Raw genomic sequence first — 230686 nt, forward strand, 5'->3', positions numbered from 1 at the left:
ATCCACAAGATCATGGACATGGCCATCGCGGCCGGCGCGCCGCTGGTGTCGCTGAACGACGGTGCGGGTGCCCGTATCCAGGAGGGCGTCTCCGCTCTGGCGGGTTATGGCGGGATCTTCCAGCGCAACACCAGGGCCTCGGGTGTCATCCCGCAGATCAGTGTGATGCTGGGCCCGTGCGCGGGCGGCGCCGCCTATTCGCCGGCGCTGACGGACTTCGTGTTCATGGTGCGGGACACCTCGCAGATGTTCATCACCGGTCCGGACGTGGTCCGTGCGGTGACGGGTGAGGAGATCACGCAGAACGGTCTGGGTGGTGCGGATGTGCACGCCGAGACGAGCGGTGTGGCGCATTTCGCGTATGACGACGAGGAGACGTGCATCTCCGAGGTCCGCTACCTGATCTCGATGCTGCCCTCGAACAACCGGGAGAACCCGCCGGTCCACGAGAGCGCCGATCCGGCCGACCGCCGTTCCGAGGTCCTGCTGGATCTGGTCCCGGCGGACGGCAACCGCCCGTACGACATGCTCAAGGTCATCGAGGAACTCGTCGACGACGGCGATGTCCTGGAGGTCCACGAACGGTGGGCCCGCAACATCATCTGCGCGCTGGCCCGTCTGGACGGGCAGGTCGTGGGCATCGTCGCCAACCAGCCCGGCCACCTCGCCGGTGTCCTGGACATCGAGGCCTCCGAGAAGGCCGCCCGCTTCGTCCAGATGTGCGACGCCTTCAACATCCCGATCGTCACCCTGCTGGACGTGCCCGGGTTCCTGCCGGGTGTGGACCAGGAGCACGGCGGGATCATCCGCCACGGCGCGAAGCTGCTCTACGCGTACTGCAACGCCACCGTCCCCCGGATCTCGCTGATTCTGCGCAAGGCGTACGGCGGCGCCTACATCGTGATGGATTCGCAGTCCATCGGCGCCGACCTCACCTACGCCTGGCCCACCAACGAGATCGCCGTCATGGGCGCCGAGGGCGCCGCCAACGTGATCTTCCGCAAGCAGATCGCGGACGCCGAGGACCCCGAAGCCATGCGCACCCGCATGGTCAAGGAGTACAAGGCCGAGCTGATGCACCCCTACTACGCGGCCGAGCGGGGTCTGGTGGACGACGTCATCGACCCCGCCGAGACCCGCGAAACCCTCATCGCGGCCCTCTCGATGCTCCGCAACAAGCACGCCGACCTGCCCTCCCGCAAGCACGGCAACCCGCCGCAGTAAGGAGACCAGCCACCATGAGCACCGACACCCTGCTGCGCGTCGAAAAGGGCCACGCCGCCCCCGAGGAACTCGCCGCGATCACCGCGATCCTCCTCGCCCGCGCCGCCGCCACCCCCGAGATCCCCGCCCCCACCCGCTCCCAGGCCGGCTGGCGCCGCCTGGAACGCACCCCGGGCTTCCGCGCCCCCCACAGCTGGCAGGGGTGACGCCTGCCGGTTCAGCCGTCGATGGGGAGGGCGAGCGCCATGCGCTCCTCCCGGGCGTAGACCCGCCCTCCGCCCGGGTCGGCGGCCAGGGCGACCGCCGTCGTCGGGTAGCGCCACAGCGGCTTGTGGGAGCGGACGTAGACGGCCCGCAGGCCGATCTTGTCCATGGTGAGGACGAGCCGGCCGACCACCACCGGTGCGACGTCGCCGTCTGCGGTGGTGTCCTTCAGGGGCTCCTCGGACCAGAGCGCGACGCCGGTGCGGGCGTCGACGGCGACGATGCCGCGGGCGCTCTCGACGACGTAGACGACCCCCTCGTGGACGGTCGGGATTCCGTAACGGCGCATGCCGTACGGCTTGTTGCCCATGTCCCGGCCCTCTCCGAAGGACCACGCCGTCGCGCCGTCGATGAGCCGCAGCGCCTGGAGGGAGTCGGCGCCGATGTAGACGTGGTCCTCGTCCGTGGCCAGGGCGTAGGGCAGCGCGCCCGTGACGGACAGCCCGGTCTTCTCCCAGCGCATGGCGCCGGTGGCGGTGTCGTGCAGGGACAGGCCCAGGGATTCCCCCGCCTCCGAGCGGCGGCACAGCAGGAGGCCGCCCTTCACGACCTTGCCGCGGACGAGGGCGGGTGACGACTGGCGCTCGAAGGGCGCCGCCGTCTTCTGGCGCCACAGCTCGCGGCCGGATTTCAGGCTCGCGGCGACGAGGAACCACTCCGCGCCGGCGGCCGCCTTGGCCGACAGGTACGCCGTGTCCCCCTCCACGCACAGGAGTTGGGCCAGCTTGTGGTTCCCGTCGAAGGCGTCGAGCGTGACGGACGGCTTCCCGTTCAGGCCAACCGGCGGAACCCGCCCGACGGCGAGCGCCCCCGCCCGGCCGGCCTTGGCGGCCTCCGCGTCCGGCTCCCGCAGCGCGTACAGCTCCTTGCCGTCGGTGGCCATCCGCCAAGGGCTCTGGAGGTCCTGCTGCCACACGAGCGCGCCCGTCTTCGGCTCGACCTTCCGGGCCACCAAGCCCGCGGCCAGGACCGGTCCGTCGCCCACCCACAGCGGGACGAAGTCCGCCGAGGTGCCGGCCAGGGAGATCTTCCACAGCGAGGCGGGCGCCTCCGCGAGGGCCGGTGGCTTGGCGTCCGTAGGCTCGTCGGGCCAGGCCCACACGGCCCCGGCGGCGGCGAGCGCCGCCGCGCCGAGCACGCCGCCGCCGACCGAGAACAGCCGGCGGCGCGACATCCCGGCAGCCACGACCGTCGTCGGCTCCCCGGCGGGAGCCGCGAGACGGCCCGGCGGCTCCTGCCACACCGCCGCACTGCGCCGGGTGATGTCCGCGAGCACCGGCTGGGGCAGCCCGTCCGCGAACACGCCGTCGCCGGGCGTGAGCAGCCGTGCCAGCTCGGCCGTCGTGGGCCGCAGCGCCGGGTCCTTGCTGAGACAACGGGCCAGCAGCGGCGCCAGTTCCGCCGGTACGCCGGACAGATCGGGGTCCGCGTACCGCACCCGGTAGAGCAGGTCCGCGGCCTGACCGCCGCCGAAGGGGCCGTGTCCGGACGCCGCGAAGACGAGTACGCCCGCCAGCGCGAACACATCGCCGGCCGGTGTGTGTTCGAGCCCGCCGGCCTGCTCGGGCGACATGTAGGCCGGGGTGCCGGCCGCGGCGCCGACCGAGGTGAGCCGCTCGTCGCCGAGGGCGCGGGCGATGCCGAAGTCGATGACCTTGGGGCCGGTGGCCGTCACCATGATGTTGGACGGCTTGAGGTCGCGGTGCACCACGTCCGAGCGGTGCAGCTGGCCGAGCGCGAGGGCGAGGTCCGCGCCGAGGGACCGGACGCACGCCTCGGGCAGCGGCCCGCTGATCCGGACCGCCTCGTCGAGCTGCGGCCCGAGCACGTACTCCGTGGCCAGCCAGGGCGTCGCGGCCAGCGGATCGGCGCCGAACACGCGGGCCCCGTACCGGTCGCCGATGATCCGCGCCGCGTCCGACTCCAGCCGGAAGCGGGTCCGGAAGGAGGTGTCGGCGGCGATCCGGGTGTGCACGGTCTTGAGCGCGACCGTACGCCCGCCGGACGAGCGGGCCAGGTAGACCGTGCCCATGCCGCCGCTGCCGAGCCGGGCCAGCAGCCGGTAGCCACCGAGGTCCTGCGGATCGTCGTGCGTGAGCGGGGTGAAGGGTGCCGGGGCGAGGGGCATCGGGGTCAGCGCACCTTCTGGGTCGCGGCGAACGCCTGCTGGGGGACGGGTAGTTCCGCGGCAAGGAGCGCGGCGGACTGGGAGGCGAGCGCGGCCACCACGCGGCCGGGCAGGGGCGGGGGAGCGGCGTGGTCGAGGACCGTCGCCGTCGGCGGGGACGGGGATGCCGGGCCGGGAACGTGTGCGGCCGGGAGGGATGGGGATGTCGGGCCGGGAACGTGTGCGGCCGGGAGGGATGGGGATGTCGGGCCGGGAACGTGTGCGGCCGGCAGGGGCGGGGATGCCGGGGCGGGGACGCGTGCGGCCGGCAGGGAGTGCGCAGCCAGGTCGAAGCCTGCCGTGGCCGGCAGTCGCGGATCCCGCGCCGCAGTGCCACCGGCGGGCGAAACGGCCGCTGCCGGTCCCGCCTGCCGCGCAGGACCTGTCCGTCCCGTCGCTTCCGCCGGCACGGCGAGCTCGCGCAGCAGTTCCTGGGCCGAGCCGGGGCGGTCCGCCGGGTCGCGGGCCAGGCAGGCCCCGACCAGGCGCCGCAGCCCTGCCGGGAGTTCGCTCTGCTCCGGCACCGTGTAGCCGGTCGCCGCGTACGCCAGTACGGCCCCCAGTGCGAAGAGGTCAGCGGCCGGAGTCCAGGCGGCCGCGCCCGAGGCCTGTTCCGGGGCCAGGCAGCCCGGGTCGAGCCCGGCGAGGCCCGCCCGCGCGGCCCCGAAGCACGTCAGCAGCGGCCCGCCCGGCGTGACGAGCACGGCGGCCGGGGACAGCCCCGCGTGCGTCACCCCCTGCGCGTGCGCCGCGGCCAGCCCCTGCGCGAGCCCGGCGCCGAGCCTGCGGACGGTGTCCTCGGGCAGCGGGCCGCCGTACGCGGCGAGCGCCTCCGGCAGCGGCAGCGCCGGGGTGTAGGGGGCGGCGTACCAGGGGAAGCCGGCCGAGCCGCCCACCTCCGAGACGTTCAGGAACCCCGGTACGGACAGCCGCCGGGCGCCCTCGGCCTCGATCGCCCACCGGGACGGATCGGCGCCGACCGGCGGCACGCAGAGCAGGACGGTCCGCTCCCCGTCACCGCCCCGCGCGAGGTAGCGGCGTTCGGGAACGGTCCGCCCGGCGGACTCGGCGTCGAGCCGGGCCAGCGTCGCGTACGGCCCGATCTGCGACGGGTCGTCGTGGCGTAGGCGTTCCATGCGCGTGCTCTCCCGGGTCGTTGTCCGGCCCCGAGCCTAAGCGGTGATTGCGAGGTCGCCCGGCGCGGGGTCAGCCCACGGTCGGCATGGCCGTGAGGTTCCCGTCGTTGACGAGGAACACCCGGTTCCCGACACCGGACATGGCCCAGGGCCCGCTGGAATCGGCCGCCCAGGTCCAGAACCGTTTGCCTTCGGTGCTGGAGTAGGCCGAGACCCCCCGCCCCTCGCCCTCGACCGCCCACAGCGTCTGGCCCTGGAGCACGAGGGGGGTGTGCGGAAGCGGGCCCCGGGCGGCCCGGCCGCGTGCCGGGAGCTCCTGGCCCTCGGTGGTGAAGGCGGCCAGCGTCGTCCCGTTCGCGCAGACCAGGTTCTTGCCGTCCCGCATGGGGGCGCCCCAGCCGCCGGCGCCCTGGCGCGGGTCACCGGTGGCGGCCGCCTTCCACAGTTCGTCGCCGCCGACCATCTTGCGGGCCGTCAGGGTGCGGCCGCCGAGGTAGACCCTGTAGTCGATGGTGCCGGGGGTCTTGAATTCCACGACGAGCGGGTCGATGGCGGAGTTCGCCTGGCCTTGGATCTCCCAAGTCTTGGTCCCGGACTGGTTGTAGAAGGAGCGAACGGTGCCGTCGGCGCCGAAGACGACGGCGGTGCCGCCTCCCGCCGCCGCCTTGGGCCCCGCGCCCGCCACGGCGGTCGCCGGCAGCGGCACCGTCCACTTCACGGTCTGCAACTTCAGGTCGATCGCGCGCAGTCGGCCGCCCTGGGTCACCACGTAGAGGAACTCCTTGTCCGCGGTCAGGATCCGGCTGACCTCGGCTCCCGGCATCGACCACTGGAGCTTGCCCGTGGAGGCCTCGTGGACGCGCAACGCCCCCTGCCCGTCCGCCGCGGCGAACAGGGGCTCATCCAGCGCGAGGAGGCCGGCGGCCGGCGTGATGTCGGCCATGCGCCACTTCTCCCGGCCGTCGCGCGTCAGCCGGGCCGCCAGCCCGCCGTCCTTGGCTGCGAACATGACCACGTCGCGCAGCGACAGCGGGGTCATGACCACCCCGTTCTCCGCCTTCGCCGCCACCGGCAGCGGCCCCCACAAGGGTTCCGGCGCCTTGCCGGACTGCGCGGCGGACAGCGCCAGCGGCTGCGCGTCCGTCGCCACTCCGGGCACGTTGGGCGCCTTGGGTTCGCCGCGAAGCAGCCACCAGGCCCCGGCGCCGCCGCCCGCCGCCAGGACCCCGCCCGCGGCCAGTGAGGTACGCAGCAGCCGCCTGCGGGAGAGGCCGGTTCCGGGCTCCTGTACGAGGAGCGTGGCCTGCCGCTCGGCCTCGGTGCCGCGGCGGGCGATGTCCTTGGCGAGCGGCCCCGTACGCCAGACGCGGTCGGCTCCGCGCGGTGGGGCGAAGGCGCCGCCGATCTGGTCGGGGGTCGGGCGGTACGCGGGGTCCTTGGCGAGGCAGGGCGCGATCAGAGCCAGCAAGTCATCGGGAATCCCCGCGAGTTGGGGCTCGCCGTGCACCACCTCGTACTGGACGGCCGCCACGTGCGTCCCGTCGAAGGCGCGCCGCCCGGTCGCCGCGTACGTGAGCACCGCGCCCAGCGAGAACACGTCCGCGGCCGGACCCACCCGCTGGCCGAGCACCTGCTCGGGGGCCCCGTAGCCGGGGGTGACCGGGACCTGGCCGGTGGTGGTGAGGGTCAGCCCGTGCTCGGGGCGCGCGATGCCGAAGTCGATGACGCGCGGTCCCGCCGCCGTGAGCACGATGTTGGCGGGCTTCAGGTCGCGGTGGACCAGCCCCGCCGCGTGGATGTCCCGCAGGGTGGCGGCGAGGGAGGCGGCGAGGGCGCGTATGCCGTCCGGGCCGAAGGGACCGTACCGCTGGACGGCGTCGTCGAGGGTGGGCCCGGACAGGAACTCGGTGGCGATCCAGGGCCGGTTGCCGTCCTCGCTGCGCGCGTTCAGGACGCGGGCGACGCCGGGGCTGGTGACGGCCTGGGCGGTGTGCGCCTCGCGGACGAAGCGCTGGGCGAGGTTCGGGTCGTGGGCCAGTTCCGGCAGCAGCACCTTGACCGCCGCGGTCCGGCCGTCCGCGTCCCGGCCGAAGTAGACCTTGCCCATGCCGCCGGCGCCGAGCACGCCGAGGAGGCGGTAGGGGCCCAGCCGGACCGGGTCGCCGGTGCCGAGAGGTTCCATGGGGTGCTGCTTCCTGTCTGGGTTGGGCCGGGCCGTGTCAGCGTTCGACGGGCAGGCCGGTCGGTTCCTTGATGCGCTTCATGATGATCTGCGAATTGACCTCGGTGACCCCCGAGAGGGCCGTCAGCTGCTCGATCCACAGGCGTTCGTACGCGCGCAGGTCCGCGACGGCGATGCGCAGCAGGCAGCCCGGGCTGCCGAAGAGACGGTAGGCCTCGATGACGTCGGGGATGTCCTGGAGGGCGGCCTCGAAGGCCTCGACTGCGGCGCGGTCGCGGCGCACCTCCACCGAGACGAGCACCTCGAAGCCGCGGCCCACCGCCTCGGGGGAGATCACGGCGCGGTAGCCCTGGATCACCCCGTCCTGTTCCAGCTGCCGCACCCGGCGCATACAGGGGGAGGGGGTGAGCCCCACGCGCTGGGCGAGCTCCTGGTTGCTGAGCCGGCCGTCCGCCTGGAGCTCGCGCAAGATATCCCGGTCAATGGCGTCCATCACGCAATTATCACCCACTGAATGTTACAGCGGGGGTCAAAGACGCAATCGCGTTGCGCGTAGATCTCCCTATCATTGCTGCTTTCAGCACATACGTACGAGGAAGGGCGGCCACGGACCATGGGACGGATCGTCGTCATCAGCACCGGTGGGACGATAGCCAGCCGCTGGCAGGGCTCCGGATTCGCCGCGGACGCCGACGGCAGCGAGGTCATGGCCACGGCGCCGCTGCCCGAAGGCATCACCGTCGAGCTCGTGGACCTGTTTAGCGTGAACAGCCCCCGGCTCACCACGGCCCACCAGCTCACCCTGCTGCGTACCGTGCACGAGGTGCTCGCCGACCCGGGCGTCGACGGCATCGTCGTCACGCACGGCACCGACACCCTCGAGGAGTCGGCGTTCCTCGTCGACCTGCACCACCACGACCCGCGCTCCGTCGTGTTCACGGGCTCGCAGCGGCCCATGGGCACCGCCGACGGGGACGGGCCGGGCAACCTCTACGACGCGCTGCTCACCGCCGCCACCACGCGCGGGCTGGGCGTGCTGATCGCCTTCGCGGGCCGGGTGCACGCCGCCCGCGGCACGGTGAAGACCCAGGCCGTGGACCTGGACGCGTTCGCCGACCCGTCCAAGGAACTCTTCGGGAAGATCGGCTTCGGCAAGGTCACCGTCCTGCGCGCACCCCAGCGGCCCGAGCCGCTCCCGCTGCCCGCGATGCCCGAACTCCCGCCGCGCGTGGACGTGGTGGTGCACCACGCCGACGGCGACCCGGTGCTGCTGAACGCCGCCGTCGAGGCCGGCGCGCGGGGCATCGTCCTGGTCGGTACGGGCGCGGGCAACGCGACCCCGGAGATCGTGGACGCCGTCAAGGCGGCCATCGGGCGCGGGGTGCTGGTCGCGCTGACCACGCGGGTCGTGGCCGGGCCGGTCACCGAGATCTACACCCACGGCGGCGCCGTGGACCTGGTCGCGGCCGGGGCCGTGCCGACGGGAACGCTGCGGGCCGGCCAGGCGCGCATCGCCGTCCTCTCCGCCCTGCTGGGCGGAGAGGACCCGGCGGAACGGACCCGCCTGCTGCGCCGGACGCTCTCCGCGGCCGGACCGGTCCTGGTGGAGGCCTAGGGTCCGTGGTGAAAGTGCTGTTCACAGCCATTCGTTGAGGGCTGGGTCCGCCGTCTCAGACGGTGGTGCAGCCCGGGAGAGGCGTCGTCGAGGAGCAGTCGTTCGGGTTGTTGGCAGTGATGGAGTTGCCGAAGAGCGTCATGTTGCTGAAGTTGTAGATCCCGCCACCCGACAGGGGGCCGCCCTGGGCGGTGTTGGCCGTGATCGTCGAGCCGACCACCCGGGCGTGCCCGAAGCCGAGGATGCCGCCTCCCAGCTGGGTGGCCGTGTTGTTGCGCACCGTGCTTCGGAACACGGTCGCCCCCGTCGCCTCCCCCGGGCCGATGGCGATGCCACCGCCGTACTTGCTGGTGTTGTCGTGCACCGTGGTGCTGTTCACCGTGGTCACGCCGAGGAAGTTGGCGATGCCGCCGCCCGCTTCGGCGGCGGTGTTGTTGCGTACCGTGCTGTTGCTCAGCGTCAGCGTGGCGCCGTTGTTGAAGAGACCGCCGCCATTGTCGGCCGTACCGCCGGTGAGGGTCAGCGCGGTGAGCGAGACCCGGACCGTCGTGGGGCCGTTGACGGTCAGGGTCCGGCCCGCGTTGTTCCCGTTCAGCGTCGCGCCGGAGGAGCCGACGAGGCTGAGGCTCTTGCCGATCGTGAAGTTGCCGACGCAGGTCCCCCGGACCAGCAGGGTGTCACCGGCCGCCGCGTTGTTGATCGCGGTCTGAAGGTTCTGGGCCGGGCAGTTCACGAGGATGAAGGCGGCTGAGGCCGGGGACGCCGCGGCCAGCCCGGCTGCGGCGGTCGTGACCGCCACCGTCAGGGCCGGTGCCAACCGGCGCCACGGCATTCGGGGTCTGCGCATGGCTGTCTCTCCTGTCCGTCCGCCGGACCGTCCGGCACGGGAGATCCCTGCCCGAGCGGGTCGCACGAGGCAACCTGGGTACGGCACCGCTCCCACGAACGCACGACGACGACCACTGGTGTGGGCTAGAGTCCGTTGTGAAAGTGCCGGTCACAGCCATCGGCCTCGGCCCGGGCGCAGCCCGGCGATACGCGTCGGTAATGTGGTTGTCGGGACGGGCGCGGCGCTGACAAGATCCGCGCCATGCCTACCTTGCCCGCCGCCGACGGCACCGAGCTCGCCTATCACGTCTTCGGTGACGGGCCCCCACTGATCTGCCTGCCCGGCGGCCCCATGCTCGCCTCCTCCTACCTGGAGGAACTGGGCGGACTGTCCGCGCACCGCCGGCTGATCGTGCTGGACCTGCGGGGGACCGGCAGCTCCGCGATACCGCAGGACCCGGCGACCTACCGCTGCGACCGGCTCGTCGACGACGTGGAGGCCCTGCGCGAGCACCTGGGCCTCGAACAGATCGACCTGCTGGCACACTCGGCTGGCGCGAACCTCGCCGCGCTGTACGCCGCCCGGCACCCGAAGCGCATCGGGCGGATGGCCCTCATCACCCCGAGCGTCTTCGCCGTCGGCATCGAGGTCACCGGAGAGACGCGGCTCCGGGGCGCGCGGCGCCACTCGCACCAGCCGTGGTTCGCCCAGGCCCACGCCGCCCTCGAAGCCATCCTGGCCGGACAGCTGACCCCGGAGAACTGGAACGCGATCGAGCCGTTCTCGCACGGCCGTTGGGACGCCGAGGCGCAGGCCCGCAAGGCGGCCGAGGACGCCCTGCGGAACACCGAGGCCGCAGCCGTCTACGGCAGCGAGGGGGCCTACGATCCGGCCGCCACCCGGGCCGCGCTGGAGGAGTTCGACCGCCCCGTCCTCCTGCTCGCCGGCAAGAGCGACCTGGGCGCCATGCCGGAGGTCGTGGCCCGCTACGCGGAGCTGTTCCAGGACCCCCGGCTGGTCGTCCAGCCCCGCGCCGGGCACTTCCCGTGGCGCGACGACCCGGCGGCCTTCACCGCCGAGGTCGTTCAGTTCCTCGGCTGACCCGACGCGAAGGCCGCCAGGATCCGGTCCGCCGCCGAGGTGGCGGTGGTGGCGCCGGCCCGGACCGACTCCTCCAGGGCCGGCGCGAGATCCCGTACGGCCGGGTCCGCGCGCAGCCGCTCCAGCAGTTCGTCGCGGACCATCGACCAGGTCCACTCCACCTGCTGGGCGGCCCGCTTCGCCGCCAGCCGGCCGCCCGCGTCCAGCAGGGTCCGGTGCTGTTCGAGGCGGCTCCACACCTCGTCCAGCCCGGCCGACTCCCGGGCGCTGCACGTCAGCACCGGCGGGGTCCACGCCGCGTCGGCGGGGTGCATCAGGCGCAGCGCGCCCGACAGTTCACGGGCGGCGGCCTTCGCGTCGCGCTCGTGCGGGCCGTCCGCCTTGTTCACCGCCAGGACGTCGGCCAGCTCCAGGACGCCCTTCTTGATGCCCTGCAACTGGTCGCCCGTACGGGCCAGGGAGAGCAGCAGGAAGGAGTCGACCATCCCCGCCACCGTGGTCTCCGACTGGCCCACGCCGACCGTCTCGACGAGGACCACGTCGTAGCCCGCCGCCTCCATGACGATCATCGATTCCCGGGTGGCCTTCGCGACCCCGCCCAGCGTCCCCGCCGACGGCGAGGGCCGGACGAAGGCCGAAGGGTCCACCGACAGGCGTTCCATCCGCGTCTTGTCGCCGAGGATGGAGCCGCCCGTACGCGTGGAGGAGGGGTCCACGGCCAGGACCGCGACCCGGTGGCCCAGCCCGGTCAGCATCGTGCCGAACGCGTCGATGAAGGTGGACTTCCCGACGCCCGGCACGCCGCTGATGCCGATCCGGCGCGCGTTCCCGGCGTGCGGGAGGAGCTCGGTCAACAGCCGCTGGGCCAGGGCCCGGTGGTCCGCCCGGGTGGATTCGACGAGGGTGATGGCGCGCGCGATGTGCGCGCGCTTCCCGTCGAGCACGCCCTTCACGTACACGTCGATGTCGATCTTCGGGGGCATACTCCCGGCCGCCTACAGCTCGTGGCCCAGGTCCGCGGCGAGCCGCTTCACCAGGTCGTGGGCCGCGTCCGGGATGACCGTTCCGGGCGGGAACACCGCCGTCGCGCCCATCTCCAGCAGCGTCGGGACATCGGCCGGCGGGATGACCCCGCCCACCACGATCATGATGTCCTCGCGGCCCTCCTCCGCCAACTGCTCCCGCAGCGCCGGTACGAGGGTCAGGTGGCCGGCCGCCAGCGACGAGACGCCCACCACGTGGACGTCCGCCTCGACGGCCTGGCGGGCCACCTCCGCCGGGGTCTGGAACAGCGGGCCGACGTCCACGTCGAAGCCCAGGTCGGCGAAGGCGGTCGCGATCACCTTCTGGCCGCGGTCGTGCCCGTCCTGGCCCATCTTGGCGACCAGGATGCGCGGACGGCGGCCCTCCGCCTCCTCGAACCGGTCGACGAGGGTACGGGTGCGCTCCACGGACGGGGACTCGCCTGCTTCGGTGCGGTACACACCCGAGATCGTACGGATCTGGCTCGCGTGTCGCCCGTACACCTTCTCCAATGCGTCGGAGATCTCACCCACGGTGGCCTTGGCGCGCGCCGCGTCCACCGCCAGCGCGAGGAGGTTGCCGTCGCCGCGCTCGGCCGCGTTCGTCAGCGCCCGCAAGGTGTCCTGGGTGACCGCCTCGTCGCGCTCCTCGCGCAGCCGCCGCAGCTTGGCGATCTGCTGGGCGCGCACCGAGGAGTTGTCGACCTTGAGGACCTCGATCGCCTCGTCGTTCTCCACGCGGTACTTGTTGACGCCGATCACCGGCTGGCGGCCCGAGTCGATCCGGGCCTGCGTACGGGCCGCGGCCTCCTCCACGCGCAGCTTCGGGATGCCCGCGTCGATGGCCTGTGCCATGCCGCCCGCCGCCTCGACCTCCTCGATGTGCTGCCAGGCCCGCCGCGCCAGGTCGTACGTCAGCTTCTCGACGTACGCGCTGCCGCCCCACGGGTCGATGGACCGGCAGGTGCCCGACTCCTGCTGAAGCAGCAGCTGGGTGTTGCGGGCGATGCGCGCCGAGAAGTCCGTCGGCAGCGCGAGCGCCTCGTCGAGGGCGTTGGTGTGCAGCGACTGGGTGTGGCCCTGGGTCGCCGCCATCGCCTCGATGCACGTACGCGTCACGTTGTTGAAGACGTCCTGCGCGGTCAGCGACCAGCCGGAGGTCTGCGAATGGGTGCGCAGCGACAGCGACTTGGCGTTCTTCGGGTCGAACTGCTTGACCAGGCGCGCCCACAGCAGGCGGGCCGCGCGCAGCTTCGCGACCTCCATGAAGAAGTTCATGCCGATCGCCCAGAAGAACGACAGACGCGGCGCGAAGGCGTCCACGTCCAGCCCGACCGCCTGCCCGGCGCGCAGGTACTCCACGCCGTCGGCGAGGGTGTACGCCAGCTCCAGGTCGGCCGTGGCACCGGCTTCCTGGATGTGGTAGCCGGAGATGGAGATCGAGTTGTACCGCGGCATCTTCTGCGAGGTGAAGGCGAAGATGTCGGAGATGATCCGCATCGAGGGCTTGGGCGGGTAGATGTAGGTGTTGCGGACCATGAACTCCTTGAGGATGTCGTTCTGGATGGTCCCGGCGAGCTTGTCGGGGGAGACGCCCTGCTCCTCCGCCGCCACGATGTAGAGGGCGAGGACCGGCAGCACCGCGCCGTTCATCGTCATCGACACCGACATCTTGTCCAGCGGGATCCCGTCGAACAGCTGCCGCATGTCGTAGATCGAGTCGATCGCCACGCCCGCCATGCCGACGTCGCCGGTGACGCGCGGGTGGTCGCTGTCGTAGCCGCGGTGCGTCGGCAGGTCGAAGGCCACCGACAGGCCCTTCTGGCCGGAGGCCAGATTGCGCCGGTAGAAGGCGTTCGACTCCTCGGCCGTGGAGAAACCGGCGTACTGCCGGATCGTCCAGGGCTGGTTGACGTACATCGTCGGGTACGGGCCGCGCAGATACGGGGCCACGCCCGGGTACGTCTGCAGGAAGTCCAGGCCCTCCAGGTCCCGGCCGGTGTACAGCGGCTTGACGCCGATGCCCTCCGGGGTCTCCCACAGCAGGTCCGCGGCCGCGGTGCCGGTGGACTCCTTCACCGAGGAGCGCCACTGGTCCTCGGAGACACCGGCGGAGGCGGCGGGGCCGAGCGTCAGCTCGGAGAAATCGGGGATGCTCATGCGCGCACTCCCATCCGGTCGAGTACGGAGGACAGCACGGCGACGGCGTCACAGCCGGCGAAGACGTACTCGTCCACGGAGGCTTCCGCGGTGCCGGGCCGTCCGGCCAGGAACACGGTCGTGGCGCCGGCGGCGCGCAGCGCCCCGGCCACCGCCTCGGCCTGCTCCTCGTACAGCGCGTCGCTGGAGCACAGCACGGCCATGCCGTCGGCGCCGCTCGCGGCGTAGGCCGCGGCGGCCGTCTCCGCGTCCACGGAAACGGGGTCGTGCACGGGCTCTATGCCGCCCGCCTGGAAGAGGTTCGAGGCGAAGGTGGCGCGCGCGGTGTGCGCGGCCGCCGGACCCAGGGCGGCCAGGAAGATCCGCGGCCGGGCGCCGCTAGCCGCCAGGTGCGCGTCGCTCCGGGCGCGCAGGGCCTCGTACGCCTCGTCGCGCCGCACCCGGGGCAGCCCGCCCGAGGGAGCCTCGGGCGCGGGCTCCCGTACGACCGGCTTCTCCGACAGCAGCGGGAACTCGCTGACGCCGGTGATCGGTTCGCGGCGCTTGGCCAGCTTCTTCGACCGCGCGGCCCAGGTGGCGGCGAGGCGCTCGGTGACCAGTCCGGAGCGCAGGGCGGCGGCCAGGCCGCCGGCCTTCTCGATCGTCCGGAAGAACTCCCAGGCGGCGTGCGCGAGTTCGTCGGTGAGCCGCTCGACGTAGTACGAGCCGCCGGCCGGGTCGATCACGCGGGCCAGGTGCGACTCCTCCAGCAGGACGGTGGAGGTGTTGCGGGCGATGCGGCGCGCGAAGGCGTCCGGCAGGCCCAGCTCGTGGTCGAAGGGGAGCACGGTCACCGAGTCCGCGCCGCCCACGCCCGCGGCCATGCAGGCCACGGTGGTGCGCAGCATGTTCACCCAGGGGTCGCGGCGGGTCATCATCACCGGCGAGGTCACCGCGTGCTGGAGCTGGGCACCCGCCTCCGGGGCCCCCGAGGCCTCGGCGATACGGGCCCACAGCCGGCGCGCGGCGCGGAACTTCGCGATGGTGAGGAACTGGTCGGCCGTGGCCGCGTAACGGAACTCCAGCTGCCCGAGCGCGGCTTCGACGCCCAGCCCGGCCTCGGTCAGCGCACGCAGGTAGGCGACACCGGTGGCCAGGGACAGGCCCAGCTCCTCGGCGGCGCTGCCGCCGGCCTCGTGGTACGGCAGGGCGTCCACGGTCAGGGCGCGGATCCCGGGGTAGTCGGCCGCGGCCGCCTCGGCCAGCTCGACGGCGTCGGCGAGGGGGAGGGCCTCGCCGGTACGGGCCTCGTGGCCCAGCGGGTCGGCACCGAGACTCGCGCGGACGGCTGTGGGGTGCGTCCCGCGCTCGGCGCACAGGGAGAGGAACGCCCGTGCGGCTTCGGCGTATTCGGCTCCGGCGTCCAGGGAGACCGGGGCGAGGTCGAGGTAGACCCCGTCCAGTGCCCGGGCGAGGCCGTCGACCGGGATGCCGCCGCGGCCCACGGTGAGCCACAGCGAGGTGACCCCGTTCTCCAGATCGGCGAGGGCCGCCTCGTTCACGCGTACGGGATCGGAGCCCGCGAGGCGCTGGCGCACGTCCCAGCCGTTCGCGGTGGTGCCCTCCGGCTTGCCGGCCCGGACAAAGGGGGCGAAGCCGGGGAAACCGGTGTCGGGGGCCGACCCGTCGGGCGGCGCGGTGTACAGCGGGCGGGTGGTGAGCCCGTCCTCGAGCGGGGTGGACAAAGCGTCTTCTGCGGCCTCGCCGGAGGCTTCCTTGCCCGACTTGCGCAGTACGCCTTCTACAAGGCGCTGCCACTGCTCATGCGTCGCGTCAGGGAACTCGGCGGCCAGGGAGAGCCCGTCGTCAGGCAGGACCGTCATGGCTCGAATGCTAGGGGGGCCGCTCAGGCGGGCACCATACCGCCGGGTGTGATCTCGCCCTCTCATGACATACTAAAAGGATCACGGAATACCCGGCTGAGCAGCGTCGTTGCGGCTGCCTCGGGGAGTACGGCCGGACCGGCGTGCGGGGTCACGATCCGCTCCGGGTCCTCGCGGACGTGGGAGAGCGCCGTCGCGGCGCCCCGGATCTCCTCCAGGTACCGCTCGTCCAGAACGCTCGCCGGCTCGGTCACGACCATGGCCGCCGGATTGAAGACATCCAACAGAAGCGCCGCCGCGCGGCCCACGGCGCGGGCGCGCTCGCGCGGCAGCCGGTCGGCGCGCGGATCGCCGGTCGCGGCCGCGTCCACGAGCAGTGGAACGGACGGAGTCCCGGGGGATGGCCCGGCGCCTGGACCACCCGGCGCAGGACCCTTCCCTGCACCACCGGATCACGGTGGGCGGCCTGGACCGGGTGCGGACCCGGCCGTACGGGACGAGGCCGGGCTGGTGGGCCGCGGGCTGCTCGGCAGCTACCGGCGGGAGATCGGCTGGGGCGAGGGGCGTACGCCCGGGGCGCTGCGGGCGGTCGGCCCGTCACTGGCACAGGCGGGGCCGCCGATCACCTCGTGAGCGAGGGGCGGTCCGCGGCGGACCGCCCCCTGCGCTCGGCGCCGAGCGAGCGCAGGTAGTCGTGGTTGTGGGCGCCGGCCGTTCCGATACCCGCAGGCCGAGGGCGACCGCGATCTGCACGCCGAAGGAGCCGGTACCGCCCGCCGCGGAGTGGATGACGACGGTCTCGCCGGCCTTGAGGCCCACGCGGGTGAGCGACTGATAGGCGGTCAGTCCGGCCAGCGGGATGCCCGCGGCCTGCTTGAAGGTCAGCTCGCGGGGCTTGCGGGCCAGCGTCCGGACGGGGGCGGAGACCAGTTCGGCGTAGGTGCCGAGCTGCACCCTCCCCCAGCTACCGCCGGGAGGTGCCCCCGACCTTGCGGACGTAGCCGTACACCTCGTCGCCGACGGCGTGGTCGAAGGTGTCCGGACCGACCGCCTCGACGATGCCGGCGACGTCCCAGCCGGGTATGACCGGGTGGCGCACTTCGAGGATCGGGTCGAGGTATCCGGCGGCGAGCTTCCAGTTCACCGGGTTGACCCCGGCCGCCTTGACGCGGACCAGGACCTCGCCGGGGCCGACCTTGGCTCCGGGGCGTCAACGAGCGTGAAGGTCTCGGGAGTTCCGTATGCGCTGTACGTGATGGCCTTCATGATCGGCATCTTATAGCCCTACCCCTACCCCGTATCCCTATATCCACACCCTTCAGGCGGGCAGGGTGTTGCGGTGCGAGCGCCGCCGGGCAGCGCTGAAGAGGGCCTGGATCTGGGCGCCCGACTGCTCGACGTCGTCGAGGGGCGAGGGGAAGGGCAGCCGTACGTCGCGGTGGCCGCGCCGCTCCTCCAGCCGCAGGGTGATCCCGTAGCGGTCCATGGCCACCGGCAGCGCCCGGAGGACCGCCGTGGCCGGCATCGGGTGCACCAGGCGCAGCAGCAGGGTGACGAGGTCCGGGTGGTCGTCGAGGAGGTGCGTGAGCATGCCCGCCTCGTACGGGGCCAGCGGGTCGGGGCGGGCCGCGTCGAGCTCTTCGAGGCCGACGTACGCGAAGCCGTCCGCGGTCTCCAGGACGGCCTGGCCGAATTCCACGCAGGTGGAGTCGGCCTCGTGGCCGTACGGGGTCAGCAGGCGGCCCAGCACGGTGACGCGGGCGCGCACCCGGTCCCGTACGGGGGTGGGCGCGACGTCGGTGAACTCCAGCCGGATCGCGGGCCGGTGCTCGGCGTCCCCGCCGGGCTCGGCGGGGTGCAGGTGGAGGCGGCCCATGGGGTCCGTGCCGTCGAGGTGGCGGACCTCGGTGCGCAGCCCGTCGGTGACCACGGTCAGGGAGTGGGCGGCGGCCAGGATCGAACGGATGCGTTCGGCGTCGGTGGGCCGGGCGGCGGGGGTGGCCGGGGCGGCCGGGGTGGCGGGGGCGCCGGACATGCGCATGCGGATCTCTCCATCGTCCCGAAATGCGGGCGTCGTGGTTAGGTATGCCTAACCTAACCTACTCCGCCTCTCGGGGGGTAGCCCGGATGGTTCGTGTCGCTGTTGGGCTGAACGGGTGAAACGCGAGAGGATGGGGGGATGCACATGAAGCGCGCGGCCGAGGCGGCCCGGTGAGCAGGTACGACGTCACCGACGAACAGTGGGAGGGGCTCGCGCAGGTGGTCCCCCTGCGCAGCCGCAACGAATGGCCCTCGCGGGTGGACCACCGCACGATCCCCACGGCGCCCGGGGCGTCGGCGGCGGAACAGCGGCGCTTCGTGGTGCTCCGGGTTCAGATCTTCGCCGACGCGCGGGAGGTGGCGGAGTACCTGATCGCGCAGATCCCGGTGCTGCTCGACCTGACGGGCGCGGACAGCGAAGTGGCCAAGCGGATCCTGGACTTCAGCAGCGGCGTGGTCTTCGGGCTCGGCAGCGGAATGCACCGGGTGGACCGCAACGTCTTCCTGCTGGCGCCCGTCGGCACCGAGGTCGAGGGCATCGCGGCCGCGGCCGTCCCCCGATCGTAGGAAGGTCCCGACGCCGGAACGGTTCGCCGGCCCCCCGCAGGGCCCGGCGACCCGTACCGTCCGGCGCATGAACCCCCACCCCACCCCCACCGCGTTACCCGAAGCCCCCATCGCCTCCCGCCGAGCCGTCGTGGCCCCTACCGCCCCGGTGCCCCGCCCGGCGGGCGAAGCCCCCGCGCACCCGGGGCCCGCTGCCGGGGCCCGGGTCCCCGCAGTTCCGGCGGTGGCCGTGCCCGCCCCGGCCGCCCTGGTGCCCCGCCCGGCGGGCGAAGCCCCGACGGGGCGGGATCCGGGCAGCGAGGCCCCGGTGGTTGCGGCGCCCGCGGCCTCCGCCGCGCCGGACATCCCGACGCCCGCCTCCGCCCTCCCGGCGGCCTCCGCTGTTCCGGCTGCGGTCGTGCCGGCGCGGGTCGGGTCCGGTGGCCCCGGGAGGGCCGCCGATCCCGCCGGGCCCGCGCAGCGGACGCCGCAGCACCGGCCCGTGGTCACCGAGTTGCGGCTCTCCGCCTTCGGACCGCACCGCGGCGCGGCCTTCCCGCTCGGGCCCGTCACCCTCCTCGCCGGGCCGAGCGGCAGCGGCAAGTCCCAGGCGCTGGCCGCCTACCAGGCCCTGGCCGTCCTGGGATCCGGCGCCACCCTGGACCGGGCCTTCCCGGAGCCGGCCCTCCGCATTCCCGACCTCGCCGTCCCCGACTCCGGGCGGCGGCGCGGATTCCGCATCGGCTGTACGGTCGACGGCCCCGCCGGGCCGGTCCGGCTCGACCTCGCGGTCCAGGCCGAGCCCGACCTGCGGATCGTCGGCGAACGGCTCTCGCAGGACGGGCAGGTCCTGCTCACCACCGCCCTGCGCGACCCCGGCCGCCGCTCCGTACAGGCGGCCTGGCTGACCGGCGGCGCCACCGGCGTCACCCGGGCCCCGCTCCCCGACGACCGGCTCGGCACCGCCCTGCTCCCGCTCCGCGTGGCAGGGGCCACCGCCGGCCAGCGGCAGGTCCTGGCCGCGGCCGAGCAGGTCGTCGTGGCCCTGCGCTCGGTGTTCCCCTGCGACCCGGACCCGGAGCGGATGCGCGCACCCGTCCCGCCGGGGGAGGGCCGGCTGCGCGGCGACTGCGCCAACCTGGCCGACGTACTGCGCCGGACCCGCCACGAATGCGGCACCCGGCACGGGCTGCTGACCGCGGCCGCCCGTACCGCGTGCACGGGACCCGTCGCCGGACTGGAGGTACGGGCCCCCGCGGGCGGACCCGTCACGGCGGTGCTCGACCGCGGCCCCGCCCGGCCCGCCACGGAACTGGCCCGCCTCGGCGCGGGCGAGCTCCGCTTCCTCGCACTGGCCCTGGTCCTGCTGACCGGCCCGGGGGTGCTCGCCATGGACCCGGCCGCCGAACTGCTCTCCGCGCAACAGGCGCTGACGGTACTGGCCGACGGCCTCGACCGCGGCCTGGACCGCCGCCAGGGCGCGGAACTCCTCCGCCTGGCCCAGCTGGCCTGCGCGCACGGCCACGTCCGGCTGGCGGCAGCGGTGGGCGAGGACCTCGCGGACCTCGCCCGAGGCCTCCCGGGCATCACGGTGGTAGACCTGACCCCATGAACCAGGCGAACGAGACGCACCAGGCCCCCGGACCGCATGGCGAACGGCTCGCGCAACTCCAGCGCCGGCTGGCCGATTTCGCGGCGGCGCGCGGTTGGGGGCCGTACCACACGCCCAAGAACCTGGCGGTGGCGCTGAGCGTGGAGGCGGCCGAACTGGTCGAGATCTTCCAGTGGCTGACCCCGGAGCAGTCGGCCGCGGTCATGGAGAAGGCGGAGACGGCCCACCGCGTGGCCGACGAGGTGGCCGACGTGCTCGCGTATCTGCTGCAGTTCTGTGAGGTTCTCGGGGTGGATGTGCTGGATGCGCTCGCCGCGAAGATCGAGAGGAACGAGCTCCGCTTCCCGGTGACGGGCCCTCAGGCACCAAATCGTCACTCTTCGGAGTGATGGACTCTTCCACAATCACGTTTGTGTCCACATTTTCCGAATACCCCTGGCTTTACTGACTCGTTGCCCTCACTCTGGGTAGTGGTGAGAACGGCGGGATGTCGTGCGGACGGGGGACGGCATATGGATGCGGTACGGCTCATCGCGGCCGGCCGGCACGCGCTGGCACAGAGCGGGGCTGCGTGGGACATCGTGGGCGAGGCCTGGCAGGCCCAGGCGCTCGCGCAGGGCGTAGGGGGTTATCTGGCGGTCACCGGGCCGCCGGAGCTGAGATCGGAGGCACGAGGACTGGGGGAAGCGGGAGGCAGAGGGTGTGGGGTGATCGACCGGGCGGCCCTGCGCGGAGAGGGCAGCGCGCCCGAGTATCCGCCGCGGGCGGCCCAGCTGACGGAGGTGTCGGATCTGCGGCAGGCGCTGCTCGGACTCCAGGCGCTCCTCGGCGAAGTGGGCATAGCCCTGGTCGGGGTGGCCTGCGGGACGGACGACGAGGCGCTGTACTGGCAGTGCATAGAGTCGATCGACGCGGCGGACGAGTCGAGCGACCGGGTACGGGCGCTCCTGCGCCGGATGGCGGTGCGCGAGCGGGGTTCCGCGTCGGGCGTGGCCTGAGCGGGCGATACCGGGCGATACGGGTGATCTGGCTGGGGTCCCGCCGCGCGCGGCGGGACCCGCACGGTCAGTACGACCGGTAGGAGGGGCGCTCGCTCTCGGCGGCGCGGCTGCCGTGGCTGCCGGTGGTGGTGTCCGGGGTGCCCGGAGCACGGTCCGTGGAGGACTGGAGGTCGGCGTCGAGCTGCGAGAGGTCGGCGTTCAGCGCCGCCATCAACTCTTCCATCTGCTGCAGCAGGCCCTTCGGCGCGCCGCCCTGGGCGGGTGCCGCGGACTCCTGGCACGCATGGTCGTGTGCTGCCTGTCCGGTCTGTCCGTCCTGTCGGCAGGTCTCCGGCACGGACTCATGGGACATGGCGGCCTCCTCGGCCCTGGCCCTTCCGATGCGGAAGGGGGCGGTGGACGCACCGGCGAAAGGCCGCCGGCGCGCGGGCCGGGCGGTCCGGCTCCGTCCGAGCCAACGATCCCCATCCGGGCTGGTCACTGGCGGGGCCTGCGGTGGGCCGTCCGGTTGACGCAGATTCACCCTGCCGGGGTGGGACGGGGGAGCCGCCCCGGTGTGGCTCGGCGAGGCAGGATGGGTGCATGGATCTTCGCATTTTCACCGAGCCCCAGCAGGGCGCGAGCTACGACACCCTCCTGACCGTCGCCAAGGCCACCGAGGACCTGGGCTTCGATGCGTTCTTCCGCTCCGACCACTATCTGAAGATGGGTTCGGCCGACGGCCTGCCCGGCCCCACCGACGCCTGGATCACCCTCGCCGGCCTCGCCCGCGAGACCCGCCGGATCCGGCTGGGCACGCTGATGACGGCCGGCACCTTCCGGCTGCCCGGCGTCCTCGCCATCCAGGTGGCCCAGGTCGACCACATGTCCGGCGGCCGGGTCGAACTGGGCCTGGGCGCGGGCTGGTTCGAGGAGGAGCACAAGGCGTACGGAATCCCCTTCCCCGCGGAGCGGATGGCCCGGCTGGAGGAGCAGCTGGCCGTCATCACCGGCCTGTGGGCCACCGAGGTCGGCGCCACCTTCGACTACGCGGGCAGCCACTACCAGGTGGAGAACTCGCCCGCGCTCCCCAAGCCCCTCCAGGCCAAGGTGCCCGTCCTCATCGGCGGCCACGGAGCCCGGCGCACTCCGCGGCTCGCCGCGCGGTACGCGGACGAGTTCAACATGCCGTTCGCGTCGATCGCCGACAGCGAGCGGCAGTTCGGCCGGGTCCGGAAGGCCGTCGAGGAGGCCGGGCGCAAGGCCGACGACCTCGTCTACTCCAACGCCCTCGTGGTCTGCGTGGGCAAGGACGACGCCGAGGTGGCCCGCCGGGCCGCCGCCATCGGCCGTGAGGTGGACGAGCTCAAGGCCAACGGCCTGGCCGGCTCCCCGGCCGAGGTCGTGGAGAAGATCGGGGCCTACGAGGCCATCGGCTCCTCCCGCGTCTACCTCCAGCTGCTCGACCTCGACGACCTGGACCACCTGGAGCTGATCTCGGCCCAGGTGCTCTCCCAGCTCGGCTGAGCCGGAAGGACACACCCGTGCCGCGCGCGTCCGGCCCGCTCGCCGAAGCCCTGGCCCGCAGGACGGTGCTCCTGGACGGCGGGCTGAGCAACCAGCTCGCCGCCCAGGGCTGCGACCTGTCCGGCGGCCTCTGGACGGCCCGGGTGCTCGCCGAGCGCCCGGACCAGGTGGAGGCCGCCCACACGGCGTACGCGCGGGCCGGCGCCGAGGTGCTGATCACCGCGAGCTACCAGATCGGCTACGAGGCCTTCGCCGCCCGCGGCCACGACCGCGCCGCCACCACCGCCCTGCTGCGCCGCAGCGTCGGCCTCGCCGCCCGCGCGGCCGACGCCGCCGACCACGAGGTGTGGGTGGCCGCCTCCGTGGGCCCGTACGGTGCGGTGCTCGCGGACGGCTCCGAGTACCGCGGCCGGTACGGCCTGAGCGTGCGCGAGCTCGCCGCCTTCCACCGCCCCCGCATCGAGGCCCTGCTCGCCGCGGGCCCCGACGTCCTCGCGCTGGAGACCATCCCCGACCCTGACGAGGCCGAGGCCCTGCTCACCGTCCTCGCCGAGACGGGCGCCCCGGCCTGGCTCGGCCTCACCGTCGCCGCCGGCCGCACCCGCTCCGGCGCACCCCTCCCCGAGACCTTCGCCCTTGCCGCCCGATCCCCGCAGGTCATCGCCGTAGGCGTCAACTGCTGCGACCCGGCGGACGTCCTGCCCGCCCTGGAAGCCGCGGCCGCCACCACCGACAAACCTCTCCTGGCCTACCCCAACGACGGCTCCGTCTGGGAGGCTGCCACCGGCACCTGGCACGCCCCCGCCACCCCGTCCCCCTGGCCCACCGACGCCTGGCACCGCACGGGCGCCCGCCTCATCGGCGGCTGCTGCCGCATCGGCCCCGACCGCATCGCGGAGTTGGGCGCCGACGTCCTCGGCTACTGACGCCAGTGCTTGTCCCGACAGGTGTAGATGCGCCCGTTGTACGTGCCGGTGGCTCCGGCGGGGGAGCAGAACGCGCCGGGCTTGATGGTGCCGACGCTGCCCGACCCGCCCGAGGAGCTGCCGGAGCCCCCCGAGGAGCTGCCCGAGTCGCCGTTGTCCGCCGTGGGCGTGGGCGTGGGCGTGGGCTTCGGGCGCAGGAGGGTGCCCTTCTCGGTCGGGCACGTCGTACCGGCCGCGACGAGGTGGACGGTCGCCGGGACGGACTTCGAAGCGAGTGCAGTGCCCGCCGCGGGCTCCTGGAAGCAGACGACCCACTTCGTGTGGTCGGCGGCCGGCGTCACGTCCTCGTACGCGCTGCGGGCGGTCAACTCGGTGTCGAGCAGGGCCTCCACGGCCTTCTCGGCCTCGGCGAAGGGGGTGCCGACGACCGAGGGCATCACGGGGGTGGGGGTCGGTGACGGCGTCGCGGCCGCCGGCGCCGAGGACTTGGGCGCGACCGTCGCCGTGACGGCGGTCGTGGACTTGGCGTCGTCGCCCGTCTTCTTCGCGGAGTCCGGGGACAGGAGGAACACCAGGAACCAGAGGCCCGACAGGACAGTGGCGATGATCTTCTGCTTCTGGTTCCACTGGCTCACCCAGGCCAGTGCGATGCCCGCCGGGGGAAGCAGGATGAGAGCGGCGATGATCAGCGCCGGGTGCTGCCACCAGCGTCGTATCGGCTGCCAGGGCGTGTGGGCGTGAGGCGGAGGGTACACGGGGCTCCAGAGCGCAGAGGGAGAACAGTGGTGTTCGAGCCAGAGCAGAGTGTCAAAAGGTGACGGCTCTTGTGCGGGAAATGTGAAGATCAGTTCCGTGTCCGTTCGGACGGCGTTCGGTGGTCCGTGACGGCGCGCGTAAAACGCGTTGGCCCCGTGACCAGCCTCAACACATACTCGGGCGTGTGTTCCTGACGATCTCCACCACCGGTTCCCCTGAACGACCCGCGACCGATCTGGGCTTTCTGCTGCACAAGCATCCCGGGAAGGCGCAGGCGTTCTCCACCTCCCACGGCACCGCGCACGTGTTCTACCCCGAGGCCACGGCCGAGCGGTGCACGGCCGCGCTGCTGCTGGAGGTGGATCCCGTCGCGCTCGTGCGGCGCGGGCAGGGCAAGGGGCGGGGCGGGGCGCCCGATGCCGCGCTCGAGCAGTACGTCAACGACCGGCCGTACGCCGCCTCCTCACTGCTCGCCGTCGCGCTCAGCGGGGTGTTCCGCACCGCCCTGAAGGGGCAGTGCGCCCTGCGCCCGGAGCTCCCGGAACAGGCGCGGCCGCTGCGCGTGGAGATCCCCGTGCTGCCCGCGCGCGGCGGGGCGGAGCTGGTGCACCGGCTGTTCGACCCGCTCGGCTGGGACCTCGTACGGGCCGAACCCGTGCCTCTCGATCCGCAGTTCCCCGAGTGGGGGGATTCGCGGTACGTACGGCTCGTCCTGGAGGGCCGGCTGCCGCTCGCCGACGCCCTGCGCCAGCTGTACGTCCTGCTGCCCGTGCTCGACGACGCCAAGCACTACTGGATCGCCCCCGACGAGGTCGACAAGCTGCTGCGCGCCGGAGAGGGATGGCTCGCCGCCCACCCGGAGAACGGCCTGATCAGCTCCCGCTACCTGGCCCGCCACAAGCGGCTGACCCAGGACGCCCTGGCGCGGCTGGAACTCGTCCGCCTCGCCGAGGCCGACGGCAGCGAGGTCGAGGAGATCGACAACGCCGTCGACGAGAACCGTGATACCGAGGAGCGGCCCGTGCCGCTCGCGGTGCAGCGGCGCGAGGCGATCCTCGCCGCGCTGCGCACGGCCGGAGCCGCCCGCGTCCTCGACCTCGGCTGCGGGCAGGGCCAGCTGGTGCAGGCGCTGCTGGGGGACCCCGCGTACACCGAGATCGTCGGCATGGACGTGTCCGTGCGGGCGCTGAACCTCGCGGCCAAGCGGCTGCGGCTGGAGCGGCTGGGGGAGCGCCAGAGCGCGCGCGTCCGGCTGATCCAGGGCTCGCTCGCCTACACCGACAAGCGGCTCGCCGGCTATGACGCGGCCGTCCTCAGCGAGGTCATCGAGCACCTGGACCCGGAGCGGCTGCCCGCGCTGGAGTACGCGGTGTTCGGCTCGGCCCGCCCCCGCACGGTCCTCGTCACCACCCCGAACGTCGAGTACAACGTCCGCTGGGAGACCCTGCCCGCCGGGCACGTCCGGCACGGCGACCACCGCTTCGAGTGGACCCGCGAGGAGTTCCGCGCCTGGGCCGGGCAGGTGGCCGCCCGCCACGGGTACGAGGTCGCCTTCGTGCCCGTCGGAGACGACGACCCCGAGGTCGGCCCGCCGACCCAGATGGCCGTGTTCACCCAGACCGACGCCACCACTACCGACACCACCGACACCCCGAAGGAGGGCGAGGCAGCATGACCAGCAGCACCGAGAGCCACCGCGTACTTCCCGTGACCGACCTCTCCCTCGTCGTCCTGATCGGGGCCACCGGATCGGGCAAGTCCACTTTCGCCCGCAAGCACTTCAAGGCCACCGAGGTCATCTCCTCCGACTACTGCCGCGGCCTGGTCTCCGACGACGAGAACGACCAGAGCGCCAGCAAGGACGCCTTCGACGTCCTGCACTACATCGCGGGCAAGCGCCTCGCCGCCGGCCGGCGCACCGTCGTCGACGCCACCAGCGTCCAGGCCGACGCCCGCCGGCAGCTGGTGCAGCTCGCCCGCGCGCACGACGTCCTGCCCATCGCCATCGTCCTCGACATGCCCGAACAGGTCTGTGCCGAGCGCAACGCGGCCCGCCCCGACCGGGCCGGCCTGCCGCGCGCCGTCATCCAGCGCCACCGCCGCGACCTGCGGCGCTCGCTGCGCGGCCTGGAGCGCGAGGGCTTCCGCAAGGTGCACGTACTGCGCTCCGTCGAGGAGGCGGAGAGCGCCGAAGTCGTGCTGGAGAAGCGCTACAACGACCTCACGCACCTCACCGGACCCTTCGACATCGTCGGTGACATCCACGGCTGTTCCTCCGAGCTGGAGACCCTGCTCGGAAAGCTCGGCTACGAGGACGGAGTCCACCCCGAGGGACGCACCGCCGTCTTCGTCGGCGACCTCGTCGACCGCGGCCCCGACAGCCCCGGCGTGCTGCGCCGCGTCATGGGCATGGTGAAGTCCGGCAACGCCCTGTGCGTGCCCGGGAACCACGAGAACAAGCTCGGCCGTTACCTGAAGGGCTCCAAGGTCCAGCAGACCCACGGCCTCGCCGAGACCATCGAGCAGCTCGGCCACGAGCCGGAGGAGTTCGTCGAGGAGGTGCGGGAGTTCATCCGCGGCCTCGTCAGCCACTACGTCCTCGACGGCGGCAAGCTGGTGGTCTGCCACGCCGGCCTGCCCGAGAAGTACCACGGCCGGACCTCCGGCCGGGTGCGTTCGCACGCCCTGTACGGGGACACCACCGGCGAGACCGACGAGTTCGGCCTGCCCGTGCGCTACCCGTGGGCCGAGGACTACCGCGGCAAGGCGGTGGTGGTCTACGGGCACACCCCGGTCCCGAACACCTCGTGGATCAACAACACCATCTGCCTCGACACCGGTGCCGTCTTCGGCGGGAAGATGACCGCCCTGCGCTGGCCCGAGCGCGAACTGGTCGACGTACCGGCCGAGAAGGTCTGGTACGAGCCGGCCAAGCCGCTGGCCGCCGAGGCGCCGGGAGGCGCTGCATTCGATTTGTCACGGGGCGGCCGCCCGCTGGACCTGGCCGACGTCCAAGGGCGCCGGATCGTGGAGACCCGCCACCTGGGCAACGTCAACGTGCGCGAGGAGAACGCGGCCGCCGCGCTGGAGGTCATGAGCCGCTTCGCCGTGGACCCGCGGCTGGTCCCGTACCTGCCGCCGACCATGGCGCCCACGGCCACTTCCCGGGAGGGCGCCCGCGGCGGAGCCGCTGATGAGGGCTTTCTGGAGCACCCGGCGGAGGCCTTCGCGCAGTACCGCAAGGACGGCATCGCCCAGGTCGTGTGCGAGGAGAAGCACATGGGCTCCCGCGCCACCGTCCTGGTCTGCAAGGACGCCGACGCGGCCCGTGAGCGCTTCGGTGTGGACGGCCCGACCGGTTCGGTCTACACCCGCACCGGGCGGCCGTTCTTCAAGGATCCCGAGGTCACCGAGGAGGTCCTGGCCCGGCTCCGCGCGGCGGTCGCCGACGCCGGTCTCTGGGACGAGCTGGACACGGACTGGCTGCTGATCGACGGCGAACTCCTGCCCTGGTCCCTGAAGTCGGGCGGCCTGCTGCGCAATCAGTACGCAGCCGTGGGCGCGGCCTCCGGCGCCGTCTTCCCCGACGCCATCGCCGCCCTGGAGGCGGCCGCCGGCCGGGGTGTCGACACCGGCGACCTGCTGGAGCGCCAGCGCGGCCGGGCCGCCGACGCGGTGGCCTTCACCGAGGCCTACCGGCGCTACTGCTGGACCACCGACGGGCTGGACGGCGTACGGTTCGCGCCGTTCCAGCTGCTGGCGGCGGCCGGGCGGTCGCTGGCGGCCGTACCCCACGACGAGCAGCTGTTCTGGCTGGACCGGCTGGTCGCCGCGGACGAGGCGGCGGGCACCGGACTGCTCCGCAGTACCGGCCGGATCCTGGTGGACACCGCCGACGAGGACTCCGTACGGGCGGGCACCGACTGGTGGCTGGAGCTGACGGCCGCCGGCGGCGAGGGCATGGTCGTCAAGCCGCTCCAGGCCTACGCCCGGGACGGCAACGGCCGCCTGGTCCAGCCGGGGGTCAAGGTGCGCGGACGCGAGTACCTGCGGATCATCTACGGTCCCGAGTACACCCGCCCCGACCACCTGGAGAGGCTGCGCGAGCGGTCCCTCGGGCACAAGCGCTCCCTGGCCCTGCGCGAGTACGCGCTCGGGCTGGAGGCGCTGGACCGGCTGGCAGCCGGGGAGCCGCTGTGGCGGGTCCACGAGGCCGTCTTCGCGGTGCTCGCCCTGGAGTCGGAGCCGGTCGACCCCCGGCTCTGAACCGTCGGGCACCTCGGGTCCCTCGGGCACCGGGTAAAGCGCCGGGTAAAGCGAAGGCCCCCGTACGGCCGCTAATTAGGTCGTATGGGGGAACTTTCGGGGAGAACTCCGGGAAACCCACCGGCGGGATCGTTCATCCAGGGGCAGCGGAATGTCCGCGACCCTGGAAGGACGGAACGTCACCTATGAAGATGACCGCGCGCGGAAGCATTGCGGCGCTCATGACCTGTATGGCCGCGGCCGGCGCGGCCACCCCGGCCGTGGCCGACTCGGTGCCGGTGGGTGTCCCGCTGGACGCCGTGAAGACCACACTGGGCGTGGACACCCCGCGCCTGGCCACCGGGGTGCCGGTGCCGATCGTCGGAGCGCCCGAGGCGCCCCGCTTCCACAAGGGGGAGATGCTCCCCACCCCACTGCTCCCGGTGCTCCCGATCGGCACCGAGCTCGGCAAGACCCTCGTCACCTCCCCGGTGCCGAACCTGCTCGGCGCGCCGGAGACCGACGGCGAGGGCTCCCTGGAGGCTCCGGCCACCGACCTGCTGGCCCGCACTCCGGGCCTGGTCGTCGGCGGCCTGCTGACGATGCCGGACGCCTCGAACTCCGGGGTGCCGAACCTGAAGGCGCCCGAGCTGGGTCTGATCGCACCGGAGCTGACCGGGGCACCGGAGGCACTGGTCGGCCTCGCTCTGCCCCGCTGAGCAGACACCAGGTCAAAAGGCCGCCCGGTCTGCGAACGTGTACGGCATGGGATTCCATGTCGATTCCGAGACCGGGCGGCTTCGCCGCGTCATCCTCCACCGGCCCGACCTGGAGCTGAAGCGGCTCACACCGAGCAACAAGGACGCGCTCCTCTTCGACGACGTGCTGTGGGTGCGCCGGGCCCGCCAGGAGCACGACGGCTTCGCGGACGTGCTGCGCGACCGGGGCGTGGCGGTCCACCTCTTCGGCGACCTGCTGCGCGAGGCCCTCGACATCCCGGAGGCGAGACATCTCGTCCTGGACCGGGTGTTCGACGAGAAGGCGTACGGGCCGCTCGCCACCGACCACCTGCGGGCCGCCTTCGACGGGCTGGGCTCGGCCGCGCTGGCCGAGGCGCTGGTCGGCGGGATGACCAAGCGCGAGTTCCTGGAGCGGCACGCCGAACCGGTGTCGGTGCGCTTCCACGCCATGGAACTGGACGACTTCCTGCTGGGGCCGCTGCCCAACCACCTGTTCACCCGGGACACCTCCGCATGGATCTACGACGGGGTGTCCATCAACGCGATGCGCTGGCCGGCGCGGCAGCGCGAGACCGTCCACTTCGAGGCGATCTACCGGCACCACCCGCTCTTCACCTCCTCCGGGGCCTTCCACTACTGGTCGCAGGGGCAGGCGGACTACCCGTCGACGATCGAGGGCGGGGACGTGCTCGTCATCGGCAACGGCGCGGTGCTCATCGGGATGAGCGAACGGACCACCCCGCAGGCGGTGGAGATGCTGGCGCGGGGCCTGTTCGCGGCCGGGTCGGCGACGAGCATCGTGGCGCTGGACATGCCGAAGCGGCGGGCCTTCATGCACCTGGACACGGTGATGACGATGGTGGACGGAGATACGTTCACTCAGTACGCGGGCCTGGGCATGCTGCGCTCCTACACGATCGAGCCGGGCGACGGGGCGAGCGAGCTGAAGGTGACGGACCACCCGCCGGAGCACATGCACCGGGCCATCGCGGCGGCGCTCGGACTGGACTCGATCCGGGTGCTGACGGCCACGCAGGACGTGCACTCGGCGGAGCGCGAGCAGTGGGACGACGGGTGCAACGTGCTGGCCGTGGAGCCGGGGGTGGTGGTCGCTTACGAGCGGAACGTGACCACCAACACCCACCTGCGGAAGGAGGGCATCGAGGTCATCGAGATCCCGGGCAGCGAGCTGGGCCGGGGCCGGGGCGGACCGCGGTGCATGAGCTGCCCGGTGGAGCGCGACGCGGTGTCCTAGGCCGGCCGGGTGCGGGGGAGCGGGCGCGGTGGGCGGTGCGGACCGGTGGGGCGGCGCGGTGCGGTGCGGTACCCGTGGTGGTCGCATGAGGCAGCGATCACTTTTCTGTATATCAATGCAGTGGATCGTATAGACTTCCAACATCCCCTGTCACCGTGACGCTGGAGCGACCCCATGGCCACCGACCTCGCAGGCCGCAGTTTCCTCAAGGAGCTCGACTTCACCGCCGCCGAGTTCCGCGGCCTGATCGAGCTCGCCGCCGAGCTCAAGGCGGCCAAGAAGGCCGGTACCGAGCAGCCCGCGCTCCGGGGCAGGAACATCGCGCTGATCTTCGAGAAGACCTCGACGCGCACCCGCTGCGCCTTCGAGGTCGCCGCCGCGGACCAGGGGGCCCGCACCACCTACCTCGACCCCTCCGGCTCGCAGATGGGTCACAAGGAGTCCGTGAAGGACACCGCCCGGGTGCTCGGCCGGATGTTCGACGGGATCGAGTACCGGGGCGACAGCCAGGACGCCGTCGAGGAGCTCGCCGCGTACGCCGGTGTGCCCGTCTTCAACGGCCTCACCGACGACTGGCACCCCACCCAGATGCTGGCCGACGTCCTCACCATGACCGAGCACTGCGCCAAGCCGCTGGAGCGGATCTCCTTCGCCTACCTCGGCGACGCCCGCTTCAACATGGGCAACTCCTACCTGGTGACCGGCGCGCTGCTGGGCATGGACGTGCGCATCGTCGCGCCGCGGGCCTACTGGCCCGCCGAGCCCGTCGTCGCGGCGGCGCGCGAGCTCGCCGCGCGGAGCGGGGCCCGGATCACCCTGACGGAGCAGATCGACGAGGGCGTGGCCCAGGCCGACTTCGTCATCACCGACATCTGGGTGTCCATGGGCGAGCCCAAGGAGGTCTGGGACGAGCGGATCGCGGTCCTGTCCCCGTACGCGGTGACCATGGACGTGCTGCGCGCCACCGGGAACCCGGACGTGAAGTTCATGCACTGCCTGCCGGCCTTCCACGACCTCGGCACCAAGGTGGCCCGGGAGATCCGCGAGCGGCACGGGCTGGAATCGCTGGAGGTGACGGACGAGGTGTTCGAGTCCGCGCACTCCGTCGTCTTCGACGAGGCCGAGAACCGTCTGCACACCATCAAGGCCGTGCTCGTCGCCACGCTCGCGAAGCCCGGCGCATAGTCATGCCGTAGAGCGGGCCGATGATCAGACCGCGGCGGGCCGCGCCGGCAGGGTGAACCACACCGCCTTGCCGTGCGCGGTCGGGCGGTGGCCGCAGGCGGAGCTCAGGGTGCGGATCAGCAGCAGGCCGCGGCCGTGCTCCTGCCAGGGGTCGGGATGGGTGTCGTCCGGTCGGGCCGCGAGATCGCCGGGCGGCCGCGGATCGCCGTCGTGCACCTCGACCTGGCAGCCGCTCTCCAGCAGCTCCACGACCAGTTCGATCGGCGCCCCGGAGCTGGTGTGCTCCACGGCGTTGGCGACCAGTTCGGCGGTGAGCAGCTCCGCCGTGTCGCTGTCGGCGGGCTCGTCGATGTCGGCCAGCGCGGTACGGACGAGGGCGCGGGCGATCGGTACGGCGGCCGCCGTGTGGGGCAGGGCGATCCGCCAGGCGGAGGCGTCGGGCATGGGCGTACCGTCCCTTCCGGGAGGCGAGGCGAGGCGAGGCAGGGGGTGGAGGGGGAGAGCTCCTGGTTTCAACCATACGAAGTCGAAATCCACCCCTGTAGGGCACCCCGACGCAGCCGCGAGGGACCACGGACGCCGCAGGTTCGGGACCTTCGGTGCGTCTGGCGTCGCGGGCCACCCGGATGTCGCGCTTCTGTGACGGCGGTCACGATCCAGTGATACCGTCGTGGATGTGAGCCCCTTCACCGGTTCCACAGAAGCGACAGAACGGTGGCAGCACCTCCGGGTGACCCGGCAGGACGGCGTGGCCACCGTCACCTTCGACCGCCCCGACAAGCTGAACGCGCTCACCTTCGGCGCCTACGCCGACCTGCGCGATCTGCTGGCCGAACTGTCCCGTGAGCGTTCCGTACGCGCCCTCGTGCTCGGCGGCGAGGGGCGCGGCTTCTGCTCCGGCGGGGACGTGGACGAGATCATCGGCGCCACCCTCGCCATGGACACCGCCCAACTCCTCGACTTCAACCGGATGACCGGCCAGGTCGTCCGCGCCATCCGCGAATGCCCCTTCCCGGTGATCGCCGCCGTGCACGGGGTGGCCGCCGGGGCCGGAGCCGTCCTCGCGCTCGCCGCCGACTTCCGCATCGCCGACCCCAGCGCCCGCTTCGCCTTCCTCTTCACCCGCGTCGGCCTCTCCGGCGGCGACATGGGCGCCGCCTATCTGCTGCCCCGCGTCGTCGGCCTCGGCCACGCCACCCGCCTGCTGATGCTCGGAGAGCCCGTACGGGCGCCCGAGGCCGAGCGGATCGGCCTGCTGTCCGAGCTCACCGAGGAGGGCAAGGCCCACGTACGGGCCGCGGAACTCGCCGCGCACCTGGCGGCCGGCCCCGCCCTCGCCTACGCGCAGACCAAGGCGCTGCTCACCGCCGAACTCGACATGCCGCTGGGCGCGTCCGTGGAGATGGACGCGGCCACCCAGGCCCTGCTGATGAACGGCGAGGACTACGCGGAGTTCCACGCGGCCTTCACCGGGAAGCGGCCGCCGCAGTGGAAGGGCAGGTGACCGGATGTCCGCGGACGCCCTGCGGGTCGCCGTCGTCGGCGGGGGACCGGGCGGGCTCTACGCCGCCGCGCTGCTGGCCCGCCAGGGCCACACCGTCGAGGTCTGGGAACGCGGCGCGCCGGACGACACCTTCGGCTTCGGGGTGGTGCTCTCCGACGAGACCCTCGGAGGCATCGAACGGGCCGACACCGTCGTCTACGCCGCCCTGAGCGCGGAGTTCGTGCGCTGGGACGACGTGGACATCGTCCACCGCGGCCGGATGCTGACCTCCGGCGGCCACGGCTTCGCCGCCCTCGGGCGGCGCCGGCTGCTGGAGATCCTCCACGAGCGCTGCGCCGGACTGGGCGTCCGGCTCCGCTTCCGGACCGGGCCGGTCGCCGCCGAAGCCCTCTCCGCCTCGTACGACCTGGTGGTCGCGGCGGACGGGGTGCACAGCGCGGCCCGCGAGGCCGGGGCCGCGCACTTCGGGCCGACGGTGACGAGCGGCCGCTGCAGGTACATCTGGCTCGCCGCGGACTTCGCCTTCGAGGCCTTCCGCTTCGAGATCGCGGAAACCGAGCACGGGGCGATGCAACTGCACGCCTACCCCTACGCGGCCGACGCCTCCACGGTGATCGTCGAGATGCGGGAGGAGGTGTGGCGGGCGGCGGGCCTCGACCTGTGCGACGAGACCGAGTCGGCGGCCCGCTGCGGCAAGATCTTCAGCGAGGCCCTGCGGGGCCGGCCGCTGCGCGGGAACCGCTCGGCGTGGACCGCCTTCCGCACCGTCGTCAACGCGCGCTGGTCGCACGGCAACGTGGTCCTGCTCGGCGACGCCGCGCACACCGCCCACTTCTCCATCGGCTCGGGCACCAAGCTCGCCGTGGAGGACGCCCTCGCGCTCACCGAAGCGGTGGCCGCGGAGGCGGACGTACCGGCGGCCCTCGCGGCGTACGAGGCGGCCCGGCGGCCCGCGGTCGCCAGCACGCAGCGGGCGGCGGCCGCCAGCATGCGCTGGTTCGAGGAGATCGCCGGCTACGTGGAACAGCCCGCCCGGCAGTTCGCCTTCAACCTGCTCACGCGCAGCCGGCGGGTCACCCACGACAACCTGCGGCTGCGCGACGAGCGGTTCACGCGCGCGGTGGAACGGGACTTCGGCTGCCCGGACGAGGCGACCCCGCCCATGTTCACCCCCTTCACGCTGCGGGGACTGACCCTGCGCAACCGGGTCGTCGTATCGCCGATGGACATGTACGCGGCCGAGGAGGGCGTCCCGGGGGACTTCCACCTCGTGCACCTGGGCGCCAGGGCCCTCGGCGGGGCGGGGCTGGTGATGACGGAGATGGTCTGCGTCAGCGCCGAGGGCCGGATCACCCCCGGCTGCACCGGGCTGTACAACCAGGAGCAGGCGGCGGCCTGGCGGCGGATCACCGACTTCGTCCACACCTCCGCGCCCGGGACCGCGCTCGGCGTCCAGCTCGGGCACTCGGGGCGCAAGGGCTCCACCCGCGTGATGTGGGAGGGGATGGACGATCCGCTGCCGCACGGCAACTGGCCGTTGGTGGCCGCCTCGGCGCTGCCCTACCGGCCGGGCGTCTCGGCGGTCCCGCGCGCCCTCGCCGAGGCGGACCTGCCGGCGCTCCGCTCCGAGTTCGCGGCGGCCGCCGTCCGCGCCGCCGACTGCGGGTTCGACCTGCTGGAACTGCACTGCGCCCACGGCTACCTGCTCTCCGGGTTCCTCTCCCCGCTGACCAACCGGCGCACCGACGCCTACGGCGGCCCCCTGGAGAACCGGCTGCGCTTCCCGCTGGAGGTCTTCGACGCGGTCCGCGCCGTCTGGCCCGCGGACCGCCCGATGACGGTCCGGCTCTCGGCCACCGACTGGGCGCCGGGCGGCACCTCACCCGAGGAGGCGGTGGAGATCGCGGCCGCGTTCGCCGCCCACGGCGCGGACGCCATCGACGTCTCGACCGGCCAGGTCGTCGCGGACGAGGTCCCGGAGTACGGGCGCTCGTACCAGACCCCCTACGCCGACCGGATCCGCAACGCGCTGGGGGTCCCCGTCATCGCGGTCGGCGCCCTCTCCTCCTGGGACGACGTCAACTCCCTGCTCCTGGCCGGCCGCGCCGACCTCTGCGCCGTCGGCCGCCCCCACCTGTACGACCCGCACTGGACCCTGCACGCGGCCGCCGACCAGTCCTACGAGGGCCCGGCCGCCCCGTGGCCCGCCCCCTACCGCGCGGGCAGCCGCAAGCCGCCCACGGGACGCGGCTGAGCCGTCTACGCCGGTACGACCTCGGCGCGGTCCTCGACCGGGGTGTAGCCCAGGCGCAGGTAGACGCCGTTGCTGGTGGGGTTGGCGAGGTCCGTGAAGAGGAGGACCTCCGAGGCGCCGGACGCGTACGCCGCTTCGCTCACCGCGTGCGTGACGCCGGCGGCGTAGCCGCGGCCGCGGAGCGCCGGCGGGGTGTAGACCGGGCCGACGCGGGCGGCCGAGCCGATCGGGCGGTTGAAGGAGGCCAGCGAGACCGGGGCGCCCTCGTGCTCCCAGAGCAGGATGCCGCCGTACGAGATGCGGTCGCGCAGGACCGCCTCGGAGGCGGAGCCAGGCACGTCGGCCTCGGCGTTGAAGGCGTCGATCCACTCGACCAGCAGCGGCAGGTCCGCCTCGGCGGCGAGCCGGGCCCCTCCGGCGGGCGCCGGGTCCGGGGGGAGCAGCCCGGCCAGCCGGTACAGGCGGATCTCCTCCGCGTACCGGGTGGGCCGCCCCCAGGCGTCGGCCAGCGCCTCCGCGTCCGCGCGGCGGGCGTTGATCCCGTGGAGCCCGGCGAGCAGCGGCTCGGTGGCGAGGGCGGCCCCGAGCTCCCGGACCGCCTCCTCCGGCACCGCGCTGAGGAGCAGCGGGAACGGCGGGGTGCACAACAGGCCCCCGGCAACGGTTCCGTCGGCTCCGGTCCACCAGCCGAAGAAGGGCGCGTCGGAGCCGTAGGCGGCGATCCCGCGCCGCTCCAGCGCGTCAGCCACGGTCAGCAGGGTCGTATTGGAAACGGGCTGCGCGGCCACGGCCGGTCCCGCCGCGGCCAGATAGGCCGTCAGGTCTGAAGTGAAGGTCCAGGTCATGGCCCATCGTGGCGCGGCCCGGGACCTCCGCCCACCCGCTTTTTGGCCATGACCGGGGCGTTCACGGTTGCGCGAACTGTCCGCCCAAGTCCCGCAGCCGGGCGTGCAGTTCGGCGAATACGGCCGCCGCGCGGTCGCCCGGCCAGTCCGCCGGGAGCAGGCCGCGCGGCAGGCCCGGGTCGGCGTACGGGAGGCGGCGCCAGCTGTCCAGGGCGAGCAGATAGCCGCGGTACGCCTCCTCCGGGGTCGGGTCCGGGCCCGACTGGAGGGCGCGCAGGGCCGGTTCGTGCAGGTCGAGGAACTCCTCGTGCTGCTTGGCCAGGGAGGTCAGGTCCCACCAGCGGGCCACGGCCTCCGCCGTCGGCGCGAAGCCGAGGTGGGCGCCCCGGAACAGCTCCACGTACGGGGTCAGGTGCAGGCGCTCCAGCGTGTGCCCCGTCTCCTCCGCCAGCCCGGCCGGCGCGATCCACACGCCCGGCGCCACCGCGCCGAAGCCGAGCCGGGTCAGCCGGGAGCGCAGCAGGTGCCGCTTGTGCCGCTCCTGCTCGGGGACGGAGAACACCGCCACCAGCCACTCGTCGGAGGGCGGCGGGCCGCCGTAGATCCGCCGGTCGCCGTCGTCCAGCAGCTGCCGCGCCTCCTCGGAGAGCTCGTACGCCGCCGAGCCGTCCGCCGCGCGCCCGGGCAGCAGGAAGCCGCGCCGCTTCAGCCGGGACACCGACGAGCGGACCGACGGGGCGTCCACGCCGGCCGCGCCCAGCAGGCGGATCAGCGCCGACACCGGGACCGGGCCCTCGAAGGCCCGCCCGTAGGCTCCGTAGAACGTGACGATCAGGGATCGCGGGGTGTGCTGCTCGACCACGGGTTCACTCTAGATCGCGCAGCCGGAAGCGTTGCAGCTTGCCCGTCGCGGTCCGGGGCAGGGCCGGCACGAAGACGAAGGAGCGCGGGCACTTGTGCGGGGCCAGCTCGCTCCGCATGAAGGCGCGCAGGTCCTCCTCCGTGAGCACCACACCCTCACGCGTGACGGTGTACGCGACCACGATCTGTCCCCGTCGCTCGTCCGGGCGGCCCACCACCGCGGCCTCCACCACGTCCGGGTGGCGCAGCAGGGCTTCCTCCACCTCCGGGCCCGCGATGTTGTAGCCCGCCGAGATGATCATGTCGTCGGCGCGGGCGACGTAGCGGAAGTAGCCCTCCGGATCACGCACGTAGGTGTCGCCGGTCAGGTTCCAGCCGTCCCGTACGTACTCCCCCTGCCGCGGATCGGCCAGGTAGCGGCAGCCCACCGGGCCGCGCACCGCCAGCAGCCCCGGCTCGTTGTCCGCGACCGGCCGGCCGGAGCCGTCCACCACCCGGGCCTGCCAGCCCGGAACCACCCGTCCGGTCGTACCCGGCCGGATGTCCTCGTCGGCGGCGGAGATGAAGATGTGCAGCAGCTCCGTGGCCCCGATGCCGTTGATGATCCGCAGGCCGGTGCGCTCGTACCAGGCCTGCCAGGTCGCGGCGGGCAGGTTCTCCCCGGCCGAGACGCAGCGGCGCAGCGCGGAGAGGTCGTACACGCCCACGTCGTACGGGCCCAGCGCGTCGAGCATCGCCCGGTAGGCGGTGGGCGCCGTGAACAGCACCGTCACCCGGTGCCGGGCGAGGGCGGGCAGCAGGTGCCGCGGCGTCGCCTCCTCCAGCAGCAGCGCGGACGCGCCCGCCCGCAGCGGGAAGACGACCAGCCCGCCCAGACCGAAGGTGAAACCGAGCGGCGGACTGCCCGCGAAGACGTCGTCCGGGCGGGGACGCAGGACCGTACGGGAGAAGGTGTCGGCCACCGAGAGGAGGTCGCGGTGGAAGTGCATGCAGCCCTTGGGGCGCCCGGTGGTGCCGGAGGTGAAGGCGATCAGGGCGACGTCGTCCGCGGAGGTTTCCACGGCCGGGTAGGGCACCCCGTCGTGCCGCTCGGCCAGCCGCAGCAGATCGTCCGGGTCCTCGCCCCCGTACGCGGTGATCCGCAGCCCCGGGACCTCGGCCTTGACCAGGTCGTCCAGCGCCCCGGTGTGGCACAGGGCGTGCCCCACCCGGGCCATCGCGCAGACCGTTGCCAGCTCCTGCGCCCGTTGCTGGGGCAGGACGGTCACCGCCACCGCGCCCGCCTTCATCACCGCGAGCCAGCACGCGGCGAGCCAGGGGCCGGTCGGTCCGCGCAGGAGCACCCGGTTGCCGGGGACCACACCGAGATCGACAGTGAGCACGTGGGCGAGGCGGTCCACGCGCCGGCGCAGCCCGCCGTACGTCCACATCTCGCCGGCGGCGCCGCGGAAGGCCGGGCGCTCGGGCCCGAACCGTTCGATGGTGGCGTCCAGCAGCTCGGCCCCGCAGTTCAGGCGATCGGGATAGGCCAGTTCGGGCAGCTCGAAGAGGAGTTCCGGCCAGCTGTCGGCGGGCGGCAGATGGTCGCGGGCGAAGGTGTCGGCGTGAGCGGATGGCTTGAGTTCCAAGGCGGGTTCGCCCCCTTGCAACGGTCCGGGGTATGGGTTGGAGCCGGCCGTGCCATTACGCTGACGAGCGTATCGTGATGGTGACGGCAGTCAACAGGACGCGATAGAAGCGGGGACATTCGGATGACCGGATTCGCGCTCGGGGCGGACCAGGAGGCGTGGTGCGGGCAGTTGCGCGCACTGGCGGCCGACCGGCTGAGGCCGCTGGCCGAGAAGGGGGAGCCGGGGCGGGTCAACCGGCCCCTGCTGGCGGAGCTGGGTGAGCTGGGCCTGCTGGAGCGGGTGTTCGCGTCGGGCGCGCTGGACCTGTGCCTGCTGCGCGAATCCCTCGCCTACGGCTGTACGGAGGCCGAGACCGCCCTCGCCCTCCAGGGACTCGGGGCCCACCCGGTCCTGCGGGCGGGCAGCGGGGCCCAGCGGGAACGCTGGCTGCCGGCGGTGCGCGCCGGGCGGGCGGTGGCGGGCTTCGCGCTGAGCGAGCCGGGGGCGGGCTCGGACGCGGGGGCGCTGGCGCTGGCGGCCGTACCGGAGCCCGGCGGGCGGGGCGGGTGGCGGCTCAGCGGGGAGAAGTGCTGGATTTCCAACGCCCCGCAGGCGGATTTCTACACCGTGTTCGCCCGAACGGGTGAGGGCCCGGGGGCGAAGGGGGTGTCCGCCTTCCTGGTCCCGGCGGACCGCCCCGGCCTCTCCGGAGAACCACTCGACATGCTGTCCCCGCACCCCATCGGCTCCCTCACCTTCGACGGCGTCCCGGTCACCGGCAAGGACCTCCTCGGCGAGCCGGGGAGGGGCTTCCGGGTCGCAATGGACACCCTGAACCTCTTCCGGCCGAGCGTCGGCGCGTTCGCGGTGGGGATGGCCCGGGCCGCGCTCGACGCCACGCTCGCCCACACGGCCGACCGGGCCGCCTTCGGCGGGACGCTGAGCGACCTCCAGGCGGTGGCGCACCGGGTGGCCGAGATGGCCACCCGCACGGAGGCGGCCCGGCTGCTGGTCTACGCGGCGGCCGGGGCCTACGACCGGGACCCCGCCTCCCCGGAGGTCCCACGCCGCGCGGCGATGGCGAAACTGCTGGCCACGGAGACGGCCCAGTACGTGGTGGACCACGCGGTCCAACTGCACGGGGCCGTGGCCCTCCGGCGGGGCCACCTCCTGGAACACCTCTACCGGGAGGTGCGGGCACCGCGGATCTACGAGGGGGCGAGCGAGGTGCAACGCGGCATCATCGCGAAGAGCCTGTACGGGCCCCTGCGTGCAACGGCGGCGACCCCATGACGACCCCCGACGACGACACGACCGCAATCCGGCGGATCAACCCCCCGACCCTCTCACCCCCGACGGGCTTCTCCCACGCGGTGGCGGCGACGGGCACCCGGCTGCTCTTCCTGGCGGGCCAGACCGCCCTGGACGGCGCGGGCAAGGTGGTCGGGGACACCCTGCCGGAACAGTTCGAGGTGGCCCTGACCAACCTCCTGACGGCCCTGGCCGCATCGGGCGGCACCCCGGCGGACCTGGCGCGGGTGACGGTGTACGCGGTGGACGTGGCGGCCTACCGGGAACACGCCCCCGAACTGGGCCGCATCTGGCACCGCCTGGCGGGCCGCGACTACCCGGCGATGGCGGTCATCGGCGTGGTCCGCCTCTGGGACGACCAGGCCCTCCTCGAACTGGACGGCACCGCGGTCCTCCCGTAGAAGACAACGGAAAATCTCGGGTTCCTCTGCTGCATGGCCGGGGGTAGTAGCCGAAGCGCCGCTGCCCCGTCCCCTCCGGGGTTTCCGGGGAGACGGGGCAGCGCTCATCGGTCAGCTGTCAGCCGTTGGCCCCCAGGGGTGAGGCGAGGCCGGAGGCGAGCCAGCGTTGTGCGTTGGAGTTGTTGCAGTCTCGCAGTTCGAGCTGAGTGCCGTTGTCGAGGCGGGCGTTCGGGAGGTCGAGGCAGCGGCCGGATATCGGGTTGTAGAAACCGCTGGTGGCGGTGGGGAGCCATTGCTGGGCTCCGTAGCCGTTGCAGGTCCAGAGCTGGATCCGGGTGCCGTTCGCCGTGCCGTTGGCCATGGCGTCCACGCACTTGCCCAGGATGCGGAGTTCGCCGCCCTCGTGGATCTCGAATTGCTGGGAAATGCCGCCGTTGTTGTTGCAGTCCCAGATGTGGATGGGGTTTCCGTCCGCGGTGCTGCTGGCACTGTCATCGGCGCACTTGCCGCTGTTCACCGCCGAGACCAGATCGGTGCGGGTCGCGGAGGGGACGGTGGAGTGGTTGTAGACGGCGATGTTGCTGATCCGGCCGTTGAGATAGGAGGCCGGCTTGCTCTGGTCCTTGAAGCGGCCCAGGACCAGGGGACCGGTGGCGTTCCATGCGTTGGCCTTGGGGTGGTGGCCGGTGCCGGCCAGGGTGCCGTTGACGTACAGGGCGATCATGCCCGTCCGGTCGTCATAGGTGGCCGTGAGCTGGGTCCACACGCCGACCTGGACCTTCGCGGCGTCGTTCATGGTGATGGTCTGGTCGTAGTCCCAGGTGTCGGTGTCCTTCTTGGACATCCCGAACCGCCAGGTGCCGTCCTGGTCGTGCCAGAGCATGAATCCGCTGGTGTGCTGTCCGTCCTGGCTGAGGACGACGGAGCGCTCCTTGGACTTCACCCAGGTGGAGACGGTGAAGCTGCGGGTGGTGTCGACTCCGGGGCCGGCAGCGGTGACCGTGCCGGTCTTGCCGTCGAGTTCGACGACCTTGGTGGCGGTGCCGGCGACGGTGTCGTCCACCCTGGCGGCGCCGGTGGCGCTGAGTGCCCCGTTGTTTCGGCCGCGCAGGTCGAACGCGGTGGTTCCGTCGGGCTCGTTGAGTTTCCAGGAGCTGGTGGAGATGCGGGCGTCGCCCATGGTGTGTCCGGCGGCGAAGCCGGTGACCATGCCGGCTGTGGCCCAGCCGTTCCAGGTGCGGAGCCGGTGGAGGCTGTCCAGGGCCCAGAGGTCGGGGATGCCGTCGGCGTTGGTGTCGCCGGAGGAGCCGATGACGGGGTGGGTGGCTGCCGTGACGCCCGAGCCGATCCTGGTGCGCTTGGTGTGGTCGCCGAGGGCTGCGGGGTTTCCGGCGACGTTGGCGTACTGGTAGACGTCGCCGGTCGTGTTGTCGCGGGCCCACAGGTCGGGGAGGCCGTCACCGGTGGCGTCGCCGGGGGCGATGAGGGTGAGGTTGTCCCAGCCGGTGGGGCTGAGGACGAGCACGACCGGATCGCGCAGCCCGCCGGTCGCGCCGGTGCCCTGGAAGAGCACCAGTGAGCTGTTCTTGCCGTCGTTCTCCACGGTCAGCAGGTCATTGCGAGGGGTGACGCCGCCTGCTTCCGGGAGTGCGTCGCCCACGGCGAGGATTTGCTTGACCCGGGTCCAGTTCTCGGCGTACTCGGTGCCGCAGGGCTGGCCGGTGGTGGCGACGGTGCAGTCGTCCACGTAAGGCCGCTGGACTGTCAGGGCCTTGGAGGCGTGGTAGTAGAGGCCGCCGTTCGCTTCGAGGCCGCCCTGGTTGAGGGAGTTGCGGTAGAGGGTGAGCTGTCCGTCTCGGTAGGTCCACAGGTCGTCGATGCGGATGCCGTTGCCGCCGCGGTGGGTGGTGAGGGTGCCGTTGCCCCAGCCCTTGCCGCCGGGGCTGTTGGCCACGTTGGAGGCGATCACGCCGGCGGACGCCGGGTCGGTGGCGGTCGGGTAGACGACGAGGTCGCCGTTGTCCGCGGGCGCGATGAGGTCGACGCGTTCGTCGCCCGTGATGTCGCCGAGGGTGGTCTTGGCGTTCGGGTTGTCCGGAACGTAGAAGGCGTAGGTCTGCTGCTGCGAGCGGTTGCCCGCACGGTCCACGGCCTGGACGCGCAGGATGTTGGTGCCCCAGGTCGTGGGGGTGAGCGGGATGGCCGCGCTGCCGTCGGCGGCCGGGTCGACGCGGTTGGCGCCGCCCACCGGGATCGTGGAGTTGAAGGCCCACTCGTAGTACAGGACACCGCTGAGGGGGTCGCTCGCCTTCACGTTGAAAGTGCCGCTCTGGCCGATGTACTTGGTGGAGCCGGGCAGGGTCCCGGACGGCGGGTACTCGGCGGAGGTGACGACCGGGACGGACGGCGGCTGTGTGTCCATGGTGAACGTGCATCCGGTCACGGAGTTCACCGACATCATGTCGCCGTCACCGCCGCGCACGCGCCAGGAGTAGGTGTGGCCGTCCACCAGACCCGTGGGAGTCCGCCGGTGTTTGATGAATGGGGTTCTGGTGATCACAGCCGCTTCCACTGAGTCAGTCAGCTGTCTACACGCTGCCTGGCAGGGGGTCGCGGGCGCAGCTGCCCTGTCTGTTGCATTCAATCTTCGCGACTGCGCCTATCGGATCTATCAGTACTCTATGGACCGCAGCCCCGTTACTCCTGGGGCGGGTTTCGGTCCGACGGTGATCCGTTTGGCTGCGGCCTTGGTGGGTGGTGTTCTAGGCATTTCGTGCATAAGTAATCTGCTTGGCTGAGGGGTCGCAGATTCAAGCGCCACCTGGATCCGTCCCGGCGGGGAGCTTGCCTTTAGCTCCGTTGCATCCTGTGCGTAGCCATCGTCGGAGTCGGACCGGACGGGTGGACCGTGCGCGGCGACGGGGTGGGGGCCAGGCCCCGCGCAGCGGCGAGCGGCCCCGCGGGGGGCGGCTCGGGCCGGGCCCCCGCGGAGGTACGGCCCGAGCGGCGTGGCTGCGGTGTTAGCTCCGTGCCCGGCGGCGGTATTCGTTTGTCGGGACGCCGGCTACGCCCCAGTCTTCCAGGGCTACCTCGTCGATGAGGACGAAGGTGGTTGCCGGGTCCTTGTCGAGGACCTTGACCAGCAGGTCGGTGACACCCGCGATGATCTCGGCCTTCTGGGCGGCGGTGGCGCCTTCGCGGGTGATCTTGACGTTGACGTACGGCATGGCGGATTTCCTTTCGGAGTGGGGTGGTTGGGGGTGTGTGCGGGTGGTCAGCGGCGGCCGGTTACGTGGCCGCCGTCCACGCGGAGGGCGTGTCCGGTGACGAAGTCGGCGCCGGCCAGGTACAGGACCGCCTCCGAGACCTCGGAGACCTCGCCGACCCGGTTCAGCAGGTGGATCCCGCCGAAGGAGTCCACGTCGGAGTCCGCGTGCAGCGGGGTGCGGATGACGCCGGGGGCGACGAGGTTCACACGGATGCCGTCCGCCGCGAGTTCGGCGGCCAGGCTCGTCGTCAGGGCGTGCACGCCCGCCTTGCTGACCACCGGCGCGGAGGCCGGGTAGCCCGCGATCGCGTGGTCCACCAGGACGGTGCCGATGTTGATGACGCTCCCGCCGCCGCCCTGGGCGCGCAGTGCCCGTACGAAGGCCTGGGTGGTGAGGTAGGTGCCCTTCAGATTGCCCGTCAGGTAGCCGTCGAGCTCCTCCGCGGTGACCTCGGTGAACGGCTTGGGGGCGAAGGTGCCCGCGTTGTTGACGAGGACGTCGACGCGGCCGAAGCGGTCGAGCGCGGTACGGACGAGCGCCTCGCCGGTCCGCGGATCGGCGATGCCGCCCGCGACCCAGGCGGTCCGCTCGGGGTGGCCCAGGCCGGCGGCGGCCTTGGCCAGGCGGTCGGCGTCCCGGCCGCCCAGGACGACGTTGGCGCCGCTCGCCAGGAAGGCGCGGGCGATGTCGAGGCCGATGCCGCTGGAGGAGCCGGTGACGAGCGCCGTGGTGGGGGTGGGGGTACTGGTGTCGGTCATGGGGTGGGTGCCTTTCCGGGCCGTTCTTGATGGTTCGTCGTGCTGACACCGGAAACGTATGGGGGCTCAAGGCATAAGACCACGACGTAGTTTGGAGCATGTGATAATCCCCGGTTATGGATGTGGATCTGCGTGACCTGGAGCTGCTGGAGGCCACCGCCGAGGCCGGCTCGCTGACCGCCGCCGCCGAGCGGCTCTACGTGAGCCAGCCCGCCCTCAGCCAGCGGCTGACCCGCCTGGAGGCCCGTCTCGGCATGCGCCTCTTCGACCGCAAGGGCCGCCGGCTGATCCCGAACCCCGCCGGCCGCCGGCTGCTGGTCGCCGCCCGCCAGATCCTCGGCGAACTGGAGTCGGCCTCCCGCGACCTGCGGGAGATCCGCGACGGCCGCGACCGGCGGGTCCGCTTCGCCGCGCAGTGCAGCACCACCTTCCCCTGGCTGCCGCCCGTGCTGCGCGCCTTCCGGGAGCGCGAACCCGACACCGAGGTGCGGATCGAGACCGTTCCCGACGACGCGCCGATCCCGGCGCTCCTCGCCGACGTCATCGACGTCGCGCTCGTCACCAAGCCGGACCTGCAGATGGACCGGGTGTCCCTGACCACGCTGTTCGACGACGAGATGGTGGCCGTGGTGCCCGCCAGGCATCCCTGGGCCTCCCGGAAGCACCTCACCGCACGGGACTTCGACGGCGCCGACCTTGTTCTCTACGACTTCTACGACCAGAAGCGCATCCCGTCGATGCCGCTGCCCCTCCCCGTCGGCGCCCGCCCCGCCCGGATCACCACCATGCCCGTGGTGACGGACCTGGTGGTCGAGATGGTCGCGGGCGGTCAGGGCGTGACGGTGCTGCCGAACTGGGTGGCCGCCCCGTACGTGGCCTCGCACGACCTCGCCCTGGTCCGCCTCGGCGCCCGGCCGCTGACCCGCACCTGGTACTGCGCCACCCGGCCCGGCCCCCGCACGCCGCATCTGGACGCCTTCGTCGAGGAGCTCGTATCGCGGCTCAAGCGCCCTGATCAGCCCGAGCGGCACTTGCGTTGAAGTGCGCTCCAGCGCCTAGCGTCTGGGCCACGACCATCGTGAAGGGGAGAACGTGCGGTACACACTGTTCGGCAGGACCGGTCTGCGCGTGAGCGAGCTGAGCCTCGGCACCATGACCATCGGCGACGGCCTGGAATGGGGATCCGACCGCGAGACCAGCGCGCGCATCGTCGACGCCTACGCGGACGCGGGCGGCAACTTCATCGACACGGCGAACATCTACTCCGACGGCAGTTCGGAGCGGATCCTCGGTGAACTGCTCGAAGGGCGCCGCGAGGAGTTCGTACTGGGTACCAAGTACACCTGCGCGACCCGGGAGGGCGACCCCAACGCGGCGGGCAACCACCGCAAGAACCTGGTGCGGTCGGTGGAGGACAGCCTGCGGCGGCTGCGGACCGACCACCTGGACATCCTCTGGGTGCACGCCCGCGACAACTTCACCCCGGTCGAGGAGGTGATGCGCGCGCTCGACGACCTCGTACGGACCGGGAAGGTGCTGTACGTGGGGGTGTCGGACTGGCCGGCCTGGGAGATCGCGCAGGCCAACACCCTCGCAGAGCTGCGGGGCTGGTCGGCCTTCGCCGGCTCGCAGCTGCGCTACAGCCTGCTGGAGCGGACCCCGGAGCGCGAACTCCTGCCGCAGGCCCGTGCGTTCGACCTCGCCGTACTGGCCTGGGCCCCGCTCGCGGGCGGCAAGCTCACCGGCAAGTACGGCCGGGGCGGGACGGGCCGGATGGACGTCTGGGGCGTCGCGCCGACCCCGCAGGAGGAGGAGGTCATCGCCGCCGTCGTGGAGATCGCCGAGCAGGGCGGCTGGACCCCGGCCCAGGTGGCGCTGGCCTGGCTCCTCGGCCGCCCCGGGAACATCGTCCCGATCATCGCGGCCACCCGCGAGAGCCAGCTCGCCGACAACCTCGGCTGCCTCGACGTCCGCCTCGACGCCGATGCCGTCGCCCGCCTGGACGAGGTGAGCGCCGTACCGCTCGGGTTCCCGCACGACTTCGTACGGGAACCCGCCGTCGTCAAGACCGTCTACGGCGACCGCTGGGCCGGGATCGAGGACCGCCGCAGCACGCACCGTCGTACGGCGACCGACGTCCTCTAGCCGGCCAGCCGTTCGACGTCAGCCGTTCAGCAGGCGGCCCATCCACTCCTCGATCCCGTCCACCGTGCGCGGCAGGGCGCCCGACATCAGGCGGGCGCCGTCCGCCGTGATCACCAGGTCGTCCTCGATGCGGACCCCGATCCCGCGCAGTTCCACCGGGAGGGTCTCGTCGTCCGGCTGGAGGTAGAGGCCCGGTTCCACCGTCAGGACCTGGCCCTCCTCCAGGACGCCGTCCAGGTAGGTCTCCGCCCGCGCCTTCGCGCAGTCGTGCACGTCCAGGCCGAGCATGTGCCCGCTGCTGCACAGCGTGTACCGCCGGTGCAGGTCGCCCTCCGCGTGCTTGAGGACCCCCCACTCCGCGAGGCCTTCCGCGATCACCCGCATCCCGGCCCGGTGGAAGTCCCGGAAGCTGGCCCCCGGGCGCAGGGCCGCCATGCCCGCGTCCTGGGCGGCCAGGACCAGCTCGTAGACCTGCCGCTGGACGGGGGAGAAGCGGCCCGAGAGCGGCAGGGTGCGCGTGATGTCCGCCGTGTACAGGGTGTCCGTCTCCACGCCCGCGTCCAGGAGCAGCAGTTCGTCCGCGTTCAGCCGGCCGTCGTTGCGGATCCAGTGCAGGACGCAGGCGTGGGCGCCCGAGGCCGCGATCGTGTCGTAGCCGGTGCCGTTGCCCTCCGCCCGGGCACGCAGGCCGAAGACCCCCTCGATCCACCGCTCGCCGCGCGGATGGGCCAGGGCGCGGGGCAGCGCCCGTACGACGTCCTCGAAACCCGCCGCCGTGTGGTCGACCGCCAGCTGGAGCTGCTCGACCTCCCACGCGTCCTTCACGAGACGCAACTCCGAGAGAGCTGCGGCCAGTTCGGTGTCCGTTGTGGCGTCGCGGCCGGCCGGGGAGCCGAGCGCGTCCAGGTGGGCGCAGCGGATGCCGGTGAGGCGTTCCGCCTCCGCCAGGTCGGCGCGGCGGCCCACCCAGAACTCCCCGTACCGGCGGTCCCGGTAGAACTCCTCGTTCCCGGCCACCCGCGGCGAGCGCGGCCGCAGGTACAGCACCGGCTCGTGCGCGTGCGGCCCCGACGGCTCCATGACCAGGACGTGGCCCACCTGGTCCTCGCCCGTCAGGCCCGTCAGCCAGGCGTACGCGCTGTGCGGGCGGAAGCGGTGGTCGCAGTCGTTGGAGCGGACCTTCAGCTCGCCGGCCGGGATGATCAGCCGCTCGCCAGGGAAGCGGGCCGAGAGCCGGGCCCGGCGGGCCGGGGTGACGGCGTATCCGGGGACGCGGGCGGAGTCGGGCAGCGGGGAGGCAGCCCAGCCGTCCGCCATGAATCGGGACAACTCCGGAGATACCGGCAGGTCGTGGCTGCCCGTGTGGAGGCGGGGGGAGGTGTCGGACACGAGGGCTCCCTCAAGAAGGTGCGAACTGATGGGCGCACAGGTCTTGTCAGTGCAATTTCACATTACTATGTTACAGCTCACACCGCGGCACGTTAATCCCCGTCAAACGCCGTGTGACCCGGGGCAGTTCACCCACCCCGGGGCCGTTCACGCACGACCCCCCACCTCACCCTCTCCAAACAGGAGTCCTCGGTGTTCAAGCACAGAGCTGTGCGTTCGTCCCTCCTCGCCTCCGCCGTCGCCGTGACGCTCGTCGCCACCGCCGGCCAGGCCGCCACGCAGGCCGCGGAATCGGGGACCACCGCCGCCGTCGCGGGCAGCGCGACGGCGCACGGCGCCTTCGCGGGCGCGCCCGCCGCGAACCCCTTCGACGAGGTCGACCGCCTCGCCCACCCGCAGGAGCCGAAGCCGGCCTCCGCCCTGGCCCCCGGCGGCGCGGCCGTGACCGGGCAGGTCCCCGGCGCCGTGACGCCGGCCGCCGCGCCCGCCGCGAGCACCGAGAAGAGCCGCGCCGCGGCCCAGGCCGCCCCGACGGCGCGGAGCCTCGCCGTTGCCGTCCCCTGCACGCTCGACGGGATCACGGGCCTGTCCCCCGAGCAGTTCGCCGACTTCCTCGCCGACCAGGCCGTCCTGGCCGACGGCTGCCTGCGCGGCCTCATCTGGACCTGGGACGCCCGCCTGGCCCCCGTCATGTCCGACGCGCACGTCCAGGCCGTGTCCCGCCGGATATCCGGCCTGGCCGCCGCCCACGACGGCCGTAACTCCTCCCATCTGGAGGAGATGTTCACCTACCTGCACGCGGTCGCCTACCACGACTACTCGCGCTCCGAGATCGACATCACCGACGCCCCGACCGTGGACGCCATGCGCCAGGCCATCGCCGACTTCGGCAACGCGGCCCACACCTTCGATGTCACGGCCTCCAATGCCCGGACCCTGCGCGAGGCCCTCTACGCCGGCAGCGCTCCCGGTCTGCGCCAGCACCAGCTCGGCCTCATCAAGAAGGTCCTGGCCACCATGGACCCGGCCCACCCGGCCACCCACCTCGACGCCAACTGGGCCGGCGCCGCGCTCGCCGCCCTCTCCGTCAACTATCTCGGCGTCTACCCGGGCAACCAGGACACCGCCTTCCACGCGGCGGTCGCCGCCGACCCCGCCTACCGGGCCGCCTTCAAGGCCTTCTCCGGCCATACGCACCTCAAGGGCACCGCCAACGCCTGGGTGGTGCGCGACGCCCTCAGCGAGTACGGCCGCTTCGGCCAGATCGACGGCCTCCGCGACCAGACCGTCGCCGACCTCGGCTCCCTCCTCGGGCCCGTCAAGACGGACTGGGGCAACGGCAGCGAGCCGTGGGCCAAGATCGTGTCCTGGCTCAACACCTACGAGGCCTGCAAGCCCTACGGCGTGTGCAAGGAGGACATCGAGAAGATGCTCTTCCCGAACACCTACACCTACGACAACGGCGGCATCAAGGTCCGCACGGCCCTCGACCGGGCCACCGTCGACCAGCTCTACTACGCGAGCAAGCAGGTCAAGGCGCAGTACCACCGCGTCCTCGGCACCGACCAGCCGCTCGCCGGCGACCCCAACAGCTCCCTGAACATCGTGCTGTACGCCTCCCGCGCCGACTACGTCACCTACCAGACGATGCTGTACGGCTACGGCACCAACAACGGCGGCATGTACATCGAGAACGGCGCCACCTTCTACACCTACCAGCGCCGCGTCCCCCAGGACTCCTCCCTCACCCTGGAAGAGCTCTTCCGCCACGAGTACACGCACTACCTCAACGGCCGCTACGCCGTCCCCGGCTTCTTCGGCGAAGGCCCCTGGTACGAGGGCGACCGTACGACCGCCATGGACGAGGGCACCGCCGAGTTCTTCGACGGCGCCACCCGCGACAACGGCATCGCCGTCCGCAAGTCCCTGGTCAAGGGGATCATCAACGACACCGCCGGCGGCGGCCCCCGCATGTCGGTCGAGCAGCTGCTCCACGCCACCTACGACGGCGACGGCTTCCGCTTCTACAACTACGCGGGCACGTTCTTCGAGTTCCTGTGGACCGAGAAGCCCTCCCTGCTGCGCGAGATGTACACGCACCTGCGGAACGACGACGTGGCCGCATACGACGCCTGGCGCCACCGGATGGGCTCGGACACCTACCTCCAGCGCGACTACGACCGCTTCCTGGACGCGCAGATCGCCAAGGTGGACCAGCTCTTCGTCCCGAACACCTCCTTCACCCCCAACGAGCGGCTGCGCGACTCGGCGCTCGCGAACGTGAAGTCGTCCTTCGCCACCGCCACGTACAACACGCCGGACTGCGTCGAGAACGGCGACGCGGGCAAGCGCCGCTTCACCTGTACCGGCCGGATCACCGCGAACCTGAAGAACTGGCGCAGCGACGACCAGAACTTCAAGGACATGTCCGAGACGGTCGACTACTTCATCCTCGACCGGGCCGGCGCGGCCTCGAACAACCTGGCCGACATGAACTGCTCCTTCGGCGCGCCGGAGATCTGGTCCAACAAGGTCGCCGCGACGTCGAGTTACAGCTGTGAGGGCCCGCTCCGCAGCTGATCCGTGCCGGACCGGTCCCGGACCCGGGACCGGTCTGGGCAGCCCCTAAAGAATGTGACATATTACTGCCGTGCTCAAGACACACACTCCCGACGTCGTGATCATCGGCGCCGGCGTCGTCGGGGCGGCCTGCGCGTACTACGCGGCCCGCGCCGGACTCTCCGTGGCCGTGGTCGACCGCGGCCCGGTGGCGGGCGGCACGACCGGCGCCGGCGAAGGCAACCTGCTCGTCTCCGACAAGGAGGCGGGCCCCGAACTCGACCTGGCCCTCCTCTCCGCCGGGCTCTGGCGAGAACTCGCGGCCCTCCTCCCGCAGGAGATCGAGTACGAACCCAAGGGCGGCCTCGTCGTCGCGCCGGACCAGGCCTCGCTCGAAGCGCTGCGGAGCTTCGCGGAAGGCCAGCGCAAGGCCGGAGTCGAAGCGGCCGAGGCGGGCGCCGACGACCTCCACACCCTGGAACCCCACCTGGCCCCGGGCCTGGCCGGCGGCTTCCACTACCCCCAGGACGCCCAGGTCCACCCCGCCCAGGCGGCGGCCCGCCTACTGGCGGCGTCGGGCGCCGAGCTCCACCTGGGCGAGGAGGTCACGGACGTCCTCCTGGACCAGGCGGGCTCCGTAAGAGGTATCCGCACCCCCCAACGCGAAATCAACTCTCCCTCGGTAGTGAACGCGGCGGGCACATGGGGCGGCCACATCGCCTCACTCGCCGGGGTCGATCTCCCGGTCCTCCCGCGCCGGGGCTTCGTCCTGGTCACGGAACCCCTGCCGCGCGTGGTCCGGCACAAGGTCTACGCAGCCGACTACATCGCGGACGTCGCCAGCGGCTCGGCGGCCCTCCAGTCCTCGGCGGTCGTCGAGGGCACCCCCACGGGCCCGGTCCTGATCGGCGCCACCCGCGAGCGCGTAGGCTTCGACCGCACCCTCTCCACGGAAGCCCTGCGCCGCCTCGCCTCCCAGGCGGCAACCCTCTTCCCCTTCCTGGCGGACACACGCATCCTCCGCACCTACCACGGCTTCCGCCCCTACCTCCCGGACCACCTCCCGGCCATCGGCCCGGACCCCCGCAGCCCCGGCCTCTACCACGCCTGCGGCCACGAGGGCGCCGGCATCGGCCTGGCCCCGGTCACCGGCACGCTCATCGCGGCCGCCCTCACCGCAACCGAACCCGCCCTCTCCCTAACCCCGTTCCGCCCGGACCGTTTCACCACCCAGGGGTCGGGGACGGGGTGGGGTGTCGTCCGGGACTAAAACGAGATGAATTCGGCGCACGCTCCCGTCCGGCAGAGCCGACCCGGCAAGGTCGCCGAACATCGAAGCCCGTCCCGGACGACACCCCACCCCGGCACCGACCCCACCGAGGAGACCCCCTGATGCGAAGCCCCCGCTCCCTGGTCGGCGGCACCCCGAAATCGGCGTACAGCATCACCTTCGACGGCCGCGAACTCCCGGCGCAGGAGGGCCAGTCCGTCGCCGCCGTCCTCTGGTCCACCGGCATCCTGTCCTGGCGCACCACCCGCGACGAGGGGGCGCCCCGCGGCGCCTTCTGCGGCATCGGCAACTGCTACGACTGCCTGATCACGATCAACGGCCACCCGAACCAACGCGCCTGCCTGACCCCCGCCCACCCCGGCGACACCATCACCACCCAGGAGGGCACGGGCCATGCCGACCTCGCAGTCTGACCCAGGCACCCCGGCGGGGCCGCCCAAGCCCGCCGCAGCCAAGGGCACCCCGGCCCAATCCGCCGAGCCCGCCGCAGGCGCCCCGGCAGGCGACCCGGCCGATCTCGCCGTCATCGGCGCCGGCCCCGCCGGCCTCGCAGCCGCCGTCAGCGCCGCAGGCCTCGGCCTGCGCGTCACCCTCCTTGACGCGGCCGAGCAGCCCGGCGGCCAGTTCTACCGCCGCCCGGCGCCCGGCCTCGGCGCCGCCCACCCCGAGGCCCTCCACCACGGCTGGGCCGCCTTCGCCACCCGCGAAGCCGCCCTGCGCGCCCACGAGTCGGCCGGCCGGATCACGTACCTCCGGCTCCACCACGTGTGGACGGTGGTCAGCGACGGCGACCACTGGACCCTGCACGCGGTGGCCGGCCCCAACGAAGAGGCAGCGACCGTCCGCGCCAAGCGGATCCTCCTCGCCACCGGCGCCCACGAGCGCCAACTGCCCTTCCCCGGCTGGACCCTGCCCGGCGTCGTCGGCGCCGGCGGAGCCCAGGCCATGCTCAAGGGCGGCCTGGTCCTCCCCGGCCGCCGGATCGTCGTCGCCGGCAGCGGCCCGCTCCTGCTCGCCGTGGCCGGCTCGCTGGCCGCCGCAGGCGCCACGGTCCCGGCCGTAGTCGAGGCGGCGACCTACACCGCGTACGCGAGCAGCACGACCACCCTCCTCCGCAACCCCGCCAAACTCGCCGAAGCCGCCCTCCACGGGGGCGCCCTACTAAGGAACGGCATCCGCCTCCTCGCCCGGTCCGCCGTCGTCGAGGCGCACGGCACCGACCGCGTCGAAGCCGTCACCGTCGCCCGGCTCGACCGCGACTGGCGCCCCCTGCCCGGCACCGCCCGCCGCATCCCGTGCGACGCGCTCGCCGTGGGCCACGGCCTCGTGCCCCAGCTGGAGCTCGCCACCGGCCTCGGCTGCGCCACCCTCCGCACCCCCGACGGCACGGTGGCCCTGGACCTCGACGCCGGTCAGCGCACCTCCGTCCCCGGGATCTGGGCCGCCGGCGAGACCGGCGGCATCGGCGGCGCCGAACTCGCCCTCACCGAGGGGGAGATCGCCGCGCACACCGCCGCCGGGCGGCCGGTCCCCGCCACCCTCGCCCGCCGCCGCGCCCGACTGCGCGCCTTCGCCGGCGCGATGGCCGCCGCCCACCGCCCGGGCCCCGGCTGGACCGGCTGGCTGCGGGACGACTCCGTCGTGTGCCGCTGCGAGGAGGTGCCGGCCGGCCGGATCCGGGAGGCCGCCGAAGACCTCGGCGCGCGGGACGCCCGTACGGTCAAACTCCTCACCCGGGCCGGGATGGGGTGGTGCCAGGGCCGGATGTGCGGCCCGGCCGTCGCCGCCCTGGCCGGAGAGCAGCCGGCCCCCGACCGGCGGCCGTTGTCCTGCCCGGTCCCGCTGCGCCACCTGGCCGAACTTCCGCCGACCGACGGCTGATCGGGTCCGCCCGGACCCTTGTGGCCGCCTCACACCCACTAGTAAAATGTCACACACCACACTAGGGAGTCACCTCATGACCCACGCGCCCACCCCCGCGCCCGTCCCCACCCCCCTGCCCGGCGCCGACACCCGCACCCGCCCCTGGCACGGGATCATGGTCGCCACCGCGCTCCCCCTGCGCGAGGACCTCACCGTCGACTACGACGCGTACGCCGAACACGTGGCCTGGCTGATCGCCAACGGTTGCGACGGCGTGGTCCCCAACGGCTCCCTCGGCGAATACCAGACCCTTACCGACGAGGAGCGGGCGCGCGTCGTCCGTACCGCCGTCGAGGCCGCCGGTGACGGAGCCCGCGTCATGCCCGGCGTCGCCGCCTACGGCAGCGCCGAGGCCCGTCGCTGGGCCGACCAGGCCGCCGAGGCCGGGGCCGGCTCCGTACTGCTCCTGCCGCCCAACGCCTTCCGGGCCGACGAGCAGACCGTACGCGCCCACTACGCCGAGGTCGCCCGGGCCGACCTGCCCGTCGTCGCGTACAACAACCCGTACGACACCAAGGTGGACCTGACCCCCGCCCTCCTCGCCCGCCTCCACGGCGACGGCTCCATCGTCGCCGTCAAGGAGTTCAGCGGGGACGTGCGCCGCGCCTACGAGATAGCCGAACTCGCCCCCGGCCTCGACCTGCTCATCGGCGCCGACGACGTCCTGCTCGAACTCGCCCTCGCGGGCGCGGTCGGCTGGATCGCCGGCTACCCCAACGCGCTCCCGCGGTCCTGCGCCACCCTGTACCGGGCCGCGGTCGGCGGCGACCTCGCCACCGCCCTGCCGCTCTACAAGTCCCTGCACTCCCTGCTCCGCTGGGACTCCAAGACCGAGTTCGTCCAGGCCATCAAGCTCTCCATGGACCTGGCCGGCCGCCCTGGCGGCGCCACCCGCCCGCCGCGCTTCCCGCTCACCGGCGAGACCGAGGCGGCCGTCCGCGCAGCCACCGAAAAGGCCCTGGCCGAGGGCCTCAACTAGCCCGTCTCAACAACCCGTCCGAGGGGGGACACGATGCGCACACGCCACATCTACCACGCGGTGGACTCGCACACCGAGGGCATGCCGACCCGGGTGATCACCGGGGGAGTCGGGGTGATCCCCGGCGCCACCATGGCCGAGAAGCGGCTCCACTTCATCGAGCACATGGAGCACCTCCGCACCCTGCTCATGTACGAGCCGCGCGGGCACTCCGCCATGAGCGGCGCCATCCTCCAGCCGCCCACCCGCCCCGACGCCGACTTCGGCGTCCTCTACATCGAGGTGTCCGGCCTGCTGCCCATGTGCGGGCACGGCACCATCGGGGTCGCCACCGTCCTGGTCGAGACCGGCATGGTGCCCGTCGTCGAACCGGTCACCACCGTCCGGCTCGACACCCCGGCCGGACTGGTGAGCGTCGACGTCCGGGTCGAGGACGGGGCGGCCACCGCCGTCACCCTCACCAACGTCCCCTCCTTCTGCGTCGGCCTCGACCTGAAGGCCGAGGTCCCCGGCTTCGGCACGGTCACCTACGACCTCGCCTACGGCGGCAACTTCTACGCCTTCGTCGAACTCGACGCCCTGGGGCTGCCCTTCGACCGGGCCCGCAAGGACGACCTGCTCGCCGCCGGGCTCGCGATCATGGACGCGATCAACGGCTCGGGCGACCGCCCCGTCCACCCCGAGAACCCGTCCATCGCCGGGGTCAAGCACGTCTACCTCGCCGCCCCCGGCTCCGACGCCCGCCGCTCCCGGCACGCCATGGCCATCCACCCAGGCTGGTTCGACCGCTCGCCCTGCGGTACGGGGACCAGCGCGCGCATGGCCCAGCTGCACGCCCGCGGCCTCCTCGCCCTCGACACCGACTTCGTCAACGAGTCCTTCATCGGCACCGAGTTCACCGGCCGCCTGGTCGCGGAGACCACCGTCGGCGGACTCCCGGCCGTCGTCCCCACCGTGACCGGGCGGGCCTGGATCACGGGCACGGCCCAGTACTTCCTCGACCCCACCGACCCCTTCCCCGGAGGCTTCCTCCTGTGAACACCGTCCGAACGGTGGACTACCACACCGCGGGCGAGCCCTTCCGGATCGTGGCAGAGGGCCTCCCGCCCGTCCCCGGGGACACCGTCGCCGAGCGCTGCGCCACCGCCATCGGCCCGGGAGGTTCCGGGACCGCTCCGCGCCGGGGCGCGCTGGACGACGTACGGCGGCTGCTCGTGCAGGAGCCGCGCGGGCACGCCGGGATGTACGGGGGGTTCGTCGTGCCCCCGGACGACGACGGGGCCCACTTCGGCGTGCTGTTCTGGCACAAGGACGGCTACTCCACCGCCTGTGGCCACGGCACCATGGCCCTCGGGGCGTGGGCCGTGGACACCGGCCGGGTCGCGGCCCCGGACGACGGGGACGCGCAGGTGCGCATCGACGTGCCGTCCGGGCGGGTCACCGCCACCGTGCACCGGGGCGGCGGCCGGACCACCGGGATCACCTTCCGCAACGTTCCGGCGCGGGTGGCCGCCCGCAAGGTGCCGGTCGCCACCACGCTCGGGCTCGCCGAGGTGGACATCGCGCACGCCGGGGCCTGCTACGCCGCCGTCGCCGCCCGCGACCTCGGCCTGGACGTCTCCCGGGCCGCGCTGCCCGACCTGGTCCGCGCCGGCCGGGAGATCCGTGCCGCGCTGGCCACCCACCCGGCCACCTGGCATCCCGGCGGGCCGCTGCTCTCCGGGGTCTACGGGGTGATCCTCCACGAGGAGCTCCCCGACACTCCCTTCGGGCCGCACCAGCGCAACGTCACCGTCTTCGCCGACGGGCAGATCGACCGTTCGCCCTGCGGCTCCGGCACCTCGGCGCGGCTCGCGCTGCTGGCGGAGGACGGGCGGCTCGGCCCGGGCGAGGACCTGCTGCACGAGTCGGTGGCGGGCACGGTGTTCACCGGCCGGATCCTGCCGGGCGGGGTCACCGAGGTCACCGGCAGCGCCTACCGCACCGGTGAACACGCCTTCACCGTCGACCCGTACGACGTCCTCGGGACGGGGTTCCTCCTGTGAGGCGGCCCGACGCGGAAAGGCCGGCCGAGCCGCAGCCGTCAACGGGGGAGCCCGCTCCGCCGGAGCCCGCCGCGTACGGACTGCGGCAGTTGGACGCCGCCGCCATGGCCCGGCTCCTCACCCCGGCCGCGGCCGCCGACGCGCTGGCCGCCGCGCTGCGGGACGGCCCGGATCCCGAGAACCATCCGCCGCGTACGGCGCTCGCCGTGCCCGGCGGGGAACTGCTGCTGATGCCGGCCGCGTCCGGGGCGTACGCGGGGGTGAAGATCGCCGGGGTCGCCCCCGGGAACCCGGCGCGCGGCCTGCCCCGCATCACCGGGAGCTACCTCCTCCTCGACGGCCCCACCCTGCGCCCGCTGGCCCTCCTGGACGGCGCGGCCCTCACCGCGCTGCGCACCCCCGCGGTCTCGGCCCTCGCCCTGCGGTACCTGGCCCCGGCCGGGCACCCGCTGCGGCTGGTGCTCTTCGGGTCGGGCCCGCAGGCCTATGGCCACCTCGAAGCGGTGCTCTCCGTACGGGAGTTGGCCGAGGTGGTGGTGGTCGCCCGGCAGCCGCCCGGGGCCCGGAAGCTGGTGGCGCACGCCGAGACCCTCGGGGCGCCCGCCCGCACCGGGACCGCGGGGGACGTGGCCGACGCCGACCTGGTGGTCTGCTGCACCACGGCCCGTGAACCCCTCTTCGACGGGCGGCTGGTCGGGGCGGGGGCGGTGGTCGTCGCGGTCGGCTCGCACGAGCCGGACGCCCGCGAGACCGACACCGCCCTCATCCGGCGCTCCGCCGTCTACGTGGAGTCGCGCGCGGCGGCCCTGCGCGAGGCCGGGGACCTGCTGGTGCCGGAGGCGGAAGGGGCCATCGGGCCGGGTCACATCACCGGCACCCTCACCGACCTGGTGGCCGGGCGGATGCCGGCGGCCGGGCCGCCGGGTTGTCCACAGGTCTTCAAGAGTGTGGGCATGGCCTGGGAGGATCTTGCCGTGGCGGTCGCGCTGTTCGAGACCGCCGGGGCGAACAGCGAAACGTGACATTGTACGCTGTTCCTCCGCCCATCGGTGGGGTAAGGGGTCTCGGAGGAAAAGCAATGGGTGACCTGAAGCAGCACAGTCTCATCAAGGCCCAGGAACGGCTCCGCGACCAGGTCGGCCACGCCCTCCGAGCAGCCCTCATAGCGGGTGAGCTGCGCCCGGGCAGCGTCTACTCCGCACCGGGCCTCGCGGCCGAACTCGGCGTCTCCGCCACGCCGGTGCGCGAGGCCATGCTCGACCTGGCGCGCGAAGGCCTGGTCGAGCCGGTCCGCAACAAGGGCTTCCGGATCACCGAGGTCAGTGAGCGCGACCTCGACCAGTACACCGAGCTGCGCACGATGATCGAGGTGCCGACCATCGGCCGGATCACCAAGATCGCCACGACCGAGCAGCTGGAGGCCCTGCGCCCCATCGCGGAGGAGATCGTCTCCAGCGCCCGCGAGCACAATCTGATCGGCTACCTGGAGGCGGACCGCCGCTTCCACCTCACGCTGCTCGGACTCTCCGGCAACGACCGCCTCGTCGAGACCGTCGGCGACCTGCGCAAGCGCTCCCGGCTGTACGGGCTCACGGGCCTGGACGAGGCCGGCAAGCTCGTCTCCTCCGCCGAGGAGCACATCGAGCTGCTCGACCTGATGCTCACCGGTGACGCCAAGGCGGCGGAGGCCTGCATGATGCGCCACCTCGGCCACGTCCGCTCCCTCTGGGCCCAGGGGCGCGACGAGCCGGTCGGCCGCACCCCGGGCGGCCTCGGCTCGGGACTCTGACGCCGGAGGCGAACCTCCGGTCACGGCAATACGGTCTCGGCGGACGGGAGCGGACTGCGTAAGCTTCCGCGGGGGCGTGGGCACCTCGGTGCCCGCGCCCCTTCACTCTTCTCTTCTGCCGACACGGGGACAGAACTTGATATCGAAGCTGATGCGCCGCGGGCGCGCCGCACTCGCCGTCACCATCGCCACCGGAGCCCTGCTCGCGGTGTCCGCGCCGGCCCAGGCCGCCGCCGCGCCGCCCGTCACCGCCGCCGGCGCGGTGCTGCTGGACGGCACCACCGGGACGGAGCTCTTCTCCAAGGACGCCGACACCAAGCGCCAGATGGCGAGCACCACCAAGATCATGACCTTCATCACGGTCACGACCTCGCCCGGGATCGACCTCAACCGGACGGTCCCCATCCAGCAGGAGTACCTGGACTACGTCGTCCGCGAGGGCGCGAGCACGGCCCACCTGAAGGCAGGCGCCACGCCGACCGTCCGCCAGCTGCTGTACGGGCTGATGCTCCCGTCGGGCTGCGACGCCGCCTACGCCCTCGCCGACGCCTTCGGCTCGGGCGCCACCACCCAGGCCCGTACGGCCGACTTCGTCGCGAAGATGAACGCCAAGGCGAAGGCGCTCGGCATGACCAACACGGTCTACGACTCCTTCGACGGCATCTCGCCGACCGGCAACAACCTCACGACCCCGCGCGACCTCGCGAAGCTCACCAAGTACGCGATGACGGGCACCACCTTCAAGAGCGTCGTGAAGACCGCGTCGTACAGCAGCGGCGGCACCTCCACCGACGCCACCTGGAAGAACAGCAACCTGCTCCTCCAGCCCAGCCCCACCGGATACGCGTACCCCGGCGCGATCGGCGTCAAGACCGGCACCGGCACCGCGGCCGGCAAGTGCCTCGTCTTCTCCGTGACCCGCAACGGCAAGACCGTCATCGGCGTCCTCCTGAACGACGAGGAGCGTTACGCGGATTCGATGGCCCTCTCGGACTGGGCGCTCGGCTCGGCCACCGGCTCCAAGGCCGCGGTCCAGCGCAGCAACACCGACCCGATCCCGGACGTCCTGGACTGACGGTGGGGACCTCCCGCCTCCCGGATCCGGCGCAGCCGCGCCGCCCGGGACGGCGGGCGGTCCGCTGCCCGCCCCCCAACACCCTCTGAACCGAGGGGATTTGGACACGGCTGAATAACGGCGGTGCAAACCCCTTGTCAGTACAATTTCACATTACTATGTTACCGGTCACATCCTAGAGCGCGGCCCTTCACTGGAGTGACCATGACCAAGCGCACCCAACTCGCCCTCGCCACCGCCCTGGTGGCCGCACTCGCACTCGGCGCCTCGGGTTGCACCGACACCAAGAAGGGCTCCGCCGGCGCGGGGGGCGCCAACCCGGCCGCCGCCAACGACGGCAAGACGCTCGGCGGCACCCCGGTCAAGGGCGGCACCCTCACCGTCCTGTCCAACCAGGACTTCGCCCACCTCGACCCCGCCCGCAACTGGGTCATGCCGACCATGGACTTCGGGACCCGGCTGCTCTACCGCACGCTCGTCACCTTCAAGGCCGAGCCCGGCAAGGGCGGCAGCGAGCTGGTCCCCGACCTCGCCACCGACCTGGGCACCCCCTCCAACGGCGGCCGCACCTGGACCTTCACCCTCAAGGAGGGCGTGAAGTACGAGGACGGCTCGGCCATCAAGGCCCAGGACGTCAAGTACAACGTCGAGCGCTCCTTCGCCCCCGACCTCACCGGCGGCCCCGACTACGCGGCCCAGTACCTGGCCGGCACCGAGGGCTACAAGGGCCCGCTCCAGGGCAAGCACCTCGACTCGATCAAGACCCCGGACGACCGCACGATCGTCTTCGAACTCAAGCGGCCCGTCGCCGAGTTCTCCGCGACCGCGACCCTCCCCACCTTCGCCCCCGTGCCCCAGGCCCAGGAGAAGGGCACCCAGTACGACGCCCGACCCTTCTCCTCCGGCCCGTACAAGATCGAGTCGTACGACCGCGACAAGAAGCTGGTCCTGGTCCGCAACGAGCACTGGGACGCCAAGACCGACACCGTCCGCAAGGCCTACCCGGACCGGTTCGTGGTCGTCATGGGCCTCAAGGGCGGCCAGATCGACGACCGGATCATCGCCGGGGAGGGCGCCGATGCCTCCGCCGTCCAGTACGCCGACATGCGGCCCGAGAGCGCCCCCAAGGTGCTGCCCAAGGCGGAGGTCAAGGCGCGCCTGCTCGCCGAGTCCCAGGGCTGCACCGAGATGCTCTACCTGAACAACTCCCGGGCGCCCTTCAACGACCCCAAGGTCCGCGAGGCCATGCAGTACGCCGTCGACAAGGAAGCCGTGATCACCGCGGGCGGCGGCCCGGCCCTCAACGAGGTCGCGACCGCCTACCTGCCCCCGGCCCTCTCCGGCGGCAAGCAGGCCGACACCCTGAAGATCGCCCCGGCCGGCGACCCGGCCAAGGCCAAGGAACTGCTCAAGGCCGCGGGCAAGGAGACCCTCAAGGTCTCCCTCGCCGTCTCCACCGGCGACAAGGCCAAGGCCGAGGCCCTCCAGCAGGGCCTGGCCCGCGCCGGCATCGAGGTCGTCGTCGACACCGTCGACCCGGGCGCCTACTACGACGTCATCGGCGACCTGTCCACCACCCCCGACATGACGCTCACCGGCTGGTGCCCGGACTACCCCTCCGGTTCCACCTGGATCCCCTTCGTCTTCGACGGACGCACCATCAAGGAGAAGGGGAACCAGGGCAACTACAGCCAGTTCCGCGACGACGCGACCATGAAGCGGATCGACGAGATCAACGCCATGGCCGACGCCAAGCAGGCCAACCAGGCCTGGATCGACCTGGACGCCGAGCTGATGAAGAAGTCCCCCTCCATCCCGATCCTGCTGGAGCGCAAGCCGCTGCTCGTCGGCCCGAACATCGCGGGCGCCTACGGCCACCCGGTGTGGACCGGCACCATCGACTACGGCACGGTCGGCCTCAAGGACCCGTCGAAGAGCCAGGGCTGAGGAATCCGGAGCCCGACACCATGACCACCACCGCACCGGTCCCGGACGACCGAGCAGCCCCCGACCCTGACGCCGCCCCGACCCCGGCCGCCGCCCCGACCCCGGCCGCCGCCCCGACCCCGGGCGCCGCACCAGCCCCGGGCGCCGCCCCGACCCCGGCCGCCGCCCCGACCCCGGCCGCTGCACCAGCCCCGGACCCCGCTCCGGCCCCCGGCACCGCCCCGGCCCCCGGCGCCTCCACAGCCCGGCCCGCGGCAGCGCCGGCGGCGCACGGCAGCAGCCCCTGGCAGCTCGCCCGGCGGGAGCTCGGCCGCCGCGCCGCCGTCCGCGTCAGCCTCTGCCTCGTCCTCCTCTTCGTCCTGATGGCCGCCACCGCCCCCTGGCTGGGCGCGCTCGGCGGCTGGTCCCCCGAGGAGTTCGACAAGACCGCCATCGACCCCTACCTCGGCGGCCAGCCGCTCGGCTCCCTCGGCGGGATCAGCCCCGAGCACTGGCTCGGCGTCGAACCCGTCACCGGCCGCGACCTGTTCGCCCGCGTGGTCCACGGCGCCCAGGTCTCCCTGCTCATCGCCTTCGCCGCCACCGCCATCGTGGTCCTCGCGGGCACCTCCGCCGGGATCGCCGCCGGCTACTTCGGCGGCCGCACCGACGCGGTCCTGTCCCGGCTGATGGACCTGACCATGTCCTTCCCCAGCCTCATCTTCATGATCGCCATGCTGTCCGTGGCCAAGGACGTGAACCGCATCGTCCTCATGACCGCCGTCATCGGACTCTTCGGCTGGCCCGGCGTCGCCCGCGTCGTCCGCGGCCAGACCCTCTCCCTCAAACACCGCGAGTACGTCGACGCCGCCCGCGTCGGCGGATCGAGCTCCTGGCGGATCCTGACCCGCGAGATCCTCCCCGGCGTCCTGGGCCCGGTCATCGCCTACACCACCCTGCTCATCCCCGGGATGATCAGCACCGAGGCGGCGCTGAGCTACCTCGGCGTGGGCGTGCGCCCGCCCACCCCCTCCTGGGGCCAGATGATCGCCGAATCCGTCGCCTTCTACGAGACCGACCCCATGTACTTCGTCATCCCGAGCGTCTTCCTCTTCCTCGCCGTGCTCGCCTTCACCCTGCTCGGCGACGCCCTGCGCGACATCCTCGACCCGAGGGGCGGCCGTACGTGATCCTCTACCTCGCCCGCCGGCTGCTCGCCCTCGCCGGGGTGCTCCTCGCCATCGCCGCCGTCACCTTCCTCATCTTCTACGTCCTGCCCTCCGACCCGGCCGCGGCCGCCTGCGGCAAGACCTGCAGTGCCGAGCGGCTGGCCGACGTACGCGAGTACCTCGGCCTCGACCAGCCCCTGTGGCGGCAGTTCGCCGACTTCCTGACCGGGATCTTCACCGGCCGCACCCTCGGCACCGGCCAGTACGCCGTCGCCTGCGACTTCCCCTGCCTGGGCTACTCGTACGAGAACTCCCTGCCCGTGTGGGACCTGCTGATGGACCGGCTCCCCGTCTCCGCCTCCCTCGCCCTCGGCTCCGCCGTGCTCTGGCTGGTCCTCGGCCTCGGCGCCGGCGTCACCGCCGCCCTGCGCAAGGACACCGCCACCGACAAGGCCCTGATGGTGGGCGCCGTCGCGGCCGCCTCGCTGCCCGTCTACTTCACCTCGGTGATGCTCATCTACGGGGTCATCCGCATCGCCGGCCTCCTGCCCTACCCCAGCTACCAGGCCTTCACCGACGACCCGCTCGCCTGGGCCGCCAACCTGCTGCTGCCCTGGACCGCGCTCGCGCTGCTCTACGCCGCCATGTACGCGCGCCAGAGCCGCGGTTCGATGATCGAGGCGATGGCCGAGCCCTACATCCGCACGGCCCGCGCCAAGGGCATGCCCGAACGCACCGTCGTCGTCAAACACGGCCTGCGCTCCGGGATGACCCCGATCCTCACCATCTTCGGCATGGACCTCGGCGGACTGCTCGCCGGAGCGGTCATCACCGAGTCCATCTTCGGACTCCCCGGCATCGGCCGACTGTTCTACGGCGCCCTGGTCAGCTCCGACCAGCCCGTCGTCCTCGGGGTGACCCTGCTCGCCGCCTTCTTCATCGTCGTCGCCAACCTCGTCGTCGACCTCCTGTACGCCGTCATCGACCCGAGGGTGAGGTACTGATGGCCGCCGCTCTGCTCGAAGTGCGCGACCTGCACGTCACGTTCACCACCCCGCGCGGCACCGTACGGGCCGTCGACTCGCTCGGCTTCACCGTCGAGGCCGGCCGCACCCTCGGCATCGTCGGAGAGTCCGGCTCGGGCAAGTCGGTCACCTCGCTCGCCGTCATGGGCCTGCACCGGGGCGCCGAGGTCGGCGGCTCCGTACGGCTCTCCGGGCGGGAGCTGACCGGACTGCCCGAGCGGGAGCTCGCAAAGGTGCGCGGCCGCCGGATGGCCATGATCTTCCAGGACCCGCTCTCCAGCCTGCACCCCTACTACACGGTCGGCGAGCAGATCGCCGAGCACTACCGGGTGCACTTCAAGGCCGGACGGGCCGCCGCGCGTAAACGGGCGATCGACATGCTCGGCGAGGTCGGCATCCCCGAACCGGCCCGCCGGGCGGGGGAGTACCCGCACCAGTTCTCCGGCGGCATGCGCCAGCGCGCCGTGATCGCCATGGCCCTGGCCTGCGAACCGGAGCTGCTGATCGCCGACGAGCCCACCACCGCTCTCGACGTCACCGTGCAGGCCCAGATCCTGGAGCTGATCGCCCGGCTCCAGCAGGAGCGCGGCCTCGGCGTCGTGATGATCACCCACGACCTGGGCGTGGTCGCCCGCGTCGCCCACGAGGTGCTGGTCATGTACGGCGGCCGGGCCGCCGAACAGGCCCCGGTCGACGACCTGTTCGTGGATCCCGCCCACCCCTACACCCGGGGGCTGCTCGACTCGCTGCCCCGCCTGGACACTGCCGACGACCTACCGCTGCCCTCCATCCCCGGCTCCCCGCCCTCCCTGCTCGCGCCCGCCCCGGGCTGCGCCTTCGCCCCGCGCTGTCCGCGCGCCGCCGAGCCCTGTGGCGACGTACGGCCCGAGCTCCTGGCCTACGGGGAGCCGCAGGCGGAGCGGATGGTGGCATGCCACTTCGCCGGCGCCCGTACCGCCGAGGAGGCGGCCCGATGACCACGACGAGCTCCGAACCCCTGCTGTCCGTACGGGACCTCACCATGGCCTTCCCCGGGAAGCGGTCCGCGACCGGGCGCCGGGGGGCGCCCGTGCGCGCCGTCGACGGGGTGTCCTTCGACCTGGCCGCCGGGCAGACCCTCGGCCTGGTCGGGGAGTCGGGCTGCGGGAAGTCCACCACCGGCCGCATGATCGTGCGGCTGCTGGAGCCCACCTCGGGCCGGGTCACCTTCGAGGGGAAGGAGATCGGCCGGCTCTCCCCGAGCGCCATGCGGCCGCTGCGCAAGAACATCCAGATGGTCTTCCAGGACCCGCACTCCTCCCTCAACCCCCGCCAGACCGTGGCCCGGATCATCTCCGACCCGCTGCTGGTCCAGGGCTGGAGCGCCGCCGACGCCCGCGGCCGCGCCGCCGAGCTCATGGAGCTGGTCGGCCTGATCCCCGAGCACATCGACCGCTACCCGCACGAGTTCTCCGGCGGCCAGGCCCAGCGCATCGGCATCGCCCGCTCGCTGTCCACCAGCCCCCGGCTGATCGTCGCCGACGAGCCCGTGTCCGCCCTCGACGTCTCCGTCCAGGCCCAGATCGTCAACCTCATGGAGCGGCTGCGCGCCGAACTGGGCCTCTCCTACGTGTTCATCGCGCACGACCTGTCGGTGGTCAAACGGGTCAGCGACCGGGTCGCCGTCATGTACCTCGGCCGGATCGTCGAGATCGGGGACAAGAAGTCCCTCTACGAGAACCCCCAGCACCCGTACACCCGGGCGCTGTTGTCCGCCGTACCGCTGCCCGACCCGGCGGCGGAGCGGCGGCGGGAGCGGATCGTGCTGCTCGGCGACCCGCCGAGCCCGGCCGCTCCACCCCCGGGCTGCACCTTCCACCCGCGCTGCCCCAAGGCGCGGGAGATCTGCCGCACCGAGCGGCCGTTGCTGCAGCTCGCCGCCTCCCGCGAGGTGGCATGTCACTTCCCGGGTGACTGACGGGGATCCACGGGAAGAAGAGGGCCCCGGAGCCAATGGCGTCTCCGGGGCCTTCGGGTTTCCTTGCCTACAGGCCCAGTTCGCGGCGGAAGTACTCCAGCTCCAGCGCCATGATCTTCTCCCGCGTCCCGCCGGGGGTCATGTGGGTGACACCGGGCAGCGCCAGCAGCTGGTGCGGGCGGCCCGCGTCCGTGAGGGCCTGCGACAGGCGCAGGGTGTGGGAGGGGTGGACGTTGTCGTCGGCCAGGCCCGTGACCAGCAGCAAGGGGCGCTTCAGGTTCGGGGCGTCCGGGATCAGCGAGTCCCGCTCGTACACCTCCGGGTGGTCCTGGGGGAGGCCCAGGTACCGCTCGGTGTACGCAGTGTCGTAGTGCCGGAAGTCGGTCGGCGCGGCCCCGGCCGCCGCGGCGTGGAAGACGTCGGGGCGGCGCAGCACCGCCAGCACCGCCAGCGCGGACAGGTAGCCGCCGTAGGACCAGCCGCGGATGCCGACCCGGCCGAGGTCGAGGTCGGTGTGGCGGGCGGCGAGCGCGTGCAGGGCCGCGACCTGGTCCTCCAGGGTGACCTCGGAGAACCCGCGGTACATGGCGTGGGTGAAGGCGGGCGAGACGTACGGGGTGCCGCGGTTGTCGATGGTCACCACCGCGAAGCCCTGGTCGGCCCACCACTGGCGGGCCTGCCAGCGGCGCGGCTCGGCGGACACGTCCTGGAAGCCGGGGCCGCCGTAGCTGTCGAGGAGTACGGGCAGCCGCCGGCCGGGGACGTGGTCGCGGGGCAGCACGAGGGCGGTGGGGACGCCGTGCTCGGTGACCCGCTCCAGGACCGGGACCACCCGGTAGGGCAGCGGCTCCGACAGGTCGGCGGGCGTGAACTCCCGGCCGTCCGGGGTGCGTACGGTGCGCCGGATCCCGTCGGCGTCGGCGGAGGTCAGCAGCAGCGCCCCCGCCGAGGCCTGGACGCTGTGCACCCCCGGCCCGGCGGCGAGCGGGGTCGACTCCCCGGTGTCGGGGTCGATCAGCAGCACCTGCTGCTCGGCGGGGTCGCGCTGCCCGGCCGTGACCAGCAGCCGGCCCTCGTGGACCCCGGCGACGCCGCGGACCTGCAGCCCGTCGCCGGTGAGGAGCACGCCGTCGACCGCGAGGGCGCGGGCGGCGCCGCCGGTGGTGTCGGTGGCGGTGAGCATCCGCCCGTCGGGGAGGCGGGCCGGGGTGCCGGGGACCAGGGGGTCCACCCACTGGGGGTGCGCGGTGCGGGACAGCTCCCGGGTGCGGCCGGTGGCCGGATCGGCGGACAGCAGCAGCACGGTGCGCTGCAGCCGGTCCTGGACGGTCAGCAGGATCTCCGTCTCCGACTCCCAGCCCGCGTCGGAGACGTACGGGTAGGCCTGCGCGTCCCAGTCCAGGAGTATCCGGGTGCCGTCGGGGCCGAGCACCCACAGCTGGACCCCGGCGTTGGGCCCGCCCGCCTCGGGATACGCGAAGTCCGCGGCGGGGAGCTCGGGGTGCGCGGGGTCGGCGAACCAGCGTCGCTGGAGGGCGGTTTCGTCGACGCGGGCGGCGAGCAGGGTGACCCCGTCGGGGGACCACCAGTGGCCCCGGGCGCGGTTCAGCTCCTCGGCGGCGGCGAACTCGGCCACGCCCCAGCGGGCTCCGTCGTCGGGGCTGACCCGGCCGCCGGGGGAGACGTACAGGGCGTCGTCGGCGACGTAGGCGGTGCGGGAGCCGTCAGAGTTCGGGCGGGGGTCCCAGGCGGGCCCGGCGGCCGGGAGTTCCCCGGGCTTCGCGGTCCCGTCGGCGGTGACCCCGTAGAGCCGCCCGTAGAGCGCGAAGACGGCGCGCCGGCCGTCGCCGGAGAGCGCGTACGACCCGATCCCGGCGGCGACCAGGCGGGTCCGCTCGCGCAGCCGGCGCTCGACGGCGGGGAGGTCGCCGGGCTCGGGGCACAGCTCGCGCGGGTCGGCAAGCCGGGACTCGGTGCCGGTGGCGGTGTCGAGCACCCAGAGGCTGTCGAAGGGGTCGGTGGCACCGCCGGAGCGGAGGAACCAGAGCAGCCGGCCGTCGTCCCCGAAAGCGAAGGCGCGCGGGGCGCCGTGGGTGAATCGGGCCGTGCTCGCGGAGAGCCTGAGGAAGTCATCCATGATCGTAGTTTGACATGTGAAATGTCACATAGACTAGGCCGTTCGAGTGGTGGCCCCGGAGGCGCGGGCTTAGCGTCGAGAGGGTGGACGGGAACGCATCGCCGACCAGTAACGGGACCGACGGCAAGGTCCGAGGAAGCGGAAACGGGCTGGCGCTGTTCGTCATCGCCTCGTGCCAGCTCATGGTCGTTCTCGACATCACCATCGTGAACATCGCGCTGCCGCACATCCAGAGCGCCCTCCACTTCTCGACCGAGAGCCTCTCCTGGGTCGTCAACGCCTACACCCTGGCCTTCGGCGGCCTGCTCCTCCTCGGCGGCCGCGCCGGCGACATCCTCGGCCGCAAGCGCGTCTTCATCTTCGGCGTCCTGCTCTTCGGACTGGCCTCCCTCCTCGGCGGACTCGCGCAGAACGCCGGCCAGTTGATGGGAGCCCGCGCGCTCCAGGGCGTCGGCGGGGCCATCGCCTCCCCCACCTCCCTCGCCCTGATCACCACCACCTTCCGCGAAGGACCCGCCCGCAACCGGGCCTTCGGCGTGTTCGCCGGCGTCTCGGCAGGCGGCGGCGCGATCGGCCTGCTCGCGGGCGGCGTCCTCGTCGAATGGCTCAACTGGCGCTGGGTGCTCTTTGTCAACGTCCCCATCGCGCTGCTCATCGCCGTGCTGGCCAGGAAGGTGATCCGCGAGTCCGAACGCCACCCCGGACACTTCGACCTCGCGGGCGCGCTGCTGTGCACCACCGGAATGGTCGCGCTCGTCTACGGCTTCATCCGCGCCTCCCAGGACGGCTGGCGCGACGGCTGGACGCTCTTCTCCTTCGGCGCCGCCGTCGTCCTGCTGACCCTGTTCATCCTCAACGAGAAGCGCTCGCCGCAGCCGATCACCCCGCTCCACATGTTCGCCGACCGCAACCGGGCCGGGACCTACGGGATCATGCTCATGCTCGCCTGCGCGATCTTCGGCATGTTCTTCTTCCTCACCCTCTTCGTGCAGATCGTGCTGGGCTTCAGCCCGCTGCGCGCCGGCCTCGCCTTCCTCCCGGTGAGCGCGGTGGTCGCGGTGGGCGCCGGCATCACCTCCCAGCTCCTGCCGAAGTTCGGGCCCAAACCCTTCATGGTCACCGGTGCGCTCTGCTCGGCGGCGGGCCTCGCCTGGCTGACGCGGACCGACGTCCACTCGACCTACCTGGGCAGCATCCTCGGCCCGCTCCTGATCTTCGGCCTCGGCATGGGCCTGCAGTTCGTCTCGCTGACCCTGATGGCCCTGTCGAACGTCCCCGACCGGGAGTCGGGCGCGGCGTCCGGGCTGCTCAACTCGATGCAGCAGGTCGGCGGTTCGCTCGGCCTGTCGATCCTGGTGACCGTCTTCGGCACGGCCAGCCGCAACGAGGCCAGGGAGCAGGTGGCGGGCTTCCTGCGCACGGCCACCCCCGAACAGAAGGCCTTCTTCGCGCGCACCAAGCAGTTCCCCAAGCCGTGGAGCGACCAGGTGCTCACCTCCGGCATCAGCGCGGCCTTCATCGTGGCGGCCGCGTTCACCCTGGCCGGAGCGGCGATCGCGCTGCTCGTCATCCAGGTCAGACCCTCCGACCTCGAACGACTCAAGGGCAACCACACGCCGACCACGGTCTAGGGGCGACCGGCACGACCGGCACGACCGGTATCGGACCCGGTGAGCGCGGCGCGCAGCCGGGCCGCGTCCGCCCGGGTGTTCATCCGCAGGGCCAGCCAGGAGCCGTCCGCGAAGCCCAGGTCGACCCGGGTCGGGCGGCGCCGGAGCCACGGGACGCTGCGCAGGGCGCAGGCGGCGGTGTGGGACTCGCGGCCGGGGTCGCCGCGCCCCCAGGGCGGCCGGGCGGTGACTTTGCCCGTGATCGCGGTGAAGGTTGCGTGCGGGCCACGGGTCTCGCAGCGCCAGTGCGTCCAGTGGAAGCCGTGCAGGGCCAGGGCGAGCCGGCCCGCCTCACCCGTCCAGCCGCCGCGCAGCGCCGGGCCGTGGAAGAGCCGCCCGACCAGGCGGCCGGCCCGCTCGAAGGGGTCGACGAGTGCCGACACCGCGTCGGCGAGGTCGTCGGGCAGCGCGGTCAGGAAGCGGATGAGGAAGAAGCCGCCGATCCGGCGGAGCAGCCGCTCCGGGGCGGGCGAGCCGGGCAGTATCGCACGCGCTGGCCGACGTACGTAAGGGGACAAACGCCCCGGAATCTCCTCATCCATCGGCCCATGATGGCCGCCCGGCCCCTACCCGTCCACCCTCCTGACCCGGCAGCGCGCCGGGCCGTCCGTCCTCAGGGTGATGCCGGCGCTGACCGGGATGTCGGTGTCCACGGCCTCGAACTCGTACGCGCGCAGGACCATCGCCAGTGCGATCACCGACTCCAGCATCGAGAAGTGCTGTCCGATGCAGGCGCGCGGGCCGCCGCCGAAGGGGAACCAGGCGTAGCGCGGGCGGCCGGCCTCCGCCTCCGGGGTGAAACGCTCCGGGTCGAAGCGGTCCGGGTCGGGCCAGTAGCGCGGGTGGCGGTGCGTCACCCACGGTGCCAGTATCACGTCCGCGCCGGCGGGGACTGCGTGCCCGCCGATCTCGGTGGAGGCGACGGCCTTGCGGCCGATGACCGGGGCGGCCGGGTAGAGCCGCATGGCCTCCTTGAGCACCTGGGTGAGGTACGGGAGCCGGTCCAGGTCGGCGGCCTCGGGCGTACGGTCGCCCAGGACCCGGGAGATCTCCTCGCGGGCCCGGTCCTGCTGCTCGGGGTGGCGGGCGAGCAGGTGCAGGGCGAAGGCGAGGGAGGTGGCTGTCGTCTCGTGCCCGGCGAGCAGGAAGATCAGCACCTGGTCGCGCAGCTCGTCGGCGTCGAACTCCCCGTCGTCCGAACTCTTCGCGGCGGCGAGCAGCGTCAGCAGGTCCTCGCCGGAGCCGTCGCCGTCGGTGGCGGCGCGCCGCTCGGCGATGATCCTGTCGCACACCCCGTACAGCTCGTCCATTGCCGCGGCGGCCCGCTTGTTGGCCGGGGTCGGCCAGGTGCGGGGGAAGTTGGCGGGGGAGTAGCCGCGGCGCAGGCAGTACTCGGTGATGACCGGAAAACACCGGTCGACGACGTCGACGGTGGCCTCGACGTCGGTGCCGAAGAGGATCCGGGCGACCGCGCGCAGGGCGAGCCGCATCATCTGCTCGGAAACGTCGACGACACCGTCCGCCTTCTGCTCCCACCCGGCGAGCACGGAGGCGGTCTCGGCGGCCACGGCCTCGGCGTAACCGTCCACCCGGCGCCGGGTGAACAGCGGCTGGACCAGCCGGCGCTGGCGCAGGTAGTCCTCGTCCTGACTGGTCAGCAGCCCGTTGCCGAAGGAGTCGCGGACCTCCTGGTAGAAGGGGTTGTCCTTGCGGAAGTTGGCCGACTCCGAGGCCAGCACCTGCTGCGCACCCTCGGCGGAGAACACGCAGTACAACTCGGCACGCAGCCCGGGCGGCCCGGCGGTGATCCGCACGACGTCACCGTGCCGCTGCTGGGCCCGCAGATAGGTCCCGAGCGAGTCCGACTTCAACTCGAAGAGCGACCCCACCACCGGCACCCCCGCCAACACGGGCACCTCCGCCCCGGCCCCCGCACTCGCCCCGACCGCCATCGCCGCCCCTCCATTTGTGCCGAAGACCCGATTCTGCCGGGTCTCCGCCACTCCTGACGAGGTGCCATTACCCATCAGGCCGAAACCCGTCGGTTCCGGCCCGGGGGCTACTTGTCGCAGGCGATGCCGTCCTAACAAGGTTGCCGCAGATGCCGAGGGCTCAGATGTCCCGGAAGATTTCGATCTGGGCGCCGACCGAGTTGAGGCGTTCCGCCAGTTCCTCGTAGCCGCGGTTGATGACGTAGACGTTGCGGAGTACGGAGGTGCCCTCGGCCGCCATCATCGCCAGGAGGACGACCACCGCCGGGCGGAGGGCCGGGGGGCACATCATTTCCGCCGCGCGCCAGCGGGTGGGGCCCTCGACCAGGACGCGGTGGGGGTCCAGGAGTTGGAGGCGGCCGCCGAGGCGGTTCAGGTCGGTCAGGTAGATGGCCCGGTTGTCGTACACCCAGTCGTGGATCAGGGTCTGGCCCTGGGCGACGGCAGCGATGGCCGCGAAGAACGGGACGTTGTCGATGTTCAGCCCGGGGAACGGCATCGGGTGGATCTTGTCGATCGGGGCTTCGAGCTTGGAGGGGCGCACCGTGAGGTCGACCAGGCGGGTGCGGCCGTTGTCGGCCGTGTACTCCGCCGAGCGGTCGTGGTCCAGGCCCATCTCCTCCAGGACCGCGAGCTCGATCTCCATGAACTCGATCGGGACCCGGCGGATGGTCAGCTCCGACTCGGTGACGACCGCGGCGGCGAGCAGGCTCATCGCCTCGACCGGGTCCTCGGAGGGGGAGTAGTCCACGTCGACGTCGATGGTGGGGACGCCGTGGACGGTGAGCGTGGTGGTGCCGACGCCCTCGACCTTGACGCCCAGGGCCTCCAGGAAGAAGCAGAGGTCCTGGACCATGTAGTTGGAGGAGGCGTTGCGGATGACCGTCACGCCGTTGTGCCGGGCGGCGGCCAGGAGGGCGTTCTCGGTGACCGTGTCCCCGCGCTCGGTCAGCACGATCGGACGGTCGGGGGAGACCCCGGCCTCGACCTGCGCGTGGTAGATGCCCTCGGTCGCGGTGATGTCCAGGCCGAAGCGGCGCAGGGCGATCATGTGCGGCTCGATGGTGCGGGTACCGAGGTCGCAGCCGCCGGCGTAGGGCAGGCGGAACTGGTCCATCCGGTGCAGCAGGGGGCCCAGGAACATGATGATGCTGCGGGTCCGGCGGGCGGCGTCAGCGTCGATGGCGTCCATGTCGAGGCGGGCCGGCGGGACCAGTTCCAGGTCCACGCCGTCGTTGATCCAGCGGCTGCGGACACCGATGGAGTTCAGCACCTCCAGGAGGCGGTAGACCTCCTCGATGCGGGCCACGCGACGAAGGACCGTACGGCCCTTGTTGAGGAGGGAGGCGCACAGCAGGGCGACGCAGGCGTTCTTGCTCGTCTTGACGTCGATGGCGCCGGACAGCCGGCGCCCGCCGACCACCCGCAGGTGCATCGGACCGGCGTAACCGAGGGAGACGATCTCGCTGTCGAGGGCTTCACCGATTCGGGCGATCATCTCAAGGCTGATGTTCTGATTGCCGCGCTCGATCCGGTTCACTGCGCTCTGGCTGGTGCCGAGTGCGTCGGCGAGCTGACTCTGTGTCCAGCCCCGGTGCTGACGGGCGTCACGGATGAGCTTGCCGATGCGTACGAGGTAGTCGTCTGCCATGGCTGCACCGTATCTCAGATATGAGATGTGGATCGCGCCGGGTGTGGCAGACGGGTGTTACCGGCCGTCAGTTTCCCCGCCAGGTCTGGCTGGTTGGGGCGGCATGGTGCCATTTGTTGCTATCTGTACCATTCGGCTCGTGTTGTGGCCGTTCCTGTGCGAGTTCCTCGACGGCCTTGTGGAGCCGGGCGCGGGTGCCGACGTATATGTACGTCAGGTCAGGCCCGTCCTCGGTCGCCGCGACGGCCCTGACGGGTGGAATCGGGCAGGCCGAAACGGCCGCCCGGCCGGCGGATGTGACATACCCCGAGGAGAGCGCCTCGTTCCGATCCCCGGACATGTACTAGAGTTATCTCGACATCGAGATATCTGCCGAAGGCGAACCGCAGCCGCCCCCGCTGGTAAGGGTTACCTAACTTAGCCTTACCTTAGCGGATTGGCCAAGGGGCGTGGCGGCAGGATGCGGTACTACGCGCGAATTCATGCATGAAGGAGACTGTCGTGTCGGCGAACAGCTTCGACGCCCGCAGCACGCTGCAGGTGGGCGACGAGTCGTACGAGATCTTCCGGCTGGACAAGGTTGAGGGCTCGGCCCGCCTTCCCTACAGCCTGAAGGTGCTGCTGGAGAACCTGCTCCGCACCGAGGACGGCGCGAACATCACCGCCGACCACATCCGGGCGCTCGGTGGCTGGGACTCCCAGGCCCAGCCCAGCCAGGAGATCCAGTTCACGCCGGCCCGCGTGATCATGCAGGACTTCACGGGTGTTCCCTGTGTCGTGGACCTCGCGACCATGCGTGAGGCCGTGAAGGCCCTCGGGGGCGACCCGTCCAAGATCAACCCGCTGGCCCCGGCCGAGCTGGTCATCGACCACTCGGTCATCGCCGACAAGTTCGGCACCAACGACGCGTTCGCCCAGAACGTGGAGCTGGAGTACGGCCGCAACAAGGAGCGCTACCAGTTCCTGCGCTGGGGCCAGACCGCCTTCGACGAGTTCAAGGTCGTCCCCCCGGGCACCGGCATCGTCCACCAGGTCAACATCGAGCACCTGGCCCGCACCGTCATGGTCCGTAACGGTGTGGCCTACCCCGACACCCTCGTCGGCACCGACTCGCACACCACCATGGTCAACGGCCTGGGCGTGCTGGGCTGGGGCGTCGGCGGCATCGAGGCCGAGGCCGCGATGCTCGGCCAGCCGGTCTCCATGCTGATCCCGCGCGTCGTCGGCTTCAAGCTGACCGGCGAGCTGCCCACCGGCACCACCGCCACCGACCTGGTGCTCACCATCACCGAGATGCTGCGCAAGCACGGCGTCGTCGGCAAGTTCGTCGAGTTCTACGGTGAGGGCGTCGCCGCCACCTCCCTCGCGAACCGCGCCACCATCGGCAACATGTCGCCGGAGTTCGGCTCCACCGCCGCGATCTTCCCGATCGACGACGAGACCCTGAAGTACCTGCGCCTGACCGGCCGCGACGCCCAGCAGGTCGCGCTCGTCGAGGCGTACGCCAAGGAGCAGGGCCTCTGGCTCGACCCGGCCGCCGAGCCCGACTTCTCCGAGAAGCTGGAGCTCGACCTCTCCACGGTCGTCCCCTCCATCGCCGGCCCGAAGCGCCCGCAGGACCGCATCGTCCTCGCGAACGCCGCGCAGCAGTTCGCGCTCGACGTGCGCAACTACGTCGAGGACGACGACGAGGCGGGCAAGGAGTCCTTCCCGGCCTCCGACGCCCCGGCGCAGCACAACGGCGTGCCGACCCGCCCGACCCAGGTCACCCTGGCCGACGGCACCTCCTTCGAGATCGACCACGGCGCCGTCACCGTCGCCGCGATCACCTCCTGCACCAACACCTCGAACCCCTACGTCATGGTCGCCGCGGCGCTCGTGGCCAAGAAGGCGGTCGAGAAGGGCCTGTCCCGCAAGCCGTGGGTCAAGACCACCCTGGCCCCGGGCTCGAAGGTCGTCACCGACTACTTCGACAAGGCCGGCCTGACCCCGTACCTCGACAAGATGGGCTTCAACCTCGTCGGGTACGGCTGCACCACCTGCATCGGAAACTCCGGTCCGCTGGACGAGGAGATCTCGAAGGCGATCAACGAGCACGACCTCGCGGTCACCTCGGTGCTCTCCGGCAACCGCAACTTCGAGGGCCGGATCAACCCCGACGTCAAGATGAACTACCTGGCCTCCCCGCCGCTGGTCGTCGCGTACGCCATCGCGGGCTCCATGAAGGTGGACATCACCAAGGACGCCATCGGCGTCGACACCGAGGGCAACCCGGTCTTCCTGAAGGACATCTGGCCCTCCGAGGCCGAGGTCAACGACGTCGTGGCGAACGCCATCGGCGAGGACATGTTCAACAAGTCCTACCAGGACGTCTTCGCTGGCGACGCCCAGTGGCAGGCGCTGCCGATCCCGACCGGCAACACCTTCGAGTGGGACCCGCAGTCGACCTACGTCCGCAAGCCCCCTTACTTCGAGGGCATGACCATGGAGACCACCCCGGTCTCCGACATCGCCGGCGCCCGCGTGCTGGCGAAGCTGGGCGACTCGGTCACCACCGACCACATCTCCCCGGCCGGTGCGATCAAGGCCGACACCCCGGCCGGCAAGTACCTCACGGAGCACGGCGTCGAGCGCCGCGACTTCAACTCGTACGGTTCCCGCCGCGGCAACCACGAGGTCATGATCCGCGGTACCTTCGCCAACATCCGCCTGCGCAACCAGATCGCGCCGGGCACCGAGGGCGGCTTCACCCGCGACTTCACCGTCGAGGGCGCGCCGGTCTCCTTCATCTACGACGCCTCGCAGAACTACCAGGCCGCCGGCATCCCGCTGGTCATCCTGGCCGGCAAGGAGTACGGCTCCGGCTCCTCCCGCGACTGGGCGGCCAAGGGCACCGCGCTGCTCGGCGTCAAGGCCGTCATCGCCGAGTCCTACGAGCGCATCCACCGCTCCAACCTGATCGGCATGGGCGTCCTGCCCCTGCAGTTCCCCGAGGGCGCCACCGCGGCCTCCCTGGGCCTCACCGGCGAGGAGACCTTCTCCTTCACCGGTGTGGAGGAGCTGAACAACGGCACCACCCCGCGCACGGTCAAGGTCACCACCGACACCGGTGTCTCCTTCGACGCGGTCGTCCGCATCGACACGCCGGGTGAGGCGGACTACTACCGCAACGGCGGAATCATGCAGTACGTGCTCCGCAACCTCATCCGGGGCTAAACAGCCGCCGGCCGAGTGAATCGGCTCAAAAGGACCGCATCCCCGTCGAGGGGGTGCGGTCCTTCCGCTTTTCGTGGTGACAGTGTCAGATGACGGACAGGTCTCAACTCGGAAAAGCTGGCGGACATCCTTGTGCACGATCTTGCTCAGGCGAGCGGAAGTGGACTATACCTGTGCCCGTCCGGACCAGCGCGAGACGAGCGGCTCCGGACCGGGGGATGGGCGGGGACCTGCGGTGATGTCCGCATGTGCGGCAACCGCCGTGATTTCCGGCCTCCTTCACACTTCTGACGAAGGCGAGGACATGAGCATGGGATCCACTGGTGAGGGCCTCGGCCGCCGCGATCTGATCAAGCGCTCCGCGGCACTCGGGCTGATCTCGGTACCGACGATGAGCTTCCTGTCCGCGTGCGCCTCCGGCGGTGAGGACACCACGAAGGGGCCCGACAAGGGTGCGGTGACCAAGGAGAACCCCTTCGGTGTGGCCAAGGGCGGCAAGCTGGACGTCGTCGTCTTCAAGGGCGGGTTCGGCGACGACTACGCCAAGGCCTGGGAGGCCGCCTTCGACAAGAAGTGGGGCACCACCAGCTCCCACCTGGGCACCCAGGAGATCGCGGCCAAGCTCCAGCCCCGCTTCAACGGAGGCAACCCGCCGGACGTCATCGACGACTCCGGCGCCCAGCAGATCAAGATCGACGTCCTCGCCAAGGGCGGCCAGCTCGCCGACCTCACCGCCGTGCTCGACGCGCCCTCGCTCGACGACCCGAGCAAGAAGGTCCGCGACACCCTGATCGCGGGCACCGTCGAACAGGGCACCCAGGGCGGCAAGTTCGTCGCGCTGAACTACGTCTACACCGTCTTCGGCCTCTGGTACTCCGCCAAGCTCTTCAAGGAGAAGGGCTGGGCCGAGCCGAAGACCTGGGACGAGTTCCTGGCCATCTGCGCCAAGGCCAAGGAGGCCGGCATCGGCGGCCTCGCCCACCAGGGCAAGTACCCGTACTACATCAACGTCGTCATCATGGACCTGATCGCCAAGAAGGGCGGTCTGGAGGCCATGAAGGCCATCGACAACCTGGAGCCCAACGCCTTCGAGGGCAACCCCGCCGCCCTGGCCGCCGTCGAGGCGGTCTACGAGGTGGTCGAGAAGGGCTACCTGATGCCGGGCACCAACGGCCTGACCCACACGGAGTCCCAGACCGCCTGGAACCAGTACAAGGCCGCCTTCATCCCCTCCGGCTCCTGGCTGGAGAACGAGCAGCTCAAGCAGACCCCGGAGGACTTCGACATGAAGTTCCTGCCGGTGCCGGTCCTCGCCGACAGCAAGCTGCCCTTCACCGCCATCCGGGCCGGCGCCAACGAGCCCTTCATCGTCCCGGAGAAGGCCGCGAACAAGGCGGGCGGCCTGGAGTTCCTGCGCTCGATGCTCTCCCGCGAGTGGTCGACGATCTTCGCCCAGCAGGCCAACTCCCTGACCGTCGTCAAGGACGGCGTGGACCCGGGCGTCAAGCTCCGCCCCGGCACCCAGTCCGCGGTCACCGCCCTCAAGGCGGCGGGCGAGAACACCTTCAACTACCTTTACCCGGACTGGTACAGCGAGATGGACACCGAGATCCAGAACGCCTCCAATGAGCTGATGGCCCAGCGGATCCAGCCGAAGGAGTGGATCAAGCGGGCCCAGGCCGCGGTGGACAAGGCTGCCAAGGACCCCAACGCCAAGAACAACCACCGCAGCTGACACCGCGTCCACCGGCAGCGTCATCAGGGACGGACACCATGAGCCAAGTAGCACGGGGCAAGGGACGGATCGGCTTCATCGCCGGCTTCCTCATCCTGCCGCTCGCGCTGTATCTGACTTTCGTCATCTGGCCGTACATTCAGACGTTCGGCTATTCCTTCACCAACTGGTCGGGCCAGTCACCGACGTTCGACTTCGTCGGACTGGACAACTACTCGGCCCTGATGAAGGACGAGGTCTTCCGCGGTGCCCTGTGGCACAACCTGCTGCTCCTGGTGTTCGTCCCGACCATCACCATCCTGCTCGCCCTCTTCTTCGCCTTCATGGTGAACGCGGGAGGGCGCAGCGGGGCGGGCGGTGTGCGCGGTGTCCGGGGGTCCGGCGTCTACAAGATCGTCTACTTCTTCCCGCAGGTGCTCTCCCTCGCCATCCTCGCGGTGCTCTTCGGCGCGGTGTACCGCAGCGACGAGGGCGGTCTGCTCAACGGATTCCTGAGCAAGATCGGCCTCGTCGACCCGGCCCACCCCGTCGAGTGGCTCAACCAGCCCAACCTGGTGCTGTGGTGCCTGCTCCTGGTCGTGGTCTGGCACGGGGTCGGCTTCTACCTGGTCCTCTTCTCGGCGGCCATGCAGTCCGTACCCAAGGACATCTACGAGGCCGCGCTGCTGGACGGCGCGGGCCGCGCCCAGACCTTCCTCAAGGTCACGCTCCCCCTGCTGTGGGACTCCGTGCAGACCTCCGCGGTCTACCTCGGCATCGCCGCGATGGACATGTTCGTCCTGGTGTCGACCATGACCTCGGGCCAGTTCGGCGGCGGTCCCGACCACCACAGCGAGGTCATGGCCACGGTGCTGATGCGCAACTTCCTGTACTTCGGCAAGAGCGGATACGCCTGCGCCATGGGCGTGGTCATGCTGGTCCTGACCATGATCCTCTCCATCATCACGCTGCGCGCCACCCGCCGCGAGCGCATCGAGTTCTGAGCGGGAGACCACGATGACCACAGTGATCAAGGCACCGGGCGAGTCCTCGGCCGAGCGGTCCGGCGGCAGCGGCCGCGGCCGCGCCAAGGGGGGCGGGAACGGCCGCTCCGACGGCATGGTGCTCAACGTCTTCTCGCACGGCTTCCTCGCCGTCTGGGCGATACTGATCGTCCTGCCCCTGATCTGGCTGGCGCTCGGCTCCTTCAAGACCGACTCGCAGATCGGCGGTTCGGCGCTCAGCTGGCCGTCCAACTGGCACTTCGACGCCTTCTCCCGGGCCTGGGACAAGGGCATCGGCGACTACTTCGCCCACACGCTGATCGTGATGGCGTTCTCTGTGCCGCTGACCATGCTGCTCGGCTCCATGGCGGCGTACGTGCTGGCCCGTTACCCCTTCCCGGGGAACCGGATCATCTACTACTTCTTCGTCAGCGGGGCGATGTTCCCCGTCTTCCTGGCGCTCGTACCGCTCTTCTTCATGGTCAAGCGCCTCGACATGCTCAACACGTACCAGGGTCTGATCCTGGTCTACGTCGCCTACTCGATGCCCTTCACCGTCTTCTTCATGCACTCCTTCTTCCGCACCCTGCCGACGGCGGTGCACGAGGCGGCGGTGATCGACGGGGCCTCCGACACCCGGATCTTCTTCCAGGTGATGCTGCCGATGGCCAAGCCCGGCCTGATCAGCGTGGGGATATTCAATGTCCTGGGCCAGTGGAACCAGTACATCCTGCCCTCCGTACTGATGCAGCCCCAGAGCGGATCGGACCCCGAGCGCTACATGCTCACCCAGGGCCTGATCCAGCTCCAGTACCAGATGGGCTACGAGACGGACCTGCCGGTGCTGTTCGCCGGCGTGACCATCGCGATGATCCCGATGCTGGTGGTCTACCTCTCCTTCCAGCGCCAGATCCAGGCGGGCCTGACCTCCGCGACGCTCAAGTAGCGGCGCCGCTTCCGGGGGCGCCCCCTGCCCCCGGAACCGGCGTTCTCCTCTTAGAGCCAGGTGTTGAACGTGCGGATGTACCAGGTCTTCACGAACTGGGTGAGCGCGCAGTAGGCGAGCAGTACGCCGATCAGCCACGGGAAGTAGCTCGCCGGCAGGGCGACGAAGCCCAGCGAGGGTGCCAGCGGGGAGAACGGCAGCCACAGGCCGGTCAGCACCGCGAGGATCGTCATCACCATCACGGGCCAGGAGGCGCGGGACTGGATGAAGGGGATCTTCCGGGTACGGATCATGTGGACGATCAGGGTCTGCGAGAGCAGGCCCTCGATGAACCAGCCGGACTGGAAGAGCGACTGGCTGGCCTCGCTGTTGGCGGCGAAGACGTTCCACATGATCAGGAACATCGAGATGTCGAAGATCGAGCTGACCGGGCCGATGGTGACCATGAAGCGGAAGATGCCCTTGGCGTCCCAGTTGCGGGGCCTCCGCAGGTACTCCTCGTCCATCCGGTCCCACGGGGTCGCCAGCTGCGAGATGTCGTAGACCAGGTTCTGGACCAGCAGCATGATCGCGAGCATCGGCTGGAAGGGGATGAACGCGCTCGCCACCAGCACCGAGAAGACATTGCCGAAGTTCGACGACGCCGTCATCTTGATGTACTTCATCGTGTTGCCGAAGGTGGTCCGGCCCTGGATCACGCCCTGTTCCAGGACGGTCAGGTCCTTCTCCAGCAGGATGATGTCGGCCGACTCCTTGGCGATGTCCACGGCGGTGTCGACCGAGATGCCGACATCGGCGTCGCGCAGCGCGGCCGCGTCGTTGATGCCGTCCCCGAGGAAGCCGACGGTGTGTCCTTCGGCCTGCAGGGCCCGCACGATCCGGGCCTTCTGGACCGGGTTGACCTTGGCGAAGACCGTCGTACGGGCGGCCAGCGCGCGCAGCCCGGCGTCGTCGAGGGCGTCGATCTCGGAGCCGAGCACCACGTGCCCGACGTCGATGCCGACGTCCGCGCAGACCCGGGCGGCCACGAGGTCGTTGTCGCCGGTGACCACCTTGACCGCGATGCCCTTGTCGGCCAGACCCTGGAGGGCGCGGGCGGCGTCGGCCTTCGGCGGGTCGAGGAAGGCGAGGAAGCCGATCAGGGTCAGCTGGTCCTCGTCGGCGACCGTGTAGGTGTCGCGAGGGGTCGCGATCGTGCGGGTGGCGACGGCCAGGACCCGCAGGCCCTTGCGGTTGTTGTCCTCGGCGATGCGGGTGACGTGCCACCGCAGCTGCTCGGTCAGTTCGACCCGCTCGCCGCGGTCCCTCATGTGGGTGCAGAGGTCCAGGACCTCCTCGACCGCACCCTTGGTGATCATGACGTGTTCGGAGCGGCCGAGGTCGCCCACGAGGGAATTGCGGTTGAGGACCACGGACATGCGGCGCCGGGCGAAGTCGAAGGGGATCTCGTCGACCATCGAGAACCGTGCGTCGACGACAACCTCCTCGGCCTCGTTGACGCGGTCGATGACCGCCTGGTCCATCAGGTTCCGCAGGCCCGTCTGGAAGTGCGCGTTGAGGTAGCCGTATTCGAGGACCTCGTTGTCCTCGTCGCCGTGCACGTCCAGGTAGCGGTCCAGGACGATCCGGTCCTCGGTGAGGGTGCCGGTCTTGTCCGTGCAGAGCACGTCCATCGCGCCCAGGTTCTGGATGGCGTTGAGCCGCTTGACGACCACCTTGCGCTTGGACATGGCGACCGCGCCGCGCGCCAGGTTGGCGGAGACCACCATCGGGAGCATCTCGGGGGTCAGACCGACGGCGACGGCGATACCGAAGAGGAAGGCCTCGTTCCAGTCGCCCTTGGTGAGTCCGTTGATCGTGAAGACGACCGGGACCATGACCAGCATGAAGCGGATCAGCAGGAAGCTGACCCTGCGCACGCCGTTGTCGAAGTTGGTCTGGGGGCGCTCGCCGACCAGGGAGCCGGCCATCGAGCCGAAGTAGGTGTCGGCGCCGGTGGCCACGACCACGCCGGTGGCGGTGCCGGAGGTGACCGAAGTCCCCATCAGGCAGAGGTTGTCGGCCTCGACCGGATCGGTCGTCTCCTGCTGGCCGAGGTCGTTCGTACGCGTGTCCGCCTTGGCGACCGGCAGGGACTCGCCGGACAGCGCGGCCTGGCTGACCATCAGGTCCTTGGAGGTGATCAGCCGCAGGTCGGCCGGGATCAGGTCACCGGCGGCCAGCCTGACCACGTCGCCCGGGACCACCTGGTCCATGGGCACCTCGAAGGTGGTGGGCCCGGAGCCGCTGCCGGCCCGGCGCTGCACCGCACAGGTGGTGGTGACGAGCTTCTTCAGCGCGTCGGCGGCGCGGCCGGAGCGGTATTCCTGCCAGAAGCGCAGCAGCCCGCTGACCCCCACCATCACGGAGAGGATGACGACGCCCGGGTCCTCGGGGTCCTGCCAGTACATGACGGCGGCCAGGAAGACCAGGACGCCGATGAAGGGGTTCCAGTACGCCTTCCCCAGCTGGACGAACCACAGCGGGGCGCGCTCCTGCGCGACGACGTTGTAGCCGTGCCGCTCCAGGCGCAGGGCCGCCTCGGCGTGGGTGAGGCCGCTGCGCGAGGAGTCCACGTCCTGCAGGACCCGGATGCCGGGGCGGGCGCTGACCTCGACGAGGCGCTCGCCGACTGCGCGGGTGCGGGACTCCAGCTCGGCGGCCTTGCGCTCGCGGCGGGCCCGGCCCGGCGGTGCGAGCTTGGTGGGGGTACGGGGGGTGAGCATGGTCATGACGAATACCTCCCTCCACGGTGTCCGGGCGGCGCGGAGCCGAGCGGTCACGTGGAGTGATCATGGGTCGGCGCGGAGCGGCCTCGCAGGGCCGCAGGGCGCACCGATGGGCATGGATGACACACGCCTGACAGGAGGGTCAGGGCGTGCGGAAGGGATGCGGGCACGCAACGGGGCAGCGGTGTGCCGCGGCCGTGCGCACTCGGAAAAGGTCAGCTGATCAACGCGTCAGCGGACGGAAGCGCTGCAAAGACTTCGATCGGGACTCATCCCGAACACCTCCTTGCGTAGCGCCGTCATCGCAGGGCGCCCGGTCCGGCCGGAAAGGCCGCAGAGGACCGGCGCCTCAGCGACCGTAACACGATCTCGGCGACCGCTCCTCACCCTTTTGGTCGATAGTGGCCGTTTCGTGCTGCCTCAGCCTCTTGACGTCTCGATGGACAAAGGCTCGACTTAAGGTTCACAAGTTGGAGAGACGCCGGGGTCTCGCTGCGCGAAGCCGCGACGTCCCGGCCGGGGGGCGACGGCTGGCCGTCGCTTATGGGCAGGAGTGGATGAGTCGTGCAGACTCCCGGATCGCAGTCCTCGCTGCATCGCGCGAACCTCGAACGGGTCGTGCGGGCGGTGCGCCTCGCGGGTTCGCTGACCCAGGCGGAGATCGCCCGTACCACCGGACTGTCGGCGGCCACGGTCTCCAACATCGTCCGCGAGCTCAAGGAGAGCGGGACCGTCGAGGTCACCGACACCTCGGCGGGCGGCCGGCGGGCGCGCAGCGTCTCGCTCAGCGGTGACGCCGGCATCGTCATCGGCGTCGACTTCGGCCACACCCACCTGCGGGTGGCGGTCGGCAACCTCGCCCACCAGGTGCTGGCCGAGGAGGCCGAGCCGCTGGACGTGGACGCCTCCTGGGCGGAGGGGTTCGACCGGGCGGAAGCGCTGGTGGGGCGGCTGATCGCGGGCATCGGGGTGGGGCTGGAGAAGGTCATCGGCGTCGGGCTCGGCGTCCCAGGCCCGATCGACGTGGAGTCCGGGACCCTGGGCTCGACCGCGATCCTGCCCGGGTGGGCGGGCATCAACCCCCGCCAGGAGCTCTCGCAGCGCCTCGGCGTACCGGTCTACGTGGACAACGACGCGAACCTCGGGGCCCTCGGTGAACTCGTTTGGGGGAGCGGCCGGGGAGTAAAGGACCTCGCCTACATCAAGGTGGCCAGCGGCGTCGGCGCCGGGCTGGTGATCAACGGCCGGATCTACCGGGGCCCGGGCGGCACCGCGGGCGAGATCGGGCACATCACGCTGGACGAATCCGGCCCGGTCTGCCGCTGCGGCAACCGCGGCTGCCTGGAGACCTTCGCCGCGGCCCGGTACGTCCTGCCGCTGCTCCAGGGCACGCACGGACCGGAGTTGACGATGGAGCGGGTGGTCGAACTGGCCCGCGGCGGGGACCCGGGCTGCCGCCGGGTGATCACGGACGTGGGCCGTCACATCGGCAGCGGCGTGGCCAGCCTCTGCAACCTCCTGAACCCGAGCCGGGTGGTCCTGGGCGGCTCCCTGGCGGAGGCCGGTGAACTGGTCCTGGCTCCCATCCGTGAATCCGTGGGGAGGTACGCGATCCCGAGCGCGGCCCGCCAATTGTCGGTGCTCACGGGCTCGCTGGGCGGTCGGGCCGAGGTACTGGGCGCACTGGCCCTCGTACTCAGCGAGATGGGCGATTCGACGCTTTTGTCGGACCATGGAAGTGGAGTGCGAGCTCCCGCCGTCTTGCCTTCAGGTAGATAACAGATGGCACCGTTGTCATCTCGTTAAGGATTCACTCCTTGACGGCAAAACGCGGCCGGGGTTGACTCACATCCACCTCGGCCGCAGCGTTGCGGCCTCGTCAGGGAGGTTCAAGAAATGAACACTCGTATGCGTAGAGCCGCCGTAGCTGTAGCCGCCGGTGCCATGGCCGCCTCGCTCGCCGCCTGTGGCACCGCCAAGGAGGCAGGCGAGAAGCCCAAGGCCACCGGCGCCGCCACGGGTGAGGCGATCAAGATCGGCCTGCTCCTGCCGGAGAACCAGACCGCGCGTTACGAGAAGTTCGACAAGCCGCTCATCGAGAAGAAGGTCGCCGAACTCACCGGCGGCAAGGGCCAGGTCGTCTACGCCAACGCCAAGCAGGACGCGACCACGCAGAACTCGCAGGTCGACACGATGATCACCAACAAGGTGAACGTCCTGATCGTCGACGCCGTGGACTCCAAGGCCATCGCCGGCTCGGTCAAGAAGGCCAAGGACGCCGGCATCCCGGTCGTCGCCTACGACCGCCTGGCCGAGGGCCCGATCGACGCCTACACCTCCTTCGACAACGAAGAGGTCGGCAAGGTCCAGGGCAAGGCGCTGCTGGAGGCGCTGGGCGACAAGGCCAAGGACGGCCAGATCGTCATGATGAACGGCTCGGTCACCGACCCGAACGCCAAGCTCTTCAAGTCCGGTGCGCACTCCGTCCTCGACGGCAAGGTGAACATCGGCAAGGAGTACGACACGGTCGAGTGGAAGCCGGAGAACGCCAACACCAACATGGCGGCCGCGCTCTCCGCGCTCGGCAAGGACAAGGTCATCGGCGTCTACTCCGCCAACGACGGCATGGCCGGCGGCATCATCACCGCCCTCAAGGCGGCCGGTGTCTCCCCCCTGCCCCCGGTCACCGGCCAGGACGCCGAACTCGCCGGTGTGCAGCGGATCGTGGCGGGCGAGCAGTTCATGAGCGTCTACAAGCCGTACGCCCCCGAGGCCGAGGCCGCCGCGAAGATGGCCGTCGCCCTCGCCAAGGGGGAGAAGGTCGCCGGCGTCACCACCTCCACGGTCGACAGCCCGACCACCAAGGGCGTTCCGGCCGTGCTGATCCCGGTCGTCTCGCTCACCAAGAACAACATCAAGGACAGCGTGATCAAGGACGGCGTCTACACGGCCGACGAGATCTGCACCGACAAGTACGCGGCCGCCTGCGCCGCCCTCGGCCTGAAGTAGCGGCCCCCGCCGCCTCCTTGCGAGGTGGCCCCCCGTGCCTGCCCGGCGCCCCGCCCCCTCTTCCCCCGCCATCCGCGGGGCGCCGGGCAGAAACGTTTCCCCCATTCATCCCCGCTCCTGCTCTTTTGCACGACATCCCCGCCGGTCAGGCGGCGAAGGAGATGGTTCATGTGTCCGCTGCGCCCGTGCTGGCGTTGCGAGGGGTCTCGAAGCGGTTCGGCGCCGTTCAGGCCCTGACCGACGTAGAACTCGAGATCCACTCCGGTGAAGTGGTCGCCCTTGTGGGTGACAACGGCGCCGGCAAGTCCACGCTGGTCAAGACGATCGCCGGCGTGCACCCCATCGATGACGGCGTCATCGAGTGGGAGGGGCGTCCGGTCTCCATCGGGAAGCCCCACGACGCCCAGAACCTGGGCATCGCGACGGTCTACCAGGACCTGGCGCTGTGCGACAACATCGACGTCGTCGGCAACCTCTTCCTCGGCCGCGAGCTCAGGCGCCGCGGCGTCCTGGACGAGGTGGAGATGGAGCGCCGCGCCCGCGAGCTCCTGACCACCCTGTCCATCCGGATACCCAGCGTCCGGATCCCCATCGCCTCGCTCTCCGGCGGTCAGCGCCAGACCGTGGCGATCGCCCGTTCCATGCTGGGCGAGCCCCAGCTCGTCATCCTCGACGAGCCCACCGCCGCCCTCGGCGTCGAGCAGACCGCACAGGTCCTCGACCTGGTGGAGCGGCTGCGCGAGCGCGGCCACGCCGTCATCCTCATCAGCCACAACATGGCCGATGTGAAGGCCGTCGCCGACAAGGTGGCGGTCCTGCGGCTGGGCCGCAACAACGGTGTCTTCAACGTCGCCGACACCTCGCAGGAAGAGATCATCTCCGCCATCACGGGAGCCACGGACAACGCCGTGACCCGCCGGGCGGCCCGCACCGGGGAGGCTCGCAAGTGAGCACCGAGAACCCAGCCGCCGACCCGCTGCACAAGCCGGACGGGACCACCGAGCACGCCGACGTGGTCAACCCGGCCGCCGCGCACGACGCCATCCCGGCCGTCGACCCCCGCCTGCTCGTCCGCGAGGAGGGCCTCGCCGGATACCTGAGCGAGTTCGGTCGCCGGATGAAGGCGGGTGACCTGGGATCCATCCCGGTCGTCATCGGCCTGATCATCATCTGGAGCATCTTCCAGGGCCTGAACTCGAACTTCCTCTCCCCGGAGAACCTCAGCAACATCGCGATCACGATGACCGCCACCGGCATGATGGCCGTCGGCATCATCTTCGTGCTGCTGCTGGGCGAGATCGACCTCTCGGTCGGCTCCGTCAGCGGTGTCTCGGGCGCGATCGTCGCCGTCCTCGCCGTCACCCACGGCGTGAACGAATGGCTCGCGATCCTCGCCGCCATCGCCGGCGGCGCCCTGATCGGCTCCATCCACGGCTTCTTCTTCGCCCGGATCGGCGCCCCGGCCTTCGCCGTCACCCTGTCGGGCCTGCTGTTCTGGTCCGGCGCGATGCTGCAGATCCTGGGCAGCAACGGAACGATCAACCTCGACTCCGAGGGCGTGGTCGGGCAGCTGACCACGTACTTCTTCTCGGACGTGGCCGTCGGCTACGGGCTGGCCGCGGTCGCGGTGGCCGGGTACTTCCTCGCCACCTTCTTCGACGCGCGGCGCCGTGAGGCCGCCGGGGTCCCCTCCCGGCCGCTCGCCGAGATCCTGCTGCGCACCGGCCTGCTCGCGGTGTTCACCTTCGGCCCCGCGATCGTGTTCAACCAGTACAAGGGCCTGCCGCTCGCGGTGGTGCTCTTCCTGCTGGCCCTGGTCGGTACGGACTTCGTCCTGCGCCGCACCTCCTTCGGCCGCCAGGTGTTCGCGCTCGGCGGCAGCGTCGAGGCCTCCCGCCGCGCCGGCATCAACGTCAACCGGGTCCGGATCACGGTCTTCGCGATCGCCGGCACCTTCGCCGCCATCGGCGGGCTCTTCTGGGCCTCCAAGATCGCGGCGGCCAACCAGAGCGCCGGCGCCGGCGACCTGCTGATGAACGTCATCGCGGCGGCCGTCATCGGCGGCACGAGCCTCTTCGGCGGCCGGGGCCGGACCTGGAACGCCCTCCTCGGCGTCATGGTCATCACCTCCATCCAGTACGGTCTGGCCCTGGAGGGAATCGCGACGCCGATCCAGTACATGATCACGGGAGCCGTGCTGCTGGCGACCGTGGTGATCGACTCGATCACGCGCAAGACCCAGAAGACGGCCGGACGCGCCTGACTGACCGCGCGTCCGGAGGACTTCCGGCGGTCATACCGGTCACAGTGCCCGGTGCCACTCCGAGTGGCGCCGGGCACCTGTGCGTCCCCGAGTGTGTACAGCTGTGCGGGTATACGCCCGCATGTGATGTATGACGCCGTGGTGGTGTGTTCATGTATGACAAAGGTGTGGCGCACCCGGGACGGCCCGATGACCGTACCCGCGAGCGGAACATTAGACTCGACAGACCAGCAAGCAACTGCAAGGAGGCACGGGTGCTGCTGACCCGCATCAAGGGACCGCGCGATCTCGACCGGCTCGGCCAGGAGGAGCTCAACCAGCTCGCCGCGGAGATCAGGTCGTTCCTCGTCGACGCCGTCTCCAAGACCGGCGGGCACCTCGGCCCCAACCTCGGTGTGGTCGAGCTGACGATCGCCCTGCACCGGGTCTTCGACTCGCCCAAGGACAAGGTCCTCTTCGACACCGGCCACCAGGCCTACGTCCACAAGCTGCTCACCGGCCGCCAGGACTTCGGCAACCTGCGTTCCAAGGGCGGCCTGTCCGGCTACCCCTCGCGCGCCGAGTCCGACCACGACGTGATCGAGAACTCGCACGCCTCCACCGTGCTCGGCTGGGCCGACGGCATCGCCAAGGCCAACGAGGTGCTGGGCCGCGAGGACCACCACGTCGCCGCCGTCATCGGCGACGGCGCGCTGACCGGCGGCATGGCCTGGGAGGCGCTGAACAACATCGCCGCCGCCAAGGACCGCCCGCTCGTCATCGTCGTCAACGACAACGAGCGCTCGTACGGCCCCACCATCGGCGGCCTCGCGAACCACCTGGCAACGCTGCGCACCACGGACGGCTACGAGCGCTTCCTGGCCCGCGGCAAGGACCTCCTGGAGCGCACCCCGGTCGTCGGCAGGCCCCTCTACGAGACCCTGCACGGCGCCAAGAAGGGCCTCAAGGACTTCATCGCCCCGCAGGGCATGTTCGAGGACCTGGGCCTGAAGTACATCGGCCCCATCGACGGCCACGACATCGAGGCCCTGGAATCGGCGCTCCAGCGCGCCAAGCGCTTCAGCGGCCCGGTCATCGTGCACTGCCTCACCCAGAAGGGCCGGGGCTACGAGCCGGCCGTCCAGGACGAGGCGGACCGCTTCCACGCGGTCGGCGTGATCCACCCGGACACCGGCCTGCCGGTCTCCACCGACGCGGCCAGCTGGACCTCCGTCTTCGCCGACGAGATGGTCAAGCTGGGCCACGAGCGCAAGGACATCGTCGCGATCACCGCGGCCATGCTCCAGCCCGTCGGCCTGAAGAAGTTCGCGGACGCCTTCCCGGACCGGATCTTCGACGTGGGCATCGCCGAGCAGCACGGCGCCACCTCGGCGGCGGGCCTCGCGACCGGCGGCGCCCACCCGGTCTTCGCCGTCTACGCCACCTTCCTCAACCGTGCCTTCGACCAGGTCCTGATGGACGTCGCCCTGCACAAGTGCGGGGTCACCTTCGTCCTGGACCGCGCCGGTGTCACCGGTACGGACGGCGCCTCCCACAACGGCATGTGGGACATGTCCATCCTCCAGGTGGTCCCGGGCCTGCGCCTCGCCGCCCCGCGCGACGCCGAGCAGCTGCGCGCGCAGCTGAACGAGGCCGTCCTGGTCAAGGACGCGCCGACCGTCGTGCGCTTCTCCAAGGGCGTCGTCGGCCCGGCCGTCCCGGCCGTCGGCCGGATCGGCGGCATGGACGTGCTGCGGGCCCCGGCCCCCGAGGTGGCCCGGCCCGACGTGCTGCTCGTCTCGGTCGGCGCGCTCGCCCCGATGTGCCTGGAGATCGCCGACCTCCTCGACAAGCAGGGCATCTCCTGCACCGTCGTGGACCCCCGCTGGGTCAAGCCGGTGGACGAGGCGCTGGCCCCGCTCGCCGACGGCCACCGCGTGGTCGTCACCGTAGAGGACAACAGCCGAGCCGGCGGTGTCGGCTCGGCCGTCGCGCAGGCCCTGCGCGACGCGGGCGTGGACGTACCGCTGCGCGACTTCGGCATCCCGCAGCGCTTCCTCGACCACGCCACCCGCAAGGAGGTCATGGCCGAGATCGGTCTGACCGCCCCGGACATCGCCCGGCAGGTCACCGGCCTGGTGGCCAAGCTGGACGGGCGCTACGACAGCGAGGCGGCCGCCATCGTCGACTAGGGCGGGTATCGGCCACTAGATCGCCGCGCGGTTGCACGTCACGGGCCGGGAGATCACCCTGGAAGGGGTGGGCCTCCCGGCCCGTTCGCGTGCGTCACCTTGTTCGGAGGTGCGTTGGTGAGTACGGATCTGAACAGTCCCTTCCGCACCAAGTCGGTCGAACAGTCCATCCGGGACACCGAGGAGCCGGAACACCAGCTCCGCAAGTCGCTGTCCGCCTGGGACCTGACCGTCTTCGGCGTCGGCGTGATCATCGGCACCGGCATCTTCGTCCTCACCGGCAAGGTGGCCAAGGAGACCGCGGGCCCCGCCACCGCGCTGGCCTTCGTGGCCGCCGGTGTCGTGTGCGCCCTCGCCGCGCTGTGCTACGCCGAGTTCGCCTCGACCGTCCCGGTCGCGGGGTCGGCGTACACCTTCTCCTACGCCTCGATCGGCGAGCTGCCGGCCTGGATCATCGGCTGGGACCTGGTCCTGGAATTCGCCCTCGGCACCGCGGTGGTCGCCGTCGGCTGGTCCGGGTACGTCCGCTCCCTCATGGACAACGCGGGCATCCATCTGCCCGCGGCCCTCCAGGGGCCGGACGCGGCGGGCGGCACCTTCGACCTGCTGGCCTTCGTCCTCGTGCTGGTGCTGACGGCGATCCTGGTGGTCGGCGTGAAGCTGTCCGCGCGGATCACCGCCCTCGTCGTCGCGATCAAGGTCACGGTGGTGCTCATCGTGATCATCGCGGGCCTGTTCTTCCTCAAGGGCAGCAACTACAAGCCGTTCGTCCCGGAGGCGGTGCCCCAGAAGGGCGGCTCGGGCCTCGACGCCCCACTGGTCCAGCTGATCTTCGGCTACGAGCCCACGAACTTCGGCGTCATGGGCATCTTCACCGCCGCCTCCGTCGTCTTCTTCGCCTTCATCGGCTTCGACGTCGTGGCCACGGCGGCCGAGGAGACCAAGCTGCCCCAGAAGGACATGCCGCGCGGCATCCTCGGCTCGCTGTTCATCTGCACCGTGCTGTACGTGGCGGTCTCGCTCGTGGTCACCGGCATGCAGCACTACACCGAGCTGTCGGTGAGCGCCCCGCTGGCCGACGCCTTCAAGTCGCAGGGGCATCCGGTGTACGGCGGCATCATCAGCTTCGGCGCGGCCGTGGGCCTGACCACGGTGTGCATGATCCTGCTGCTGGGCCAGACCCGCGTGTTCTTCGCGATGAGCCGCGACGGCCTGCTGCCGCGCTTCTTCTCGCGGACCCACCCGAAGTTCCGTACGCCCTACCGGCCGACGATCCTGCTCGGCGTGATCATCGCGATCGTCGCCGGATTCACCAGCATCAACGAGCTCGCGACCCTGGTGAACATCGGCACGCTCTTCGCCTTCGTGGTCGTGGCCCTCGGCGTGATCATCCTGCGCCGGACCCGCCCCGACCTGCACCGGTCCTTCCGCACCCCGTGGGTGCCGGTGGTCCCGATCCTGTCGATCGCGGCCTCGGTGTGGCTGATGCTGAACCTGCCGGCCGAGACCTGGCTGCGCTTCGCGATCTGGATGGTGATCGGCTTCTTCGTGTACTTCCTGTACGGACGCCGCAACAGCCGGCTGGGCCAGGTCGGCCGCGACGCGAAGTACTAGCGGGCGCGAGCCGGGCGTCAGCCCTTGGCGGGGGAGTCCTTCGCGGAGGCCGGGATCTTCTGGTCGTTGCGGAGGGCTTCCCACAGCTGGGTCGCCTGCGGCTCGGCCACGATCACGCGATTCGGGTCCACCTTGTCGTAGGCGACCGGCAGCATGATCGTCTCCATCGTCTCCGGGTCCACGCCCTTCATGCTCTGCGCGAAGTCGGCCAGCGCGGTGAGCGAGGCGAGGTCGGAGTCGGTGGTCAGCGACTTGGTGCCGGAGTCCGCGAGCTTGTAGAGCCGCGCGGGGTTGCCGAGGGCGTCCTGCTTCTTGATCTCGGACAGCATCGCCATCATGAACTGCTGCTGGAGGCCGATGCGCCCGAGGTCGCTGCCGTCGCCGTAGCCGTAGCGGGTCCGCACGAACTTGAGCGAGTCGGTGCCGTTCAGCCGGTGCTCGCCGGCGTCCAGCTTCAGGCCGCCCTTGGCGCCGCTCATCGGCTTGTCCAGCTTGACGGTGACCCCGCCGAGCGCGTCCACCAGGCCCTTGAAGCCGGCGAAGTCCACCTCGACGAAGTGGTCCACGCGGATCCCGGACATCCCCTCCACAGTCTTGACCACACAGGCCGGACCCGCGAGGGAGTAGACGGAGTTGAACATGACACGCTTCGCGGACGGGACGGTCTTGCCGTCCCCGTCCTTGCACTCGGGCCGGGTGATCAGGGTGTCGCGGGGGATGCTCACCGCGGTCGCCTTGGATCGGCCCTCGGGTATGTGCACCAGCATCGCGGTGTCCGAGCGGGCCCCGCTGACATCGCCGTGGTCGAGGTCGCCGTTGGCCCCCGCCCGGGAGTCGGAGCCGAGGACGAGGACGTTCTGCGCTCCGGCGACCACCTTCTGCGGGCGGTTGTCGCCGATCGCCTTGTCCAGGTCGACGCTGTCGATGTTCCCGTTGAGGTGGCTGTACGCCCACCAGCCCGCGCCCGCGGTACCGAGGATGAGCAGGGCGACCACGAGGAGGACGATCCTCAGCACGCGCCGCTTGCGGGGACGTGCACCGCGGCCTCCGGTCCGGCGGCGACTGCGGGCGGCGGTGTCTTGGGTCATACTGCTCGAATCCTCGGGGGCCTGGGGCGGACGTCAGTGGGTGCGGCCGTCCGGATGCCGCTGCACTATAAGCAGATTTCCGAGTCGAACGGGAGAGCGCATATCGTCCTCCTGGTCGGTGGTGAAGCGGAAATCCCGGAGTCCGCGAGGCGCCAGGGAGGAGGAGAGGAAGCCATGGCCCGAGCAACCAGGCGTCGTGCGCGCGGCGCCGAGACGTTCCCTGAACCGCAGTCCGGCCGGACGGCCCCCGTGGCGATCGTCGTGGCAGGCCCCGCCGATGCGGTTCCTCTCATCCTCTCCGAACCGGCCGGCTCCGTGATCGAGGTCGTCTGTCTCGACGACGGCGACGACAACGGGTACCGCGCGATGGAATCGGCCGTCGCGCAGGCGCGGCGCCGCGGGTGTACCTTCCCCGGAGAACCGTTCTTCCTCGACGCCGAGGAGGGCAACCTCACCGGCCAGATCCTCGACGCCCTTCACGAGATCGGGCCGCTGCGCGTGCGGACCCTCGATCCCGATCCCGTCCACGACGACATCGACCGCGAACGCAAGCTCCCGATCGTCAACGAGCCGGAGGCGCGCGGCCAGGTGGCCCGAAGCGCGCTCAGGGCGGCCCGCCGTTACCAGCTGGCCGTCAGCACCCCGGTCTTCGTCGACTGCCGCAGGGCCGGTGCGGACCCCGCACTGCCTCCCCAGGCGTCCACCCGCTATCCCCTCCCCACCCGGTGGCTGATGGCCGGCAAGGACGGCCGGCTGTCCGCCTACCTGCCCACGGCCGCCGGAGTCGTCCGCTGGACCGAGGGACCCACCGAGGCCGACGGCTGGCGGGGCCCCGAGCTGCTCGAAGGCCCGGAGCTGCTGCCGGGGCTGACCGTGCTGCGGGGCCCCGAGGGCTACGCGCACCTGATCGGTCTGAGCCGGACCAAGCGCAGGGAGGGCGGCGTCACCGTCGAGGTGGTCTGTGCCACCCAGTACCAGACGGGCCGCCCGGTCGGACCGTGGACCTCGCTCGGCAATCCCAACGCGGCGAGCTGGCAGAAGGCCCGTGAAGTCGGATTCCCGGCGGCCACGTTCGACGCCGGCGGCGTTCTGAACGTGTTTGTCCGGAATTTCGGGCACAGTGTCAGCGTGCGTCAGCAGTCACCCAAGGGGAGTCTGACCGGCTGGGAGACGCTGCGCGGGATGCGGACGGCCGACGAAGTGGCCGCCTTCCCGGCCGTCGACGGCGGGGTGCACATGGTGGTGAGAGCGCGCGACGCCCAGGCCGCCGTGCACTGGTACCGGCGGGACACCGCGTCGGGGTGGACGGAGAACCGCCGGATCCCCGTGAGCCCGTACCCGGGAAGCCTCTCCGCGGCCCCCGAGGCCGGCGTGGTGCGCTTCCGCTACGCGGGCAGCAACGAGGTCTGCGTCTGGTGGCCGGGCGCGCAGGCGCCGATCGGCCTCGGCGGTCCGGACGGCCTCGGTCCGGTCGACGGGGTGGCGGGTGCCGACATCCAGGGATGGGGTTGCACGGTGCTCGTGCGCGGCGGAACCGGGGGAGTGACGGCCATCGGCGCGCATCCGGACGGGCGGCCGGACACGGGTGTGTGGTGGTCGGAGTCCGGGGAGCCCTCGGTGGTTCCACCCGCGGCCGCCTTCGACAGCCGGGGCCGTGTGGTCATCGCCACAGTCGGAAGGGACGGCAAACTCCGCGTGGCACGCCAGCAATTGGGATCCAATGGCCTGGAGTTCACCGCTTGGAATGTCCAATAAGGGCTGTTTGGTCTCGCTAGTTGAGCGTTTGAGCACTGGTTGAGGCCGTAAGTGACTTGTTATGGTCATGGTGCGCCCTTTACCTGAATCTTAGGTGAATGTTTGGCGTCGCAATGGCGGCGAGCGCCATCGCCCGGTTCGCCGTTGACGACTGAGGGGTTATGTCCAAGCTGTCACTGAAGGCCGTCCAGAAGCTGACCTGCAAGAAGCGGGACGCCTGGTGGACGGTCCTTCTGGTCGACCCGATTGCGACCCGCCTCGTCTGTCTGCTCGCCCGCTGGAACTTCGTGACGCCCAACCGCGTGACATGGGCCGCGCTCTACGTGGGCCTCGGCTCCGCGTACTTCTTCTTCCAGGGCGACTGGCAGTCCCTGTGCATCGGCGCGGGCCTCTACCACGTCAGCTTCATCCTCGACTGCATCGACGGCAAGCTCGCCCGCCTCAAGGGCAACGGAACCATCTTCGGCGGCTGGCTCGACTACGTCTTCGACCGCATCCGTGTGCTCGTCTGCGCGCTGGCCCTGATGGGCGGGCAGTTCGTCCGCGCCGACCAGGAGATCTTCCTGCTCGCCGCGCTCGTCGTGATCTTCCTCGACATGCTCCGCTATGTCGACGCCCTCCAGATCTACAAGATGCGCATGTCCATGCGCAACAAGATCGAGGCCGTTACCCTGGCCCGGCAGGCGGAGCGGGGCCTGGAGGAGGAGGACCGCAAGGTCGTCTTCATCGAGGACCTGCTGCGCGAGAACCCCCTGGGCCAGGCGGACGAGCTCAAGCGCCAGAGCGCGCAGACCGACCAGGCCGAGGTCATCGACCTGCACCAGCAGTTCCGCGAGCGCTTCCCCTGGTACGCACGGGTCCGCCACGCCCTGGTCCAGAGCCGCATCCGGCCGCACCTCATCAGCGGCATCGAGTTCCAGATGTTCATCTTCATCGTCGGCCCCCTCATCGGCCACGTGCTGTGGACCACCGCGGTGTCGGCCGTGCTGATGGGCGTCTTCGAGCTCGTGATCATGTTCAAGTTCTGGCTCTCCACACGCGACTTCACGCGCACGATGGAACGCCTCGACCCCGGCAGCACCCCCTCCCGCGCCGGCTCCATAGCCCCGCACCTGCACGCGGGCCGCCACCGCCGCCGCGACGACGGGGACTACCCGGGCGTGGACGAGGCCGACCGGCGGTTCCCCGCTCCCGAACCGTATGAGGACCCCGGCTTCCAGCCGTACCCGCGTCCCTACACGGACGAGTACACCGGCGGTGTCACCGACACCATGCAGTTGGCCAAGATCCCGTCGCAGCCGGCGGCGCGCCCCGACTACGCCGGACCGGAGCGCCACCCCAGATGAGCTTCCCGGTCGACATATCGCAGTACCGCGCCACCATCGTCATCCCGGCGTTCAACGCGAGCGCCACGCTCGGCCGCGCCGTCCAGTCGGCACTCGCCCAGACCCACCGGGGGGTCGAGGTCCTCGTCGTCGACGACAGGTCCACCGACAGCACCCTCGCCGTGGCCCACCAGTTCGCCGCCCAGGACGGCCGGGTCCGCGTCATCGAGCGGCCGCAGAACAGCGGCGGCTGCGGCGCACCACGCAACAACGGCATCGAAGCCGCCTCCGGCCAGTTCGTGATGTTCCTCGACGCGGACGACGAGCTGCCGCTCAAGGCCGTCGAGACCCTGCTCTCCTCCGCCCTCACCACGGGCTCGGAGGTCACCGCCGGCCGCGTGGTCCGCATCAACCAGGCCACCGACGAGATCACCGTCTGGCAGCCCCAGCTGTACCCGGCGGACCAGACGGTCGCCGGCCTGGGCGGCATGCCCGAGCTGATCGACGACCCGATCGCCACCGGCAAGCTGTATCGCCGGGACTTCCTCGACAACTACGGCATCCGCTTCCCCGAGGGCGTCTACTTCGAGGACACCTACTTCTCCACGGTCGCGAACTTCCACGCGCGGTCGTTCACCATCCTCGCCACCCCCGTCTACCGGTGGATGTGGGAGCGGGAGTCCGACCAGCCGTCGATCACCAACCGCCGCCACGAGCTGCGCAGCATCCGCGACCGCGTCCTGGTGCACCAGTACACCGACAGCTTCCTGTACAGCGTCGGCCGCCCCGACCTGCTCGCCCGCAAGGGCGCCAAGTTCCTCTCGCACGACCTGCGGCTGTACACACCCGAACTGCGCACCGGGGACCACGCCTACCACGACGGGTTCGTCGCGGCCGTCGCCCCGTACCTGCGCGGCCTGGACCCCGGCACCTTCGAACTGTGCGGCCCCATGGAGCGGATCCGCGCCTTCGGCCTGATGCACGGCCGCGTGGACATCGCCGTCTCGGCCTCCGACTACATGAAGCGCCGCAGCGTGATCAGCTCCGACATCGTGGAGCGGGACGGCCGGGTCTTCTGGTCGGGATCGCTGCTCGGCTACCCCGACGCGGAGAAGTTCCTCGAGGTCACCGAGCTGGAGCTGACCGGCCACAAGCTGGCCGACGCCCGCATGTACAACCAGGCCGTCTCGATCGAGATGGTCGACGGTGAGCTGCACATCGAAGGCGCGATACGCAACCAGTTCAGCCGGTTCGACCCCGATGACAAGATCGAACTCATCGCGGTGCTGCGCCGCCGCAGCACCAAGACGGACCACCGCTTCCCCGTCTCCGGCGTGGAGATCGACGCGGACTGGATCCGCTACCACACCACCGTCGACCTCAAGTCCACCCTGGACAAGGCCGACCGCACGGGCCACTGGAACTTCTTCGTCCAGCTCAGACACGGCGGCGAACGCGCCTCCACCGCGCTGAACATCAGCGGCGTCGACGTCACCCGCATGCGGCATTCGTGCCCCACCGGTGTCTTCGAGCTCTACGAGACCGTCAGCGGCAACCTCGGCCTGCGCCCGGAGACCGGCGAACTGCAGCTGGGGACCTCGGAGCGGGGCACCCCCTGGCAGTGGTGGCAGGACGCGCCCCCGGCCGAACCCGTCACCCCGCCCGAGCAGTACGCCGCCGCCGTCGTGGTCCACTGCCACAACGACGAGTACCACCTGCGCGAGTTCCTCTCCTCCCTGGTCGCACAGCGCAGCTTCCCCGCCACCCAGGTGGTGTTCGTCGACGACGGCTCCAGCGACAGCACCGCCCGGCAGCTGGCGGCCTTCGCCGCCTACTACCCCAACGCGGGAGTCGTCACCCAGCACCGCCTCGGCCTGCGGACCGCCTTCGACCACGGGCTGCAGTACGTCGTCGCCCCCCACGTGATGTTCGCGCGCGCCCGCGACATCCTCGGCGAGGACGTCGTCGGCCGGCTGCTCACGGCGGCCCGCCGGGTCAAGGGCGCCGACGTCGTCGCCGGCCAGGCGGACAACTTCCCCGGCCCGTGGCGCAGCGCGGACGAGCCGTGGCAGCGGTACTTCAGCGGCAAGGAACCCGTCCGCAGGCTGGCGGACGCGCCCTACCTCGTGTTCTCCACGCAGCTCGGCGCCAAGCTCTTCAGGACCTCCTTCGTCCGGGAGCACGGCTTCCGCTGCGGCCCGGGTCCCGGCCCCGAGGACGACTGGTTCACCGTCCCGGCCGTGCTGTACGCGCGGGCGGTGGCCATCGCGCCCGGTGCCCGTTTCTTCGCGCGCGACGAGCAGAACCAGAACTCGCTCTTCGACCGCCCCTGGAACGACCCCGCCAAGGCGGTGGAGCGGGTCCGGCTCGCCGCGTACGTCCTGGCCTCGGTCAAGGGCGCCCCGCCCCGGGTCGTCGTCCTCGCCCAGCGCTTCGTCGTCCGCACGCTCCAGCCGTACGTGCGCAACATGCACCGGATCATGAGCAAGCAGGAGCTCGCCGCAGTCCTGCCGCTGCTGGGATCGGTCTACGGCCAGGTCTCCGACGAGCTGATCCTCCAGTACGCGTCCGCCCCGCAGTCCAAGGTCCAGCACCACGCGATCGTCACGGGCAACCTCGAACTCTTCGCGGACCCGCTGAGCACGCCGGAGTACCTGCCCACCCTGTTCCTGGACGACGAGGGCATCTACCGGAGGCTGACGAGCGACCCGGTGCGCACGACGCTGCTGCGCGTGCCGCGGGCCAGCGCCGTCCTGGAGACCTTCGACTGGACCGACGACGCGTTCCACTTCGAGGGGCTCCTCGTCTTCTCCGGAGTGGACATCGACTCCCGGTTCACGAACCGGATCCAGCTCGTGCTCTCCGACGGGGAGCTGGAGGTGGCCCTGCCCGTCGAGCAGGTCTACCGCCGCGACCGCTGGCGCACCCGCAAGAACCAGGACTGGTTCTCCGGCTGGCGCGCCACGGCCCGCCCGGCCGCCCTCGACCCGCTGCGCAACGCCGAGCTGACCCTGGTCATGCGGGTGCACGACCAGGAGCGCCACCACGACATCCCGCTGGCGGCCCGGCAGATGCTGCACCGCTTCAAGGGCGTGCACACCTCGGGCCGCCAGCGCCTGGTCCTGTCGATCGACGACGACGAGCAGGTCGCCATCCGCTGGGTGCGCGGCTTCCTGGCCCGGCGCGGGGACAAGCTCCGGCGCTTCCGCTGGGAGCTGCGCAACTCACTGCCCGGCCGCCCCGGCTGGCGCACCCGCCTGATGTACTGGCTCACCTACCCCTACCTGCACAACCGGGGCATCTGGATCATCGGTGAGCGCGAGGACACCGCGCAGGACAACAGCTACCACCTGTTCAAGTGGATCCGGCAGAACCGGCCCAAGACCAAGATCTACTACTCCATCAACGGCGACTCCCCGGACTGGGACAAGGTCGCCCGGTACGGGCAGGTCATCGACCGGCTCTCGTGGAAGCACCGGGCCTACCTGCTCCACGCGGAACGGCTCATCAACGCGTACGACCTGGAGGCCTACCTCGGCTTCCCCGGCCTCCTCAAGAGGGCCTTCCTGCGCGGCTACGGCGACCTGCTGCGCTACAAGCGCGTGTTCCTCCAGCACGGCGTCGTCTACAACGACGTCGTCGCCTCGATCCACGGCCAGGCCACCAACGTCGACATGGTGCTCACCACGGGACGCAGCGAGCGCTCGTACTACGCCGAGCACTGCGGCTACGGCTACGAGCGCGTCGCGGCCACCGGCCTGCCCCGCTTCGACGCCCTGGAGCCGGTCCGCGGCCCGCGCCGGATCCTGGTCATGCCGACCTGGCGCCGGGACATCGTGGCCCCCTCCTACAACAGGGCGGCCAAGCCCGAGATCCCCTTCCCGGCCTCCGAGTACTACCGGTTCTTCTCGGCGCTGCTGCGCAACGAGCGGCTGCTGGGCGCCCTCCAGTACCACGGTGTCGAGCTGGAGTTCATGCCGCACTACGAGATCCGCCCGTACCTGAGCCACTTCAAGATCGACCACCCGTCGATCACGGTCTCGACGACGGGCCGCGACGTGCAGCTCGCCATGCGCGAGTGCTCGATGCTGGTGACCGACTACTCCTCGGTGTTCTTCGACGTGGCCTACATGGGCAAGCCCATCGTCTACACGAACTTCGACGACGAGTCCTTCTACAGCAAGCACTACAAGCGGGGCTACTTCGACCTGGCCCGGGACGGCTTCGGCCCGGCCTGCCGCACCGTCGACCACGCGGTCGCGGAGATCATCGCGACCATGGAGCGGAACTTCCAGGTCGAACCCGAGTACCGGCGCCGCGCCGAGGCGTTCTTCGTCCTGCGCGACACCTCCAACTGCGAACGAGCCTTCGATGTCATCGACACCATGGACGCGAACGTCGTCGGCGACCAGCGGGCGCAACTGCACCTCGGAGCACGGGGCTTCGGGGAGTTCTGAGAAACACATGAAGGACGCACCATGACGGCAGTCTTCCTGTCCGGCGGATCGAGCCTATGCGACCGCCCGCGCAGCATGGCCCCCATGACCGGCTGGGGACAGGCGATGCCGCTCTTCCTGCAGGGCGTGGACCTGATCAACTGCGCCCGTGCCGGGGCCAGCAGCAAGAGCTTCATGGAGCGCGGCAGGCTCGCCTGGGTCCTGGACCACCTCCGCCCCGGCGACCTGCACCTGATCTCCTTCGGGCCCAACGACGCCAAGCCCGGCGCCGGCCTGCACACCGAGCCCTTCTACGACTACCAGGGCAACCTGCGGCGCTACGTCAACGAGACCCGGCTGCGCGGCGCCCACCCCGTGCTCGTCTCCAGCCACGAGCGCTCGGTCTTCGACAAGTTCGGCAACTTCCGCCGGCCGCTGGGGCTCTACCCGGCCGCCAAGCGGGAGCTGGCCGGGCAGATGTCCGTACCCCTGATCGACCTCAACGAGTGGAGCGTCGCCTGGTGGCGACAGCTCGGCCCGCAGGACTGCCGGCAGGTCTTCCTCTACCTCGAACCGGGCGAACACCCCAACTACCCCGACGGGGTGGGCGACAACTCGCACCTGAGGCCGTACGGCGCCGTGGAGGTAGCCCGGTACGTCGTCGGCGAGATGCGGTCGCGGGGGCTGCTGCCCGGCCAGTACTTCCGGAACCTGGAGAACCAGTTCGACGCGAACCAGGCGGTGGAGTTCCTCGACGACGCCGTGTCCGAGCGGATCACCAAGGAGCGGGTCGGCAGATCGATGGCGGGAGCGGCGAAGTGAGCGACTGGTTCCCCGTGGTCCGCGCCTGGATCGTCCAGGGCCCCCTCGGCGGGGTGCTCGACCTGATGTCCTCGGCCGACCCCGGCCGGCCCCTGGTCCCCGGCCAGGAGTTCACCCTGGCCATGACCCTCACCCCGAGCGGCGGCGCGTACCGCACGTACGGCTACATCCTCGACGACATGCTGGGCGACGCGGTGGTCCTGGGCGACCTGCAGGGCTTCCGGCTGCTGAAGAACGGCCGGCACGCGGCGTTCGCCAGTGGCACCGAGCCCTTCACGGCCACCTGCACCGTCAAGGTCAAGGCGGACGCCCGGGACGGCGCCATGATGCTCCCGCGCGTGGTCGTCGGCCTGATGCCGTTCCAGGGCGACAAGCTGATCCCCTGCTCGGGCATCGAGGACCGGGGCTTCTGGGTCCGCCGCCACAGCGTCCCCGGCCGCGCCCTGCACCTGCACCCCGGCGCCCAGGTCACCCTGCCGGCGGACGCCGAGCAGGGCCTGCGCCGCGCGGGCGTCGGCATCCCCCGGCGGGGCACGCTGCACTGCGCCCCCGACGGCACGGTCACCTACCAGGCGCCCGCCGCCTACCACGGCTACGACTTCTTCACCTGCACCTACGAGGACCAGGACGGGCACTCGGTCCAGTCGGAGGTCGTCGTTCACATCGGCGACCTGGCCCTGTCACCGGGAGCCATGGGTGCCCTCCATGGCTAGGCCCTCCCGCCTGGCGGCGGCCCTGGCGACGGTCCTCGTACTGGCGGGATGCTCGGGCGGTGCCGGAGTCCCGGACGGCCTGGCCTCCTCCCGGCCGCCGGTCCCGGCACCGGCGCTGCCCGAGGGCGTCTCCTACCAGGAGCTCGTCCGGAAACTCGACGGGCGCGCGAACTCGCACGTGCAGGTCCTGACCATCCGCCCCGACGCCCGGGTCAAGATGGCCGGCCTGCACGGCAGCGCCCTCGCCCACGCCGAGACGGTACGGGAGATGGCCAAGGCCGCCGGAGCGCTCGCCGCGGTCAACGCCTCCTACTTCGACATCAGCACCGGCAAGAACTACGGCGGCTACGACGGCGACCCGCTGGGCCTGTACACCGAGCGCGGCAAGATGCTCAGCGAGGCGACCAACGGCCGGACGGCCCTGCTGATCGGGGACAAGGACGGCCGGATCGACGCCCGTATCGACGAGGTCACCACCGAAGGCCAGGTGATCTCGGACGACGGAGCCCGCCGCGAACTGGACGGCATCAACCGCGTCCCGGGCCGCATCCTGGGCTGCGGAGGCGTGGGCGGCGACCGCCTGGCCGTCACCGAAGTGCCGATGGAGGAGCCGTACGGAGGCCTCTGCACGGACGACGCCGAACTCGTGGCGTTCACCGAGGACTGGGGCGACGGGACTCCCCCCGGCACCCCGGACAGCGCGGAGGCGGTGCTCGACCGCAACGGCCAGGTGGTGGAGGTCCGCCAGCCCGCCGGCGGGCCGGTACCCGAGAAGGGCAGCACGCTCTACGCGACGGGGTCCGGCGTCGAGTGGCTGCGCTCCCACGCCCACGAGGGCAACAAGATCACGCGCTCCATCCGGATGAACGACATGACGGGGCTGCCGGTGGCCGGCCGCGTCGACACGGCGGTGGGCGGCCGCTACCGGCTGCTGCGGGACGGGGCGTCCGCACTCGGCGACGCGGCCGCCTCCACCAAGAAGGCCCCGCGCACGGCGGTGGGTGTCACCGCCGACGGCGCCCTGCTGCTGGTGACCATCGACGGCCGCAAACAGGGCGAGGACGCCGGAGCCACGCTCGCCGAGGCCGCCGAACTCCTGGCCTCGCTCGGCGCCAAGGACGGCATCGGCCTCGACGGCGGCGGGTCCACGAGCATGGTCGTGGGCGGGGAGCTGCGCAACCACCCGCGGGAGGCCGACGGGAAGGCCACCGAACGGCCCGTGGCCAACGCGCTGGCCCTCTTCGCGCGCTGAGCGCGGGCGACCCCGTGAAACGGCCGATGCCGCACCGCCCCTGACAGGGCGGTGCGGCATCGGCTTCGTCGTGCGCGCGGTCCGGATCAGACCGGGACGCTCGCCAGGCCGGGGGCGAGGAACTTCTTGCCGTTCACCCGCTCCGAGACGCCCTCACGGTCCAGGTACGGCGTCACGCCGCCCAGGTGGAAGGGCCAGCCGGCGCCCGTGATGAGGCAGAGGTCGATGTCCTGGGCCTCGGCCACGACACCCTCCTCCAGCATCAGGCCGATCTCCTGCGCCACCGCGTCCAGGACGCGGTCGCGGACCTGCTCCTCCGTCAGGACGACATCGCCCTGTACCAGGAGGGCGGCGACCTCGGGGTCCAGCTCCGGCTTGCCGGAATCGTAGACGTAGAAGCCGCGCTTGCCCGCCTTGACGACGGCCGCGAGGTTCGGGGAGACCTTGAAGCGCTCCGGGAAGGAACGGTTCAGCGTCTCGGAGACGTGCAGACCGATCGCCGGGCCGACGAGCTCCAGCAGCACCAGCGGGGACATCGGCAGGCCGAGCGGCTCGATGGCCTTCTCCGCCGTGGCCACCGGGGTGCCCTCGTCGATGACGTTCTGGATCTCGCCCATGAAGCGGGTCAGGATGCGGTTCACGACGAACGCCGGGGCGTCCTTGGTGAGGACCGCGGTCTTCTTCAGCTTCTTGGCGACACCGAAGGCCGTGGCCAGCGAGGCGTCGTCGGTCTGCTCACCGCGGACGATCTCCAGCAGGGGGAGGATCGCGACCGGGTTGAAGAAGTGGAAGCCGACCACGCGCTCCGGGTGCTGGAGCTTCGAGGCCATCTCCGACACCGACAGCGAGGAGGTGTTGGTGGCGAGGATCGCGTGCGCCGGGGCGACCGCCTCGACCTCCGCGAACACCTTCTGCTTGACGGACATCTCCTCGAACACGGCCTCGATGATGAAGTCCGCGTCCGCGAAGCCCTCGGCCTTGTCCAGGACACCGGTCACCAGGGCGGTCAGGCGGTTGGCCTTGTCCTGGTTGATGCGGCCCTTGCCGAGCAGCTTCTGGATCTCGGCGTGGACGTAGCCCACACCCTTGTCCACGCGCTCCTGGTCGATGTCGGTGAGGACCACCGGCACCTCCAGGCGGCGCAGGAAGAGCAGCGCCAGCTGCGAGGCCATCAGGCCCGCGCCGACGACGCCGACCTTGGTGACCGGACGGGCCAGGGACTTGTCCGGGGCGCCGGCCGGGCGCTTGCCGCGCTTCTGGACCAGGTTGAAGGCGTAGATGCCGGAGCGCAGTTCGCCGCCCATGATGAGGTCGGCCAGGGCCGTGTCCTCGGCGTCGAAGCCCTTCTGCAGGTCGCCGTCCTTGGACGCCTCGATGATGTCGAGGGCGCGGTAGGCGGCCGGGGCGGCCCCGTGCACCTTGGAGTCCGCGATGAAGCGGCCCTTGGCGACGGCCGCGTCCCAGCCCTCGCCGCGGTCGATCTCGGCGCGGACGACCTCGCTGGTGCCGTTCAGCACGTTCGCGGTCCAGAGCAGCGACTGCTCCAGGAAGTCCGCGCCCTCGAAGAGCGCGTCGGCGATGCCGAGCTCGAAGACCTGCTTGCCGCGCAGCTGCTTGTTCTGGTTGAGCGAGTTCTCGATGATCACCGAGACCGCGCGCTCCGCACCGATCAGGTTCGGCAGGATGGTGCAGCCGCCCCAGCCCGGAACCAGGCCGAGGAAGACCTCGGGCAGCGAGAAGGCCGGGATGGCCTTGGAGACGGTGCGGTAGGTGCAGTGCAGACCGACCTCGACACCGCCGCCCATCGCCGCGCCGTTGTAGTACGCGAAGGTGGGGACGGCCAGCGCGGAGAGACGCTTGAAGACGTCGTGGCCGCCCTTGCCGATGGCGAGCGCCTCGTCGTGCTTCTTCAGCAGCTCGACGCCCTTGAGGTCGGCGCCGACCGCGAAGATGAACGGCTTGCCGGTGATGCCCGCGCCGACGATGGAGCCCGCGAGGGCCTCCTGCTCGACCTGGTCGATCGCCGCGTTCAGGTTGGCGAGGGACTGCGGGCCGAAGGTGGTCGGCTTGGTGTGGTCGAAGCCGTTGTCCAGCGTGATGAGCGCGAAGCGCCCGGCGCCGAACGGCAGGTCCAGGTGGCGGACGTGCGCGGACGTGACGACCTCGTCCGGGAAGAGCTCGGCCGCGCCCTTCAGGAGATCGGCGGTGGTGCTCACTTGGAGCCTCCCTCGGCGTTGAAGTGCGGGTTCTCCCAGATGACCGTGGCGCCCATGCCGAAGCCGACGCACATGGTGGTCAGGCCGTAGCGGACGTGCGGCTGCTCCTCGAACTGGCGGGCCAGCTGCGTCATCAGGCGCACGCCCGAGGAGGCGAGCGGGTGGCCGAAGGCGATGGCGCCGCCGTACTGGTTCACGCGGGCGTCGTCGTCGGCGATGCCGTAGTGCTCCAGGAAGGCCAGCACCTGCACGGCGAAGGCCTCGTTGATCTCGAACAGGCCTATGTCCTCGATGGACAGGCCGGCCTGGGCGAGGGCCTTCTCGGTGGCCGGGATCGGGCCGTAGCCCATGACCTCGGGCTCGACACCCGCGAAGGAGTACGAGACCAGGCGCATCTTGACCGGGAGGTTGTTCTCCCGGGCGAAGTCCTCGGACGCGATGATCGCGGCGGTGGCACCGTCGTTGAGACCGGCGGCGTTGCCCGCGGTGACCCGGCCGTGAGTACGGAACGGGGTCTTCAGGTTCGCCAGGTTCTCCAGCGTGGTGCCCGGGCGCATCGGCTCGTCGGTGGTGACCAGGCCCCAGCCCGTCTCACCCGCGGCCTCGTTGGTGTTGCGCACCGAGATCGGGACCAGGTCCTGCTGGATCTTGCCGTCGGCGTACGCCTTGGCGGCCTTCTCCTGCGAGCGCACGGCGTACTCGTCGGCGCGGAGCTTGGTGATCGTCGGGTACCGGTCGTGCAGGTTCTCGGCGGTCATGCCCATGAAGAGGGCGGACTCGTCGACCAGCTTCTCGGAGACGAAGCGCGGGTTCGGGTCCACGCCCTCGCCCATGGGGTGGCGGCCCATGTGCTCGACACCGCCGGCGAGGGCGACGTCGTACGCACCGAAGGCCACACCGCCCGCGACGGCGGTCATGGCGGTCAGCGCGCCGGCGCACATGCGGTCGATGGAGTAGCCCGGGACGGACTGCGGGAGGCCCGCGAGGATGCCGGCCGTGCGGCCCAGCGTCAGGCCCTGGTCGCCGATCTGCGTGGTCGCGGCGATGGCGACCTCGTCGATCTTCTTGGGGTCCAGGTCCGGGTTGCGGCGCAGCAGCTCCCGGATCGCCTTCACGACGAGGTCGTCGGCGCGGGTCTCGTGGTAGATGCCCTTCGGGCCCGCCTTGCCGAACGGGGTGCGGACGCCGTCGACGAAGACGACGTCCCTGACGGTACGAGGCACGTTGGCTCTCCTCCAGGTGCGGGTGTGCACTGCTGCGCGGGGGCATGCTCGGCTTACGTCACTGAGCGCCCGCTCACCCGGCCATGCTACTTGCCGGTAACCGGCGTGCACACCCCCTCCCCGAACAGCGGCGAAGGTCACACTCGCCCGCATGGTGTGAGCCCCCTCGCGCCCCGCCGTGCGCCCGGCCGTTCGGAGCGCTCCGGGCTACCCGAACGGGTCGGACACCCGGGCCCACGGTCACGTCGATGGTGTCCGGCGCGCGGCCTTCCCCATGCTGGCCCGGTCCTGGGCGCCCGCCTCGGACCAGACCGACGGAGCGGAGCCCCACGATGGCCGAAACCGTTTACGAGGACTACTACCTGGACCACAAGTCGACCATCCCGGCAAATGCCGGGGACCCCGTCAAGCTCTTCGTGCGACGCAGGCGCAAGAACCCGGCCGCGGACCAGCCGAGCAGGCCCGTCCTGATGCTGCACGGCAGGAGCGTCGCTGCCCTGGCGGGCTTCGATCTGCAGTACAAGAACGGGCAGTACAGCTGGGCCGAGCAGCTGGCGAAGAAGGACTTCGACGTCTTCGTGATGGAACTCCAGGGATCGGGGCTGTCGACCCGCCCGATGATGGACGACCCCAAGAACGTCAGCCCCGCGCCCGCACAACGGGCCCTCCTCGTGCCCTACCCGAACGCGGAGCCGTACACGGGCCCGGTGAGCTACGCCGCCCAGTTGAACAACTCCCAGAGCGACTGGGACGAGGTGGACACGGTCGTCGACTGGATCCTCGACCAGACCGGCGCCGCGTAGGTCGACCTCATCGGCTGGTCGGCGGCCTCCCAGCAGCTCGGGCCCTACGCCATCCAGCACCCCGGGAAGGTCCGCAGTCTCTTCCTGCTGGCGCCGATCTTCCCGCCGAACGGCCGGGCGAGCGCGCCCGCGACCGACTTCGACGCGCCCGTACCGCTGCCCGTGTCCAAGCCGGAGGCGGCCTTCGGCTACCCGATGACCGTGGCCACGAAGGGCGGCCTCGACAGGGCGTGGAGCAACGACCTGAAGTGCCCCGACCAGCGCGATCCCAAGATGGTCGACGAGGTGTGGAAGGCGATGATGGCCGCCGACCCGGTCGGTAAGAAGTGGGGCCCCCGGGCGAGCTCCACGGACCCGAACCCGCAGGGGCTCAACCGCGTCCGGAACTCGTACTGGTGGGGCTGGAACAAGAACACCGTGCCGCTGCACGGGGTTCTCGGCGGGACAGTGCCCGTGTGCATCGTGTACGGGGAGCACGACTCGATCGTGAACACCGCGCCCGACCTGGGCCTGCTGTACTTCTCGGTCCCCGAGCTCTACAAGACCATCCCCGGGCCGAACAAGCTGATGTTCCGCATCGCCTGCGCGGGGCACCAGGCCCCCTGGGAGCGCGTGGCGCACGACATCCACACCATGTCCGAGCACTGGCTCAAGCAGGGCAAGGTCATGGGCGCGACCACCGGGAGCTACTACAGGGACGTGGACGGGGTCCTCACCCCCCTGGAGTGAGGACCCCGTGCTCGTTCTCGGCGGGCCGGCCGGTCAGGCGGTCGCGGCCAGGGCCGTGACCAGGGCCGCGGTGACCTGTTCGACCTGCCACGGGCGGGCGCCGTAGCCCGCCAGGGCCTGCGCCACCGTGTCGGCCTCCAGCCGCTGCGGCGGCTCCCAGCACAGCCGGCGCACCGTGTCCGGGGCGATCAGGTTCTCCTGGGGCAGGTGCAGCTCCTCCGCCAGGGCCGAGACGGCCGCGCGGGCCGCCGACAGCCGGGCAGCCGCGGCCGGGTCCTTGTCGGCCCAGGAGCGCGGCGGCGGCGGACCGGCCGGGGTCGCCCCCGGCTGCGGCAGCTCGCTCTCGGGCAGGGCCCTGGCCCGGTCCACGGCGGCCATCCACTGGTCCAGCTGGCGCCGGCCCATCCGCTGCCCGTAGCCGGGCAGGGCGGACAGGGTGTGCACGTTCGCCGGGAGCGCCAGGGCGGCCTCGACGATCGCGGCGTCGCCCAGCACCTTGCCGGGGGAGACGTCACGCCGCTGCGCGATCCGGTCCCGCGACTCCCACAGCTCCCGTACGACCGCCATCTGCCGGCGGCGCCGCACCTTGTGCATCCCGGACGTACGGCGCCACGGGTCCTTGCGCGGCGGCGCGGGCGGAGCGGAGGCGATGGCGTCGAACTCCTGGCGGGCCCATTCCAGCTTGCCCTGCCGGTCCAGCTCCTTCTCCAGCGCGTCGCGCAGGTCCACCAGCAGTTCCACGTCCAGTGCGGCGTAGCGCAGCCACGGCTCCGGAAGCGGGCGGGTGGACCAGTCGACGGCGGAGTGGCCCTTCTCCAGCGCGTAGCCGAGCACGCTCTCGACCATCGCACCCAGTCCGACCCGCGGGAAGCCGGCCAGGCGCCCGGCCAGCTCCGTGTCGAAGAGCGAGGTCGGCACCATGCCTATTTCGCGCAGGCACGGCAGGTCCTGGGTGGCGGCGTGCAGGATCCACTCGGTGCCGGACAGGGCCTCGCCCAGCGCGGACAGGTCGGGGCAGCCCACCGGGTCGATCAGCGCGGAGCCCGCGCCCTCGCGGCGCAGCTGCACCAGGTAGGCGCGCTGGCCGTAGCGGTATCCGGAGGCGCGTTCGGCGTCGACGGCGACGGGCCCGGTGCCCGCGGCGAAGGCCGCGACCACCCGGGCGAGCGCGTCCGCGTCGGCGACCACCGGGGGGATCCCCTCACGGGGCTCCAGCAACGGAATCGGCGGCCCATCGGACGAACTGACGACGTCGTCCGGGGGGCCGCCCCCGGTGGTGGTGCGCAGGTCTGCTGCGGTCTCTTGGGCGTCGGTCACCGGTCAAGGGTATCCGTGGATGTGAGGCGCCCGTCGCCGGAACGTTCCGTCGACGGGCGCGATCAGTATGCGGGGAGTTTTCCGGGGGTATTCCGGACCGCCACCCCGGACGGCTATCCGGGGGCTCCGGCCGCCCGCGGTCAGTGGATGATCCCGGTCCGGAGGGCCACGGCGACCATCCCGGCCCGGTCGCCGGTGCCCAGCTTGCGGGCGATCCGGGCGAGGTGGGACTTGACGGTCAGGGCGGACAGGCCCATCGAGACGCCGATGGCCTTGTTGGACTGGCCCTCCGCGACGAGGCGCAGGACCTCGACCTCGCGGCCGGAGAGCTCCCGGTAGCCGCCCGGGTGGCTCGGGGCACCCGGGGGGCGGCGGTGCATGCGGGCGGCGGCAGCGCCGATGGGGGCGGCGCCGGGCCGGGTGGGGAGCCCGATGTTGGTGCGGGTGCCGGTGACGACGTAGCCCTTGACGCCGCCGGCGAGGGCGTTGCGTACGGCGCCGATGTCGTCGGCGGCGGACAGCGCCAGGCCGTTGGGCCAGCCCGCGGCGCGGGTCTCGGAGAGCAGGGTGAGACCGGAACCGTCGGGCAGGTGTACGTCGGCCACGCAGATGTCGCGCGGGCTGCCGACGCGGGGGCGGGCCTCCGCGATGGACGACGCCTCGATCACGTCACGTACTCCGAGAGCCCACAGATGGCGGGTCACGGTGGAACGGACGCGCGGGTCGGCCACGACGACCATGGCCGTCGGCTTGTTCGGGCGGTAGGCGACCAGGCTTGCGGGCTGCTCGAGAAGAACGGACACCTAGGCCTCCTGGGGGAGTGGCGGGACGGCCGGCTCGGGGAAGGAAGCCGGTGCGAACCGTGCGGATGGTCACTGACTCCTTCGGCACGTCACCCGCCCGGCTTTAGGGAATGATCACGATTTGGTGAGTAACAATTCGGGCAATTCGGACGCACGATCGATCATCGGGTGATCAGAAGCCGAACCGGATGCTCCGATCTGGCACGCGGATGCGGGTCCGATCGGTCGTGACGTGCGCGAAAGCCGGCGGGACGTCCCGTACGGCCCCCGCCGGAGGCCGTACGGCGCCTCGCCCGGCTCCGCTCGTACGGGTGGTGCCGCGAGCGCTCTTACGGGTGGTGCGGACCGCGGCGCTGAGGCAGGGAGACCACGCCCGTGACCGAGTCGGTCGGCCCCACCGGAGGCAGCCCCGCGATCTGGCACAGCAGCTCGCACCACGCCGCCAGGTGCGCCGAGGTGTCCGGCACCCCGCCCACCCCCTCGCGCGGCGTCCACGAGGCTCTGATCTCGATCTGCGTCGCCGGCCGCCGCTCCCCGAGCCCGCCGAAGTAGTGCGAGCCGGCCATGGTCACGGTGCCGCTCGCCTCCCCGTACGTCAGCCCGCGCGCGTCCAGCGCCCCCGTCAGCCAGGACCAGCACACCTCGGGGAGGAGCGGGTCCGCGGCCATCTCCGGCTCCAGCTCCGCCCGTACGAGCGTCACCAGCCGGAAGGTCCCCTGCCAGGCGTCGTGCCCGGCCGGATCGTGGAGCAGGATCAGCCGGCCGTCGGCCAGGTCGTCCTCCCCGTCCACCACCGCCGCCTCCAGCGCGTACGCGTGCGGTGCGAGTCTCTGCGGCGGCTTCGTGGGGTCGATCTCGATCCCCGGACGCAGCCGCGCCTTCTTCAAGCCGTCGACCGCCCGCCGGAACGGGAGCGGGACGGAGCTCTCCTTCGCGCTGTCCATACCGTCAGCGCCATCTGAAAATCGTCCCTGAGCCGCAGCCATGCGGGGAAGACTAGGCGGTATGTGCGCCCGTACGGCGCAGGGACACCCGCGCCGGGCCGGGCACTTCTTCATACGTGCGAAGATTTGGGTCGTGAGCGCCAACGACCGCCCCACGGGCCAGCCGAGTCAGACGTACGATTCCGCCTTCCTGAAGGCGTGCCGGCGGGAGCCGGTGCCGCACACCCCCGTGTGGTTCATGCGACAGGCGGGGCGCTCGCTCCCGGAGTACCGCAAGGTGCGCGAGGGCACGCAGATGCTGGAGTCCTGCATGCGGCCCGACCTGGTCACGGAGATCACCCTGCAGCCGGTGCGCCGCCACAAGGTGGACGCGGCGATCTTCTTCTCCGACATCGTGGTCCCGCTGAAGGCCATCGGCGTCGACCTGGACATCAAGCCGGGCATCGGCCCGGTCGTCGCCCAGCCGATCCGCCGCCGCGAGGACCTCGCACAGCTGCGCGACCTCACCCCGGAGGACGTCTCGTACGTCACCGAGGCGATCGGCATGCTCACGGGTGAACTCGGCTCCACGCCGTTGATCGGTTTCGCGGGCGCGCCTTTCACCCTCGCGAGCTACCTCGTCGAGGGCGGTCCCTCGAAGAACCACGAGCACACCAAGGCCCTCATGTACGGGGACCCGAAGCTGTGGGCCGACCTGCTCGACCGCCTCGCCGAGATCACCTCCGCCTTCCTGAAGGTCCAGATCGAGGCCGGCGCCTCCGCCATCCAGCTCTTCGACTCCTGGGTCGGCGCGCTGGCCCCGGCGGACTACCGCCGCTCGGTGATGCCGGCGTCGGCGAAGGTCCTGCAGTCCGTCGCCTCGTACGGAGTCCCGCGCATCCACTTCGGCGTGGGCACGGGCGAGCTGCTCGGCCTGATGGGCGAGGCCGGCGCGGACGTCGTGGGCGTCGACTACCGCGTCGCGCTCGACGAGGCCGCTCGCCGGGTCGGCCCCGGCAAGGCGCTCCAGGGCAACCTGGACCCCGCGGTCCTCTTCTCCACCCCCGAGGCCGTGGAGGCCAAGACCGACGAGGTCCTCGCGGCCGCGGCCGGCCTGGAGGGCCACGTCTTCAACCTGGGCCACGGCGTCCTCCCGACGACCGACCCGGACGCGCTGACCCGCCTGGTGGAGTACGTCCACACCAAGACGGCCCGCTGACCCCGCTGAGCGCGTCCACCTCCGGCCAACATCCGGCGGGATCGCGCGGCTCCGGCATGTCGCCGTGCGGGGTTCAGTAACCTGACCCGCCCCCGGACCCCGGACAGCAGGAGGCGGACATGCGGGGCGGAACGGTGGCAGTGGTCGGCGGGAGCATCGCGGGTTGCGCCATCGCCACGGCGGCGGCGCGGGCGGGCGCCGACGAGGTGGTGGTGCTGGAGCGCACGCAGGGGCGGCTCCAGGACAGGGGTGTCGGGCTGTGCGTCCACGACGAGCGGGCCGTGGAGCTCGGCGCGAGCGGGGCGCTGCCCGAGGGGATCGCGGCGCACCGGCTGGAGCGGCGCCGCTGGATTGTCCGCGACGGCGCCGGTGAGCCGGGCGGGCGCGTGATCTGGGAGCAGCCGTTCCCCTTCCACTCCTACCACTGGGGCCTGCTCTGGCGCGGGCTGCGGGAGTCGGTCCCGGACTCCGTGGTCTACCGGCAGGGGGAGACGGTGACGGGCGTCGAGGCGGCCGGGACCGGCGGGGCCGAGGTGCGACTCGCGGACGGCTCGGCCGAGCGGTACGACCTGGTCGTCGGAGCCGACGGGTACCGGTCGGTGGTGCGCGCGGCGCTCTGCCCGGAGTCCCGGCCGCACTACGCCGGGTACGTGTGCTGGCGCGGGAACTTCGACGCGGCCCGGCTCGCGGAACTGGGCAGCGGTGCGGACTCCGTGCCGGAGGCGGTGACCACGGTCTGCTTCCCGGGCGGCACGTGCGTCGTCTACCGCATCCCCGGTCCGGACGGGCCCCGGGTGAACTGGGTCCTGTACGCCCCTCCGCCGCGGGACGGACAGCTCCGCTTCGACGACCCGACGAGCTTCCCGCCGGGCGGCCTGACGGCGGAACTGGCGCGGCACCTCGCCGCGCTCCTCGACCGGGAGTTCCCGCCGTACTGGGGGCGGGCGCTGGCCCTCACCGACCCGGCGGACGTCTTCGTCCAGCCCATCTACGACCTGGAGACCCCGCGCACGGCCGCGGGCCGGCTGCTGCTCGCGGGGGACGCTGCGAGCGTCGTGCGGCCGCACAACACGAGCGGCGCCGCCAAGGCCCTCCAGGACGCCACCGCCTTCGCCGAGGGCTGGCGCGGTGCGGACTCCGTCGAGGAACTGCTGCTCGCCTACGACACCGCCCGCGGCCCCGCCGGCCGGGAACTGGTCGCCCTGGCCCGCAGGCTGGGCCGGGCCCAGGTCGAGCAGACCCCGGCCTGGTCCGCCATGTCCGGCCCGGAGATGACGGCATGGTGGCAGTCGCAACTCGCCGGCGCGGCGAGCATCGGCGGCCAGGCCATGCCCCGCTGACCGGGCCCGGACGTGGCCCGCCCGAGTGCACGCGTGCGGCTCAAAGATCGGGGCTCCGCCCCGTGCCCCGCTCCTCAAACGCCGGAGGGGCTGGATTTGGTGCGGCTGGGTGGGCTCGTGCGGCTTCAAGGACCGGGGCTCCGCCCCGTGCCCCGCTCCTCAAACGCCGGCGAGGCTGGATTTGGCCTGTCTCAGCCTGCAAGTGCGCATAGCGCGACCTTGGGCCCAGGCGGGCCGGATCGCCGGGGGGGGGGGGGCAATTTCAGCCTCGCCGGCGTTTGAGGCGCCGCCGGAGGCAAACCAGCCCCGCGCAGCGGTGGCGCCGGGTCAGACGCCCGCCGCGCGGACCGCGGAGACGGCCTTGCGGGCCGCCACCAGGATGGGGTCCCAGACCGGGGAGAAAGGAGGGGCGTAGCCCAGGTCCAGGGAGACCAGCTGTTCCACCGTCATGCCCGCGGTCAACGCCACCGCCGCCACGTCAACCCGCTTCGCGGCACCGGCCCCGCCCACGATCTGGACGCCGAGGAGGCGGCCGGTGCGCCGCTCCGCCAGCATCTTCACCGTCATCTCCGCCGCCCCCGGGTAGTACCCCGCCGTGTTCGTCGAGCGGATGGTGGCGGTGACGAAGCGGAGCCCGGCCTCCAGCGCGTCCCGTTCGCGCAGCCCCGTACGCGCGATCTCCAGGTCGCACACCTTGCTGACCGCCGTGCCCACCACCCCCGGGAAGGTGGCGTAGCCGCCGCCCACGCCCGAGCCGATGACCTGGCCGTGCTTGTTGGCGTGCGTGCCCAGCGGGATGTGCCGGGTGCGGCCCGCGACCAGGTCCAGGACCTCCACGCAGTCTCCGCCCGACCAGATGTTCTCGTGGCCCCGCACCCGCATCGACAGGTCCGTGAGGATGCCGCCCGAGGGGCCGAGGGGGAGCCCGGCCTCCCGCGCGAGGCCCGTGCGCGGCTCGACACCGATGCCGAGGACGACCACGTCCGCCGGGTACTCCTCGCCGGCCGCCGTGACCACCGCGCGGACCCGGCCGTCCCCGTCCTCGAGGATCTTCGTCACCTCGGCGCGGGAGACCGTACGGATCCCCATGCCGTTCATCGCGCTGTGCACCAGGCCGCCCATGTCCGGGTCCAGCGTGGCCATCGGCTGCTCGCCGCGGTGCAGCACGGTGACCTCGTAGCCCCGCCCGAGCAGGGCCTCCGCCATCTCGACGCCGATGTAGCCCGCGCCGACCACCACCGCCCGGCGGCCCTCCGTACGCTCCAGCGTGGCCATCAGCCGCTGCCCGTCGTCCAGGGTCTGAATCCCGTGGACCCCGTACGCCCCGATGCCGGGCAGCTTGGGACGGACCGGGCGGGCGCCCGTCGCCACGACGAGCTTGTCGTAACCCGTCCAGGACTCGGAACCACTGTCCAGATCGCGGGCGCGGACCCGGCCGCCCGCGAGGTCCAGCTCCACCACCTCGGTACGGGTGCGCAGGTCGATGCCGCGGGCCCGGTGCTCCTCCGGGGTGCGGGCGATCAGGTCGTCCCGCTCCTCGACCTGGCCGCCGATCCAGTACGGGATGCCGCACGCGGAGTAGGAGGTGAAGTGCCCGCGCTCGAAGGCGACGATCTCCAACTCCTGCGGGCCCTTGAGCCGCCGGGCCTGTGACGCGGCGGACATCCCCGCCGCGTCACCGCCGACCACCACCAGTCGTTCCCTCGCCGCCGTCGCCATCGCCCGTACCGCCCCTTCACCGTCCGCCGACTGGTGAACACGCTACGGGCGAACGCGCGTTCAGTCCTGTACGTCGGCCTCCGCGTCCGCGGCCGCCGCCCGAGCCGCCGGCACCGTGACCGGGGCGGCGGCCCGCTTCCTCGGGATCAGACCCACCCTCGCAGGGGCCGGCCGCAGCCGCCGGTACAGCCGGTACCCCAGGCCCACCAGCACGGCGGCCACCGCGAACGGCAGCAGCGCGCCCACCGCCAGCGTCACGAAGCGCACGATGGTCATGAAGACCCCCCAGCCGCCGCGCAGGGCGTCGGTGAAGGAGGACTCCTTCTCCTTCTTCTTCTCCTCGGCCACCGGCCGCGGGGCCGGTTCGGAGACCTCCAGCGTGATCGTGCCCAGCGAGGTCTGGTCCTTCAGCGCCGTCTGCTGCGCCAGCAGCGACTCCAGGTCGGACTGGCGCCGGCTCAGCTCGCTCTCGAGCATCACCACCTCGCTCAGGGCGGAGGCCTTGCCCATCATCTCCCGCACCCGGGCCACGCTGGCCTGCTGCGAAGCGACGCGGCTGCCGATGTCGGCGACCTTCTCGGTGACGTCCTGCGCGTCGACCTTGCGGTGCAGGAGCTTCCCGCTGCCCTCCATCGCGCCGAGCACCGCGTCGTAGCGTTCGCCCGGCACGCGCAGGGTCAGGGTCGAGGTCATCCGGCCGTCCTGGCCGCGTTTGGTGGACTCGTTGCCGACGTAGCCGCCCGCGCCGTCGGCCGCCGCCCGGGCCGCGGCGAGCGTCTTCTGGGCGTCGGTGGTCTCGATGCCGAGCGTCGCCGTACGGATGACGTTGGGGCGGACGACGGCCGGCGGCTGCGCGCCCTTGTCGCCCGTGGCGGGCGCCGCCGACGGAGCCGCCGCGGCCCCCTTCGCGCCCTCCTGGGCCTTGCCGCCCTGGGCGTTGCCCTGGGCGGGCGCGACCGCCGCCTTGTCGGCCGCGTGGTCCGTGCCGTCGGCTCCGCAGCCGGTGAGCGCGAGCGCCCCGGCCAGGGAGAGGGCGGCCAGGGCCGCCGCGGAGCGCTGTCTGTTCCGGGTGTGCATCGCTGTAAACCCCCGAGGATCGGCTGCTGTTGCCGTTTCGACGTACAGGGTCCCGTCGCGGGTTTCGCTTCCGCGGTCCCGGGCCGATCCCGATGCGGTCACGGTCCGGCCTCGGTGATCGGCGCGCGTGCGGTCTGAGACGATGTGTCCATGCACGAAGCGGACAAGCGTACGGACGGCCCCGGCGGCACGGGCCACGTCGTCGTCATCGGCGGCGGCATCGCGGGCCTCGCGGCGGCGCACCGGCTGCTCTCCGAGGGCGTCCGCGTCACGCTGCTGGAGGCCGGGCCGCGGCTCGGCGGCAAGCTGTGGGCCGGCGAGCTCGCCGGCGCCCCCGTCGACCTCGGCGCCGAGTCCGTGCTCGCCCGCCGCCCCGAAGCCGTGGACCTCGCCCGGGCCGTGGGCCTCGGCGAAGCCCTCCAGGCACCCGCCACCGCCACCGCCCGGCTCTGGACCCGCGGCACGCTGCGCGACATGCCCCGCGGCCACGTGATGGGCGTCCCGGGCGACACGGGCCCGCTCGCCGCCTCAGGCGTCCTGTCGGCCGAGGGCCTCGCCCGTATCGCCGCGGACACCGAACTCCCGCCCACCGAGGTCGGCGACGACGTGGCCGTCGGCGAGTACGTCGCCGCCCGCATGGGCCGCGAGGTCGTGGACCGGCTGGTCGAACCGCTCCTCGGCGGGGTCTACGCCGGCGACGCCTACCGGATCTCGATGCGCGCCGCCGTCCCCGCCCTCTTCGAGGCCGTCCGCACCCACCCCACGCTGACCGAGAGCGTCCGCGCCCTTCAGGGCGGGGCCGCGAGCCGCGCCGCCGCCGAGCGGACCACCGTCACCGGAGCCGCCGCCACCGGCGCCTTCTTCGCCGGGATCGCCGGCGGCATCGGCCGGCTGCCGCTCGCCGTCGCCGACGCCTGCCGGGCCGCCGGAGCACAGATCCTCACCAACGCCCCGGTCAGCGGCATCCGCCGCACCCCCGGGGGCTGGCGGATCACCGCCGCCGACCGGCTCCTCGACGCCGACGGCGTGGTCCTCGCCACCCCCGCCGGACCCGCCGCCGAGCTGCTCGCCGGCCTCGCCCCGGCCGCGGCGGCCTCGCTGCGCGAGGTCGAGTACGCCTCCATGGCGCTGGTCACGATGGCCTTCAGGCGCTCCGACCTGCCCGCCGCGATCGCCGGCGGAGACGCCAGCGGCTTCCTCGTACCGCCCGTCGACGGCCGGACCATCAAGGCGTCCACCTTCTCCAGCAACAAGTGGTCCTGGGCCGGGGCCGACCCCGAGCTGTTCCTGCTGCGCACCTCCATCGGCCGCCATGGCGACGAGGGCGACCTCGCCCGCGAGGACTCCGAACTGGTGGACGTCTCCCTCGCCGACCTGAAGGACGCCGTCGGGCTGGCCGCGAGGCCGGTGGCCTCCACCGTCACCCGCTGGGACGGCGGGCTGCCGCAGTACCCGGTCGGCCACCTCTCCCGGGTCGCCCGGATCCGTACCGCGGTCGCGGCCCTGCCGGGCCTCGCCGTGTGCGGCGCCCTCTACGACGGGGTGGGCATCCCGGCGTGCATCGCCAGTGCCGGCAAGGCCGCGGACGCCGTGATCGCCTCGATGGGCACCCCTGGCACGGACCACTGATCGGCACTGGGACAATAGGCACATGACTGCACCAGAGAAGATTCCCAACGCGGGGAAGAAGGCGAAGGACCTCAACGAGGTCATCCGCTACACCCTGTGGTCCGTCTTCAAGCTGAAGGACGTCCTGCCCGAGGACCGCGCCGGCTACGCCGACGAGGTCCAGGAGCTGTTCGACCAGCTGGCGGCCAAGGACATCATCGTCCGCGGCTCCTACGACGTCTCCGGCCTGCGCGCCGACGCGGACATCATGATCTGGTGGCACGCGGAGACCGCGGACGAGCTGCAGACCGCCTACAACCTCTTCCGCCGCACCAAGCTGGGCCGCGCGCTGGAGCCGGTGTGGTCGAACATGGCCCTGCACCGCCCGGCCGAGTTCAACAAGTCGCACATCCCGGCCTTCCTGGCCGACGAGGTCGCCCGCGACTACGTCAGCGTCTACCCCTTCGTGCGCAGCTACGACTGGTACCTGCTGCCCGACGAGGACCGCCGCCGCATGCTCGCCGACCACGGCAAGATGGCCCGCGGCTACCCCGACGTCCGCGCCAACACCGTCGCCTCCTTCTCGCTGGGCGACTACGAGTGGCTGCTGGCCTTCGAGGCCGACGAGCTCTACCGCATCGTCGACCTCATGCGTCACCTGCGTGCCTCCGAGGCCCGTATGCACGTCCGCGAAGAGGTGCCCTTCTACACCGGGCGCCGCAAGTCCGTCGCCGATCTGGTGGCCGGGCTCGCCTGATACCTCCCCTGGGGGGACGGACCGGAGGACTGACCTTCTCCGGTGGATCGGGAGGCCCTGCCCCCGAAACGACGCAGCCGGAGATCCCGCCCGGAAGTTCAGACGACAGGCGGCAGCAGTGCCCTGCGGGCACGTGCTGCCCCGTCGTCCAGCGACACCGGTGCGGGCTCCGGATGCGGCGCACACGTGACACGCCACCCCGGGGTGGCCCCTGTCAGCAGATACCGCTCCACGTGACGGTCCACGCAGCCATTGCGTCCGCCGAACACTCCGTGGGAGCCGGCCCCGCGCTCCGTGACCAGCGCGGCCCCGGCGCCGAGCCGCCGCTGGAGCTCCAGCGCACCCGGGTACGGGGTCGCCCCGTCCCGCTCCGCCGCGACGATCAGCGTGCGGGGGAGCCCGCCCGGCCCGCTTCCGACGTCGACCGGCCGCTGCCGCGCGCGCACCGGCCAGTAGGCGCACGGCAGGTTCAGGAAGGCGTTGGACCAGGTCTCGAAGGGGGCCGTGCGGGCCAGCTCGGTGTTGTCGCGGTCCCAGGTCTCCCAGTCGCCGGGCCAGGGGGCGTCGTTGCACAGCACCGCCGTGTAGACCGCGGTCGTGTTCTCGGCGTCGGCCGCCGCGGCCGGGTCAGGGGCGGCCTGCGCGGTCAGCGGGCCCGGATCGCCGCGCAGGAAGGCCGCGAGGGCCGCCGCCCGCTCCGGCCACACGTCGTCGTAGTACGCGGCCTGGAGGTAGGCGGCCCGGAGTTCTCCGGTACCGACGGACCCGCCTGCGGGGGTGCGGGCCACCGCGTCCCGGACCCTTTCGTAGCTCGCCCGCACGGCCGCCGGGGTGGAGCCGAGGCCGTACGCGTCGTGGTGGCGGGCGGCCCAGGCGCGGAAGTCGTACCAGCGGCGCTCGAACGCCCGTGCCTGGTCGAGGTTGTTGCGGTACCAGACGCGGCGCGGGTCGGGATCGACCGCCGAGTCGAGGACCATGCGGCGGACGCGGCCCGGGTGGAGGGTGGCGTAGACCGCGCCCAGGTAGGTGCCGTACGAGCCGCCCATGAAGTTCAGCCGCTCCTCGCCGAGCGCGGCGCGCAGCACGTGCAGGTCGCGGACGTTGTCCAGGGTCGTGTAGTGGGCGAGGGCGGAGCCGGCCCGGCGGGCGCAGCCGCGGGCGTAGGCGCGGGCGGCCTCGACGCGCTGCCGCTTGTACGAGGGGGAGGGCTCGATCGGGACCTGGGTGGGGCCCCGGTCGCGGGTGGCGGGGTCCTGGCAGGAGAGCGGGGCGGAGCGGCCGACCCCGCGCGGGGCGTAGCCGACGAGGTCGTAGGCGGCGGCGATCCGCTCCCACCCGGGCGCGTCGGCGAGGAGCGGGAAGTACATGCCGGAGGCGCCGGGGCCGCCGGGGTTGTGCACGAGCGCACCCTGCCGGGCGGCGCCGTGGGCGCCGGTCGCCGGAACGCGGCTGACGGTGAGGGAGATCTGCGGGCCGGTCGGGCGGGCGTAGTCGAGCGGCACGCGGAGCGTCGCGCAGCGGACGGGGTCGGGGAGGTTCTCGACGGCGGGGCACGGCCCGAAACCCAGCCCGGTGACGGCGGCCCGACGGGCAACGACCTCGGCACCGGCCTCCGCGGCGGCGTCGCCCGCCGGGACGGGCAGAGCGGTCCCGGCCGCGCGCCCGGCGCCGGGCTCCGTGGCGGGGGTGACGCCGGCCGGGACGGGCAGGGCGGCCTCGGCCGGGCGCTCGGCGTTCGCCTCCGCGATGGGATCGCCGCCTGGCCGGACGGGCCGGGCGGCCTCGGCCGGGCGTGGCCCCGGCCGGGCGAGCGGGGCGGCGGCCGCGGCGGCGCCGGCGCCCGTGCACAGGGCGAGCGAGAGACCCGCCGCGGCGGTGCCGAGGCGGGTGAGCGGCTTCCGCATGGCGGTCCCTTCGTATCGTCCGATGAGACGACCATCGGGCCAGGGCCGTGTAAAGGATCAGCGGGCGGTGTCGGCCTCAATGGCCCCGTTGCCGCGGGATCCACCCCCGGTTGCCGTACCCCAGCGCCGCCCGAAGCCCCGGATCGGTGACCACGCGGATCCCGCGCACGGCCACCGAGGTCAGCGACTGCGCGTCGCCGCGATCCCGGTCCAGCGCGACGAGCAGCCGCCGGCCGGCCGGGGAGGCCCAGCGCGAGTAGGGGTGGGCCTCGAAACGGGCTATCGCCAGGCAACCCGCGCCGAGGAGCAGCGGCAGCGAGAACCAGGCCATGATCATGCCGGAGGTCGTGCCCCCGCCCGCCGGGAGGGCGAGGGAGACCGCGGCCATCGCGAGGGTCAGCAGGGTGGCCCCGCGTACGGCCCGGACCCCTTCGCCGACGCTGCGCCGGGAGCCGGCGGGCAGCGCGAGCCCGGCTTCGCCGAGCCGGTCCGCGAGGGCCCGTACGGCCTCGTCCCCGGCCACCGCGGACCGCAGCTCCGGTACGGGAGACTGCCCGTCGGGACCGAACGCGCCGAGCGCGGACCTCTCGTGGGCGTCGCGGCCGACGGGGTCGACGACGGTGGCCCAGCCGGTGTGGGCCAAAAGCAGCCGCCGCTGGCGCTCCATCGAGAGCAGCGTCAGATCGGCCACCCGCCGCGGGCCGCCGGCGAGGTAGGCGGCCTCGTACAGGTTCAGCTCGTCGTGGTGGTGCGCGGTGGCGGAGCCGGTGGCGGGCTCCGCGGCGTGGCCGGCGGCCGCCACGAGGAGGGTGCACGACCACAGCACCCCGGCCCAGGCCACCAGCAGGAACAGGACCCAGAACATGCCCGCTTTCTACAAGCAGTTGACATCCCTGGTCAGGGGTACGGCCGAGGTGTGAGCACCTTGTGATGTGGTCGTGATGGGGAGTCAGGAGCTGCTGGAGCAGCTCGAACTGGACGAACTGCCGCAACTCGAACTGCTGCCCCCGCAACTGGAGCTGCCGCCTCCACAGCTGCTGCTGGAGGAACCGCAGCCGGATCCCGAGGAGGAGCAACCGCTGCCGCCGCCGGACGACCCGCAGCCGCCCCCTCCGCCCCCGCTGCCCCCGTCGCTCCCGGCACACCAGACGACCGGCAGGACATCGGTGGAAGACCCGCACGAGGACCCGCACGAGGCGTCCGACCCGTGCGACCCCTGCGACCGGTGCGGCCGGGAGCGCGACTGGGCCGCCGCCAGCCGCGTGGCGCGCGCGGCCGGCACCAACTGCGCGCGCAGGAACGGGTCCCGCAGCCCGCGCAGCCCGAACAGCGCCGTCTGCACGTGCGGGGTCCGGTCGTTGACGTACGAGGAGCGGAGGTCGCGCAGCGCCCGCGCCCCCGCCGGGGTGAGCCGGCTCTTGGCGCGGGCCGCGCAGATCAGGCCCACCACGATGCCGGCCAGCAGGACGGGCAGCACCTTCACGATGAAGGGCACCTGGTCCTCCCCGGGCCGCAGCACGTACGCCACGAAGGTGAGCGGCAGCGAGACCGGGACGAGGATCGCGCACACGACAGTCTGGACCAGCCCCCAGCGCCGCCAGGTCCGCCCCGATCCGGGCGGCGCGAGCAGCCCGCGGGCGGCCAGCGCGTCCCCGGTCTCCTGGACGGCCGGGTCGAGCATGGCGGCGTAGCGGACCTGGTAGAGCCAGCCCGAGGGAGCGGCCTGGTGGGCCTGGAGGACGGCGCGCTCGGCGGGGTCGTACGCCCGCGTCCCGGGGCGTACCTGGACGATGCCGGGGCCGCCGACGACCAGCCGGCCGTCCCCGAGCATCGAGACGAGCGCGGCGTCCACGACGGCGCCGGGGCCGCCCGCCATGAAGGCGGCCTCGGACAGGTCGTGCAGGGCCGGCGCCGGGCCGGCCGACGGGGGCCGGGAGCGGCGCAGGCCGCGGATCAGCAGGCCGCCGGAGACGGCGACGCCGAGCCAGATCGCGAGGGCGAGGAGGTTCATGCCGCCCTCCCCACCAGCGCCCGGGCCCAGCGCACGACCCGGCGGGGCGGCCGCGCCCCGGCCCGGTCCCGCCACCAGGAGGTGAGCCGGCGCCGGGCGGCCGGGTCGGCCGGCAGGTCCCGGATCAGCAGGTGCTCGGCGAAGTCCAGCGCGTCGCGGCGGTAGCCGCCGGTCATGGGACGGCCCTTGGCGTAGGCGAGGAAGGCCGCGCGGTACGGCTTGGCGCCGCCCAGGATGCCCGGCAGCTCGGGCGCCACCTTGGCCACCACGTCGGCCCGCTTGGCGGCGAGCGCCCGGGCCTGCACCCGGATCCGCTGCCGGTCGAACCCCTCGGGCACGGGCGTCCCGGCCACCAGCGCCGACAGCAGCGCGGCCTGCCCGAGCGCCACCCGAGTCCGCACCGCGTCGGCAACGCCGTGCCCTGCCCCCTCGGCGCCGCATCGGTGGGCGGGGTCCTTCCCGGGGTCGGCCGTGGGCGCCGCGCCCAGGGTCCCGCCGGTCGGAACCGCCCCGCCGATCGCCACCGCCCCGACCGGCTCCGTGCCCTTCAGCGCCGCCGGCGGGTGAGGCTCGGGGTTCGGGGCGGAGCCCCGAGGAACGGAGGAAGGGCGGGTAGGGGACAGCCCCGCAGGGCCCCGCACCCCCCGGATCGCGGCCAGCTCCCCCGCCAGTTCCGCCTCCTCCGGGAAGTCGTCGTCCCGCTCCAGCAGAACCCCCGGCGGGTCGACCCGCGCCCGCAGCTCCGCCAGGAGATCGAGCACCACCGGCGGTACCGGGTGGGCGTGCGTGTCGTGCCAGACCCCGTCCCGCTCGATCCCGCCCGCGACGTGCACGTACGCCAGCGCCTCCAGCGGGATCGCGTCCAGTACGGCGGCCGGGTCCTCGCCCCGGTTGACCCGGTTGGTGTGCAGGTTGGCCACGTCGATGAGCAGCCGGACGCCGGTCCGCTCGACCAGCTCCGTCAGGAACTGCCCCTCCGTCAGCTCCTCGCCCGGCCACGAGAACAGCGCGGCGATGTTCTCCAGCGCCAGCGGCACCGGCAGGGAGTCCTGCGCGATCCGCACGTTCTCGCACAGGACGTCCAGCGCGTCGCGCGTGCGCGGCACCGGCAGCAGGTGCCCGGCCTCCAGCACGGGCCGTACGGCCGAGGAGGTCCGTACGAAGGCGATGTGCTCGGTGACGAGCGGCGCCCCCAGCGCCGCCGCCCGCTCGCCGAGCTCCGCCAGCTTCTGCGCGTCGGGCCGGTCGGCGCCGCCGAGGCCCAGCGAGACCCCGTGCGGCACGATCCGCGTCCCGCGCTCGCGCAGCCTCAGCAGCGCCTCGGGCAGGTGGCCCGGGCAGATGTTCTCGGCCACCACCTCGACCCAGTCCAGGCCGGGCAGCCGTTCCACGGCGTCCGCGATCTCCGGCCGCCAGCCGATGCCCACCCCCAGGCGTGCCATGGGCTTCATGTCCCCTCGCCCCCTCTCCCCGCATCCCTACGGACCGTGTGCCGAAGTGATGGCCCCGCAGACCGGGGGCCAACCGCGGGGAAGGGACGTTCAGAGCAACATTTGAGGTTCCCGGATGGGGCGCCTACAGCCGGGCCCGCAGTGCCGGGTGGTCGGCGATCACCGTCGCGCTGCCCGGTGCGATCTCCGTGAACCCGGCGTCCCGGACCACTGGCAGGCCGCTCCCGCCCAGCTCCGCCCACCGCTCGCGCGCGGCCGTCCGTACGACCAGCCGGAAACCGGAGTCCTGCCACGCCGTCCGCTCCGAGTCCGTCAGCTCCCACCACGCCAGTTGCGCCGCGTGCCCGGCCTGGGCCATCGCCTTGCCGGCCGACATGTCGAGGTCGGGGTTGAGCCACAGCACCGGAACCCCCGGCTCCACGGCCGCGTCCACCGGCTCCGGATCGTCCAGGTCCGTACCGGACACCTGCAGCTTCGCCAGCTCCTTGGGCCAGCCGTCGAGCGGCACCGGCGGGAAGACCCGTACCTCCGAGGTGTCACCGTGCACCGTGACACCCGGCAGGGTCCCCGCCTTGCGCCACTCCGCCCCGCGCGCCCGCCGGACCACCTTGCGGATCCGCGCGTCCTGCCAGTCGCGGACCGCCCCGGCCCACTCGCCCTCGCCCAGCGCCCGCTCGTCGGTCAGCAGGACCAGCACCGCGCGGGCCGCCGTCTCCAGCGCGTCCGTCCGGGCGGGCGGTTCGGTCTTCTCGATCCGCACCACCAGCGGCAGGACGAACTGCGGGGCCTCGTCGCGCAGGGCGTGCTCCTGCCGGAAGGGGCTGTCCGCCCCGACCGCGGGTACGTCCGTGGAGTGGTTCGTGTGCTGGCTGCTCATCCCGCCAAGGATGCCAGGCTCCGCCTTCAGGATGATGCCGAGGGGGGTCGGGCCGGGCGAGGATCAACGGCATGAAGAGCGATCTTATCGACGCACTCGCCGTGTCCCCCGCAAGTCGTGTCGTATAGGGGCCCGCTGGAGCCCGGGCCGGTGTCTCGTACGGTGCGGGTCCCGGTGTCGCATTCGAGCGTGGCGAAGACCCTACCACCGTGGCGGGCGTCACACTCGATGGAGTGAGGGGGCGCTGCGGTCTGTGTAGGTAGGGCCAGCACAACCAGATCCTGGCCGTCGTCGGCGGCGGCGATCAAACCACCGGGGGTCGGCCCAGCTGGGTCATCCGCCACACGGTTCGCCAGCGGATGGGTCGCCTTGGCGGGCAGGGCACCCGCACGCCTTCGAAGAAGCCGGCCCACCAGGCGGCCAGGCCGGACAGCGGGGGCCGCTGCGCGATCGTGTACGCGGCCCACGTCCCGAGGTAGACCGGGACCAGGACGGCGGGCAGGTGCCGTTTGGCCAGCCAGACCCGGTTCCGGCCGGTGTTGCGGTAGTACACCGCGTGCCGGGACGCTTCCGTACGCGGGTGTTGCAGCACCATGTCGGCCCGATAGTCGACATCCCAGCCGGCGTCGAGTGCCCGCCAGGCGAAGTCCGTTTCCTCGTGGGCGTAGAAGAACTTGGTGGGGAAGTCGCCTACCTGGTCGATGACGCTCATGCGGATGGCGTGGCCGCCGCCGAGGAACGTCGTCACCGGCCCGGACACCAGCGGGTTCTTGCCGCCCAGGCGGGGGACATGCCTGCGCTGACTCGCTCCGGTCTCATCCGCGATGCGGAAGCCCGCGATACCCAGGCGGGGCCTTCCGGCGAACGCCTCCCGGACCAGCCGGAAGGTGTCGGTGCGGGGCAGCAGGCCGTCGTCGTCCAGGACCACGACGACGTCCACGCCGCCCCGCTCGCGCAGCCAGGCCACGCCGGCGTTCCGGCCGCCGGGGATGCCCAGGTTCTCCGGCAACTCCACACCGTCCACGCCGTCCGGGAGGGGTGGGAGTTTTACGCCCTGGCCGAGGACGACGACGGTTGCCGGATCGCCTTCCTGGGCGGCCACCGAGTCCAGCAGGGCCCGCAGCTCTGCGGGCCGATCGCCCATGGTCAGGACCACAACCCCGATCTTCGGCATTCTGTTGCTGTTCCTCTCACACGTGGTTTCGCAGTAGTTCGGTCGCGCGCTGGTCCAGGCTGGCCGCGCCGGCCACACCGCGCTTGCGGTACCGGGTCGCCGCCGCCTGGATTTCCCTGACCGCCTGCCTGTTGCGGTCGGAGACCACGCCGCCCATGAAGTCCAGCGACCGGGCCCAAAGGCCCACGGCCTCTTCGTGCCGGTGCTGCCCGGCCACCGATCGCCCCAAGTTGGCCATGGTCAGCCCGTGCTTGAGCTGGTACGTGCCCGGTGCGCGGCCCGCCAGGGCCCGCCGGTAGTGCCGCTCCGCAGCACGGTGGTCGTTCATCGCGGTCAGGGTCTTTCCCATGTGGGAGGCGACCGTGGCCACTACCGGGCCCGAGGCGGCGGCGTAGGCGGGGACAGGGTCCCGGGTGTCTGTCACGGCGTCCTCGGCGGCCAGCAGGGCACGTGCCGCCCTGGCGCCTTGCCCGCCGGCCCCGTAGGCGCGGGCGCACGTCACCAGGAGCAGGGCCTCGGTCTGCCGGTCGACCTTCCCCGCCGCCCTGCCCAGGGCGGCTTCGGCCAGCTCCGGACAAGAGCGGGGGTGGCCCAGGTCAAGTGCCTGATGGGTCAGGGCCCGCATCATCCACGCGGCATGGCCGTTCGGGTCGGCCTCACAGGCCAGCTGATAGCCCAGCAGGTAGTACCGCTGTGCGGCGCCCTCCCGGCCGAGGTCGTGGTGTTTCCACCCGACCAGGCAGGCCAGCTGGGCCGCCGCCGCGAACGCCTCGGAGCGGACCGTGGCGGAGGGGAACCGGGCGGTGAGCATCGGGGCGACGGTGTCGGTGAGGTAGGCGGTGACGGTGGTCAGGCCGTGGCCGCCGCCCATGCGTTCGTCCACGCTGCGGAACGTCTCGGTGAGCTGGCGGACGGTGCTCACCTCGGTGGGGCCGACACTGCCGCCGCTCTCGGCGGCTCGGAGCGTCGCGGCGACCGCTTCGTGGTCGTAGGCCAGGGGCAGGCCGACGGCGGCGGCGGTGAACGCGGCGCCGAGGAAGTCACGGCGACGTTGCATGACGGATCTCCCGAGATCGGCGATGGCGGCCAGCGGATCGGCCTCCAGGACGCCACCGATGACAGCGGAGCCTAGACCGATCTCGGCGACCGTCACCCGCCGCTTCGTCCGTCTCGTCAGGGCCTCGGCGATGTAGAACGGCGTCTGGCCGGAGGGTGTACCCCCTGCAACCCAGTAGGCGACGGCCGACGGCCCGGTACTCAACCGCTGGCCGGCCTCGGCCGCCACAGAGCGGATCTCCCTGGCCAGCGCGTAGTACGTGGCCCCGGACTCGGCGATCACGTCCGCTAACGCGCTGTTCGGTGTCCGGTCCCCTGCCAATGTCGGCCCCCTCGGAAACGATCTTGAACGGGTTGAACGGGTTGCCACTTCGCCCACGGTACTCACTTTCCGTGCTGGGGCGTTCACTGTTCATCAGCCCGCCCGGGGCTGCACCACCGCTCCTTCAGGTGGAGCCCACCCCTGGCCCGGGCGGTGCCCGCCGGGGTGGCGGGGAGGCGGTCCCAAGCCGGCCCGGTCGCAACCTCCCCGTCGCCCCCTTCCGCCGAATCCGAGGAGACCATCGTGACGTTGACCGACGCTGACCTGTCCGCCGCCCTCGCCGGCTCAACCGTGGTGGTCACCGGGGGCGGGGGCTTGGTCGGCTCCCGCATCACCGCCCGACTTCGCGCGGCCGGGGCCCGCGTGATCGCCGTGGGCAAGCTCGACGCCTACCCCGCCGCCGTCTACGCCGACCTGTTCGGCGTCCACACCACCGACCGGGACACCATCGTGGGCGACATCGCCGACGCGACCCTGATGGACCACGTCGTCCGGGAAGCGGACTACGTGATCCATGCCGCCGCCGTCGCCGACGTGGCCGCCTGCACCCGCAACCCGATGGCCGCGATCCAGACCAATGTCACAGGTACCCAGGTCCTCCTGGACGCGGTCCGCCGCTGCAACGCCCGGGTACGCCGGTTCGTGTTCGTCTCCTCGGCGGCCGTCTACGGCAACGGCGACCCCAAGCGCCACGACGTGCAGACATGGAACGAAGACCAGCCCCTGGCGCCGCTCTCGGTGTACGCGAACACGAAGGCGTGGGGTGAGGCGCAGACCATGCTCGTGCTGGGCAAGGCCAACGTCTCCCATACCTCGGTCCGCTACTTCTCCGTCTACGGCGAACCGCAGACCGTCAAGGAGGGATCGCACTCCTGGGTGGTCGCCTGGATGGCGATGCGCGCGAAGCTCGGCCTTCCCCTGCACCTGAACGGCGGCGGCCGACAGGTCCGCGACTTCGTCCACGTCGAAGACATCTCCGAAGCCACCATCCGCGCCATGCTCGCCCCCGGCGCCGACCGGCAGACCCTCAACATCGGCACCGGCCAGGCCACATCCATCGCCGACGTAGCCCAGCTCATCCGCAACCACTACCCCGACGCCGAGTTCCAAGACCGGCCGCTGCCCGAGGGCGACCCGCTCGGCGGGACGGCCCACACGGCCCGCATGACCGCCGCCCTGGACTGGGAGCCCCGGATCACAGCGGCCGAGGGCGTGGCCCGCTACGTCGCCTGGCTCGACAACACCCCCGCCGCCCTGCCCGACTTCCTGCGCCGTGAGGCCGCCGAAGCCGCCTGAACCACCCGCCCCGACGACGACCAGGAGCAAGCCAGGTGCCCGAGTCCATCCGTATCGGTGACTACGTCCGCCCCCCGACCGCGTCCGGCCTGGACGCCACCGGATACGCCAAGATCGGCGAGTTCGAGCTGTCCGACTTCCTCACCCGCTGGGACGCCCTCCATGACGACGCCCTACAGGTTGTGCCCGAGCGGATCCACCCCACTGCGCAGATCCACCCCACTGCGATCATCGGCGAAGACGCCATCATCGGGCCGGGGGTCCGCGTTCACGAGTTCTCGACCGTCCGCAAGCGGTCCGTGCTCGCCGCCGGCGTGTCCGTGGGCTTCGGGTGCGAAGTGACCCACTCCTTCGTGGGGGAGAACGCTGTTCTCGGCCACCAGGTCGGCGTCGGGCACTCCATCATCGGGACCGACGCCCACCTGTCCGCGAACCTCGTGATCGCGGCGATCAGCTTGTGGAACTACGACATGCGCGTACCCATCAAGGAAATCGCCCTGCACGGCCCCGGCGACGAACCGCCCTACCGGTGCACCACGTCCCAGTTCGGCGGCCTGATCGGCGACCACGTCCAGACCGGCAGCATGATCACCCTCGGCCCCGGCATCGCCGTGGGCCGGCACTCGACCATCGCCGCGAGCGTCTGCATGGGCAGCACCATCGTTCCCCCGGCCAGCGTCGTACGGTCGTCTTCACCCGAAGTGATCATCGAGCCCCGCCGGATCTGACCGCCGTCCCCGCCGACTCCCGCCCCGGCGGGCCCGCCTGTGGGCCTCGGTCCAGCGGGGCCGTGCCCACTCTGCCCGCACCGCGGCGGAGTATCCCGAGGCCGGCGCCCGAGGCCGGCGCCCGGGTCCGGGAGATCCTCGCGCAGCGGCCCGGCGCGGCCTGACCGCCCGGGTACGCGAAGGGCCCCACCAGAACCCAAGACCTGGTGGGGCCCCTTCTGCTGACCTGGGAGGGTCGTTGTGCCAGTCCCGGCTACGCGGGACCGGTACGGCCGCCCAGCGGCAACGTGCGGACGTTCCCGGCGCCGTCCAGGGCCTTACGGAGCCGCTCGATTTCCTCGTACTGCGCGGCCAGCTGCGACACGGCCATCGTGCGGAACACCGTCAGTTCCGCGATGGTGTCCCGGTTGGCCGCCAGCCGCTCCCGCAGACCGGCATTTTCGGCCTTCAGACGCTCTATCTGGGCGTCCCGGGGGTCGATGATCTCCCCGGCTTCCTGCGCGGCCCTCACGCGCCGCTCGAACTCCTCCGCCAGGTGCTGGTACGGGCCGGGCCGCTCGTTCCCGGCCCGGTCCTTCTTCGGGTAGAAGCCGGTGCGGGTCACGCCTGCCTCGGCGGCCAGGGTCTTCAAGTCGCACCGGCCGCCGCGCGGGAGTTCACCCCGGAGTAGCCGGTCCATCGCGGCCCGGATCGCTCCCTCGTTGTGCTGCTTCGTCTCCTCGGAGATCCGGGCCACGTCAGGCTCCTTCCTGGGCCGGGCCGGTCCCGGCGGCGTCGATTTCGTCCAGTACCCGGAGCGACCTGTCCAGGTCGGCCCGGACACGGTCCCGTTCGGCCTTGTGGCCCCGGGGGATGGAGCCGAGGAACACGCGCGTCCTCTCGGCGTTGTCGGCCCACACCTTCCGGTGGACCGGGTGGTGGGTGGCCTGCGGGCACCGTGCGGAGTCGCACATCCCCGCCATAGGCTTGGAGTCCGCGGTGACCGGAGCCCCGGCGATCTTCAAGCACAGGGCCTTATGGGGGTCCTTGAACCAGCAATAGTTCGCGGCGCCGGCGTGGAGGAACTGGGACTGGCTTCGCAGGAGGTTGACCAGCTGCCGGTCCGACCCCAGCACCTTGGGTTCCCCGGCCTGGTGATCGGCCAGGGCGGCGTCCACGTGCGTGAACGCGGCGATCACGTCCCGAGCCCCGGGGCCGGACGGCATGATGCCGGCCTGGAACTCCCGGAACGCGGTGGCGGTCAGCTCCAGGTGGTGCTTCGCCTCCTCCTCCCCGACCTCGGCCAGGAAGATGCCTTGTGCGCCGCCGGGACGGTGCGCGTAGCCCTCGGTGGTGGCCACGTGCACATGCTTAAGGTGGATTTTCGCGGCGATCAGGCCGCCGGGCCGGTTGGCCAGCGCCATGGCCAGCGTGCGGCGGAGGTTCCGTGCGTTCACGGGGCCGTCAGGGATCGGTGCCAGTCCGAGGCGGCCGCCTTCGGGGCCGTTGACCCAGGTCCGGAACTGAATGTAGATGTCGGCCGAGGCTGGCCGCTTCCTGCCGAACAGGGCCCCGTTCAAGGATCCGTCCCGCTGGGCGATCCGTGCGGCCAGGCCGACAGCCCGCCAGGCTTCTTCGACCACCACCCACTCCTCCGGGACGCCGCCGAACTCCTGGCCCTTGATCAGTCGGGACGCCAGCCGGTAGCGCATGGCGCCGCTGTACGCGGGGGTGGGCGGGAGACATGAGTCCGTGGACAGCTCTGCCAGCTCACTGGCCCGCATCCCGCTAAGGGCCGCCGTGACGACCAGGCAGGCCCCCTGTACGAGACTGCCGAGGGTTCGAAGTTGCCGGTAGTCGAGTGGTAGCGTCCACGGCGCCGTGCCGTTCCCGTCCGCCCGCTGGACCAGGGCGGCACCGCGGCCGTGGACGGCCGCCACACCTACCTTCGCCGCGGCCTCTTCGATCAGCGGGCGGAGCACTTCCAGGGGCCCGATTTGAATCTCTTTGCTGACCCCGGCATCCCTCCCCAGCTGGTCCAGGTTCACTTCCAGAAGCGGGTCCGAAAGCGACCAGACCCCGCTCCGGACCCGCTGAGTGATCGACCCCCTGTCGAGCTGGGGAAGCGGCACACCGTCACGCACGCAGGCATTCAGGTGCTCCGCGAACCTGTCCCTGTCCCGCTTGGAGAGGGAGTACCGGATGCCGATGGTGGGGCGGGACTCCTTCTGGGCCTGCGCGCGCTCGATCTCCTCCGCGACGTAGGGTCCGAGGGTTTGGACCACCCATAGGGCGGCAGCCATCATCGGCTGGAAGACGTGGTCCGGGACCGGTCCGGAGAGGTTCCCAGCCTGCTTCTTCGCGCCGGCCACCTCGAATACGGACCTGCCCGCCCAGGGGGTGAATCCCGGGGCGTAGGCGTCGTGGGTGAACAGACCGCTGTAGAAGGCCAGGTATTGCACAGGCAGGAGAAGGTTCAAGAGCGTGGAGGGCTGGACGGTCCTGCCGTGCCTGGTGCTGCGGGAGGCGAAGGCCATGTAACGGTCGCAAAGGTTTTGGTCGACGTCAGCCAGGGTGCGGACGCCTTCCGCATGAAGCCAGTTCAGCCAGAGGGCCATACCGCTGATCTGCCCGTACACCGCGCTTACCGCTTTGGGCTTGCGGAACGCGTGCGGCAGCACGGCCACGTGCTCATCCTGCGGCGCGAGGAGGGCCAGGATCATCTCCTTCGCTACGGTCCTCCACGCCGGGTTCACGATCCGGCGGAAGTCCCAGCGCAGGGCGGTGGGGGTGAGTGACTTCGGGGCCCGGGCCAGTCCCGTCATATCCCATAGGTCGTCATCGAACAGGGGGCCGCGGTTCCCGTGTGGCATCTCCAGCTGGGCAACCGTGCAGACGTCCAGCCCTGAGAACGGGGACCGGCGGCCGGTGGCCGCAAGAACGCTGGGCGTCGTCATACGGTCATCTCCTCGGGACGGACGGGAATCTGATCGTCGGTGTCGGCCACGGTGGCCGCCGCGGCCTCCAGCACGGCGGGCGGAAACGCGGGCAGGACCTCCCGGTCCAGGTGGTCGGCGTACGGGCCGAACACCGCGACGAATTCGGCGGTGGTCATCTGCCGGTACTGCCGGGCGAAGAACGCGCGGAGCCGCAGCAGGTTGGCCGCGTGGCGGGGCATGAACACGGCGAGAGGGCACAGGAGGCACACCCACGGCCGGGCCGGACAGGGCTTTCCTGCCGGCCCGTGAAGGCCGGACAGGGGGTCCTTGCACGACGCGGTGAACACGTCGCGTTCCCCGGCCATGAGTTCGGACAGGGCACCGTCAGTGAGGCCGAGCCGGGCCGCCTCCGCGGGGAGGTCGGCGGCCGCGCGGGCGGCCGCTTCCTGGGTGAGAACCGTCGGGGGGAGGGCTCGCCGGAGGATGTCCGCCTGGCTCTCCTCAATGATCGTTTCTACTGCGTCCATCTGTGCCGGGGTTTGCGCGGTCAGGTATCGGTCCCCCTCCACGGCGGCGGAGTGGTTGGGGTCGATGGCCGTATTCCCCGTCCATCCCTTGCGGCTCAGGGTGTTCAAGTAGGTCGTCCGAATACGTGACGGGTGAAGCTGCAACGGCTTTCCGGTGTCGTCCAGCAGCCCCATGCGGGCCACCAGCCCGGTGTCCTTGGCCCGCAGGTTGGTCCCGTCCGGGTCTGGTCCGCTGACGACGTACCCGCAGCCGCCTGACTCGGCCTTGAAGCGATTCGCCCGGAGCCGGAGCCAGAGTTCGTCGCGGACCTCGGGGCGGGCGTGCTTGCGCAGGAGGGCCGAGTGTTCTAGCCATCGTTCGATCAGGCGGACCGCTCGGCCGGTGAGCTTGACCGACTCCGGACCGCGCCGGCCCTTCACGTAGTCCAGGAGGATGGAGGAGTCTCCAGCCCACGTCACGTCACCGATTCCAAGGCCGGACAGGCCGTCTGGTACAACCCCGCTGTAGACGCCGAGGAGAAGACGGTAGGCGGCAGCGGTGGCGGCTGCCGGATACAGGGCCTCCCGTACGGGAGCCAGCGTCTTGGCCGCTTCAACCCGGTGCCGGTGCCATCCGATGTGCGCGGCGAACGCTTTGCTGGACATGGGCCCGTGCCGGAGGAGTTCCCGGGCGATGTTGGGCGGGGTGAGGCCGGCCACTCGCGGAGCCTCGCCTCCGGCGGCCTCGGCCAGGGCCCGGCGGTGGTCGGCCCAGCTCTCTTCGACCACTTGTTGCAGGGCTTCGGTGATGCGCTGCCACTCTCCCTCCGTGTACGGGGGTAGAGGATCCGGCCGACGGCGGGCCTTGATCAGCTTCCCGTCCAGGTACGGGACGACATCCGGCGGCAGGGTGCCGCTGACCTGGTGGGCGGCGCGGAGCAGGGAGCGGGACAGGTCTGCGTGTTGGACGGTGACGGCCATCCAGAACCGGAACAGAAGGGGGCGGGTCAGCTGGGACAGGCCGCCCGTGAACCCTTCCGCCGCCAGCCAACGGACCATGCCCCGAAGGTAGGAGGCGTAGTGCAGTGCCGTCTTCCGGGTGCCGATCCTTCCGTGGGGGTGGACTAGGGCGGGGAAGGCGGCGGCCAGCTCGGCGGCCAGCTGGTCGTTCGCGGTCCCGTCGAAGCGTGTCCTGTATCGGGTCCCGTCGGGAAAGACGAATTCGACCCGCACGGGGTCGTGGTGCAGGTAGGCGGGCATCAGGCGTCCTCTCCGAACTCTGCGGCAGCCTCGGCCTCGGCGTCATGGTTCGTGCGTCCGGCGGCGGTGTAGGCGTCGCGGTAGATCCGCTGGACGTCCAGGCGCCGGAGGTAGATCTCCGTGGTCGTGACGGAGGAGTGGCCGAGGAGATCCCGAAGGATCATCAGCGGGTCCGTCTTCGTGAGGTAGAGGGCCAGGCCGCCGTCTCCGCCGGTTTCGCTGATCAGCGCGGCGGCCCGCTGGTAGTAGCCCTGGACCAGGGCCTCCAGGGTCTCCATCGCGAAGGTGTGGCGGAGCGTGTGGGCGTGGACCGTGGGGAATCGGGGTTCGTAGCGTTCCCGGATGCGCTGGGAGGTGCGCCGGAGGACGGTGTCCCAGTCCGCGAAGGGGCGGCCGGTGGACTGCACAGCGACGATTGGTGACGTGCCGTCGGTGTTGACCAGGCGGAGGCGTTCGGCCGGTGAGAGGTGCCGCCACCGGGTGCGGTGGCCGTTGATCCGGGCGCCTTCGTGGTCGGGTGCTTCGATGAACAGCGGCGACCCGAGGCGGGCCGGAGGCCGGTAGGGGCCGCGGGTCACAGCGGCGTCCCGGTCCAGCTCGAGGTACTGGTGGACATCGGCAAGGGCCCGGTGGCTGGTCCAGGTGGCGCGTGCCTTTTGTCCCTTGGTCGTGGATTCGGCAAGCGGGAACCAGACCGGGACCGGGGTCCGCCGTGCGGGCAGGGAGGGAAGTTCGTAGGTCAGCAGGTAGGTGAACTCCTGTGCGCGCAGGCCGGTGGCTGTGACCAGGCCGCCCACTGCGGCGTTGCGGGCCAGTTCTCGGCCGCGGAAGGAGTCGTCCGGGACGCCGTCCGGGTCCAGCCCGGCCAGGGCCCGGAGGAAGGTGTCCCGGAACTCCGGCTCCAAGTACTTCATCGTCACGTGGGGCTTCGCGCGGCGGACGGTGGCGGTGTTGCGGCGTGCCTCTATCGCGCCAGCCTCCCTGCTGTAGCGGGTGCCCATGGCGTACGTGAACGGGACCTTCGTGCAGTGGTCGTTGTCGACGGCCCAGGAGTAGAAGCGGGACATCACGTTGACGCGGTGGTTCCAGGTGGCGCCGTCCCATCGGGCTTCGACTGGGCCGGCCAGCCGGTACTCCGCGAAGGCGCCCAGTGCGGCCCGCAGGTCTGCGCGTTCCGCGAAGGGATGCATGGAGCGGGAGGCCAGGAACTCCAGCCAAGATCGCATGGCCTGCGCGTACGAGCGCCAGGACTTCGCGGCCGGCACCCCGCTGATGGGGAGTTCGCGGAGCCAGGCGTTCACCGCGACGGTGGGGCGGGGGCCGTGCTCGTCCTCGAACCGAAGGTCGTCATCAACAAGGACCGGCATGTCCTGGCGAATGAGGGGCTCCCGTCCCAGGTCCCAGGACTCCCAGCCGTCCCGGGTGAAGTAGGTCAGCAACATGCCTAACACCATAGGCAATGAGACGCACTCAAGTAGACTGAATAGAAAGCTAGTTGCACTCCTCTTCTACCGTCTAAAGAGACAAGGTTAAAGTGCAGTGATAAGCGATCTTTTTGCGTCCGAGAACCTGGCCCAGGCGGCCGTCGCCCCTGGCATGTCCCTGCAGAACGCCAAGTCCGTGAAGTACGCCGTCAACGGCGAGATGCTGGCCCGCCAGGGCTCGATGGTCGCCTTCCGCGGCAACCTCCAGTTCGAGCGCAAGGGCCAGGGCATAGGCGGCATGCTCAAGCGCGCCGTCACGGGCGAGGGCCTGGCGCTCATGTCCGTACGGGGCCAGGGCGAGGCCTGGTTCGCCCACCAGGCGGGCAACTGCTTCATCATCGACTTCGAACCGGGCGACGCGCTGACCATCAACGGCCGCAACGTCCTGTGCTTCGACTCGACGCTCTCCTATGAGATCAAGATGCTGAAGGGCGCCGGCATGACCGGCGGCGGCCTCTTCAACAGCCTCTTCACCGGCACCGGCAAGCTCGCCGTGGTCTGCGACGGCAACCCGATCGTCATACCGGTCACTGCTCAGTCCCCCGTCTACGTGGACACGGACGCGGTCGTCGGCTGGAGCGCCCAGCTGGAGACCGGACTGCACCGCTCCCAGTCGGTCGGCTCGATGCTCCGCGGCGGCTCCGGCGAGGCCGTCCAGCTCAGCCTGCGCGGCGAGGGCTTCGTCATCGTCCGCCCGAGCGAGGTCACCGAGACGGCGGCCGCGCACTGAACCTGACCGACGTGGGCCGCCGGTACGGACGGCGCCGGCCCTGGGTGCTGCGCGGGATCACACTGGAACTCCCGCGCGGCGCCCTCGTCCGGATCGAGGGCGGCAACGGCGGCGGCAAGTCCACCCTGCTCAGGATCGTCGCCGGGATCGACGCCCCCACCGAGGGGCGCGTCGGCGGGCGCCCGCGCCGCACGGCCTACGTACCCGAGCGCTTCCCGGCGGCGCTGCCGCTGAACGCCACCTCCTACCTGACCCACCTGGGCCGGGTGCACGGGCTGTCGCGGGCCGAGGCGGCCCGCCGGGCGGCCGGCTGGCTGGAGCGGTTCGGCGCCGCCGCCCACGCCCGCACCCCGCTGGCCGAACTGTCCAAGGGCAGCAGCCAGAAGGTGGCCGTCGCCCAGGCCCTGCTCGCCGAACCGGGACTGCTCGTCCTCGACGAGGCATGGACCGGGCTCGACGCCGCGGCCCGCGCCGAGCTGGACCTCGCCGTCGCCGAACGCACCGCCGCCGGCGGCACGGTGGTGTTCGTCGACCACGACCCGCGGCGGCTCGCGGGCGCCCCCGACGCGCACTACCGGGTCGAGGGCGGGGCGCTGTCGCCCGTCCTCGACCCGGCCCTGTCCCCGGGCCCGGGCGCGGGGCTCCCGTACGTCCGGATCCACGCGGCGGGCCCGCCCGGCAGCACCCCGCCCCCGGGCCTGGCCGGCGTGCCCGCCCCGGGCGGGGGAGTCCTGTTCACGATCGCCGCCCACCGCTCCGACGCCGCGCTGCGCGCCCTGCTCACCGCCGGGCCGCCCTGGCACATCCGCACCGTGGAGGAACTCCCGTGACCGCCCTGCTCCGTTACCAGGGCGCCCTGCTCCTGCGCTCCCAGCGGTGGATCGCCCCCCTGGTCGTGTACGCCGCCTTCGTCGCCGTCGGGATCCGGCCGGGCGACCCGGTCCTGGATTCCCTCGGCTTCACCGCCGCCGGTCTGGTCCCGCAGACGGCCTGGCTGGTCCGGATCTGCGTCACGGGCGAACCGGACGCCGCCCGCGACTGCGCGGCCGCCGCGGCCGGTCCCGTACGGGTCCACGCGGCGGCCCTGCTGACCGCCCTCGTGGGGGCGTTGCTCGCCGGAGCCGCGGGAGGCGCCGTGGCGCTGCTGCTCGGCGACCCGGCCGGAGCGGACCCCGCCCGGGCCGCCCTCGCCGGGGCCGCGGCGGTGGCGGCGTGCGCGCTGACCGGCGCGGCCGTCGGAGCCCTGTGCAGCCGCCCGCTGGTACGGCGCCGCGGCTACGCCGTCCTGGCCGGGGGCCTCGGCTCGCTGCTGGCCTGGGTCCTCGCGTTCTCCCCGGCCCGGAGCGCGGTCTCCGCGCTGGTCACGGCGGCGCGCTCGGGGGACGCACCGCTGCCGCTGACGGCCCTTACGGGCGCACTGCTGCTGGCCGCCGGCGCGGGCACGGCGGCCTGCCTCGCTGCCGCGCGGCGCGGCTAAGCGGTCTCGGGGACGTGCCCCAATTCCCCGAGACCGCTTAGGACGTCCCCCGCACGGTCGCGGGGGACGAGCCGCCCGTCACGAGGAGGCGGGGCGCTCCCGGGCCGTCCGCCGGGACCGACCAGATGTCCTGCGCGCGGCCGTCGCCTCCGGGCAGGGCGTAGGCGAGGGTCGAGTCGTCCAGCCAGGCGGCCTGGTCGTCGACTCCGTGCGGCTCGGCCGTCGGGTGCTCGCGCAGCGTCGCCAGGTCGAGGACGTACAGCCGCCAGGGGGCCCGGAGGTCGTCGGAGACCCTCTTCTTGAAGGCGACGCGCGTGCCGTCCGGGGACAGCGAGGGGCATTCGACGTTCTCGCGCAGCGCCTTCGCCGACCAGTTCCGCAGGTCCCCCTCGACGAGGTACGTGCGGCCGCCGGTGGAGACGGTGGCGTAGAAGAGGTTGTCGTCGCGGGCGAAGGTCACCCCCCAGTAGTTGACGTCGGGACGGTGGTGGCGGACCCCGTCGAGGGTCAGCGGGATCTGCTCCATCGACTTGACGAGGTACCCGGTGCGCAGGTCCAGGATCGACGTCCGCGTGGAGAAGGCGGAGGTGGCGTAGGAGTCGCCGGTCGCGAAGGTGGTCCAGGAGAGGAGCTGCCCAGAGGCGGAGACGCGGGCCCGGTTGGGGATGCCGGGCACGGTCACCCGGCGGACCTCGCGCAGCCGCCGGTCCAGTACGAGCGCCTCGGTGCGGGCGGGGGTGCCGGGCAGCCCGCGCAGGCACAGGGCGTGCTCCCCGGCGGTGTGGAAGCGGTCGCAGGAGGGGCCGCCGGTCACGCGCGCCGCGTCCTGGCCCGGCTGCCGCGCGACCCGCCCGGTGGCCGCGTCCCGGAAGTACAGCCCGGGCTCCTCGAGGCCGAACGAGGCGTCCGCGGCGGCCTGCCGGAGCGGCCGTTCGCGGTGCCGCGCGTGCAGGACGTAGCCGAGGGAGCCGCCCGCCAGGAGCAGCACGGCGGCGAGGACGAAGGCGAGGCGCAGCCGCCGCGAGCGGAGGTTCATGACGGCTCCGGGGTGGTGGGAGTGCGGGCGGGCAGGATGCGCCGGGCGGCCACGAGCGCCCCGGCCAGTCCGAGCGAGGCGGCCCACAGGGCGGGCCGCTGCCCCCAGTACGTCCACGCCGCCCCGAACCCGGCGGCGCCCAGGAGCCGGGCCAGCGCCTGCCCGGTCTGCAGCACCGCGAGCCCGCCCGCCCGGCCGTGCGCGGGCAGCAGGGGAGCGGCGAGCGCCATCAGGACGCTGTCGGTGGCGGCGTAGAAGATCCCGAGCAGGACCAGCACGCCCGCCACGGTCGGCCAGGAGACGGGCGCGAGCAGCAGGACGTACGCCCCGAGCAGGGCGCCGTGCCCGAGCAGGAAGCCGGGGCGCCGCCCGGTCCGGTCGGCGATCCGGCCCGCGGGGACGGCGAGCAGCAGGTACACGGCGGCGGCGCCGAGCGGCAGCAGGGTGAACAGGGCGGGCGGAAGGTCGAGTCCGCGCAGGAGCAGCAGGTAGAGGAAGGAGTCGCCGATGGTGGTGGCGCCGAGCAGGGCCGCGGCGTACAGGACGCGCCGGAAGGCGGGGTCGCGCACCGCCGTGTACGTGGGGGCGTTGGCGCGGGGGGCGGGCCGCGCCGTGGCCGGGACGTACACGACGAGCAGCAGCACCCCGAGCAGCCCCGCGCAGAAGCTGACGGCGAAGACGGCGTCGTAGGCGTCGGCGGTGGCCCACAGCACGGCGAACGCGGCGAGCGGGCCGAGCAGGGCGCCCGTGGTGTCCATGGCGCGGTGCACGCCGAAGGAGCGTCCGAGGCTCTCCGGGGGGCCGCTCAGCGAGATCATGGCATCGCGCGGCGCGGTGCGGATGCCCTTGCCCAGCCGGTCGGCGGCCAGTGCGGCGGCGACCGGGGCGGTCGCTCCGCCGGCGAGGAGCAGCCCGAGCCGGGACAGCGCGGACAGCAGGTAGCCGGCCCCGGCGACGTGCTTGTGGCGGCCGCCGCGGTCGGCGAGGCGTCCGCCGAGCAGCCGCACGAGTGCGGTCGCGCCGTTGAACATGCCGTCCAGGAAGCCGAACTGGAGCGGGGAGAGGCCGAGGCCCAGGACCAGGTAGAGCGGCAGCACCGCCGTGACCATCTCCGAGGAGACGTCGGTGACGAGGCTGACCGCGCCGAGCGCGAGGACGGCGGCGGGGACGCGCCGCCGGGCCCCTGGGGTGCGGGGCGGCGCGTCCGGGCGGCCGTTGGCGGCCAAGTACATCAGTGGCAGCTGTACTTCGGGCTGGTGTCCTTGACCTGCCCGTCCGTGGCGAGGTAGGTCCATCCGTAGCCGGAGTCGGTGAAGTCCAGCTTCACCACGCCGTACGGTCCGCTGATCCGCTTCTGGCTGTTGGGCTGGACCTGCTCGATCGGGTAGGGATCGGCGCCGCCCATTCCGCCGACGACCTCCACGATCCCGTCGGCGGTCGCCCGGCCCTCAGGGTCCTGCGGGGCGAACCGCTCGTAGTGGTGGTCGTGACCGTTCAGGACCAGGTCCACCTTCGCGCCGTACAGGATCTTCCACACCGGCTTGGACACCGGGTCGTTGCCGTGTCCGCCGGACGAGAACAGCGGGTGGTGCCAGTAGGCGGCCACGCACTGCCTGGAGTTGGCGGCGAGGTCGGCCTTGAGCCAGTCGATCTGGGCGGCCTGGTCGAAGGAGTTGGAGTCGAGGGCGATGAAGTGCCAGTTGCCCTCGTCGTAGCTGTACCAGCTCTTGCCCTGGGGGAAGGCGATGCTCCCGAAGTACGACTTGTACCCGGCGAGGGAGCCGGCCGGGTCGTACGTCTCGTGGTTGCCCGGGACCGGGCGGGTCCTGTCCTTGAAGGCGCCCCAGCTCTTGTCGTAGTAGGCGCGGTAGTCGGAGAGCCGGGCGTCGTCGTACTGGTTGTCGCCCATGGTCAGGTAGAACTTCGGGTCGATCCGCTGGGCCAGCGCCGCCGTCTTGGGGTGCGCGCAGCCGCTGTCGGAGGCCGTGCACTGCGCGGCGATGTCGCCGGCCGCGACCACGGTGAAGGCGCCGCCGGGCGGCGGCCCGCCGTCGAGGGTGCCGTACACCTCGGCCTCGAAGAGCGAGTAGCCGTACGAGGTGCCGCGTGCGGTCCCGTACACGCGCAGGTACCGGCCCTTGCCGGACAGGCCGGTCCAGTCGTCGGCGCCGCCGTTGCCCGCGGTCTCGGTGGCGAGCGTGCTCCAGGCGGCGCCGTCGGCGGAGATCTCGACGCGGTAGGCCTTGGCGTAGGCCGCCTCCCAGGTCAGGCGGACCCGGGAGACGGTGGCGGAGGCGCCGAGGTCGACCCGGATCCACTGCGGGTCCTTGCCCTCGGCGCTGGCCCAGCGGGTGGCCGGGTCGCCGTCGAAGGCGTTCTTCGCGCCGAGCGACGAGCTCTCGACGGAGGACGCGGTGGCCGGCTTCCCGCGCGATATGAGGGGGTCGGCGGCGGCCCCGGCGGCCCCGGCCCGTTCGGGCCAGGCGAGGAGGAGCCCGGCGACCAGGGCGAGTACGGCGGCGCCGATGAGAAGGAGGGTGTGAAGTCTGCTGCGGAAGGCGTTCAGGTGCATACCCGGACTCCCTTGGCATGGAGGGCGGCGAGAGCTGGACACCGGTGCGGGGCGCCGCGCCCGGCCCGGGGGCGGGCAGGAGGCAGCGCCACGGCGGCCGGGTCAGAGCTCTCGCTGAGCGCGTCACACCCAGGGGTTCGGGCACCGCGCCGAGCCGCCGCCGGGGACATTAACAGGAAGGAAAGTTTCCTACCAGTGCTCCGGCGGCGCGAAGTCCCCGAGTAGGCTCGTACGCATGGACGAGCTGGACGGAACCGAGTCGTACTGCCCCGCCCCGGCGGCCCCGGCCGGGCGGGTGGCCGGGCCGCCGTACGCCGACTGCCTGGAGTGCGGCAAGCCCACCGAGTACGGGGTCGCGACCCCGGGCGTGGTGCCCTGCCCGGTGTGCGAGTGGCAGGACGCGCAGCGCTCGGCCTGCTCCGGCTGAGGGCGCCGGCCTACTTGCCGATGAGCTCGGAGACCTTCACGAAGCGGTAGCCCCGCTTGCGCAGCTCGGGCACGATCTTCCGGATGGCCTCCTCGGTGACGGGGGCGGCGCTGCGCGTGCAGTGCATGACCACCACCGAGCCCGGCTTCACCCCGGCCAGCACCTGCTCGGCCACCGCGTCCGGGTCCTTCGCGAAGGCGTCCCCGCTGACCACGTCCCACTGGACGGCCGTGACCTTGGCCGTGGACAGGGCCCGCAGCGCCTGGTCGTCGTAGCAGCCGCCGGGGAAGCGGAAGTACGGGACGATGTTGACCGCCCCGGCCTTGCGGAAGGCGTCGAAGGCCCGGTCCACGTCGGCGCGGGCGGCCGCGCCGTCGAGCGCGGGCAACCCGTAGCAGGGGGACTTGAAGGCGTGGTGGCTGTACGAGTGATTCGCGATCTCGAAGTTCGCGTCCGTGCCGATGGACTTCGCCTGGTCCGGGTACTCCTCGGCCCAGCGGCCCGTCATGAAGATCGTCGAGGGCACCTTCAGGGTGCGCAGGGTCGCGATCAGCTGGGGATTGTCGAAGTGCTCCCCGTCCGCGGCGCGCGGCCCCTGATCGGAGGTCATGTCGGCGTCGAAGGTCAGCGCCACGGTCTTGTCGCCGTGCTGCTTCGCCCGCTCGAAGACCGGGGTCAGCCCGTTCGGGCCGGGCGCCATGGTCGGGGCCCGGTACGGCGCACCGGCCTGCGGGGTCGCGGAGGCGGAGGGCGAGGCGGGGGTCGCGGCGGACGGCCCGCCCGAGGCGGGGGCGGTGGCCGCATGGCTGCCCATACGGGCTTCACGGCCGGCGTCCGAGGTGCCGGTGCCGCCCCCGCAGCCGGCGAGGGCGGCACTGAGGGCGGCCACGGCCGCCGCTTTGCGCACAGAAAGGGTCACGCAGGCAAAATATATGACTATGTGGCGAGTAGCTGTCTGCGGCACTCCTCGACATCGAAGTCACCCTTCGGATAGCGGGGGTCGATGTCCTCCAGATGCTCCAGGAGCAGTCGGCTGACCGCCCAGTCGCGGTACCACTTGCGGTCCGAGGGGACGATGAACCAGGGCGCGGCGTCGGTCGAGCAGCGCTCCAGCGCCAGCTCGTAGGCCTCCTGGTACGCGGGCCACATCGAGCGCTCCTCGATGTCGCCCGCGTTGAACTTCCAGTGCTTGTCGGGGTTGTCCAGCCGCTCCAGGAGCCGGGCCCGCTGCCTCTCGTAGCTGATGTGGAGGAAGACCTTCACGAGGGTCACGCCGTCCTCGGCGAGGGACTGCTCGAACCGGTTGATCTGGGCGTAGCGGCGGCCCAGTCGGCTGCGCGGCACCAGCTCGCGGACGCGGGCGATGAGGACGTCCTCGTAGTGCGAACGGTCGAAGATGCCGATCTCGCCCGGTTGGGGGAGGGCCTTCTCGATGCGCCAGAGGAAGGGGTGGTCCCGCTCCTCGGGGGTGGGCGCCTTGAAGGCCTTGATGCGGCAGCCGGCGGGGTTGAACAGGCCGATGACGTGTTTGACGGTGCCGCCCTTGCCGCTGGTGTCCGTGCCCTGGAGCACCAGCAGGATCCGGCGCCGGTCGCCGGCGGTGCTCGCCGCGTAGAGCCGCTCCTGGAGGGAGGCGAGCCGGTCCGCCAGCGCGGCGGTGGCCGCGACGCCGGCCGCCTTGTCCGCGGGCCCCGCGGGAATCGCCCGGGGGTCGAACCGCCGCAGATCGACCGGCCTGTCACCGCCGACCCGCAGCACCTCGCGCAGCGCGGCCCTCTCGGCCGGACGGGCCTTGCGGTTGTCCTTCTTCGGCACAGGCCACCCCAATCCGATCGGTTCCGTACGATCCTGCGGCACATCGGACGGAACCGCGAGGGCGGTCGGTGCCGTCAGTGCCGTCAGTGCCAGGGGCCCGTCACGGCGAACGTGGTTCCGGGGGCGTAGGCGTTGACGAACATCGTCCGGCCGTCGGGGGAGAAGGTGACCCCGGCGAACTCCCCCCATTCCGGGGCGCCGGCGGCCCCGATGTCGTCGGCGTTGCGGGCCACCGGGTAGACCTCGCCGTCGACCGTCACGCCGAAGACGTACTGCGCCCCGCCGCCGTCCTCGCACACCATCAGGCCTCCGTCGGGGGCCAGGCAGATGTTGTCGGGGGAGTCGCCGGGCAGCGCGATGTCCGCCGCCGGGCCGAAGAGGACGTCCAGCCGGAGGCGGGCGCGCAGCGGGTCGTAGAACCACACCTGCCCGTGGTGGTCGGCGCCCGCGCCCTCGCGGGTGCGGGCGTAGCTGGAGACGAAGTGGACGCCGCCGTCGCCCCAGTAGCAGCCCTCCAGCTTCTGGGCGTGGGTGATCCCGCCGCCCGGCCCGAAGTCCTGGAAGCGGATGGCGGTGCCGGCCGCGGACGGGTCCGGTACGGGGACCCACTCCACCGGGAACTCCGCCCCGGGCTCGTCCACGACCGACAGGTCCGCCACCCCGGGTGCGCGCAGGGCCTCAAGGGCGCCGCCGGCCCGCAGCGAGCCGAGGCCGCCGAGGGGGAGGTGCGGCAGGAAGCGGTAGAAGAGGCCGAAGGGCTCGATGAAGGCGTCCTCGGTCTCGTAGACGACCCCGCGGTACGGGTCCACGGCGACGGCCTCGTGCGCGAAGCGGCCCATCGCGGTGAGCGGGACCGCGCCGGAGCGGTGCGGGTCGGCGGGGTCCACCTCGAAGACGTAGCCGTGGTCCTTGGTGTAGCCGGAGGTGCCGGCGCGGTCCTCGGTCTCCTCGCAGCTCAGCCAGGTGTTCCAAGGGGTACGGCCGCCCGCGCAGTTGACCGCGGTGCCGGCGAGGGCGACCCGCTCGCCGATGACGGCGCCGCGGGGGTCGAGTTCGAGGGCGGTGCAGCCGCCGAGGGCGTGGGGGTCGTAGGTGAGTCCCTCGACGGCGGGGACGCGGAGGGCTGCGGTGGTCCGGTTCTCGTGGTTGCGGACCAGTCGGGTGCGGCCGCCGGGGGCGGGGAAGGCGGCCATGCCGTCGCAGTTGGCGGGGACGGGGCCTTCGCCGGAGCGGAGGGGGGTGCCGGCGCGGGAGAGGACGCGGTACGAGAACCCCGCGGGCAGGTCGAGCAGCCCGTGGGGGTCGGGGAGGAGGGGGCCGTAGCCGGGGCCGTGGCCGGGGGCGTGGCCGCGGGGCGTGCGGGTGGCGCCGAGGGTGCCGAGGGCTCCGACGAAGGCGATTCCGCCGGCGGCGAGCAGGCTGCGTCGGGACACGGACATCGGCAACTCCCGGCGGCGGGGCGGAGATATGACCGGCCCGTGGTACCACACGGGCCGGCCGGCGGGGGCCGTCACCCGCCGGGCTGTCCCACCGGTGGCCCTGCGGCCGCCCTGGCCGGGGCCCCGCCCCTGTCCCCCTGGCCGGGGGCTGCGCGGGGGGCCGGGGCCGGTTCTCTGGGCGGGGGCTGGTGGGGGCTCAGTGGGGTTCGGGGCCGTTCCCCTGGCCGGGGGTTCGGCCGCTCTTCTGGCGGGGGCTTCGCGGGTGCCGGGGCTGGGCCATGGCCGGGGTTCGCGGGGCCGGGGCCGGGGTGGGGTGTCGTCGGGACGGGCTTCGATGTTCGGCGCCCTTTCCGGGCCTGCTCTGTCGGACGGCACCTCGCGCCGAATTCATCTCGTTTTAGTCCCGGCCGACACCCCACCCCGTCCCCGACCCCGACCGGGCGCGCGCAGCCAGATCCAGCCACGCCAGGCACATCCAGCCCCTCCGGCGTTTGAGGAGCGGGGTTCGGGGCGGAGCCCCGATTTTTGAGCCGCACTTGCGCAGTCACGCCGGGCACCATCCAGCCCCTCCGGCGTTTGAGGAGCGGGGTTCGGGGCGGAGCCCCGGGGTTGGGGGTGAGCCGGGTCCACCCGGCCCCTGCGGTGCTCAGGGGCGGGGTGGCTCCGGGCAGCGGTTAGGCGAGCTTCGCGCTCAGGGTGATCTTCGTGCCCGTCAGGGCCTGGCTGACCGGGCAGTTCTGCTTCGCGTCCTCCGCGGCAGCGACGAAGGCGTCGTTGTCGATCCCCGGCACCTCCCCCTCGGTGGTGAGGTGGATCCCGGTGATCCCCTGCCCCGGCACGAACGTGACCGCCGCCGACGTGGTCAGCTTCGCCGGTGGATTCCCCGCCTTCGCCAGCACGTTCGAGAAGGCCATGTTGAAGCAGCTGGAGTGCGCCGCCGCGATCAGCTCTTCCGGGCTGGTCCGCCCGTTCGCCTCTTCGTCGGTGCGCGCGGGCCAGGAGACCTGGTAGCTGCCGAGACCGGACGAGTCGAGGGTGACTTCGCCCTTGCCCGTGAGCAGGTCGCCTTCCCAGACGGCGTGTGCGTTGCGAACAGTGGCCATGGTGGATCCCTTCGCAGAAGTGGAAACGGCCGGGTCCCCGGAAGGGCCCGGCATTTCCCAAACCTACTGGGACACCAGGGGTTTCGCGTCGCGCGCCAGCGCGGTGAGCCGCGATATGGCGCGGAAGTATTTCTTCTTGTAACCGCCGTTCAGCATCTCGTCACTGAACAGCCGGTCGAACGGAACGCCGGAGGCCAGCACGGGTATCTCGCGGTCGTACAGCCGGTCGGCCAGGACCACCAGCCGCAGCGCCGTCGACTGGTCCGGGACCGCGCCGACGTCGGTCAGGCAGACGGCCGAGATCCCGTCCGTCAGCGCGCCGTAGCGGCTCGGGTGGACCCGGGCCAGGTGTTCCAGCAGCCCGGGGAAGTCGTCGAGGCTCGCGCCCGGGGTCGCGTACGCGGCCTTGGCGACCTGCTCGTCCGAGAACGGGGCCGGGGCCTCCGGCAGGCCGCGGTGCCGGTAGTCCTGGCCGTCGATCCGCAGCGGCCGGAAGTGCGCCGACAGCCCCTGGATCTCCCGCAGGAAGTCGGCGGCGGCGAAGCGGCCCTCGCCGAGCTTGCCGGGCAGCGTGTTGGAGGTGGCGGCCAGGGCCACGCCCTGCTCGACCAGGCGGCTGAGCAGCGAGGAGACGAGGACGGTGTCGCCCGGGTCGTCCAGTTCGAACTCGTCGATGCAGAGGAGGCGGTGTCCGCCCAGGGTCTGGACCGTCTGCTGGAAGCCGAGCGCGCCGACCAGGTTGGTCAGCTCCACGAAGGTGCCGAAGGCCTTCAGCGCGGGCTCGGCCGGGGTCGCGTGCCACAGGGAGGCGAGCAGGTGGGTCTTGCCGACGCCGTAGCCGCCGTCGAGGTAGACCCCGCGCGGGGCCGCCGGGGCGGCCGGCTTCTTCGCGAACCAGCGCCGCCTGCCGGATCCGGAGGCGTGTGCTCCGCCCAGGCCAGCGGCGAAGCCGCTGAGCGCGGTGACGGCCTCGGCCTGGCTGGGCTGGGTCGGGTCCGGGTTGTACGTGTCGAAACGCACCGAGTCGAAACGGGGCGGCGGCACCATCTCGGCCACCAGCCGTTCGGCGGGCACCCGCGGCTCGCGGGCGCACAGGGCCTGCGGGCCCGCGTCGTCGGCTATCGGGGGCCGGCCGGAGGCGATCAGTGGTGTGGACACAGCTCTTAACTCTACGGGGCGTGGCACACTGCACCGATGCGACGCCTGTTCCCTGTGACCGATCAGACATCAGACCGAGAGTGGTCGCTGGACGAGCTCGCGGAGGCCTACGCGTATCCCGCGCTCGGGCCGGACGCGCACTGGCTGCGGGCGAACATGGTGTCGACCCTCGACGGGGCCGCCCAGCACGACGGCCGCTCGCAGCCGATCTCCGGCGAGACGGACATGCGGATCTTCGGCACCCTGCGGGCCCTGGCCGATGTCGTGGTCGTCGGGGCGGAAACGGTTCGGCAGGAGGGCTACCGCCCGGCCCGGGCCCGGGAGGCCTTCGCGGCCCGGCGCGCGGCCGCCGGACAGGGCCCGGCCCCGGCCATCGCGGTGGTCACCGCCAGCCTGGACCTGGACTTCTCGCTGCCCCTGTTCACGTCCCCCCTGGTGCCGACCCTGGTCGTCACCGGCGCCGCCGCGCCCGCGGACCGGGTGGCCGAGGCGGTCAAGGCCGGGGCCGAGGTCGTCGTCGCGGGCGACGGGGTCGGCGCGGACCCGGCCCGGGCCGTACGGGAGCTCGCGGAGCGGGGGTTGCGGCGTCAGCTCACCGAGGGCGGGCCCCGGCTGCTGGGCCAGTTCGTGGCCGCCGACGCCCTGGACGAGCTGTGCCTGACGATCTCGCCGATGCTCACGGCGGGCGACGCCCAGCGGATCTCCGGGGGCCCCTCTGTCACGGTTCCGCACCGGCTCGCGCCCGCCTGCGTACTGGAAGAGGCCGGGTTCCTGTTCACGAGCTACCGTCGGATCTGACAAGCCGCGGAATTTGCCGTTCCGCTTAGCTTCCACTGGGCACATATACCTCCGCAGGCCCCGTGCGAGAGCGGGGCAGGATGGTTTCCGCAGGGGCCGGCCACCAGGCCTCGGCCCATGAAGGAGAGGGCGTCCGTGTTCACGAGCGTATTGATGATCGAGCAGCCGCTGACCACGGTGGACGTGGACTTCGTCACCACCCTGCACGGAGACGACCAGGTCTCCTTCGTCGTCCTCATGCAACCCAGGGGCGACCAGGACCGACTGCTGCGCGCCATCGACGACGTAGCGCTCGGCGAGCTCCCCGAGGCCATCCGCGAGGGCGACGAACCCGAGGGCGAGGCCGCCCGAGGCCCCGCCGGGCAGGCCCTGGAGCACTCCCTGGAGGCCTTGCGCAAGAAGGGCGCCAAGGCCGTCGGCCAGATCGTCGAGGACCACCCCCTCGACAAGCTGAAGGCCGTGGTGGACGAGACGAACGCCGACGAGGTGATCGTCCTGACCGCCCCGCACTTCGTCGAGGAGTTCTTCCACCGGGACTGGGCCTCCCGCGCCCGGCACAAGGTCGGTGTTCCGGTGCTCAAGCTCTTCGCCCACAACGAATAGGCTTGGGTCCTCAGAGCCCGACGCACACGCGCACCGCACTCGATCCTGGAGCGACCTGAATGAAGCCCGGCCTGCCGACCGCCATGGAACGGCCCCACTTCATCGGCATCGGCGGCGCCGGCATGTCCGGCATCGCGAAGATCCTCGCCCAGCGCGGCGCGCAGGTGGCCGGCAGCGATTCCCGAGACTCCGAGACCGCCCAGGCGCTGCGCGCCCACGGCGCCACGGTCCACATCGGGCACGCCGCCGACCACCTCGCCGCCGACTCCACCTGCGTGGTCGTCTCCAGCGCCATCCGCGCGGACAACCCCGAGCTGGCGCGCGCCGCCGAGCTGGGCGTTCCCGTGGTCCACCGCTCCGACGCGCTGGCCGCCCTGATGGACGGGCTGCGCCCGATCGCCGTCGCCGGTACGCACGGCAAGACCACCACCACCTCGATGCTCGCGGTGTCCCTCTCGGCCCTGGGCCTGGACCCCTCGTACGCCATCGGCGGCGACCTGGACGCCCCCGGCTCCAACGCCCACCACGGCGAGGGCGACATCTTCGTGGCCGAGGCGGACGAGAGCGACCGCAGCTTCCACAAGTACACCCCGCAGGTCGCGATCATCCTCAACGCGGAGCTGGACCACCACGCGAACTACGCGTCGATGGAGGAGATCTACGAGTCCTTCGAGACCTTCGTCGGCAAGATCGTCCCCGGCGGCACGCTCGTCGTCACCCACGGCCAGGAGGGCGCGGCCGAGATCGCCCGCCGCGTCGCCGGCCGCGAGGGCCTGAACGTCGTCACCTACGGCGAGGAGCCCGAGGCCGACGTCCGCATCACCAAGATCACCCCGCGCGGCCTGACCAGCGAGGTCACGGTCGTCCTCGGCGGCCGGATGCTCACCTTCTCCGTGTCCGTCCCCGGCCGGCACTACGCGCACAACGCCGTCGCCGCCCTCGCCGCGGGCGTGGCCCTGGGCATCCCGGCGCACAACCTGGCCTCCGCCCTCGGCAAGTACACCGGCGTCAAGCGCCGCCTCCAGCTGAAGGGCGAGGCCGCCGGCGTCCAGGTCATCGACTCCTACGCGCACCATCCCACCGAGATGACCGCCGACCTGGAGGCCATCCGCGGCGCCGCCGGGGACTCCCGGATCCTGGTCGTCTTCCAGCCGCACCTCTTCTCCCGCACCCAGGAGCTCGGCAAGGAGATGGGGCAGGCCCTCGCCCTCGCCGACGCCTCGGTGGTCCTGGACGTCTACCCGGCGCGCGAGGACCCGATCCCCGGTGTCACCAGCGAGATCATCATCGCCGCCGCCCGGGCCGCGGGCGCCGACGTCACCGCCGAGCACGCCAAGGAGGCCGTCGCCGACGTCATCGCGGGAATGGCCAAGCCCGGCGATCTCGTTCTCACCATGGGCGCGGGCGACGTCACGGATCTGGGACCCCAGATCCTTGCCCGGCTGTCGAACTGAGGGAACCGAGGGAGCGGGAACGTCATGGCGTACGAGGTCGAGAAGACGGACGAGCAGTGGCAGGCGGAGCTGACCCCGTCCGAATACCAGGTGCTCCGCCTCGCGGGCACCGAGCCGGCCTTCCGCGGTGAGTACACGGACACCAAGACGGCGGGCGTCTACTCCTGCCGCGGCTGCGGGGCCGAGCTGTTCCGCTCCACGGAGAAGTTCGACTCCCACTGCGGCTGGCCGTCCTTCTTCGACCCGAAGGACACCGACGCCGTCGAGCTGATCGCGGACACCTCGCACGGCATGATCCGTACCGAGGTCCGCTGCGCGACGTGCGGCTCCCACCTGGGCCACGTCTTCGAGGGCGAGGGCTACCCCACGCCGACGGACCAGCGCTACTGCATCAACTCGATCTCCCTGCGCCTGACCCCGGACTCCGACGAGGGCTGACGGCGGCAGGGCGCGGGCCCTGATGCGCGCTTACACTGAGTGACACAGGTGGTCACGTCCTACCGGATGCACCGTGCGCACTCAGCGGCTGTTCGTACCGGCACTCGCCCTGTTCCTCGTGACGCCGCTGGCGGTCACCGCGCCGGCGCAGGGCGAGCAGGCGGCGCGCGGTCCGGGGTTCGGGGCGCGCGCCCTGCAGGCCCTCGTCGACGGGGTCCAGTTCGGTGTGATCATCGCGATCACCGCGGTCGGACTCTCGTTGGTCTTCGGCACCATCCACCTGATCAACTTCGCGCACGGCGAGTTCGTGACGATCGGCGCCACCTTCGCGTTCTTCCTCAACGCCTCGCCGGCCGGGCCCGGATGGCACCTGATCCCCGCCGCCCTCGCGGCGGTCGTCCTCGGGGCCCTGCTGGGCGCGGCCGTCGACCTCGGCGTCTGGCGGCCGCTGAGGGCCCGGGGCACCGGGCTGATCAACATGTTCATCGTCACCATCGGGCTCTCACTGCTGCTGCGGCACATCGTGCTCGTGCTGTACGGGACGCGCCCCGGCTCCTACGCCCAGTACGACATCCAGCGCGCGATCGACCTGGGCCCGGTCGGCATCACCCCGCGCGACCTCGTCGTCACCCTGCTGTCGGCGGCGACCCTGCTCGGCGTCGCCGCCCTGCTGCAGCGGACCCGGATCGGCACGGCCGTCCGAGCCGTCTCCGACAACCGCGACCTCGCGGAGGCCTCCGGCATCGACGTGCGGCGGGTCGTGCTGGTCGTCTGGATGCTCGGCGGCGCGCTGGCGGCCCTCGGCGGGGTCTTCTTCGGCCTGGTCGAGATCGTCACCTGGGACATGGGCTTCAAGCTGCTCCTGCTGATGTTCGCGGCGATCATCCTCGGCGGCCTGGGCTCGGCGTACGGCGCGATGGCCGGCAGCCTCGTCATCGGCGTCGTCGCCCAGATGTCCACGCTCTGGTTCCCGGTCGACCTCCAGTACGCCTGGGCGCTGCTGGCCCTCATCGTCGTTCTGCTCGTACGGCCGCAGGGCATCCTCGGCCACGCGGAACGCGTCGGGTGAGGGGCGGTGGTGCGCCGTGGACTGGTCGGTCGTCCTCTCCGACGCGCTGCGCTCGGGCATCGGCCCCATCGCCGCGGTGTACGCGCTCGCCGCGACGGGACTCAACCTCCACTTCGGCTACACCGGGCTGCTGAACTTCGGCCAGGTCGGCTTCATGCTCGTCGGTGGCTACGGACTGGCGATCACGGTGGCGACCTGGGGAGGACCGATGTGGCTCGGCATCCTGGTCGGACTCGCCTCCGCCGTCGTCCTGGGCCTGCTGCTCGGCCTGCCCACCCTGCGGCTGCGCGCCGACTACCTCGCGATCACCACGATCGCCGCCGGGGAGACGCTGCGGCTGTTCTACCGCTCCGGCTGGGCCCAGCCCACGACCGGCGGGGTGTACGGCCTCCAGCGCTTCGCCGGAGACTTCTACGAGCTGAGCCCGATCCCTCCCGGCACGTACGGCTTCTGGACGGTGCGGTTCGGCGCCCGCGACCTGTGGGTGCTGATCGTCGGATGGGGCCTGGTGGCCGTGGTCGCCGGCCTGCTCGCGCTGCTGATCCACAGCCCGTGGGGCAGGGTGATCCGGGCGATCCGCGAGGACGAGACCGCCGTACGCGCCCTCGGCAAGAACGTCTACGCGTACAAGATGACGAGCCTGGTCCTCGGCGGGGTGATCGGCGCGGCCGCCGGCATGCTCCAGGCGATCCAGGTGCAGTCGGTGAGCGCGGACAGCTTCGAGCCGGCCGTGACCTTCTTCCTCTACACCCTGCTCGTCCTGGGCGGCGCCGGGCGGATCCTCGGCCCGGTCGTCGGCTCGGTCCTCTTCTGGTTCGTCCTCACCTTCCTCGACAGCGGGCTGCGCCAGGCCATCGACGCCGGATACGTCTCCCCGGACCTGATCAGCACCTCGGAGGCAGGCGCAGTGCGCTTCGCCCTGGTGGGGCTCGCCCTGATCCTGCTGGTCGCCTTCCGGCCCCAGGGCCTTCTCGGCAGCAGGAAGGAGATGCTGCTCGGTGGCCGCTGACACCCCTCCCGCACCCGCGCCCCGGCTCGCCGGGGTCGCACCCCTGCCCGGGGTGCCCAAACCGGACCCGCTGCTGGTCCTGGACGGGGTCACCCGCGCCTTCGGCGGGCTCACCGCCGTACGCGTCGACCACCTGGAGGTGCAGCGCGGGGCCATCACGGCACTCATCGGACCCAACGGCGCCGGCAAGACGACGCTGTTCAACGTGGTCAGCGGCTTCGACCGGGCCGGCGGCGGCCGCTGGTCGTTCGACGGGCACCCGCTCGCCGGCCGCCCCGCGCACCGGGTGGCCCGCCGCGGCATGGTCCGTACGTTCCAGCTGACCCGGACGCTCGCCCGGCTCACCGTGCTGGAGAACATGCTGCTCGCGGCGACCGGCCAGCGCGGCGAGCGGCTCCTGCCCGCACTGCTGCCGCCGCTGTGGCGCGGGCAGGAACGGGAGATCACGCGCAGGGCCGACGAACTGCTGGACCGGTTCCGGCTCGCGCCGCTGCGCGACGACCACGCGGGCACGCTCTCCGGCGGGCAGCGCAAACTGCTGGAACTGGCCCGCGCGCTGATGGCCGAGCCCGTCATGGTGCTCCTCGACGAGCCGATGGCCGGGGTGAACCCCGCCCTCACCCAGTCACTGCTGGGACACATCACCGACCTGCGCGACGAAGGCCTGACCGTGTGCTTCGTCGAGCACGACATGGACGTGGTGATGGGCATCAGCGACTGGGTGGCCGTGATGGCCGACGGCCGGCTGGTGGCCGAGGGCCCGCCCCGCACCATTGGCCGGAACCCGGCCGTCGTGGACGCCTACCTGGGCAGGCGGCACGACGAACCGGAAGCGACCGGGGAGGAGGGATGAGCCATGTCCGACCACGGACAAGTGCCCGTGCTGGCGGCCGAGGAGCTCGTCGCCGGATACCTGCCGGGTGTCGACGTACTGCGCGGATGCAGCGTCGAGGTGCGCCCCGGGGAGCTGGTCGGCGTCGTAGGACCCAACGGCGCCGGCAAGTCGACACTGGCCAAGGCCGTCTTCGGGCTGCTGAAGGTACGCGGCGGGACCGTACGGCTGCACGGCGAGGACGTGACGAACCGGCCCGCGCACGACCTCGTACGCCGGGGCGTGGGATACGTACCGCAGCTGCAGAACGTCTTCCCCGCCCTGACGGTGGAGGAGAACCTGCGGATGGGCCTGTACCTGCGCCCCGGCGCCTACGCGCGCCGGGCCGCCGCCGTCGAGGAACTATTCCCCGTGCTGGCCGCGAGGCGCGGGCAGAAGGCCGGGTCGATGTCCGGGGGCGAGCGGCAGATGCTCGCGATGGCACGCGCGCTCATGACGGAGCCGCGGGTGCTGCTGCTCGACGAGCCCTCGGCAGGCCTGTCACCGCTCTTCCAGGACCAGGTCTTCGAACGGGTCAAGGAGATCAACGGGGCGGGAGTCGCCGTGTTCATGGTCGAGCAGAACGCCCGCAGGTGCCTCCAGATCTGCGACCGCGGATACGTCCTGGACCAGGGCCGGAACGCCTACACCGGCACCGGCCGGGACCTGCTCCACGACAGGAAGGTGATCGAGCTCTACCTCGGCACCCTGGCCCGGGTCCGCTGATCTACGTCCGGGGGGTGCTCACCTCGGTGCGCAGCGTCTGCAGCTTGCCCGCGTCGTCGTACGCGTAGACCTCGATGGTCGCCTGACCGGGCTCACCGGCCGCGGTGAAGTCCAGCGGGCCGCTCACACCGTCGTAGTCGATGTCCTTGCCGGCCGCGAGCAGCTTCTTGCAAGCGGCGAAGCTGTTGCACTTCTCGCCGTCCTTGGTGACACCCACCATCTCCTTCACGAACTTCGCCGGGTCGTCCGACTTCGCCTTCTCGGCGGCGAGCGCGATGGTCGTCACGCAGTCGAAGGTCTGCGGCGCGAACTGCAGCACCTTCAGGCGGGGCGCGAAGGCCTTGAGCGCCTTCACGTACTGCGGGTTGGACGCCGATGCCGGTGCCGTTCCCTTCATGCCGGCGATCCTGCCCGGGTCACGCGGGGACACCAGTGCGGGCAGCTCCTCGCTGCGCAGCCCGTCGGTGCCGTACACGCCGATCCGGTCGGGGCCGAGCCCGGCCTCGATGAGGCCTTGCAGGATCTGGGTGCCCTCCTCGAAGGCCACCACCACGACGGCGTCCGGATCGGAGTTCTTCACCTTCTGCACGACCTGGTCGTAGTTCGTCGCCTTGGGGTCGTAGGTGTCCGCCAGGACCACGGTCGTTCCGCCCTCCTCCAGCGCCTTCCTGGTGGCGTCCATCAGACCGCGCCCGTAGTCGTCTGCGCGCGCCACCAGGGCCACCCGCTTGTGCCCGTCGCCCTGGATCACCTTGGCCAGGACAGGTCCCTGGAGGGCGTCGCTGGGCGCCGTACGGAAGTAGTAGCCGTGGTCGTCGTAGTCGGTGAAGGTGGGCGCGGTGTTCGAGCCGGAGCACTGGACCACGCCGGATCCGGTCACCCGGTCGATGAACGACAGCGACATGCCGGAGGCCGCGGCGCCGATGATGGCGTCCACGCCCGCGGCGAGGATCCGGTCGGCCGATTGCACGGCCACGGCTTCCTGACCTGCCTCGTCGCCCGAGATCGGGGTAGGGATCGGTTTGCCCAGCACACCGCCGGCGTCGTTGATGGTCTTGATCGCGAACTTCGTCGATTCGATCATCGGCGGGCCGAGGAAGGCCAGCTGGCCGGTCTCCGGCAGTACGTAGCCGAGCTCGAGCACACCGTCGGAGTCCCGGGCGGGCGCGGGCGCCGGGGCCGCCGATCCGGCGGTGCCGGTCGCGCCGAAGCCCGTGGCCAGCAGGGCGGCCGCGCTCGCGATGATCGCGGACCGTCGCATCGACGCTTTCATGTCCGCCTCCTGTCGCCAGGGGCGGGCGGCGGTCGACAGGCCAGCTTTCCGCCCGCCTTCTGTAATGAGGGTAGAACGTGACGGCCGGGCCGGTCATCCGGACGGGAGGGGGCCGCGTCCCGCACGGTGTCGGGGACATCGCGGTTGGATTCCGATCCGGTCTCCGGCACGGGACCTGTCGCTGCCGATAGCACGATTCGGCCACGGAAGATACCTATCCGCTTCTTCGGTGTGGCTGGTTATGATCGGCCCCTCACATCCCTCCGCAGCCGCACAGGTTGTGCCCGTCCCCACCCCAGGACGGTGCCGTACCAGGCTGTTGGGCCGCACCCGCTGCCACCCGCCGCCCCGCCGTCCCCCGCTCGTCCCCCGCTCCCGAGGACCGATGTCTCCCATAGAACCCGAAGGCGCACGAGGGCAGTCGACGCCTCGTCGGAGGCGTACCGTACGCCTGCGTACGCTGCTCATCCTGCTGGCGGTGCTCCCCGTCGCGGCGATGGGCACCCAAGTGACCGTGACCGCGCAGCGCCTGCTGGAGCAGGCGGAGCGCCTGCGGGCCGATGTCGCGGCCGCGGAGCGGCTCGGCGCACCGCTGTACACGCTCATGGTCGACCTGCAGGCCGAGCGGACGGTGACCGCCTCGCGATGGGCGGGCACGCCCGGCGCCGAGGAGGAGCTGCGGGACCGGCGGGAGGCGACGGACAAGGCCGCGGCCGAGTTCCGCCGACTGGCGGCCGATTCGGCGGCCCCCTTCAGGGAAGTGAACCAGCGGCTCGACGGCCTGGCGGTCTACCGCCAGCGCGCCGACGCCCGCAGCGGCGGCGCCGACGCCACGCTCGCCTACTACACCGGCGCGGTCGGCGCGGTCATCCAGGTGTACCAGCAGGAGTTCAGCCACGCGCAGGACGCCGAACTCACCCAGGAGAGCCGGCCCGTGGTGCCGATGCTCTCGGCCACCGAGATGGTGGCGCGCGAGGACTCGATCCTGGCCCTGGCCGGGCCGTCCAGGGAGCTGGACTCCGCCGCCTTCGACCAGTTCATCGCCGCCATGGGAGCCCAACGGTACCTGTACGAGGCATGGATCGCGCCGTATCTGTCCGACCGGGACCGGCGGTTCTACGAGCGGATCCTCACCTCCGCGGACTGGAAGACGAAGACCCGCATCGAGAACGCGGTCGTCTCCGACCACAAGGACATCGAATCCGGCGTCAAGCTGCCCGCCGAGGTCGGCGGCTGGCGGTCCGCGCACGAGAACTTCTCGGTGCAGATGGCCTCGCTCAACGTCGACCGGGCACGGCAGGTGCTCACGCGCGGCGAGGCCAAGGCCGCGGAGCTGCGGACCGAGGTCGCCTGGCTGATCGGCGGAAGCGCCGGCGGGCTGCTGCTCGTCGTGGTCGTGGTCGTGTTCACCACGCGGTCGGTGCTCCGCCGCCTGCACGTCCTGCACGAGCGCACGGTGACCGTCGCCGAGGAGACCCTCCCCGACGTCGTCGCCCGGCTCCAGCGCGGGCAGACGGTCGACGACGCGGCGCTGCCGGCGGTGCGCGGCGACCGGGACGAGGTCGGCCGCGTCAGCGACGCGTTCGCCCGGGCCGTCGCCGTGTCCGTCGACGGACACCGGCAGCTCGCGGCGGAGCGCCACGGCTTCGGTCTGTTCGCCGCGGGCATCGCCTCGCGCACCGGGAACCTGGTCAGCCGCCAGCTGAGCCTCACCGAGGACCTCCAGGACACCTTCGGTCACGACGAGGCGCTGCTCGCCCGGTTGATGCGGGCCGACCAGCTGACGGTGGGCATGCGACGGCAGATCGAGAACCTCCTCATCCTGGCGGGCGGCGAGGTCCCCGACCCGCACACCGAGCCCATGCGCGTCGCCGACCTGCTCCGCGAAGCCGCGGCGGAGGTCGAGGACTTCCGCCGCATCGAGCGCCAGGCCCTGGACGAGACCAGCGTGGAACCGCACGTGATCAGCCAGATCAGCCACCTGCTCGCGGAGCTGCTGGACAACGCCACCCGCTTCTCCCCGCCGCGGTCGAAGGTGGTCATCCGTGCCGAACTGGTGGCGGACGGGCTGTCGGTCGAGATCGAGGACCGCGGGCCGCGGGTGTCCCCCGAGCGGTACGAGGAGATGAACGGGCGCCTGCACGAGGCCCCGCCCTACTCCGTCCTGGCGCAGAACGCGCACCGGCTGGGGCTCTTCGTGGTCGGTCACCTCGCCGACCAGCTCCAGGCGACGGTCACCCTGCGCCGCTCGGTGTACGGGGGGACCTCGGCCGTGGTGATCCTTCCCAGGGAGCTGCTGGTGGCCACCGAGGGCGAAGCACCGCGCGAACCAGTGCAGCCGGCCCAGGACCCGGCCCCGGCGGCGTCCGCCCCCGTCCCGCGCCTGCCGGTGGAACGCAAGCCCGAGCTGGTCCTGCACGCGGGCGCAGGTCTGCCGACCCGCGGTACGCAGACGCCCGCACCCGCGCCCGCGCCCGCGCCCGCCCCGGCGGCCGGCCCCACCAGGCCGGCCCTCCCCGAGCGCGTCCCGCAGACCCACATCGCCGAGCAACTGCGCGCGCCCCGCGCACCGGAAACCGTCGTCCCGCAGGACACCGCCACCCCCGAAGAGGTGGCCGACGCCTGGGCGGACTACGAACAGGGCACCCAGACAGTGGAAGAAGAGCTCCGACGGGATCAGCCATGACCACCTCATCAACCGACATGATCTACAGCGTCCTGGACAACAACCTGAGCAGGATCGCCGGCATCCAGGGAGCCGTGCTCCTGTCCAACGACGGCATCAAGCTGAGCGCCTACCTGCTGGACGAGCCCCAGGCCGAGCGCATGGCCGCCGCGGCCTCCGGCATCGCGGCCACGATGAAGGCCATATCCCGGGAGGTCGACGGCGGCCGCGTCATCCGCCAGCTGGTGGAGATGGACGACCGCTACCTCTGCATCGTCGGGTGCGGCGAGGGCAGCACCCTCATCGTGGTGACCTCCCGCAAGGCGAGGCTCGGGGAGCTGGGCGGCGAGGCCGTACGGACCGCCCAGGCGCTCGGCGAGTGGCTCGGCACCCCCGAGCGCACCCAGGTCCCGACCCCGTAATGCCGGAAGACGAGCCACAGCCCGCACGGCGCCGCCGGACGCGGCTGTACGCCCTGACCGACGGCCGTACAGCCGCACCGCACACCGTCCTCAGCATGGACACCACCATCACGGCGGCGATCGCCGAGGACGCCCGCGGCGGCCTCCCCACCGAGTGGCAGGACATCCTCGCCATGTGCGCGGCGCCGGGCGGCCTGGCGGTCGCCGAGATCGCGGCGCGGATGCACATCCGCCTCACCCCGATGGCGCTGCTCCTCGGCGAACTGGCCGACCGCGGGCTGATCCACCACAGGCCGCCCCTGGAGGGCGCCGAGACCACCAACGTCCACCTGCTCATGAGAATCAGGGACAACCTTGCCCGGATATGACACCCCCGCCAGCCAGGAATCGGCTCCGGTCAAGATCCTCATCGCCGGCGGGTTCGGGGTCGGGAAGACGACCCTGGTGGAGACGATCTCCGAGATCGAGCCGCTGCGTACGGAGGAGCGGCTGACGGCCGCGGGTGTCGGCGTCGACGACCTCGACGGCATCGAGTCCAAGGCGGTCACCACCGTGGCGATGGACTTCGGCCGGATCACCCTCACCGATGCCGGAGTCGTCCTCTACCTGTTCGGCACGCCGGGCCAGGAACGCTTCTGGTTCATGTGGGACGACCTGCTGAACGGGGCGCTCGGGGCGATCGTGCTGGTCGACACGCGACGCCTGGACAGGAGCTTCCCGGCCGTCGACTTCTTCGAGAGCCGCAGGCTGCCCTTCGTGGTCGGCGCGAACTGCTTCCACGGCGAACAGTCGTACACCGCCGAGGAGATCGGGGCCGCCCTGCACCTGCGCGACCCCAACACGCCCGTCCTCATGCTCGACGCCCGCTCCCGTACGGACGTCCGCGCTTCCCTGCTGGCGCTGCTCGACCTGCTCATCGGCAGGGCCGAGGCCCCGGTGGCCGTCAGCGGCTGACCCCCATCGGGGATATGTAGTCCGCCAGGCTCCGGCGCGGGGTCCAGCCCCGGGAGCGGGCCCGGGTCAGGTCCAGGACCACCGGGTGGGCCAGCTGGTCCACCGCGTAGCGGCTGAGGGCCGGTTCGGCGGTGGGCAGCGCCTCCGCCAGGCGGGCCGCCGTGCGGGCCAGGGCTAGCGGGAGGTGGCGGATCCGGGCCCGGACGGAGTGGGCGTGCAGGACCGCCCGGACGGCCGCGTCCCGGGCGTAGGGTTCGGCGTCGGCCACGTTGTAGGCGCCCGGGGGCCAGCCGGCCGCCGCCAGGCAGGCGTCCGCGAGGTTCTCCACCGCCGTCAGGCTGAGCCGGACGTCCGGACCGGGCAGCAGCAGGGTGCCGGCCCGGACCCGGGAGAGGAGCCGGGGGAGCAGCTGGGTGTCCCCGGGGCCGTAGACGGCGCGCGGCCGCAGCACGACCGCGCCGGCGGCCAGGGCCAGGGCCTCGCCCGCCGACTTCGTCCGCCCGTACGCGTTGAGGTGGCGGCCGCGCGGATGGTCCTCGCGGACCAGGCCGCGGTCCAGGTGCGGGTCGTAGACGCTGGCACTGCTGACCCAGACCACCGGCCGGCCGCCCGCCGCGCGCAGCAGCCGCTCCGTGCCGCCGACGTTGACCTCGTGCATCAGCGCCTCCGTGGCGGACCCGGGTGCCGGATCGCCGACCGCCGCCGCGCAGTGCACCACCAGGTCCGTCCCCGAGAAGTCCGGCTCGCCGAGCGCGGCGTCCCAGAAGCGGTGTTCGCCCAGCGGGCCGGGCCGGCGGCCCACGCACACCACCTCGGCCCCGCGGGCGGCGGCCGCCCGGGCCACGTGCCCGCCGCAGAAGCCGCTCGCCCCGGTCACCGCGATACGGATGCTCACGCGCGGGCCTCCACCGTCAGGGTGCGCCAGCCCGGCAGGGCCGCCCGCCGGTCCACCCGGGACCGCGTCACGACCGGCCGGTACGGTGCCAGCGCCGCCAGTACGTCGGCCAGCTGGACGTGCGCCAGCCGGGCCCCGGGGCAGACGTGCGGCCCGGAGCCGAACACCAGCCGGGCGGTCCCCGCCCCGGCGGGCCGGCGCGCGTCCGGGTCGCGCCGGTGCGCCTCGGCCGCGTGCCGGGCGACCAGCAGCAGCCGGTCGCCGCCGCGCACCGGGCAGCCGCCGACGGACCCGTCCGAGGCCGCCACCCGCGGCAGTACCGGCGAGGCCGCGGTGACCCGCAGCAGTTCGTCGGCCAGCGCCGGGCGCAGTACCGGGTCGGCGGCCTGCTCCCACAGTCCGGCGTCGGCGCACCAGGCCACGGCCCGGGGCAGCGCGGCCACGGTGGTGTTGACGGCCGCCACCGCCACCATGACGGCCAACCCCGCGTCGGCGGCCTCCTGGCCGGCCCGCCTGCCGCCGGCCGGCCCGTCGGTGGGCCCCTGGCCGGCCCGCTTGTGGTCGGCACGATTCCCGGCGGGCGGACCGTGCTCGGCCCGTGCCTCGTCGGCCCGTCCCAGCAGCCCGCGGAGGCGGTCGGCGGCCCCGGCCGCGGCGGCCTCCGCGCGCGGGCGGCGCGGCCCGGGCAGGTGGCTGCGTACGGAAGAGGCCGCGGCCTCGCCCGCGGCGGCCGCCACCGCCCGCGGATCGGCGTCCACGTCCAGCAGCGCGCAGACCACCATCCCGGCCAGCTCCCGGGCCAGCTCCACGAGGTCCACCTCGCCACCGCGCGCGAGCGGCGCGAGGCGACGTACGAGCAGCGGCTCCCACACCGCACGCAGCCGCTCGACCCCGGCCGTGCCGAGCCGCCCCGCGAGGTCCCGCCGGTCCGCCCGGTGCCCGCTGCCCTCCTGGTCGAACAGCACACCTCCGCCGCCGGACAGCGCGGCCCGCGCGGCCCCGCCCGTCGTACCGGCCGCCGTACGGTCCAGCGGCAGCCGGGTCAACGCCTCCCGGTAGGCCTCCCCGTCGTGCACGAGCAGCGTGCGGCCGAGGCGCCAGACGGGCCGCCCACGGGTGGCGGCGAGCAGCCCGAACAGCACGGGATGGCTGCGCAGGTAGACCCGGCGGTCACGCCGCCGGGCCCGCGTGTGGGACAGGGTGCTCATGGGGTGCGTACCTCCTGATGTCAGCCCCGCCGGCGATTGAGGCGCGGGGGTACGGGGGCGGAGCCCCCGGCGGGGTTCGGGGCCGAGGCCCGGGACGGGGGTCATACCGTGTGGCCGAGGCGCCCCGCCGCAAGGGCCGAGGTGGCCGCCCGGTCCGGCTTGCGGGAGCGGCCCGACAGCGGGATGCGGGCGAAGAGGAGGGCGTCGGGACGGGCCGTGCCCATACGGTCGAGCGGGCCCGACAGCGCGCTGCGCAGGGCGGCTTCGGACGCGCCGCGCCGCGGCTCGACGACGGCCACGAGCCGTTCGTCGCCGTCGCCCGCCGGGACCCCGACCAGGACGGCCAGCTCCACCCCCGGGACCTGGAGGGCCGGTTCGTACAGGCCCGGGTAGATGTTCTCGGCCCGCCGCAGGACCATGTCCTTGACCCTGCCCTCCAGTACGATCCGGCCCGCCCCGTCCAGCCGCGCCCGGTCGCCCGTACGGACCCACGCGTCGGGCTCCTCGCCGAGGTAGCGGTCCCGGGCCGCGGCCCCGGCCAGGAGCAGCTGCCCGTCCGCGTCGGGTTTGGCGACGACCCCGGGCAGCGGGGCGCCGACGAGGTCTCCCGGGCCCTCGAAGGCGGACTTCTCCCGGGCCTCGACCGCGGCGGCGGGGAACAGTTCGGTCAGCGCGTACACCCCCCACGCCCGCGCCGCGCCCGCGCTCCGCACCCGCTCCAGCAGCTCCGCGCTCGCGGGGGCCGAGCCGGTCCACACCCGCCCGTGGAACCGGGCCCCTGCGCGCAGGGCGTCGCGCAGCTGCGGCGGGGTCAGATAGGTGTCCTGCGGCCGCAGCCGGTGCAACTGCCGGGCCAGCACCCGCGGTTCGCGGGCCGGCAGGGCGACGGGCGCGCCGCGCGTCAGCGAGGGGACCAGGACGAAGAAGGTGCCCCCGAGTACGGGATCCTCGCCGCGGGCGTCGAACAGCGAGGCGACGCTCGCCATGCCGGCGGCCAGGCTCGACCGGGTGTGGACCACGGCCCGGGGCCGGGAGGTGGTCCCCGAGGTGAAGACGATCACCGCGTCCCCGTCGTGGTCGCCGTGCACGGGAACGCCCGTACGCGGCGCGGCCGTGTCCAGCGCGGGCGCGCAGCCCGGCAGCCGCCGCCCGACCGTGGCCACCGGCCCCAGCTCGGCCAGGTCCGGCAGCGCCAGCCGGGCCCGCCGGGCCAGCGGCCGCGCCCAGCCCGCCACCGCCTGCGCCGCCGCGTCGGCCAGCACCAGCGAGGGCCGGGCCAGCGCGAGGCGGGCCCGCAGCACGTCGGGTCCCGCGCCGGGGTCGAGCACGGCCCCGCGCAGCCCGAGCCGCCACAGCGCGAGCAGCACGGCGAGGGCCCGCGGCCCGGGGCGTACGGCGACGCCGACGGTGTCCCCGGCGCGCAGTCCGCGGGCGTGCAGCGCGGCGGCGAACGCGTCGGACAGCTCGGCGAGTTCGCCGCGGGTGGCGCGGACCCGCGGCGCTCCGGTCCGGGTGGCGGTGAGCACGGCGGGCCGGTCGGGGCGGCTGCGCAGCGCGTGGTCGAGGCGGTCCAGCATCAGCGGGGGTCCGTTCCGTGCGAGCCGCTGCCCTGGTCCAGGTACCAGCGGGCGGTGCTGGCGATCCCGTAGGCCCGCAGGCGCCGCGTGGAGTTCTCCACGACCATGTCCCGGCGGTGCGTGATCCGGTCGGTGTGGCGGCGTACGGCGTTGAGGAAGAGCCGGTCGGTCGGCGAGGGGCGCCGGGGCATGCCGCCCACGGCCAGGTACAGCTCGGCGGTGATGGCCATGTTGTTCCCGGCGTGCATGCGGTAGGGCGCCCGGAAGCCCTTGCGGCGCGCGTGCTCGGGCCGCAGCCGCCCGAAGAGCGCGGCGAGCGCCACGAGCAGGGCGAAGCCGGCCCGGCCGAGCGGCCCGTGCTCGTCGCGCCGCGCCGTGACCCGCCCGCACACCAGTCCGGGCCGGTCCGTGAGGGCGGCCCGGGCGGCGTGCGTCCAGCCGGGGCGCGGAAGGCAGTCGGCGTCCGTACGGGCGAGCAGGCTCGCGCCGTGGCCGATCGCGTACCGGAAGCCGGTGTCCACGGCCGATCCGACCCCCTTCTCCGGCTCCTCGATGACCTCCACCGGGAAGGGGGCGCCCGCGGCGAACTCCCGGGCGATCGCGCCGGTGCGGTCGGCGGAGGCGTTGTCGACGACCAGCAGGGTGAAGTCCCGGTCCCGCTGGGCGGCCAGTGCCCGCAGGGTCTGCGCGAGGCGGGCCTCCTCCTCGTGCGCGGGCACCACGACCCACATCGGCCGGTTCGCGGTGGTCACGACTTTTCCCAGACCATCGTCATGATGCTGATGCCGCCGCCCAGCCCGACGAACAACACCCGCTCCCCGGCGTCCAGTTCGCCGAACACCCGGTCCAGCTGGAGCCCGATGCCCGCGCTCGCGACGTTGCCGAGCTCGGGCACGGTCACCACCAGCTTCTCCGCGGGCACCCCGGTCAGCTCCGCGAACCGCTCCAGGTACGGCACCGTCACCTGGTGCACCAGCACCTTGGCGAAGCCGTCCCACTCCATCCCAGTCCGGTGCAGCGTCCGGTCGATGACCGCGGTCCCCACCTTCTCGAAGACGCCCCGCAGTTCGTGCCCGTCCCCGCGGAAGTAGGTGTACGCGTCCCCGCGCGGGTGGCGCGAACCGCCGCCCGGGATGCCCCCGACCTCCCAGTGCTCGGAGTGCGTCTCGCTGTCCACGTCGAGGATCCCGCCCCGCTCCACGGCCTCCACGACCACGGCCGCCCCGGCGTCGCCGAAGGTGTAGCCCGCGAAGCCGTCGCGGAACTCCGCCAGGTCGGCGGGGGAGTGCCGGACGGCGCGGCTCGGGGTCTCCCCGGTGACCACCAGGGCCCGCCGGGCCCGGCCCGCCAGGATCATCGACCGGGCGAGGTCGATCCCGTTCACGAAGCTGTTGCAGGCGTTGGTCACGTCCAGGGCGTGGGCCCGAGAGCCCAGCTCCGCCTGCACGATGTGCGCGGTGGCGGGCTCGACCAGGTCGCGGGAGGCCGAGGCGAAGAGCAGCAGGTCGATGTCGAGCGGGCCGAGTCCGGCCGCGTCCAGCGCCCGCCGGGCGGCGCCCACCGCGAGCGTGGAGGCGTACACCCCCTCGCCCGCGACGCGGCGGGTGACGATGCCGGTGGCCTGCCGCAGCAGCGACGGCGGCAGCGTGAGGCCGCTGCGGCGGGACACCTCCCGCAGCAGGTCGTCCGAGGACAGGACCTCCTCGGGCAGCAGGGTGCCGACGGCGGTTATCCCGGCGCGCGGCAGGCGGTCACTTGGCTGAAAGGGCATGCCCACACGATGACAAGCCGCCATCTCCCGGGCCTGAGTACGGATGCTCAGATCGGCCCGGCGGCCGGATGAGTACCCCCGGTCACCAGCCCCTACGTGAACCGGTGTGTTTCCGGGGGCTGTTGCGCGGAGGGTGGTTCCCCTACCGTCTTCGCCAGACGCGCGGGCCGGCGGTGAGCGACCTTCCGTTCTCCGGCTGTACGGCCAGGTGTCAGACAAGGATCTCCGTCCGGTCCCCCTGGGCCGCTGTCCTTGGGGCGCCCCTCGACTCCCCCCTCACCCGCAGAGGTCGTCACGCCATGGCAGAACTCAACCGCCGCAGGTTCCTCCAGATCGCCGGGGGCACCGCCGCCGCCACGATGCTCAACGAGAGCATCGCGCGCGCCGCCGCCATCCCGGCACAGGGCAGCACCGGGACGATCCAGGACATCGAGCACATCGTGGTCCTGATGCAGGAGAACCGTTCATTCGACCAGTACTTCGGTTCGATGAAGGGGGTCCGCGGCTTCGGCGACCCGCGTCCGGTCCTCCAGGACAACGGCAAGTCGGTCTTCTACCAGTCCAACGGGACGAAGGACATCCTCCCCTTCAACCCGCAGGTCAACGACCTCGGCATGCAGTTCGTCGAGGGCCTGAACCACGACTGGGCCGGCGGCCACCAGGCCTACAACAACGGCAAGTACGACAAGTGGGTCCCGGCCAAGACGGCCACGACCATGTCGTACATGACCCGGAACGACATCCCGTTCCACTACGCCCTCGCCGACGCCTTCACCGTCTGCGACGCCTACCACTGCTCCTTCATCGGCGCCACCGACCCCAACCGCTACTACATGTGGACGGGTTACACGGGCAACGACGGCACCGGCGGCGGCCCGGTCCTCGGCAACCAGGAGGCCGGCTACGGCTGGAAGACCTACCCCGAGCGCCTGGAGTCCGCCGGGGTCTCCTGGAAGATCTACCAGGACATCGGCGACGGCCTGAACGCGGCCGGTTCCTGGGGCTGGATCAGCGACGCCTTCCGAGGCAACTACGGCGACAACTCGCTGCTGTACTTCAACACCTACCGCAACGCCCAGCCCGGCAGCGCCCTGTACGAGAAGGCCCGTACGGGCACCGACGTCAAGGCGGGCGACGGCTACTTCGACCGGCTGCGCGCCGACGTCACGGCCGGCACCCTGCCCCAGGTCTCCTGGATCGCCGCTCCCGAGGCCTTCAGCGAGCACCCGAACTGGCCGGTCAACTTCGGCGCCTGGTACATCTCGCAGGTCCTCGACGCGCTCACCTCGAACCCGGCGGTCTGGGCGAAGACGGCCCTCTTCATCACCTACGACGAGAACGACGGCTTCTTCGACCACGTGGTCCCGCCGTACCCGCCGGCCTCCTCGGCGTGGGGCCTGTCCACGGCCGACGTGTCGAAGGACCTGTACGCCGGGGGCGGCGGCTACGCGGCCGGCCCCTACGGCCTCGGCCCGCGCGTCCCGATGATCGTGGTCTCCCCGTGGAGCAAGGGCGGCTACGTCTGCTCCGAGACCTTCGACCACACCTCGGTGATCCGCTTCATGGAGAAGCGCTTCGGCGTGCAGGAGCCCAACATCTCGCCGTGGCGCCGCGCCGTCTGCGGCGACCTGACCTCGGCCTTCGACTTCAGCCGGGCCGACGCGACCCCCGCGGCCCTGCCCTCCACGGCGGGTTACATCCCGCCGGACCACAACACCCACCCGTCCTACCACCCCGTCCCGCCGGCCACGGGCACCCTGCCGAAGCAGGAGGCCGGCGCCAAGCCGACGCGCGCGCTGGGCTACAGCCCGTACGTGGACGGCGCCCGCACGGCGTCCACCGGCAAGTTCACGCTCACCTTCTCCTCCGGCCCCTCCCTCGGCGCCCACTTCCACAGCACCTCGGGCAACCGCACGGACGGCCCCTGGCCCTACACGGTCGAGGCGGGCAAGACCCTCTCGGACACCTGGAGCACCAGCAGCTCCACCGGCAACCAGATCAACCTCACGGTGTGGGGCCCCAACGGCTTCCTGCGCACCTGGAAGGGCCCGGCGAAGAAGACCGGCCCCGAGGTCACGGCCCGCCACGTGGACGCGACCGGCAACCTGGCCCTGACCCTGACCAACTCCGGCTCGACCGCGGTCAACCTGACGGTGACCAACGCCTACGGCGGCGCGTCCCAGACCCTCCGGGTCGCCGGCGGCGGCTCGGTCTCCCACACCGTCGACCTGAGCACCACGGGCCGCTGGTACGACGTCAAGGTCGTCTCCGACGCGGACACCACCTTCCTGCGCCGCTTCGCCGGCCACGTCGAAACGGGCGCCCCGGGCGTCTCCGACCCGGCGATCAAGACCGTCTGACCCCGCCGCTCCCGGCGCCCGTGAAGTCGATTCCCGCGTCGGCTCCACGGGCGCGGCGCGGGCGCGCCGGCCGGCGGCGGTGTGATGGCGGGCCCGGCGGGCAGAAGGTACGGCGTCGGTTTTCTTCGACCCGTCACCGAGGGAGAACGCATGGCCATCGCCCACCGCAGGATCGGCACCGGGCCCGTCCGCGTCATCGTGCTGCACGACTGGTTCGGCACCTCCGCCAACTGGGGCTCCGTGCTGGACTACCTGGACCCGCACGGGTTCTCGTACGCCTTCCTCGACTACCGCGGCTACGGCGACCGACGGGACGTCCCCGGCCGCCACACCCTCCCCGAGATCGCCGACGACGTCCTCGAACTCGCCGACCAGCTCGGCTGGGACACCTTCTCCCTCCTCGGCCACTCCATGGGCGGCAAGGCGGCCCAGCAGGTCCTGGTCCGGGCCCCCGAGCGCATCGAGAAGCTGATCGGGCTCACCCCGGTCCCGGCCGCGCCCTACGAGATGGACGACGCGACCCACGCCCTCTTCTACGGGGCCGCCGAGGACCCCGAGAAGCGCCGGGCCATCCTCGACCTGGTGACCGGCAACCGCGCGAGCCGCCACTGGCTGGAGCGGATGGTCGCCCACTCCCTGGCCGTCTCCCGGCCCGAGGCCTTCGCCGGGTACCTGGCGAGCTGGCAGCCGCTCGACCTGTCGTCCGCGGTGAAGGGCAACACCGTCCCCGTGCTGGTCCTCGTCGGCGAGTACGACCTCGCGCTCACCGCCGACGTCATGCGTGCGACCTGGCAGATCTGGTACCCGAACTCCCGCATCCGCACCCTCCCGGGCGCCGGCCACTACCCGCCGCACGAGACGCCGGTGGCCTTCGCCACCGAAGTGGAGGCCTTCCTGGCCGACTAACGCCTGTAGGGGCACGAGGAGACCTCGTGCCCCTACAGGGCCAACAGGGTGAGTGACGGGACTTGAACCCGCGGCCACCTGGACCACAACCAGGTGCTCTACCAACTGAGCTACACCCACCACGAAGGGCGGCGGACCGCCCGTTCGATGTGCATGCACAGCATAGCCGATCAGCGGGGTGGTCCTGCGACGCGTTATTCCGCTACGGCGGAGACGGGGGTGCGCGCGGCGTGGGCGACGGCCGCCGCCGCCAGGGCCCGGACGATCGGGTGCGGCTGCGTCCCGTCCCCGTGCAGCTCCGGCTGGAAGAGCGTGGCCAGGAAGAAGGGGTGCCCGGGCAGCTCGACGATGCGCACCTGGCCGTCCTCGTCGTGCCCCGACAGCCGCAGGCCGTGCGCGGCGAGCGCGGGCAGGTGCCGGGGTGCGGGGCCGTAATTGCAGTGGTAGTGCTCCATCGACCGCTCCGCGCCGAGCGCGGACTCGGCGAGCGAGCCGGGCTCGGCCCGTACGAGGCCCTGGTGCCCGACCAGCGAGCAGGCGAGCGGGGCGATCAGCAGGTCCGCCGCGTCGGGGTCGTTCTCGGCGTGCGCGGCGTCGGCCAGCCCGCAGACGGTGCGGGCGTACTCCAGCAGCGTGTGCTGGAAACCACCGCAGGTGCCGAGGAAGGGGATCCCCTCCTCCCGGGCCACCCGGATGGCGGCGAGCGCCCCGCCCTCGCTGGCGTACGGACTGCCGGGCAGCACCCACACGGCGTCGAACCGGGCGAGCGTCCCGGCGGCGGCCTCGGCTTCGGCGTCGGCGGTGGGGATCCAGTAGGCGTCGAGGACGAGGCCGTCGCGGGAGGCGAGGGCGTCGAGGAGGAGGGGGATCCGGGTGTGGGACTTCACGTGCGGGGATCGGTCCCCGACCAGTGCGATGCGGGCTACGGGTGCGGTGGTCATGCGGACCATCGTGCGGTGGGCTGCCGCTTCAGCGCCAACGATTGTTCATGCACGCTCGATAAGCGCTGCTGATGCCCCTGGACGCGGCTGCGGCGTCGCTGCGGGGGCTCCGCCCCCGAGCCCCCGCGCCTCAAGCGCCGGCGAGGCTGATCTGCCTCCGGCGGCGCCTCAAACGCCGGCGGGGCTGGATTTGGCTGATGCCACCCGCTTGGTGCGGCTGGATTACCCGAAGGGCAATGTCAGCCCAGCTGCCACATCCAGCCCCTCCGACGTTCGAGGCGCGGGGTGCGGGGGCGGAGCCCCCGCAGCGGGGCCGCGCCCGGCGGGCCCGGCCCCGCCGGCCGGGGTGGGCTGCCCGGCTCCCCGCACGGGTGCGGCAGGCTGGGCGGCATGGATCCGCATCTCCTGCGCACCTTCGTCGCCGTCGCCCGGCTCGGCTCGTTCTCCGGGGCCGCCCGGGAGCTCGGGTACACCCAGTCCGCCGTCTCCCAGCACATCGCCGCCCTCGAGGGCGATCTGCGGGCCGAGCTGCTCACGCGGCGGCCCGTGGCGCCGACCCCGGCCGGGGTCCGGCTCCTGGAGCACGCCGGGCCGCTCCTGCTGCGGCTCGACGCCGCACGGGCCGACGTGCTGCGGCTGGCCGCCGCGCCGCCCGGGCGGGTCACCGTCGCCGCGTCCCCGCTCGCCGTCGGCCCCCGGCTGCTCGCCGCCCTGCCCGCCACCGGGGTCACCCTGCGGGTGCTGCCCCCGGCCGAGGTGCCCGCCGCCGTCGCCACCGGGGCGTGTGATCTCGGCCTCGTCGACGGCCCGGCCGCGCCCAGCGACCCCCTGCGGCTGCCCGACGTGGCCCCGCTCACCGTGACGGGCGTCGGCGAGGAGGAGCTCGCCGTGCTGCTGCCCGCCGGGCATCCCCTCGCCGGGCGCGCCGCCGTCCGGCTGGACGACCTCGCCGACGCGCGCTGGCTGGACGCCCCCGGCGTGGGGCTGCCGCTGATCGCCGCCCGGACCGGCGCCCGCTACGAGGGCACCGACCTGCTGGCCCTGTGCGCCCTCGCCACCGCCGGACACGGCCTCGTGCTGCTGCCCCGCCGCGTCGCCGAGGCCGCCGCCGCGGGGGCCGCCGTACCGCTGTCCGCACCCCGCCTGGTGCACCGTACGGAACTGCTCTCCGCCGGACGTCCGACCGGCGCGGCCGCTGCGCTCGCCGCACGGCTCGCGGCAGGATCCCCCGTATGACTTCCGAAACCCCTGAGCCGACGCACCCCGCCCCCTTCACGGCCGCCGACTACGCCGCCCGCATGACCGCGGCCGCGCGGACCGCCGCCGACGCGGGACTGGCCGGGCTGCTGATCGCCCCCGGGCCCGACCTCGCGCACCTCACCGGCTACCGCCCCACCGCCGAGACCGAGCGGCTCACCCTGCTGGTGCTCGCCGCCGACCAGGACCCGGTGCTCGTGGTGCCCGCCCTGGAGGCCCCCGACGCCGCCAAGGCCCCGGGCGCACCGGCGCTGACCCTGCGCGACTGGACCGACGGGAAGAACCCGTACGCCGTGACCGCCCCGCTGCTGGACGTCGCCGGCCGCTTCGGGGTCAGCGACAACACCTGGGCCCTGCATCTCCTCGGCCTCCAGCGGGAGTTGCCCACCACCTCCTACGTGCCCCTCACCGACTCCCTGCCCATGCTGCGCGCCGTGAAGGACGCACGGGAGCTGGAGCGCCTCGCGGCCGCGGGCTCCGCCGCCGACGCCGCCTACGCCCAGATCCTCCACCTCCCCTTCGCCGACCGCCGCGAGACGGACGTCGCCGCCGACCTGGCCGCGCTGCTCCGCGCCCACGGCCACTCCCAGGTCGACTTCACCGTCGTCGGCTCCGGCCCCAACGGGGCCAACCCGCACCACGAGGCGGGCGACCGGGTCATCCGCCACGGCGACATGGTGGTCCTCGACTTCGGCGGTCTGCGCTACGGCTACGGCTCCGACATCTCCCGCACCGTGCACGTCGGCGAGCCGACCGCCGAGGAGCAGCGGGTCCACGACATCGTGCGCGAGGCCCAGCAGGCCGGCGTGGCGGCGGTCCGGCCCGGGGTCTCCTGCCAGGAGGTGGACCGGGCGGCCCGCGCGGTGATCACCGAGTTCGGCTACGGGGAGCGCTTCATCCACCGCACCGGCCACGGCATCGGCGTCACCACCCACGAGCCGCCGTACATGGTCGAGGGCGAGGAGCAGCCCCTCGTCCCCGGCATGTGCTTCTCCGTGGAGCCGGGCGTCTACCTGCCCGGCCGCTTCGGCGTCCGCATCGAGGACATCGTGACCGTCACCGAGGACGGCGGACTGCGCCTGAACAACGCCCCGCGCGAGCTGGCGATCGTCGAGTAGAGGCTAGGGACCCAGCACCACCGCGGACTCGCCCGGCAGGTGGATCCGCCCGTCGGGACCGGGGTGTTCGAGCGGCTCCCACGCGGCGAGCACCCGTACGCCGTTGCGCCCCAGCGCGATCGTCGCCGGGTCCGGCGAGAGGTTCACCGCCACCCGTACGTCGCCCCGCCGGAAGGTGATCCAGCGGCGCTCCTCGTCGTGGGCGACCCGGACCGCGGCCAGGTCCGGGTCGCGCAGGTCCGGGTGCGTGCGGCGGAGCGCGACGAGGGTGCGGTACCAGGTCAGCAGCCGGGCGGGCCCGGGCTGCCCGGGCTCCGCCCAGTCGAGGCGGGAGCGGTCCCGGGTGGCCGGGTCCTGCGGGTCGGGGATCTCTTCGGCCTTCCAGCCGTGAGCCGCGAACTCCCGGCGGCGGCCGCTCCGTACCGCCTCGGCGAGCTCCGGGTCGCGGTGGTCCGTGAAGTACTGCCACGGCGTGGTCGCGCCCCACTCCTCGCCCATGAACAGCATCGGCACGAAGGGCCCGGTCAGCGCGAGCGTGGCCGCGCAGGCCAGCAGCCCGGGGGAGAGGGAGGCGGACAGCCGGTCGCCGAGCGCCCGGTTGCCGACCTGGTCGTGGGTCTGGGTGTAGCCGAGGAAGCGGTGGGCGGGGGTCCGGCGGCGGTCGACCGGGCGGCCGTGGGTGCGGCCCCGGAAGGAGGACCAGGTTCCGTCGTGGAAGAAGGCCCGGGTCATGGTCTTGGCGAGGGCGGCGAGCGGGGCCTCGGCGAAGTCGGCGTAGTACGCCTGGGATTCGCCCGTCAGCGCGCAGTGCAGGGCGTGGTGGAAGTCGTCGTTCCACTGGGCGTGCAGACCCAGACCCCCCTCGCCGCGCGCGGTGACGGTACGCGGATCGCAGCGGTCCGACTCGGCGATCAGGAACAGCGGGCGGCCGCTCTCCGCCGCCAACGCGTCCACGGCCGCGGCCAGTTCCTCCAGGAAGGTCAGCGCCCGCCCGTCGGCGAGCGCGTGCACGGCGTCCAGCCGGAGCCCGTCGATCCCGTAGTCGCGCAGCCAGGCGAGCGCGCTGCCGAGGAGGTACGCGCGCACCTCGTCGGAGCCGGGTGCGTCCAGGTTCACCGCCGCGCCCCAGGGGGTGTGGTGGGTGTCGGTGAAGTACGGGCCGAAGGCGGGGAGGTGGTTGCCGGAGGGTCCCAGGTGGTTGTGGACCACGTCCAGCACCACGCCCAGCCCGGCGGCGTGCGCGGCCTCCACGAACCGGGCCAGGCCGGCCGGGCCCCCGTACGGCTCGTGCACCGCCCACGGCGCGACCCCGTCGTAGCCCCAGCCGTGCCGGCCGGGGAAGGGGCAGACGGGCATCAGCTCCACGTGCGTGACGCCGAGGGCGGTGAGGTGCCCGAGGCGCGCGGCGGCGGCGTCGAAGGTGCCCTCGGGGGTGAAGGTGCCGATGTGCAGCTCGTACAGGACCGCGTCCTGGAGGGGGGTGCGGGGTGCCGCGGCGGCCGGCGCGGGCAGCGCCTCGAAGTCGACCACCGCCGAGAGGCCGTCGGGCCCGTCCGGCAGCCGCCGGCCGCGCGGGTCGGGGCGCGCGGTGGTCTCGTCGTCCAGCAGGAAGCCGTAGCGGCTCCCGTCGGCGGCCGGGGCCGTGACGGTCCACCAGCCGTCCCGGCCGTCGCGGCCGTTCTGTGCCGGATCGCGTGCCATGTCGTATGTCACGTCGTCGAGCCGCAGGGCGACACGACCTGCCAAAGGTGCCCAGACCTCGAACTGCACGGACGGTCCCCTCGTCTCCGGCGGTGTCCAGCATGCGTATCCTGCCCATCATTCCGGGCGCGGCGGGGGAGTTCTGGACACTCCGGCCCCGACGGGCCGACAATCACCCTGTGACGTCGAGTTTCGAGTTCCCCGCCTACCCAGCGCCGCGGCTTTCCGACGCCGAGCGCGACCGGGCGCTGGGCCAGCTCAGGGAGGGCGCCGCCCTCGGCAAGCTGTCCCACGACACGTTCCTGCGCCGGATGGAACTCGCCCTGGTCGCACGCCGCTCCGAGGACCTCGCCGTCCTCACCGCCGACCTGCAGTCGCGGGAGGGCGCCGAAAGCCCGTGGAGCCGTCGGCTGTTCGGCTGGGTGGGCCGGGTCTCCGCCGTCACGGTGGGCGTCCGGCGGGCGTGGGCCGTCGAGCGGCTGCCCAAGCTGCTGCTCCCGCACCCGAGCGCGGCGTCCCTGCGGATCGGCCGCGACCCGGGCAACGGGCTGCGGCTCAGCCACGAGACCGTCTCCCGGGCGCATGCGGAGCTGAGCCTGCACGGCGGTGTGTGGGTGCTCAGGGACCTCGGCTCCACCAACGGGACCACCGTGAACGGGCACCGGGTGACGGGCTCGGCGGTGGTCCGGGACGGGGACCAGGTCGGCTTCGGGAAGATGATGTTCCGGCTCTCATCGAGCTGAGTCCCGGGCCCCGGCGGTTCGTGGTCGGGGGACACCGCGCAGGATGGCGTCCATGGAACACACCAAGAGTGCCGGAGCGGCAGTGGACATGCCCGTCGTGCGGCGGGCACGCGTCGGGGACCTGCCCCGGCTGGTCGAGCTCATGCACGAGCACGTCGCGTACGAGAGGTCGGCCCCGCGGCCGCCCGGCCTCGCCGAGCGGCTCGGGCCGCAGCTGTTCGCCGAGGACGCCCGCCTGTGGGTGCTCCTCGCCCAGACCCCGGACGGCGCGGTCGTCGGATACGCCGCCTGCTCGGCCGAGTTCGCCTTCTGGGACGCCCGGCACTACCTCCACATGGACTGCCTCTACCTGGCCGAGGAGGCCCGCGGCCACGGACTGGGCGCCGCCCTGATGGACGGGGTGACGGGCCTCGCCCGCGAGCTCGGCCTCCTCCAGGTCCAGTGGCAGACCCCCGACTGGAACGAGGGCGCGGTCCGCTTCTACGACCGGCTCGGCGCCACCGGCCTGCCCAAGTGGCGCTACGGGCTGTCCGTGGACTGATGGTGCTGGGCCAGGAGGCGCTCGTACGTGGCCAGGACGGTACGGGCCTGGTGTTCCACCTGGGTGGCCACCGGGACCCAGCGGGCCTGGAAGCGCGCCGCGAAATCCTCGCACCACCCCGTGACGAGCCGGTCCAGCCCGGGCGCCGACGGATGGCCCTGCACGCGCAGGACGCGCAGCAGCATCGCGGCGGCGCGCAGCGACAGGCGCCGCCCGAAGGCGTCGATGCTGGCGATGTACGCCGCCGTGGCCTCGGCCGGAGCCCCGCTGCCGGCCCACTCGGCGGTGATCCGGGGGATGAGGGTGAGAGTCCAGTCCACGGCGCGCAGCAGGGGCGCCGCGGCCGGGTCCCCGTACGGCAGAGGGCGGGGCCGGAAGGCCTCCCGCATCCCGGCGACGAGCGCGGTGTCGGCGGCGAGCCGTGCGGCCAGCATGCGGAGGGCGCCGCGCGGGTCGGGGTGCGGGGCCGGGTCGTCCACCAGGTCGGAGGCCCACATGGGGACTTCGACGATCGCGGTGGTGCCGGCGTACCGGTGGGCGTGGTACCAGGTGCTGAGCCGGGTGTCCTCCGGGTGGAAGACCCCGGCGGCCTCGCTCCCCGGCTGCGGGATCACGAAGATCCCGGGTCCGGGGGAGGGCCAGCCGGCGGCGTCCGAGGCGCCGTTCTCCACCGGGATGCGCAGCTCGGCGGCCGACTTGCCGAAGGGCTCGGCGAGGCCGGGTATGTCCCGGGTGAGCTGCACCCAGGAACCGCCGAGGTCGGTGGCGTGCAGGGAGACCTGGAGGACGGGCCGCAGCTCGTCGATGAGGGCGGTCAGGGCCAGGGTCTCCGGCGGCAGCCGGTCCGGGGGCAGTAAAGACGGTGCCCACTCGGGCTGTTCGGGGCCGGGAGGGCGGAAGAAGTTCCGGTGGTAGTCGAGGAGCGAGTACGGGCGGGGCGTGCGGTGCAGGTCGGCGCCGTCCGGATCGGCGCAGAGGAGGAAGTGCCAGCCGCAGCCGGTACGCGGGGCCGGGTCGCGGAGCACGTGGCGGGCGAGGGACAGGGCGGTCGCGCCGCCGACCGGTTCGTTGGCGTGTGCCCCGGCGACGACGAGCACGTTCCGCGACCCGGGCGCGGCGGCGACTGGGGCGACGGACAGCACCCACAGGGGCTGTCCGGCCCGTGAGGTCCCGGCCTGGCGGAGGCGGGCCTCGGCGGGGTGCTCGTCCGCCAGGGCGCGGGCGGCCAGGGCGAGTTCGTGCGGTGTGGGGTAGCGCATGTCACGGAGGAGGGTCACAAGGGATGCCATGCCCGCCGGGCCCGCCCCCTACTGCTGCCGGGACCCCGCACTTCCTGGTCAGCCGCCTCGATCGCCGGCCCGGCTCAAGCATCCGGGGCTCTGCCCCCGGACCCCCGCGCCTCAAACGCCGGCGGGGCTGGATGTGCCGGCTAGGCTGGATGTGCCGGCGGGGCTGAAATTGTCCTGCGGGCGATCCAGCCCGCCTGGGCGTGCACGTGCGGGCTGAGGCCAGCCGAGATCCAGCCCCTCCGGCGTTTGAGGAGCGGGGTACGGGGCGGAGCCCCGATCGGTGAGCCGCACCGGCCGACCAGCGGCACCAAATCCAGCCCCGCCGCGGGGTTACTGCTGGTGGAGGCCGCGGCCCGCCAGGGAGAGGAAGGCCTCGCCGACGGCCTCCGACAGCGTCGGGTGGGCGTGGACGTGCCGGGCGACGTCCCCCGGCTCCGCGTCCCAGCCCACGATCAGCTGGCTCTCCGCGATCATCTCCGAGACGTGCGGACCGACGAGGTGCACCCCCAGGACCCTTCCACCCCGCTCCGCGACCACCTTCACCGTGCCCCCCTGCCCGTGCACCATCCCCTTGGCCACGGCCGTCAGCGGCATCGTGTTCACCACCACGTCGTACGCCGCCTCCCGGGCCTGCGCCTCCGTCAGGCCGACGGCCGCCGTCTGCGGCGCCGAGTACGTCACCCGCGGCACCGCCGCGTAGTCCACCGGCACGGTCGGCACCCCCGCCAGCGTCTCCGCCACCAGCAGCCCCTCCGCGAAGGAGGCGTGTGCCAGGCCCAGCGAAGGCGGCGGCAGCAGGTCGCCCACCACGTGGATGCCGGGGACGGCCGTCTCCAGCCGGGACCAGTCGGCCGGCGCCACGAACCCCCGCTCGTCGGTGGCCAGCCCGGCCGCCGCCAGGTCCAGCCCGTCGGTGACCGGGACCCGGCCCACCGCCACGAGCAGCCGTTCGGCCTTCAGCTCGCGCAGCTCACCGCGCGCGGTGCGCACCGTGGCCCGTACGATCCCGCCCTCGACCACGGCACCCTCCAGCCGGGCCCCCGTCTGTACGTCGATCCCGCGCTTCTTCAGCCCCCGCGCCAGATGCCGGGACACGTCCGCGTCCTCCAGCGGGACCAGCCGGTCCGCCGCCTCGACCAGGGTCACCTCGGCGCCCATCGAGCGGTGGAAGGAGGCGTACTCCACCCCGATCGCCCCGCCGCCCAGCACCAGCACCGACCCCGGCAGCCCGGGGGCGAACAGCGCGTCGTCGCTGGTCACCACCGTCTGCCCGTCGGGCTCCAGCCCGGGCAGCGTGCGCGGCCGGGACCCGGTGGCCAGCACGATCCCCCGGGCCGCGGTGAACTCCCGCCCGTCCTCGGTCCGGACGGACCGCGGCCCGGTCAGCCGCGCGCCGCTGCGCACCACGCGTACGCCGGCGTGGGCCAAGTGCCCCTCCACGCCCTGGTGGTTGCGGGAGACGATGTCGTCCCGGGTCGCGGTGAGCGCCGACCAGTCCACCGACTCCACGCTCGCCCGCACCCCCCACCGTTCGCGCGCCTCGGTTATGCCGTCGACGAGTTCGGCCGCGTGCAGCATCGCCTTGCTCGGGATGCAGCCGCGGTGCAGGCAGGTCCCGCCGACCTTGTCCCGCTCGGCGAGCAGGACGCTCAGGCCCAGGGCCGAGGCGCGCAGGGCGGTGCTGTAGCCGCCCGTGCCCCCGCCGATCACGATCACGTCCACCGTGGTGTTGCCGTCTTCGTTGGTCATGCGCCCAGCCTGTCCGGCCCGTTGCCCGCCGTCCAAGGAAATGATCTTCTGGACTCCATGCACGTTCTTTATGCTTCCCGGTCATGAGCCTGCGCCAGATGGAGTACTTCCTCGCCGTCGTGGAGGAGTCCTCCTTCACCCGCGCCGCCGACGCCCTCCACGTCACCCAGCCCGCCCTCTCCCACCAGGTCAAGGCGCTGGAGCGGTCCGTGGGCGGCGCCCTGCTGGAGCGCATGCCGCGCGGGGTCCGGCTCACCCCCATGGGCCGCGCCTTCCTCCCGCACGCGCAGCTCGCCGTCCGCAGCGCCCGCCAGGCGGAGCGGGCCGCCCGTGCCGCCGCGGGCGTGGCCGGCGGCGAACTGCACCTCGCGACCGTCCACGCGGTGGCCGTCGGCATGCTCCCCGGCATCGCCGCCCGCTGGCGGGCCCTGCACCCGGGAGTCTCGCTGGTGGTGCGCGAGTACGGCTCCAACGAGGCCCTGGAGGAGCAGCTGGAGCGCGGGGTCGCCGACCTCGCCGTGGGCCCGGAGCCCAAGGAGTGGACGGGCCCGGAGCTCCGCGTGGGCCGCGAGGAGCTGGTCCTCGTCGTCCCCTTCGACGACCCCCTGGCCGGGCGGGGCAGCGTCCGCCTCGCCGAGCTCGCCGACCGCGACTGGATCCGCTGCGCGATGGAACCGCTGGTCGAGGGGCAGCCCGTACTGGACTGGGCGTGCGGAGCGGTCGGTTTCACCCCGCGCACGGTGCTGCGTACAGAACACACCTCGACCGCCGTACGGATGGCGGCCGCCGGAGTGGGCATCGTCGTGGCCCCGGCCCACATGGTCCGGGGCGCCGTCGGCGAGGACTGCGTACTGCTCTCCCTCGACCCGCCGTGGCACCGGCCGCTGTCCGTCTTCTCCCGGGTGCCGCTGACCGGCGCGGCGGCGGCCTTCGCGGAGCTGACCGCCGGCAGCCAGGAGTCCTTCGACCCGGCGCCGCGGGCCTAGACGCGCGGGCGTTCCGGGCGGCGGCCGCGGACCGCCCAGGCGCGGGCGGCCAGGGGGATCGAGCCGTCCGGGCGGGCGGGGAGGGTATCGGCGAGCCGGTCGCGCAGGCGGTCCCGGGCGGCGGGGGCGAGGGCGGAGACGTAGCCGGGGGCCGGTCCCTGTCCGGAGAGGAAGGGCTCCCAGAAGTCCGCGAGGCCGGTGAACACGGTGGGCACCTCGATCGGGTCGACCGCCACGTCGACCAGCCCCGCCCCGGTCCACAGGGCGCGCAGCGGACCGGGGCGGCACACCGGGAACCGGTGCCCCTCGTGCAGCGCCGCGGCCGACGGGTCGGCCTCGGCCGCGGCGTCCCAGAAGCGGCGCAGGAACTCCATGCCCCCGGCGTAGTCCCACACGTACGTCGCGACCAGCCCGCCCGGCCGGACCACCCGCGCGGCTTCGGCGGCCGCCGTCTGCGGCGACGGGAGGAAGTTGAGGGCCAGCCCGCTGACGACCGCGTCGCACGCCGCGTCGCGCACCGGAAGCGCCAGCGCGTCGGCCACCGCGAAGCGCGCGGGCGCGGCGGCCCGGGCCGCGCGGACGAAACCGGGGGACCGGTCCAGACCCACCAGGGCCCGGGGCCGGCACCGCGCCGCCACCACCGCGGTCAGCGCTCCCGTGCCGCACCCCACGTCCAGCCACCGCAACCCGCTCCCGGCGCCGAGCCGAGCCACGAACACCTCGGCGACCAGGCGGCTCCACCGGCCCATGTACCGCTCGTAGGCGTCCCCGGCCGCCCACACGTCGAACCGCTGCTCCTCCATGCCGTCACCCTTCCACGGAAACCGGGCTAGGGGGTGTCGCGCAGCAGGACGCCCACGGGCGCGTCGGGGAGGAGTTCCGCCAGCTCCGCCCCGCTCTCGTACGAGGTCCCCCGCGCGCCCGGCATCCCGGCGAGCGGGGCCCACCGGCCCGGCGGCAGGGGCAGGGCGGTGCCCCGCCAGCCGCCCGCCGCGGCCAGCCGGTGCGAGAGCCGGGTCACCACCACCAGCAGCCCGGGCGCGCGGGTGAAGGCCAGGCAGTGCTCGGCCGCCGGGCCCCGGGCGGTCAGCGGGGCGTAGCCGTCGAACAGTTCGGGCCGGCCCCGGCGCAGCCGCAGCACGGCGGCCGTGAGCGCCAGCTTCTCCTGCGCCGGCCCGTCCGGGAGGCCCCCCGCGTCCAGCCGGGCCAGCGCCTCCACCGGGAAGCGGGCCGGCCGCCGGTTGTCGGGGTCGACCAGGGCCCGGTACTCCGTCTCGGCGCCCTGGTAGACCTCCGGGACCCCGGGCATCGCCAGGTGCAGAAGCGCCATCCCGAGCAGGTTCGCGCGGGCCGCCTCCGCCAGGTCCGGCGGCAGGTCCAGCCCGGCCGGCGCGTACCCCGGGACGGTCGCCTCGTACGCCTCGTCCCGGTCGGTCCAGCTGGTGTGCAGGCCGGCCTCGCGGACCGCCTTGAGCAGTGCCTGCGCCAGCCGGGGCACGGCCTCGGGGGCCTCGCCGAGCCCGAGCGCGGTCTGCCGGGCCGTCCACGCCAGCTGGGGGTCCGGGCCGGCGAGCCCGTCCATCAGCTCCGGCGCCTGGGACAGCACCGAGATCCGGGCCCGGACGTCCGCGCTGCGCTTGGTGTCGTGCGTGGAGAGCACCGTCCCGGAGCCGGGCCAGTCCCGGGCCAGCGCGGCGCAGTACGCGTGGAACCCGTCGGCCGACACCGCCGGTTGCCCCGGGTCCCCGCCGACCTCGGTGGCCGACAGCAGCGGCCCGTACCGGTAGAAGGCCCGGTCCTCCAGGGACTTGGCGCGCAGCGCGGCCGAGGTCTGGGCGAAGCGGGCGGCGAAGGCCGGGTCCCGCAGCAGCAGTTCCCGTACGCCGGCCACCGCGGCCGGACCGGCCGGCGAGGCGGCCCGCTCCAGGGCCTGCGGCGCCGGCTCCGGCGCGTCGGGGTACGGCCGGTAGACGGGATAGGCGATCAGCAACTCCCGGACCGCCTCGGCGAGTTCCGGACCGGCCTGCCGCTCCAGCGCGGCCAGCTCGGCGGCCAGGTCGCCGGTCAGCACCTCCCGGGCGCACGTCGACGCCGTCCCCTCCCAGTCCGGAAGCCCGGTGAACCGCCCGTATTTCGCGGCCAGTTCGACGGCGCCCTCCGGGTCGGTGAAGACCCCGTCCACCCGGTGCAGCGCGTCGTAGCCGGTGGTGCCCGCGACCGGCCACGCGGGCGGCAGCCGCTCCTGGCGGGCCAGGATCTTCTCGACCACCACCCAGCAGTGCGGCCCCGCCGCGGCCCGCAGCCGTCGCAGGTACTCCCCGGGATCCGCCAGCCCGTCCACGTGGTCGATCCGCAGGCCCTCGACGACCCCGTCCCGGACCAGCTCCAGCACCTTGGCGTGGGTGGCGGTGAACACCTCCGGGTCCTCCACCCGGACCCCGATCAGCTCCGAAATGGTGAAGAAGCGGCGGTAGTTGAGCGAGGTCCGGGCCTCCCGCCACCAGGCCGGCCGGTACCACTGCGCGGCCAGCAGCGCGGTCGGTTCCAGCCCCGCCGTGCCCTCCCGCAGGGGGAACTCCTGCTCCCCGTAGCGCAGTACCTCACCGTCGGCCTCCAGCGCGCAGGTCCCGGGCGGACCGGCGAGCACCGGCAGCAACACCTGCCCGCCGCCCGCCTCCCAATCGATGTCGAACCAGCGTGCGAAGGGAGAGTCCGGGCCGTCCCGCAGGACCTCCCACAGGGGCCGGTTCAGCCGCAGCGGCGTCGGCACCGCCATGTGGTTCGGCACGATGTCCAGCACCAGGCCCAGCCCGTGCGCCCGGGCGGCCCTGCCCAGGGCCCGCAGCCCCGGCTCGCCGCCGAGCTCCGCCCGTACAGCGGTGTGATCGGTGACGTCGTAACCGTGCGCCGAGCCGGGCACCGCCTCCAGGACCGGAGACAGGTGCAGGTGTGACACGCCGAGCGAGGCGAGATACGGTACGGCTGCCTCGGCCGCCGAGAACGGGAACTCCGGGCGCAGTTGGAGGCGGTACGTCGACGCCGGAGTGACAGGTTTCGGAACATCAGATTCCGATTGGATGCTGGGCTGCGGCTGGCTCATGAGAACGTACGTACCCAGCCTGCCGGATTCCGTGCCATTACCCAATGCATCCGGGTGACTGCACCGGGTTAACCTTGCTCAAGTGGTTGGAACCGTCAACACCTATCGAAGAGTCATCGCCCTGACCGGGCCCCTACTCCCGTTCGTCTCCTTCTTCGCCCGACTGCCCGTCGCGATGTCCCAGTTCGGGAGCGTCCTCCTGGTCGCCGAGACCAGTGGCTCCCTCGCCACCGCCGGCATCGTCGGTGGCACCCTCTCCGCCGGCCAGGTGGTCTTCGGACCCGTCCTGGGCCGGCTCGCCGACCGCCACGGGCAGCGGCCCGTCGTCCTCACCGCCGCGGCCGTCAACGCCGTCGCCACCGCGGCCCTCGTCGCCGGGGCCCTGGGCGGCCTCGACACCGTCCCGCTCGCCGCGATCGGCGCCGTCACCGGCGCCTCCGTACCGCTGATCGGGCCGCTCGCCCGGACCCGCTCCGTCGCGCTGGCCCACCGAGCCAAGGCCGACGAGAGCGTGGTCGGCGCCGTGCACTCGCTCGAAGGCACCCTGGACGAGGTCTCGTTCGTCTTCGGACCCGCCCTCGTCGGACTCGCCGCCCTCATCGCCCACCCGGCCGTCGCCCTCGGCGCCGCCGCCGGACTCGTCGCCGTCTTCGGCACCGCCTACGCGCTGCACCCGACCGCCGCCGTCACGGCCGGGGCCCCCGCCAAGGCACGCGGCAAGGGCCCCCGGGTCCGACAGCCGCGCGTGGTCCACGCGGTCCGCGGGTCGCTCGCCCTGCAGGGCGCCATGTTCGGAGGCTGTCAGGCCGGAATCGCCGAGCTCACCGCGCAGTTGGGGGTCCCCGGCCAGGCCGGGATCGTCTACGCCGCCATGGGCGTGGTCAGCGCCGCCGTGGGGCTCGCGCTCGGCGCGCTGCCCGCCCGCTTCGGGCTGCGGCTGCGCTGGCGGGTCGCCACCGGCGCCGCGCTCGTCCTCTCGGTGCCGCTGCTGTTCACCGACGCCCTGTGGCCGCTGTACGCGGTCGTCACCGTGCTCGGCGCGGCCTACGCCCCGCACCTCATCACCGCCTTCGCGCTCACCGAGCGCGTCGTCGAACCGGCCCGGCTCGCCGAGTCGATGGCCTTCGCCGCCAGCTCGCTGGTCGCCGGACAGGCCATCGCCCTCGCCGTCTCCGGGCGGCTCGCCGAGTGGTACGGGCCCGCCGGAGCCTTCGCCGTGGCCGTCGGGGCCGCCGCGCTCAGCCTGACCCTCGCCCTGGTCACCCGGGTCCCGGCCGCCCGCCCCCACCAGGTCAAGGCCTTCATCCCGGCGCAGCAGACCGCTTCCCCGGTGATCGGCGAGAGCGCCGGCAACGGCACGGGCGCCGGCGCCGGAAGCGCCTACGCCGGGCGCTGAAGCACCACCAGACACCTTCCCGTCAGCGCCACCCGGTCCCCGGCCGCATACTGCGGCCCGGTGCCGGGTGGCAGTACGTCCGGCCGCGCCGTGTCCACCACCAGACGCCACTGCGCCCCGTGCCCCGCCGGAACGGTGAAGTCCTGCGGCTCGGCACCCGCGTTGAACATCAGCAGGAACGAGTCGTCGGTGATCCGCTCCCCGCGGCTGCCCGGCTCCGAGATCGCCTCCCCGTTGAGGAACACCGTCAACGCCCGCGCGTGCTGCGCCTGCCAGTCGCGGGCCCGCATCTCCTCGCCGTGCGGCGTGAACCAGGCGATGTCCGACAGCTCGTCGTGGGTCCCCTCCACCGGCCGCCCGTGGAAGAACCGGCGCCGCCGGAAGACCGGATGGTCCCGGCGCAGCCACACCATCCGCCGGGTGAACTCCAGCAGCGCGGGCGCCGGTTTGCCGGGTTCCGGCCAGCACACCCAAGACAACTCGTTGTCCTGGCAGTAGGCGTTGTTGTTGCCGCCCTGCGTGCGGCCGAACTCGTCCCCGTGGCTGAGCATCGGCACGCCCTGCGAAAGCATCAGCGTGGCCGTGAAGTTGCGCATCTGGCGCTCGCGCAGCTCCACGATCTCCGGATCGTCGCTGGGTCCCTCCACCCCGCAGTTCCACGACCGGTTGTGGGTCTCCCCGTCCCGATTGCCCTCACGGTTGGCCTCGTTGTGCTTCTCGTTGTAGGAGACCAGGTCGTGCAGGGTGAACCCGTCGTGGCAGGTGGTGAAGTTGATGGACGCCAGCGGCCTGCGCCCGTCGTCCTGGTAGAGGTCCGAGGAGCCGGTCAGTCGTCCCGCGAACTCCGCCAGCGTGCGCGGCTGCCCGCGCCACAAATCCCGTACGGTGTCGCGGTACTTGCCGTTCCACTCGGTCCACAGCGGCGGGAAGTTGCCCACCTGGTAGCCGCCCTCGCCCAGGTCCCAGGGCTCCGCGATCAGCTTCACCTGGCTGACCACCGGATCCTGCTGGACCAGGTCGAAGAACGAGGACAGCCGGTCCACCTCGTGGAACTGCCGCGCCAGCGTCGCCGCCAGGTCGAAGCGGAAGCCGTCCACGTGCATCTCGGTGACCCAGTACCGCAGCGAGTCCATGATCAGCTGGAGCACGTGAGGGGAGCGCATCAGCAATGAGTTCCCGGTGCCGGTGGTGTCCGTGTAGTGCCGCGGGTCCTCCGCCAGCCGGTAGTACGAGGCGTTGTCCAGCCCGCGGAAGGACAGGGTCGGGCCCAGGTGGTTGCCCTCGGCGGTGTGGTTGTAGACCACGTCCAGGATCACCTCGATCCCGGCCTCGTGCAGCGCCCGGACCGCCGACTTGAACTCCAGGACCTGCTGGCCGCGGTCGCCCGACGCGTAGCCGTTGTGCGGGGCGAAGAAGCCGATGGTGTTGTAGCCCCAGTAGTTGCTCAGGCCGTCGTTGACCAGCCGGTGGTCGTTGACGAACTGGTGCACCGGCATCAGCTCCAGCGCCGTCACCCCGAGCTTGGCGAGGTGGCCGATCACCGCCGGGTGCGCGAGGGCCCCGTACGTGCCGCGCAGCTCCTCGGGGAGCTCCGGATGGCTCATGGTCAGACCCTTGACGTGGGCCTCGTACAGCACGGTGTGGTGGTACTCGTGGCGCGGCGGCCGGTCGTTGGCCCAGTCGAAGTACGGGTTCACCACGACCGAGGTCATGGTGTGCGGGGCGGAGTCCAGGTCGTTGCGGGAGTCCGGCCGGCCGAAGTGGTAGCCGTACACCGCCTCACCCCACGCCACGCGGCCGCTGATCGCACGCGCGTACGGGTCCAGCAGCAGCTTCGCCGCGTTGCAGCGCCGGCCGCGCTCGGGCTCGTACGGGCCGTGCACGCGGAACCCGTAGCGCTGGCCCGGCATCACGCCCGGCAGATACGCGTGCCGGACGAAGGCGTCCGTCTCGCGCAGCTCCACCGCGGTCTCCGAACCGTCGTCGTGGAGCAGGCACAGCTCGATGCGTCGGGCGGCCTCGGAGTAGACCGCGAAATTGGTGCCGGCGCCGTCGTACGTGGCGCCGAGGGGATAAGCCTGTCCCGGCCAGACCTGCATAGATAACGACTCTTCCCATCCTGCTCCGGCTGCTGCTGCTGATCCGGCTGGACCACGTCACTGCCAGATCTTCCCCGAAAGAGGGTCCCCACGCGCGGACTTGGGCTGGTGCTGCCGGGTGACCCGCAGAGCTGATATGCGGGTCAGCGGACTGTCCGCGCATCGGATAATGGGTCAACGGACAGCCGGTGTAAGGGCCATCGGGCTGCACCGGGACGTGCGCGCGGAGTACCCTTCCGTGATCACTGGAGACGGGCGTCCAGACGCAGAAGGCGGTGCACGGGTGAGCTCGGGAGGTCTGGAGCTGCCCCCTGGTGACAGCGGTCACGAGGGCGGCCCGGCGGACGCGGGCGGCGCGGCGCCCGGCGGGGCGCCGGCCGGCGCGGTTTCGCTGGCCCCGCAGGCGGCGGCGGGAAGCGCCCGGGCCGGGGCCGAGCTGGACTGGGGCACGGAGGCCTGGAGCGAGGTCCGTACGCGGGCGCAGCGCGCCGGTCGTGCGTACATCTGGCTGAACCTGATCGAACAGCGGCTGCGGGCGGTGGTCGGCGCGGTCCTGCGGCCGATCTACGAGCCGGTGCACGGCGGTGACGACTGGGTGGTCGCCGCCGCCGGGCCCGCCGGGCAGGAGTGGGTCCAGCGTGCCGTGGCCGTGCGCGAGGTCAGCCGGCGCAAGGGCTACCTGCTCGACTCGGCCGACGACAACGTGCTGAGCTTCCTGACCCTCCCTCAGCTGCGCGAGCTGATGGTCCAGCACTGGCCGTGCTTCGAGCCGTACTTCGACGACCGGCGGGAGATCGAGCTCGCGCTCGACGAGCTGGAGGTCACCCGCAACGTCGTCTCCCGCAACCGGGCCCTGTCGCGGCCGGTGCTGGAGCAGGCGGAGCGGGCCTCGGCGCGGCTCCTGGAGGTCCTGGGCGGGGGCGCGGGCAGCCCGTCGGCGGACCGGCTCCCGATCGACGCCGTCGAGGACCTGGTGGGGGACCGGTACGCGGACGTCATCTCCGTCCACCCGGACCGGGTGCGGCTCCAGCGGCAGCTGCCGGCCGAGGACCTCTTCGGGGGCGCGCGGCGGCTCGACGCCATCGGCATAGGGCTCAACCTGCTGGTCCAGAACTTCTCCGGCCGAAGACTCGTCCGGCTCACGGAGGCCGGCTGCCGGGTGCGGCTGCTGTTCCTGAACCCGGCGAGCAGCGCGGTCAAGCGGCGCGAGCGGGAGCTCGGGCTGCGCAAGGGCGAGCTGAGCCGCTCGGTGGAGATGAACATCCTGCACGTCCGCCGGGTCCGCGCGGGCCTGCGGGACCCCTCGCGCTTCGAGATCCACGTCTTCGACGAGACCCCCCGCTTCACCGCCTACCTGGTGGAGGGCCAGTCCTCGGGCATCGCGGTCGTCCAGTCCTACCTGCGCCGGGCCCGCGGCATGGAATCCCCCGTCCTGGTGCTGCGCGGCGGCGGCCGCGGGGTCCCGCGGGACGCCGACCACGGACTCTTCACGACGTACCGGGAGGAGTTCGAATCGGTGTGGGAGGACTCCCGCCCGGTGTCCTGACCGCCGTGACCGCCGTGACGGTGGGGGGCGTCGGCCGGCCTGTCAGTGCCGCGTGGCAGGCTGAAAGCCGTTGACCGAAGGTGTACGGGGGAGGGGCGCGGCATGGGGGACTGGCACGGCGGTGTGCTGATCGGGTTCGACCTGGAGACGACCGGCACGCAGCCGGGGGAGTCGCGGATCGTGACGGCGGCGGTGGTCGAGGTGCGGGCCGGCGAGGTGCGCGAGCGGCGCGGCTGGCTGGCGGACCCGGGGATACCGATCCCCGAACAGGCCTCGGCGATCCACGGGATCAGCACCGAGCGGGCGGTCGCCGAAGGGCGGCCCGTGCGGGAGGTCGCGGACGAGGTCGCGCAGGCGCTGGTCGGGCACTGGCGGCGGGGGGCGGTGGTCGTCGCGTACAACGCGGCCTTCGACCTCACCCTGCTCACGGCGGAGCTGGCCCGCCACGGGCTGCCGTCGCTGGCCGACCGGCTGGGCGGGATGGAGACCGGGCCGGTGGTCGACCCGCTGACCATCGACCGGGCCGTGGACCGCTACCGGCGCGGCAAGCGGACCCTGGAGGCGGTCTGCGGGGTGTACGGGGTCACCCTCGACGCCGCGCACGACGCCGGGGCCGACGCGCTGGCCGCGGTCCAGGTGGCCCGGGCGATAGCCGAGCGGCATCCGGAGGTGGCCGCGCTCACCCCCGACGACCTGCACGCCCGCCAGGGCACCTGGCACGCGCGCTGGGCCCGGGACTTCCAGGCCTACCTGCGCCGCCAGGGCACCCCGGACGCGGTGATCGACACGGCCTGGCCGCTGCGGGGCCTGGTCCCGGCGTGAGGCCTGGGCCCGGCATGAGGCCTGGGCCCGGCATGAGGCCGGGTCCCTGCCCGAGGTCGGGTCAGCGCGCGCCCTCGTAGTCGCCGACCTTCTTCCCGATCGCCGTCTGGAGCGGTCCCATCCGGTCGACGAGCTGCTGGAAGTCGGCCGTCCGGCCGTCGGACCACTGGCCCATGGCGACCACCATCACCCGGCCGTGCCCGGTGAAGGCCTGCACCAGCCCGCTGTCCGCGGGCAGGGTCTTCAGGCCGGATCCGGGCGGCGGGCCCTGCACGGCCACCTGGTAGTCGTTGAAGGCCATCGCCAGCTCGGTCACCACCTTCACGGTGTCCTTCGGGTCCTTCATCGTGAAGACGGCCAGGTTGAACTGGTTGTTCTGCGCGTCCTTGTAGAGCGCGACCTGCTCCCCGACACAGCCGGCGCTGTCCTCGATGAGGGCGGCCAGGCGGGGGCCAATGCCGTCGGGTTCGGTGCAGGATTCCATCACGACCGAGCCCAGCCGGGTGAAGGTGCCGCCGGTGGCGCCCTTGACCTCGGCGGGGAAGACATCGCCGAGCGGGATCATCGGCCGGGTGTCCGGGCTGTTCTTCGACGGGGCGGGCGACGGCGCCGCGGAGGCCGCCTTGGCGGGGGCGGGGGCCGACGCCTGCGTGTCGGGCGAGGGGTCCATGAGCTTCAGCACGACGAAGGCCGAACCCGCGGCCAGCAGCGCCAGTGCCGTGTTCAGGGGCCATGCCCGCTTGGGCCGGGCGGCGGGCAGTTCCGACTCGCGCATCGTGGCGCCCCGGACGAAGTCCTCGTCCAGCACGACCTTCCACTTGTCGTCGTCCGGCCCGCCCGGGCCCGTGGGTATCTCATTGTTCTTCGGCACGAACGAACCCTAGTGATCACCATCGCCGATCTGAACAGCCCCAGGTCACAGCCTCATCACTATGCGAACGGCCGGTTCCGGATCGCACCCGCCGCCTAGAAGGGGTGCCAGCGGACCTCGGACGCGCCCTCGCGCAACGAGGCCACCCGGCGGCGGAATTCGGCGAGTGCCTTCGGGTTCGTCGGGGCGTGCTGGGCGACCCAGGCGCAGCTGGCCGTCTCGCGGGCGCCGCGCAGGACCGCGCAGCCCTCCCAGTCGCGCACGTCCCACCCGTAGGCGGCGGTGAACGCCTCGTACGCCTCGGCGGGCAGGCCGTACCGGTCGCGGGAGAGGGCCATCACCACCAGGTCGTGCTCGCGCAGGTCCGCCGACACGGTCTCCAGGTCGACCAGGACCGGTCCGTCCGGACCCACGTGGACGTTGCGCGGCAGCGCGTCCCCGTGCACCGTGCCCGGGGACAGGTGCGGGGTCAGGGCCGCCACCTCTCCGGCGTAGGCGTCGCGGCGGGCCCGCAGGTACGCCGCGTCCGGCGGGTCCACGGCCTCCCCGGCCAGCCGCAGCCAGCGCTCGACCCCGCCCAGCAGGTCCCGCGCCGGCAGGACGAACGGCGGTGCGGGCAGGGCGTGGACGGCGCGGAGCAGCACCGCCAGGTCCTCCGGACCGGCGGGCCGGACCGCGTCCGGGAGCCGGTGCCACAGGGTCACCGGGTACCCGTCCACCAGCCGCGGCTTCGGCTCGGCCGCGCGGACCGCCGGGACCCCGGAGTCGGCGAACCAGCCCGCCACCGCGAGCTCCCGCTCGGCCCGCTCCAGCAGCGCCGCCTCCCGGCCCACCTTCACCACCAGCTCGCCGACGGCGAAGACCGCGTTCTCGCCCAGGGCCAGCAGCGCGGCGCCGCCGCCCAGGCCGGCGGCCGCCAGCACGTCCCTGGCCAGCGCCTCGTCCATGTCGTTCTCCGGATCCGGATCGTCGTGAATGCGCCAAGTCTCCCATCGGGGTGTGCGCGGCCTTGACGGGAGCCGCGGAGAAAAGACATCGCACGATACGTATCGTCTCGTTACATTGGGGTGCATGACCTCAGCCAAGCCCGCACACATCGCCATGTTCTCCATCGCCGCCCACGGGCACGTGAACCGCGTCGAGGTCCACCGCTGGGTTCCCCAGCTGGACATCCTGCGCCAGGCCGACGCCTTCATCACCCACGCGGGCGCCGGCGGCAGCCAGGAGGGCCTCGCCACCGGCACCCCGATGGTCGCCGTCCCGCAGGCCGTCGACCAGTTCGGCAACGCCGACATGCTGGCCGCGCTCGGCGTGGCCCGGCACGTCCCCATGGCGGACGCGGACGCCACGACCCTCCGGGAGGCCGTCCTCGCCCTCGTGTCCGACCCCGGGGTCGCGGCCCGCTGCGAGGCCGTCCGCGCGGAGATGGCCACCGAGGGCGGTACGCGGCAGGCCGCCGACCTGATCGAGGCGGAACTGTCATAGCCGCTCCCTAGGCTTCCCCCATGACGAACACCTACGCGGCGCTCCTGCGCGGCATCAACGTCGGCGGGTACAAGAAGGTCCCCATGGCGGAGCTGCGCTCCGTACTGGAGGGGCTCGGGCACGGTGACGTGCGGACGTACCTGCAGAGCGGCAACGCCGTCTTCAGCAGCACGAAGAAGGACCCGGCCGCGCTCGCCCGGGAGCTGGAGAAGGCCATCGAGGCCCACTTCGGCTTCCGGGTGGCCTGCCTGGTCGTCGACGGCGCCTATCTGCGCGCCGTCGCCGAGGCCTGCCCCTTCCCGGCCGCCGAGCTGGAGGGAAAGCAGCTCCACGCCACCTTCTTCTCCGAACAGCCCGCCGCGGACCGCTTCGCGGCGATCGATCAGTCCGCGTACCTCCCGGAGGAATACCGCCTCGGCGACCGCGTCCTCTACCTCTACGCACCCGACGGCCTGGGCCGCTCCAAACTGGCCGAGGCCCTGGCCAAGCCCGCGGTCACCAAGGGCGTCGACGCGACCACCCGCAACTGGAACACGGTCGCCAAGCTCGTCGAACTCACCGGCGGGGGAACGGGAAAGACGACCTAGAGAGCGTCCAGTACCGCGAGTTCGCGCGGCGACAGGTGGATCGTCGCCGCGTCCAGGTTCTCCGCCAGGTGGGCGGGGGAGCCGGTGCCGGGGGTCGGGCACAGGACGGGGGAGTGGTGCAGCAGCCACGCCAGGGCGATCTGGCCCGTGCCCGCGCCGTGTGCCGAGGCCACCGCGGTGAGCGCGGCCGCGCTCTCGCGGGTCAGGGAGCCGCTGCCCAGCGGGTAGTACGGGAGGAAGGCGATCCCGCGTTCCTCGCACAGCGCCAGCACCTCCGCCGAGCCGCGCTCCAGCAGGTTGTATGCGTTCTGCACCGAGGCGATCGGCACGGACTCCAGCGCGAGCCGCAGCTGCTCCGCGGTGACGGTGTCCAGACCGATGTGCCGGATCTTGCCCTCCGCCCGCAACTCGGCGAGCGCGCCGAGCTGTTCGGCCATCGGGACCGCGGGGTCGAAACGGTGCAGCTGGTACAGGTCGATGCGCTCCACCCGCAGCCGGCGCAGGCTCGCCTCGCACATCTCCCGCAGCCGCTCAGGGCGGCCCGCCACGTGCCACTCGTCGGGGCCGGTGCGCACCACCCCGCCCTTCGTGGCGATGACCAGCCGGTCCCCGTACGGGTGCAGGGCTTCGGCGATCAGCTCCTCCGCCACGTCGGGGCCGTAGTTGTCGGCCGTGTCGATGAGGGTGACCCCGCGCTCCACCGCCGTACGGAGCAGCTCCCGGGCCTCGGTGCGGCCGCCGCGCGGACCCCAGTAGCCGGGGCCGACGAGGCCGCCCGTGCCGAATCCGAGACGCCCGACCGGGAGGTCCCCACCGAGGTTGAATATCCGTTCAGCCATGCCCCGACCGTAACGCAAGTCGCCGGGTGTGCCAGGCTCATGGCATGCGGTACATCATCATCGGCGCGGGCGCTGTGGGCGCCACCATCGGCGGACGGCTCGCGGAGGCGGGCGGCGAGGTCGTACTCGTCGCGCGCGGCGCGCACGCGGAGGCCCTGCGGGCCGGCGGGCTGCGGCTCACGACGGCGGACGGGGAGCGGGTGCACCGGCTGCCCGTGGTCACCGGACCGGCCGAACTGGGCGAACTGCGGCCGGACGACGTCCTGCTGCTGGCCGTGAAGACCCAGGACGCGATCGCGGCGCTCGACGCGTGGGGCGACGCGGAGGTCGCGGGCGGCGGGACGGCGGCGCAGCGGCTGCCGGTGCTGTGCGCGCAGAACGGCGTGGAGAGCGAGCGGCTGGCCCTACGGCGCTTCGCGCGCGTGTACGGGATGTGCATATGGCTGCCCTCCACCTTCCTGGAGCCGGGAGTGGTCTCCGCGCTGTGCGCGCCGCTGACCGGCATCCTCCACCTGGGCCTGGCGGCCGGCGGCACGGACGCGCTGGCCCGGGCGGTCGCGGCGGACCTCGGGAAGGCGGGCTTCGAGGCGCCCGTGGTCGGGGACGTGATGCGGTGGAAGTACGCGAAGCTGCTGGGGAACCTGGGCAACGCCGTCCAGGCGACGACGGGCCCCGAGCCGGACCCGGCGAAGGCGGCGCTGCTGCTGAGGGCCGTGCGTGAGGCGAAGGCCGCCTTCGGGGCGGCGGGCATCGCCTACGCCTCGGAGGCCGAGCAGTCCGCGGCGCGCGACGGCAAGGTGGAACAGCCGCCGGGGATCCGGGGCGGCTCCTCCTGGCAGAGCCTGGCCCGCGGCACGGGCTCGGTGGAGGCGGACTACCTCAACGGGGAGATCTCCATGCTGGGCCGCCTCCACGGCGTCCCGACCCCCGTCAACGACGTCCTGCGGCACGCGGCGAACATCTTCGCCCGCGAAGGCCTGCCCCCGGGCGCGATGTCCATCGAGGACCTGACCGCCCTGGCAGACGAAGCCGCCGCCAGGGCGTAGCCCCGGCTGGATCTGGCCGGTGCCGTCCGCCTGGTGGGGGCTGGATTGCCCGCAGGGCAATTTCAGCCCCGCCTGGGGGCCCCTCCCAGCGGTAGCTGGGGGAGTTTGAGGCGCGGGGTGTGGGGCGCAGCCCCAGCGGCGGAGCCGCACCCGAATCGGTGGCTATGCCGTCAGGGCGGGGAGGCGGGCCGGGGTCGCAGCCGCGGCGTCGTAGCGCTGGAGGAGCAGGCGGGCCAGTTCCGGGGCCGCGCCCAGGACGTCGGAGACCACGTCCGCGCCCGCGGCCTCCGCGCCCGCCGCGATGCGGTCGGGCAGCCGGCCGGGGGCTATGACGTACGGGGCCACCGCCACGCGGGCGAAGCCCTCGGCCCGCAGGGCCCGTACGGCATCCTCCGTACGGGGAAGGGCAGCGGAGGCGAACGCAGGCCGCACGGCGCACCAACCGGTGTGCCGCCACTCCCGCGCGGTTTCAGCGATCGCTGCGATCGCCTCCGGGTCTGTGGAGCCGGCGGACGCGAGCACCACCGCGGTGGTGGCGCGGTCCGCCGGGGTGATTCCGGCCTCGGCCAGCCGGAGTTCCAGGGCCGAGAGCAGGAGGGGGGACGGGCCGAGGACGTCGGCCACCCGGACCGAAAGCCCCGGCAGCCGGGCAGTGGACTCGGCCAGCGCCGCCGGGATGTCGGACTTCGCGTGGAAGGCCCGGGTGAGGAGCAGCGGGAGAGCCACCACCTCCCGTACGCCCGACAGGTGGAGCGAGGACAGGACCTGGCCCACCGACGGGGCGTTGAAGTCCAGGAAGGCCGTCTCCACCCGCACCCCGGGCCGCAGCGCCCGCGCACGCCGGACGAGGGCGTGCACGGTCGCGGCGTGCCGCGGGTCGCGGCTGCCGTGGGCGATGACCAGGAGTGCGGGTGCGGAGGACACGGTGATCAGCTCTTGACCAGCAGGCCGCGGCTGCGCAGCACCCACCGCTCGACCGGGCTGAAGATCAGCAGGTCGATCGCGATGCCCACGACCAGGATCAGGATGATCGCGAGGAACACGCCCGGCAGGTCGATGTTGTTGCGGCCGTTCTCCAGGAGCTGGCCCAGGCCCAGGCCCAGGTCGGGGGAGCTGGCGATGATCTCGGCGGCCATCAGCGAGCGCCAGGAGAAGGCCCAGCCCTGCTTCAGACCGGCCAGGTAGCCCGGCAGCGCGGCCGGCATGACGACGTGCCGGGCCCCGCGCAGACCGGTGGCGCCCAGGGTGCGGCCGGCCCGCAGGTACAGCGGCGGGATCTGGTCGATGCCGGAGACGAGGCCGTTGGCGATGGACGGGACGGCGCCCAGCAGGATCACCGTGTACATCATGGCGTCGTTGAGGCCGAACCAGAGCACGGCCGGCGGCACCCAGGCCACCGACGGCAGCGACTGGAGGCCCTGGAGGATCGGGCCGATCGCGGCGCGGACGAACTTCACCCGGGCGACGAGCAGGCCGAGTGGGGTGCCGATGGCCAGGGCGAGGAGGAAGCCGAGCAGGCCGCGGGAGACGGACGTCCAGATGACGTCCAGCAGGGTGCCCTTGAGCCACATGTCGGACAGGCTGTCCCAGACCGCGGACAGCGGGGGCAGCTTGGTCTCCTCGGTGACCTTCGCCGCGACGAGGATCTCCCAGACCAGGAGCACGAGGCCCACGGCCAGGAACGGCGGGAGGACCTTCTTGACGAGGATCTCGCGGACCGGGGGACGGTGGGTCTGGACCGCGTCGAGGGCGTCCAGACCGGCCTCCAGGCCCGCCAGGTCGTCCGTCTTGCCCTTGGCCGCGACCTTCGGGGTGGTGTCAGTGCTGGCCATGGCGGCGGATCTCCCCACGCAGGTGTTCAGTGATCTCAAGGGACAGCTCCGCGACGTCCGCGTCCTCGATGCGGCGCGGCTGCGGGATGTCCACGGTCCATTCCTTCGCGACCCGCCCGGGGCGGGAGGAGAGCAGGACCACGCGCTCGGCGAGGCGGACCGCCTCGCGCACGTTGTGCGTGACGAAGAGGACGGAGAGCCCCGTCTCGGCCCAGATGCGCGTGAGTTCGCCGTGCAGCACGTCACGGGTGATGGCGTCCAGGGCCGCGAACGGCTCGTCCATCAGCAGCAGCCGGCTGTCCTGGGCGAGCGCCCGGGCCAGGGCCACGCGCTGGCGCATGCCGCCCGACAGCTCGTGGACGCGCTTGCCGTACGCGCCGCCGAGCCGGACCAGCTCCAGCAGCCGCTCGGCCTCCGGCTTGCGGTCGGCCTTGGCCACCCCGCGCAGGCGCAGGGCGAGTTCGATGTTCTTGCCCGCGGTCAGCCACGGGAAGAGGGCGTGCTCCTGGAACATGAGCGCCGGACGGCCGCCGGGGGTCTCGATGGACCCCGCGGACGGCTTGTCCAGGCCCGCCACCAGGTTCAGCAGGGTGGACTTTCCACACCCGGACGCCCCCAGGATGGTGACGAACTCCCCGGGAGCGACATCGAGGCTGATGTCGTCCAGGACGAGCTGCGATCCGGCCGGGCCGGAGAAGGACTTCGAGACGTGCTCGATGCGGGCGGCGTGCGCGTGCTGCTCCGCTACGGTGCCCTCGGCAGCCTTGGCAAGCGTGGTGGCCATGGTCGTCACCTCCTGGGTTTGCTGGGTTGCGGGATTACTTGGCGCCGAGACCGGCGTCGGAGACCTCGGGCTTGCCGGCGGCCTTCAGGACCTTGTTCAGGAGCTTCAGGTCGTAGATGCCGGCCAGGTCGGGCTGCTCGATGAGCTTCGCCTTGACCGCGTAGTCGGCCTGCTTCTGCAGCGTGGCGGCCAGCGGGTCGTCGGTGACGAGGATGCTCGACCACGCCGGGTCGATGACCTTCGCGTCGAGCGGCTTGCCGCCCTCGGCCGCCAGCTTGGTGTTCGCGGAGGCCTTCGCCTTGTCCGGGTTGGAGTTGATCCACTCGTTGGTCTTCACCGTGCCCTTGAGCACGGCCTCGACCACGTCCGGGTGTTCCTTGAGGAACTTCTGCGACACGATGACGTTCGTGATCACGAACTTCTTGTCGGGCCACAGGGTGGTCTCGTCGAGGAGGACGCTGCCGCCGTCGGAGACGAGCTTGGAGGCCGTCGGCTCCGGCACCCAGGCGCCGTCGATGGAGCCCTGCTTGAAGGCGTCCGGGGTGACCTTGTTGTCCGTACGGACGACGGAGACGTCGCCCTTGCCGGACTCGGGGTCGACCGACCAGCCCTTCTCGGAGATCCAGTTGAGGAACGCGACGTCCTGCGTGTTCCCCTTCTGCGGGGTGGCGATCTTCTTGCCCTTGAGGTCGTCCAGGGTCTTGATCTTGTCCGGGTTGACGACCAGCTTGACGCCGCCGGAGGCGGAGCCGGAGATGATCCGCAGGTTGGAGCCCTTGGACTTCACGTAGCCGTTGATCGACGGCGAGGGGCCGATGAAGCCGATGTCGAGAGAGCCGCCGTTGAGGGCCTCGATCTCGGACGGACCGGCGTTGAAGGACTGCGGCTTGATCGTGGTGCCGCCCAGTTCCTTCTGGATCAGGCCCTCCTGGAGGCCGACCAGGGCGGTGGCGTGCGTCAGGTTCGGGAAGTACCCGATGCGGACCTCGGAGGCGGAGAGCTTCTGGCCGTCGGTGGCGGCGGCGTTGGCCGTCTTGTCCTCGGCCTGGGAGCCGTAGCCGCAGGAGGCGAGAGCGCCGATCAGCAGCGGCAGGGCGGCGGCGGCGACGACGCCGCGGCGCAGGGACTTCCGGGTGTTACGGATGGCAGGCACGGGAGGACTTCCTCTCGTGACGCGGTCATCTCATGACGCGCGTCTTCGTCTGTGGAGCAAGGGCGGGTACAGCTCGTGGGGGGTGTGGGCGCGCAAGCGGTGCGCGTACGTCATCGCGCACATCGCGCCACCCCTCCCTGGCCGCTGCCAAGGACGCCGCTGCCCACGCGGCCGCCCTCCTTGGCGAAGGTGGAGTAGAGATCGGCATGCATGATCTAGAAGTCCCACCCTTCCTCATCTGCCTGGACGGTGGTCTCGGCCTGGGAGGCGAAGGATTCGCCGGCCATGCCCGCCGCCAGGGTGGTTCCGTCGGCCGGGTCGATCAGCAGGAAGGACCCGGTGCGGCGCGAGTCGGCGTACGCGTCGAGCGCGAGGGGCTCGGCGGTACGGACGACCACGCGGCCGATGTCGTTGGCCACCAGCTGCCCGGGGTTCGGGTGCTGGGACAGGTCGTCGAGGGTCAGCCGAGAGGGGATCTCCTTGACGATCGCCTTGACCGTGCGCGTCGTGTGCTTGATCAGCACCCGGGCGCCGACCGAGAGCGGCTGGTCGGCCACGTGGCAGACCGTCGCCTCGACGTCCTGCGTGGTGGCCGGGGCCTTCGAGGACGGCGCGATCAGGTCACCGCGCGAGATGTCGATGTCGTCCGCGAGACGCAGGGTCACCGACTGCGGGGCCCACGCGATGTCCACGCTCGCGCCGAGCGCGTCGATGCCGACGATCGTGCTCGTACGGCCCGAGGGCAGCACGGTCACGGCCTCGCCGACGCGCAGCACGCCGGAGGCGATCTGGCCCGCGTAGCCGCGGTAGTCGGGGTGCTCGGCGGACTGCGGGCGGATCACGTACTGCACCGGGAAGCGCGCCGGGCAGGCGGTGAGGTCGTGGCTGACCGGGACGGTCTCCAGGTGCTCCAGCACCGTCGGGCCGCCGTACCAGTCCATGTTGGCGGAGGGCTCCACCACGTTGTCGCCGGCCAGGGCCGAGATCGGGATCGCGGTGATCTCCGGGACGCCCAGGTTCGAGGCGTACGCGGTGAACTCCTCGGCGATGGCCGCGAAGACCTTCTCCTCGTAGCCCACCAGGTCCATCTTGTTGACGGCCAGCACCACGTGCGGGACGCGCAGCAGCGCGGCGACGGCCGCGTGCCGGCGGGTCTGCTCGATCACGCCGTTGCGGGCGTCGACGAGGACCACGGCCAGGTCGGCGGTGGAGGCGCCGGTGACCATGTTCCGGGTGTACTGCACGTGCCCCGGGGTGTCCGCCAGGATGAACCGGCGGCGCGCGGTGGCGAAGTAGCGGTACGCGACGTCGATGGTGATGCCCTGCTCGCGCTCGGCCCGCAGGCCGTCGGTGAGCAGCGCGAGGTCGGGGGCCTCCTGGCCGCGCTGGGCGGAGACGGCCTCCACGGCCTCCATCTGGTCGGTCAGGACCGACTTGGAGTCGTGCAGCAGCCGGCCGACCAGGGTGGACTTGCCGTCGTCGACGGAGCCGGCGGTCGCGAAGCGCAGCAGGGTGGTCGCCGACAGGTCGGCGAACTGCTCGGTGGTGCTGGTCATCTTAGAAGTACCCTTCGCGCTTGCGGTCTTCCATCGCGGCCTCGGACATCTTGTCGTCGGCGCGGGTCGCGCCCCGCTCGGTGAGACGGGAGACGGCGATCTCGGCGATCACGGCGTCCAGCGTGGCGGCGTCGGAGTCGACGGCGCCGGTGCAGGACATGTCACCGACGGTGCGGTAGCGGATCAGACGGGTCTCGGGGACCTCGCCCTCCTTCGGGCCGCCCCACTCGCCGGCCGTCAGCCACATGCCGTTGCGCTGGAAGACCTCGCGCTCGTGGGCGAAGTAGATCTCCGGCAGCTCGATGCCCTCGCGGGCGATGTACTGCCAGACGTCCAGCTCGGTCCAGTTGGACAGCGGGAAGACGCGCACGTGCTCACCGGGCGCGTGGCGGCCGTTGTAGAGCTGCCACAGCTCGGGGCGCTGGCGGCGCGGGTCCCACTGGGAGAACTCGTCGCGGAGGGAGAAGACGCGCTCCTTGGCGCGGGCCTTCTCCTCGTCGCGGCGGCCGCCGCCGAAGACGGCGTCGAACTTCAGCTGCTGGATCGCCTCGGTCAGCGGGACGGTCTGCAGCGGGTTGCGGGTGCCGTCCGGGCGCTCGCGCAGCTTGCCGGCGTCGATGTACTCCTGGACGGAGGCCACGTGCAGCCGCAGGCCGTGCTGGGCGACGGTGCGGTCGCGGTACTCCAGCACCTCCGGGAAGTTGTGGCCCGTGTCGACGTGCAGCAACGTGAAGGGCACCGGCGCCGGCGCGAACGCCTTCAGCGCCAGGTGCAGCATGACGATGGAGTCCTTGCCGCCGGAGAACAGGATCACCGGCTTCTCGAACTCGCCCGCCACCTCGCGGAAGATGTGCACGGCCTCGGACTCGAGGGCGTCGAGGTGCGACAGCGCGTAGGGCGCGTCGGTCTCTTCGTGCAGGTGAGCGACGGTGGTCATGCCAGACCCCTCTCGGTGAGCAGCGCGTGCAGGGCCGAAGCCGACTCCTGCACGGTCTGCGTGTGCGACTCGATACGGAGGTCCGGGGACTCCGGCGCCTCGTACGGGTCGTCGACGCCGGTCAGACCGGAGATCTCGCCCGCAGCCTGCTTGGCGTACAGGCCCTTCACGTCACGCTCGGAGCACACCTCGACCGGGGTGGCCACGTGCACTTCGAGGTAGTTCGTCTCGGCGGCCGCGTGCCGCTTGCGAACGGCGTCACGGCTGTCCGCGAACGGCGCGATCACCGGTACCAGCGCCTTGACGCCGTTGCTCGCGAGGAGCTCGGCGACGAAGCCGATCCGCTGCACGTTGGTGTGCCGGTCCTCGCGGCTGAAACCGAGGCCGGCGGAGAGGAACTCGCGGATCTCGTCGCCGTCGAGGACCTCCACGCGGTGGCCCTCGGCGCGCAGCCGCTCGGCCAGCGCGTAGGCGATGGTGGTCTTGCCCGCGCTCGGCAGCCCGGTCAGCCACACGGTGGCGCCCTGGTCGCTCACGCTCATCTGCTCAGTCTCCGTAGGTTCTTTGCTGTCCGTCATCAGCCGTGCAGTCCGCACTCGGTCTTGCCGCGCCCGGCCCAGCGGCCGGCCCGCGCGTCCTCGCCCTCCGCCACGCGGCGGGTGCAGGGGGCGCAGCCGACGGAGGCGTAGCCGTCCATCAGCAGCGGGTTGGTGAGCACGCCGTGCTCGGCGACGTAGGCGTCCACGTCGTCCTGCGTCCAGCGGGCGATCGGCGAGATCTTGACCTTCTGCCGCTTCTCGTCCCAGCCGACCACCGGGGTGTTCGCCCGGGTCGGGGACTCGTCGCGGCGCAGGCCCGTCGCCCACGCGTCGTACGCGGTCAGGCCCTCTTCGAGGGGCTTGACCTTGCGCAGCGCGCAGCAGAGGTCGGGGTCGCGGTCGTGCAGCTTGGGGCCGTACTCCGCGTCCTGCTCGGCCACCGTCTGGCGCGGGGTGAGGGTGATGACGTTGACGTCCATCACGGCCTCGACCGCGTCACGGGTGCCGATGGTCTCCTCGAAGTGGTAGCCGGTGTCGAGGAAGACCACGTCCACACCCGGGAAGGCGCGGGACGCCAGGTGGGCGACGACCGCGTCCTCCATGGAGGAGGTGACGCAGAACTTCTTGCCGAAGGTCTCGGCCGCCCAGGTGAGGATCTCCAGCGCGGAGGCGTCCTCCAGGTCCCGCCCGGCCTGCTCGGCCACGGCCTTGAGACTCACGTCTTGAGTAGTGGTCATATCTCGTCCCCTCCAGCGGTGTTCGACTGAACGCCCCGGGCCAGCAGCCCGAGGTACTTCAGCTGGAAGGCTCGGTTGCAGGCCCTGCATTCCCAGGCGCCGTGGCCGGTTTCGTTCGGAAACAGGTCCTCGTCGCCGCAGTACGGGCAGTAGAACGGTGCGGCGCGCTCGCTCACGACAGATCCTCGTCCTTGGCCCGGGTCACCCAGGCGGCGAAGCGCTCGCCGTCCTCACGCTGCTCCTCGAAGCGCGTGACGACCCGCTCGACGTAGTCGGGCAGACCGGCCGAGGTGACCTTGAGGCCTCGGACCTTGCGGCCGAAACCTGCCTCCAGGCCGAGGGCGCCGCCCAGGTGGACCTGGTAGCCCTCCACCTGGTTGCCGTCCTCGTCCAGGACCAGCTGGCCCTTGAGACCGATGTCCGCCACCTGGATACGGGCGCAGGCGTTCGGGCAGCCGTTGATGTTGATGGTCAGCGGCTCGGCGAACTGCGGCAGGCGGCGCTCCAGCTCGTCGATCAGGGAGGCGCCGCGCGCCTTGGTCTCGACGATGGCCAGCTTGCAGAACTCGATGCCGGTGCAGGCCATCGTGCCGCGGCGGAACGGGGACGGCTTGACCCGCAGGTCCAGCGCCTCCAGGGCCGCGACGACCGAGTCGACCTGGTCGGCCTCGATGTCGAGGACGATCATCTTCTGCTCGGCGGTGGTGCGCAGGCGGCCGGAGCCGTGCTGCTCGGCGACGTCCGCGATCTTGGTCAGGGTGGCGCCGTCGACGCGGCCGACGCGGGGCGCGAAGCCGACGTAGAACTTGCCGTCCTGCTGCTGGTGCACGCCGACGTGGTCGCGCCACTGGCCGCTGGGCTGCTCGGGCGCGGGGCCGTCGGTCAGCTTGCGCCCCAGGTACTCGTCCTCCAGGACCTGGCGGAACTTGGCCGGGCCCCAGTCGGCGACGAGGAACTTCAGACGGGCGCGGGTGCGCAGGCGGCGGTAGCCGTAGTCGCGGAAGATCGAGATGACGCCCTCGTACACGTCCGGGACCTCGTCGAGCGAGACCCAGGTGCCGAGGCGCACGCCCAGCTTCGGGTTGGTGGACAGGCCGCCGCCGACCCAGACGTCGAAGCCGGGGCCGTGCTCGGGGTGGTTCACGCCGACGAAGGCGATGTCGTTGATCTCGTGCGCCACGTCGAGCAGCGGCGAGCCGGAGATCGCGGACTTGAACTTGCGGGGCAGGTTCGAGAAGTCCGGATTGCCGACGATGCGGCGGTAGATCTCGTCGATGGCGGGCGTGCCGTCGATGATCTCGTCCTGGGCGATGCCGGCCACGGGCGAACCGAGGATGACGCGGGGCGTGTCACCGCAGGCCTCGGTGGTGGACAGGCCGACGGCCTCCAGGCGGCGCCAGATCTCCGGGACGTCCTCGATGCGGATCCAGTGGTACTGCACGTTCTGGCGGTCGGTGAGGTCCGCGGTCCCGCGCGCGAACTCCTCCGAGATCTCGCCTATGACGCGCAGCTGCTCGGTGGTCAGCCGGCCGCCGTCGATGCGGACGCGCAGCATGAAGTACTTGTCGTCCAGCTCCTCCGGCTCCAGGATCGCGGTCTTGCCGCCGTCGATCCCGGGCTTGCGCTGGGTGTAGAGACCCCACCAGCGCATACGGCCGCGGAGGTCGTTCGGGTCGATCGAGTCGAAGCCCGTCTTGGAGTAGATGTTCTCGATGCGCGTCCGCACATTGAGACCGTCGTCGTCCTTTTTGAACTGCTCGTTGCCGTTGAGGGGCGTGTGGTGTCCGACGGCCCACTGACCCTCACCGCGGTGACGGCCGGTCTTGCGGCGCGCGGCGGCTGCGGGGGCGGCTGCGGGCGTTTCGGGGGTGGCGGCCATGGCGGTACGTCCTTCTTCGGCGGCTCAGGGCAGGGTCAAGGGCAGGGGGGTGGTGCGGCGGCGAGCCCCTGTCCAGGTCAGAGACGCTGAGCGGGTGTGGCTGATTGCCGCGCCTTTGCCGGGGTGGCCGGCGGGCAGCGGTATTCGGCCTTCAGGGGACTGCGATGATCGACACTTCCACGGCGACGATGCCGGGATTGTGGCGATGTGCGGCGGTTGCTGGTTCCGTCAGCAAGCCGGACAGATGGCGCTGGACATGCGGCCGAGGTCGACGTGCCGCCGACTCACCAAGGCAATTCCAGCTCCATTCATGGCGGAAGCGTGTCATGTGCCGATTGGAGGAGTCCACTACTGTCCACGATCCGGACGATGTCGTCCCGAATCCTGGGATGACGTGACGGGGCTCACGCCCCGGAACCCCACGTTCCCCCAGTCTCCCCCAGCCCTGGCCGAATCCCGCCGGCGTTTGAGGGGCGGGCCCCACAGCGGGCTGCTCACCACCCCGGAGGAGCTACGCGCCCGGCCAGGGGCCCGGGGTCGGGGTGTCTTCCTTCGGCTCCGTCTCCGTCCTGAAGACCTTGAAGCCCCGCCTGAGGTAGTTGTCCATCGCCGTCGGCCCGTCCTGGCTGCATGTGTGGAGCCAGACCCGCCGCGTCGGCTCGCGCTCCGGCCAGCGCGACGCGAGGTCCCACGCCCGCGCGATGCCGACCGACAGCAGGTGCCCCCCGATCCGCCGCCCCCGGAAGTCCGGCAGGAGGCCGAAGTAGATGATCTCCACCACACCGTCCTCCTGCGGGTCGAACTCCACGTACCCCGCCGGCGTGCCCCGGTCGTACGCGACCCACGTCTCCACGCCAGGCCGCCCCAACTGCTCCACCCACTGCGCGCGGGTCAGGGACAGCCGGTCCGTCCAGTGGATGTCGCCGCCGACCGAGGCGTAGAGGAAGCGGCTGAATTCCGGGGAGGGGACCTCCGCCCGGGTGATCTCGATCTCGGGGCCCGGGGGAGTCGCCGGTATCAGGTCCGTCGGGGAGGTCATCTCCAGGGACCACGTGGTGAGTGTGATGGTGCTCATGCACGTCAGGGAATCACGACCGGCCCCGAACGGCCCAGGCGGGCCCGGATCACCGCCGGTGCGGTCGAGTGCGGGAGCAGCGCCGCCGGGTCCTGGGGGCGGATCAGCTCCACCTCCACGTCCTCCGCGAACCGGTACGGCCGGTGCGTCAGCACGCCCGCCAGGTTCCGGCGTACCCGCGACAGCTCCGCCCGGACCGTCACCGTGCGCGTCGGGTCCCCGAACAGCTCCGCGGCCAGCTCCGCCGCCGAGCGGCCCCGCGGGCTCTCCGCCAGCAGGAAGAGCAGCTCCGCGTGGCGCGGGCTCAGCTCCTGCGACCAGCTCCCGGCGGCCCCGTACACCGTCGCCGACCAGGAACCGACCCGGCTGAGGTCGAGGACGACCCGCGTCACCCCCGTACGCGTACGGTCCCGCGCGATCCGCAGCAGCCAGCCGCCCGGCAGCGGCTCCACCGCGCAGTCCCCGAGCTGCGGCACCCACACCCGCCCCGGCCCGAAGGACTTCGGCAGCGGGACGCGGTCCACGGGCGCCAGGCCCGTCACGGCCGCCGTCCAGCCGTTCGGGTCCACGGCCAGCGCCTGCCCCGGCAGCCGGGCCAGCAGCGGGGCCGCCACCGACCGCAGCCGCTCCAGGGACTCCAGGTGCCGGATGCGCAGCTCCCGCTCGGCGAGCCGGGCCACGGAGCTGACCCACGCCAGGGTCGCCGGGTGCATGGTGGCCAGCGGCCCGCTGACGTCGACCACGCCCAGCAGCCGCCCGTCCCGCGGATCCCGTACGGGCGCCCCCGCGCAGGTCCAGTCGTGGTGGCTGGAGACGAAGTGCTCCGCCGAGAACACCTGGACCGGCCGCCGGGCCACCAGCGCGGTGCCGACCCCGTTCGTGCCGACCACGGCCTCGTCCCAGTCGGCCCCCACCGCGAAGCCGAGCCGGTCCGCCTTGCGCAGGATGGAGCTGTGGCCCTCCCGCCACAGCAGCCGCCCGTCGGCGTCGGCGACGACCATGATGTGCAGGGCCTCGTCCAGCGACGGCAGCAGCCCCTCCCGCAGTACCGGGAGGATCTCCCGCAGCGGCGAGACGTGCCGCCGCTCCTCGGTCTCGGCGGCCGACAGCATCCGCGAGCGCGCGTCCCGCTCCGGATGGACCCCGCCGGCCATCATCCGGCGCCAGGACTCGGCGATCTCCGGGCGCGGCGCGGCCGGCGGCCGGTCACCGGCCAGCGCGGCCGCCCGTACTCCCTTGAGCAGACGTGCGGCCTCCCGCGCGTCCATGGCCGAAATCCGCGCCACATCGACCGCGCTGCCAGCGGTGTCGGCCACCGGAACCTCCCCGTGCGAACTGGACGGACGTACGTACGGACCGACGTGCGGACGTACGAGGGAAGCCGCCCGGGCGGTCCGCGCATGCCGTTCCCCCGGCACCCCCGGCGGGCGACTGCCGACCCAAGGGTTGCAACGTTATGCAACTCTCGCCAAGTCCCGGTCGGTCGACCGAAACTGTCCGGACGCCGCCCGGCGGCGTGACAGCTCCTCCTCGGGGCTTCTCGGATCAGGGGTGGTGCCGAGTCGGCGCGGCGCCACCCCTGTTCCCGGTCGACGGGCCCGGATCCCGGCTCGGAGCGGTGGTGGGGACCTTGGGGGGTCCCCGGTGCCCCCTCAGTGGCCCGCGATCCTCGCCCGTTCCACGACTCCTCGCAGGTCCAGGCTGTGCGGCAGCGTGCCGAAGGCCGTGCCCCAGTCGCCTCCCAGCCGCGAGGCGCAGAACGCGTCCGCCACCTCGGGCGGAGCCCACCGGACCAGCAGCGATCCCTGGAGCACCAGCGCCATCCGCTCGACCACCCGGCGGGCCCGGGCCTCGATGCCCTCCAGGTCGGCGAGCTCCGTCAGCAGGTCCTTGATGGCCGAATCCAGCCGGTGGTCGGCGCCCCGGGCCAGCCCGACCTCCTGGAGGAAGGCGGCCAGCGCCTGCGGCTCGCGCTGGAGGGCGCGGAGCACGTCGAGGGCCTGTACGTTGCCCGATCCCTCCCAGATGGAGTTCAGCGGGGATTCGCGCAGCAGTCTCGGCAGACCGGACTCCTCGACGTAGCCGTTGCCCCCCAGACACTCCAGGGCCTCCGCCACCATCGGCGTACAGCGCTTGGTCACCCAGTACTTGGCGGCGGGCACGGCCAGCCGCAGGAAGGCCTTCTCCTGCTCGGTGCCGGCGTCGTAGGCGGCCGCGAGCCGCAGGGTCAGGGTGGTGGCCGCCTCCGACTCCAGGGCGAGGTCGGCCAGGACGTTGCGCATCAGCGGCTGGTCGATGAGCGGTGCTCCGAAAGCAGAGCGGTGCTCCGCGTGGTGTACGGCCTGCGTCAGCGCCTGCCGCATCAGCGAGGCCGACCCGATCACACAGTCCAGCCGGGTCGCCGCCACCATCTCGATGATGGTCCGTACCCCCCGGCCCTCCTCGCCCACCCGCCGCGCCCAGGTCCCGTCGAACTCCACCTCGCTCGACGCGTTCGACCGGTTCCCCAGCTTGTCCTTCAGCCGCTGGATCGCGAAGACGTTGCGCGTGCCGTCCGGCAGCACCCGCGGCACCAGGAAGCACGTCAGCCCGCCGGGCGCCTGCGCCAGCACCAGGAAGCCGTCGCACATCGGCGCCGAGCAGAACCACTTGTGCCCGGTCAGCAGGTACTCGCCCGACGCGTCCAGCGGCACCGCCGCCGTCGTGTTCGCCCGTACGTCGCTCCCGCCCTGCTTCTCCGTCATCCCCATGCCGAAGAGCACACCGGCCTTCTGCGCGGCCGGCCGCAGCCCCTCCTCGTACACGTGCGAGGTCAGCCGCGGCTCCCACTCGGCGGCGAGCGCGGGATCGGCCCGCAGCGCCGGGACGGCGGCATGCGTCATCGAGATCGGGCAGCCGTGCCCCGCCTCAGCCTGGGACCACACGAAGAACCCGGCGGCGCGGCGCAGGTGCCCGGCCGGGCGCCCCCAGGCGTCGGTGAGCCCGGAGCTCACCGCCTTGCCGAGCAGCCGGTGCCAGGCCGGATGGAATTCCACCTCGTCGATCCGGTTCCCGTACCGGTCGTGCGTCCGCAGTTTCGGCGGATTCTCGTTCGCCTGCGCCCCCCATTCCTGGGCCTGGGCGGAACCCGCGGCGCGCCCGAGCTCCGAGAGCTCCTCGCGTACCCCGCCGAGGAGTTCGGGGTCGGCGGAGGCGAGATGACGCTCCACGCCCTCGGTCAGGGCGCGGTCGCCCCCGTAGACGTCGTAGCCCACGAGCGGCGGGGCCTGATTGGTGACTGTGTGGGTGGTGGCTGCCATGCGGATACCGTAAGGACGTGCAGCCAGCAAAAGAAACACCCGAGCGGATCCTCGGACGCCATGGAAGGCTCCACCGGGCCCGCGCCCTCTATCGCAACGTCTCCAAGCGGAAGATGGGCTGGCTGCTGCTGAAGGACACCGTCAACTCGTGCATCGAGTACCGGATCCTCGGGCTCGCGGCCGAGGCGGCCTTCTTCACGCTGCTCTCCCTGCCTCCGCTCTTCCTCGGCCTGCTCGGCCTCCTCGGCTACGTGGACGGCTGGACGAACACCCAGTCGGTGCAGAGCATCGAGGAGAACATCCTGAACGCGGTCGGCACCGTCCTGTCCGACCGGGGCGTCAACGAGATCGCGAGACCGATGCTGGACGACGTCACCAGGAGTGGCCGCCCGGACCTGATCTCGCTCGGTTTCGCCTTCGCCCTGTGGTCGGGCTCGCGCGCCGTGAACGTCTTCATCGACACCATCACCGTCATGTACGGGCTCGACGGGCAGCGCGGCATCGTCAAGACCCGGCTGCTGGCCTTCCTGCTGTACGTGGTCGCCCTGCTGATCGGGGCCATCGTGCTGCCGCTGATGGTGGTGGGGCCGGACGCGGTGGTGCGGCTGGTGCCCTGGGGCACGGACGTGATCGCGATCCTGTACTGGCCGACCGTCACCCTGCTGTCCATCGTCTTCCTGACGACGCTCTACCACGTGTCCGTACCGGTGCGCTCGCCGTGGATCGAGGACGTGCCGGGGGCGCTCGTGGCCCTCGCCATGTGGGTGCTGGGCTCGTTCCTGCTGCGGATCTACCTCACCAACACCGTGGAGGGGCCGACGATCTACGGCTCCCTGGCGGCCCCGGTGGCCGTCCTGCTGTGGATCGGCATCTCGGCCTTCGCGGTGCTCGTGGGCGCCGCCGTGAACGCGGCCATCGACCGGGTCTGGCCGTCCGTGGCCACGGCGGCCGCGCGCGAGGCGAACGAGCGGGCGCGCGAGGCGGAGGCCGCGCAGCTGATCGCGCGGGCCGCCGCCTGGCGGGCCCTGGCCGAGGGCGAGTCGGAGGACGACGAGGACGGCGGGATGCCGTCGGAGTTCCCGGAGCGCTGGTCGAACTTCCTGCCGCCGGACGACTACTCGGCGCGGCTGCGCAAGCACTAGCTCGGGGCGCGGCACCGGTTCCGGGCTCGGCACCGTTCCGGGCCCCGCACGGCCGGCGAGGCCGGCGCGGCCCGAGCAGCCGCAGGCCCGCCGCGCGCCGGAGGCGGGGGACCGCCCCGGCCGCCGAGCCCGCCGCGGGCGAGCGGCTCAGCCCTTGGACCAGACGATGAGCCGGCCGCTCACCGCGGGGGTGTACTCGCTGCTGTAGTCCTCGATGAGGGCCATCGCCACGGAACCCCCGTCGGTGACGGAGCACAGGGCGGCGCCCTTCACGATTCCCCGTTCCCTGGCCGCGCTGCCGCCCAGTTGCACGGGCCCGAAGCCGGTGCCCGCGGCGGCCCGGCAACCCTCGTAGGTCTGCGGCTGTCCCGCGCGCAGGACCCCCACCTGTCGGCCCGTGGTGGACATCAGCTTCACGTAGGTCGGGGCCTCGCCCGGGTTCCCGCACCCGAAGCCGTCCGGCCGGTACTCGAGCTCGGCGGGGGCGGTCTGCTCCGCCGTCGCCCCCTCCCCGGCGTACTTCACCTTGACGGAGGTGGACACCCCGGCGTCGAGGTCGACCAGGAGGGTCTCGCCGCAGGGCGGCGGCGCGATGCCCCACCGGCCCTGCTGGGCCCGGTAGCCGGCGGGGGCCGTCAGGTCGGGGCCGGCCGGGGCGCTCGGCGACGCCGAGGGGGTGCCGGGTGCGGGGGCCAGGGGGCCGACGGAGGGCGTCGCCGACTTCGACGGGGACGCGGAGGCCGCCGGGGTCGAGGCCGCGGCGGCGCCCGCGGTGCCGGCCGGAGCGGTGACGCCCGCGGCGGGTGGCGGGGATGCTCCCTCGCGCGCCGAGGTGGCGAGCATGGTGGCCGCCGTGCCCAGGACGGGGACGACGATCCCGATCACCCACCACGCCCACCGCGGCGGGTGGCCGGACGACGAGGCCTGGGGCACGGGCCCCAGCTGCGGGGGCTGCGCCGGCATCGGCGGGATCCGCCCCGGATCCTGCTGCCCGACTCTCTCGGTCACGGCTCAACTCCCCCTGGTGACAACGGATGCGGTGACCTTACCGGCGCGACGGCGGGGGAGGCCATCGATCTTCGTCCTACTCTGGAGGGGTGTACGAGGAAGCTCCCTCGGCGGCCGTGCCCGGGGCCGTGCTGTGGCGGGTCCGCGGCAACGGCGGGGCCGTGCTGCCCGACGGGTGCATGGATCTGCTGTGGGTCGACGGGCGGCTGCTGGTGGCCGGGCCCGACACCGGGCCGCACCCCGCCGGGGAGGTCCCGGGCGGGGCCTTCGCCGGGATCCGGCTCGCGCCCGGCACCGCGCCCGCGCTGCTCGGCGTACCGGCGCACGCGCTGCGGGACCTGCGCGTCGAGCTGGCCGAGCTGTGGCCGGCCCGGGAGGTACGCCGCCTCGCGGGGCTGGTCGCGGGCCATGGGGACCCCCGTACCGGACTGGAGGCGCTGGCCGCCCGCCGCGCCGCCGAGGCCGGGCCGCCCGACCCCCTCGCCGCCGAGGTGGTGGCCCGGCTCCGGGCTGGGGAGGCGGTGGCCGGGATCGCCGCGGCGGTCGGCCTGGGGGAGCGGCAACTGCGGCGGCGCTCCCTGGACGCCTTCGGGTACGGGCCCCGCACGCTCGGCCGGATCCTGCGGCTGCGCCGCGCCCTGGCGCTGGCCGGGGCGGGCCTGCCGTACGCGGAGGTGGCCTGCACCGCCGGCTACGCCGACCAGGCACACCTGGCCCGCGAGGTGCGGGCGCTGGCCGGGACCACGCTGAGCGGCTACGTGGCGGGGGCCGCCGGGGCGAAGAGGGAGACCTCGGAGCCGTCCGGGTCGAGGACGACGGCGTAGCGCTGCCCCCAGAAGGCGTCCCAGGGCTTGAGGTGCCCTCGGTACCCCGCTCCGGTCAGCTCCTCGTACAGGGCATCCACCTCGGCGGGGGAGTCGCACAGGAAGGCGAGCCCCGTGCGGGCGCCGCCGGAGGGCAGGGTCCAGGACGGGTCGAAGGAGCGGATGGTCTCCTCCGTGTCCCACCCGATCCGCATGCCACCGGGCAGGGCGGCCTCCACGTGCGGTTGGCCGTCGGCCTCGGCCGGGACGTCCAGCCCGAGGCGGCGGTAGAAGGCGAGCGAGGCGGCCATGTCGGAGACGACCAGGCCGATCATGTCGAGTCGTGGAGTCATACCGGCAGGCTAGGCACGCCCCACCGGGCCCGTCTTGAACGAAACGGACATCGACCCGGCACGGGTATTGACGAACCGTCAGCGGCGGCCGCAACTTATATCGGAACCCCGATATAACCCGGGAGCCCCCATGCCACCCCACGATCCCGCTGCCCGTTCCCCACGCCCCGACCCGCGGCGGGCGAAACGGCAAGACGTGCGGAAGTCCGAGACCCGGTCCCGGCTCATCGACGCCGCCGCCGAGCTGTTCGCCCGGAAGGGGTACCACGCCGTTTCGGCGGAGGCCGTCGCCGAGGCGGCCGGGCGGACCACCGGTGCGCTCTACAGCCACTTCGGCGGCAAGGAGGGGCTGCTGCTGGCCCTCCTGGAGGTCTGGAAGGAGCGCACCGCCGAAGAACTCGCCGCCGAGATCGCCGCCAGCACCGACCCGGCCGACCCCGCCGTGCACTTCTCCGCGATGTGGCGCAGCCTCACCCTCCCGCACCCCGAACACGGCGACTCCTGGCTGCTCCTGGAGACCGAGCTCTGGCTGCACGGCGCCCGCGGCCCCCTCATCGGCACGCAACTAGCCCACCGCTACGCCGAGATCCGCGCCCAGCTCGGTGAGGGCCTGGCCGACTGGGCCGAAGCCACCGGCACCCCGCTCGGCCGTCCGCCCGAGGAGACCGGCGCCCTCGTCCTCGGCGTCCTGCTCGGCCTCGCCATGCAGCACCGCCTGGACCCCCGCGGCGTCCCCGACGCCCTCGTCCTCGAAGCACTGGGCGCCCTCCTGGAAGCGCCCCGAAGGGAAGTGGACTCGTGACCCCCACCGGCACCCCGCCCGCCACCCCGCCCTCCATCCCCGCCGGGGACATCGACCTCCTGGAAGACACCTGGGCCCGCGAGGTCCCGCACGCGCAGTTCACCCGGCTGCGCCGCGAGGACCCCGTCCACTGGCACGAGGTACCGGGTCCGGGCCCCCAGGACGGCTTCTACGCGATCACCCGCCACGCCGACATCAAGGCGATCAGCCGCGACCCCGAGCTCTGGTCCACCGAACTCGGCTCCTTCATGGTCCGCGACCAGAGCCCCGAGTCCCTGGAGACCCTGCGCCTCGTACTGCTCGGCATGGACGCCCCGCGACACTCCCGCTACCGTGCCCTGGTCAGCGCGGGCTTCACCCCCCGGGTGGTACGCCGCCTGGCGGCCCGGATCGGCGAGCGCGCGGCCGCCCTCATCGACACGGCGGTCGTCCCGGGCCGCGACATGGACTTCGTCTCCGCCGTGGCGGCCTGGCTGCCGATCCAGACGATCTGCGAGATGGTCGGCGTACCGCCGGGCGACGAGCGGCTGATCTTCGACTGGAGCAACCGGATGGCCGGCGGCCAGGACCCGGAGCTCTCCGCCGGCCGCCACGACAGCGACATGGCGGCCGCGGAGATCTACGCCTACTGCGACGCGCTGGCCGCCGACCGGCGCGCGCACCCCCGGGAGGACATCCTCTCGACCCTGGTCCACGCCGAGGTGGAGGGGGACCGGCTCACCCCGCACGAGATCAACATGTTCTTCGTGCTGCTCTGCGTCGCGGGCAACGAAACGACCCGCAACCTGCTGTCGGCCACCCTGCTGGCCCTGGCCGAACACCCCGCCGCCCGCGCCGAACTGGCCGCCGCCCCGAGGGACGAGGCGCTGTGGACCTCTGCCACGGAGGAGTTCCTCCGCTGGGGCGGCTCCATCCACAACTTCCGGCGCACGGCCACCCGCGACACCGTCCTGCGCGGGCGCCCGATCTCGGCGGGCCAGAAGGTGGTCACGTACTACACCTCCGCCAACCGCGACGAGGAGGTCTTCGCCGACCCCTTCACCTTCGACATCCGCCGCACCCCCAACGACCACCTGGCCTTCGGCGGCGGGGGCCCGCACTTCTGCCTGGGCGCCGGCCTGGCCCGTACGCAGATCAAGGCACTGATCCGCGAACTGCTGGCCCACCACCCGGACTTCGAAGTCACCGGTCAGGTCAGGCGACTGCGCTCGGACTTCATCAACGGCATCAAGTACCTGCCCGTACGCTTCGGTTAGGTCAGTGCTTGAGGTGGATCGTGAAGTCCCTGGGGGCGGGCGGCCCAGCCGGTGATCGCGTTCTCGAACTCAGCGGGAGGGCCCGGGTTGACGCCGAAGACCATCTGCTGCCGCCCGGGGCGTCCCGCCCCGACCCACCGTCAGATCCGACCTATCGGACCAACCCGGGGACGAGAGGCGGCCTAGCGGTGCCGGGCCGCCACCGCGGCGCACACCGCCGCCAGCGGCAGCTCCGCGCCCGCCGCCAGCAGCAGCGCCAGGCCCTGGCCGCCGGTCCCCGCCGAGGTCGTCACGTCGAACCAGGCGTCCATCACCAGCAGCGCGGCGGTCGCGGCCGCCACCGGGGAGACCCGCGGGTCGCCCTTGCGCAGCAGCGTCCCGGTCCCGGCCAGCCCGGCCGCCAGCATCAGGTCCAGGCCGATCCAGGCCGTGGCCCAGTTGCTGACCTCGGCGGTCTGGGGCACGGTCTTCGCCAGTACGAGCATCCAGGGCACCAGCGCCACACCGGCGCCGGTCAGGGCGGTGGCCAGCCGGGGGGTGCGCCAGGTGCGGGCCTGAGGGGCGACGAGGGCCATGGCTGCGGGTCTCCTTCCGGCCCGGCGGTCCGTCCCCCGGGCACACCACCAGCCTCGTCCGCCGAGTCGCCAAGATCAGTAGCCCCTCTGTCCGAACCGGGGGTGGTGCCAGCTACACCCCCGGGCTGGCACCAGCGTGATGGCAGGCCCCTGATCAGTGCGATTACCGTACGGGCATGGCAACTTCCGGCCCGCTGCGGCGTACTTACACCTGGATCGCGGGCCACGCGCCGTGGTCGGCGTGGGCCTGGCGCCACACGGCCTTCACGGTGGCCGCGATCCCACCCGCCCTCCCCACCCTCCTCGGCCTCACCTACGTGGCCCTGGAGCCCGGCCGCAGCGTGGTCCCGCTGCTCCTGATCCTGCTGCTGTCCCCCCTGCTCACCCTGCTCCAGCGCAGCCGGTTCTGGTCCCTCCTCGGCCTCGACGTCCCGGCGGTCGTACGGGAGAGACCCTGGTCGAGCCCGCGCGGGCTGGCCGATCGGCTGCGCTCCGAGGCGACCTGGCGGCAGTACGGCTACCACCTCCTCGTCAGCCCGCTCGCCGCCACCGCCGGCGCAGCCGTGGTTCTTGCGTGGGCCCTCGGCGCGGCCGCCGCCGGTGTCTACGGCTGGTTCTGGATCCTGCCCGAGGACACCCGTACGCCCGGCTGGACCGGCTCCTACGACCTCATCACCGCCGGCGGCGTCCTGCTGATCCTGGCCGCGCCCTGGCTCGCCGCGGCCTGCACCCGCCTGGACGCCTTCGCCGCGGCCGCCCTCCTCGGCCCGAACCGGGCCCGCGAGCTGGAGCGGCGCGTCGAGGACCTGGCGGAGAGCCGGGCCGGCGTGCTGGACGCCGCCGACCTCGAACGCCGCCGGATCGAGCGGGACTTGCACGACGGGGCACAGCAACGACTGGTGGCTCTCGCCATGAACCTCGGGATCGCCCGCGCCACCCTGCCCGACCTGCCGCCCGAGGCCAAGGCCGTCATCGACGAGGCCCACCGGGAGGCCAAGGAGGCGATCGAGGAGCTGAACAGCCTCGTCCGGGGCCTGCACCCGGCCGTGTTGGAGGACCGCGGCCTGGACGCGGCTCTCTCCGGCATCGCCGCCCGCGCCCCCTTCCCCGTAGAGCTGACCGTGGACCTGGCGTCCCGGCCGGGGGCCACCGTGGAGGCCGTCGCCTACTTCGTGGTCTCCGAGGCCCTGGCCAATGTGGCCAAGCACGCCCGGGCGGAGCACTGTTCGGTACGCCTCGTACGAACGGCGGGCCGCCGGGGGGACGTACTGACCGTCACCGTCACCGACGACGGGGTGGGCGGAGCCGACCCGGGGCGCGGCACCGGTCTGGTGGGCCTGCGCAAACGCGTAGGGTCGGTGGACGGAACCATCATGATCAGCAGCCCTCCCGGGGGCCCGACCGTCATCACCGTGGAGCTGCCGTGCGCGCTGTGATCGCCGAGGACTCCGTCCTGCTGCGCATAGGACTCGTCAAAGTCCTCGAAATGGCCGGATTCGAGGTGGCCGCCGAGACGGGCGACGCCGAGGCCCTCCTCGCCGCGGTGGAGGAACACCGCCCCGAACTCGCCCTCGTGGACGTACGGATGCCACCCGGCTTCACCGACGAAGGTGTACGGGCGGCCCTGATGATCCGCCGGCAGAGTCCGGACACCGCGGTGTTGCTGCTCTCCCAGTACGTGGAGGAGCGGTACGCGGCCGACCTCCTGGCCGCCCAGAGCGGCGCGGGCATCGGCTACCTGCTCAAACAACGGGTCGCCGACGTCGAGGACTTCATCGACGCCCTGCGACGCGTGGCCTCCGGCGGTACCGCGCTCGACCCGCAGGTCGTCGCCCAGCTCCTGCTGCGCCGCGGCGGCGGCCCGGACCCCCTCGAACGCCTCACCCCGCGCGAACGCGAGGTACTGGCCCTGATGGCCGAGGGCCGCTCCAACGCCGGGATCGCCGCCGAACTCGTGGTGAGCGAGAGCGCGGTGGCGAAACACATCAACAGCATCTTCGGCAAGCTCGACCTGCCCCCGGCCGACGGAGACCACCGCCGGGTCCTCGCGGTGCTGCGCTTCCTGGACGGCACACCGTGACGGCAGCCGCCCCGGCCGCGCGGGCCCGCCCGCGGCAGCGGACGGCGTGGATCACGGCGGCGATCCTGAGCGCTCTCCTCGTCGTGGCACCGGCCGCCTGGCAGACGTGGTCGTACGCGAACTCCCAGAGCCGCGTCGTGACCGGCGGCAGCGACGGCCGCCCGGTGACCGCGCTGGAGATCGTGGCCGGCGGCGCGGACGTGGTCGTCACCCCGCGCGCCGACCAGGAGGTCGGCTACCGCGCCGAGTTGAGCTGGTCGCTGAAGGCGCCCGTCATCGAGGAGAGCCGGCTCGGCGACACCCTGAGAGTGACCCCGCACTGCCCCGGCGAGGGCAGCTGGCTGACCGCGGGGGCCGGCTGCTCGGTCCAGCTGTGGGTCACCGTGCCCGTCGGCATCCCGGTGAAGGTGACGGCCGGATCGGGCCAGGTCTACCTCAGCGGCCTCGGCGGCGCCGTCGACGCTGACATCGGCTCCGGCCGGATCAACCTCACGGCGGTGCGCGGACCCCTCCGCGCCAGGATCGGCTCGGGCAGCCTCGTGGCCACCGGCCTCACCTCCGCCGAGGCCGACATCCGCGTCGGCTCCGGCCGGGCCGCCGCGACCTTCCTGACCCCGCCGGACCACGTCACCGCCCGGGCCGACTCGGGCCGCGTGGCCCTCACCGTCCCGGCGGCCACCCGCTTCCGCGTCACCTGCGAGGCGACCGGCGGCCGCTGCGAGGTCCCGCCCGGCCTCCACGACCCGACCTCCCCCCGCACCCTGGACATGCGGGCGGCCTTCGGCCGCGCCAACGCCTCGTACGCGGAGCGCTTCCAGACCCGGGGACCGGACCGGGCGTCAGCGTTCCGACAGTTCTGACGGGGCCTCCTGGACCACCCAGCCGTTGCCGTCCGGGTCCTCGAAGGTGAGGAAGGAGTTCCAGGTCTGGCCCTTGCCGTCTTCCCAGCCCGCGTCGCCGAGGTGGCGGACCGGGGAGGCCGGCACGCCCCGGGCCACCAGCTCCTCGCGGGCCGCCTCGATGTCCGTGACGCAGAGCTGGAGGCCGTGCAGGGTGCCCGGGGCCATCCTCTTCGCGCCGGGCACCGGGGGCAGGCCCTTTTCCAGCGCGATCGAACAGCGGGAGCCGGGCGGGGTCAGCTGGAGGATGCGGACGCCGGGGGCGACTTCGTCGTCCAGGTCGACCTCGAAGCCGACCTTGTCGGCGTAGAACTCCTTCGCCCGGTCCATGTCGGTGACAGGGACCAGAACGACTTCGAGCGTCCAGTTCACGGCAGGTCTCCTCGGAAACGCGAAACGCGCGGGGCGGGCAGGGCGGGCAGGGCGGGCAGGTCCACGGTCGCCCAGGAGGGGCCGCCGCGCACGCCGAAACGCCCGTCGGACGGCACGTGACGGAAAAACAATTGGCCCCGGCGCGAGGGATCTTGTTACGGTGGATCCGTTCCCGCCGATCGGCCGGAGAACGTCGGCACGTGCATGACCAGGAGGTGAGTTCATTGATGACTGTCGCTGCGCAGGGCGCTGCCCGCACTCAGAAGACCATCAATGTCACTTCCGTGGTCTCCGGCTGACCTCACACCTCTCCGCGCGCCGCCCAGCGAGCGCGCCGGCTGCCGGGGCCACCCTGTGAAGGGTTCCCCTTGTCTTACACCTCGTCTTACTCCTCTTCCTTCCCGCAGGCCCCGCTCTCGCACGCCCTCACCCCCTACGGCTGGGACGACGCGTGGGCGGCCGAGTTCACCCCGTACGCCGAGCAGGGCCTGGTGCCCGGCCGGGTCGTACGCGTCGACCGCGGTCAGTGCGACGTCATGACCGCGGACGGCATCGTCCGCGCCGACACCGCCTTCGTCACCCCGCACGATCCGCTCCGGGTCATCTGCACCGGCGACTGGGCGGCCGTGGAGGCGTCCGGAAACCCGCGCTACGTGAAGGCGTACCTGCCGCGCCGGACCGCCTTCGTACGGTCCACCTCCTCGCAGCGGTCCGAGGGACAGATCCTCGCCGCCAACGTCGACCACGCGATCATCGCCGTCTCCCTCGCCGTCGAGCTGGACCTGGGGCGCATCGAGCGCTTCCTGGCCCTGGCGTGGGAATCGGGGGCCCAGCCGCTGGTCGTCCTCACCAAGGCGGACCTGGTCCCGGACCCGGCGACGCTGGGCCACCTGGTCCAGGACGTGGAGACCACCGCCCCGGGGGTCCAGGTCCTCACCGTCTCCTCCCTCACCGGGGAAGGCACGGACATCCTCGCCGCCGTCGTCGGGGGCGGTACGAGCGTGCTGCTCGGCATCTCGGGCGCCGGGAAGTCCACGCTGGCCAACACGCTGCTCGGGGTCGACGTCATGGAGGTCCAGGAGGCCCGCGAGGTCGACGGCAAGGGCCGCCACACCACGACCACCCGCAACCTGCTCGCCCTGCCGGGCGGCGGCGTCCTCATCGACACCCCCGGGCTGCGGGGCGTGGGGCTCTGGGACGCCGAGGCCGGGGTCGGCCAGGTCTTCTCGGAGATCGAGGAGTACGCGGAGCGGTGCCGCTTCCACGACTGCGCGCACGTGGCGGAGCCGGGGTGCGCGGTGCTGGCCGCGGTGGAGTCCGGGGCGTTCCCGGAGCGCCGACTGGACAGCTACCGCAAACTCCTGCGGGAGAACCAGCGGATCGTGGCGAAGACCGACGCGAGGCTCCGGTCGGAGATCCGGCGCGACTGGCGGCTCAAGTCGGCGGAGGGCCGAGCCAATTACGCCGCCAAGCGCAACGGCCGGGCCTGACCCCGAGAGCGGGCTCCCCCCGCTTCCCGGGGCTCCGCCACCGGCGGTGCCGCACGTGCCGGTGCGGCACCGCTGCCGGGGGCTCCGCCCCCGGACCCCCGCGCCTCAATCGCCGGCGGGGCTGGATTCGGCTGCCGCCGTCCGCGACCCCCGGGGGGTCAGACCCCCGGGGGTCTGACGGTCAGACCCCCGCCACCACCGACCCCAGCCACGCCCCCACCACCAGCAGGCATGCGAGCAGCTCCACCAGCACGCTCGTCCCCACCGCCCGCATCACCGCCCGGACCGAGGCCCACGCCTCGCCGTGCGTCCCCAGCCGGAGCCGCTCGCACAGGTAGATGCCGCCCATGAAGCCCGGGACCGCCCCCAGCACCGGGACCAGTACGAAACCCAGCACCGCCCCGGCGCCCGCGAACACCGCCATCCGGCGGGTGACCCCCACCCCCCGCAGCCGCCGGGGCGGGAGCTGCCACTTCACCACCTGCACCACCAGCAACAAGGCCGTCGCCGCGACCAGCAGGGACCACGCCGGCGCCGACCGCTCGTGCAGCGCCCACCACATCAGCCCCGCCCACACCAGCCAGGTGCCCGGCACACCCGGGACCAGCACCCCGACCACCCCGAGCAGCAGCACCAGCCCCACCAGGAGCAGCTGAGGCAGATCCATCTGCATCTGTTCAGCCTGACCGACCAGGGCTTATCGGGCCACCCAGCCCCGCTCGTACGCGTGCCAGCCCAGCTGGAGCCGCGTCGTGACCCCGGAGAGCTCCATCATCCCCTTCACCCGCCGCTGCACGGTCCGCAAGCCCAGCTCCAGGTGCTTCGCCACGCTCGCGTCCGTCATCCCCGCCAGCAGCAGCGTCAGGATCTCCAGGTCCGTGGCGTCCGGGCCGCCGTCGGACTCCTCCGGCGCGCCCGTCGCACCCAGCCGCAGCGGCAGCGACTCCCGCCACACCGCCTCGAACAGGGCCATCAGGGACTCCAGCAGCCCCGACGCGTGCACCACCAGCGCCGCCGGCTCCGCGCCGCGCTTCGTCAGCGGGACCATGGCGAGGGTCCGGTCCGCGATCACCAGCTTCGTCGGGACCTCGCCCGTCACCCGGACCCGTTCGCCCCGGGCCAGCGCCGTCGTCGCCTCCCGGATGCCGCTCGGCCCGGCCAGCACCTCCCGCTCGATCACCACCCGGTAGTCCACGCCCCGTACGGCGGCCCGGTCCTCCGCCTCGTTGTCCGTACCCGTCACCACCTGCGGGCGGCCGCTGACCAGCGCGCACACCTCCTCCACCGCGCCCAGCTGGAGCTGGTGGAAACGGTGCGCCACCGCGCTCGCGCCCGTCACCACCTCCACCAGGTCGTGCACGGCCGGCTCGGCCGCCTCAGCCCGGTACTCCTCCGCCAGCAGCGCCGCCGCCAGCTCGGCCTGCTCCAGCTCGTGTCGCTGCTGGGTGAGCAGGGCCCCGAGCGCGACCCCCGGCGGCGCCGCCACCCAGCGTCCCGGCCGGGCCGAGGACTGCGCGGCCAGCCCCTGCCGCTCCAGATGCCGCAGCGCCCGCTCCGTCTGCGGCACGGGCAGCGTCAGCCGGTGCGCGAGGTCGGGCACCTCCGCGGCCCCCAACGCCACCAGAGCCCGGTACGCCGACTCCTGGCCCTCGTCCAGACCTATCGCACCCAGCAACGCGCCCACCCGCCCTTGTCGCAGCTCCTGGCGGGAAGCGGCCACGGCGCAAACCCGCCGCGGACATCATCGCCGCACCCCCCGCCTCTCTGTAAAGGTCATGCCACCGCAGCACCAACATCCGCCGGTCAGAAGCCACTTGCGCGGCAGCTTTGCCATGCAATGCAGCAAGTTGGCCGGAATTCACCTGGGGAGAGCGATGCGCCCGATATCGCGTACGGCACTGGGAACGGCCACCGCCGCCGTCCTGGCCGTCACCGCCGTGGGCCCGTCCACGGCACAGCCGAACGGCGGAACGCCGGACAAGAGACCCGTCGTCGGGAGCGCGGCGGCCGCACAGCAGCCCACCGCCCCCGTCACCGTGACCCTGGTCACCGGAGACCGGATCCTGGTCTCCACCGACGCCGCCGGCCGCACCGCGGCCACCGCCATGCCGCGGCCGGACGGCTCGCAGCCCATCGTGCAGACCCGCCAGAACGGCAAGGACCTGTACGTCTACCCGGAGAGCGCGATCAAGGCGCTCGCCGCCGGCAAGGCCGACCACGAACTCTTCAACGTCACCGGCCTCATCCGGCAGGGCTACGACGACGCCCACACCAACAAGCTCCCCCTGATCGCGGTCTACGACGGCTCCGTCAGCGTGGCGCGCAGCGCCCCGCCCGCACCCCGCGGCGCCGACCGCTCCCTCGTCCTCGGCTCCATCGACGGCGTCGCGCTCGCCGCCGACAAGGAGCAGGCCGCCGCCTTCTGGGCCGATGTCACCGCCGACGCCTCCGGTACGGACGCCCGCGCGCGCTCCGCATCCGGCGGGCTGAAGAAGCTGTGGCTGGACGGCAAGGTCCGGGCGAACCTGGAGCGCTCCACCAAGCAGGTGAACGCCACCGCCGCCTGGGCCGCCGGCTACGACGGCAAGGGCACCAAGGTCGCCGTCCTCGACACCGGCACCGACCTGGAACACCCCGACCTCAAGGGCCGCGTCGCCCAGTCGAAGAACTTCACCGACTCCGACACCGACGCCGACCGGCAGGGCCACGGCACCCACACCATCTCCACCGTCGGCGGCTCAGGAGCCGAGAGCGGCGGCACCAAGAAGGGCGTGGCCCCGGGCGCCGAGCTGCTCAGCGGCAAGGTACTCAACGACGCGGGCTACGGCCTGGACTCGTGGATCATCGCCGGTATGGAGTGGGCCGTCGAGAGCAAGGCCGACGTGGTCTCCATGAGCCTCGGCGACCCCTCCCAGACCGCCTGCGACGACCCGCTCGCCGCGGCCGCCGAGCGGCTCTCGCAGCGGGGACCGCTCTTCGTGATCGCCGCCGGCAACTCCGGGCCGGGCAACAACACCGTCTCCTCGCCCGGTTGCGCGCCCAGTGTGCTGACCGTCGGCGCCGTCGACCGCGACGACACCACGGCCGTCTTCTCCAGCCGCGGCCCCGCCGGGCTCGGGCACACCCTCAAGCCCGAGATCGCCGCCCCCGGCGTCGGCATCTCGGCCGCCGCCCTGGGCGGCCGCGGGGTGTACGCCTACCAGTCCATGTCCGGCACCTCGATGGCCACCCCGCACGTCGCGGGCGCCGCCGCCATCGTCAAGCAGCGCCACCCCGACTGGACGGCCCAGCAGGTCAAGGCCGCCCTCGTCGGATCCGCCAATACCGCCGTTCCCGGGGACGTACGGGAGACCGGCGGCGGCCGCCTCGACGTGAAGGCCGCCGTCGACGCCACCATCACCGGCGCCCCCGCCGTACAGGGCGGCGCGTACAACTGGCCGCAGGACCGCAGCGACCGTACGAGCGTCGAGGTCCCGTACACCAACACCGGCACCGGGCCCGTCACCCTGAACCTCGCCGTCGAGAAGGTCACCGGCAACGACGGCTCCGCCGTCCGCGGCCAGGTCGCCCGCCTCGACAGGCGCACGGTCACCGTCCCGGCCGGCGCCACCGTCAAGGTGCCGCTCGCCCTCGACCCCGCCGCGAAGCTGGAGCGCTCCCAGTACGGGGACGTCACCGGCCGCGTCGTCGCCACCGCCGCCGGAGTGCGCGTCTCCACCCCCTTCTCCCTCTACGTGGAACCGGAGACGGTGACCCTGCGCGTCAAGCTCCTCGACCGCTCGGGCAAGCCGGCCGCAGGACCGTCCTCCCTGGACGTGATCGGCACCGACGACGCCACCGGCGAGCGCCGCTTCAACGAGGGCTCCGCCGACCAGGTCTACCGGGTCCGCCCCGGCTCCTACTTCCTCTCCGCCTTCGTCGGCACCCCCGACGCGGGCGAGGGCGCCGAGCTCATCGACTCCATGACCTACCTCGGCCGGCCCCAGATCGAGGTGAAGAAGGACACCACCGTCGTGCTGGACGCCCGCAAGGCGGCCCGGCTCTCCATCGCCGCGGACAAGCCCACCGAGGCCCGCAGCACCACCCTCTCCTTCGCCCGCGGCTGGGGTGACGTGTGGCTGCACGCGGGCACGGCCATGGGCGGCCGCACCATCCGCGGCTACTACGCCTCGATCGAAGGCCGGCCCAAGGAGGGCGAGTTCGAGTTCGGCAGCTACTGGCGGGCCGGCGCGCCCCTGATTTCCGAGCTGAAGGCCACCGGCGGCCCGGTGCTGCACCCGATCACCGCCTCCACCGGCAGCGACAACCTCGACGGAACCGGCAGCGCACCGCTCGTCGACGCGGGCACCGGCACCCCCGAGGAGCTGGCCGCGGCCGGCGCCCAGGGCGCCGTCGTCCTGGTGAAGGCGGCCGGCGGATCCCTGTACGAGACCGCGAACAACGCGCGGGCCGCCGGTGCCAAGGCCGTGCTCGCCCACCGCGACGCCCCCGGCCGCTGGGTCGGATTCACCGGATACGGCGGCGGCGCCGTCCCCGCCCTGACCATCGAGTCCGGCGAGGCGCAGGCGCTGTTGGCGAAGCTCGCCGCGGGCAAGGTCACGCTGAACTGGAAGGGCAGCGCGAAGAGCCCGTACGTCTACAACCTGGCGCAGATCGAGAAGGGTTCGGTCCACGGGGACCGCACCTACCGGGTGCGCGACCGCGACCTCGGCGCCGTCGAGTCGACCTACCGCTCCATGGGCGTGGCCGCGCAGTACCCCGACCTCGTCGGGGCCTACCGGCCGCTGGGCCACGCGGTGTTCTTCGGCAGCCTGGAGACTGTCGCGGTCCCCGCCACGCGGACCGAGTACTACTCGGCCGGGGACACCGCCTGGGACCACCTGGTCTCCAGCAGCTTCCCGTGGGGCGAGTTCATGACCGACCAGCACCGCACCTACACCAAGGGCGGCAAGCGCGGCGAGAGCTGGTACGACGGGGTCGTCGGCCCGGTCGCGCCGCGCGACTCGGCGGGGCGGCCGGTGCTGGCCGCCGAACGGCAGGGCAACCTGATCGGCTTCGCGAGCGCCATGTGGGGCGACAGCGGGCACTACGCGCAGCCGGGCGGCTTCGGCGACGTCGGCAACCTGGTGCTCAAGCGGAACGGTGAGCAGATCGGCGACAGCTGGTACCCGTCCGGGGTCTTCGAGGTCCCGGCCGAGGAGTCCACGTACGAACTCACCCAGCTGATCGAGAAGTTCGGCGCCCCGGCGCGGGTCTGGCAGCGCTCCCAGGCGGTGCGGACCAGTTGGACCTTCCGCTCGAAGCTGGACGCCTCGCGGTACTCGCAGGCCCTGCCGGTCCTCTTCCCGTCGCTCTCCCTCCCGGAGGACGGCATGAAGACCCTCGCCGCGGCGAACGGCCAGACCATCGGGCTGGGCGTCACCGGGCACGCGGGCTACGCGCCGGGCGCGCTCACGTCGGCGAAGCTGTCCTACTCCTACGACGGTGAGAACTGGACGGCGGCGCGGGTGAGCGAGCGCGGCGGTCAGTGGACCGCGGTCGTGGACCACGCCGGGGCCTCCGGCAAGCCGGTGTCGCTGAAGGTCGAACTGACCGACGCGAACGGCGCCATGGTCACCCAGACGGTCGCGCGGGCGTACGACGTCCGCTGATTCGTCCGGGTTGTGGGGGAGGGGTCCACCGGGCGGCGGCCCGGTGGACCCTTTTCGTGCATTCGACGTTTTCCGGCCGTGCGGGAGGCCCAGAATGGGGACATGAGTCAGCAGGGCGCGGGCGCCGACGACTGGTGGCAGAAGCTCTACGAGGACCCCGACGCGGGTCCGGAACCCGACCCGGGGGACACCCTGGACCACCGGTTCCGCTCGGCGTCGGTCCTGACCACGGACCCGACCGCCGTGCCGGGGCCGCATACGGCAGCCCCCGCCGAGCCCCCACCGCCCCCGTCCTGGCCGGCTCCCGCCGTGCCGGGGCCGGATGCGGCCGAGCCTGCCGGGGTCCGGGACCCCGCCGCGCCACCGCCACGTCCTACCGGACCCCCGGGCCCCGCCGTGCCGGGGCCGTACGCGGCGGGGCTCGCCGAGGCGCGGGACTCCGCCGTGCCACCGCCGTCTCCGACGGGGGCCGCCGGATTCCCGGACCCCGCCGTGCCGGGGCCGTACGCGGCAGGGCCCGCCGGGCCGCCGGACCCCGTTGTGCCACCACAGGCCCCGGCGCGGCCCCCGGAGCCGCCGCAGGCGGCTCTGCCGACGCCTCGGCCGGAGCCCCTGGTGCCGCGGGAGGCCGGCCTGCCCGCGCGGCCGGCGCCTCCGGACGCGGCACGTCCGGAAGTCCCCCCGGCTCCGTCGGTGCCGGCGCCCCCGTCGGCGCCGCCGTGGGGAGACGATCCGCCCGCGCCGCCGCAGGGGCTGGTGCCGGGGCCGCGGACGGCTCCGGATCCGGGGGTTTCCGCGGCGCCGCCACCGCGTGACCCGCGGGCCGGGGGCGCCACCGGGTACGCGCTCGGGGACGTGGACGTGCCTCCGGCGGAGCCGGCCGGGCCGCGGGCCTGGCGGTGGGAGGCGCCGCACGAGGAGGACCTGACCCAGCAGCTGCCGGCCCCAGCCCCGGCACCGGCCCCGGCCCCGGCACCGGCCCCGGCCCCGGTCCCCGTACCGGAACCCGCGGCGCCGGAGCGGCGCCCCGAGGTGAGCCACCTCGGCGACCGGGCGCCCACCTACGCCGCCGAACCCGGCGCGCTGCCCGCCGCCGACCCGGCCGCCCTTGACGGCCTGACCCCCGACACCGTCCTGGAGGGCGCCCGCTACGGCACCTACACCCTGCGCGCCGCCTCCCTGCGCGGGGACTCCGCCCGCTTCCGCGGCGAGGCCCGCCGGGACTTCCTGCTCACCGCCCGCTTCGGCAGCGGCGACGGCGCGCTGGTCCTCGTCGCCCTCGCCGGCGGGGACCGGGCCGCCCCCGGCGCCGCCGCGGCCGCCGCCGAGCTGTGCCACACCGTCGCCGCGGCCGTCGGGCGCAGCCAGGAGCGGCTGGCCGAGGACATCCTGGCCGGGCGCCGCGACGCCCTGCGCTCCGGGCTCCAGCGCCTCACCGACCGCGGCTACGGCCGGCTGCGGGTCCGCGCCGCCGAGCTCGGCCTCGCCGAGGAGTCGTACACCGCCGGACTGCGCGGGCTGCTGCTCCCGGTGGACCCGCGCTGCCGGACCCGGGTGACCTTCGGCGCGGGCGCGGGCGGCCTGTTCCGGCTCCGCGGCGGCCACTGGGAGGACCTGGAGCCCTCCCCTCCGGCAGCGCCACCCGGACCGCCCGAATCGGCCGAGCCGCCCGCCGAGGGCACCGCCTTCCGCTTCCGCGCCTCCGTGGCCCGCCCCGGCGACACCCTGCTGCTCTGCTCCGGCGGCCTCGCGGACCCCATGCGCGAGGAGGGCCTGCTCCCGGCCGAGCTCGCGGCCCGCTGGTCCGAGGCCGAACCGCCCGGCCTGGCGGCGTTCCTCGCGGACACCCAGCTCCGCCTCAAGGGGTACGCGGACGACCGGACGGCCGCAGCGGTTTGGGAGGGCCGGGAGGCGTAACCGCGCGGAACGTGCATGGATGGAAGGCGCACCCGGCAGAGCCGAACCGGAAAGGGCGCCCCCTCCATGGCCAAGCAGAACGTGGCGGAGCAGTTCGTGGACATTCCCCGCGTAGAGGCAGGGAAGGTGAATCACCGTCAGGGCGATTCGTCGTCTTCTCCCACTGAGATGAGGGCGGCCTCAAGTAGGTGCACGATCTCAGAGTTGAGGGACCGCCGGTCCTTCTCCGCCTGGGCGGTCAGCCGGGCGTGAACGTCATCGGGAAGGCGTAGAGTCAACTGAACCATGACACCATCATAGGCTCACTCTGGTACCGTGATCGTCGTGAGGCTCAGGTACCAGTTTCGCGTGTATCCGAGCGCCCCGCAGAGGATTGAGCTGGCGAAGGCGTTCGGGTGCGCCCGCGTAGTGTGGAATGACGCGCTGCGTATCCGTCGGGACGCCTACGAACAGGGCAAGCCGCTCCTGTCGATCGTCGCCCTGGCCAAACAGGTCATAACCGAGGCCAAGAAGACCCCGGAGCGCGCGTGGCTCGGCGAAGTCTCGGCAGTCGTACTCCAATCATCCCTTCGTGACCTGCAAACCGCGTTCGGCAACTTCTTCGCTTCGATGAAGGGAACCCGCAAGGGCCCGAAGGTCGGACCTCCCCGATTCAAGAAGAAGACCGGCCGCCAAGCGGTCAGGTTCACCAAGGCCGCCCGCTTCTCCGTTGCCGAGGACGGCAGGCTCCGACTCCCGAAGATCGGTGACGTACATGTCCGCTGGTCCAGGGATCTGCCCTCTGCCCCGTCATCCGTGACGATCGTGAAGGACCCGGCAGGCCGGTACTTCGCCTCGTTCGTCGTAGAGACCGAGGACAAGCTGCTTGCCGAGCTGGACGCGGAGGAGACCGACACCGGCATCGACCTGGGTCTGTCCACCTACGCTGTGCTGCGGGGGCGGAAGATCGCATCCCCGAAGTTCTTCCGGCGTCAGGAGAAGAAGCTTCGCCGGGCCCAGCGCAAGCTCAGCCGGTGTACCAAGGGCAGCAACAACCGGCGCAAAGCGAAGCTGGCCGTAGCGAAGATCCATGCTCGCATCGCCGACAGGCGGCGCGACTTCATCGAGCAGGAAACCACCCGGGTGACACGTGAGAGCCAAGCGGTCTACCTGGAGGACCTGAACGTGAAGGGCATGGCCAAGACTTACGGCAAGTCCCTGCATGACCAGTCCTTGGGCATGTTCTCCCGCACTCTCGAAGCGAAGTGCACCAGGTACGGGCGGACCTTCGTCAAGGTCGACCGCTTCTTCCCATCCACCCAGTTGTGCTCGCACTGCGGTGCATTGTCCGGTCCGAAGGGGCAGAAGGGGCTCAAGATCCGAGCCTGGACGTGTGACTGCGGCGCCCGACATGACCGGGACCGGAATGCCGAGTACAACCTCCGCCTTGAGGGGCGGAGGATCGTGGCGGCCGGGCGGGCCGACACGTAAAACGCCTGTGGAACCCGTGTAAGACCCGGCAAGCCGGGCGGTGGGTGATGAAGCAGGAACCACCCGAAGGCCGCTGCGCAATAGTGGCAGCCAGGCGGGAGTGCCCCTCATCCATGAGGGGGAGACGTCAACTTTCGCCGAACGGCAAGGTGCGTAGTTCACCGACCGCGACCGTCAAGTGGTGTCGATGTCGGGCGACGGCGGTTTCTCGATGCTGATGGGAGATTTCCTCACCCTGGTGCAGTACGATCTGCCCGTCAAAGTGGTCCTCTTCAACAACTCATCCCTCGGAATGGTCGAGTTGGAGATGCTGGTTTCCGGCCTGCCCTCCTACGGGACGACGAACAAGAATCCCGACTTCGCCGCGATCGCCCGCGCGGCGGGTGCGTACGGGGTCCGCGTGGAGAAGCCCAAGCAGCTCACAGGGGCTTTGAAGGATGCTTTCCGGCACAGGGGACCGGCTCTCGTGGACGTGGTCACCGACCCCAACGCCCTGTCGATTCCGCCGAGGATCAGTGCCGAGATGGTGACCGGTTTCGCACTTTCCGCCAGCAAGATCGTGCTGGACGGCGGAGTGGGCCGGATGATCCAGATGGCTCGATCCAACCTCCGCAACGTACCGAGGCCGTGAGCCCGCAGGAGTGCGACACGGTCCGGAGGGCATGCATCCCGTAGACCAGTTCGAGAGTCATGGACGCGGGGGAGGTACATCGCCGTGCGGGTGGGGGCGAAGACCGGGAAGCTGTGGAGAAGAGGGAGGCCGGTGCCGCGTGAGCCTTCCGCCGGCGACCCGGTGGAGATCACGCGGAGCGTACGGCGGGCCGATCTGAAGGCCGTGGGCGAAATCCGCCGGGCCCTGCGGGAGTTGATGCGCCACCGGTGCAAAGTGGACGCCACCGAGGTGGCGGAGCTGCTCATCACCGAACTCGTCACCAACGCCCTCGTCCACACCGAACAGGGCGCGGAGGTGTCCGCCAGCCTCGCCGCCAACCGCTTACGGGTCGAGGTCCGCGACTTCGCCGCCCGGCTGCCCCGGCCGTACGTACCGACCGCCGACGACGGTACGCACGGCAGGGGACTGGTGCTGGTGCAGACGCTCGCCGACGCCTGGGGCGTGGACGCGTGCGCCCCGGGCCGCGGCAAGGTGGTCTGGTTCGAGCTGGACGGAGGGCCCGCCTGAGCAGGCGGGCCCTCCGGGGTGCGCGGGCGGGGAACCGGTCAGCCGAACTGCTGCTCCAGGTCCTTCAGTTTGCGCTCCAGTGAGTCGAGTCGGGGGATGGTCTGGGTGTCGTCCTCGGCGGTGAGGTCCACCGTCCGGGGGCCGGTCACCTCAACGGACTCGGTGCGGGTCACGGCCTGCAGGGAGGGCCTTCGGCGCAGCGGCAGCTGTCCCGATTCCGGTATGGCCGGCTCCGCGCCGACCGGCGCGGAGCCCGCTCCCTGGGTCAGTTCGGGGAGGTCGACCTGGCGGGCGCGGACCCGCCCGAACGCCCGGTGCTGCCGGCCCAGCGCCTTGATGTGCGCGCGGTCCAGGCGGTGCTGCTCCCGCCTGCGGTGCCGGTCGTTCTCCTTCTCCTTCTTGTCCTCGCGTACCTCGTCCACGGCCTCGTCGAGGGTGCGCACCCCCTCCAGCAGCATGAGGGACCAGGCGCCGAAGGTCTCCCGGGGTGCCCGCATCCAGCGGACCATCCGGATCTGCGGCAACGGACGTGGGATCAGGCCCTGTTCGCGCAGCGCCGCCCGGCGGGTCTGCTTGAGGGCGCGGTCGAAGAGGACGGCCGCCGAGAGTGACATCCCGGCGAAGAACTGCGGAGCCCCGTCGTGGCCCATCCCGCGCGGCGCGTGCACCCAGTTGAACCAGGCGGCCGCGCCCGCGAACAGCCAGACCAGCATGCGCGAGCCGAGGGCCGCGTCGCCGTGGCTGGCCTCGCGCACGGCGAGCACCGAGCAGAACATGGCGGCGCCGTCGAGGCCGAAGGGGACCAGGTACTCCCAGCCCCCGGAGAGGTTGAGGTTCTGCCGGCCGAAGCCGACCAGTCCGTGGAAGGAGAGCGCGGCGGCCACCGCCGCGCAGCAGAAGAGCAGGACGTAGGAGGCGGTCCCGTAGACGGCCTCCTTGCGCCGGCGGCGCTCCTCGCTGCGCTCCCAACTGTCGTCGGCCGCGGCCTTCTCGCTCTCGCGCTTGCCCCGGGCCAGTACCGCAACTGCCGCAAGTACGCCCAGGATCAACAGGCTGCCGGGCAGCAGCCAGTCCAGCGATATGTCGGTCAGTCTCATGCGGATGTCCTTGCCTCGCGTCTGCGGCTGTGCGGCTTTCCGGGCGCCATAGTGGCGCAGCCGGTCGGCCGTGCACGCGGGTTTCGGGGCAAGTGGACGCCATCGGGGGGCGGGGCCCGCCGGATAGGGTGTTGTGACTCGAACTGGCGGCCGTACGGGCGGGGTTGGGTTCGATTACTGCCACCCCTGGGGGTGGGTTCAGCCGGCGGCGGCCGCGGTGAGCCGGGCGATGCGGTCCGCGTCGCAGGTGCGGGGGCAGGTGACACAGGTGTCGTCGGGCCGGATCGTGTAGAAGAGGCAGCAACTGGCCCGGTCCCGGGTGGGCAGCTCGGTGCCGTCCGGGCCGGCGAGCGTACGGAATCCCGCGCCGCCCGTGTACGGGGCGGTCGAGCCGGGCAGCAGCGCCTCCAGCCCGGCCATGGCCCGCTGCTCCTCGCCGAGCAGGTGGCCGACGTACCAGAGGCTCTCGACCACCTCGTCGGTCACCATGCCCCACAGGGCGCGGCGGCCGCGCCGCATCCGCGGGCTGAAGCCCTCCAGGACGGGTCCGAGGTGCTGGGCCAGCGCGGCCCGCACCTCCTCGCGCAGCGCCTCCTCGTCGGGCACGACCCGGGCCCCGGGGAGGGCGGCCGCCGGGTCGTCCGGCAGGCAGGCGAATTCCGCGACGTGGACGGCCATCCGGCCCAGCGTCCGGTGGAAGGCCACGTCGGCGGCGGGGAGCCGGGGGACCCGCCGGTGGAGGAACCAGGGGAGGGTGATCAGCAGGCAGGCCGGCCAGGCGTACCGGTGCAGCCCGAAGCTCGCCACCACGTCGGGGCGGGCCCGGCGGCCGTAGTCCCGGAGCACCTGGGCGTCGTCCCAGGCGAGGAAGGTGTCCAGGGCGGCCCCGCCCGCCGCGAGCTCGTCCGCGCCGACCCACCCCACACCGCGAGGGGAGGGCTCGTGCGCGGCCCGCTCGACGACCCGCAGCCCGCGGTACACCTCGGCCAGGCGGGTGTACGCGTCCGCCACCGGAGAGCCGGCCGGGGCGGGGGGAGGGGCCGCGAAGGTCGTGACGGTCATGCGGGACCACCGAATCACACGATCGTTAACAGGTTAGCCTTACCTTACCCGATCTCGGCCAGGCCGTATCCTCGGGGCAGGCCGAGACCCCGTAGGAGGACCGAGTGCACGACACGGCCCGAGCGGGGATTCCGGAACCTCGGAAGGTGCTGCGCCATTCGGTGCGCGGGCAGGTGCTCGACGCGCTGCGCGCCGCGCTCGTCGAGGGGGAGCTGGTGCCGGGGGAGATCTACTCGGGCCCGGCCCTGGGGGAGCGCTTCGGCGTCTCCGCGACGCCCGTGCGCGAGGCGATGCAGCAGCTGGCCCTGGAAGGGGCCGTGGAGTGCCTCCCGAACCGCGGCTTCCGCGTCGTGTCGCGGACCCCGCGCGAGCTGGCGGAGCTGGCGGAGGTACGGGCCCTGCTGGAGGTCCCCGTCATGCTGAGGCTGGCCCGGGCCGTGCCGTCGGCCGCCTGGGAGGCCCTGCGGCCGGCGGCGGCCGCCACGGCCGAGGCGGCGGCGGAGGGCGACCTGCCGGGCTACGCGGAGGCGGACCGGGCCTTCCACCGGGAGGTCCTCGCCCTGGCGGGCAACGCGCAGCTGGTGGCGGTGGCCGAGGAACTCCACCGCCGGGCCCAGTGGCCCCTCCCGCGCGCCCCCCGCGTCCGCCGGGCCGACCTCGTCGCCGACGCGGCGGAACACTCGGCCCTACTGGAGGCCCTGATCGCCGGCGACCTCCCGGTGGTCGAATCCCTGGTCCGCGAACACTTCGCGGGCGCCGCCGTCTGAGGCCCGCGCAGCGGTCACGCCGGGGACGGGGCCAGTTGGTCGGCCAGCCAGGTGGGGATGCCGCCCAGGAGGTGGAAGAGGCGGCGGGCCTCCGCGCGTAGACGGGCGGCCTCGGGTTCCGGTTCGGCCTCCGCGAGGGCGGCCAGGGCCGGGGCCGTGCCGATCAGGAAGCCCAGGTCCTCCCGGATGCGGAGGGACTCCGCGAAGCCCTTGCGGGCCTCCGCCACCTCGCCGTCCCGCAGGGCCAGCGCGGCCAGGTGCCGCCAGGTGAAGGACAGCAGCAGCGTGTCCCCGTGGGCCAGGGCCCCCGCATGGGCCCGGTGGTACGCCGGACGGGCCGACTGCGGGGCGTCCGTCAGGTGCTCGGCGACCAG

Annotated in this window: 195 protein-coding genes, 1 tRNA gene and 3 pseudogenes (1 of these 199 cut by a window edge); 105 read left to right on the plus strand and 94 right to left on the minus strand. The window is 72.5% G+C overall.

Translation table 11 applies throughout. The features are described from left to right. Both ACGFYU_RS18115 and ACGFYU_RS18120 read left to right on the plus strand, forming a co-directional pair. Positions 1-1224: acyl-CoA carboxylase subunit beta (locus ACGFYU_RS18115; RefSeq protein ID WP_393828277.1), on the plus strand; the 1224-nt coding region annotated here is incomplete at its 5' end. Positions 1225-1238: 14 nt separating this feature from the next. Next, on the plus strand, positions 1239-1430 hold the full coding sequence (locus ACGFYU_RS18120) for an acyl-CoA carboxylase subunit epsilon (RefSeq protein ID WP_393828278.1): 192 nt from the start codon (positions 1239-1241) through the stop codon (positions 1428-1430). An 11-nt stretch (positions 1431-1441) separates the two neighbouring features. Here ACGFYU_RS18120 and ACGFYU_RS18125 read toward each other — a convergent pair whose 3' ends face one another. From ACGFYU_RS18125 to ACGFYU_RS18140, 4 genes are all read right to left on the minus strand, one after another. Beyond that, positions 1442-3616, minus strand: a complete 2175-nt coding sequence (locus tag ACGFYU_RS18125; RefSeq protein ID WP_393828279.1) for a PQQ-binding-like beta-propeller repeat protein — start codon at positions 3614-3616, stop codon at positions 1442-1444. A gap of 5 nt (positions 3617-3621) precedes the next feature. Then, a complete protein-coding gene (locus ACGFYU_RS18130) occupies positions 3622-4791 on the minus strand; it encodes a serine/threonine protein kinase (RefSeq protein ID WP_393828280.1) in 1170 nt (389 codons plus the stop codon). A 70-nt stretch (positions 4792-4861) separates the two neighbouring features. Further along, the gene (locus tag ACGFYU_RS18135; protein WP_393828281.1) at positions 4862-6973 is read right to left on the minus strand and encodes a protein kinase; all 2112 of its coding nucleotides are present in this window, start codon (positions 6971-6973) and stop codon (positions 4862-4864) included. Between the two features lie 37 nt (positions 6974-7010). Continuing rightward, positions 7011-7466 (minus strand): Lrp/AsnC family transcriptional regulator, encoded by a 456-nt coding sequence (locus ACGFYU_RS18140; RefSeq protein WP_382636015.1) that lies wholly within the window; start codon positions 7464-7466, stop codon positions 7011-7013. A gap of 120 nt (positions 7467-7586) precedes the next feature. On the opposite strand from ACGFYU_RS18140, the gene ACGFYU_RS18145 reads away from it, so the two are divergent. Further along, complete coding sequence (locus ACGFYU_RS18145; RefSeq protein ID WP_393828282.1) at positions 7587-8588, plus strand: asparaginase; 1002 nt, start codon at positions 7587-7589, stop codon at positions 8586-8588. Positions 8589-8643: 55 nt separating this feature from the next. Here the strand turns inward: ACGFYU_RS18145 and ACGFYU_RS18150 are convergent, their stop codons facing one another. Next, entirely contained in the window at positions 8644-9435 is a 792-nt protein-coding gene (locus ACGFYU_RS18150; protein WP_393828283.1) for a hypothetical protein, read from the minus strand. A 243-nt stretch (positions 9436-9678) separates the two neighbouring features. Between ACGFYU_RS18150 and ACGFYU_RS18155 the strand changes: the two genes are divergently transcribed. Further along, on the plus strand, positions 9679-10518 hold the full coding sequence (locus ACGFYU_RS18155; RefSeq protein ID WP_393828284.1) for an alpha/beta fold hydrolase: 840 nt from the start codon (positions 9679-9681) through the stop codon (positions 10516-10518). Here the strand turns inward: ACGFYU_RS18155 and meaB are convergent. The 4 genes from meaB to ACGFYU_RS18175 all read right to left on the minus strand — a co-directional run bounded on the left by meaB (position 10503) and on the right by ACGFYU_RS18175 (position 15933). Next, positions 10503-11501, minus strand: coding sequence for a methylmalonyl Co-A mutase-associated GTPase MeaB (meaB, locus tag ACGFYU_RS18160; protein WP_393828285.1), 999 nt, complete (start codon positions 11499-11501; stop codon positions 10503-10505). The two genes, ACGFYU_RS18155 and meaB, sit on opposite strands and share 16 nt — an antisense overlap. Positions 11502-11513: 12 nt before the next feature. Next, entirely contained in the window at positions 11514-13700 is a 2187-nt protein-coding gene (scpA, locus tag ACGFYU_RS18165; RefSeq protein WP_393828286.1) for a methylmalonyl-CoA mutase, read from the minus strand. Next, the gene (mutA, locus tag ACGFYU_RS18170; protein WP_393828287.1) at positions 13697-15562 is read right to left on the minus strand and encodes a methylmalonyl-CoA mutase small subunit; all 1866 of its coding nucleotides are present in this window, start codon (positions 15560-15562) and stop codon (positions 13697-13699) included. Before mutA ends, scpA begins: the two co-directional genes overlap by 4 nt. A 62-nt stretch (positions 15563-15624) precedes the next feature. Then, positions 15625-15933, minus strand: a complete 309-nt coding sequence (locus ACGFYU_RS18175; RefSeq protein WP_393828288.1) for a hypothetical protein — start codon at positions 15931-15933, stop codon at positions 15625-15627. Between the two features lie 139 nt (positions 15934-16072). On the opposite strand from ACGFYU_RS18175, the gene ACGFYU_RS18180 reads away from it, so the two are divergent. Beyond that, positions 16073-16195 (plus strand): hypothetical protein, encoded by a 123-nt coding sequence (locus ACGFYU_RS18180; RefSeq protein WP_393828289.1) that lies wholly within the window; start codon positions 16073-16075, stop codon positions 16193-16195. A 7-nt stretch (positions 16196-16202) separates the two neighbouring features. On the opposite strand, the pseudogene ACGFYU_RS18185 reads toward ACGFYU_RS18180, so the two are convergent. Continuing rightward, positions 16203-16828: pseudogene (locus ACGFYU_RS18185) on the minus strand (NADP-dependent oxidoreductase); the annotation flags it as partial. A gap of 52 nt (positions 16829-16880) precedes the next feature. Then, a complete protein-coding gene (locus ACGFYU_RS18190) occupies positions 16881-17603 on the minus strand; it encodes a DUF2470 domain-containing protein (protein ID WP_393828290.1) in 723 nt (240 codons plus the stop codon). Positions 17604-17773: 170 nt separating this feature from the next. Between ACGFYU_RS18190 and ACGFYU_RS18195 the strand changes: the two genes are divergently transcribed. From ACGFYU_RS18195 to ACGFYU_RS18210, 4 genes are all read left to right on the plus strand, one after another. After that, complete coding sequence (locus tag ACGFYU_RS18195; RefSeq protein WP_393828291.1) at positions 17774-18169, plus strand: cell division protein SepF; 396 nt, start codon at positions 17774-17776, stop codon at positions 18167-18169. 67 nt (positions 18170-18236) lie between these two features. Further along, complete coding sequence (locus tag ACGFYU_RS18200; protein WP_393828292.1) at positions 18237-19760, plus strand: ATP-binding protein; 1524 nt, start codon at positions 18237-18239, stop codon at positions 19758-19760. Then, a complete protein-coding gene (locus ACGFYU_RS18205; RefSeq protein WP_393828293.1) occupies positions 19757-20149 on the plus strand; it encodes a nucleotide pyrophosphohydrolase in 393 nt (130 codons plus the stop codon). The genes ACGFYU_RS18200 and ACGFYU_RS18205 overlap by 4 nt, the downstream gene beginning before the upstream one ends. 123 nt (positions 20150-20272) lie before the next feature. Then, positions 20273-20758, plus strand: coding sequence for a DUF6099 family protein (locus ACGFYU_RS18210; RefSeq protein WP_393828294.1), 486 nt, complete (start codon positions 20273-20275; stop codon positions 20756-20758). A gap of 67 nt (positions 20759-20825) precedes the next feature. Here ACGFYU_RS18210 and ACGFYU_RS18215 read toward each other — a convergent pair whose 3' ends face one another. Then, positions 20826-21113, minus strand: coding sequence for a hypothetical protein (locus ACGFYU_RS18215; RefSeq protein ID WP_393828295.1), 288 nt, complete (start codon positions 21111-21113; stop codon positions 20826-20828). Between the two features lie 230 nt (positions 21114-21343). On the opposite strand from ACGFYU_RS18215, the gene ACGFYU_RS18220 reads away from it, so the two are divergent. Together ACGFYU_RS18220 and mmuM are read left to right on the plus strand one after the other, a co-directional pair. Beyond that, positions 21344-22267 carry an LLM class F420-dependent oxidoreductase gene (locus tag ACGFYU_RS18220; RefSeq protein ID WP_393828296.1) on the plus strand — a complete coding sequence of 308 codons (924 nt, stop codon included), beginning with the start codon at positions 21344-21346 and terminating at the stop codon, positions 22265-22267. Positions 22268-22284: 17 nt separating this feature from the next. Continuing rightward, complete coding sequence (gene mmuM / locus ACGFYU_RS18225) at positions 22285-23193, plus strand: homocysteine S-methyltransferase (RefSeq protein WP_393828297.1); 909 nt, start codon at positions 22285-22287, stop codon at positions 23191-23193. Here mmuM and ACGFYU_RS18230 read toward each other — a convergent pair. Then, on the minus strand, positions 23187-23948 hold the full coding sequence (locus ACGFYU_RS18230; protein WP_393828298.1) for a PASTA domain-containing protein: 762 nt from the start codon (positions 23946-23948) through the stop codon (positions 23187-23189). The two genes, mmuM and ACGFYU_RS18230, sit on opposite strands and share 7 nt — an antisense overlap. A gap of 185 nt (positions 23949-24133) precedes the next feature. Here ACGFYU_RS18230 and ACGFYU_RS18235 point away from each other — a divergent pair, with 185 nt between their 5' ends. The 5 genes from ACGFYU_RS18235 to argF all read left to right on the plus strand — a co-directional run bounded on the left by ACGFYU_RS18235 (position 24134) and on the right by argF (position 31374). Beyond that, positions 24134-25624 carry a 3' terminal RNA ribose 2'-O-methyltransferase Hen1 gene (locus tag ACGFYU_RS18235; protein ID WP_393828299.1) on the plus strand — a complete coding sequence of 497 codons (1491 nt, stop codon included), beginning with the start codon at positions 24134-24136 and terminating at the stop codon, positions 25622-25624. Continuing rightward, positions 25621-28215: a polynucleotide kinase-phosphatase gene (locus tag ACGFYU_RS18240; RefSeq protein ID WP_393828300.1), complete on the plus strand. Its 2595-nt coding sequence runs from the start codon at positions 25621-25623 to the stop codon at positions 28213-28215. The genes ACGFYU_RS18235 and ACGFYU_RS18240 overlap by 4 nt, the downstream gene beginning before the upstream one ends. 191 nt (positions 28216-28406) lie before the next feature. Then, complete coding sequence (locus ACGFYU_RS18245) at positions 28407-28913, plus strand: hypothetical protein (protein WP_393828301.1); 507 nt, start codon at positions 28407-28409, stop codon at positions 28911-28913. A gap of 46 nt (positions 28914-28959) precedes the next feature. Continuing rightward, complete coding sequence (locus ACGFYU_RS18250) at positions 28960-30189, plus strand: arginine deiminase (protein ID WP_393828302.1); 1230 nt, start codon at positions 28960-28962, stop codon at positions 30187-30189. Positions 30190-30363: 174 nt separating this feature from the next. Then, complete coding sequence (gene argF / locus ACGFYU_RS18255; protein WP_393828303.1) at positions 30364-31374, plus strand: ornithine carbamoyltransferase; 1011 nt, start codon at positions 30364-30366, stop codon at positions 31372-31374. A 24-nt stretch (positions 31375-31398) separates the two neighbouring features. Here the strand turns inward: argF and ACGFYU_RS18260 are convergent, their stop codons facing one another. Then, positions 31399-31818: an ATP-binding protein gene (locus tag ACGFYU_RS18260; protein WP_393828304.1), complete on the minus strand. Its 420-nt coding sequence runs from the start codon at positions 31816-31818 to the stop codon at positions 31399-31401. Positions 31819-32050: 232 nt separating this feature from the next. Between ACGFYU_RS18260 and ACGFYU_RS18265 the strand changes: the two genes are divergently transcribed. Next, positions 32051-32878, plus strand: coding sequence for an enoyl-CoA hydratase family protein (locus ACGFYU_RS18265; protein ID WP_393828305.1), 828 nt, complete (start codon positions 32051-32053; stop codon positions 32876-32878). Positions 32879-32882: 4 nt separating this feature from the next. Beyond that, a complete protein-coding gene (locus tag ACGFYU_RS18270) occupies positions 32883-35132 on the plus strand; it encodes a bifunctional salicylyl-CoA 5-hydroxylase/oxidoreductase (protein WP_393828306.1) in 2250 nt (749 codons plus the stop codon). A 5-nt stretch (positions 35133-35137) separates the two neighbouring features. Here ACGFYU_RS18270 and ACGFYU_RS18275 read toward each other — a convergent pair whose 3' ends face one another. The 3 genes from ACGFYU_RS18275 to ACGFYU_RS18285 form a co-directional block, all read right to left on the minus strand. Next, positions 35138-35977 carry a GNAT family N-acetyltransferase gene (locus ACGFYU_RS18275; protein ID WP_393828307.1) on the minus strand — a complete coding sequence of 280 codons (840 nt, stop codon included), beginning with the start codon at positions 35975-35977 and terminating at the stop codon, positions 35138-35140. Positions 35978-36038: 61 nt separating this feature from the next. Then, the gene (locus ACGFYU_RS18280) at positions 36039-36839 is read right to left on the minus strand and encodes a PaaX family transcriptional regulator C-terminal domain-containing protein (protein ID WP_393828308.1); all 801 of its coding nucleotides are present in this window, start codon (positions 36837-36839) and stop codon (positions 36039-36041) included. Between the two features lie 4 nt (positions 36840-36843). Then, a complete protein-coding gene (locus tag ACGFYU_RS18285) occupies positions 36844-38466 on the minus strand; it encodes an AMP-binding protein (RefSeq protein ID WP_393828309.1) in 1623 nt (540 codons plus the stop codon). Positions 38467-38589: 123 nt separating this feature from the next. On the opposite strand from ACGFYU_RS18285, the gene ACGFYU_RS18290 reads away from it, so the two are divergent. Together ACGFYU_RS18290 and ACGFYU_RS18295 are read left to right on the plus strand one after the other, a co-directional pair. Further along, positions 38590-39741, plus strand: a complete 1152-nt coding sequence (locus ACGFYU_RS18290) for an acyl-CoA dehydrogenase family protein (RefSeq protein ID WP_393828310.1) — start codon at positions 38590-38592, stop codon at positions 39739-39741. Next, positions 39738-40160: a RidA family protein gene (locus ACGFYU_RS18295; protein ID WP_393828311.1), complete on the plus strand. Its 423-nt coding sequence runs from the start codon at positions 39738-39740 to the stop codon at positions 40158-40160. Before ACGFYU_RS18290 ends, ACGFYU_RS18295 begins: the two co-directional genes overlap by 4 nt. 118 nt (positions 40161-40278) lie before the next feature. Here ACGFYU_RS18295 and ACGFYU_RS18300 read toward each other — a convergent pair whose 3' ends face one another. The 3 genes from ACGFYU_RS18300 to ACGFYU_RS18310 all read right to left on the minus strand — a co-directional run bounded on the left by ACGFYU_RS18300 (position 40279) and on the right by ACGFYU_RS18310 (position 44187). Further along, entirely contained in the window at positions 40279-42720 is a 2442-nt protein-coding gene (locus tag ACGFYU_RS18300; RefSeq protein WP_393828312.1) for a ricin-type beta-trefoil lectin domain protein, read from the minus strand. A 460-nt stretch (positions 42721-43180) separates the two neighbouring features. Then, a complete protein-coding gene (locus ACGFYU_RS18305; RefSeq protein ID WP_393828313.1) occupies positions 43181-43387 on the minus strand; it encodes a 4-oxalocrotonate tautomerase family protein in 207 nt (68 codons plus the stop codon). Positions 43388-43434: 47 nt separating this feature from the next. Further along, on the minus strand, positions 43435-44187 hold the full coding sequence (locus tag ACGFYU_RS18310) for an SDR family NAD(P)-dependent oxidoreductase (protein ID WP_393828314.1): 753 nt from the start codon (positions 44185-44187) through the stop codon (positions 43435-43437). A gap of 116 nt (positions 44188-44303) precedes the next feature. Here ACGFYU_RS18310 and ACGFYU_RS18315 point away from each other — a divergent pair, with 116 nt between their 5' ends. Then, complete coding sequence (locus ACGFYU_RS18315) at positions 44304-45227, plus strand: LysR family transcriptional regulator (protein ID WP_393828315.1); 924 nt, start codon at positions 44304-44306, stop codon at positions 45225-45227. A gap of 52 nt (positions 45228-45279) precedes the next feature. Next, on the plus strand, positions 45280-46332 hold the full coding sequence (locus ACGFYU_RS18320) for an aldo/keto reductase (protein ID WP_393828316.1): 1053 nt from the start codon (positions 45280-45282) through the stop codon (positions 46330-46332). 18 nt (positions 46333-46350) lie between these two features. Here ACGFYU_RS18320 and ACGFYU_RS18325 read toward each other — a convergent pair whose 3' ends face one another. Further along, the gene (locus ACGFYU_RS18325) at positions 46351-47721 is read right to left on the minus strand and encodes an aminopeptidase P family protein (RefSeq protein WP_393828317.1); all 1371 of its coding nucleotides are present in this window, start codon (positions 47719-47721) and stop codon (positions 46351-46353) included. A 192-nt stretch (positions 47722-47913) separates the two neighbouring features. Between ACGFYU_RS18325 and ACGFYU_RS18330 the strand changes: the two genes are divergently transcribed. The 15 genes from ACGFYU_RS18330 (at position 47914) to ACGFYU_RS18400 (ending at position 65459) form a co-directional block, all read left to right on the plus strand. Then, complete coding sequence (locus ACGFYU_RS18330) at positions 47914-50301, plus strand: collagenase (RefSeq protein WP_393828318.1); 2388 nt, start codon at positions 47914-47916, stop codon at positions 50299-50301. 70 nt (positions 50302-50371) lie between these two features. Next, entirely contained in the window at positions 50372-51550 is a 1179-nt protein-coding gene (locus tag ACGFYU_RS18335; RefSeq protein WP_393828319.1) for an NAD(P)/FAD-dependent oxidoreductase, read from the plus strand. 122 nt (positions 51551-51672) lie between these two features. After that, positions 51673-51984, plus strand: coding sequence for a (2Fe-2S)-binding protein (locus ACGFYU_RS18340; protein WP_393828320.1), 312 nt, complete (start codon positions 51673-51675; stop codon positions 51982-51984). Continuing rightward, entirely contained in the window at positions 51965-53452 is a 1488-nt protein-coding gene (locus ACGFYU_RS18345; RefSeq protein WP_393828321.1) for an NAD(P)/FAD-dependent oxidoreductase, read from the plus strand. The genes ACGFYU_RS18340 and ACGFYU_RS18345 overlap by 20 nt, the downstream gene beginning before the upstream one ends. Positions 53453-53528: 76 nt before the next feature. Further along, positions 53529-54473, plus strand: coding sequence for a dihydrodipicolinate synthase family protein (locus ACGFYU_RS18350; protein ID WP_393828322.1), 945 nt, complete (start codon positions 53529-53531; stop codon positions 54471-54473). A 33-nt stretch (positions 54474-54506) separates the two neighbouring features. Beyond that, the gene (locus tag ACGFYU_RS18355) at positions 54507-55511 is read left to right on the plus strand and encodes a proline racemase family protein (protein ID WP_393828323.1); all 1005 of its coding nucleotides are present in this window, start codon (positions 54507-54509) and stop codon (positions 55509-55511) included. Continuing rightward, positions 55508-56518, plus strand: coding sequence for a proline racemase family protein (locus ACGFYU_RS18360; RefSeq protein WP_393828324.1), 1011 nt, complete (start codon positions 55508-55510; stop codon positions 56516-56518). Before ACGFYU_RS18355 ends, ACGFYU_RS18360 begins: the two co-directional genes overlap by 4 nt. A gap of 104 nt (positions 56519-56622) precedes the next feature. Then, positions 56623-57540, plus strand: coding sequence for an ornithine cyclodeaminase family protein (locus tag ACGFYU_RS18365; RefSeq protein ID WP_393828464.1), 918 nt, complete (start codon positions 56623-56625; stop codon positions 57538-57540). 56 nt (positions 57541-57596) lie between these two features. Next, positions 57597-58307 carry a GntR family transcriptional regulator gene (locus tag ACGFYU_RS18370; RefSeq protein ID WP_393828325.1) on the plus strand — a complete coding sequence of 237 codons (711 nt, stop codon included), beginning with the start codon at positions 57597-57599 and terminating at the stop codon, positions 58305-58307. A gap of 151 nt (positions 58308-58458) precedes the next feature. Then, the gene (locus ACGFYU_RS18375) at positions 58459-59382 is read left to right on the plus strand and encodes a D-alanyl-D-alanine carboxypeptidase family protein (RefSeq protein ID WP_393828465.1); all 924 of its coding nucleotides are present in this window, start codon (positions 58459-58461) and stop codon (positions 59380-59382) included. A 204-nt stretch (positions 59383-59586) separates the two neighbouring features. Beyond that, complete coding sequence (locus ACGFYU_RS18380) at positions 59587-61329, plus strand: ABC transporter substrate-binding protein (protein ID WP_393828326.1); 1743 nt, start codon at positions 59587-59589, stop codon at positions 61327-61329. A 20-nt stretch (positions 61330-61349) separates the two neighbouring features. Then, the gene (locus ACGFYU_RS18385; RefSeq protein WP_393828327.1) at positions 61350-62498 is read left to right on the plus strand and encodes an ABC transporter permease; all 1149 of its coding nucleotides are present in this window, start codon (positions 61350-61352) and stop codon (positions 62496-62498) included. Then, positions 62495-63481 (plus strand): ABC transporter permease, encoded by a 987-nt coding sequence (locus ACGFYU_RS18390; protein ID WP_393828328.1) that lies wholly within the window; start codon positions 62495-62497, stop codon positions 63479-63481. The genes ACGFYU_RS18385 and ACGFYU_RS18390 overlap by 4 nt, the downstream gene beginning before the upstream one ends. Then, positions 63481-64479 (plus strand): ABC transporter ATP-binding protein, encoded by a 999-nt coding sequence (locus tag ACGFYU_RS18395; RefSeq protein ID WP_393828329.1) that lies wholly within the window; start codon positions 63481-63483, stop codon positions 64477-64479. Before ACGFYU_RS18390 ends, ACGFYU_RS18395 begins: the two co-directional genes overlap by 1 nt. After that, positions 64476-65459 (plus strand): ABC transporter ATP-binding protein, encoded by a 984-nt coding sequence (locus tag ACGFYU_RS18400; protein WP_393828330.1) that lies wholly within the window; start codon positions 64476-64478, stop codon positions 65457-65459. Before ACGFYU_RS18395 ends, ACGFYU_RS18400 begins: the two co-directional genes overlap by 4 nt. Positions 65460-65526: 67 nt before the next feature. Here ACGFYU_RS18400 and ACGFYU_RS18405 read toward each other — a convergent pair whose 3' ends face one another. Then, on the minus strand, positions 65527-67596 hold the full coding sequence (locus ACGFYU_RS18405; protein ID WP_393828331.1) for a prolyl oligopeptidase family serine peptidase: 2070 nt from the start codon (positions 67594-67596) through the stop codon (positions 65527-65529). Positions 67597-67679: 83 nt separating this feature from the next. On the opposite strand from ACGFYU_RS18405, the gene ACGFYU_RS18410 reads away from it, so the two are divergent. After that, complete coding sequence (locus tag ACGFYU_RS18410; protein ID WP_393828332.1) at positions 67680-69227, plus strand: MFS transporter; 1548 nt, start codon at positions 67680-67682, stop codon at positions 69225-69227. On the opposite strand, the gene ACGFYU_RS18415 is transcribed toward ACGFYU_RS18410, so the two are convergent. The 3 genes from ACGFYU_RS18415 to ACGFYU_RS18425 form a co-directional block, all read right to left on the minus strand. Further along, the gene (locus ACGFYU_RS18415) at positions 69224-69808 is read right to left on the minus strand and encodes a hypothetical protein (protein WP_393828333.1); all 585 of its coding nucleotides are present in this window, start codon (positions 69806-69808) and stop codon (positions 69224-69226) included. The genes ACGFYU_RS18410 and ACGFYU_RS18415 overlap by 4 nt on opposite strands. Positions 69809-69832: 24 nt before the next feature. Next, positions 69833-71218, minus strand: coding sequence for a cytochrome P450 (locus ACGFYU_RS18420; RefSeq protein ID WP_393828334.1), 1386 nt, complete (start codon positions 71216-71218; stop codon positions 69833-69835). A gap of 160 nt (positions 71219-71378) precedes the next feature. Further along, entirely contained in the window at positions 71379-72908 is a 1530-nt protein-coding gene (locus tag ACGFYU_RS18425; protein ID WP_393828335.1) for a helix-turn-helix domain-containing protein, read from the minus strand. A 501-nt stretch (positions 72909-73409) separates the two neighbouring features. On the opposite strand from ACGFYU_RS18425, the gene acnA reads away from it, so the two are divergent. The 4 genes from acnA (at position 73410) to ACGFYU_RS18445 (ending at position 79788) form a co-directional block, all read left to right on the plus strand. Beyond that, positions 73410-76124 carry an aconitate hydratase AcnA gene (acnA, locus tag ACGFYU_RS18430; RefSeq protein ID WP_393828336.1) on the plus strand — a complete coding sequence of 905 codons (2715 nt, stop codon included), beginning with the start codon at positions 73410-73412 and terminating at the stop codon, positions 76122-76124. Between the two features lie 310 nt (positions 76125-76434). After that, a complete protein-coding gene (ngcE, locus tag ACGFYU_RS18435; protein WP_393828337.1) occupies positions 76435-77859 on the plus strand; it encodes an N-acetylglucosamine/diacetylchitobiose ABC transporter substrate-binding protein in 1425 nt (474 codons plus the stop codon). Positions 77860-77897: 38 nt separating this feature from the next. After that, a complete protein-coding gene (locus ACGFYU_RS18440; protein ID WP_393828338.1) occupies positions 77898-78842 on the plus strand; it encodes a carbohydrate ABC transporter permease in 945 nt (314 codons plus the stop codon). 13 nt (positions 78843-78855) lie between these two features. Next, the gene (locus tag ACGFYU_RS18445; RefSeq protein ID WP_393828339.1) at positions 78856-79788 is read left to right on the plus strand and encodes a carbohydrate ABC transporter permease; all 933 of its coding nucleotides are present in this window, start codon (positions 78856-78858) and stop codon (positions 79786-79788) included. A 50-nt stretch (positions 79789-79838) separates the two neighbouring features. Here the strand turns inward: ACGFYU_RS18445 and mgtA are convergent, their stop codons facing one another. Beyond that, positions 79839-82559: a magnesium-translocating P-type ATPase gene (mgtA, locus tag ACGFYU_RS18450; protein WP_393828340.1), complete on the minus strand. Its 2721-nt coding sequence runs from the start codon at positions 82557-82559 to the stop codon at positions 79839-79841. Positions 82560-83120: 561 nt separating this feature from the next. On the opposite strand from mgtA, the gene ACGFYU_RS18455 reads away from it, so the two are divergent. The 6 genes from ACGFYU_RS18455 to ACGFYU_RS18480 all read left to right on the plus strand — a co-directional run bounded on the left by ACGFYU_RS18455 (position 83121) and on the right by ACGFYU_RS18480 (position 91613). Continuing rightward, on the plus strand, positions 83121-84335 hold the full coding sequence (locus ACGFYU_RS18455; protein ID WP_393828341.1) for an ROK family protein: 1215 nt from the start codon (positions 83121-83123) through the stop codon (positions 84333-84335). 129 nt (positions 84336-84464) lie between these two features. Continuing rightward, positions 84465-85565, plus strand: coding sequence for a sugar ABC transporter substrate-binding protein (locus ACGFYU_RS18460; RefSeq protein WP_393828342.1), 1101 nt, complete (start codon positions 84465-84467; stop codon positions 85563-85565). 161 nt (positions 85566-85726) lie between these two features. Then, entirely contained in the window at positions 85727-86515 is a 789-nt protein-coding gene (locus ACGFYU_RS18465) for an ATP-binding cassette domain-containing protein (protein ID WP_393828343.1), read from the plus strand. A gap of 26 nt (positions 86516-86541) precedes the next feature. After that, positions 86542-87828 carry a sugar ABC transporter permease gene (locus tag ACGFYU_RS18470; protein WP_393828466.1) on the plus strand — a complete coding sequence of 429 codons (1287 nt, stop codon included), beginning with the start codon at positions 86542-86544 and terminating at the stop codon, positions 87826-87828. A gap of 254 nt (positions 87829-88082) precedes the next feature. Beyond that, positions 88083-89999 (plus strand): 1-deoxy-D-xylulose-5-phosphate synthase, encoded by a 1917-nt coding sequence (gene dxs, locus ACGFYU_RS18475; protein ID WP_393828344.1) that lies wholly within the window; start codon positions 88083-88085, stop codon positions 89997-89999. A 117-nt stretch (positions 90000-90116) separates the two neighbouring features. Beyond that, positions 90117-91613: an amino acid permease gene (locus ACGFYU_RS18480; RefSeq protein WP_393828345.1), complete on the plus strand. Its 1497-nt coding sequence runs from the start codon at positions 90117-90119 to the stop codon at positions 91611-91613. Between the two features lie 17 nt (positions 91614-91630). Here the strand turns inward: ACGFYU_RS18480 and ACGFYU_RS18485 are convergent, their stop codons facing one another. Next, a complete protein-coding gene (locus tag ACGFYU_RS18485) occupies positions 91631-92701 on the minus strand; it encodes an LCP family protein (RefSeq protein ID WP_393828346.1) in 1071 nt (356 codons plus the stop codon). A gap of 174 nt (positions 92702-92875) precedes the next feature. Between ACGFYU_RS18485 and ACGFYU_RS18490 the strand changes: the two genes are divergently transcribed. The 6 genes from ACGFYU_RS18490 to ACGFYU_RS18515 all read left to right on the plus strand — a co-directional run bounded on the left by ACGFYU_RS18490 (position 92876) and on the right by ACGFYU_RS18515 (position 103004). Next, positions 92876-94456, plus strand: a complete 1581-nt coding sequence (locus ACGFYU_RS18490; RefSeq protein ID WP_393828347.1) for a hypothetical protein — start codon at positions 92876-92878, stop codon at positions 94454-94456. A gap of 161 nt (positions 94457-94617) precedes the next feature. Continuing rightward, a complete protein-coding gene (locus tag ACGFYU_RS18495) occupies positions 94618-95802 on the plus strand; it encodes a CDP-alcohol phosphatidyltransferase family protein (RefSeq protein WP_393828348.1) in 1185 nt (394 codons plus the stop codon). Beyond that, positions 95799-100238: a glycosyltransferase gene (locus ACGFYU_RS18500; RefSeq protein WP_393828349.1), complete on the plus strand. Its 4440-nt coding sequence runs from the start codon at positions 95799-95801 to the stop codon at positions 100236-100238. Before ACGFYU_RS18495 ends, ACGFYU_RS18500 begins: the two co-directional genes overlap by 4 nt. Before the next feature lie 21 nt (positions 100239-100259). Continuing rightward, positions 100260-101039 (plus strand): rhamnogalacturonan acetylesterase, encoded by a 780-nt coding sequence (locus tag ACGFYU_RS18505; RefSeq protein WP_393828350.1) that lies wholly within the window; start codon positions 100260-100262, stop codon positions 101037-101039. Then, positions 101036-101752: a hypothetical protein gene (locus tag ACGFYU_RS18510; protein WP_393828351.1), complete on the plus strand. Its 717-nt coding sequence runs from the start codon at positions 101036-101038 to the stop codon at positions 101750-101752. Before ACGFYU_RS18505 ends, ACGFYU_RS18510 begins: the two co-directional genes overlap by 4 nt. Next, positions 101745-103004 (plus strand): phosphodiester glycosidase family protein, encoded by a 1260-nt coding sequence (locus tag ACGFYU_RS18515; protein WP_393828352.1) that lies wholly within the window; start codon positions 101745-101747, stop codon positions 103002-103004. Before ACGFYU_RS18510 ends, ACGFYU_RS18515 begins: the two co-directional genes overlap by 8 nt. A gap of 86 nt (positions 103005-103090) precedes the next feature. On the opposite strand, the gene ACGFYU_RS18520 is transcribed toward ACGFYU_RS18515, so the two are convergent. Both ACGFYU_RS18520 and ACGFYU_RS18525 read right to left on the minus strand, forming a co-directional pair. Further along, positions 103091-105220, minus strand: a complete 2130-nt coding sequence (locus ACGFYU_RS18520) for a 3-hydroxyacyl-CoA dehydrogenase NAD-binding domain-containing protein (RefSeq protein ID WP_393828353.1) — start codon at positions 105218-105220, stop codon at positions 103091-103093. Next, a complete protein-coding gene (locus tag ACGFYU_RS18525; RefSeq protein WP_393828354.1) occupies positions 105217-106443 on the minus strand; it encodes an acetyl-CoA C-acyltransferase in 1227 nt (408 codons plus the stop codon). Before ACGFYU_RS18525 ends, ACGFYU_RS18520 begins: the two co-directional genes overlap by 4 nt. A gap of 332 nt (positions 106444-106775) precedes the next feature. On the opposite strand from ACGFYU_RS18525, the gene ACGFYU_RS18530 reads away from it, so the two are divergent. Together ACGFYU_RS18530 and ACGFYU_RS18535 are read left to right on the plus strand one after the other, a co-directional pair. Continuing rightward, positions 106776-107246: a hypothetical protein gene (locus ACGFYU_RS18530; RefSeq protein ID WP_393828355.1), complete on the plus strand. Its 471-nt coding sequence runs from the start codon at positions 106776-106778 to the stop codon at positions 107244-107246. Between the two features lie 162 nt (positions 107247-107408). Continuing rightward, positions 107409-107975 carry a hypothetical protein gene (locus tag ACGFYU_RS18535; RefSeq protein WP_393828356.1) on the plus strand — a complete coding sequence of 189 codons (567 nt, stop codon included), beginning with the start codon at positions 107409-107411 and terminating at the stop codon, positions 107973-107975. Positions 107976-108008: 33 nt separating this feature from the next. Here ACGFYU_RS18535 and ACGFYU_RS18540 read toward each other — a convergent pair whose 3' ends face one another. The 3 genes from ACGFYU_RS18540 to ACGFYU_RS18550 all read right to left on the minus strand — a co-directional run bounded on the left by ACGFYU_RS18540 (position 108009) and on the right by ACGFYU_RS18550 (position 111081). Further along, positions 108009-109292, minus strand: coding sequence for an HRDC domain-containing protein (locus ACGFYU_RS18540; RefSeq protein ID WP_393828357.1), 1284 nt, complete (start codon positions 109290-109292; stop codon positions 108009-108011). 140 nt (positions 109293-109432) lie between these two features. Then, the gene (locus ACGFYU_RS18545; protein WP_007267191.1) at positions 109433-110095 is read right to left on the minus strand and encodes a response regulator transcription factor; all 663 of its coding nucleotides are present in this window, start codon (positions 110093-110095) and stop codon (positions 109433-109435) included. 329 nt (positions 110096-110424) lie between these two features. Next, a complete protein-coding gene (locus ACGFYU_RS18550; protein WP_393828358.1) occupies positions 110425-111081 on the minus strand; it encodes a DUF3000 domain-containing protein in 657 nt (218 codons plus the stop codon). Positions 111082-111172: 91 nt separating this feature from the next. On the opposite strand from ACGFYU_RS18550, the gene hemE reads away from it, so the two are divergent. Next, entirely contained in the window at positions 111173-112237 is a 1065-nt protein-coding gene (gene hemE, locus ACGFYU_RS18555; RefSeq protein ID WP_393828359.1) for a uroporphyrinogen decarboxylase, read from the plus strand. Positions 112238-112356: 119 nt separating this feature from the next. Next, complete coding sequence (locus ACGFYU_RS18560) at positions 112357-113577, plus strand: FAD-dependent monooxygenase (protein ID WP_393828360.1); 1221 nt, start codon at positions 112357-112359, stop codon at positions 113575-113577. A 327-nt stretch (positions 113578-113904) separates the two neighbouring features. Here ACGFYU_RS18560 and ACGFYU_RS18565 read toward each other — a convergent pair whose 3' ends face one another. Continuing rightward, complete coding sequence (locus ACGFYU_RS18565) at positions 113905-115296, minus strand: FAD-dependent oxidoreductase (protein ID WP_393828361.1); 1392 nt, start codon at positions 115294-115296, stop codon at positions 113905-113907. 60 nt (positions 115297-115356) lie between these two features. Further along, positions 115357-116373 carry a DUF4349 domain-containing protein gene (locus ACGFYU_RS18570; protein WP_393828362.1) on the minus strand — a complete coding sequence of 339 codons (1017 nt, stop codon included), beginning with the start codon at positions 116371-116373 and terminating at the stop codon, positions 115357-115359. Between the two features lie 150 nt (positions 116374-116523). Between ACGFYU_RS18570 and hemG the strand changes: the two genes are divergently transcribed. Continuing rightward, positions 116524-118002 (plus strand): protoporphyrinogen oxidase, encoded by a 1479-nt coding sequence (gene hemG, locus ACGFYU_RS18575; protein WP_393828363.1) that lies wholly within the window; start codon positions 116524-116526, stop codon positions 118000-118002. 22 nt (positions 118003-118024) lie between these two features. Beyond that, complete coding sequence (gene hemQ, locus ACGFYU_RS18580) at positions 118025-118738, plus strand: hydrogen peroxide-dependent heme synthase (protein WP_393828364.1); 714 nt, start codon at positions 118025-118027, stop codon at positions 118736-118738. A 98-nt stretch (positions 118739-118836) separates the two neighbouring features. Here hemQ and ACGFYU_RS18585 read toward each other — a convergent pair whose 3' ends face one another. The 7 genes from ACGFYU_RS18585 to ACGFYU_RS18615 all read right to left on the minus strand — a co-directional run bounded on the left by ACGFYU_RS18585 (position 118837) and on the right by ACGFYU_RS18615 (position 127533). Continuing rightward, positions 118837-120642 (minus strand): alpha/beta hydrolase, encoded by a 1806-nt coding sequence (locus tag ACGFYU_RS18585; protein ID WP_393828365.1) that lies wholly within the window; start codon positions 120640-120642, stop codon positions 118837-118839. Positions 120643-120718: 76 nt separating this feature from the next. After that, positions 120719-121507 (minus strand): TIGR04222 domain-containing membrane protein, encoded by a 789-nt coding sequence (locus tag ACGFYU_RS18590; protein ID WP_393828366.1) that lies wholly within the window; start codon positions 121505-121507, stop codon positions 120719-120721. An 84-nt stretch (positions 121508-121591) separates the two neighbouring features. Then, positions 121592-122653 carry a TIGR04222 domain-containing membrane protein gene (locus ACGFYU_RS18595; protein ID WP_393828367.1) on the minus strand — a complete coding sequence of 354 codons (1062 nt, stop codon included), beginning with the start codon at positions 122651-122653 and terminating at the stop codon, positions 121592-121594. Beyond that, a complete protein-coding gene (locus ACGFYU_RS18600) occupies positions 122650-124104 on the minus strand; it encodes a DUF692 family multinuclear iron-containing protein (protein ID WP_393828368.1) in 1455 nt (484 codons plus the stop codon). The genes ACGFYU_RS18595 and ACGFYU_RS18600 overlap by 4 nt, the downstream gene beginning before the upstream one ends. 124 nt (positions 124105-124228) lie before the next feature. Then, positions 124229-124981, minus strand: a complete 753-nt coding sequence (locus ACGFYU_RS18605; RefSeq protein ID WP_393828369.1) for an aminoacyl-tRNA hydrolase — start codon at positions 124979-124981, stop codon at positions 124229-124231. A 304-nt stretch (positions 124982-125285) separates the two neighbouring features. Continuing rightward, positions 125286-126155: a glycosyltransferase gene (locus ACGFYU_RS18610; RefSeq protein WP_365920648.1), complete on the minus strand. Its 870-nt coding sequence runs from the start codon at positions 126153-126155 to the stop codon at positions 125286-125288. Between the two features lie 16 nt (positions 126156-126171). Beyond that, positions 126172-127533 carry a tetratricopeptide repeat protein gene (locus ACGFYU_RS18615; RefSeq protein ID WP_393828467.1) on the minus strand — a complete coding sequence of 454 codons (1362 nt, stop codon included), beginning with the start codon at positions 127531-127533 and terminating at the stop codon, positions 126172-126174. A gap of 243 nt (positions 127534-127776) precedes the next feature. On the opposite strand from ACGFYU_RS18615, the gene ACGFYU_RS18620 reads away from it, so the two are divergent. Both ACGFYU_RS18620 and ACGFYU_RS18625 read left to right on the plus strand, forming a co-directional pair. After that, on the plus strand, positions 127777-128829 hold the full coding sequence (locus ACGFYU_RS18620; RefSeq protein ID WP_365920652.1) for an NAD-dependent epimerase/dehydratase family protein: 1053 nt from the start codon (positions 127777-127779) through the stop codon (positions 128827-128829). A gap of 35 nt (positions 128830-128864) precedes the next feature. After that, positions 128865-129557: a transferase gene (locus ACGFYU_RS18625; RefSeq protein ID WP_365920653.1), complete on the plus strand. Its 693-nt coding sequence runs from the start codon at positions 128865-128867 to the stop codon at positions 129555-129557. 253 nt (positions 129558-129810) lie between these two features. Here ACGFYU_RS18625 and ACGFYU_RS18630 read toward each other — a convergent pair whose 3' ends face one another. Genes ACGFYU_RS18630 through ACGFYU_RS18645 form a run of 4 tightly spaced genes read right to left on the minus strand, consistent with a single transcriptional unit; the run spans position 129811 to position 135683 of the window. Then, on the minus strand, positions 129811-130293 hold the full coding sequence (locus ACGFYU_RS18630; RefSeq protein ID WP_365920655.1) for a hypothetical protein: 483 nt from the start codon (positions 130291-130293) through the stop codon (positions 129811-129813). 1 nt (position 130294) lies between these two features. Further along, on the minus strand, positions 130295-132493 hold the full coding sequence (locus ACGFYU_RS18635; protein ID WP_393828370.1) for a hypothetical protein: 2199 nt from the start codon (positions 132491-132493) through the stop codon (positions 130295-130297). Beyond that, the gene (locus tag ACGFYU_RS18640) at positions 132490-134241 is read right to left on the minus strand and encodes a hypothetical protein (RefSeq protein WP_393828371.1); all 1752 of its coding nucleotides are present in this window, start codon (positions 134239-134241) and stop codon (positions 132490-132492) included. Before ACGFYU_RS18640 ends, ACGFYU_RS18635 begins: the two co-directional genes overlap by 4 nt. Further along, a complete protein-coding gene (locus tag ACGFYU_RS18645) occupies positions 134241-135683 on the minus strand; it encodes a site-specific integrase (RefSeq protein ID WP_365920661.1) in 1443 nt (480 codons plus the stop codon). The genes ACGFYU_RS18640 and ACGFYU_RS18645 overlap by 1 nt, the downstream gene beginning before the upstream one ends. A gap of 97 nt (positions 135684-135780) precedes the next feature. On the opposite strand from ACGFYU_RS18645, the gene ACGFYU_RS18650 reads away from it, so the two are divergent. From ACGFYU_RS18650 to ACGFYU_RS18660, 3 genes are read left to right on the plus strand one after another with little or no spacing between them, the layout of a single operon-like run. Then, positions 135781-136455: an AIM24 family protein gene (locus tag ACGFYU_RS18650; protein WP_393828372.1), complete on the plus strand. Its 675-nt coding sequence runs from the start codon at positions 135781-135783 to the stop codon at positions 136453-136455. Next, complete coding sequence (locus ACGFYU_RS18655) at positions 136452-137285, plus strand: ATP-binding cassette domain-containing protein (protein WP_393828468.1); 834 nt, start codon at positions 136452-136454, stop codon at positions 137283-137285. The genes ACGFYU_RS18650 and ACGFYU_RS18655 overlap by 4 nt, the downstream gene beginning before the upstream one ends. Next, positions 137282-137932, plus strand: a complete 651-nt coding sequence (locus ACGFYU_RS18660) for an ABC transporter (protein ID WP_393828373.1) — start codon at positions 137282-137284, stop codon at positions 137930-137932. Before ACGFYU_RS18655 ends, ACGFYU_RS18660 begins: the two co-directional genes overlap by 4 nt. Positions 137933-137969: 37 nt before the next feature. Here the strand turns inward: ACGFYU_RS18660 and ACGFYU_RS18665 are convergent, their stop codons facing one another. Genes ACGFYU_RS18665 through ACGFYU_RS18675 form a run of 3 tightly spaced genes read right to left on the minus strand, consistent with a single transcriptional unit; the run spans position 137970 to position 141540 of the window. Beyond that, entirely contained in the window at positions 137970-138968 is a 999-nt protein-coding gene (locus ACGFYU_RS18665) for a TolB family protein (protein WP_393828374.1), read from the minus strand. Further along, positions 138965-140200 (minus strand): MFS transporter, encoded by a 1236-nt coding sequence (locus tag ACGFYU_RS18670; RefSeq protein ID WP_393828375.1) that lies wholly within the window; start codon positions 140198-140200, stop codon positions 138965-138967. Before ACGFYU_RS18670 ends, ACGFYU_RS18665 begins: the two co-directional genes overlap by 4 nt. Further along, positions 140200-141540 carry a discoidin domain-containing protein gene (locus ACGFYU_RS18675; protein ID WP_393828376.1) on the minus strand — a complete coding sequence of 447 codons (1341 nt, stop codon included), beginning with the start codon at positions 141538-141540 and terminating at the stop codon, positions 140200-140202. Before ACGFYU_RS18675 ends, ACGFYU_RS18670 begins: the two co-directional genes overlap by 1 nt. A 235-nt stretch (positions 141541-141775) precedes the next feature. On the opposite strand from ACGFYU_RS18675, the gene ACGFYU_RS18680 reads away from it, so the two are divergent. Beyond that, a complete protein-coding gene (locus tag ACGFYU_RS18680) occupies positions 141776-141967 on the plus strand; it encodes a hypothetical protein (RefSeq protein ID WP_393828377.1) in 192 nt (63 codons plus the stop codon). Positions 141968-141977: 10 nt separating this feature from the next. Here the strand turns inward: ACGFYU_RS18680 and ACGFYU_RS18685 are convergent, their stop codons facing one another. The 5 genes from ACGFYU_RS18685 to zapE all read right to left on the minus strand — a co-directional run bounded on the left by ACGFYU_RS18685 (position 141978) and on the right by zapE (position 147482). Continuing rightward, entirely contained in the window at positions 141978-142886 is a 909-nt protein-coding gene (locus tag ACGFYU_RS18685) for a polysaccharide deacetylase family protein (RefSeq protein WP_393828378.1), read from the minus strand. Positions 142887-142903: 17 nt separating this feature from the next. Continuing rightward, positions 142904-143782 carry a PPK2 family polyphosphate kinase gene (locus ACGFYU_RS18690; protein WP_393828379.1) on the minus strand — a complete coding sequence of 293 codons (879 nt, stop codon included), beginning with the start codon at positions 143780-143782 and terminating at the stop codon, positions 142904-142906. Between the two features lie 83 nt (positions 143783-143865). Continuing rightward, entirely contained in the window at positions 143866-145221 is a 1356-nt protein-coding gene (locus tag ACGFYU_RS18695) for an alkaline phosphatase PhoX (RefSeq protein WP_393828380.1), read from the minus strand. A 674-nt stretch (positions 145222-145895) separates the two neighbouring features. Beyond that, positions 145896-146324: an OsmC family protein gene (locus tag ACGFYU_RS18700; protein ID WP_393828381.1), complete on the minus strand. Its 429-nt coding sequence runs from the start codon at positions 146322-146324 to the stop codon at positions 145896-145898. A 63-nt stretch (positions 146325-146387) separates the two neighbouring features. Next, positions 146388-147482, minus strand: a complete 1095-nt coding sequence (gene zapE / locus ACGFYU_RS18705) for a cell division protein ZapE (protein ID WP_393828382.1) — start codon at positions 147480-147482, stop codon at positions 146388-146390. A 36-nt stretch (positions 147483-147518) separates the two neighbouring features. Between zapE and ACGFYU_RS18710 the strand changes: the two genes are divergently transcribed. The 8 genes from ACGFYU_RS18710 (at position 147519) to ACGFYU_RS18745 (ending at position 154450) form a co-directional block, all read left to right on the plus strand. Next, a complete protein-coding gene (locus ACGFYU_RS18710) occupies positions 147519-148280 on the plus strand; it encodes a pyrimidine reductase family protein (protein WP_393828383.1) in 762 nt (253 codons plus the stop codon). Positions 148281-148415: 135 nt separating this feature from the next. Beyond that, complete coding sequence (locus ACGFYU_RS18715; RefSeq protein WP_393828384.1) at positions 148416-148883, plus strand: indole-3-glycerol phosphate synthase; 468 nt, start codon at positions 148416-148418, stop codon at positions 148881-148883. Between the two features lie 59 nt (positions 148884-148942). Then, positions 148943-150337, plus strand: coding sequence for a UDP-N-acetylmuramate--L-alanine ligase (gene murC / locus ACGFYU_RS18720; protein WP_393828385.1), 1395 nt, complete (start codon positions 148943-148945; stop codon positions 150335-150337). 24 nt (positions 150338-150361) lie between these two features. Then, the gene (msrB, locus tag ACGFYU_RS18725) at positions 150362-150775 is read left to right on the plus strand and encodes a peptide-methionine (R)-S-oxide reductase MsrB (RefSeq protein ID WP_393828386.1); all 414 of its coding nucleotides are present in this window, start codon (positions 150362-150364) and stop codon (positions 150773-150775) included. A gap of 73 nt (positions 150776-150848) precedes the next feature. Beyond that, positions 150849-151844 (plus strand): branched-chain amino acid ABC transporter permease, encoded by a 996-nt coding sequence (locus ACGFYU_RS18730; RefSeq protein ID WP_393828387.1) that lies wholly within the window; start codon positions 150849-150851, stop codon positions 151842-151844. Positions 151845-151860: 16 nt separating this feature from the next. Further along, entirely contained in the window at positions 151861-152853 is a 993-nt protein-coding gene (locus ACGFYU_RS18735; protein ID WP_393828388.1) for a branched-chain amino acid ABC transporter permease, read from the plus strand. Next, the gene (locus ACGFYU_RS18740; protein WP_393828389.1) at positions 152843-153706 is read left to right on the plus strand and encodes an ABC transporter ATP-binding protein; all 864 of its coding nucleotides are present in this window, start codon (positions 152843-152845) and stop codon (positions 153704-153706) included. The genes ACGFYU_RS18735 and ACGFYU_RS18740 overlap by 11 nt, the downstream gene beginning before the upstream one ends. 3 nt (positions 153707-153709) lie before the next feature. Further along, entirely contained in the window at positions 153710-154450 is a 741-nt protein-coding gene (locus tag ACGFYU_RS18745; protein WP_393828390.1) for an ABC transporter ATP-binding protein, read from the plus strand. A 1-nt stretch (position 154451) separates the two neighbouring features. Here the strand turns inward: ACGFYU_RS18745 and ACGFYU_RS18750 are convergent, their stop codons facing one another. After that, positions 154452-155723, minus strand: a complete 1272-nt coding sequence (locus ACGFYU_RS18750) for an ABC transporter substrate-binding protein (protein ID WP_393828391.1) — start codon at positions 155721-155723, stop codon at positions 154452-154454. A gap of 385 nt (positions 155724-156108) precedes the next feature. Here ACGFYU_RS18750 and ACGFYU_RS18755 point away from each other — a divergent pair, with 385 nt between their 5' ends. From ACGFYU_RS18755 to ACGFYU_RS18770, 4 genes are read left to right on the plus strand one after another with little or no spacing between them, the layout of a single operon-like run. After that, on the plus strand, positions 156109-158409 hold the full coding sequence (locus ACGFYU_RS18755) for a nitrate- and nitrite sensing domain-containing protein (RefSeq protein ID WP_393828392.1): 2301 nt from the start codon (positions 156109-156111) through the stop codon (positions 158407-158409). Next, positions 158406-158810, plus strand: a complete 405-nt coding sequence (locus tag ACGFYU_RS18760) for a roadblock/LC7 domain-containing protein (protein WP_393828393.1) — start codon at positions 158406-158408, stop codon at positions 158808-158810. Before ACGFYU_RS18755 ends, ACGFYU_RS18760 begins: the two co-directional genes overlap by 4 nt. Beyond that, complete coding sequence (locus ACGFYU_RS18765; RefSeq protein WP_393828394.1) at positions 158810-159178, plus strand: DUF742 domain-containing protein; 369 nt, start codon at positions 158810-158812, stop codon at positions 159176-159178. Before ACGFYU_RS18760 ends, ACGFYU_RS18765 begins: the two co-directional genes overlap by 1 nt. Further along, on the plus strand, positions 159165-159764 hold the full coding sequence (locus ACGFYU_RS18770; protein WP_393828395.1) for an ATP/GTP-binding protein: 600 nt from the start codon (positions 159165-159167) through the stop codon (positions 159762-159764). The genes ACGFYU_RS18765 and ACGFYU_RS18770 overlap by 14 nt, the downstream gene beginning before the upstream one ends. Here the strand turns inward: ACGFYU_RS18770 and ACGFYU_RS18775 are convergent. From ACGFYU_RS18775 to ACGFYU_RS18795, 5 genes are all read right to left on the minus strand, one after another. After that, complete coding sequence (locus ACGFYU_RS18775; RefSeq protein ID WP_393828396.1) at positions 159754-160659, minus strand: NAD-dependent epimerase/dehydratase family protein; 906 nt, start codon at positions 160657-160659, stop codon at positions 159754-159756. The genes ACGFYU_RS18770 and ACGFYU_RS18775 overlap by 11 nt on opposite strands. Next, the gene (locus tag ACGFYU_RS18780; protein WP_393828397.1) at positions 160656-161867 is read right to left on the minus strand and encodes a cytochrome P450; all 1212 of its coding nucleotides are present in this window, start codon (positions 161865-161867) and stop codon (positions 160656-160658) included. Before ACGFYU_RS18780 ends, ACGFYU_RS18775 begins: the two co-directional genes overlap by 4 nt. A gap of 101 nt (positions 161868-161968) precedes the next feature. Further along, positions 161969-163444: a class I adenylate-forming enzyme family protein gene (locus ACGFYU_RS18785; RefSeq protein WP_393828398.1), complete on the minus strand. Its 1476-nt coding sequence runs from the start codon at positions 163442-163444 to the stop codon at positions 161969-161971. Continuing rightward, positions 163444-164196, minus strand: coding sequence for a glycosyltransferase (locus tag ACGFYU_RS18790; protein ID WP_393828399.1), 753 nt, complete (start codon positions 164194-164196; stop codon positions 163444-163446). The genes ACGFYU_RS18785 and ACGFYU_RS18790 overlap by 1 nt, the downstream gene beginning before the upstream one ends. Continuing rightward, a complete protein-coding gene (locus tag ACGFYU_RS18795; RefSeq protein ID WP_393828400.1) occupies positions 164193-165215 on the minus strand; it encodes a 3-oxoacyl-ACP synthase III family protein in 1023 nt (340 codons plus the stop codon). Before ACGFYU_RS18795 ends, ACGFYU_RS18790 begins: the two co-directional genes overlap by 4 nt. 299 nt (positions 165216-165514) lie before the next feature. On the opposite strand from ACGFYU_RS18795, the gene ACGFYU_RS18800 reads away from it, so the two are divergent. Together ACGFYU_RS18800 and ACGFYU_RS18805 are read left to right on the plus strand one after the other, a co-directional pair. After that, positions 165515-167575, plus strand: coding sequence for a phosphocholine-specific phospholipase C (locus tag ACGFYU_RS18800; protein ID WP_393828401.1), 2061 nt, complete (start codon positions 165515-165517; stop codon positions 167573-167575). Positions 167576-167725: 150 nt separating this feature from the next. Next, a complete protein-coding gene (locus tag ACGFYU_RS18805; RefSeq protein ID WP_393828402.1) occupies positions 167726-168481 on the plus strand; it encodes an alpha/beta fold hydrolase in 756 nt (251 codons plus the stop codon). Between the two features lie 47 nt (positions 168482-168528). Here ACGFYU_RS18805 and ACGFYU_RS18810 read toward each other — a convergent pair. Both ACGFYU_RS18810 and ACGFYU_RS18815 read right to left on the minus strand, forming a co-directional pair. Continuing rightward, positions 168529-168601 (minus strand) — tRNA-His (locus ACGFYU_RS18810). Between the two features lie 74 nt (positions 168602-168675). After that, complete coding sequence (locus ACGFYU_RS18815; protein WP_393828403.1) at positions 168676-169422, minus strand: hypothetical protein; 747 nt, start codon at positions 169420-169422, stop codon at positions 168676-168678. A 390-nt stretch (positions 169423-169812) separates the two neighbouring features. On the opposite strand from ACGFYU_RS18815, the gene ACGFYU_RS18820 reads away from it, so the two are divergent. Both ACGFYU_RS18820 and ACGFYU_RS18825 read left to right on the plus strand, forming a co-directional pair. Then, the gene (locus tag ACGFYU_RS18820) at positions 169813-170658 is read left to right on the plus strand and encodes a LysR family transcriptional regulator (protein WP_393828404.1); all 846 of its coding nucleotides are present in this window, start codon (positions 169813-169815) and stop codon (positions 170656-170658) included. Then, complete coding sequence (locus tag ACGFYU_RS18825; RefSeq protein WP_393828405.1) at positions 170655-171797, plus strand: M24 family metallopeptidase; 1143 nt, start codon at positions 170655-170657, stop codon at positions 171795-171797. The genes ACGFYU_RS18820 and ACGFYU_RS18825 overlap by 4 nt, the downstream gene beginning before the upstream one ends. Positions 171798-171800: 3 nt before the next feature. Here the strand turns inward: ACGFYU_RS18825 and treZ are convergent, their stop codons facing one another. After that, on the minus strand, positions 171801-173567 hold the full coding sequence (treZ, locus tag ACGFYU_RS18830; protein ID WP_393828406.1) for a malto-oligosyltrehalose trehalohydrolase: 1767 nt from the start codon (positions 173565-173567) through the stop codon (positions 171801-171803). A 110-nt stretch (positions 173568-173677) separates the two neighbouring features. On the opposite strand from treZ, the gene ACGFYU_RS18835 reads away from it, so the two are divergent. Beyond that, entirely contained in the window at positions 173678-174241 is a 564-nt protein-coding gene (locus tag ACGFYU_RS18835) for an FHA domain-containing protein (protein WP_393828407.1), read from the plus strand. A gap of 52 nt (positions 174242-174293) precedes the next feature. Beyond that, positions 174294-174782 (plus strand): GNAT family N-acetyltransferase, encoded by a 489-nt coding sequence (locus tag ACGFYU_RS18840; protein ID WP_393828408.1) that lies wholly within the window; start codon positions 174294-174296, stop codon positions 174780-174782. On the opposite strand, the gene ACGFYU_RS18845 is transcribed toward ACGFYU_RS18840, so the two are convergent. Continuing rightward, positions 174761-176059, minus strand: a complete 1299-nt coding sequence (locus tag ACGFYU_RS18845; RefSeq protein WP_393828469.1) for a M14 family zinc carboxypeptidase — start codon at positions 176057-176059, stop codon at positions 174761-174763. The genes ACGFYU_RS18840 and ACGFYU_RS18845 overlap by 22 nt on opposite strands. 342 nt (positions 176060-176401) lie before the next feature. Continuing rightward, entirely contained in the window at positions 176402-177820 is a 1419-nt protein-coding gene (lpdA, locus tag ACGFYU_RS18850; RefSeq protein ID WP_393828409.1) for a dihydrolipoyl dehydrogenase, read from the minus strand. Between the two features lie 83 nt (positions 177821-177903). Between lpdA and ACGFYU_RS18855 the strand changes: the two genes are divergently transcribed. Then, the gene (locus tag ACGFYU_RS18855; protein WP_393828410.1) at positions 177904-178806 is read left to right on the plus strand and encodes a LysR family transcriptional regulator; all 903 of its coding nucleotides are present in this window, start codon (positions 177904-177906) and stop codon (positions 178804-178806) included. Here ACGFYU_RS18855 and ACGFYU_RS18860 read toward each other — a convergent pair. After that, positions 178803-179609, minus strand: coding sequence for a class I SAM-dependent methyltransferase (locus ACGFYU_RS18860; protein WP_393828411.1), 807 nt, complete (start codon positions 179607-179609; stop codon positions 178803-178805). The genes ACGFYU_RS18855 and ACGFYU_RS18860 overlap by 4 nt on opposite strands. A gap of 26 nt (positions 179610-179635) precedes the next feature. Beyond that, positions 179636-181906 (minus strand): malto-oligosyltrehalose synthase, encoded by a 2271-nt coding sequence (gene treY, locus ACGFYU_RS18865; RefSeq protein WP_393828412.1) that lies wholly within the window; start codon positions 181904-181906, stop codon positions 179636-179638. 82 nt (positions 181907-181988) lie between these two features. Between treY and ACGFYU_RS18870 the strand changes: the two genes are divergently transcribed. After that, positions 181989-183302, plus strand: a complete 1314-nt coding sequence (locus ACGFYU_RS18870) for an MFS transporter (protein ID WP_393828413.1) — start codon at positions 181989-181991, stop codon at positions 183300-183302. Here ACGFYU_RS18870 and glgX read toward each other — a convergent pair. Then, positions 183287-185401, minus strand: a complete 2115-nt coding sequence (glgX, locus tag ACGFYU_RS18875; RefSeq protein WP_393828414.1) for a glycogen debranching protein GlgX — start codon at positions 185399-185401, stop codon at positions 183287-183289. The genes ACGFYU_RS18870 and glgX overlap by 16 nt on opposite strands. A 283-nt stretch (positions 185402-185684) precedes the next feature. On the opposite strand from glgX, the gene ACGFYU_RS18880 reads away from it, so the two are divergent. Both ACGFYU_RS18880 and ACGFYU_RS18885 read left to right on the plus strand, forming a co-directional pair. Next, positions 185685-186947, plus strand: coding sequence for an SAV2148 family HEPN domain-containing protein (locus tag ACGFYU_RS18880; RefSeq protein ID WP_393828415.1), 1263 nt, complete (start codon positions 185685-185687; stop codon positions 186945-186947). 102 nt (positions 186948-187049) lie between these two features. Beyond that, positions 187050-187769: a 3'-5' exonuclease gene (locus ACGFYU_RS18885; RefSeq protein ID WP_393828416.1), complete on the plus strand. Its 720-nt coding sequence runs from the start codon at positions 187050-187052 to the stop codon at positions 187767-187769. 61 nt (positions 187770-187830) lie between these two features. Here the strand turns inward: ACGFYU_RS18885 and ACGFYU_RS18890 are convergent, their stop codons facing one another. Next, positions 187831-188640, minus strand: a complete 810-nt coding sequence (locus ACGFYU_RS18890) for a hypothetical protein (protein ID WP_393828417.1) — start codon at positions 188638-188640, stop codon at positions 187831-187833. A 95-nt stretch (positions 188641-188735) separates the two neighbouring features. After that, a complete protein-coding gene (locus ACGFYU_RS18895; RefSeq protein ID WP_393828418.1) occupies positions 188736-189587 on the minus strand; it encodes an aminoglycoside phosphotransferase family protein in 852 nt (283 codons plus the stop codon). A gap of 184 nt (positions 189588-189771) precedes the next feature. Here ACGFYU_RS18895 and ACGFYU_RS18900 point away from each other — a divergent pair. Together ACGFYU_RS18900 and ACGFYU_RS18905 are read left to right on the plus strand one after the other, a co-directional pair. Next, positions 189772-190125 (plus strand): annotated as a pseudogene (locus tag ACGFYU_RS18900) (nucleotide disphospho-sugar-binding domain-containing protein); the annotation flags it as partial. Positions 190126-190145: 20 nt separating this feature from the next. Beyond that, positions 190146-190712, plus strand: a complete 567-nt coding sequence (locus ACGFYU_RS18905; RefSeq protein ID WP_393828419.1) for a DUF1697 domain-containing protein — start codon at positions 190146-190148, stop codon at positions 190710-190712. On the opposite strand, the gene ACGFYU_RS18910 is transcribed toward ACGFYU_RS18905, so the two are convergent. Beyond that, a complete protein-coding gene (locus ACGFYU_RS18910; protein ID WP_393828420.1) occupies positions 190709-191551 on the minus strand; it encodes an aldo/keto reductase in 843 nt (280 codons plus the stop codon). The genes ACGFYU_RS18905 and ACGFYU_RS18910 overlap by 4 nt on opposite strands. Before the next feature lie 44 nt (positions 191552-191595). Here ACGFYU_RS18910 and ACGFYU_RS18915 point away from each other — a divergent pair, with 44 nt between their 5' ends. Next, positions 191596-192597 (plus strand): ketopantoate reductase family protein, encoded by a 1002-nt coding sequence (locus ACGFYU_RS18915; RefSeq protein WP_393828421.1) that lies wholly within the window; start codon positions 191596-191598, stop codon positions 192595-192597. A 162-nt stretch (positions 192598-192759) separates the two neighbouring features. Here the strand turns inward: ACGFYU_RS18915 and ACGFYU_RS18920 are convergent, their stop codons facing one another. The 14 genes from ACGFYU_RS18920 to ACGFYU_RS18985 form a co-directional block, all read right to left on the minus strand. Beyond that, positions 192760-193521: a sirohydrochlorin chelatase gene (locus ACGFYU_RS18920; RefSeq protein WP_393828422.1), complete on the minus strand. Its 762-nt coding sequence runs from the start codon at positions 193519-193521 to the stop codon at positions 192760-192762. A gap of 5 nt (positions 193522-193526) precedes the next feature. Next, a complete protein-coding gene (locus ACGFYU_RS18925) occupies positions 193527-194429 on the minus strand; it encodes an ABC transporter permease (RefSeq protein ID WP_393828423.1) in 903 nt (300 codons plus the stop codon). Next, positions 194416-195213: an ABC transporter ATP-binding protein gene (locus ACGFYU_RS18930; RefSeq protein WP_393828424.1), complete on the minus strand. Its 798-nt coding sequence runs from the start codon at positions 195211-195213 to the stop codon at positions 194416-194418. Before ACGFYU_RS18930 ends, ACGFYU_RS18925 begins: the two co-directional genes overlap by 14 nt. A 34-nt stretch (positions 195214-195247) precedes the next feature. Continuing rightward, the gene (locus ACGFYU_RS18935; protein ID WP_393828425.1) at positions 195248-196366 is read right to left on the minus strand and encodes an ABC transporter substrate-binding protein; all 1119 of its coding nucleotides are present in this window, start codon (positions 196364-196366) and stop codon (positions 195248-195250) included. A gap of 215 nt (positions 196367-196581) precedes the next feature. Then, entirely contained in the window at positions 196582-197922 is a 1341-nt protein-coding gene (locus tag ACGFYU_RS18940; protein ID WP_393828426.1) for a sulfate adenylyltransferase subunit 1, read from the minus strand. Between the two features lies 1 nt (position 197923). Then, a complete protein-coding gene (cysD, locus tag ACGFYU_RS18945; RefSeq protein WP_393828427.1) occupies positions 197924-198859 on the minus strand; it encodes a sulfate adenylyltransferase subunit CysD in 936 nt (311 codons plus the stop codon). Beyond that, positions 198856-199401, minus strand: a complete 546-nt coding sequence (cysC, locus tag ACGFYU_RS18950; RefSeq protein ID WP_393828428.1) for an adenylyl-sulfate kinase — start codon at positions 199399-199401, stop codon at positions 198856-198858. The genes cysD and cysC overlap by 4 nt, the downstream gene beginning before the upstream one ends. A 35-nt stretch (positions 199402-199436) precedes the next feature. Next, complete coding sequence (locus ACGFYU_RS18955; protein WP_133896535.1) at positions 199437-200135, minus strand: phosphoadenylyl-sulfate reductase; 699 nt, start codon at positions 200133-200135, stop codon at positions 199437-199439. Then, positions 200132-200311, minus strand: a complete 180-nt coding sequence (locus ACGFYU_RS18960) for a hypothetical protein (protein WP_053785636.1) — start codon at positions 200309-200311, stop codon at positions 200132-200134. The genes ACGFYU_RS18955 and ACGFYU_RS18960 overlap by 4 nt, the downstream gene beginning before the upstream one ends. Next, positions 200308-202014 carry a nitrite/sulfite reductase gene (locus ACGFYU_RS18965; protein WP_393828429.1) on the minus strand — a complete coding sequence of 569 codons (1707 nt, stop codon included), beginning with the start codon at positions 202012-202014 and terminating at the stop codon, positions 200308-200310. Before ACGFYU_RS18965 ends, ACGFYU_RS18960 begins: the two co-directional genes overlap by 4 nt. A 228-nt stretch (positions 202015-202242) precedes the next feature. After that, positions 202243-202326 (minus strand): putative leader peptide, encoded by an 84-nt coding sequence (locus tag ACGFYU_RS18970; RefSeq protein WP_310942095.1) that lies wholly within the window; start codon positions 202324-202326, stop codon positions 202243-202245. 199 nt (positions 202327-202525) lie between these two features. Next, positions 202526-203089 carry a GNAT family N-acetyltransferase gene (locus tag ACGFYU_RS18975; protein WP_393828430.1) on the minus strand — a complete coding sequence of 188 codons (564 nt, stop codon included), beginning with the start codon at positions 203087-203089 and terminating at the stop codon, positions 202526-202528. 5 nt (positions 203090-203094) lie between these two features. Beyond that, positions 203095-204357 (minus strand): GAF domain-containing protein, encoded by a 1263-nt coding sequence (locus ACGFYU_RS18980; protein WP_393828470.1) that lies wholly within the window; start codon positions 204355-204357, stop codon positions 203095-203097. A 384-nt stretch (positions 204358-204741) separates the two neighbouring features. Continuing rightward, positions 204742-206388, minus strand: a complete 1647-nt coding sequence (locus ACGFYU_RS18985; protein ID WP_393828431.1) for an acyl-CoA dehydrogenase family protein — start codon at positions 206386-206388, stop codon at positions 204742-204744. 17 nt (positions 206389-206405) lie between these two features. Here ACGFYU_RS18985 and ACGFYU_RS18990 point away from each other — a divergent pair, with 17 nt between their 5' ends. Continuing rightward, a complete protein-coding gene (locus ACGFYU_RS18990) occupies positions 206406-207530 on the plus strand; it encodes a YihY/virulence factor BrkB family protein (RefSeq protein WP_393828432.1) in 1125 nt (374 codons plus the stop codon). Positions 207531-207677: 147 nt separating this feature from the next. Here the strand turns inward: ACGFYU_RS18990 and ACGFYU_RS18995 are convergent, their stop codons facing one another. Next, positions 207678-208538 (minus strand): hypothetical protein, encoded by an 861-nt coding sequence (locus ACGFYU_RS18995; RefSeq protein ID WP_393828433.1) that lies wholly within the window; start codon positions 208536-208538, stop codon positions 207678-207680. An 89-nt stretch (positions 208539-208627) separates the two neighbouring features. Here ACGFYU_RS18995 and ACGFYU_RS19000 point away from each other — a divergent pair, with 89 nt between their 5' ends. Continuing rightward, the gene (locus ACGFYU_RS19000; protein WP_393828434.1) at positions 208628-209362 is read left to right on the plus strand and encodes a helix-turn-helix domain-containing protein; all 735 of its coding nucleotides are present in this window, start codon (positions 208628-208630) and stop codon (positions 209360-209362) included. Here the strand turns inward: ACGFYU_RS19000 and ACGFYU_RS19005 are convergent. Beyond that, positions 209293-209694, minus strand: coding sequence for a VOC family protein (locus ACGFYU_RS19005; RefSeq protein WP_393828435.1), 402 nt, complete (start codon positions 209692-209694; stop codon positions 209293-209295). The two genes, ACGFYU_RS19000 and ACGFYU_RS19005, sit on opposite strands and share 70 nt — an antisense overlap. Positions 209695-209890: 196 nt before the next feature. On the opposite strand from ACGFYU_RS19005, the gene ACGFYU_RS19010 reads away from it, so the two are divergent. Beyond that, complete coding sequence (locus ACGFYU_RS19010; protein ID WP_393828436.1) at positions 209891-210496, plus strand: TetR/AcrR family transcriptional regulator; 606 nt, start codon at positions 209891-209893, stop codon at positions 210494-210496. Further along, positions 210493-211752 carry a cytochrome P450 gene (locus tag ACGFYU_RS19015; RefSeq protein WP_393828437.1) on the plus strand — a complete coding sequence of 420 codons (1260 nt, stop codon included), beginning with the start codon at positions 210493-210495 and terminating at the stop codon, positions 211750-211752. The genes ACGFYU_RS19010 and ACGFYU_RS19015 overlap by 4 nt, the downstream gene beginning before the upstream one ends. Positions 211753-211934: 182 nt before the next feature. On the opposite strand, the gene ACGFYU_RS19020 is transcribed toward ACGFYU_RS19015, so the two are convergent. Further along, positions 211935-212327, minus strand: a complete 393-nt coding sequence (locus ACGFYU_RS19020; RefSeq protein ID WP_393828438.1) for a hypothetical protein — start codon at positions 212325-212327, stop codon at positions 211935-211937. A gap of 176 nt (positions 212328-212503) precedes the next feature. On the opposite strand from ACGFYU_RS19020, the gene ACGFYU_RS19025 reads away from it, so the two are divergent. From ACGFYU_RS19025 to ACGFYU_RS19035, 3 genes are read left to right on the plus strand one after another with little or no spacing between them, the layout of a single operon-like run. Beyond that, positions 212504-213763, plus strand: a complete 1260-nt coding sequence (locus tag ACGFYU_RS19025; protein ID WP_393828439.1) for a histidine kinase — start codon at positions 212504-212506, stop codon at positions 213761-213763. Next, on the plus strand, positions 213751-214407 hold the full coding sequence (locus ACGFYU_RS19030) for a response regulator (protein ID WP_393828440.1): 657 nt from the start codon (positions 213751-213753) through the stop codon (positions 214405-214407). Before ACGFYU_RS19025 ends, ACGFYU_RS19030 begins: the two co-directional genes overlap by 13 nt. Then, the gene (locus ACGFYU_RS19035) at positions 214404-215267 is read left to right on the plus strand and encodes a hypothetical protein (RefSeq protein WP_393828441.1); all 864 of its coding nucleotides are present in this window, start codon (positions 214404-214406) and stop codon (positions 215265-215267) included. The genes ACGFYU_RS19030 and ACGFYU_RS19035 overlap by 4 nt, the downstream gene beginning before the upstream one ends. Here ACGFYU_RS19035 and ACGFYU_RS19040 read toward each other — a convergent pair. Further along, entirely contained in the window at positions 215247-215678 is a 432-nt protein-coding gene (locus tag ACGFYU_RS19040; protein ID WP_393828442.1) for a VOC family protein, read from the minus strand. The two genes, ACGFYU_RS19035 and ACGFYU_RS19040, sit on opposite strands and share 21 nt — an antisense overlap. Before the next feature lie 368 nt (positions 215679-216046). Between ACGFYU_RS19040 and rsgA the strand changes: the two genes are divergently transcribed. Continuing rightward, positions 216047-217168, plus strand: a complete 1122-nt coding sequence (rsgA, locus tag ACGFYU_RS19045; RefSeq protein ID WP_393828443.1) for a ribosome small subunit-dependent GTPase A — start codon at positions 216047-216049, stop codon at positions 217166-217168. 181 nt (positions 217169-217349) lie between these two features. Here the strand turns inward: rsgA and ACGFYU_RS19050 are convergent, their stop codons facing one another. Both ACGFYU_RS19050 and ACGFYU_RS19055 read right to left on the minus strand, forming a co-directional pair. Further along, positions 217350-217835 carry a DUF456 domain-containing protein gene (locus ACGFYU_RS19050; RefSeq protein ID WP_393828471.1) on the minus strand — a complete coding sequence of 162 codons (486 nt, stop codon included), beginning with the start codon at positions 217833-217835 and terminating at the stop codon, positions 217350-217352. A 30-nt stretch (positions 217836-217865) separates the two neighbouring features. Then, a complete protein-coding gene (locus tag ACGFYU_RS19055; RefSeq protein WP_393828472.1) occupies positions 217866-218843 on the minus strand; it encodes a helix-turn-helix domain-containing protein in 978 nt (325 codons plus the stop codon). Between the two features lie 199 nt (positions 218844-219042). Here ACGFYU_RS19055 and ACGFYU_RS19060 point away from each other — a divergent pair, with 199 nt between their 5' ends. Together ACGFYU_RS19060 and ACGFYU_RS19065 are read left to right on the plus strand one after the other, a co-directional pair. Continuing rightward, on the plus strand, positions 219043-222819 hold the full coding sequence (locus tag ACGFYU_RS19060; protein WP_393828444.1) for a S8 family serine peptidase: 3777 nt from the start codon (positions 219043-219045) through the stop codon (positions 222817-222819). Between the two features lie 102 nt (positions 222820-222921). Next, entirely contained in the window at positions 222922-224736 is a 1815-nt protein-coding gene (locus ACGFYU_RS19065; RefSeq protein ID WP_393828445.1) for a protein phosphatase 2C domain-containing protein, read from the plus strand. 137 nt (positions 224737-224873) lie between these two features. Here the strand turns inward: ACGFYU_RS19065 and ACGFYU_RS19070 are convergent, their stop codons facing one another. Beyond that, positions 224874-225023, minus strand: a complete 150-nt coding sequence (locus ACGFYU_RS19070) for an Arc family DNA-binding protein (protein ID WP_393828446.1) — start codon at positions 225021-225023, stop codon at positions 224874-224876. 28 nt (positions 225024-225051) lie between these two features. Here ACGFYU_RS19070 and ACGFYU_RS19075 point away from each other — a divergent pair, with 28 nt between their 5' ends. The 3 genes and pseudogenes from ACGFYU_RS19075 (at position 225052) to ACGFYU_RS19085 (ending at position 227386) form a co-directional block, all read left to right on the plus strand. After that, positions 225052-226206 (plus strand): RNA-guided endonuclease InsQ/TnpB family protein, encoded by a 1155-nt coding sequence (locus ACGFYU_RS19075; protein ID WP_393828447.1) that lies wholly within the window; start codon positions 225052-225054, stop codon positions 226204-226206. 157 nt (positions 226207-226363) lie between these two features. Beyond that, a pseudogene (locus ACGFYU_RS19080) lies at positions 226364-226837 on the plus strand (thiamine pyrophosphate-dependent enzyme); the annotation flags it as partial. Positions 226838-226969: 132 nt separating this feature from the next. Continuing rightward, on the plus strand, positions 226970-227386 hold the full coding sequence (locus ACGFYU_RS19085) for an ATP-binding protein (protein ID WP_393828448.1): 417 nt from the start codon (positions 226970-226972) through the stop codon (positions 227384-227386). Positions 227387-227424: 38 nt separating this feature from the next. Here the strand turns inward: ACGFYU_RS19085 and ACGFYU_RS19090 are convergent, their stop codons facing one another. Both ACGFYU_RS19090 and ACGFYU_RS19095 read right to left on the minus strand, forming a co-directional pair. Next, complete coding sequence (locus ACGFYU_RS19090; protein WP_393828449.1) at positions 227425-228483, minus strand: DUF2637 domain-containing protein; 1059 nt, start codon at positions 228481-228483, stop codon at positions 227425-227427. Positions 228484-228681: 198 nt separating this feature from the next. Next, positions 228682-229545 carry a (2Fe-2S)-binding protein gene (locus tag ACGFYU_RS19095; RefSeq protein WP_393828450.1) on the minus strand — a complete coding sequence of 288 codons (864 nt, stop codon included), beginning with the start codon at positions 229543-229545 and terminating at the stop codon, positions 228682-228684. 104 nt (positions 229546-229649) lie between these two features. On the opposite strand from ACGFYU_RS19095, the gene ACGFYU_RS19100 reads away from it, so the two are divergent. Then, positions 229650-230312, plus strand: coding sequence for a GntR family transcriptional regulator (locus ACGFYU_RS19100; protein ID WP_393828451.1), 663 nt, complete (start codon positions 229650-229652; stop codon positions 230310-230312). Positions 230313-230326: 14 nt separating this feature from the next. On the opposite strand, the gene ACGFYU_RS19105 is transcribed toward ACGFYU_RS19100, so the two are convergent. After that, positions 230327-230686: the end of a hypothetical protein gene (locus tag ACGFYU_RS19105; protein WP_393828473.1), read on the minus strand. The gene runs 399 nt beyond the window's last position; only the last 360 of its 759 coding nucleotides appear in the window; its start codon lies off the right edge, out of view — the gene reads right to left on this strand; its stop codon occupies positions 230327-230329.

The organism is Streptomyces sp. NPDC048337, assembly GCF_043201175.1.
Classification (GTDB): Bacteria; Actinomycetota; Actinomycetes; order Streptomycetales; family Streptomycetaceae; genus Streptomyces.

Bases quoted from the DNA above. Each gene is read 5' to 3' on its own strand.
- ACGFYU_RS18605 (WP_393828369.1), bottom strand. From the start codon at position 124,981: ATGAGCAGCCAGCACACGAACCACTCCACGGACGTACCCGCGGTCGGG.
- ACGFYU_RS18765 (WP_393828394.1), top strand. From the start codon at position 158,810: ATGCCGGAAGACGAGCCACAGCCCGCACGGCGCCGCCGGACGCGGCTG.
- ACGFYU_RS18405 (WP_393828331.1), bottom strand. From the start codon at position 67,596: ATGGATGACTTCCTCAGGCTCTCCGCGAGCACGGCCCGATTCACCCAC.
- glgX (WP_393828414.1), bottom strand. From the start codon at position 185,401: ATGCAGGTCTGGCCGGGACAGGCTTATCCCCTCGGCGCCACGTACGAC.
- ACGFYU_RS18700 (WP_393828381.1), bottom strand. From the start codon at position 146,324: ATGGCCACTGTTCGCAACGCACACGCCGTCTGGGAAGGCGACCTGCTC.
- ACGFYU_RS18215 (WP_393828295.1), bottom strand. From the start codon at position 21,113: ATGTCCCATGAGTCCGTGCCGGAGACCTGCCGACAGGACGGACAGACC.
- ACGFYU_RS18310 (WP_393828314.1), bottom strand. From the start codon at position 44,187: ATGACCGACACCAGTACCCCCACCCCCACCACGGCGCTCGTCACCGGC.
- ACGFYU_RS18785 (WP_393828398.1), bottom strand. From the start codon at position 163,444: ATGCTGGACCGCCTCGACCACGCGCTGCGCAGCCGCCCCGACCGGCCC.
- ACGFYU_RS19060 (WP_393828444.1), top strand. From the start codon at position 219,043: ATGCGCCCGATATCGCGTACGGCACTGGGAACGGCCACCGCCGCCGTC.
- ACGFYU_RS18755 (WP_393828392.1), top strand. From the start codon at position 156,109: ATGTCTCCCATAGAACCCGAAGGCGCACGAGGGCAGTCGACGCCTCGT.
- ACGFYU_RS19020 (WP_393828438.1), bottom strand. From the start codon at position 212,327: ATGGCCCTCGTCGCCCCTCAGGCCCGCACCTGGCGCACCCCCCGGCTG.
- ACGFYU_RS19095 (WP_393828450.1), bottom strand. From the start codon at position 229,545: ATGACCGTCACGACCTTCGCGGCCCCTCCCCCCGCCCCGGCCGGCTCT.
- ngcE (WP_393828337.1), top strand. From the start codon at position 76,435: ATGGGATCCACTGGTGAGGGCCTCGGCCGCCGCGATCTGATCAAGCGC.
- ACGFYU_RS18290 (WP_393828310.1), top strand. From the start codon at position 38,590: ATGACCGGATTCGCGCTCGGGGCGGACCAGGAGGCGTGGTGCGGGCAG.
- ACGFYU_RS18155 (WP_393828284.1), top strand. From the start codon at position 9,679: ATGCCTACCTTGCCCGCCGCCGACGGCACCGAGCTCGCCTATCACGTC.
- ACGFYU_RS18985 (WP_393828431.1), bottom strand. From the start codon at position 206,388: ATGGCAGCCACCACCCACACAGTCACCAATCAGGCCCCGCCGCTCGTG.
- ACGFYU_RS18915 (WP_393828421.1), top strand. From the start codon at position 191,596: ATGCGGTACATCATCATCGGCGCGGGCGCTGTGGGCGCCACCATCGGC.
- ACGFYU_RS18460 (WP_393828342.1), top strand. From the start codon at position 84,465: ATGCGTAGAGCCGCCGTAGCTGTAGCCGCCGGTGCCATGGCCGCCTCG.
- ACGFYU_RS18965 (WP_393828429.1), bottom strand. From the start codon at position 202,014: ATGGCCGCCACCCCCGAAACGCCCGCAGCCGCCCCCGCAGCCGCCGCG.
- ACGFYU_RS18495 (WP_393828348.1), top strand. From the start codon at position 94,618: ATGTCCAAGCTGTCACTGAAGGCCGTCCAGAAGCTGACCTGCAAGAAG.
- ACGFYU_RS18975 (WP_393828430.1), bottom strand. From the start codon at position 203,089: ATGAGCACCATCACACTCACCACGTGGTCCCTGGAGATGACCTCCCCG.
- ACGFYU_RS18635 (WP_393828370.1), bottom strand. From the start codon at position 132,493: ATGACGACGCCCAGCGTTCTTGCGGCCACCGGCCGCCGGTCCCCGTTC.
- ACGFYU_RS18355 (WP_393828323.1), top strand. From the start codon at position 54,507: ATGCGCACACGCCACATCTACCACGCGGTGGACTCGCACACCGAGGGC.
- ACGFYU_RS18600 (WP_393828368.1), bottom strand. From the start codon at position 124,104: ATGAAGCCCATGGCACGCCTGGGGGTGGGCATCGGCTGGCGGCCGGAG.
- ACGFYU_RS18805 (WP_393828402.1), top strand. From the start codon at position 167,726: ATGGCCATCGCCCACCGCAGGATCGGCACCGGGCCCGTCCGCGTCATC.
- cysC (WP_393828428.1), bottom strand. From the start codon at position 199,401: ATGAGCGTGAGCGACCAGGGCGCCACCGTGTGGCTGACCGGGCTGCCG.
- ACGFYU_RS18500 (WP_393828349.1), top strand. From the start codon at position 95,799: ATGAGCTTCCCGGTCGACATATCGCAGTACCGCGCCACCATCGTCATC.
- ACGFYU_RS18345 (WP_393828321.1), top strand. From the start codon at position 51,965: ATGCCGACCTCGCAGTCTGACCCAGGCACCCCGGCGGGGCCGCCCAAG.
- ACGFYU_RS18340 (WP_393828320.1), top strand. From the start codon at position 51,673: ATGCGAAGCCCCCGCTCCCTGGTCGGCGGCACCCCGAAATCGGCGTAC.
- ACGFYU_RS18925 (WP_393828423.1), bottom strand. From the start codon at position 194,429: ATGGCCAGCACTGACACCACCCCGAAGGTCGCGGCCAAGGGCAAGACG.
- ACGFYU_RS18670 (WP_393828375.1), bottom strand. From the start codon at position 140,200: ATGTACTTGGCCGCCAACGGCCGCCCGGACGCGCCGCCCCGCACCCCA.
- ACGFYU_RS18515 (WP_393828352.1), top strand. From the start codon at position 101,745: ATGGCTAGGCCCTCCCGCCTGGCGGCGGCCCTGGCGACGGTCCTCGTA.
- ACGFYU_RS18270 (WP_393828306.1), top strand. From the start codon at position 32,883: ATGTCCGCGGACGCCCTGCGGGTCGCCGTCGTCGGCGGGGGACCGGGC.
- cysD (WP_393828427.1), bottom strand. From the start codon at position 198,859: ATGACCACCGTCGCTCACCTGCACGAAGAGACCGACGCGCCCTACGCG.
- ACGFYU_RS18825 (WP_393828405.1), top strand. From the start codon at position 170,655: ATGACTTCCGAAACCCCTGAGCCGACGCACCCCGCCCCCTTCACGGCC.
- msrB (WP_393828386.1), top strand. From the start codon at position 150,362: ATGGCGTACGAGGTCGAGAAGACGGACGAGCAGTGGCAGGCGGAGCTG.
- ACGFYU_RS18675 (WP_393828376.1), bottom strand. From the start codon at position 141,540: ATGCACCTGAACGCCTTCCGCAGCAGACTTCACACCCTCCTTCTCATC.
- ACGFYU_RS18780 (WP_393828397.1), bottom strand. From the start codon at position 161,867: ATGAGCACCCTGTCCCACACGCGGGCCCGGCGGCGTGACCGCCGGGTC.
- ACGFYU_RS18120 (WP_393828278.1), top strand. From the start codon at position 1,239: ATGAGCACCGACACCCTGCTGCGCGTCGAAAAGGGCCACGCCGCCCCC.
- ACGFYU_RS18940 (WP_393828426.1), bottom strand. From the start codon at position 197,922: ATGACCAGCACCACCGAGCAGTTCGCCGACCTGTCGGCGACCACCCTG.
- ACGFYU_RS19005 (WP_393828435.1), bottom strand. From the start codon at position 209,694: ATGACTCCACGACTCGACATGATCGGCCTGGTCGTCTCCGACATGGCC.
- ACGFYU_RS18440 (WP_393828338.1), top strand. From the start codon at position 77,898: ATGAGCCAAGTAGCACGGGGCAAGGGACGGATCGGCTTCATCGCCGGC.
- treY (WP_393828412.1), bottom strand. From the start codon at position 181,906: ATGAGCCAGCCGCAGCCCAGCATCCAATCGGAATCTGATGTTCCGAAA.
- ACGFYU_RS18930 (WP_393828424.1), bottom strand. From the start codon at position 195,213: ATGGCCACCACGCTTGCCAAGGCTGCCGAGGGCACCGTAGCGGAGCAG.
- ACGFYU_RS18380 (WP_393828326.1), top strand. From the start codon at position 59,587: ATGACCAAGCGCACCCAACTCGCCCTCGCCACCGCCCTGGTGGCCGCA.
- ACGFYU_RS18955 (WP_133896535.1), bottom strand. From the start codon at position 200,135: ATGACCACTACTCAAGACGTGAGTCTCAAGGCCGTGGCCGAGCAGGCC.
- murC (WP_393828385.1), top strand. From the start codon at position 148,943: ATGAAGCCCGGCCTGCCGACCGCCATGGAACGGCCCCACTTCATCGGC.
- ACGFYU_RS18315 (WP_393828315.1), top strand. From the start codon at position 44,304: ATGGATGTGGATCTGCGTGACCTGGAGCTGCTGGAGGCCACCGCCGAG.
- ACGFYU_RS18800 (WP_393828401.1), top strand. From the start codon at position 165,515: ATGGCAGAACTCAACCGCCGCAGGTTCCTCCAGATCGCCGGGGGCACC.
- ACGFYU_RS18750 (WP_393828391.1), bottom strand. From the start codon at position 155,723: ATGAAAGCGTCGATGCGACGGTCCGCGATCATCGCGAGCGCGGCCGCC.
- ACGFYU_RS18395 (WP_393828329.1), top strand. From the start codon at position 63,481: ATGGCCGCCGCTCTGCTCGAAGTGCGCGACCTGCACGTCACGTTCACC.
- ACGFYU_RS18505 (WP_393828350.1), top strand. From the start codon at position 100,260: ATGACGGCAGTCTTCCTGTCCGGCGGATCGAGCCTATGCGACCGCCCG.
- ACGFYU_RS18240 (WP_393828300.1), top strand. From the start codon at position 25,621: ATGACCAGCAGCACCGAGAGCCACCGCGTACTTCCCGTGACCGACCTC.
- ACGFYU_RS18710 (WP_393828383.1), top strand. From the start codon at position 147,519: ATGCGACGCCTGTTCCCTGTGACCGATCAGACATCAGACCGAGAGTGG.
- ACGFYU_RS18595 (WP_393828367.1), bottom strand. From the start codon at position 122,653: ATGAACCTCCTCGCCCTCGCGATCTGGCTCGGCGTCGCCGTCTCCGGC.
- ACGFYU_RS18860 (WP_393828411.1), bottom strand. From the start codon at position 179,609: ATGGAGGAGCAGCGGTTCGACGTGTGGGCGGCCGGGGACGCCTACGAG.
- argF (WP_393828303.1), top strand. From the start codon at position 30,364: ATGGCCACCGACCTCGCAGGCCGCAGTTTCCTCAAGGAGCTCGACTTC.
- ACGFYU_RS18205 (WP_393828293.1), top strand. From the start codon at position 19,757: ATGAACCAGGCGAACGAGACGCACCAGGCCCCCGGACCGCATGGCGAA.
- ACGFYU_RS18550 (WP_393828358.1), bottom strand. From the start codon at position 111,081: ATGGCTGCGGCTCAGGGACGATTTTCAGATGGCGCTGACGGTATGGAC.
- ACGFYU_RS18250 (WP_393828302.1), top strand. From the start codon at position 28,960: ATGGGATTCCATGTCGATTCCGAGACCGGGCGGCTTCGCCGCGTCATC.
- ACGFYU_RS18530 (WP_393828355.1), top strand. From the start codon at position 106,776: ATGGCCGAAACCGTTTACGAGGACTACTACCTGGACCACAAGTCGACC.
- ACGFYU_RS18610 (WP_365920648.1), bottom strand. From the start codon at position 126,155: ATGCCGAAGATCGGGGTTGTGGTCCTGACCATGGGCGATCGGCCCGCA.
- ACGFYU_RS18125 (WP_393828279.1), bottom strand. From the start codon at position 3,616: ATGCCCCTCGCCCCGGCACCCTTCACCCCGCTCACGCACGACGATCCG.
- ACGFYU_RS18665 (WP_393828374.1), bottom strand. From the start codon at position 138,968: ATGAACCTCCGCTCGCGGCGGCTGCGCCTCGCCTTCGTCCTCGCCGCC.
- ACGFYU_RS18895 (WP_393828418.1), bottom strand. From the start codon at position 189,587: ATGGACGAGGCGCTGGCCAGGGACGTGCTGGCGGCCGCCGGCCTGGGC.
- ACGFYU_RS18590 (WP_393828366.1), bottom strand. From the start codon at position 121,507: ATGTTCTGGGTCCTGTTCCTGCTGGTGGCCTGGGCCGGGGTGCTGTGG.
- ACGFYU_RS18885 (WP_393828416.1), top strand. From the start codon at position 187,050: ATGGGGGACTGGCACGGCGGTGTGCTGATCGGGTTCGACCTGGAGACG.
- ACGFYU_RS18795 (WP_393828400.1), bottom strand. From the start codon at position 165,215: ATGCCCTTTCAGCCAAGTGACCGCCTGCCGCGCGCCGGGATAACCGCC.
- ACGFYU_RS18400 (WP_393828330.1), top strand. From the start codon at position 64,476: ATGACCACGACGAGCTCCGAACCCCTGCTGTCCGTACGGGACCTCACC.
- meaB (WP_393828285.1), bottom strand. From the start codon at position 11,501: ATGCCCCCGAAGATCGACATCGACGTGTACGTGAAGGGCGTGCTCGAC.
- ACGFYU_RS18910 (WP_393828420.1), bottom strand. From the start codon at position 191,551: ATGGCTGAACGGATATTCAACCTCGGTGGGGACCTCCCGGTCGGGCGT.
- ACGFYU_RS18680 (WP_393828377.1), top strand. From the start codon at position 141,776: ATGGACGAGCTGGACGGAACCGAGTCGTACTGCCCCGCCCCGGCGGCC.
- ACGFYU_RS18210 (WP_393828294.1), top strand. From the start codon at position 20,273: ATGGATGCGGTACGGCTCATCGCGGCCGGCCGGCACGCGCTGGCACAG.
- ACGFYU_RS19065 (WP_393828445.1), top strand. From the start codon at position 222,922: ATGAGTCAGCAGGGCGCGGGCGCCGACGACTGGTGGCAGAAGCTCTAC.
- ACGFYU_RS18745 (WP_393828390.1), top strand. From the start codon at position 153,710: ATGTCCGACCACGGACAAGTGCCCGTGCTGGCGGCCGAGGAGCTCGTC.
- ACGFYU_RS18485 (WP_393828346.1), bottom strand. From the start codon at position 92,701: ATGACCCAAGACACCGCCGCCCGCAGTCGCCGCCGGACCGGAGGCCGC.
- ACGFYU_RS18385 (WP_393828327.1), top strand. From the start codon at position 61,350: ATGACCACCACCGCACCGGTCCCGGACGACCGAGCAGCCCCCGACCCT.
- ACGFYU_RS18370 (WP_393828325.1), top strand. From the start codon at position 57,597: ATGGGTGACCTGAAGCAGCACAGTCTCATCAAGGCCCAGGAACGGCTC.
- ACGFYU_RS18275 (WP_393828307.1), bottom strand. From the start codon at position 35,977: ATGACCTGGACCTTCACTTCAGACCTGACGGCCTATCTGGCCGCGGCG.
- scpA (WP_393828286.1), bottom strand. From the start codon at position 13,700: ATGAGCATCCCCGATTTCTCCGAGCTGACGCTCGGCCCCGCCGCCTCC.
- ACGFYU_RS18570 (WP_393828362.1), bottom strand. From the start codon at position 116,373: ATGCACACCCGGAACAGACAGCGCTCCGCGGCGGCCCTGGCCGCCCTC.
- ACGFYU_RS18560 (WP_393828360.1), top strand. From the start codon at position 112,357: ATGCGGGGCGGAACGGTGGCAGTGGTCGGCGGGAGCATCGCGGGTTGC.
- ACGFYU_RS18855 (WP_393828410.1), top strand. From the start codon at position 177,904: ATGAGCCTGCGCCAGATGGAGTACTTCCTCGCCGTCGTGGAGGAGTCC.
- ACGFYU_RS18365 (WP_393828464.1), top strand. From the start codon at position 56,623: ATGGCCCGGCTCCTCACCCCGGCCGCGGCCGCCGACGCGCTGGCCGCC.
- ACGFYU_RS18420 (WP_393828334.1), bottom strand. From the start codon at position 71,218: ATGGCGGTCGGGGCGAGTGCGGGGGCCGGGGCGGAGGTGCCCGTGTTG.
- ACGFYU_RS18425 (WP_393828335.1), bottom strand. From the start codon at position 72,908: ATGGCAGACGACTACCTCGTACGCATCGGCAAGCTCATCCGTGACGCC.
- ACGFYU_RS18200 (WP_393828292.1), top strand. From the start codon at position 18,237: ATGAACCCCCACCCCACCCCCACCGCGTTACCCGAAGCCCCCATCGCC.
- ACGFYU_RS18190 (WP_393828290.1), bottom strand. From the start codon at position 17,603: ATGCGCATGTCCGGCGCCCCCGCCACCCCGGCCGCCCCGGCCACCCCC.
- mgtA (WP_393828340.1), bottom strand. From the start codon at position 82,559: ATGACCATGCTCACCCCCCGTACCCCCACCAAGCTCGCACCGCCGGGC.
- ACGFYU_RS18140 (WP_382636015.1), bottom strand. From the start codon at position 7,466: ATGGACGCCATTGACCGGGATATCTTGCGCGAGCTCCAGGCGGACGGC.
- ACGFYU_RS19070 (WP_393828446.1), bottom strand. From the start codon at position 225,023: ATGGTTCAGTTGACTCTACGCCTTCCCGATGACGTTCACGCCCGGCTG.
- ACGFYU_RS18815 (WP_393828403.1), bottom strand. From the start codon at position 169,422: ATGACCACCGCACCCGTAGCCCGCATCGCACTGGTCGGGGACCGATCC.
- ACGFYU_RS18145 (WP_393828282.1), top strand. From the start codon at position 7,587: ATGGGACGGATCGTCGTCATCAGCACCGGTGGGACGATAGCCAGCCGC.
- ACGFYU_RS18465 (WP_393828343.1), top strand. From the start codon at position 85,727: ATGGTTCATGTGTCCGCTGCGCCCGTGCTGGCGTTGCGAGGGGTCTCG.
- ACGFYU_RS18130 (WP_393828280.1), bottom strand. From the start codon at position 4,791: ATGGAACGCCTACGCCACGACGACCCGTCGCAGATCGGGCCGTACGCG.
- ACGFYU_RS18305 (WP_393828313.1), bottom strand. From the start codon at position 43,387: ATGCCGTACGTCAACGTCAAGATCACCCGCGAAGGCGCCACCGCCGCC.
- ACGFYU_RS18760 (WP_393828393.1), top strand. From the start codon at position 158,406: ATGACCACCTCATCAACCGACATGATCTACAGCGTCCTGGACAACAAC.
- ACGFYU_RS18970 (WP_310942095.1), bottom strand. From the start codon at position 202,326: ATGAATGGAGCTGGAATTGCCTTGGTGAGTCGGCGGCACGTCGACCTC.
- ACGFYU_RS18640 (WP_393828371.1), bottom strand. From the start codon at position 134,241: ATGCCCGCCTACCTGCACCACGACCCCGTGCGGGTCGAATTCGTCTTT.
- ACGFYU_RS19090 (WP_393828449.1), bottom strand. From the start codon at position 228,483: ATGAGACTGACCGACATATCGCTGGACTGGCTGCTGCCCGGCAGCCTG.
- lpdA (WP_393828409.1), bottom strand. From the start codon at position 177,820: ATGACCAACGAAGACGGCAACACCACGGTGGACGTGATCGTGATCGGC.
- ACGFYU_RS18645 (WP_365920661.1), bottom strand. From the start codon at position 135,683: ATGTTGCTGACCTACTTCACCCGGGACGGCTGGGAGTCCTGGGACCTG.
- ACGFYU_RS18695 (WP_393828380.1), bottom strand. From the start codon at position 145,221: ATGTCCGTGTCCCGACGCAGCCTGCTCGCCGCCGGCGGAATCGCCTTC.
- ACGFYU_RS19050 (WP_393828471.1), bottom strand. From the start codon at position 217,835: ATGGATCTGCCTCAGCTGCTCCTGGTGGGGCTGGTGCTGCTGCTCGGG.
- ACGFYU_RS18220 (WP_393828296.1), top strand. From the start codon at position 21,344: ATGGATCTTCGCATTTTCACCGAGCCCCAGCAGGGCGCGAGCTACGAC.
- hemQ (WP_393828364.1), top strand. From the start codon at position 118,025: ATGACTGCACCAGAGAAGATTCCCAACGCGGGGAAGAAGGCGAAGGAC.
- ACGFYU_RS18295 (WP_393828311.1), top strand. From the start codon at position 39,738: ATGACGACCCCCGACGACGACACGACCGCAATCCGGCGGATCAACCCC.
- ACGFYU_RS18445 (WP_393828339.1), top strand. From the start codon at position 78,856: ATGACCACAGTGATCAAGGCACCGGGCGAGTCCTCGGCCGAGCGGTCC.
- ACGFYU_RS18135 (WP_393828281.1), bottom strand. From the start codon at position 6,973: ATGGAACCTCTCGGCACCGGCGACCCGGTCCGGCTGGGCCCCTACCGC.
- ACGFYU_RS18585 (WP_393828365.1), bottom strand. From the start codon at position 120,642: ATGCGGAAGCCGCTCACCCGCCTCGGCACCGCCGCGGCGGGTCTCTCG.
- ACGFYU_RS18245 (WP_393828301.1), top strand. From the start codon at position 28,407: ATGACCGCGCGCGGAAGCATTGCGGCGCTCATGACCTGTATGGCCGCG.
- ACGFYU_RS18415 (WP_393828333.1), bottom strand. From the start codon at position 69,808: ATGGATGAGGAGATTCCGGGGCGTTTGTCCCCTTACGTACGTCGGCCA.
- ACGFYU_RS18905 (WP_393828419.1), top strand. From the start codon at position 190,146: ATGACGAACACCTACGCGGCGCTCCTGCGCGGCATCAACGTCGGCGGG.
- hemG (WP_393828363.1), top strand. From the start codon at position 116,524: ATGCACGAAGCGGACAAGCGTACGGACGGCCCCGGCGGCACGGGCCAC.
- ACGFYU_RS18260 (WP_393828304.1), bottom strand. From the start codon at position 31,818: ATGCCCGACGCCTCCGCCTGGCGGATCGCCCTGCCCCACACGGCGGCC.
- ACGFYU_RS18350 (WP_393828322.1), top strand. From the start codon at position 53,529: ATGACCCACGCGCCCACCCCCGCGCCCGTCCCCACCCCCCTGCCCGGC.
- ACGFYU_RS19025 (WP_393828439.1), top strand. From the start codon at position 212,504: ATGGCAACTTCCGGCCCGCTGCGGCGTACTTACACCTGGATCGCGGGC.
- ACGFYU_RS18980 (WP_393828470.1), bottom strand. From the start codon at position 204,357: ATGGACGCGCGGGAGGCCGCACGTCTGCTCAAGGGAGTACGGGCGGCC.
- ACGFYU_RS18840 (WP_393828408.1), top strand. From the start codon at position 174,294: ATGGAACACACCAAGAGTGCCGGAGCGGCAGTGGACATGCCCGTCGTG.
- ACGFYU_RS18490 (WP_393828347.1), top strand. From the start codon at position 92,876: ATGGCCCGAGCAACCAGGCGTCGTGCGCGCGGCGCCGAGACGTTCCCT.
- ACGFYU_RS18820 (WP_393828404.1), top strand. From the start codon at position 169,813: ATGGATCCGCATCTCCTGCGCACCTTCGTCGCCGTCGCCCGGCTCGGC.
- ACGFYU_RS18565 (WP_393828361.1), bottom strand. From the start codon at position 115,296: ATGGCGACGGCGGCGAGGGAACGACTGGTGGTGGTCGGCGGTGACGCG.
- ACGFYU_RS18375 (WP_393828465.1), top strand. From the start codon at position 58,459: ATGCGCCGCGGGCGCGCCGCACTCGCCGTCACCATCGCCACCGGAGCC.
- mutA (WP_393828287.1), bottom strand. From the start codon at position 15,562: ATGACGGTCCTGCCTGACGACGGGCTCTCCCTGGCCGCCGAGTTCCCT.
- ACGFYU_RS18150 (WP_393828283.1), bottom strand. From the start codon at position 9,435: ATGCGCAGACCCCGAATGCCGTGGCGCCGGTTGGCACCGGCCCTGACG.